Source organism: Flavobacteriales bacterium, assembly GCA_016715895.1.
Lineage (GTDB): Bacteria > Bacteroidota > Bacteroidia > Flavobacteriales_F > PHOS-HE28 > PHOS-HE28.
The window spans coordinates 227,492-455,534 of sequence record JADJXH010000003.1; the positions used below are offsets into that span (position 1 = coordinate 227,492).

At 65.5% G+C, this 228,043-nt stretch carries 205 protein-coding genes, 2 tRNA genes, 2 pseudogenes and 1 riboswitch (2 of these 210 cut by a window edge); of the genes and pseudogenes, 85 read left to right on the forward strand and 124 right to left on the reverse strand.

Features of this window, described 5'->3' with window-relative positions; all coding sequences use genetic code 11:
• The 4 genes in view from IPM49_01115 to IPM49_01130 are tightly spaced (at most 18 nt apart) and all read left to right on the forward strand, a layout consistent with a single transcriptional unit that may run on beyond the window.
• On the forward strand, positions 1 to 36 hold the 3' portion of the coding sequence (locus tag IPM49_01115; GenBank protein MBK9273124.1) for a nuclear transport factor 2 family protein. 411 nt of this gene lie to the left of the window's left edge; only the last 36 of its 447 coding nucleotides appear in the window; the start codon falls outside the window, past its left edge; its stop codon occupies positions 34 to 36.
• A gap of 18 nt (positions 37 to 54) precedes the next feature.
• The gene (locus tag IPM49_01120) at positions 55 to 678 is read left to right on the forward strand and encodes a rhomboid family intramembrane serine protease (protein ID MBK9273125.1); all 624 of its coding nucleotides are present in this window, start codon (positions 55 to 57) and stop codon (positions 676 to 678) included.
• Positions 675 to 1,169 carry an HAD family hydrolase gene (locus IPM49_01125; protein ID MBK9273126.1) on the forward strand — a complete coding sequence of 165 codons (495 nt, stop codon included), beginning with the start codon at positions 675 to 677 and terminating at the stop codon, positions 1,167 to 1,169. The genes IPM49_01120 and IPM49_01125 overlap by 4 nt, the downstream gene beginning before the upstream one ends.
• Before the next feature lie 2 nt (positions 1,170 to 1,171).
• Positions 1,172 to 2,014, forward strand: coding sequence for an aminotransferase class IV (locus tag IPM49_01130; protein MBK9273127.1), 843 nt, complete (start codon positions 1,172 to 1,174; stop codon positions 2,012 to 2,014).
• Here IPM49_01130 and IPM49_01135 read toward each other — a convergent pair.
• Positions 2,007 to 2,594 (reverse strand): YqgE/AlgH family protein, encoded by a 588-nt coding sequence (locus tag IPM49_01135; GenBank protein MBK9273128.1) that lies wholly within the window; start codon positions 2,592 to 2,594, stop codon positions 2,007 to 2,009. The two genes, IPM49_01130 and IPM49_01135, sit on opposite strands and share 8 nt — an antisense overlap.
• Positions 2,595 to 2,688: 94 nt before the next feature.
• Between IPM49_01135 and pdxH the strand changes: the two genes are divergently transcribed.
• Positions 2,689 to 3,336, forward strand: coding sequence for a pyridoxamine 5'-phosphate oxidase (gene pdxH, locus IPM49_01140; protein ID MBK9273129.1), 648 nt, complete (start codon positions 2,689 to 2,691; stop codon positions 3,334 to 3,336).
• 49 nt (positions 3,337 to 3,385) lie between these two features.
• Here the strand turns inward: pdxH and IPM49_01145 are convergent, their stop codons facing one another.
• The 6 genes from IPM49_01145 to IPM49_01170 all read right to left on the reverse strand — a co-directional run bounded on the left by IPM49_01145 (position 3,386) and on the right by IPM49_01170 (position 8,342).
• Positions 3,386 to 3,622 (reverse strand): 30S ribosomal protein THX, encoded by a 237-nt coding sequence (locus IPM49_01145; GenBank protein ID MBK9273130.1) that lies wholly within the window; start codon positions 3,620 to 3,622, stop codon positions 3,386 to 3,388.
• Positions 3,623 to 3,712: 90 nt separating this feature from the next.
• The gene (locus IPM49_01150) at positions 3,713 to 4,399 is read right to left on the reverse strand and encodes an RNA methyltransferase (GenBank protein MBK9273131.1); all 687 of its coding nucleotides are present in this window, start codon (positions 4,397 to 4,399) and stop codon (positions 3,713 to 3,715) included.
• Between the two features lie 57 nt (positions 4,400 to 4,456).
• Positions 4,457 to 4,735, reverse strand: a complete 279-nt coding sequence (locus IPM49_01155; GenBank protein MBK9273132.1) for an HU family DNA-binding protein — start codon at positions 4,733 to 4,735, stop codon at positions 4,457 to 4,459.
• A 230-nt stretch (positions 4,736 to 4,965) separates the two neighbouring features.
• Positions 4,966 to 5,919, reverse strand: a complete 954-nt coding sequence (locus IPM49_01160; protein ID MBK9273133.1) for a methionyl-tRNA formyltransferase — start codon at positions 5,917 to 5,919, stop codon at positions 4,966 to 4,968.
• Positions 5,920 to 5,932: 13 nt separating this feature from the next.
• Positions 5,933 to 6,502 carry a DNA-3-methyladenine glycosylase gene (locus IPM49_01165; GenBank protein ID MBK9273134.1) on the reverse strand — a complete coding sequence of 190 codons (570 nt, stop codon included), beginning with the start codon at positions 6,500 to 6,502 and terminating at the stop codon, positions 5,933 to 5,935.
• A gap of 4 nt (positions 6,503 to 6,506) precedes the next feature.
• The gene (locus IPM49_01170; GenBank protein ID MBK9273135.1) at positions 6,507 to 8,342 is read right to left on the reverse strand and encodes a RecQ family ATP-dependent DNA helicase; all 1,836 of its coding nucleotides are present in this window, start codon (positions 8,340 to 8,342) and stop codon (positions 6,507 to 6,509) included.
• Between the two features lie 16 nt (positions 8,343 to 8,358).
• Between IPM49_01170 and IPM49_01175 the strand changes: the two genes are divergently transcribed.
• The gene (locus tag IPM49_01175) at positions 8,359 to 9,429 is read left to right on the forward strand and encodes a branched-chain amino acid aminotransferase (protein ID MBK9273136.1); all 1,071 of its coding nucleotides are present in this window, start codon (positions 8,359 to 8,361) and stop codon (positions 9,427 to 9,429) included.
• Positions 9,430 to 9,433: 4 nt separating this feature from the next.
• Here the strand turns inward: IPM49_01175 and IPM49_01180 are convergent, their stop codons facing one another.
• Positions 9,434 to 9,922: a histidine phosphatase family protein gene (locus IPM49_01180; GenBank protein ID MBK9273137.1), complete on the reverse strand. Its 489-nt coding sequence runs from the start codon at positions 9,920 to 9,922 to the stop codon at positions 9,434 to 9,436.
• A gap of 13 nt (positions 9,923 to 9,935) precedes the next feature.
• Positions 9,936 to 10,379, reverse strand: a complete 444-nt coding sequence (locus IPM49_01185) for a hypothetical protein (GenBank protein ID MBK9273138.1) — start codon at positions 10,377 to 10,379, stop codon at positions 9,936 to 9,938.
• 744 nt (positions 10,380 to 11,123) lie between these two features.
• On the opposite strand from IPM49_01185, the gene IPM49_01190 reads away from it, so the two are divergent.
• The 3 genes from IPM49_01190 to IPM49_01200 all read left to right on the forward strand — a co-directional run bounded on the left by IPM49_01190 (position 11,124) and on the right by IPM49_01200 (position 13,050).
• Positions 11,124 to 11,987 (forward strand): fibrobacter succinogenes major paralogous domain-containing protein, encoded by an 864-nt coding sequence (locus tag IPM49_01190; protein MBK9273139.1) that lies wholly within the window; start codon positions 11,124 to 11,126, stop codon positions 11,985 to 11,987.
• Positions 11,988 to 12,142: 155 nt separating this feature from the next.
• Complete coding sequence (locus tag IPM49_01195; protein MBK9273140.1) at positions 12,143 to 12,613, forward strand: Hsp20/alpha crystallin family protein; 471 nt, start codon at positions 12,143 to 12,145, stop codon at positions 12,611 to 12,613.
• Between the two features lie 92 nt (positions 12,614 to 12,705).
• Entirely contained in the window at positions 12,706 to 13,050 is a 345-nt protein-coding gene (locus IPM49_01200; protein MBK9273141.1) for a ribose-5-phosphate isomerase, read from the forward strand.
• 9 nt (positions 13,051 to 13,059) lie between these two features.
• Here IPM49_01200 and IPM49_01205 read toward each other — a convergent pair whose 3' ends face one another.
• Together IPM49_01205 and IPM49_01210 are read right to left on the reverse strand one after the other, a co-directional pair.
• Positions 13,060 to 13,905 carry a restriction endonuclease gene (locus IPM49_01205; protein ID MBK9273142.1) on the reverse strand — a complete coding sequence of 282 codons (846 nt, stop codon included), beginning with the start codon at positions 13,903 to 13,905 and terminating at the stop codon, positions 13,060 to 13,062.
• A 283-nt stretch (positions 13,906 to 14,188) separates the two neighbouring features.
• Complete coding sequence (locus IPM49_01210; protein MBK9273143.1) at positions 14,189 to 15,214, reverse strand: alpha/beta hydrolase; 1,026 nt, start codon at positions 15,212 to 15,214, stop codon at positions 14,189 to 14,191.
• Positions 15,215 to 15,420: 206 nt separating this feature from the next.
• On the opposite strand from IPM49_01210, the pseudogene IPM49_01215 reads away from it, so the two are divergent.
• Positions 15,421 to 16,643: pseudogene (locus tag IPM49_01215) on the forward strand (IS256 family transposase).
• A 313-nt stretch (positions 16,644 to 16,956) separates the two neighbouring features.
• On the opposite strand, the gene IPM49_01220 reads toward IPM49_01215, so the two are convergent.
• Together IPM49_01220 and IPM49_01225 are read right to left on the reverse strand one after the other, a co-directional pair.
• Positions 16,957 to 17,286, reverse strand: a complete 330-nt coding sequence (locus IPM49_01220; GenBank protein MBK9273144.1) for a type II toxin-antitoxin system PemK/MazF family toxin — start codon at positions 17,284 to 17,286, stop codon at positions 16,957 to 16,959.
• Positions 17,271 to 17,468, reverse strand: coding sequence for a hypothetical protein (locus IPM49_01225; GenBank protein MBK9273145.1), 198 nt, complete (start codon positions 17,466 to 17,468; stop codon positions 17,271 to 17,273). The genes IPM49_01220 and IPM49_01225 overlap by 16 nt, the downstream gene beginning before the upstream one ends.
• 207 nt (positions 17,469 to 17,675) lie before the next feature.
• Here IPM49_01225 and IPM49_01230 point away from each other — a divergent pair, with 207 nt between their 5' ends.
• Positions 17,676 to 17,822, forward strand: a complete 147-nt coding sequence (locus IPM49_01230) for a hypothetical protein (protein ID MBK9273146.1) — start codon at positions 17,676 to 17,678, stop codon at positions 17,820 to 17,822.
• Between the two features lie 70 nt (positions 17,823 to 17,892).
• Here IPM49_01230 and IPM49_01235 read toward each other — a convergent pair whose 3' ends face one another.
• Genes IPM49_01235 through clpB form a run of 3 tightly spaced genes read right to left on the reverse strand, consistent with a single transcriptional unit; the run spans position 17,893 to position 21,232 of the window.
• Complete coding sequence (locus tag IPM49_01235; protein ID MBK9273147.1) at positions 17,893 to 18,234, reverse strand: type II toxin-antitoxin system PemK/MazF family toxin; 342 nt, start codon at positions 18,232 to 18,234, stop codon at positions 17,893 to 17,895.
• Positions 18,231 to 18,530: a hypothetical protein gene (locus IPM49_01240; protein ID MBK9273148.1), complete on the reverse strand. Its 300-nt coding sequence runs from the start codon at positions 18,528 to 18,530 to the stop codon at positions 18,231 to 18,233. Before IPM49_01240 ends, IPM49_01235 begins: the two co-directional genes overlap by 4 nt.
• 44 nt (positions 18,531 to 18,574) lie before the next feature.
• The gene (gene clpB / locus IPM49_01245) at positions 18,575 to 21,232 is read right to left on the reverse strand and encodes an ATP-dependent chaperone ClpB (protein ID MBK9273149.1); all 2,658 of its coding nucleotides are present in this window, start codon (positions 21,230 to 21,232) and stop codon (positions 18,575 to 18,577) included.
• A gap of 255 nt (positions 21,233 to 21,487) precedes the next feature.
• Here clpB and IPM49_01250 point away from each other — a divergent pair, with 255 nt between their 5' ends.
• Complete coding sequence (locus tag IPM49_01250) at positions 21,488 to 23,230, forward strand: hypothetical protein (GenBank protein ID MBK9273150.1); 1,743 nt, start codon at positions 21,488 to 21,490, stop codon at positions 23,228 to 23,230.
• On the opposite strand, the gene IPM49_01255 is transcribed toward IPM49_01250, so the two are convergent.
• Both IPM49_01255 and IPM49_01260 read right to left on the reverse strand, forming a co-directional pair.
• Positions 23,203 to 25,083: a cation:proton antiporter gene (locus IPM49_01255; GenBank protein MBK9273151.1), complete on the reverse strand. Its 1,881-nt coding sequence runs from the start codon at positions 25,081 to 25,083 to the stop codon at positions 23,203 to 23,205. The genes IPM49_01250 and IPM49_01255 overlap by 28 nt on opposite strands.
• A gap of 3 nt (positions 25,084 to 25,086) precedes the next feature.
• Positions 25,087 to 25,683, reverse strand: a complete 597-nt coding sequence (locus IPM49_01260; GenBank protein MBK9273152.1) for an NAD(P)H-dependent oxidoreductase — start codon at positions 25,681 to 25,683, stop codon at positions 25,087 to 25,089.
• A 97-nt stretch (positions 25,684 to 25,780) separates the two neighbouring features.
• Between IPM49_01260 and IPM49_01265 the strand changes: the two genes are divergently transcribed.
• The 4 genes from IPM49_01265 to IPM49_01280 all read left to right on the forward strand — a co-directional run bounded on the left by IPM49_01265 (position 25,781) and on the right by IPM49_01280 (position 29,887).
• On the forward strand, positions 25,781 to 26,239 hold the full coding sequence (locus tag IPM49_01265; protein MBK9273153.1) for a hypothetical protein: 459 nt from the start codon (positions 25,781 to 25,783) through the stop codon (positions 26,237 to 26,239).
• A gap of 2 nt (positions 26,240 to 26,241) precedes the next feature.
• Positions 26,242 to 26,781, forward strand: coding sequence for a hypothetical protein (locus IPM49_01270; GenBank protein MBK9273154.1), 540 nt, complete (start codon positions 26,242 to 26,244; stop codon positions 26,779 to 26,781).
• 452 nt (positions 26,782 to 27,233) lie between these two features.
• On the forward strand, positions 27,234 to 27,815 hold the full coding sequence (locus IPM49_01275; protein ID MBK9273155.1) for a 7-carboxy-7-deazaguanine synthase QueE: 582 nt from the start codon (positions 27,234 to 27,236) through the stop codon (positions 27,813 to 27,815).
• A 116-nt stretch (positions 27,816 to 27,931) separates the two neighbouring features.
• Positions 27,932 to 29,887: a PD40 domain-containing protein gene (locus IPM49_01280; protein ID MBK9273156.1), complete on the forward strand. Its 1,956-nt coding sequence runs from the start codon at positions 27,932 to 27,934 to the stop codon at positions 29,885 to 29,887.
• Here IPM49_01280 and IPM49_01285 read toward each other — a convergent pair.
• Positions 29,856 to 30,602 carry a phosphodiester glycosidase family protein gene (locus tag IPM49_01285; GenBank protein MBK9273157.1) on the reverse strand — a complete coding sequence of 249 codons (747 nt, stop codon included), beginning with the start codon at positions 30,600 to 30,602 and terminating at the stop codon, positions 29,856 to 29,858. The genes IPM49_01280 and IPM49_01285 overlap by 32 nt on opposite strands.
• Positions 30,603 to 30,638: 36 nt before the next feature.
• Here IPM49_01285 and IPM49_01290 point away from each other — a divergent pair, with 36 nt between their 5' ends.
• Positions 30,639 to 31,160, forward strand: a complete 522-nt coding sequence (locus IPM49_01290; GenBank protein ID MBK9273158.1) for a very short patch repair endonuclease — start codon at positions 30,639 to 30,641, stop codon at positions 31,158 to 31,160.
• Here the strand turns inward: IPM49_01290 and IPM49_01295 are convergent.
• A complete protein-coding gene (locus tag IPM49_01295) occupies positions 31,091 to 31,399 on the reverse strand; it encodes a prolipoprotein diacylglyceryl transferase (GenBank protein ID MBK9273159.1) in 309 nt (102 codons plus the stop codon). The genes IPM49_01290 and IPM49_01295 overlap by 70 nt on opposite strands.
• A 73-nt stretch (positions 31,400 to 31,472) precedes the next feature.
• Positions 31,473 to 32,582, reverse strand: coding sequence for a PD40 domain-containing protein (locus tag IPM49_01300; GenBank protein MBK9273160.1), 1,110 nt, complete (start codon positions 32,580 to 32,582; stop codon positions 31,473 to 31,475).
• Between the two features lie 86 nt (positions 32,583 to 32,668).
• On the opposite strand from IPM49_01300, the gene IPM49_01305 reads away from it, so the two are divergent.
• The gene (locus tag IPM49_01305; GenBank protein ID MBK9273161.1) at positions 32,669 to 33,748 is read left to right on the forward strand and encodes a PA0069 family radical SAM protein; all 1,080 of its coding nucleotides are present in this window, start codon (positions 32,669 to 32,671) and stop codon (positions 33,746 to 33,748) included.
• Here IPM49_01305 and thpR read toward each other — a convergent pair.
• The gene (gene thpR, locus IPM49_01310) at positions 33,696 to 34,247 is read right to left on the reverse strand and encodes an RNA 2',3'-cyclic phosphodiesterase (GenBank protein ID MBK9273162.1); all 552 of its coding nucleotides are present in this window, start codon (positions 34,245 to 34,247) and stop codon (positions 33,696 to 33,698) included. The two genes, IPM49_01305 and thpR, sit on opposite strands and share 53 nt — an antisense overlap.
• Before the next feature lie 3 nt (positions 34,248 to 34,250).
• On the reverse strand, positions 34,251 to 34,529 hold the full coding sequence (locus IPM49_01315; protein MBK9273163.1) for an acylphosphatase: 279 nt from the start codon (positions 34,527 to 34,529) through the stop codon (positions 34,251 to 34,253).
• A 96-nt stretch (positions 34,530 to 34,625) separates the two neighbouring features.
• Here IPM49_01315 and IPM49_01320 point away from each other — a divergent pair, with 96 nt between their 5' ends.
• A complete protein-coding gene (locus IPM49_01320; GenBank protein ID MBK9273164.1) occupies positions 34,626 to 38,321 on the forward strand; it encodes a PQQ-dependent sugar dehydrogenase in 3,696 nt (1,231 codons plus the stop codon).
• Positions 38,322 to 38,323: 2 nt separating this feature from the next.
• On the opposite strand, the gene IPM49_01325 is transcribed toward IPM49_01320, so the two are convergent.
• On the reverse strand, positions 38,324 to 38,497 hold the full coding sequence (locus IPM49_01325) for a hypothetical protein (GenBank protein MBK9273165.1): 174 nt from the start codon (positions 38,495 to 38,497) through the stop codon (positions 38,324 to 38,326).
• 108 nt (positions 38,498 to 38,605) lie between these two features.
• Entirely contained in the window at positions 38,606 to 39,748 is a 1,143-nt protein-coding gene (locus IPM49_01330) for a hypothetical protein (protein ID MBK9273166.1), read from the reverse strand.
• Positions 39,749 to 39,786: 38 nt separating this feature from the next.
• Here IPM49_01330 and IPM49_01335 point away from each other — a divergent pair, with 38 nt between their 5' ends.
• Positions 39,787 to 40,446 (forward strand): phosphatase PAP2 family protein, encoded by a 660-nt coding sequence (locus IPM49_01335; GenBank protein ID MBK9273167.1) that lies wholly within the window; start codon positions 39,787 to 39,789, stop codon positions 40,444 to 40,446.
• 6 nt (positions 40,447 to 40,452) lie between these two features.
• On the opposite strand, the gene IPM49_01340 is transcribed toward IPM49_01335, so the two are convergent.
• From IPM49_01340 to IPM49_01410, 15 genes are all read right to left on the reverse strand, one after another.
• Positions 40,453 to 40,764 (reverse strand): hypothetical protein, encoded by a 312-nt coding sequence (locus IPM49_01340; GenBank protein MBK9273168.1) that lies wholly within the window; start codon positions 40,762 to 40,764, stop codon positions 40,453 to 40,455.
• 2 nt (positions 40,765 to 40,766) lie between these two features.
• Positions 40,767 to 42,185 carry a TolC family protein gene (locus IPM49_01345; GenBank protein ID MBK9273169.1) on the reverse strand — a complete coding sequence of 473 codons (1,419 nt, stop codon included), beginning with the start codon at positions 42,183 to 42,185 and terminating at the stop codon, positions 40,767 to 40,769.
• On the reverse strand, positions 42,185 to 43,576 hold the full coding sequence (locus IPM49_01350; GenBank protein MBK9273170.1) for an HlyD family efflux transporter periplasmic adaptor subunit: 1,392 nt from the start codon (positions 43,574 to 43,576) through the stop codon (positions 42,185 to 42,187). Before IPM49_01350 ends, IPM49_01345 begins: the two co-directional genes overlap by 1 nt.
• 11 nt (positions 43,577 to 43,587) lie before the next feature.
• Positions 43,588 to 45,267, reverse strand: a complete 1,680-nt coding sequence (locus IPM49_01355) for an ATP-binding cassette domain-containing protein (protein ID MBK9273171.1) — start codon at positions 45,265 to 45,267, stop codon at positions 43,588 to 43,590.
• Positions 45,264 to 45,947, reverse strand: a complete 684-nt coding sequence (locus tag IPM49_01360; protein MBK9273172.1) for a TetR/AcrR family transcriptional regulator — start codon at positions 45,945 to 45,947, stop codon at positions 45,264 to 45,266. The genes IPM49_01355 and IPM49_01360 overlap by 4 nt, the downstream gene beginning before the upstream one ends.
• 85 nt (positions 45,948 to 46,032) lie before the next feature.
• Positions 46,033 to 47,172, reverse strand: a complete 1,140-nt coding sequence (locus IPM49_01365) for a PQQ-dependent sugar dehydrogenase (GenBank protein MBK9273173.1) — start codon at positions 47,170 to 47,172, stop codon at positions 46,033 to 46,035.
• Complete coding sequence (locus tag IPM49_01370) at positions 47,169 to 47,612, reverse strand: universal stress protein (GenBank protein MBK9273174.1); 444 nt, start codon at positions 47,610 to 47,612, stop codon at positions 47,169 to 47,171. Before IPM49_01370 ends, IPM49_01365 begins: the two co-directional genes overlap by 4 nt.
• 89 nt (positions 47,613 to 47,701) lie before the next feature.
• Positions 47,702 to 48,247 (reverse strand): hypothetical protein, encoded by a 546-nt coding sequence (locus IPM49_01375; GenBank protein MBK9273175.1) that lies wholly within the window; start codon positions 48,245 to 48,247, stop codon positions 47,702 to 47,704.
• 103 nt (positions 48,248 to 48,350) lie between these two features.
• On the reverse strand, positions 48,351 to 49,406 hold the full coding sequence (gene selD, locus IPM49_01380; GenBank protein MBK9273176.1) for a selenide, water dikinase SelD: 1,056 nt from the start codon (positions 49,404 to 49,406) through the stop codon (positions 48,351 to 48,353).
• Positions 49,381 to 50,418, reverse strand: coding sequence for a tRNA 2-selenouridine(34) synthase MnmH (gene mnmH / locus IPM49_01385; protein MBK9273177.1), 1,038 nt, complete (start codon positions 50,416 to 50,418; stop codon positions 49,381 to 49,383). Before mnmH ends, selD begins: the two co-directional genes overlap by 26 nt.
• Positions 50,393 to 51,289, reverse strand: a complete 897-nt coding sequence (locus tag IPM49_01390) for an SGNH/GDSL hydrolase family protein (GenBank protein ID MBK9273178.1) — start codon at positions 51,287 to 51,289, stop codon at positions 50,393 to 50,395. The genes mnmH and IPM49_01390 overlap by 26 nt, the downstream gene beginning before the upstream one ends.
• Before the next feature lie 78 nt (positions 51,290 to 51,367).
• Positions 51,368 to 52,006, reverse strand: a complete 639-nt coding sequence (locus IPM49_01395; protein MBK9273179.1) for a type 1 periplasmic binding fold superfamily protein — start codon at positions 52,004 to 52,006, stop codon at positions 51,368 to 51,370.
• A gap of 77 nt (positions 52,007 to 52,083) precedes the next feature.
• The gene (locus tag IPM49_01400; protein ID MBK9273180.1) at positions 52,084 to 52,389 is read right to left on the reverse strand and encodes a hypothetical protein; all 306 of its coding nucleotides are present in this window, start codon (positions 52,387 to 52,389) and stop codon (positions 52,084 to 52,086) included.
• A 34-nt stretch (positions 52,390 to 52,423) separates the two neighbouring features.
• Positions 52,424 to 53,176, reverse strand: a complete 753-nt coding sequence (locus IPM49_01405) for a response regulator (protein MBK9273181.1) — start codon at positions 53,174 to 53,176, stop codon at positions 52,424 to 52,426.
• Positions 53,177 to 53,325: 149 nt separating this feature from the next.
• Positions 53,326 to 55,044 (reverse strand): hypothetical protein, encoded by a 1,719-nt coding sequence (locus IPM49_01410; protein ID MBK9273182.1) that lies wholly within the window; start codon positions 55,042 to 55,044, stop codon positions 53,326 to 53,328.
• 100 nt (positions 55,045 to 55,144) lie between these two features.
• Here IPM49_01410 and IPM49_01415 point away from each other — a divergent pair, with 100 nt between their 5' ends.
• From IPM49_01415 to IPM49_01425, 3 genes are all read left to right on the forward strand, one after another.
• The gene (locus IPM49_01415) at positions 55,145 to 57,571 is read left to right on the forward strand and encodes a hypothetical protein (GenBank protein MBK9273183.1); all 2,427 of its coding nucleotides are present in this window, start codon (positions 55,145 to 55,147) and stop codon (positions 57,569 to 57,571) included.
• 98 nt (positions 57,572 to 57,669) lie between these two features.
• Positions 57,670 to 61,044: a T9SS type A sorting domain-containing protein gene (locus IPM49_01420; GenBank protein MBK9273184.1), complete on the forward strand. Its 3,375-nt coding sequence runs from the start codon at positions 57,670 to 57,672 to the stop codon at positions 61,042 to 61,044.
• Between the two features lie 185 nt (positions 61,045 to 61,229).
• The gene (locus IPM49_01425) at positions 61,230 to 61,757 is read left to right on the forward strand and encodes a carboxypeptidase regulatory-like domain-containing protein (GenBank protein ID MBK9273185.1); all 528 of its coding nucleotides are present in this window, start codon (positions 61,230 to 61,232) and stop codon (positions 61,755 to 61,757) included.
• Here the strand turns inward: IPM49_01425 and IPM49_01430 are convergent, their stop codons facing one another.
• A complete protein-coding gene (locus IPM49_01430; protein MBK9273186.1) occupies positions 61,758 to 62,675 on the reverse strand; it encodes a tyrosine recombinase in 918 nt (305 codons plus the stop codon). It lies immediately after the preceding gene.
• A gap of 44 nt (positions 62,676 to 62,719) precedes the next feature.
• Here IPM49_01430 and aroQ point away from each other — a divergent pair, with 44 nt between their 5' ends.
• Positions 62,720 to 63,151: a type II 3-dehydroquinate dehydratase gene (gene aroQ / locus IPM49_01435; GenBank protein MBK9273187.1), complete on the forward strand. Its 432-nt coding sequence runs from the start codon at positions 62,720 to 62,722 to the stop codon at positions 63,149 to 63,151.
• Here aroQ and IPM49_01440 read toward each other — a convergent pair.
• From IPM49_01440 to IPM49_01450, 3 genes are all read right to left on the reverse strand, one after another.
• Positions 63,148 to 64,185 (reverse strand): glycosyltransferase family 2 protein, encoded by a 1,038-nt coding sequence (locus IPM49_01440; protein ID MBK9273188.1) that lies wholly within the window; start codon positions 64,183 to 64,185, stop codon positions 63,148 to 63,150. The genes aroQ and IPM49_01440 overlap by 4 nt on opposite strands.
• A 41-nt stretch (positions 64,186 to 64,226) precedes the next feature.
• On the reverse strand, positions 64,227 to 65,678 hold the full coding sequence (locus IPM49_01445; GenBank protein ID MBK9273189.1) for a GWxTD domain-containing protein: 1,452 nt from the start codon (positions 65,676 to 65,678) through the stop codon (positions 64,227 to 64,229).
• 373 nt (positions 65,679 to 66,051) lie between these two features.
• Positions 66,052 to 66,141 (reverse strand) — tRNA-Ser (locus tag IPM49_01450).
• A gap of 50 nt (positions 66,142 to 66,191) precedes the next feature.
• Here IPM49_01450 and IPM49_01455 point away from each other — a divergent pair.
• Entirely contained in the window at positions 66,192 to 66,962 is a 771-nt protein-coding gene (locus IPM49_01455; protein ID MBK9273190.1) for an MBL fold metallo-hydrolase, read from the forward strand.
• A gap of 82 nt (positions 66,963 to 67,044) precedes the next feature.
• On the forward strand, positions 67,045 to 69,990 hold the full coding sequence (locus IPM49_01460) for a hypothetical protein (protein MBK9273191.1): 2,946 nt from the start codon (positions 67,045 to 67,047) through the stop codon (positions 69,988 to 69,990).
• 53 nt (positions 69,991 to 70,043) lie between these two features.
• Here IPM49_01460 and IPM49_01465 read toward each other — a convergent pair whose 3' ends face one another.
• From IPM49_01465 to IPM49_01505, 9 genes are all read right to left on the reverse strand, one after another.
• Complete coding sequence (locus IPM49_01465) at positions 70,044 to 70,754, reverse strand: N-formylglutamate amidohydrolase (protein MBK9273192.1); 711 nt, start codon at positions 70,752 to 70,754, stop codon at positions 70,044 to 70,046.
• Positions 70,751 to 71,992, reverse strand: coding sequence for a glutamate--cysteine ligase (locus IPM49_01470; GenBank protein MBK9273193.1), 1,242 nt, complete (start codon positions 71,990 to 71,992; stop codon positions 70,751 to 70,753). Before IPM49_01470 ends, IPM49_01465 begins: the two co-directional genes overlap by 4 nt.
• A complete protein-coding gene (locus IPM49_01475) occupies positions 71,989 to 73,497 on the reverse strand; it encodes a RimK family protein (GenBank protein ID MBK9273194.1) in 1,509 nt (502 codons plus the stop codon). Before IPM49_01475 ends, IPM49_01470 begins: the two co-directional genes overlap by 4 nt.
• Positions 73,494 to 74,252: a hypothetical protein gene (locus IPM49_01480; GenBank protein MBK9273195.1), complete on the reverse strand. Its 759-nt coding sequence runs from the start codon at positions 74,250 to 74,252 to the stop codon at positions 73,494 to 73,496. The genes IPM49_01475 and IPM49_01480 overlap by 4 nt, the downstream gene beginning before the upstream one ends.
• Before the next feature lie 98 nt (positions 74,253 to 74,350).
• Positions 74,351 to 75,286 (reverse strand): hypothetical protein, encoded by a 936-nt coding sequence (locus IPM49_01485; protein ID MBK9273196.1) that lies wholly within the window; start codon positions 75,284 to 75,286, stop codon positions 74,351 to 74,353.
• Positions 75,276 to 76,790 (reverse strand): Gldg family protein, encoded by a 1,515-nt coding sequence (locus IPM49_01490; protein ID MBK9273197.1) that lies wholly within the window; start codon positions 76,788 to 76,790, stop codon positions 75,276 to 75,278. The genes IPM49_01485 and IPM49_01490 overlap by 11 nt, the downstream gene beginning before the upstream one ends.
• 4 nt (positions 76,791 to 76,794) lie before the next feature.
• Positions 76,795 to 77,463, reverse strand: a complete 669-nt coding sequence (locus IPM49_01495) for an ABC transporter permease subunit (protein ID MBK9273198.1) — start codon at positions 77,461 to 77,463, stop codon at positions 76,795 to 76,797.
• A 63-nt stretch (positions 77,464 to 77,526) separates the two neighbouring features.
• Entirely contained in the window at positions 77,527 to 78,450 is a 924-nt protein-coding gene (locus tag IPM49_01500; protein MBK9273199.1) for an ATP-binding cassette domain-containing protein, read from the reverse strand.
• A gap of 77 nt (positions 78,451 to 78,527) precedes the next feature.
• Positions 78,528 to 79,058 (reverse strand): methylated-DNA--[protein]-cysteine S-methyltransferase, encoded by a 531-nt coding sequence (locus IPM49_01505; GenBank protein ID MBK9273200.1) that lies wholly within the window; start codon positions 79,056 to 79,058, stop codon positions 78,528 to 78,530.
• 35 nt (positions 79,059 to 79,093) lie between these two features.
• Here IPM49_01505 and IPM49_01510 point away from each other — a divergent pair, with 35 nt between their 5' ends.
• Complete coding sequence (locus tag IPM49_01510) at positions 79,094 to 79,756, forward strand: DUF2461 domain-containing protein (protein ID MBK9273201.1); 663 nt, start codon at positions 79,094 to 79,096, stop codon at positions 79,754 to 79,756.
• 50 nt (positions 79,757 to 79,806) lie between these two features.
• Here the strand turns inward: IPM49_01510 and IPM49_01515 are convergent, their stop codons facing one another.
• On the reverse strand, positions 79,807 to 80,436 hold the full coding sequence (locus IPM49_01515; protein ID MBK9273202.1) for a YceI family protein: 630 nt from the start codon (positions 80,434 to 80,436) through the stop codon (positions 79,807 to 79,809).
• Positions 80,437 to 80,521: 85 nt separating this feature from the next.
• Complete coding sequence (locus tag IPM49_01520) at positions 80,522 to 81,679, reverse strand: 3-hydroxybutyryl-CoA dehydrogenase (protein MBK9273203.1); 1,158 nt, start codon at positions 81,677 to 81,679, stop codon at positions 80,522 to 80,524.
• 759 nt (positions 81,680 to 82,438) lie between these two features.
• Between IPM49_01520 and IPM49_01525 the strand changes: the two genes are divergently transcribed.
• Positions 82,439 to 83,611, forward strand: a complete 1,173-nt coding sequence (locus tag IPM49_01525) for a class I SAM-dependent rRNA methyltransferase (GenBank protein ID MBK9273204.1) — start codon at positions 82,439 to 82,441, stop codon at positions 83,609 to 83,611.
• Here IPM49_01525 and IPM49_01530 read toward each other — a convergent pair.
• On the reverse strand, positions 83,583 to 84,770 hold the full coding sequence (locus IPM49_01530) for an SGNH/GDSL hydrolase family protein (GenBank protein ID MBK9273205.1): 1,188 nt from the start codon (positions 84,768 to 84,770) through the stop codon (positions 83,583 to 83,585). The genes IPM49_01525 and IPM49_01530 overlap by 29 nt on opposite strands.
• 97 nt (positions 84,771 to 84,867) lie before the next feature.
• Between IPM49_01530 and IPM49_01535 the strand changes: the two genes are divergently transcribed.
• Together IPM49_01535 and IPM49_01540 are read left to right on the forward strand one after the other, a co-directional pair.
• Positions 84,868 to 86,970 (forward strand): ComEC/Rec2 family competence protein, encoded by a 2,103-nt coding sequence (locus IPM49_01535; GenBank protein MBK9273206.1) that lies wholly within the window; start codon positions 84,868 to 84,870, stop codon positions 86,968 to 86,970.
• An 87-nt stretch (positions 86,971 to 87,057) separates the two neighbouring features.
• Positions 87,058 to 87,414 (forward strand): Rieske (2Fe-2S) protein, encoded by a 357-nt coding sequence (locus IPM49_01540; GenBank protein MBK9273207.1) that lies wholly within the window; start codon positions 87,058 to 87,060, stop codon positions 87,412 to 87,414.
• 26 nt (positions 87,415 to 87,440) lie between these two features.
• Here IPM49_01540 and IPM49_01545 read toward each other — a convergent pair whose 3' ends face one another.
• Positions 87,441 to 88,310, reverse strand: coding sequence for an MBL fold metallo-hydrolase (locus IPM49_01545; protein ID MBK9273208.1), 870 nt, complete (start codon positions 88,308 to 88,310; stop codon positions 87,441 to 87,443).
• Positions 88,311 to 88,440: 130 nt separating this feature from the next.
• On the opposite strand from IPM49_01545, the gene IPM49_01550 reads away from it, so the two are divergent.
• The 3 genes from IPM49_01550 (at position 88,441) to IPM49_01560 (ending at position 90,571) form a co-directional block, all read left to right on the forward strand.
• Positions 88,441 to 88,965 carry an AAA family ATPase gene (locus IPM49_01550; protein ID MBK9273209.1) on the forward strand — a complete coding sequence of 175 codons (525 nt, stop codon included), beginning with the start codon at positions 88,441 to 88,443 and terminating at the stop codon, positions 88,963 to 88,965.
• The gene (locus IPM49_01555) at positions 88,958 to 89,122 is read left to right on the forward strand and encodes a hypothetical protein (GenBank protein ID MBK9273210.1); all 165 of its coding nucleotides are present in this window, start codon (positions 88,958 to 88,960) and stop codon (positions 89,120 to 89,122) included. Before IPM49_01550 ends, IPM49_01555 begins: the two co-directional genes overlap by 8 nt.
• Positions 89,123 to 89,209: 87 nt before the next feature.
• Complete coding sequence (locus IPM49_01560; GenBank protein ID MBK9273211.1) at positions 89,210 to 90,571, forward strand: peptidoglycan synthetase; 1,362 nt, start codon at positions 89,210 to 89,212, stop codon at positions 90,569 to 90,571.
• Positions 90,572 to 90,582: 11 nt separating this feature from the next.
• Here IPM49_01560 and IPM49_01565 read toward each other — a convergent pair whose 3' ends face one another.
• Both IPM49_01565 and rho read right to left on the reverse strand, forming a co-directional pair.
• Entirely contained in the window at positions 90,583 to 91,056 is a 474-nt protein-coding gene (locus IPM49_01565; GenBank protein ID MBK9273212.1) for a DUF4199 family protein, read from the reverse strand.
• 132 nt (positions 91,057 to 91,188) lie between these two features.
• Complete coding sequence (rho, locus tag IPM49_01570; GenBank protein ID MBK9273213.1) at positions 91,189 to 93,006, reverse strand: transcription termination factor Rho; 1,818 nt, start codon at positions 93,004 to 93,006, stop codon at positions 91,189 to 91,191.
• A 187-nt stretch (positions 93,007 to 93,193) separates the two neighbouring features.
• Here rho and IPM49_01575 point away from each other — a divergent pair, with 187 nt between their 5' ends.
• On the forward strand, positions 93,194 to 93,667 hold the full coding sequence (locus tag IPM49_01575) for a DUF4293 domain-containing protein (GenBank protein ID MBK9273214.1): 474 nt from the start codon (positions 93,194 to 93,196) through the stop codon (positions 93,665 to 93,667).
• Between the two features lie 16 nt (positions 93,668 to 93,683).
• Here IPM49_01575 and IPM49_01580 read toward each other — a convergent pair whose 3' ends face one another.
• Complete coding sequence (locus IPM49_01580; GenBank protein ID MBK9273215.1) at positions 93,684 to 94,229, reverse strand: metallophosphoesterase family protein; 546 nt, start codon at positions 94,227 to 94,229, stop codon at positions 93,684 to 93,686.
• Positions 94,230 to 94,350: 121 nt separating this feature from the next.
• On the opposite strand from IPM49_01580, the gene truA reads away from it, so the two are divergent.
• The 3 genes from truA (at position 94,351) to IPM49_01595 (ending at position 100,673) form a co-directional block, all read left to right on the forward strand.
• Positions 94,351 to 95,115, forward strand: a complete 765-nt coding sequence (gene truA / locus IPM49_01585) for a tRNA pseudouridine(38-40) synthase TruA (GenBank protein ID MBK9273216.1) — start codon at positions 94,351 to 94,353, stop codon at positions 95,113 to 95,115.
• Positions 95,112 to 96,872, forward strand: a complete 1,761-nt coding sequence (locus IPM49_01590; protein ID MBK9273217.1) for an ABC transporter ATP-binding protein — start codon at positions 95,112 to 95,114, stop codon at positions 96,870 to 96,872. The genes truA and IPM49_01590 overlap by 4 nt, the downstream gene beginning before the upstream one ends.
• A 75-nt stretch (positions 96,873 to 96,947) precedes the next feature.
• Complete coding sequence (locus tag IPM49_01595; GenBank protein ID MBK9273218.1) at positions 96,948 to 100,673, forward strand: gliding motility-associated C-terminal domain-containing protein; 3,726 nt, start codon at positions 96,948 to 96,950, stop codon at positions 100,671 to 100,673.
• Between the two features lie 6 nt (positions 100,674 to 100,679).
• On the opposite strand, the gene IPM49_01600 is transcribed toward IPM49_01595, so the two are convergent.
• Positions 100,680 to 101,744 carry a hypothetical protein gene (locus IPM49_01600; protein ID MBK9273219.1) on the reverse strand — a complete coding sequence of 355 codons (1,065 nt, stop codon included), beginning with the start codon at positions 101,742 to 101,744 and terminating at the stop codon, positions 100,680 to 100,682.
• Positions 101,745 to 101,827: 83 nt separating this feature from the next.
• Entirely contained in the window at positions 101,828 to 104,710 is a 2,883-nt protein-coding gene (uvrA, locus tag IPM49_01605) for an excinuclease ABC subunit UvrA (GenBank protein MBK9273220.1), read from the reverse strand.
• A 219-nt stretch (positions 104,711 to 104,929) separates the two neighbouring features.
• Between uvrA and IPM49_01610 the strand changes: the two genes are divergently transcribed.
• A complete protein-coding gene (locus IPM49_01610) occupies positions 104,930 to 105,517 on the forward strand; it encodes a sigma-70 family RNA polymerase sigma factor (protein ID MBK9273221.1) in 588 nt (195 codons plus the stop codon).
• A gap of 160 nt (positions 105,518 to 105,677) precedes the next feature.
• Entirely contained in the window at positions 105,678 to 105,851 is a 174-nt protein-coding gene (locus tag IPM49_01615; GenBank protein MBK9273222.1) for a hypothetical protein, read from the forward strand.
• An 8-nt stretch (positions 105,852 to 105,859) separates the two neighbouring features.
• On the opposite strand, the gene nth is transcribed toward IPM49_01615, so the two are convergent.
• The 7 genes from nth to IPM49_01650 form a co-directional block, all read right to left on the reverse strand.
• A complete protein-coding gene (gene nth, locus IPM49_01620) occupies positions 105,860 to 106,504 on the reverse strand; it encodes an endonuclease III (GenBank protein ID MBK9273223.1) in 645 nt (214 codons plus the stop codon).
• 19 nt (positions 106,505 to 106,523) lie between these two features.
• Complete coding sequence (locus IPM49_01625; GenBank protein MBK9273224.1) at positions 106,524 to 106,799, reverse strand: M15 family metallopeptidase; 276 nt, start codon at positions 106,797 to 106,799, stop codon at positions 106,524 to 106,526.
• On the reverse strand, positions 106,742 to 107,290 hold the full coding sequence (locus IPM49_01630) for a hypothetical protein (protein ID MBK9273225.1): 549 nt from the start codon (positions 107,288 to 107,290) through the stop codon (positions 106,742 to 106,744). The genes IPM49_01625 and IPM49_01630 overlap by 58 nt, the downstream gene beginning before the upstream one ends.
• A 37-nt stretch (positions 107,291 to 107,327) precedes the next feature.
• Positions 107,328 to 107,762, reverse strand: coding sequence for a nuclear transport factor 2 family protein (locus IPM49_01635; protein MBK9273226.1), 435 nt, complete (start codon positions 107,760 to 107,762; stop codon positions 107,328 to 107,330).
• A gap of 74 nt (positions 107,763 to 107,836) precedes the next feature.
• Positions 107,837 to 109,420 (reverse strand): GMC family oxidoreductase, encoded by a 1,584-nt coding sequence (locus tag IPM49_01640; protein MBK9273227.1) that lies wholly within the window; start codon positions 109,418 to 109,420, stop codon positions 107,837 to 107,839.
• A gap of 12 nt (positions 109,421 to 109,432) precedes the next feature.
• Positions 109,433 to 110,497: an alkane 1-monooxygenase gene (locus IPM49_01645; GenBank protein MBK9273228.1), complete on the reverse strand. Its 1,065-nt coding sequence runs from the start codon at positions 110,495 to 110,497 to the stop codon at positions 109,433 to 109,435.
• Positions 110,498 to 110,539: 42 nt separating this feature from the next.
• A complete protein-coding gene (locus IPM49_01650) occupies positions 110,540 to 111,019 on the reverse strand; it encodes a hypothetical protein (protein ID MBK9273229.1) in 480 nt (159 codons plus the stop codon).
• A gap of 115 nt (positions 111,020 to 111,134) precedes the next feature.
• Here IPM49_01650 and IPM49_01655 point away from each other — a divergent pair.
• The 5 genes and pseudogenes from IPM49_01655 to IPM49_01675 all read left to right on the forward strand — a co-directional run bounded on the left by IPM49_01655 (position 111,135) and on the right by IPM49_01675 (position 115,856).
• A pseudogene (locus IPM49_01655) lies at positions 111,135 to 112,355 on the forward strand (IS256 family transposase).
• A gap of 206 nt (positions 112,356 to 112,561) precedes the next feature.
• Positions 112,562 to 114,937, forward strand: coding sequence for a M1 family metallopeptidase (locus tag IPM49_01660; GenBank protein MBK9273230.1), 2,376 nt, complete (start codon positions 112,562 to 112,564; stop codon positions 114,935 to 114,937).
• A 12-nt stretch (positions 114,938 to 114,949) separates the two neighbouring features.
• Positions 114,950 to 115,276 (forward strand): hypothetical protein, encoded by a 327-nt coding sequence (locus IPM49_01665; protein ID MBK9273231.1) that lies wholly within the window; start codon positions 114,950 to 114,952, stop codon positions 115,274 to 115,276.
• Positions 115,277 to 115,332: 56 nt separating this feature from the next.
• Positions 115,333 to 115,569 (forward strand): hypothetical protein, encoded by a 237-nt coding sequence (locus IPM49_01670; protein ID MBK9273232.1) that lies wholly within the window; start codon positions 115,333 to 115,335, stop codon positions 115,567 to 115,569.
• Positions 115,566 to 115,856: a type II toxin-antitoxin system RelE/ParE family toxin gene (locus tag IPM49_01675; protein MBK9273233.1), complete on the forward strand. Its 291-nt coding sequence runs from the start codon at positions 115,566 to 115,568 to the stop codon at positions 115,854 to 115,856. Before IPM49_01670 ends, IPM49_01675 begins: the two co-directional genes overlap by 4 nt.
• Here the strand turns inward: IPM49_01675 and IPM49_01680 are convergent.
• From IPM49_01680 to IPM49_01690, 3 genes are read right to left on the reverse strand one after another with little or no spacing between them, the layout of a single operon-like run.
• Complete coding sequence (locus tag IPM49_01680) at positions 115,853 to 116,290, reverse strand: SRPBCC family protein (protein MBK9273234.1); 438 nt, start codon at positions 116,288 to 116,290, stop codon at positions 115,853 to 115,855. The genes IPM49_01675 and IPM49_01680 overlap by 4 nt on opposite strands.
• Positions 116,291 to 116,347: 57 nt before the next feature.
• Entirely contained in the window at positions 116,348 to 117,211 is an 864-nt protein-coding gene (locus IPM49_01685) for a hypothetical protein (protein MBK9273235.1), read from the reverse strand.
• Positions 117,208 to 119,094 carry an LTA synthase family protein gene (locus IPM49_01690; GenBank protein MBK9273236.1) on the reverse strand — a complete coding sequence of 629 codons (1,887 nt, stop codon included), beginning with the start codon at positions 119,092 to 119,094 and terminating at the stop codon, positions 117,208 to 117,210. The genes IPM49_01685 and IPM49_01690 overlap by 4 nt, the downstream gene beginning before the upstream one ends.
• 103 nt (positions 119,095 to 119,197) lie before the next feature.
• On the opposite strand from IPM49_01690, the gene IPM49_01695 reads away from it, so the two are divergent.
• Entirely contained in the window at positions 119,198 to 121,243 is a 2,046-nt protein-coding gene (locus tag IPM49_01695) for a dehydrogenase E1 component subunit alpha/beta (protein ID MBK9273237.1), read from the forward strand.
• Positions 121,244 to 121,247: 4 nt separating this feature from the next.
• On the opposite strand, the gene IPM49_01700 is transcribed toward IPM49_01695, so the two are convergent.
• A complete protein-coding gene (locus IPM49_01700; protein MBK9273238.1) occupies positions 121,248 to 123,230 on the reverse strand; it encodes a VCBS repeat-containing protein in 1,983 nt (660 codons plus the stop codon).
• Positions 123,231 to 123,321: 91 nt separating this feature from the next.
• Between IPM49_01700 and IPM49_01705 the strand changes: the two genes are divergently transcribed.
• The 4 genes from IPM49_01705 to IPM49_01720 all read left to right on the forward strand — a co-directional run bounded on the left by IPM49_01705 (position 123,322) and on the right by IPM49_01720 (position 125,881).
• Positions 123,322 to 123,465: a hypothetical protein gene (locus tag IPM49_01705; protein MBK9273239.1), complete on the forward strand. Its 144-nt coding sequence runs from the start codon at positions 123,322 to 123,324 to the stop codon at positions 123,463 to 123,465.
• Between the two features lie 184 nt (positions 123,466 to 123,649).
• Entirely contained in the window at positions 123,650 to 124,330 is a 681-nt protein-coding gene (locus tag IPM49_01710; protein ID MBK9273240.1) for a hypothetical protein, read from the forward strand.
• Complete coding sequence (locus IPM49_01715) at positions 124,327 to 125,016, forward strand: flavodoxin reductase (protein MBK9273241.1); 690 nt, start codon at positions 124,327 to 124,329, stop codon at positions 125,014 to 125,016. Before IPM49_01710 ends, IPM49_01715 begins: the two co-directional genes overlap by 4 nt.
• 121 nt (positions 125,017 to 125,137) lie before the next feature.
• Entirely contained in the window at positions 125,138 to 125,881 is a 744-nt protein-coding gene (locus IPM49_01720; GenBank protein MBK9273242.1) for a class I SAM-dependent methyltransferase, read from the forward strand.
• 4 nt (positions 125,882 to 125,885) lie between these two features.
• On the opposite strand, the gene IPM49_01725 is transcribed toward IPM49_01720, so the two are convergent.
• The 5 genes from IPM49_01725 to IPM49_01745 form a co-directional block, all read right to left on the reverse strand.
• A complete protein-coding gene (locus tag IPM49_01725) occupies positions 125,886 to 126,215 on the reverse strand; it encodes a hypothetical protein (GenBank protein ID MBK9273243.1) in 330 nt (109 codons plus the stop codon).
• Entirely contained in the window at positions 126,212 to 128,056 is a 1,845-nt protein-coding gene (locus IPM49_01730) for a T9SS type A sorting domain-containing protein (GenBank protein ID MBK9273244.1), read from the reverse strand. Before IPM49_01730 ends, IPM49_01725 begins: the two co-directional genes overlap by 4 nt.
• A 115-nt stretch (positions 128,057 to 128,171) precedes the next feature.
• Positions 128,172 to 128,678 (reverse strand): DUF1905 domain-containing protein, encoded by a 507-nt coding sequence (locus IPM49_01735; GenBank protein ID MBK9273245.1) that lies wholly within the window; start codon positions 128,676 to 128,678, stop codon positions 128,172 to 128,174.
• Between the two features lie 43 nt (positions 128,679 to 128,721).
• Positions 128,722 to 129,048 (reverse strand): translation initiation factor, encoded by a 327-nt coding sequence (locus tag IPM49_01740; protein ID MBK9273246.1) that lies wholly within the window; start codon positions 129,046 to 129,048, stop codon positions 128,722 to 128,724.
• Between the two features lie 136 nt (positions 129,049 to 129,184).
• Positions 129,185 to 132,202: a hypothetical protein gene (locus tag IPM49_01745; protein MBK9273247.1), complete on the reverse strand. Its 3,018-nt coding sequence runs from the start codon at positions 132,200 to 132,202 to the stop codon at positions 129,185 to 129,187.
• Positions 132,203 to 132,252: 50 nt separating this feature from the next.
• Here IPM49_01745 and IPM49_01750 point away from each other — a divergent pair, with 50 nt between their 5' ends.
• Complete coding sequence (locus IPM49_01750; protein MBK9273248.1) at positions 132,253 to 133,431, forward strand: cation:proton antiporter; 1,179 nt, start codon at positions 132,253 to 132,255, stop codon at positions 133,429 to 133,431.
• A 6-nt stretch (positions 133,432 to 133,437) separates the two neighbouring features.
• Here the strand turns inward: IPM49_01750 and IPM49_01755 are convergent, their stop codons facing one another.
• Both IPM49_01755 and IPM49_01760 read right to left on the reverse strand, forming a co-directional pair.
• On the reverse strand, positions 133,438 to 134,439 hold the full coding sequence (locus IPM49_01755; GenBank protein ID MBK9273249.1) for a hypothetical protein: 1,002 nt from the start codon (positions 134,437 to 134,439) through the stop codon (positions 133,438 to 133,440).
• Positions 134,440 to 134,504: 65 nt separating this feature from the next.
• Entirely contained in the window at positions 134,505 to 135,254 is a 750-nt protein-coding gene (locus tag IPM49_01760) for an SDR family oxidoreductase (GenBank protein ID MBK9273250.1), read from the reverse strand.
• A 108-nt stretch (positions 135,255 to 135,362) separates the two neighbouring features.
• On the opposite strand from IPM49_01760, the gene IPM49_01765 reads away from it, so the two are divergent.
• The 3 genes from IPM49_01765 to IPM49_01775 all read left to right on the forward strand — a co-directional run bounded on the left by IPM49_01765 (position 135,363) and on the right by IPM49_01775 (position 138,507).
• A complete protein-coding gene (locus tag IPM49_01765) occupies positions 135,363 to 136,568 on the forward strand; it encodes a DegT/DnrJ/EryC1/StrS family aminotransferase (GenBank protein MBK9273251.1) in 1,206 nt (401 codons plus the stop codon).
• A gap of 49 nt (positions 136,569 to 136,617) precedes the next feature.
• Positions 136,618 to 137,103, forward strand: coding sequence for a hypothetical protein (locus IPM49_01770; protein MBK9273252.1), 486 nt, complete (start codon positions 136,618 to 136,620; stop codon positions 137,101 to 137,103).
• Between the two features lie 393 nt (positions 137,104 to 137,496).
• Positions 137,497 to 138,507, forward strand: a complete 1,011-nt coding sequence (locus tag IPM49_01775) for an IS110 family transposase (protein MBK9273253.1) — start codon at positions 137,497 to 137,499, stop codon at positions 138,505 to 138,507.
• 65 nt (positions 138,508 to 138,572) lie between these two features.
• Here the strand turns inward: IPM49_01775 and IPM49_01780 are convergent, their stop codons facing one another.
• Positions 138,573 to 138,941 carry a DoxX family protein gene (locus tag IPM49_01780; protein MBK9273254.1) on the reverse strand — a complete coding sequence of 123 codons (369 nt, stop codon included), beginning with the start codon at positions 138,939 to 138,941 and terminating at the stop codon, positions 138,573 to 138,575.
• Positions 138,942 to 139,120: 179 nt separating this feature from the next.
• Complete coding sequence (locus IPM49_01785; GenBank protein ID MBK9273255.1) at positions 139,121 to 140,059, reverse strand: T9SS type A sorting domain-containing protein; 939 nt, start codon at positions 140,057 to 140,059, stop codon at positions 139,121 to 139,123.
• Positions 140,060 to 140,219: 160 nt separating this feature from the next.
• Here IPM49_01785 and IPM49_01790 point away from each other — a divergent pair, with 160 nt between their 5' ends.
• Positions 140,220 to 141,302, forward strand: coding sequence for an iron-containing alcohol dehydrogenase (locus IPM49_01790; protein MBK9273256.1), 1,083 nt, complete (start codon positions 140,220 to 140,222; stop codon positions 141,300 to 141,302).
• An 89-nt stretch (positions 141,303 to 141,391) separates the two neighbouring features.
• Here the strand turns inward: IPM49_01790 and IPM49_01795 are convergent, their stop codons facing one another.
• Both IPM49_01795 and IPM49_01800 read right to left on the reverse strand, forming a co-directional pair.
• Complete coding sequence (locus tag IPM49_01795; protein ID MBK9273257.1) at positions 141,392 to 141,727, reverse strand: DHCW motif cupin fold protein; 336 nt, start codon at positions 141,725 to 141,727, stop codon at positions 141,392 to 141,394.
• A 20-nt stretch (positions 141,728 to 141,747) separates the two neighbouring features.
• On the reverse strand, positions 141,748 to 142,125 hold the full coding sequence (locus tag IPM49_01800) for a VOC family protein (protein MBK9273258.1): 378 nt from the start codon (positions 142,123 to 142,125) through the stop codon (positions 141,748 to 141,750).
• Positions 142,126 to 142,135: 10 nt separating this feature from the next.
• On the opposite strand from IPM49_01800, the gene IPM49_01805 reads away from it, so the two are divergent.
• From IPM49_01805 to IPM49_01820, 4 genes are all read left to right on the forward strand, one after another.
• Positions 142,136 to 142,909, forward strand: a complete 774-nt coding sequence (locus tag IPM49_01805; GenBank protein MBK9273259.1) for a prolipoprotein diacylglyceryl transferase — start codon at positions 142,136 to 142,138, stop codon at positions 142,907 to 142,909.
• Positions 142,896 to 143,288 carry a GxxExxY protein gene (locus tag IPM49_01810; GenBank protein ID MBK9273260.1) on the forward strand — a complete coding sequence of 131 codons (393 nt, stop codon included), beginning with the start codon at positions 142,896 to 142,898 and terminating at the stop codon, positions 143,286 to 143,288. Before IPM49_01805 ends, IPM49_01810 begins: the two co-directional genes overlap by 14 nt.
• A 213-nt stretch (positions 143,289 to 143,501) precedes the next feature.
• On the forward strand, positions 143,502 to 144,908 hold the full coding sequence (locus tag IPM49_01815; GenBank protein MBK9273261.1) for a radical SAM protein: 1,407 nt from the start codon (positions 143,502 to 143,504) through the stop codon (positions 144,906 to 144,908).
• 5 nt (positions 144,909 to 144,913) lie between these two features.
• Positions 144,914 to 145,219, forward strand: coding sequence for a hypothetical protein (locus tag IPM49_01820; GenBank protein ID MBK9273262.1), 306 nt, complete (start codon positions 144,914 to 144,916; stop codon positions 145,217 to 145,219).
• Here the strand turns inward: IPM49_01820 and IPM49_01825 are convergent.
• On the reverse strand, positions 145,216 to 146,343 hold the full coding sequence (locus tag IPM49_01825) for a hypothetical protein (protein MBK9273263.1): 1,128 nt from the start codon (positions 146,341 to 146,343) through the stop codon (positions 145,216 to 145,218). The two genes, IPM49_01820 and IPM49_01825, sit on opposite strands and share 4 nt — an antisense overlap.
• A 66-nt stretch (positions 146,344 to 146,409) precedes the next feature.
• Here IPM49_01825 and IPM49_01830 point away from each other — a divergent pair, with 66 nt between their 5' ends.
• Both IPM49_01830 and IPM49_01835 read left to right on the forward strand, forming a co-directional pair.
• Positions 146,410 to 147,423, forward strand: coding sequence for an iron ABC transporter permease (locus tag IPM49_01830; protein MBK9273264.1), 1,014 nt, complete (start codon positions 146,410 to 146,412; stop codon positions 147,421 to 147,423).
• Positions 147,420 to 148,193 (forward strand): ABC transporter ATP-binding protein, encoded by a 774-nt coding sequence (locus IPM49_01835; GenBank protein MBK9273265.1) that lies wholly within the window; start codon positions 147,420 to 147,422, stop codon positions 148,191 to 148,193. The genes IPM49_01830 and IPM49_01835 overlap by 4 nt, the downstream gene beginning before the upstream one ends.
• 47 nt (positions 148,194 to 148,240) lie before the next feature.
• Here the strand turns inward: IPM49_01835 and mscL are convergent, their stop codons facing one another.
• The 5 genes from mscL to IPM49_01860 all read right to left on the reverse strand — a co-directional run bounded on the left by mscL (position 148,241) and on the right by IPM49_01860 (position 152,910).
• Positions 148,241 to 148,669, reverse strand: coding sequence for a large-conductance mechanosensitive channel protein MscL (mscL, locus tag IPM49_01840; protein ID MBK9273266.1), 429 nt, complete (start codon positions 148,667 to 148,669; stop codon positions 148,241 to 148,243).
• A gap of 76 nt (positions 148,670 to 148,745) precedes the next feature.
• Positions 148,746 to 149,249 (reverse strand): hypothetical protein, encoded by a 504-nt coding sequence (locus IPM49_01845; protein MBK9273267.1) that lies wholly within the window; start codon positions 149,247 to 149,249, stop codon positions 148,746 to 148,748.
• Positions 149,246 to 149,665: an acyl-CoA thioesterase gene (locus IPM49_01850; protein ID MBK9273268.1), complete on the reverse strand. Its 420-nt coding sequence runs from the start codon at positions 149,663 to 149,665 to the stop codon at positions 149,246 to 149,248. Before IPM49_01850 ends, IPM49_01845 begins: the two co-directional genes overlap by 4 nt.
• Entirely contained in the window at positions 149,662 to 151,404 is a 1,743-nt protein-coding gene (locus tag IPM49_01855; GenBank protein ID MBK9273269.1) for a DUF349 domain-containing protein, read from the reverse strand. The genes IPM49_01850 and IPM49_01855 overlap by 4 nt, the downstream gene beginning before the upstream one ends.
• A gap of 72 nt (positions 151,405 to 151,476) precedes the next feature.
• Complete coding sequence (locus tag IPM49_01860; GenBank protein MBK9273270.1) at positions 151,477 to 152,910, reverse strand: serine/threonine-protein phosphatase; 1,434 nt, start codon at positions 152,908 to 152,910, stop codon at positions 151,477 to 151,479.
• 134 nt (positions 152,911 to 153,044) lie between these two features.
• On the opposite strand from IPM49_01860, the gene IPM49_01865 reads away from it, so the two are divergent.
• Positions 153,045 to 153,815, forward strand: coding sequence for an enoyl-CoA hydratase/isomerase family protein (locus tag IPM49_01865; protein MBK9273271.1), 771 nt, complete (start codon positions 153,045 to 153,047; stop codon positions 153,813 to 153,815).
• A gap of 18 nt (positions 153,816 to 153,833) precedes the next feature.
• Here the strand turns inward: IPM49_01865 and IPM49_01870 are convergent, their stop codons facing one another.
• The 7 genes from IPM49_01870 to paaA all read right to left on the reverse strand — a co-directional run bounded on the left by IPM49_01870 (position 153,834) and on the right by paaA (position 158,499).
• Positions 153,834 to 154,613, reverse strand: coding sequence for a 2-(1,2-epoxy-1,2-dihydrophenyl)acetyl-CoA isomerase (locus IPM49_01870; GenBank protein ID MBK9273272.1), 780 nt, complete (start codon positions 154,611 to 154,613; stop codon positions 153,834 to 153,836).
• Entirely contained in the window at positions 154,610 to 154,804 is a 195-nt protein-coding gene (locus IPM49_01875) for a type II toxin-antitoxin system HicA family toxin (protein MBK9273273.1), read from the reverse strand. Before IPM49_01875 ends, IPM49_01870 begins: the two co-directional genes overlap by 4 nt.
• A 17-nt stretch (positions 154,805 to 154,821) precedes the next feature.
• Positions 154,822 to 155,049, reverse strand: coding sequence for a type II toxin-antitoxin system HicB family antitoxin (locus tag IPM49_01880; protein MBK9273274.1), 228 nt, complete (start codon positions 155,047 to 155,049; stop codon positions 154,822 to 154,824).
• A gap of 712 nt (positions 155,050 to 155,761) precedes the next feature.
• Positions 155,762 to 156,247, reverse strand: coding sequence for a phenylacetate-CoA oxygenase subunit PaaJ (gene paaJ, locus IPM49_01885; GenBank protein MBK9273275.1), 486 nt, complete (start codon positions 156,245 to 156,247; stop codon positions 155,762 to 155,764).
• A 93-nt stretch (positions 156,248 to 156,340) separates the two neighbouring features.
• Positions 156,341 to 157,093 (reverse strand): phenylacetate-CoA oxygenase subunit PaaC, encoded by a 753-nt coding sequence (gene paaC / locus IPM49_01890; GenBank protein ID MBK9273276.1) that lies wholly within the window; start codon positions 157,091 to 157,093, stop codon positions 156,341 to 156,343.
• Positions 157,094 to 157,166: 73 nt separating this feature from the next.
• Complete coding sequence (gene paaB, locus IPM49_01895; GenBank protein ID MBK9273277.1) at positions 157,167 to 157,460, reverse strand: 1,2-phenylacetyl-CoA epoxidase subunit B; 294 nt, start codon at positions 157,458 to 157,460, stop codon at positions 157,167 to 157,169.
• 94 nt (positions 157,461 to 157,554) lie between these two features.
• Positions 157,555 to 158,499, reverse strand: a complete 945-nt coding sequence (gene paaA / locus IPM49_01900) for a 1,2-phenylacetyl-CoA epoxidase subunit A (GenBank protein MBK9273278.1) — start codon at positions 158,497 to 158,499, stop codon at positions 157,555 to 157,557.
• A gap of 179 nt (positions 158,500 to 158,678) precedes the next feature.
• Between paaA and paaK the strand changes: the two genes are divergently transcribed.
• Complete coding sequence (gene paaK / locus IPM49_01905; protein MBK9273279.1) at positions 158,679 to 159,761, forward strand: phenylacetate-CoA oxygenase/reductase subunit PaaK; 1,083 nt, start codon at positions 158,679 to 158,681, stop codon at positions 159,759 to 159,761.
• Positions 159,762 to 159,856: 95 nt separating this feature from the next.
• Here paaK and IPM49_01910 read toward each other — a convergent pair whose 3' ends face one another.
• The 5 genes from IPM49_01910 to IPM49_01930 form a co-directional block, all read right to left on the reverse strand.
• Positions 159,857 to 160,378 (reverse strand): hypothetical protein, encoded by a 522-nt coding sequence (locus IPM49_01910; protein MBK9273280.1) that lies wholly within the window; start codon positions 160,376 to 160,378, stop codon positions 159,857 to 159,859.
• Positions 160,379 to 160,471: 93 nt separating this feature from the next.
• Entirely contained in the window at positions 160,472 to 162,064 is a 1,593-nt protein-coding gene (locus IPM49_01915) for a PAS domain S-box protein (protein MBK9273281.1), read from the reverse strand.
• The gene (locus tag IPM49_01920) at positions 162,003 to 164,147 is read right to left on the reverse strand and encodes a GHKL domain-containing protein (GenBank protein MBK9273282.1); all 2,145 of its coding nucleotides are present in this window, start codon (positions 164,145 to 164,147) and stop codon (positions 162,003 to 162,005) included. The genes IPM49_01915 and IPM49_01920 overlap by 62 nt, the downstream gene beginning before the upstream one ends.
• Positions 164,148 to 164,189: 42 nt before the next feature.
• Positions 164,190 to 164,945, reverse strand: coding sequence for a hypothetical protein (locus IPM49_01925; protein MBK9273283.1), 756 nt, complete (start codon positions 164,943 to 164,945; stop codon positions 164,190 to 164,192).
• Entirely contained in the window at positions 164,942 to 167,245 is a 2,304-nt protein-coding gene (locus IPM49_01930; protein MBK9273284.1) for an Rv1355c family protein, read from the reverse strand. Before IPM49_01930 ends, IPM49_01925 begins: the two co-directional genes overlap by 4 nt.
• A gap of 171 nt (positions 167,246 to 167,416) precedes the next feature.
• Between IPM49_01930 and IPM49_01935 the strand changes: the two genes are divergently transcribed.
• Positions 167,417 to 167,908, forward strand: a complete 492-nt coding sequence (locus tag IPM49_01935) for a response regulator (GenBank protein MBK9273285.1) — start codon at positions 167,417 to 167,419, stop codon at positions 167,906 to 167,908.
• A 66-nt stretch (positions 167,909 to 167,974) separates the two neighbouring features.
• Positions 167,975 to 169,852 (forward strand): M1 family metallopeptidase, encoded by a 1,878-nt coding sequence (locus IPM49_01940; protein MBK9273286.1) that lies wholly within the window; start codon positions 167,975 to 167,977, stop codon positions 169,850 to 169,852.
• On the opposite strand, the gene IPM49_01945 is transcribed toward IPM49_01940, so the two are convergent.
• From IPM49_01945 to IPM49_01955, 3 genes are all read right to left on the reverse strand, one after another.
• Entirely contained in the window at positions 169,849 to 171,129 is a 1,281-nt protein-coding gene (locus IPM49_01945; GenBank protein ID MBK9273287.1) for a tryptophan 7-halogenase, read from the reverse strand. The genes IPM49_01940 and IPM49_01945 overlap by 4 nt on opposite strands.
• Positions 171,130 to 171,230: 101 nt before the next feature.
• On the reverse strand, positions 171,231 to 173,360 hold the full coding sequence (locus IPM49_01950; protein MBK9273288.1) for an elongation factor G: 2,130 nt from the start codon (positions 173,358 to 173,360) through the stop codon (positions 171,231 to 171,233).
• 115 nt (positions 173,361 to 173,475) lie between these two features.
• On the reverse strand, positions 173,476 to 173,679 hold the full coding sequence (locus tag IPM49_01955; GenBank protein ID MBK9273289.1) for a hypothetical protein: 204 nt from the start codon (positions 173,677 to 173,679) through the stop codon (positions 173,476 to 173,478).
• Positions 173,680 to 173,853: 174 nt separating this feature from the next.
• On the opposite strand from IPM49_01955, the gene IPM49_01960 reads away from it, so the two are divergent.
• Positions 173,854 to 174,501, forward strand: coding sequence for a hypothetical protein (locus tag IPM49_01960; GenBank protein ID MBK9273290.1), 648 nt, complete (start codon positions 173,854 to 173,856; stop codon positions 174,499 to 174,501).
• Here the strand turns inward: IPM49_01960 and IPM49_01965 are convergent.
• A complete protein-coding gene (locus IPM49_01965) occupies positions 174,498 to 175,355 on the reverse strand; it encodes a GNAT family N-acetyltransferase (protein MBK9273291.1) in 858 nt (285 codons plus the stop codon). The two genes, IPM49_01960 and IPM49_01965, sit on opposite strands and share 4 nt — an antisense overlap.
• A gap of 87 nt (positions 175,356 to 175,442) precedes the next feature.
• A riboswitch (cobalamin riboswitch) is annotated at positions 175,443 to 175,631 on the forward strand.
• Positions 175,632 to 175,733: 102 nt separating this feature from the next.
• On the opposite strand from IPM49_01965, the gene IPM49_01970 reads away from it, so the two are divergent.
• From IPM49_01970 to IPM49_01985, 4 genes are all read left to right on the forward strand, one after another.
• The gene (locus tag IPM49_01970) at positions 175,734 to 177,002 is read left to right on the forward strand and encodes a hypothetical protein (protein ID MBK9273292.1); all 1,269 of its coding nucleotides are present in this window, start codon (positions 175,734 to 175,736) and stop codon (positions 177,000 to 177,002) included.
• A gap of 45 nt (positions 177,003 to 177,047) precedes the next feature.
• Positions 177,048 to 177,122: transfer RNA gene (locus tag IPM49_01975), tRNA-Thr, on the forward strand.
• A gap of 991 nt (positions 177,123 to 178,113) precedes the next feature.
• Positions 178,114 to 178,893, forward strand: coding sequence for a hypothetical protein (locus IPM49_01980; GenBank protein MBK9273293.1), 780 nt, complete (start codon positions 178,114 to 178,116; stop codon positions 178,891 to 178,893).
• A 284-nt stretch (positions 178,894 to 179,177) separates the two neighbouring features.
• On the forward strand, positions 179,178 to 179,747 hold the full coding sequence (locus tag IPM49_01985; protein ID MBK9273294.1) for a fibronectin type III domain-containing protein: 570 nt from the start codon (positions 179,178 to 179,180) through the stop codon (positions 179,745 to 179,747).
• A gap of 847 nt (positions 179,748 to 180,594) precedes the next feature.
• On the opposite strand, the gene IPM49_01990 is transcribed toward IPM49_01985, so the two are convergent.
• The 4 genes from IPM49_01990 to IPM49_02005 form a co-directional block, all read right to left on the reverse strand.
• Complete coding sequence (locus IPM49_01990) at positions 180,595 to 181,653, reverse strand: DUF3238 domain-containing protein (protein ID MBK9273295.1); 1,059 nt, start codon at positions 181,651 to 181,653, stop codon at positions 180,595 to 180,597.
• Positions 181,650 to 182,696 carry a hypothetical protein gene (locus IPM49_01995; protein MBK9273296.1) on the reverse strand — a complete coding sequence of 349 codons (1,047 nt, stop codon included), beginning with the start codon at positions 182,694 to 182,696 and terminating at the stop codon, positions 181,650 to 181,652. Before IPM49_01995 ends, IPM49_01990 begins: the two co-directional genes overlap by 4 nt.
• Positions 182,693 to 184,042 (reverse strand): hypothetical protein, encoded by a 1,350-nt coding sequence (locus IPM49_02000; GenBank protein MBK9273297.1) that lies wholly within the window; start codon positions 184,040 to 184,042, stop codon positions 182,693 to 182,695. Before IPM49_02000 ends, IPM49_01995 begins: the two co-directional genes overlap by 4 nt.
• 981 nt (positions 184,043 to 185,023) lie before the next feature.
• Positions 185,024 to 186,178, reverse strand: a complete 1,155-nt coding sequence (locus IPM49_02005) for a hypothetical protein (GenBank protein ID MBK9273298.1) — start codon at positions 186,176 to 186,178, stop codon at positions 185,024 to 185,026.
• Between the two features lie 603 nt (positions 186,179 to 186,781).
• On the opposite strand from IPM49_02005, the gene IPM49_02010 reads away from it, so the two are divergent.
• Positions 186,782 to 187,009, forward strand: a complete 228-nt coding sequence (locus IPM49_02010) for a fibronectin type III domain-containing protein (GenBank protein MBK9273299.1) — start codon at positions 186,782 to 186,784, stop codon at positions 187,007 to 187,009.
• Positions 187,010 to 187,253: 244 nt separating this feature from the next.
• A complete protein-coding gene (locus tag IPM49_02015; protein ID MBK9273300.1) occupies positions 187,254 to 188,567 on the forward strand; it encodes a DDE-type integrase/transposase/recombinase in 1,314 nt (437 codons plus the stop codon).
• A gap of 303 nt (positions 188,568 to 188,870) precedes the next feature.
• Here the strand turns inward: IPM49_02015 and IPM49_02020 are convergent, their stop codons facing one another.
• The 5 genes from IPM49_02020 to IPM49_02040 form a co-directional block, all read right to left on the reverse strand.
• The gene (locus IPM49_02020; protein ID MBK9273301.1) at positions 188,871 to 189,158 is read right to left on the reverse strand and encodes a hypothetical protein; all 288 of its coding nucleotides are present in this window, start codon (positions 189,156 to 189,158) and stop codon (positions 188,871 to 188,873) included.
• A gap of 59 nt (positions 189,159 to 189,217) precedes the next feature.
• Complete coding sequence (locus IPM49_02025; GenBank protein ID MBK9273302.1) at positions 189,218 to 190,189, reverse strand: hypothetical protein; 972 nt, start codon at positions 190,187 to 190,189, stop codon at positions 189,218 to 189,220.
• Positions 190,190 to 190,476: 287 nt separating this feature from the next.
• Positions 190,477 to 190,863, reverse strand: coding sequence for a hypothetical protein (locus IPM49_02030; protein ID MBK9273303.1), 387 nt, complete (start codon positions 190,861 to 190,863; stop codon positions 190,477 to 190,479).
• A gap of 115 nt (positions 190,864 to 190,978) precedes the next feature.
• On the reverse strand, positions 190,979 to 193,069 hold the full coding sequence (locus IPM49_02035) for a hypothetical protein (protein MBK9273304.1): 2,091 nt from the start codon (positions 193,067 to 193,069) through the stop codon (positions 190,979 to 190,981).
• Complete coding sequence (locus IPM49_02040) at positions 193,066 to 194,193, reverse strand: FAD-binding oxidoreductase (protein MBK9273305.1); 1,128 nt, start codon at positions 194,191 to 194,193, stop codon at positions 193,066 to 193,068. Before IPM49_02040 ends, IPM49_02035 begins: the two co-directional genes overlap by 4 nt.
• A 91-nt stretch (positions 194,194 to 194,284) precedes the next feature.
• On the opposite strand from IPM49_02040, the gene IPM49_02045 reads away from it, so the two are divergent.
• On the forward strand, positions 194,285 to 198,169 hold the full coding sequence (locus IPM49_02045; GenBank protein MBK9273306.1) for a hypothetical protein: 3,885 nt from the start codon (positions 194,285 to 194,287) through the stop codon (positions 198,167 to 198,169).
• A gap of 256 nt (positions 198,170 to 198,425) precedes the next feature.
• On the opposite strand, the gene IPM49_02050 is transcribed toward IPM49_02045, so the two are convergent.
• Positions 198,426 to 199,922, reverse strand: a complete 1,497-nt coding sequence (locus IPM49_02050) for a DUF5106 domain-containing protein (protein ID MBK9273307.1) — start codon at positions 199,920 to 199,922, stop codon at positions 198,426 to 198,428.
• Positions 199,923 to 200,090: 168 nt separating this feature from the next.
• Between IPM49_02050 and IPM49_02055 the strand changes: the two genes are divergently transcribed.
• Positions 200,091 to 200,450, forward strand: a complete 360-nt coding sequence (locus tag IPM49_02055) for a hypothetical protein (protein ID MBK9273308.1) — start codon at positions 200,091 to 200,093, stop codon at positions 200,448 to 200,450.
• Positions 200,451 to 200,499: 49 nt separating this feature from the next.
• Here IPM49_02055 and IPM49_02060 read toward each other — a convergent pair whose 3' ends face one another.
• A complete protein-coding gene (locus tag IPM49_02060) occupies positions 200,500 to 202,098 on the reverse strand; it encodes a peptide chain release factor 3 (protein MBK9273309.1) in 1,599 nt (532 codons plus the stop codon).
• Positions 202,099 to 202,223: 125 nt separating this feature from the next.
• On the opposite strand from IPM49_02060, the gene IPM49_02065 reads away from it, so the two are divergent.
• Positions 202,224 to 203,855 carry a PQQ-dependent sugar dehydrogenase gene (locus IPM49_02065; GenBank protein MBK9273310.1) on the forward strand — a complete coding sequence of 544 codons (1,632 nt, stop codon included), beginning with the start codon at positions 202,224 to 202,226 and terminating at the stop codon, positions 203,853 to 203,855.
• A 68-nt stretch (positions 203,856 to 203,923) separates the two neighbouring features.
• Here the strand turns inward: IPM49_02065 and IPM49_02070 are convergent, their stop codons facing one another.
• Complete coding sequence (locus IPM49_02070; GenBank protein MBK9273311.1) at positions 203,924 to 206,887, reverse strand: lamin tail domain-containing protein; 2,964 nt, start codon at positions 206,885 to 206,887, stop codon at positions 203,924 to 203,926.
• A 130-nt stretch (positions 206,888 to 207,017) separates the two neighbouring features.
• Here IPM49_02070 and IPM49_02075 point away from each other — a divergent pair, with 130 nt between their 5' ends.
• Both IPM49_02075 and IPM49_02080 read left to right on the forward strand, forming a co-directional pair.
• Positions 207,018 to 208,991, forward strand: a complete 1,974-nt coding sequence (locus IPM49_02075) for a choice-of-anchor J domain-containing protein (protein MBK9273312.1) — start codon at positions 207,018 to 207,020, stop codon at positions 208,989 to 208,991.
• A gap of 458 nt (positions 208,992 to 209,449) precedes the next feature.
• Entirely contained in the window at positions 209,450 to 210,784 is a 1,335-nt protein-coding gene (locus IPM49_02080; protein MBK9273313.1) for a PhoH family protein, read from the forward strand.
• 170 nt (positions 210,785 to 210,954) lie between these two features.
• Here IPM49_02080 and IPM49_02085 read toward each other — a convergent pair whose 3' ends face one another.
• The 4 genes from IPM49_02085 to IPM49_02100 form a co-directional block, all read right to left on the reverse strand.
• Positions 210,955 to 211,347 (reverse strand): DUF1987 domain-containing protein, encoded by a 393-nt coding sequence (locus IPM49_02085; protein ID MBK9273314.1) that lies wholly within the window; start codon positions 211,345 to 211,347, stop codon positions 210,955 to 210,957.
• Between the two features lie 89 nt (positions 211,348 to 211,436).
• Entirely contained in the window at positions 211,437 to 211,841 is a 405-nt protein-coding gene (locus IPM49_02090) for a hypothetical protein (protein MBK9273315.1), read from the reverse strand.
• On the reverse strand, positions 211,838 to 212,380 hold the full coding sequence (locus IPM49_02095) for a tetratricopeptide repeat protein (GenBank protein ID MBK9273316.1): 543 nt from the start codon (positions 212,378 to 212,380) through the stop codon (positions 211,838 to 211,840). The genes IPM49_02090 and IPM49_02095 overlap by 4 nt, the downstream gene beginning before the upstream one ends.
• 16 nt (positions 212,381 to 212,396) lie before the next feature.
• Positions 212,397 to 212,858 carry a hypothetical protein gene (locus IPM49_02100; GenBank protein ID MBK9273317.1) on the reverse strand — a complete coding sequence of 154 codons (462 nt, stop codon included), beginning with the start codon at positions 212,856 to 212,858 and terminating at the stop codon, positions 212,397 to 212,399.
• Positions 212,859 to 212,925: 67 nt separating this feature from the next.
• Here IPM49_02100 and IPM49_02105 point away from each other — a divergent pair, with 67 nt between their 5' ends.
• From IPM49_02105 to IPM49_02115, 3 genes are all read left to right on the forward strand, one after another.
• Positions 212,926 to 214,089 (forward strand): carboxypeptidase regulatory-like domain-containing protein, encoded by a 1,164-nt coding sequence (locus IPM49_02105; GenBank protein MBK9273318.1) that lies wholly within the window; start codon positions 212,926 to 212,928, stop codon positions 214,087 to 214,089.
• 39 nt (positions 214,090 to 214,128) lie between these two features.
• A complete protein-coding gene (locus tag IPM49_02110; GenBank protein MBK9273319.1) occupies positions 214,129 to 214,959 on the forward strand; it encodes an alpha/beta hydrolase in 831 nt (276 codons plus the stop codon).
• Positions 214,960 to 215,592: 633 nt separating this feature from the next.
• Complete coding sequence (locus tag IPM49_02115; GenBank protein MBK9273320.1) at positions 215,593 to 216,318, forward strand: FKBP-type peptidyl-prolyl cis-trans isomerase; 726 nt, start codon at positions 215,593 to 215,595, stop codon at positions 216,316 to 216,318.
• Here the strand turns inward: IPM49_02115 and IPM49_02120 are convergent.
• Both IPM49_02120 and IPM49_02125 read right to left on the reverse strand, forming a co-directional pair.
• Complete coding sequence (locus tag IPM49_02120) at positions 216,315 to 216,596, reverse strand: DUF551 domain-containing protein (protein MBK9273321.1); 282 nt, start codon at positions 216,594 to 216,596, stop codon at positions 216,315 to 216,317. The two genes, IPM49_02115 and IPM49_02120, sit on opposite strands and share 4 nt — an antisense overlap.
• A 32-nt stretch (positions 216,597 to 216,628) precedes the next feature.
• Positions 216,629 to 218,182: a hypothetical protein gene (locus IPM49_02125; protein MBK9273322.1), complete on the reverse strand. Its 1,554-nt coding sequence runs from the start codon at positions 218,180 to 218,182 to the stop codon at positions 216,629 to 216,631.
• 197 nt (positions 218,183 to 218,379) lie between these two features.
• Between IPM49_02125 and IPM49_02130 the strand changes: the two genes are divergently transcribed.
• From IPM49_02130 to IPM49_02155, 6 genes are all read left to right on the forward strand, one after another.
• Positions 218,380 to 219,699: an insulinase family protein gene (locus IPM49_02130; protein MBK9273323.1), complete on the forward strand. Its 1,320-nt coding sequence runs from the start codon at positions 218,380 to 218,382 to the stop codon at positions 219,697 to 219,699.
• A gap of 2 nt (positions 219,700 to 219,701) precedes the next feature.
• Positions 219,702 to 221,846, forward strand: a complete 2,145-nt coding sequence (locus IPM49_02135) for an insulinase family protein (GenBank protein ID MBK9273324.1) — start codon at positions 219,702 to 219,704, stop codon at positions 221,844 to 221,846.
• A 184-nt stretch (positions 221,847 to 222,030) separates the two neighbouring features.
• Positions 222,031 to 223,425: a T9SS type A sorting domain-containing protein gene (locus IPM49_02140; protein MBK9273325.1), complete on the forward strand. Its 1,395-nt coding sequence runs from the start codon at positions 222,031 to 222,033 to the stop codon at positions 223,423 to 223,425.
• A gap of 174 nt (positions 223,426 to 223,599) precedes the next feature.
• The gene (locus IPM49_02145) at positions 223,600 to 226,515 is read left to right on the forward strand and encodes an insulinase family protein (GenBank protein ID MBK9273326.1); all 2,916 of its coding nucleotides are present in this window, start codon (positions 223,600 to 223,602) and stop codon (positions 226,513 to 226,515) included.
• Between the two features lie 46 nt (positions 226,516 to 226,561).
• On the forward strand, positions 226,562 to 227,845 hold the full coding sequence (locus IPM49_02150; GenBank protein MBK9273327.1) for a hypothetical protein: 1,284 nt from the start codon (positions 226,562 to 226,564) through the stop codon (positions 227,843 to 227,845).
• 25 nt (positions 227,846 to 227,870) lie between these two features.
• Positions 227,871 to 228,043: the beginning of a CinA family nicotinamide mononucleotide deamidase-related protein gene (locus tag IPM49_02155; GenBank protein MBK9273328.1), read on the forward strand. It continues 1,123 nt past the right edge of the window; the window shows 173 of its 1,296 coding nt (coding positions 1-173); its start codon is at positions 227,871 to 227,873; the stop codon falls past the right edge of the window.

Here is a 228,043-nt window from a genome sequence, read left to right on the forward strand (position 1 = left end):
CAAGGATGGCGGGTGATCCGCGACCACACGTACTGAGCCGCTACTTTCGCCGGCATGTCCGCAACGGTGGTCATCCTGGCCCTCACCGTGCTGGTGTCCGTCCTGGCGTTCCGCGACCGGCGCCTGTTCGATGCGCTGGCCTTCGAACCCTTCGTGGTGCATGCCCGGAACGACCTCCATCGGTTCGTGACCCACGCCGTGGTGCATGCCGACTGGCCGCACCTCTTCGTCAATATGTACGTGCTGTACGGCTTCGGGCCGTTCGTGGAGGGCTACCTGTCCGGGCTCACCCCGCTCCCCGGCACCTGGTCGTTCGTCATCCTCTACGTCACGGCCGCCGTGGTGGCCTGCGTGCCGGGCTATGGACGGCACAGGCACGATCCGCGGTACCGTGCGGTGGGGGCCAGTGGTGCGGTGTCCGCCGTGCTCTTCGCTCACATCCTCATCCTGCCCACGGCGGAGGTGGGCCTGTTCCTGCTGCCGTTCGGTCTGCCATCGGCCGTGTTCGGTGCGCTCTACCTCATCTATGAAGGGACCATGCACCGCCGTGGTGGGGATCATGTGGCGCACGATGCCCACCTGATGGGGGCGCTGCATGGTGTGCTCTTCGTGGTGGTGCTGCGACCGGCCCTGGTGCCGGCCTTCTTCCGTTCGCTCACCGACCTGCTCCCCGGATGAACCTGCGGACCGCCCTCTTCCTGGACCGTGACGGTGTGGTGAACCGCGAGCGCGGAGAGCACACCTGGCGGCCGGAGGACTTCGAGGTGCTGCCCGATGTGGCGGAGGTGGTGGCCGCCTTCAACCGCAAGGGCTGGGCGGTGGTGATCGTGAGCAACCAGAGCGGCATCGGCCTCGGCCTGTACACCCCGGCCGATGTGGAGCGCCTGCATCGCTATCTTCACGACCACCTCCTCCAGCACGGGGCCCGCGTGGACGACATCCTCTATTGCCCTCATCATCCCTCGAAGGGACGCTGCCTCTGCCGCAAGCCGTCGGGCCTGCTGATGGAGCGCGCCATCGCATTGCACGGCATCGACCCCGTGGGTTCGGTGATGGTGGGCGACCGGGAGCGGGACATCGAGGCCGCCGCCTCGGTGGGGGTGCGCGGCCTGTTGATCCCCTCCAATTCGGGCCTTGCCAGGGCCCTGCAACACGCCGGCATCGGTTGAACATGGAACGCTTCGTCGACCTCAACGGGGAGCTGCTGCCGGCGGACCGGCCGGTGATCACGCTGGAGAACCGGGCCTTCCACTATGGTGACGGCCTCTTCGAGAGCATCCGCGTGGTGAACGGTCGCCCGCGGTTCCTTGATGCGCACTGGGCGCGGCTGGTGGAGGGATGCAAGCTGCTGCGCATCGACCTGCCCCCCGGGCTCGACCGTGATGCCCTGGAGCGTGCCATCGTCCGGTTGGTCGAGCGCAACGCCGCGCCGAGCGCCCGCTGCCGGCTCACCCTCTTCCGCGATGCGCAGGGTCATTACCGCCCGGACGGGCATCGGGGCGGGTACGCGATCGAGGTGACCCCGATGACCGAAGCGACGTACACGCTGAACGAGCGCGGGCTGATGGTGGACATCTACCCCGACATGCGCAAGCCGGTGAACGCACTGGCCGTGCACAAGACCTTGAACTGCCAGTACTACGTGATGGCCTCCCTGTGGAGCGAGGCGCGCGGGCTGGACGACTGCCTGCTGCAGAACGACCGGGGCAACATCATCGAGAGCAGCACCGGCAATCTCTTCATCGTGAGCAACGGGGTGCTGTACACACCGTCGCTGGCGGACGGCTGCCTGGGTGGGGTGATGCGGATGCAGGTGATCAACCTGGCGCTCGCGAACGGCATCAAGGTGTACGAGTGCTCGCTGAACCCGCAGAACCTGCTGGCGGCCGATGAGCTGTTCTTCACCAACGCCGTGCGCGGGGTCCAGTGGGTGGCCACCTACCGCACCAAGCGGTACATGCACCGCACGGCACAGCTGGTGATCGACCTGCTGTCGCGCAGCGTGCTCAATTGAGCGCCGGGTCCTCCGGGAAGTTGGCCAGCGGAGCGAAGGCCTTTCCCATGGCCCGCAGCGAATCGCCCCACAGGTCCTTCACCTGGGTGTTCATCACATGCCGCTTGGTGGCCCTCGCCACGATCCATGATCGCTGGCCGAGCTCCTTCTCCAATTGCTGCTCGCCCCAGCCGGAATAGCCCACGAAGAAGCGCACGTGGCGCGAGAGCCGCGGGTCGGTGGTGAGCAGGGCGCGCAACTGGTCGAAGTCGCCGCCCATGTGAACACCGTCGATCACCTCCAGGCTGCCCTCCACCCGGGCGCCGAAGGTGTGCAGGTAGTAGAGGTTGCCGCTCTGCACCGGGCCACCGATGCTGACGCGGGTGTGGATCGGCGGCATGTTCTCCATCAGGTCGCCGATGTCCATGTCGAGGTGGCGGTTGAGCACGAAGCCGAAGGAGCCCTCGGCGTTGTGCTCGCAGAGCAGCACCACCGTCCGCCGGAAATAGGGGTCCGGCAGGTAGGGTTCGCTGATCAGCAGGCGGCCGCGCGCCGGTGCCACCGTGCTCTCCGGATCGAGATCGAGGAGGTCCCTGCCCATCGTGTGCGGAGGTCAAGGTACGTCCGATCGCGGTCGGTGCGCACCGGGCTGCGGCTTCGAACGGATATCTTCGGCGCCATCTCAATTGGGGAACATGGAACGCGAACGCTCGGTGGACCATCGGATCGATTACAGCAAGGCCGTGCTCCTGGAGAGCGAAGCAGGTGACGATCCGTTCGCGCTGTTCGGTCGCTGGCTGCGCGCCGCCGAGGAGGAGGGGCTGCCGGAGCCGCATGCCATGACGCTCGCCACGGCGGGCTCGTTCAGCATCAGTTGTCGCGTGGTGCTGCTGAGGTCCTTCGACCCGCAGGGCTTCTTGTTCTTCACCAACTACAACAGCCGCAAGGCCATGGACCTGGAGCGCGATCCGCGAGCGGCGCTGTCGTTCTTCTGGCCTCAGCAGGAGCGGCAGGTGCGCATCGAGGGCAAGGTGGAGAAGGTGAGCGCCGAGGAGAGCGACCGCTACTTCAGGGAGCGCCCGCGCGAGAGCCAGGTGGGGGCGTGGGCCAGCGACCAGAGCCGGATGGCCGACGACCGTGCCCAGGTGGATGAGCGCTACGCGCGGTGGACCGAGCGGTTCAAGGACCAGGCGGAGGTGCCGCGTCCGCTCCACTGGGGTGGCATGCGCCTGCGTCCGGTGCGCATCGAGTTCTGGCAGGGTCGGCCGAGCCGCCTGCATGACCGCCTGATCTTCGAGCACTTCAATGATGGCACCTGGAGCCGCATGCGGCTTCAGCCCTGAACGACGAAGCCCCCCGCGATGCGGAGGGCTTCCTTGCGCAGCGGGACGATCACTTCTTGGGCGCGGCCTTCTTGGCGGCGGCCTTCTTGGGCGCGGCTTTCTTGGCGGCGGCTTTCTTCGGTGCCGCCTTCTTGGCGGCCTTCTTGGCGGGGCTTGCCGCCGTGCTCTTGGACGTGGTGGCCTTCGCACGCTCGGTCGCGCGCACCTTGCGCTTGCTCGGCCGGCTCTTGCCGTGGCTGCCTGCCCGCCGTTTGCCTTTCTTGGATCGGATGTCGCCTTTGCCCATGCTGGGTGGTGTTTGGGTTCGCCGCGAAGCTACCCGTGCCCGATCGCGGGCCCCGGTCACAGGCGCACGCACTTGTCCACGCGCGTGTGTTCAGAATGACGACGGTCCGTGGGCGGCATCGCCGCGCAGCCGTTCCTCGATGGCCTGCGCATCATGCAGCGCTGCGCGGGTCCACTGCAGCTTCAGCGCACCCATGGCCCGCTCATCCAGCCGCCACGGCACGGTGCTCGCCCGCAGCCGCTGCATCACGGTGTACAGCACGATCCCGGCGGACACCGAGATGTTGTAGCTCTCCGTGAAGCCGTGCATGGGGATGCGGAGCGCCCCGTCGCAGGCCGCGATGAGCTCATCGCTCAGCCCCTGGAGCTCGGTGCCGAAGCAGAAGGCGATGGGCCGGTCGATGGGCACGTTCTCAGGGGTCCAGGCCTCGGCGTGCGGGGTGGTGGCCACGATGCGATGGCCGCGTTCGCGCAGGGCGGTGATGCACTGCATGGCGCCCTCCGGGCCACCGTAGCGGTGCACCGTGGTCCATTTGTCGCTGCCCAGGGCGATCTCCTTGTTCGCGGTGAACCGGTTGCGCGACTCGATGGCGTGCACGTCCTGGATGCCGAGCAGGTCGCAGGTGCGCAGCACGGCGCTGGCGTTGTGGGCCTGGTGCAGGTCCTCCAGCACCACGGTCACGTGCCGGGTGCGCTGCGGGGCCAGGCGGTCGAACAACGCACGCTTGTGCGGAGTGATGAAGGCGCCGAGCCGGTCGAGCAGGTCGTGATCGTCCATGGGTGCAAAAGAAAAGGTCCCCCGGGAGGGAGGACCTTTTCAAGAGGGATGGGGTGCTTACTTCACCTTGTTGGAGAGGTCGGCACCGGCCTTGAACTTCACGACCTTCTTGGCCGCGATCTTGATCTCCTTGCCCGTCTGCGGGTTGCGGCCCTTGCGAGCAGCGCGCTTGGAGATGGAGAACGTCCCGAAGCCCACGAGGGCCACGCGATCACCCTTCTTCAGGGCCTTGGTGGTGTTGTTCACGAAGGCATCCAGGGCGCGCTTGGCGTCAGCCTTGGAGATCTTCGCTTCAGCGGCGATCGACTCGATCAGTTCAGCTTTGTTCAGTCCCATGTTCGTTAAGGAGGTTTGTGTGAGTGTTTGTGAACTCGACGCAAAAGTATTCGGAGACCCGCGCCTGTCAAGGGTTTCCGGACGGGTGCCCGGAGAATGTTGAAAAATCAGGGGTTTTGTTGATAAGTGCGCCGGAATCCCGCCCCCAGCAAGGGTTTGCGGAAACAGGGGTGTGCCGATCCTGATGACCCGTTGGTTCAACGCTTCGGAGCAGAAGCCGCGACAGGCGCTCACTTGAAGTGGATCGACCCGCGCAAACCCGCGCGGAACGCGGCCGCGGGCATTCGGCGACGCCCTTCGGGCTGCACCTCCAACAGCCGCAATACCCCTTCGCCGCACACGACCAGCAGTCCTGTGTCGGCGTCGTGCACCGAACCGGGAACACCCCGCGCATCCGCACCCGTCCGCTCCGAGCGCAACACCTTGAAGTGCTCGGTGACACCATCCGCCCGCACCAGTTCCGTCCACGCCCCGGGCACCGGGGAGAGCCCGCGCACATGGTCGTGCACCTTCGATGCCGGCCATGACCAGTCGATGCGGCAGTTGGACGGGGTGAGCTTCGGCGCATCGCGCAGCGGCCCTCCTTCGATCAGGGTCTCCTGCCGGCGCGCCGCCAGCGAGCCGTTGGCCAGCGCACGCACGGTGCGCACCAGAAGGTCCGATCCGATGGCGGCCATGCGGTCGTGCAGCTCGCCGGCGGTCTCGTCCGGACCGATGGGGACCGGCTCCTGCATCAGCACGTCACCGGTGTCGATCGCCTGCTGGATGAGGAAGGTGGTGAGCCCGGTGGCGCGCTCGCCGTGCATCACCGCCCAGTTGATCGGTGCGGCGCCACGATACCGGGGAAGCAGCGATGCATGCAGGTTGATGGTGCCCAGCCGGGGCATGCGCCATACGACCTCCGGAAGCATGCGGAAGGCGACGACCACGAAGAGGTCGGCACCGCACGCGCGGAGCGCCTCCAGGAAGCCTTCATCACGCAGCCGCTCCGGTTGCAGGACGGGCAGGCCGAGCCGGATCGCGGCCTCCTTCACCGCGGAAGCGCGCAGCTGTCGTCCCCGGCCCGCCGGCCGGTCCGGCGCGGTGACCACCGCCGCGATGGGGATCCCGGCGGTGTGCAAGGCTTCCAGCGAGGAGACGGCGAAGGGCGGCGTGCCCATGAAGACGATGCGGGGTGCGCTCATGCCGCGAAGGTCATCACAAGCGCACGATGCGGAAGCGGTAGGGCAGCAGGGCATCGCGGCCTGCGTAGTCCACACCCACGCGCGGACCGATGCGCACGTCGGCGGGATCGACCCCATGCCCTTCGTCCGCGATCCAGATGGACCGCCCCAGCAGGTCGGTGCCGTCGTGCGACCGGTGGATGCCGAGCGCCTGTGCCGCGGTGCCCGGTCCGTCCGTACGCGCGCCGGCTTTTCCGCGGCGAACGTCGGCGGTGGCCTGTCCTTCGAGGATGCGCACGCCGCGCAGCAGCACCGCATGGGGCACACCGGAGGTGTGGGTCACGATGTTGAAGGGGTGATGGATGCCGTAACAGATGTAGACATAGGCCGTTCCGCCGCGCGCGTACATGGACGCGTTGCGCTCGGTACGCCTGCCGCCGAACGCATGGGAGGCCCTGTCCTCCGCTCCGGCGTACGCTTCCGTCTCGGTGATCAGGCCGGCGACATGCGCACCGTCGATCCGGGTGTGCACCACCTTGCCCAGCAGGTCACGCGCGATGCCCACCACGTCGGGCCGTTCATAGAAGCTCCGGTCCAGCCGCATCGCTTCACCGCTGGTCCTGCTCCCAGCGCAGCAGTTCCGCATCCGGGCCGTCCACCGGGCTGGTGGCATCGGCACCGCACCGGCTGCGGCATCGGTCGCACCGTCCACAGGGCGCGGTGGTCCCTTCGCCGAAGTAGGAGAGCAGCGTCGCCTCGCGACACCCGGCCTCGGCAGCGAAGTAGGCGGCCATGGCCTCGACGCGCTCCAGCGCGCGGTGCAGGCGCAGATCGAGCGCCTCCGGATCCAAGGTCAGGCGTTGCGCATCGCGACGCGGTGTCATCAAGGTCACCAGCGGATCGTCGGTGCGCGGCGAATACCGCAGCACCTCAAGGCGTTGGAGCTCGCGCAGGCCCTCGCGCACCGCGGTGGTGGAGGACGAGAGCACCTGGGCCACACGTTCCTCCTCGATCATCGCCGGCGCCTCGAACAGGCCACCGTAGAGGCGCAGCAGCGCTTCCAGCAGCGGACCGAGGCGCGCGTCGTTCAACCGCAGGCCGTGCACCGTGGACGGACCGCAGGTGAGCAGCACGCGCGACGGGGTGTGCACGCCTTCGCTGAGGACGAGGTCGTCGTTCAGCTCCAGGGCCTTCAACGCCCCGAGGGCGGTGGCAGGCTTCAGGCCGCTGCGCCGGGCGAGGTCGCGCAGGTCGAGGGTGTACGATTCGTGCAACCCGCTGCCCAGGGCGATGCGGTGCGTGTCGGCGAAGGCCTGGTAGGTGCGGCGCACCTCGGCCGTGGTCGGGAAGCCGCCTTCCACGCGTTCACGCAGGCGGCGGTCGTCGGCGTCGTCCACCAGCAGGAAGGCGTACGAGGGCCGTCCATCGCGGCCCGCGCGACCGGCCTCCTGGTAGTAGCTCTCCAGGTCGGGTGGCGGGGACAGGTGCACCACCGTGCGCACATCGCCCTTGTCGATGCCCATGCCGAAGGCATTGGTGGCGGCCACGTAGCGAAGGCGGCCTTCCTGCCAGTCGCGTTGCACGCGCTCCCGTTCGGTGTGCGGAAGCCCGGCATGGTAGGCCCCGGCGGTGACGCCCATGCGCTGCAGCACGCCCGCCAGCTCAACTGTTCCGCGCCGGTCGCGCATGTACACGATGCCGCTGCCGGGCACATGGTCCACGATGCGGTGGAGGCGCGTGAGCTTGTCCTCGCCGCGGCTGCACCAGAAGGTGAGCTCGGGCCTGTGGAAAGGAGAGCGCAGCACGTTCGGCGCGCGGAAGCCCAGGCGGTGTTGGATGTCGTCCACCACGGCCGGAGTGGCGGTGGCGGTGAGGGCCACCACGGGCGCCTGAGGGAACACGGCGCGCAGCTCGGGGATCCGCATGTAGGCCGGACGGAAGTCGTAGCCCCATTGGGCGATGCAGTGCGCCTCGTCCACGGCGATCAGGTGGACGGGCATGCGGGGCAGGCGGCCGCGGAAGGCGTCGGTGCCGAGGCGTTCGGGCGACACATAGAGCAGGCGCAGCCGCCCCAGCGCCGCATCCTCCAGCGCATTGTCGATCTCGTATCCGGCCATGCAGCTCATCACGGCCATGGCGGCGATGCCGCGCCGGCGGGCCTGGTCCACCTGGTCCCGCATCAGGGCGATGAGCGGGCTGACGACGATGGTGAGCCCCCCGAGGGCGAGGGCCGGTAGTTGGTAACAGAGGCTCTTGCCACCTCCCGTGGGCAGCAGTGCCAGCGTGTCGCGGCCGTCCAGCACCGAGCGGATCACCTCCTCCTGCATGGGGCGGAAGGCGTGATGGCCCCAATGCCGCTGCAACAGTTCGCGGGGGTCGGGCGTTACAGGAAGCACGCCCGATGCGGGAAGTCCACCGGGGGCGATGGTTACATTTGGACGCACCAACGGTTTCTGCTGCATGATCACTACCGGGCAAAAGATAGCCATCCACCGCACCGAGCGCTCACGGCTGCCGGAGACCGACCTGGCCCACGTGAAGTTCGGTCGCGTGTTCAGCGACCACATGTTCGTGATGGACTACCAGGACGGTCGCTGGCAGGATGCGCGCATCACCCCCTTCGCCGACCTGGTGATGAGCCCGGCCGCATTGGTGCTGCACTACAGCCAGACCATCTTCGAGGGGCTCAAGGCGTACAGGACGCCCGAGGGCGGTGTCCAACTCTTCCGCCCGCAGGCCAACATCGCGCGCATGAACCACAGTGCGCATCGCATGTGCATGCCGCAGCTGCCCGAGGAGCTCTTCCTGGAGGCGCTCGTGGAACTGGTGCGGCTGGACCGTGGCTGGCTGCCCACGGACAAGGAGGGTTCGCTCTACATCCGTCCCTTCATGTTCGCCAGCGACGAGTACATCGGGGTGAAGCCGAGCGACACCTACACGTTCATCATCTTCACCTGCCCGGTGCAGGCCTATTACCAGGAACCCGTGCGGGTGAAGATCGAGACCACGTACAGCAGGGCCTTCCCGGGCGGAACGGGCGAAACGAAGTGCGGCGGCAACTACGCCGGTGGCCTCTATCCCGCCAAGCTGGGCCAGGACAAGGGATTCCACCAGCTGGTGTGGACCGACGGGCTCACCCACCAGTACATCGAGGAGAGCGGCACGATGAACGTGTTCTTCAACATCGATGGCACACTGGTGACGCCTTCACTGGACGGCACGATCCTGAAGGGCGTCACGCGGGACAGCATCCTGCGCATCGCGCGCGATCAGGGCGTGCCGGTGGACGAGCGGCGCGTGAGCGTGGAGGAGGTGGTCTCAGCGGCGCGCGCCGGCAAACTGCGGTCGGCCTTCGGGGCCGGCACCGCGGCCACCATCGCGCACATCGCCACCATCGCGCACGGCGACGAGGTGTTCGAACTGCCCATCGTGGAGGAGCGCACCGTGGCCAACGACATCGGCCGCACGCTTGATGACATCCGCCGCGGCCGCGTGAGCGACCCCTACGGCTGGATGGTGCCCGTGGCGTAGGCGCTCAGTGCAGCTTCGGAAAGTCCTCCCAAAGCAGACGGCCCGCTCCGCGGCCCACGTCGGCCCACCGCTGCACGTCCAGTCCCAGGCACACCGTGTGGCAGGTGGCCATCTCGCCGGTGGCGCGGCATAGGACGTACGCGAAGCCACTGATGCCGGGGTTGTGGCCGAAGAGCATCACGGTGGTGGCACTGTCGGGAAGCGCATGCACGATGTCCAGCAGCGTGTCCTCCACCGCATGGTAGGCCTTGGGCACGGGCACGATGTCCCGCTCCGGGATGGCGAGCGCCGAAGCGAAGGCCTGCGCGGTCTGCCAGGCGCGGCGTGCGGTGCTGCTCACCAGCAGGGGTGGAGGAAGGCCACGTCGCACGAAGCGCTCCGCCATCGCCGGCGCGTCGCGTTCACCACGCGCGTTCAGCGGTCGGTCGAAGTCGCTCTGCCGTGGATCGTCCCAGCTGCTCTTGGCGTGGCGGGTGAGCAGGAGCGTGCGCATGACGGCGCGGCGATCAGTGCGCGTGGTAGCGCTTCAGCCCCTCCACCAGACCGTTCAGCAGCAGCGTGTGGTCCATGCTGGGGCGCAGGGTCACCTGCACGGCGTGCGCATCACTGAACTGGGTCAGGCGACGGCCGGCCTTGCTGATGGTGAGGTGGAGCGTGTCCGGATAGGCGCCGGTGAAGTGCAGGTCCAGCGGTTCGCCACCGGCCATGCGCAGCACGTAGTGCGGGTAGTGGTTCACAGCGTCCTTCCAGCCATCGTCCTCCTCCAGCACATGGCCCTGCTCGCGGAGGTCGGCGGCCCATTGGTCCATGACGAATAGCAGCACATCCTCCACGAAGACCTCGGGGTCGGTGGGGAGCTGGTGTTGGCGGTGGTCGATCGGGGCCAGCAGGCGCGAACGCGTGCGGCGCAGGGTGGTGGACAGGTCGTCCAGTTGGGCGGTGAAGGTCATTTCGTTCGTCTCTCGCTCGTACTTCGGGGGGCAAACTAGTCCCGTCAGGGATCGCGGGGCCGGTTGCGCATCCCGTTTTTTTGCACGATCGATCGCACGATCCCTGATGCTCAGCCGGTGGGGCTGTGGATGAACGGGCTGAGCCGGGCGCCAGGTGCGCGGGTGTGGAGTGCAGTGCGTGATGGTGCAAGGGCGCGCTGTGGTCTGGCTCCCGCACGCGCGGCCCCGGTGTTCGAGCACGACCACTACCTTGGATGAACCAACCTCGCCGTGATGACCTTCCGATCCGCCCTCGGCGCCTTCTCCCTGACCCTGCTTGCCGCCGGCCTCCACGCGCAGAGCGTCACCCTCACCTTCACCGCCGAGCTGAACGGGGGGCACATCCCCTTGGACAGCGTGTGGGTCATCAACCTCACCCAGGGCGGGGATACGGTGCTGCATGCACCGGACACCGTGCTTGTGCTGGACATCAGCACGGCCATCGGATCGCCCGGATCCGAGGCGTTGACGGGACTGAGGCTGAGCACCCCGCGCCCGAACCCGTTCGAGGAGCAAACGCAACTGGTGGTGACCGTGGCCGGGGAAGGAGCGCTGGAGCTGACCGTGCTGGACGCGGTGGGCAAGACGGTGTCGGATCTGCGTCGGCGCGTGGGGCCGGGTCAGCACACCTTCAGCTTCGCCGGCGGTCCGGTCGGGCTGCTGTATGCGGTGGCACGCTGGAACGGAGAACGGACCGTGCAGCGCATGGTGGGCCTGTCATCAACGTCGCAGCCGGGTGTTCTGCACTGGGCGGGTTCAAGTCCGCTCCAGGTCGTCGGGCCGAAGAGCTCGTCCTTTCCCTGGCAGCCGGGGGACACGCTTCGCTATCTCGGATATGCATCGGATACCATCGGGCCGCTGAGCGCCTTCATCGAGGATGATCCCATGTCCTCCGCTACGGAGCTCTTTCAGCTTGCCCGTGGGCTGGTGTGCCCGGACAGCCCCTCGGTGACGGACATCGATGGCAACACCTACGGGACGGTGAAGATCGGCAGCCAGTGTTGGATGGCGGAGAACCTCAAGACCACGCGCTACCGCGATGGCATCTCAATCCCCAACGTCACGGACAATACCACCTGGGCCCAACTCAACACCGGCGCCTGGTGCGATCACGGCAACAACGCGGCCAACGACACCATTCATGGTAAGCTCTACAACTGGTACGCTGCGGCCGACCCCAACATCTGCCCCCAGGGCTGGCATGTGCCCACCGATGCCGAGTGGCATCAGTTGGAGCAGTTCTTGGGCATACCGAGCGCCGAGTTGAACAGCCTGGGATTTCGAGGAGCTGCGCAGAATGCAGGAGGCGAAATGAAGGCCACCACCTTGTGGAACGCCCCCAATCTCGGCGCCACTGACGGGAGCGGTTTCTCAGGCCTTCCCGGCGGCCTCCGTTACGGCGGCTATGGCCACTTCGACGGCTTAGGCGGCAACGGCTACTGGTGGAGCGCCTCGGAGAGTAGTGCGGCGTCCGCCTGGTTCCGCTTTCTTTACTTCAATAATGCAGGTGTGTACAGGTCCGGCTACTCCAAGAGATTTGGGTTCTGTGTGCGTTGCGTCAGGGATTGATCCCGCGCGGCGGGTGCGCGGTTCCGACCCCTGGGATGCCCCGTTATTCAGGCGGGCTCAGCCGCCAGCCGGTCGATCCTTGACCTTCGTCATGGACAAGGGCTGAGCGGGTGTGCACCTTCGGGGCAAGCTTCAATCACTAACCGATCGACGCCATGTCAACGCTCATTCCCTCCCGCCGTTCCCTGCTCTCCCGATTCTTCGATGACGATGCCTTCGGCTTCCCGGAGGGTTTCCTCGATGATGCCGGGCTGATGCCCGCCCGCGTGTTCGACCGGCCTTTCTTCAAGGAAATGAAGATGCCGGCGGTGAACATCAAGGACAACACCGACCACTTCGCCATCGAGCTCGCCGCGCCCGGCTACAAGAAGGACGACCTGAAGGTGACCGTGAAGGACGGCCTGCTCACCATCGCCAGTGAGAAGAAGCACGAAAGCGAGGAGGAGAAGAAGGGTTACACCCGCAAGGAGTTCAGCTACGCGTCTTTCAGCCGGTCGTTCGTGCTGCCGGACAACACCGATGCCGACAGCCTGAAGGCGAACTTCACGAACGGTGTGCTGAAGCTCACCTTGAACAAGACCAAGGCCGTGCCCGAGAGCAAGGCCAAGGAGATCGCCATCCACTGATCGGCGAACGCCGGCCCAGGGGAGGGGCGGGGCGCGGGAGCGTTCTGCCCTTTCCCGTTCCCGGCCGCCTCGCGGCGCAGTAACCTTGCTCCATGCCGACGGTCTACACGGTGTACGTCATCGAGCTCAGCCGGAAGGTCTTCACCGAGAACTGGAAGTTCCGCGCGGCGAACCCGCAGTACACCGGTGCGCTCGAATGCCTCTACGTGGGCATGACCAGCAAGACGCCGCAGGAACGGTTCAAGCAGCACAAGACCGGCGCGCTGAGCAAGAAGGGACACGACCTCAGCAGCGCCATCGTGAGGAAGTACGGGCGCTACCTGCGTCCCAGCCTGTACCAGCAAATCGGACCGTTGAACCGGGCCGAAGCGCTGGAGGTGGAGAAAGGCCTCGCGCTGGAGCTGCGGCGGAAGGGGTATGCGGTGTGGACGAATTGAGCGGGCGCATCACGGCAGGCTGTGGCACAGTGCTTCGCTTTCCTGGATGACACGGGCCTCGCGTGTTCCGCTCACCTGCGCAAGGCGCAGCGCATCGGTCTGGTCCATGATGTCGCGGGCCAGCACCAGCCCTGCGGCCAGCAGGTGCTCCTTCTCCGCCCTGGTGAGGCTGCTGAGGCAGGTGAGCGGATAGAGCCCGCTGCGGTCGATGCGATGCTTGAGGCTGCCTTTGGCCGGATGGTCCCAGCCCAGCATGCGAAGACCGGCGCATTCACCGTAGCGCAGCGCATCGCTCGTGAAGCGCGTGTTCGTGACCAGCCATCCCTGGGTGAAGCGATGGCCGTTGCCGGGCTCGCCGCGCCACCGCTCGGTCACATCGTCGAAGCGCGCCTTGATGTAGAGCGGCACCTTCACATCGCACACGCGGCCCGGCGTGTTGTGGTACTTGCATTCCACCAGGAAATGCTGAGGCCCTTTCTCAGCCACCACGTCGACCTCGTGCTGCACACAGCGGCCCTCCACCAGCACGTCCACCTGCACAGCGTAGCCATCGTGCTGCAGGATGCGGGCGATGAAGCGCTCGAAGGGGAAGCCCGATGGCCCCAGGTCGAGGATGGCCTGCTTGAGGCGGTAGCGCGCGGCGCTGGGCCTGCTGTGCCTGCGAAGCAACTTGAACGCCAGCCGGTAGATCCGGTGCGTGCTCAGGCCGGGCACCAGCCGCGGCTGAAGGTCCTTGAGCACCTGGGCCGCGGTATCATCATCGGCACCCGAGCGTCGCAGCGATGACCGAAGCTTCTCCGCGTCGAAGGGCACCACGGACCCATCGGCCTTGGTGACGAGCAGGGGGGAGGACATGCGGTGAAAATAGGCAGGTGCCGATGGCCGCGGCCGCCGGCACCTTTCGCACCATGGACTTGGTGCGAACGGCGATCGTACGCATCGGCCCCGACGACCGGACCGGAACGGGTTGATCATCCGCCGTGGATGCCAGCTCCTCAGGGTCCGTTGGACTGCGCGCTATCCGCACAGGTCCGGGCGGGGTCGTTCCAGCTCAGACCTGACCGTTCCGTAAGTGGTGAGTGATGAGGACCGCCAGGGAGGGGCCTCGGCGTCGTGCGTAGGAGTCGGACCAACGGGGCTACCGGGACGCAGGTGGATGTGTCCGTGCCTTCAGGAACTCAAGCGTCATCGCGAAGGCCTGTTGAGCTTCGGGCTCGGCCAGACGGAACTGGTATTCGTGGGGCAATGCGGGCGAATGGTCATCGGGGAAGAACAGGCTGGTCACCGGTACACCCAGTTCCTCGAGCCGGGTGGCCATGGGACGGCTCTGGTGCGCGGTGAGGGGGTCGCCGTTGCCACCGCTGATGAAGACGGGTGGGAATGCCGACGTGGCGTGGTGGATCGGTGACATCGCCCGCAATGCGTCCTCCGCAGGCTTGCGCTCGCCGAGATAGGCCCAGGGCAGGATGTTCGCCAGATAGCCTAAAATGCCGCCGGCGTCGTTGGCACGCTGCACATACATGGGCATGTCGTAGAGCCCGCAGTGCAGGATCAACCCGCGCAGCTGTCCGGGACCCAGGGTGGGGGCAATGCCGACCGCCTTCGCATGGTCCGGGTTGGAAATGGTCGCTGCGGTCTGCGCAGTAAGCTGCGCACCGGCGCTGTCGCCCGCCATGAACACCCGATCCATGTCCGCTAGGAAGCGTGCGGCATTCGCGCGGATATGGGCCAGGGCTGCATTGATCTGGTGCAGCGGTGCAGGATAACGGTGCTCCGGGGCCAGGCCGTAGTTGATGGCGATCACCACGTACCCTTCATGGGCCAGGTGCATCAGGTAGCCGCGCATCTCGCTCTTGTCGCCACCGATCCATCCGCCGCCATGGGTCCAGACCACCACGGGCAGTCGGTGATCCCCGCCCATCATCCGCTGCGGGATGTAGATGTCCATGCGGGCATCAGGGTCGCCGGCCGTGTACACTTCATCCAGGATCACATGCACATCGTTCCGCTCGAAGGGCACCAGTCCCTGCCGCATCTCCTCACCGCCTTTCTTGAAGGTGATCCGGACCACCATGGCGCCGGGCCACACGCTGAGCGAGAAGGCGAGCAAGGCTGCGAGCACGATGCTGAGCAAGGTGAATGACAAGCGCTTCAGGATACGCATGGGCGAGGGGGCGATAACGGATGAAGGTAGCGTCCAACGCGATATCGGTACGGCGTTGAGTCGGAAGGTCATGTCAGAAGGAACGCAAAGAGGGCGACCCCGGCTGCTAGGAGCTCGGGCACGCCCTCTTTGCCTTGTTGGATGTTAAAGTGGAGACTGTTCAGTAAAGTGTGTCAGGCCGGATTGCGAACTTCAACACCTGACCCATGGAGGACAAGACGGACAAGTTCGATTACGAAGCCTTCGAGAAGGAGGCCATGAAGCAATTGCTACTGGGCAAGCCCTTGAGCGGCAGCGATGGGGTGCTGACCCCGCTGGTGAAGCGACTGATGGAGGCCTCGCTACGGGGCGAGCTGAGCGCTCACCTGGCCGAGGAGCCGCCTGGAGGTAACCGGCGCAACGGACATGGGCGCAAGCGGGTGAAGACCGCCCACGGAGAGGTGGAGATCGCCACGCCGCGCGACCGTGAGGGAACCTTTGACCCGGTGCTGCTGCCCAAGCGCGAGCGCGTGCTGAACGCCGAGCTGGACATGAAGATCATCAAGCTCTACGGGCTTGGGATGAGCCAGCGCGACATAAGCGACCATGTGCGGGACCTGTACGGCATCGAGGTGAGCGAGGCCACGATCAGCGCGGTGACCGACCAGGTGATCGCCGATGTACAGACCTGGCGGCAGCGGCCCTTGGAGGCGCGCTACGCGATCGTGTGGCTCGATGCCATCCACTTCAAGGTGAAGCAGGAAGGGCGCGTGGTGAACAAGGCCGTATACACCGCCTTGGGCGTTGGCCCCGATGGCCACAAGGACCTGCTGGGCCTGTACGTGGGGCAGAGCGAAGGGGCCAAGTTCTGGCTGGGCGTGCTGGGCGACCTGCGCCAACGCGGCGTGGAGGACATGCTGATCGCATGCATCGACAACCTGAGCGGCTTCTCCGACGCGATCTCCTTGGTGTACCCACAGAGCGATATCCAGCTCTGCATCGTGCACCAGGTGCGCAATACCCTGAAGTACATCAGCTACAAGCACTACAAGGAGGTGGTCAAGGACATGCGGGCCATCTACCGGGCCCCTGGTGAGCAGCAAGCGCTGCATGCCCTGGAGGTCTTCAGCGACAAATGGGGGAACGCTACCCGCAGGCGGTGAGCTCCTGGCACACCAACTGGCCGCTGCTGGCCAGCCAGTACCGCTACAGCGAGCGCATCCGGCGGCTCATCTACACCACCAATCCCATCGAGGGCTTCCACGCTCAGCTGCGCAAGTACACCAAGACCAAGCGCGTCTTCGACAACGACATGGCCCTGCTCAAGCTGCTCTATCTGGCCCAGCAGCGCATCGTGGAGAAAATGGCCGCCAAGCCCATCTTCGCTTGGAGGGAGATAGCCGCCGAGCTACGCCTGCTCTTCGGCCCACGCTTCGATCCACAGGCGATCAACACCGATCAACAGGTTCTGAGTCTCCCCCGGACCCCCTCGTTCAAAACCCAACAACATCAACATCATCAGCAATAACGATGATGACACACTTTATCTAACAGACCCTTAAAGTGCGCTTCGGTGGTCAGGCGCTGGCTTTCTCCTTCCTCGCCTTCCCGTTCCCGTTGCTATCCCGGCCTTCGAGCCGGGACTCCTTCTCCGCGATCGGCTTGCGCACCTGGCCTGGCGAGGTGAAAGCTTTCGAAACGCCCTGGGGATCGGCCACCTGAGGCTTGCCGGTCTCCAACGAGCCGGCGATGAGCTGCCCTGATCAGGCAATGAGCTTGAAGATCTGCTCGGCGACCTCTTCGTACTTCGCATCACTGATCCTTCCTGCGACGTTTCGGATGATGCGCTTATCCGCAGTGAAGATCTTGTTCGGCCGAATGTTGCTGGCGATCGGAAGACGACCGTTATCGAAATCGGCCTCCGTGAGCGGCAGCTCCAGGCCATCCCGCTTGGACTGGCTGGTGATCTGGCAGAGCATGATGTCATCGCCACCCCAGTCAGCGACAACGAGCGCTGGGCGCCGCTTGCTACCGGTCAGATCCGAGAACGGGAAGGGGATGACGACCACATCACCTTTCATAGCCCCGCCCAGGCTTGGTCCTCCTCCTCATCGTCCCAGTCCTTGCCCAGGCTCGGTTCGCTGGCGATGGTCAATGCCGCTGTGTCATCCAGAAGCTCCTTGAGCAACACCTTCTTCTCCTGGGTGGAGCATTGCCTGATCCACGCCAGCACTTGGCTGATGGAGACCGGGAGGTTGTGCTCTGAAGCATGCATGGCCTAACGAAGATAAGGCGTGTCGTTAGGCTTCCGCCTTTGCCTTCTTCTTCCCGTTCCCGTTCGCCTTCTCCGCCTCCTTCTCGTCCACAGGCTTCCGCAGTACGATCTTTCCATCGAACACATCGATCACCTGCGGCTTCCCGGTCTCCTATATGCCGGCGATGATCGGCGCTGCTCAGCTCGTTCAACAGCTCCTTCTGGATCATGCGCTATGGGTCGCGCGCCGATCCCGCAGGGCGGGACAGGATCTGCGGGTCGAAGCCGGTGGTGGCGTTATGGGCGATCATCTACTCGCTGGTGAACAACGAACACCTCGATCGGGTGGCCCGTATCACCAACGCCCTGCGATAACCCCGCATATGCGCACCTGGCCAGGCGAGGTGTGGGCATTCGAAACGCCCAGGGGATCGGCCACCTGCGCTTACGCGTGCTGCACTATCCACGTTGCCAGCCGCTCGCGGACCTGGCGAAGGGTATCCGGGTCGATGCTGCCGATCCGCCCCTCGATCCAAGTAACAGGCACCACATGCGCATGACCCAAGCGGATGACACCGGGGAAGCCGAGCCGTGCCATATCGAACGAAGGATCCCCTCGGTCGATCACGATGTCCAGGTCAGGCACGGCCAGTCCAACGCTGCCGCTGATACCCACGACCAACCAGTCGCCGAAGGGAGGGAAGGCGGCAATGAGCACGGCCGGGCGTGGCTTGTGTCGCCCATCGCTCTGTGGCAGCGCCACGCGCACCACCTCACCAGCTTTCACTTGCCGTATTCCGGGTTGGGCTCAAGCAGGGTGATCCCGCTGATGTCCGGCTCGTCGGTACCATAGGCGCGCTCCATGCCTGCGGCGGATATGCGCTGCCAGAAGGCACGGTCGGCTTCGCCAGCAACGGGTCCAAGTCGTGAGGCGATGGCCTCGCGCTCCTCGTTCGTCAGGGGCTCTTTGTTGCCTTTGCCTTGCAGCAGCTTCTTGAAGCCCCATAACGCCTTCAGCAGGCCTTGGTCGTCCAGCTTGCTGATCCATGCGATCAGCTCGTTCCGCAGGCTTTCGGTGCTCATGGGATCACGAATGTACGGGTGAGGTGATGGGGGCGTGCCATGACTTATACCTCCGCTTTCGACTTCTTGGCCTTCCCGTTCCCGTTCGCCTTCCGCTCTTCCTTCGCATCCACGGGTTTCCGGAGCACGATCCGTCCGTCGAACACATCGATGACCTGCGGTTTGCCGGTCTCCAGGGTCCCTGCGATGATCTGCTTGCTCAATTCGTTCAGCAGCTCCTTCTGGATCATGCGCTTGATGGGTCGCGCGCCGAACTGCGGGTCGAAGCCGGTGGTGGAGATGTGGGCGATCAGCTCCTCGCTGGGGATGAGGTGGATGTCCTTCTCCTCCAGCTTCTGCATCAGCATGTGCAACTGCAGCTTCACGATCTCGCGTACATCCCCCTGGCTCAGCGGACGGAACATGATCAGCTCGTCCACCCGGTTGAGGAACTCGGGACGCACGGTCTTGCGCAGGAGGTCCATCACCTCGCGCTGGGTCTTCTCCACGACCTCCTCCACGTTCTTGCGCTCCAACCCTTCGAAGTTCTCCTGAATGATGTGCGAGCCGATGTTGCTCGTCATGATGATGAGGGTGTTCTTGAAGTTCACCACCCGGCCCTTGTTGTCGGTGAGGCGGCCGTCGTCGAGCACCTGCAGCAGGATGTTCCACACGTCGGGGTGGGCCTTCTCGATCTCGTCCAGCAGCACCACGCTGTAGGGCTTGCGGCGCACGGCCTCGGTGAGCTGGCCGCCCTCGTCGTAGCCCACGTAGCCCGGAGGCGCCCCGACCAGTCGGCTCACGCTGTGGCGCTCCTGGTACTCGCTCATGTCAATGCGCGTCATGGCTTGCTCGTCGTTGAAGAGGATCTCGCTGAGCGCCTTGGCCAGCTCGGTCTTGCCCACGCCCGTGGTGCCCAGGAAGATGAAGCTGCCGATGGGGCGGCGTTCATCGCCCATGCCGGCTCGGCTGCGGCGCACGGCGTCGGCCACGGCACGCACGGCCTCGTCCTGACCGATCACCCGCTTGTGCAGCTCGTCCTCCAGCTTCAGCAGTTTGGTGCGCTCAGCCTCCAGCATGCGCGTCACGGGGATGCCGGTCCAGCGGCTCACCACGGCGGCGATCTCCTCCACGTCCACCTCCTCCTTGATCATCTTGCTCTCGGCCTGCAGCGCGAGCAGTTCCTGCTTGGCGCTCTCCAGTTCCTTCTCGGTCTCCTGGATGCGGCCGTAGCGGATCTCGGCCACCTTCCCGAAGTCGCCCTCGCGCTCGTACTGCTGCGCCTGGTGCTTCAGCTCCTCGATCTTGTCCTTGGCGCTGTTGATGCGGTCCACCAGCTGGCGCTCGCTCTCCCAGCGGGCCTTGAAGCCGTCGCGCTGGCCGCTCAATTCAGCGAGTTCCTTGTTCAACTCGGCCAGCTTGGCCTCGTCGTTCTCGCGCTTGATGGCCTCGCGCTCGATCTCCAGCTGCATGATGCGGCGGTCGATCTCGTCGAGCTCCTCGGGCTTGGAGTTGATCTCCATGCGCAGCTTGCTCGCGGCCTCGTCGATCAGGTCGATGGCCTTGTCCGGCAGGAAGCGGTCGGCGATGTAGCGTGTGCTCAATTCCACGGCGGCGATGATCGCGGCGTCCTTGATCAGCACCTTGTGGTGGCTCTCGTACTTCTCCTTCAGGCCGCGGAGGATGGAGATCGCGTCCTCGCGAGAGGGCTCATCCACCATCACCTTCTGGAAGCGGCGCTCCAGGGCCTTGTCCTTCTCGAAATACTTCTGGTACTCGTTGAGCGTGGTGGCGCCGATGCTGCGCAGCTCGCCGCGGGCCAGGGCGGGCTTCAGGATGTTGGCGGCGTCCATGGCGCCCTCGCCACCGCCCGCACCCACCAGGGTATGGATCTCGTCGATGAAGAGGATGATGTTCCCTTCCGAGGCGATCACCTCCTTCACCACGGCCTTCAGGCGCTCCTCGAACTCACCCTTGTACTTGGCGCCGGCGATCAGCGCGGCGATGTCGAGGCTGAAGACCTGCTTGCCCTTGAGGTCCTCGGGAATGTCGCCGCTCACGATGCGCTGCGCGATGCCTTCGGCGATGGCGGTCTTGCCCACGCCGGGTTCACCGATCAGGATCGGGTTGTTCTTGGTGCGGCGGCTGAGGATCTGCAGCACGCGGCGGATCTCCTCGTCGCGGCCGATGACCGGGTCGAGCTTGTTGTCCTTGGCGAGCTGGTTGAGGTTCTTGGCGTACTTGTTCAGCGCGTTGTAGGTCTCCTCCTGGCTTTGGCTGGTCACCTTGCTGCCCTTGCGCAGTTCCTTGATGGCCGCGATCAGGTCCTTCCTGGTGACGCCGTTGTCCTTCAGCAGCTGGCTCACGGTGTCGCCGCTGTCCAGGATGCCGATGAGCATGTGCTCCACGCTGGCGAACTCATCGCCGAACTCCTTCAGCGCGGCGAGGGCCTTGGTGAGCGCATCGCTGCTGTAGCGCGAGAGGCTGATCTGCCCGCCGCTCACTTTGGGGTATAGCCCGACGATGCGGTCCAGCGCCTGCGTCATCGCGGGCACGTTCACGTTCATCTTCTTCAGCAGGAAGGGGGTGACGTCGGGGTCCACCTCCAGGATGCCCTTGAGCAGGTGGCCGTTCTCGAGCATCTGCTGGCCGTATCCGGTGGCGATGGTCTGCGCCTGCTGGATGGCCTGCTGGGAGCGGACGGTGAATTTGTTGAGGTCCATGGTGGGTTCGGGGTCGGGACGTCCAGGCCGCTCAAAGTCGGTTCCGATGCGTGAACCCTGCCCGGTTGGCAGAACCTCGGGTTCCGCTGCTGCCTGGATGGCTTGATGGATGGGGACGGCCTGACCGATCGGCAGCGGGTGCGGGGGGCTTTTCGAGCTGTCGGCCCAGCCAGCTCCGTGTCGCCACGCTTGTTCCGGTCGGTTCGTTCATCCGCGTCTGCTCGCACGACTGAAGTACTTTCGGGCGCGGAGCCCATGCCTGACCCGATCCGCACCTTCATCCTCCGTTCGCTTCCGCTCGTGCTCTGTGTGTGGAGCGTCCACGTACGCGCGCAGGGCTGGACCTTCACCGGTGACGTCACGCCCACGTGGGAACAGGTGATCGATCGGTATCGGGCCCTGGCGGAAGGCCGACGTTCCGCGCGGTTGATGGAGATGGGCCGCGACGATGGGGGCCAGCCCATCCACCTGTTCGTCATCAGTGATGGGGGACCCTTTTCACCGGACAGTATCCACGCGCGCGGCCGCAGCGTGGTCTTCATCGTCAACGGCATCCACCCGGGCGAGCCCGACGGCATCGATGCGAGCCTGCTGCTGGCCCGGGCGTTGCTGGACAGCGACCAGCTGATGGGCCTCACGGCCAACACGGCCGTCTGCATCGTTCCGGTGTACAACGTGAGCGGCGCGGTGATGCGCGACACGGTGTTCCGTGTGGACCAGAACGGCCCGATCGAGCACGGGCAGCGGGCGAACGCGCGCAACCTCGACCTGAACCGGGACCTGGTGAAGGCCGATGCGCGCAACACGCAGGCCTTGGTGCAGGCGCTTCACCGCTGGGATCCCGATGTGCTCATCGACACGCACGTGAGCGACGGCGCCGACCATCGGTATGTCATGGAGCTGCTCACCACCCGTCGCGAGAAGCTCGATCCCGGTGTGGCGCGCTTCCTCGATCAGGTGCTTGTTCCTAGCCTGCAGCACTGGATGGACCGCAAGGGCATCGCCATGTGCCCCTACTTCGAGACGATGGCGCAGGTGCCGGACAGCGGGCTGATGGCCTTCTACGACGGTCCGCGCTACACCTCGGGCTACGCGGCGCTCTTCAACACCGTGGGCATCCTGGCCGAGAGCCACATGCTGAAGCCCTATGCGGACCGCGTGAACGCGACCTTCCAGGTGATGCTGGGCGTGCTCGGCGTGCTGGATGAGCACGGGGCCGAGCTGCGCAGGGCCAGGGCCGAAGCCGCCCGCAACACTGCCGCCGCCTCGGGCTTCCCGCTGCACTGGAAGCTGGATACCACCCGTGTTGAGCGGCTTCCGTGGAAGGGCTATGCGACGGTGTGGGAACCCAGCGCGGTGAGCGGCCTTCCGCGCCTGCGCTATGACCGTTCGCGCCCGGTGGACACCACCGTGCCCTGGTACGACACCTACATGTCCGGCCCGGTGCGGGACAAACCAGCGGCCTATCTGGTGCCGCAGGCCTGGCGTGAAGTGGGGCAGCGGCTGGCCATGGCGGGTGTGCGTTTCGAACGGATCATGCGGGACACGGTGCTGCGCGCCGAGGTGCACCACATCGCCGACCTGCGCACGGCGCGCGAGCCCTATGAGGGGCGTTATCTGCACCGCGACATCCGCACCACCATCGCGGTGGAGGAGGTGCATGCCCGTGCCGGCGACCTGCTCGTTCCCCTGGGCACACGCCATGATCGGTTCCTGATGGAGGTATTGGAGCCCGACGCGCCGGACAGCTACTTCGCCTGGGGCTTCTTCGATGCCATCCTGCAGCAGAAGGAGTGGTTCACCGACTACGTGTTCGAGGATGTGGCGGCGGACCTGTTGAAGCGCGACCCGTCCCTGCGCGCGGCGCTGGTGGAGCGGCGTGCGGCCGACCCGGACTTCGCGGCCGATGGATGGGCGCAGCTGGCCTTCGTCTTCCAGCGTTCGCCGTACATGGAACCGGGGCATCGCCGCTACCCGGTGGTGCGCGTGTTGCGCTGAGCGGCCGCGATGCCCTCGCGCAGTTCCTGGCTGTCCCAAGCGTGGTCGTGGTCGTCCAGGTCCAGGCCGATGTCCTTGCGCAGCAGCTCCTCCTGTTCGGCGATGGCGGCGCGCACTCCGGTGATGTAGTCCTGGGTGTCGCCCCGGCGGGCCGCCAGCTCCTTCAGGGCGGCCTCGTCGTAAGCACGGAACCGCAGCGCGGCCCGATGGGCGGTATGCGCACGGACGCCCAGTTCGCGCAGCACGTCGGCGCCGAGCCGAAGGGCGGTGTCGAGGCTCTCGCGGTAGATGTGGAGCGCACCCTGGTCCATCAGCTCGTAGGCGTCCATGCGGTTGCGGCTGCGCACGAGCACCTTCAGGTGGGGGAAATGCCGGTGAACGGTGTCCACCAGGGCCGGCGCGGCCTCCGGGGCGATGGCGCAGACCAGGAGTTCGGCCTCGTGCGCTCCGGCAGCTTCCAGCAGGTCGTGCCGTGTGGCATCCCCGTAATAGACCTTGAAGCCGAGCTTGCGCAGCAGGTCCACCTGATCGCTGTCGTTGTCCAACAGGGTGGCATGCACGCCGCTGGCGCGCAGCAGGCGGCCCACGGTGCTTCCGAAGTGGCCGAAACCGGCGATGATCACCCGGTTGCGTTCCTCCACGGCATCGGCTTCGCGCCCGGGGGCCTCGGTGGTGCCCACACGCGGAAGAAGCACCCGGTCGTTGAACAGCATCACCACCGGTGTCAGCGTCATGCTGAGCGCGGTCACCGCCATCAGCCCATCGGTCCAGGTGCCGTCCAGCAGGCCCAGCTGGGTGATGAAGGCCAGCAGCACGAACGCGAATTCGCCCACCTGGCCGAGGCCTGCGCCGAACAGCAGGTTCTGGTCGGTGCCCAGGCCCGCACGACGGCCGATGGCGAGCAGCACGACCGCCTTGGCCACCATCACCAGCAGGGTGGCGCCCACGATGAGGGCCGGGCGTTCGGCGATGAGGGGAAAGTTGATGGACGCGCCGACGGCCATGAAGAAGAGGCCGAGCAGCAGGCCCTTGAAGGGATCGAGGTCGCTTTCGAGCTCGTGCTTGTACTCGCTGTTGGCCAGCACCACGCCGGCCAGGAATGTGCCCAGGGCGGGGCTCAGGCCCACGGTCTCCATCAACAGGGCGATGCCCACCACCAGCAGCAGGGCTGAGGCCACGAAGAGCTCGCGCAGGCGCGTGCGGGCCACCACGCGCAGCAGCGGCACCACCACGGTGCGCCCCAAGCCCACGATGGCACCCACGGCCAGCAGCACCACCAGCGTGCGTTGCCAGCCCGGCAGCCCTTCGATCCACGAGCCCCCGGAGGCCACGGGAGCGGCGGCGGCCAGCAGCGGCAGCAGGGCCAGGATGGGGATCACCGCGATGTCCTGGAAGAGCAGCACCGCGAAGGAGCAGCGGCCGGCGGCGGTGTGTGAGAGGCCCTTCTCCTTGAGGCTCTGCAGCGCGATGGCGGTGGAGCTCATCGCCAGGGCGAGGCCCACCGCCATCGCGGCCTGCCAGGGCAGGCCGATGGCCATCGCCAGGGCGCCCAGCAGCACGGCGGTGATCGCCACCTGGGCACCGCCCAGCCCCAGCACCTGCCGGCGCATGCGCCAGAACAGTGCGGGCTCCAGTTCCAACCCCACCAGAAAGAGCATCATCACCACCCCGAACTCGGCGAAGTGCATGATGTCCTTGCCCTCCTCCCCGATGAAGCCCAGGAGGAAGGGGCCGATGAGCACGCCAGCGAGCAGATAGCCCAGCACACTGCCCAGGCCCAGGCGCTTGGCCACCGGCACGCAGAGCACGGCCGCCCCCAGGTACACCACCGCATCAGCAAGGAAGGAGGCCATGGATCAGGGGATGGTGTTGAGCAGGTGATGCTGGTCCGTCGTACCGGTCATCCGATCCAAGGTCAGCGTGCCGTCCGCCCACCCGTGCAGCATCCGTCCATAGCGGTGCGCGATGCGCTCCAGCTCGGCATCGCCCAGGCGATGGGTGCCTTGCGCGGCGAAGGGCGGGGCCCAGTGCATGCCGCACAAGGTGGCCGTGCGCTTCAGCGGAAGCAGGAACTCCGCGAGCGTGTGGCCGTGGAATCCGTCGGCGGTATAGGCCTCCGGGCCCCCTCCGGTGGTCACCACATGGAACTGCACCTTGCCGCGCAGGGCCGTGCCGCCCGGTCCATAGGCCCAGCCGAAGGCGTACACCAGGTCGATGTACTGCTTCAACAGCGGGGGCACGCTGTACCAGTAGAACGGATGGTGTAGCACCACCACGTCGTGCGCCATCAGCAGGTCCTGCTCCATCTTCACGTCCACCTGCATGTCCGGATACAGCTCATACAGGTCGCGCAGGGTGATCCGTTCGGACACAGGCATGGCCTTCAGCAACGCGCGGTTGGTGCGGCTGCGCTCGAGCCGGGGATGGGCGAAGAGGACAAGGACGCGGGGCATGCGGTTGCAAGTCTAGCACCGGCGCGGGTCTGTCCGCCGTCAACACGGTGACCCGTGCCGCTGGTTACCTTGCCGGACCCTGACCCGAACGGACATCATGGACCGAAGGAACGTGAAGCAGCAGGTGATCGACGGCGCGCGCCGCCGGTTGCAGGAGGCCATTGCCGAACACCGCGAACGGCTGGAGGACCTCCGGTCCGTGACGATGGAGAACGACCTTGCGGAATCCGCCAGCCAGAGCGAAGGGCGCCGCGGTGCCGACGTGGAGCTGATGAACGGACTGGGTGAGCAACTGGAGCAGTTGGAGCGGGACATGGCCCTGCTGGGTCAGGTGGAGGCCGGTGCCATCCACGAGGTGGTGTCCTTCGGTTCGGTGGTGCATACCGACCGGCGCGACCTGCTGATCGCCACCAGCGTGGAGGAGTTCGAGGCCGCGGGCCGCACCTACCTGGGCCTGTCCGTCAGGGCCCCGCTCTACCAGGCCCTCAGCGGCAAACGCGTCGGCGAACAGGCCACCGTCAACGGCATCACCTATACCATCCGCGACATCCTGTGAGCATGGAACTGCACGACATCAGCATCGGGGCCCGCGTGAAGCACCCGACCCTGGGCGTGGGCGTGGTCTACGACATCGATCCGCGCACCGTGCACGTCTTCTTCCGCGAGCACGCTGAACAGCCCATCAGCCGCAGCTTCGAGGGGCTGGTCACCATCGCCCCGGGCGTGGAGATCGGCCAGGAGCCGCTCGATCTGGAGCATGTGAAGGACGCCCTGCGCGAGGTGCTGGAGGAGCTGCAGATGCCGCAGCGCCCGGTGAGCATGGCCCGCCGGTACGAAGGAGGGGTGATGGAACTGCGGCCGAAGGACCCCACACTGAAAAGCAAGGAAGTGCCCATCGACGACTTCTTCCACAAGATCGTCATGATCCGGGACCGCTTCCGCGTGCTGGAGCAGAAGATCAACGCCCACGCTGCGCTCAGCGAGGCGGACAAGGTGGAGCTGCAGCAGTACATCACCCGCTGCTACGGCAGCCTCACCACCTTCAACATCCTCTTCGAGGACAAGGAGGATCACTTCGTGGGGCAGAAGGGCGACTGATGCCAGGCGTGCATCCCGCCAGGGCGGGAGAGGTCACGCCCCTGTGTTCCCTCCCGGGAGTTCGTGTTGCAGGAACGGTCGCAGGTGGTTGCGGAGATGACTTTTCAACCGGTGGTTGCAGAAGGCTGTTCGCGCGCTATACATTCGTAGCGCAGATGCGTTCTTTCTCAGCCGTGCGCTGATCAACGACCAGCCCACACAGGCCTATAGTCTCAGAACCAACATTATTTGCTCAGGGACGGAAGATCCAAAGGGCAAAGGCGGGCCGCGCATCTCCTTCGGGCGATGATGCCTCCGGGCACAACGCGGATTACTGACCCCTTTCTGTCCGACCCGCTCATGTGATCCATGGGTTCTTTGAACTTCGGTCCTGTGTGGGCTTTTTTTGTCCTGCCGTGAACGCCTCCATCACCACCCGCGCGGAACCCACCGCGGCCACGACCTATCCGGTGATGGAGATCTTCCACACCGTGCAGGGCGAGGGGCTCTACAGCGGTCAGGCGGCCTGCTTCATCCGGCTCGGAGGCTGCGATGTGGGCTGTGTCTGGTGCGATGTCAAGGAGAGCTGGGACGCCACGGCGCATCCACGGCGCACGGCGGCGGACCTGGCGGCCGAGGCGGACTCGCATCCCGCCCGCATCGTGGTGGTCACCGGCGGGGAGCCCCTGATGCACGACCTGAAGCCGCTGACCGATGCCCTGCGGGCCCGCGGCCTTCGCACCCACCTCGAGACCTCCGGTACCCACCCGTTGACGGGCGATTGGCACCATGTGTGCTTCAGCCCCAAGAAGTTCAAAGCACCCGTGCCCGGCTTCCACCGCCTTGCCCATGAATTGAAGGTCATCGTCATCAACCGCCACGACCTCGGTTGGGCCGATGCGCATGCCGCCCAGGTGGACCCCGGTTGCGCGCTGTTCCTTCAACCGGAATGGGAGAAGCGCGAGCGGGTCATGCCGATCATCGTGGAGAAGGTCATGGCCGATCCGCGATGGCGCATCTCGCTCCAGATCCACAAAACCCTGAACATCCCTTGATCCCTTCTGCAATGCCTGTGCACGAGTGGCGAGTGGCGAGTTCCTGCGCCCAAGCCCTGCGCACCGAGTGGCGAGTGGTGAGTGCCTGCGCACGCTGCCTTCCCACCGAGTGGCGAGTGTGGTGCCTGCGCCTCGCAGTGCTCACACTCGCCACTCCATACTCGCCACTCGCCACGCTTGCCCAACCCCCCGGCGGCTACACCACCAAGGAGAGCAAGGCCATCAAGCTGTACCAGGACGGGCTGGACGCCATGCACGCGCGCAAGTGGGACGCGGCGGAAGGGAGCTTGAAGAAGGCGGCCGCCTTCGACGAGCGATTCGTGGAACCGCGCTTCGCACTGGCCGAGCTGTACGACATGAAGGGCAACGATCCGGAGGCCATGAAGTGGTACCGAGAGGCCATCGGGATCGCCCCGCGCTTCTTCCCGAACGCCTATCTGCATCTGGCCGACATCGAGTTCCGCAACCAGGACTTCGCTGCGGCGGAGGGGCATTACAAGAGCTACCTGGAGCTGGAGGATGAGCCGGTGCGGCGGCAGCGCGCCAAACTCGGGATGGACAACTGCACGTTCGCGGCCAAGGCCATCCTGCAGCCGGTGCCCTTCGAGCCGAAGAACATGGGCCCGGCGGTGAACTCACCCAACGCCGAGTACTACCCCTGCGTCACCGCCGACGACCGCACCCTGCTGTTCACGCGCGACCTGCCCGATGGGGCTTCGCCATGGGGGCACCAGGAGGACTTCTACGTGAGCACCCGCGATGAGCATGGCGCGTGGACCCCGGCCCGGCCGGTGGCCGGGGTGGTGACCCCGGCGAACGAAGGGGCCGGCACCCTGTCGCCGGACGGACGCTTCATCATCTTCACCGCCTGCGCGGGCATCGACGGCGACTACGGGGCCGGGCGCAAGGGTCTGGGCAGTTGCGACCTCTTCATCAGCCGGCGCATCGGCAACCGCTGGAGCCCGCCGGACAACCTGGGCGCGCCCGTCAACTCGCGTAACTGGGAGAGCCAGCCCAGCCTGGGCAGCGATGGCCGCACGCTCTACTTCGTCCGTGGCATGCAGGCGCGCGACGGCATCCAGAACATGGACATCTTCGTCACCCGGATCCAGGACGACGGCACCTTCAGCGCACCGGAGAAGCTCGGGCCGCAGATCAACACACCCTTCCAGGAGGAGAGCGTGCAGATCCACCCGGATGGGCGCACCTTGTACTTCAGCAGCAACGGCCATCCGGCCTTCGGCGGGCTGGACATCTTCGTGAGCCGTAAGGGCGAGGACGATGTGTGGGGTCCCGCGCTGAACCTGGGCTGGCCCATCAACAGCGGGGGCGACGAGAACAGCCTCCTGGTGAGCGCCGATGGGCGCATCGCCTACTTCGCCAGCGATCGCGCCGGGGGGCTGGGCGAGCTGGACCTGTACAGCTTCGAGCTCTACCCCGAGGCCCGGCCCGAGGCGGTCACTTACATCCGCGGCGTGGTCACCGACATCACCAACGGCAAGCCGGTGGAGGCTGATGTAGAGCTGTACGACCTCACCACGGGCAAGCTGGCCACGGCGGCCTACAGCGATCCCAGCAACGGCGAGTTCCTGGTCTGTTTGCCCACCGGCCGGGACTATGCCCTGAACGCCACCGCCGAGGGCTACCTCTTCTTCAGCGCCAACTACAGCGTGGCGGCGGCGAAGGACGGGGTGCCGCCGGCGCTGGAGGCGAAGCTGAGCCCGCTCACCAGCGGCAGCAGCATCACCCTTCGCAACATCTTCTTCAACACCGCCAGCGCGGAACTGCTGCCTGCCAGCAACACCGAGCTGGACAAGCTGCTGCGGCTCATGAAGGCCAATCCGTCCATGCGGATCGAGGTGGCGGGCCACACGGACAACGTGGGCGCCGATCCGGACAACCAGCGGCTCAGCGAGCAGCGTGCGGCGGCCGTGGCGAAGTTCCTCACCAGCTACGGCATCGACGCAGCGCGGGTGACGAGCACAGGGTACGGTGAAAGCCGACCGGTGGCCAGCAACGAGACGGAGGAAGGGCGCGCGCTCAATCGACGGACGGAGGTGCTGGTGAAGTAGGGACCGGGATCCCCTGGTCCACCACCGCCACCATCACCCCCAGCACGCCGTCCATCTGTTTCAAGCCCTCCTCGGGGATGTACGCGCGGCTCACGGCGCCATCGAAGTAGAGCGCGTGGGTGCAGCCCTGCTCCTTGAAGTGGGTGGCCAGGTCGAAGAAGTTCACCGGTTCACGGCTGATCACAAAGAGCAATTGGCCATCGGGTCGGATGCCCACGCCATTGCGGATGTGCAGGTTGGTGCTGCCCTGCCGGAACTGGGCGTTGATGGTGCCGTCCACCAGCAGCATGGGACCGCTCTGCGTGGCGAACCGCGGCGTGGGTGCCTGCTTCATGGCCTGTGTGGTGCGCACGAAGGCCTTGCCATCGGCCTCGATGCCGAAGACGCCGTTCGGCTGCATGGTGAAGTTGCCGGTGCCACCGGTGGCCGTGTTCAGCTTGTGCAGCTCCCGGCCCTCCTCCACGTACAGCCCCACCGGCGCCTGCTGCGGGTCGTACATGCCGCCGTTCATGGCGAAGCGAAGGGTCCTTCCGGTGCGCTTCAGTTCCTGCTCCAGGGCGCCGATGTTCCCGAGCACCTGTCCCTTGGCGTCCTTCCAATGCAGGGTGATGACCTCCTTCCCGGGGTCCACCCAACGCTGGGCAAAGCGGCTGTCCTGGGCGGGCCGCGGTGCAGCGCTGAGCAAGAGGGGGAGGAACAGCAGGACCGTGCGCATGGCCGAAAGCTACCGCCGGCTGCACAGCTTTGCAGCGTGTCCCCCCGCACCTACCTCCGCGACGGCCGCGCGCCCGTGCCCAGGGACCCGCGCGTGAGCGCCACCATGAGCCGCATCCGGGCGAAGCACACCGGACCGGAGCTGCTGGTGCGCAAGGCCTTGCGCGAGTTGGGACTTACGGGCTACCGCCTCCACTACGCCAAGGCGCCGGGAAGGCCTGACATCACCTTCGTGGGCCGCAAGGTGGCGGTGTTCGTGCACGGCTGCTTCTGGCATGGCTGTCCGCATTGCCAACCCCGCCGGCCCAAGACCCACGCCGGTTTCTGGAATGCGAAGCTCGACCGCAACAGCGAACGCGATGCCGAAAAGGTCCGGGCGCTGCAGCAGGCGGGCTGGACGGTGTTCACCCTGTGGGAGTGCCGGGTGAGGAAGTCGGTGGGGAAGGAGGTGGGGCGGGTGATGCGCCGTCTGGCAGGCGGGCCTGCGGTTCAACGCGGACGGCGGCCGAAGAGCCGGCCGAAGAAGCGCTTCTCGAAGGCCCAGAAGAAGCGGAACTGACCGAAGATCGCCCCGTAGGCCAGCAGCAGCACGTTGTACACGGGCAGGATCAGCAGGTAGTACAGCACGGTGAACACCGCGCGCTGTTCCCCTCCGGTGAACCAGGCCACCACGGGCCGCTTGAGGAACATCACCGTAAAACCGGTGCAGGCGAACACGACGAGGATGATCAGCACCCGCGACGGGCTCACGTTCCACCGCGTCGCCAGCCGATCGATCCAACCCCTGCGCTCGCTCATGCCCAAGGCGCGAAGATCGGCGCGATCCCCCAACGCACGACCGGTCCCGACCCGGCGGGATGGGCACATGCCCTCAATCCTTCCACTCGGCCAGAAAGAGGTTGGTATCGCGCGTGCCGCCGTTGTTGCGGTTGCTGCTGAACACAAGGTGCTTCCCATCCTTGGTGAACACCGGGAAGGCATCGAAGGTGTCGCTGGTGGTGAGGCGCTCCAGACCGCTGCCGTCCACGTTGATCAGGTAAAGGCTGAAGGGAAAACCGCGCTCGGAGAGGTGGTTGCTGGCGAAGATGATCTTGCTGCCGGAGGGATGCCAGTACGGGGCCCAGTTGGCCTTGCCCAGGCTGGTGATCTGCCGCGCATCGCTGCCGTCGGCGTTGGCCACGAAGAGCTCCATGTTGGTGGGTTGAACCAGCCCCTTCTTCAGGAGGTCGGTGTACTCCTTCACCTCCTCGGGGGTCTTGGGCCGGCTGGCGCGCCACACCAGCTTGCTGCCGTCCGGGCTGAAGAAGGCCCCGCCGTCATAGCCCAGTTCGGTGGTCACGCGCTTCACATCGCTGCCGTCGATGGCCATGGTGTACAGGTCCAGGTCGCCATCGCGCGTGCTGGTGAACACGATGCGGTCGCCCTTCGGGCTCACCGTCCCTTCGGCATCGTATCCGGGGCTGTTCGTCAGCTTGCGGCGGATGCCGCCCTGCAGGTCGCTCACGTAGATGTCGAAGCTGTCGTAGAGCGGCCAAACGTACGCGCCGCCCGGCTTGCGCTCGGGCACCGGCGGACAGCCGGGCCCGGCCTCGTGCGTGCTGGCGAAGAGCACCAAGCTGTCGCCTGGCAGGAAATAGCTGCAGGTGGTGCGCCCCCCGTTCACGCTCACCTTGGTCGGTGGCCCCTGCTTCAGGTCGTCGGTGAAGGGGTTGAACCAGCGGATCTGGTCGCAGCTATCGCCCCACGCCGGATTGGTCACCTGGAACACCAGGCGGTCGTTGGCGAAGCTCCAGTAGGCCTCGGCGTTGTCGCCGCCGAAGGTGAGCTGCTTGAGGCTCTTGAAGTGGGTCTCGCCGGGCAGGATGAGCGCGGTGTCCGCCGAGGCGGTCAGCGTGTCGGCCGGCGGCGGCGCCTGGTGGTCGGTGGGGGCGGTGCCGCAGCCCAGGGCTGCCAGCGGGGCGAGAAGAAGTATGCGCTTCATCAGGGTGGTCGGAACGGGGCGCGAAAGTAGTGGGCTCGCATGGGGCGCACGTCATGCGACCGCAAGGCCCATTACCTTCTCACCCGATGGATGACGGGAAGGTCGTCAAGGGTCGAGGCGCGGACCGCCAGGTGGCGAACCGCTTCCTGCGGCACCACTACGGTGTGGCGGACTGGAGCGGCATCGACGAGCCCGAACTGGGGGTGGATCAGGCCACGAAGCTGCTGCCCACCTTCCCGCGCAGCATCCTCAACCGGGTGGACAGTCCGGACCTGCCCTTCACCTGGAGCCTCAACCCCTACCAGGGCTGCGAGCACGGCTGTAGCTATTGCTACGCCCGGCCCACGCACGAGTACTGGGGCTACAGCGCGGGCTTCGATTTCGAGCGGGTGATCCTGGTGAAGCGCGAGGCTCCGGTGCTGCTGGAGAAGGCGCTGCGCGCCTCCGCGTGGAAGGCCGAGCCCATCATGCTCTCCGGGGCGACGGATCCCTATCAGCCGGTGGAAAGGCAGGAGCGGTTGACGCGGGCCTGCCTGGAGGTGTGCGCGCGCTTCGGGCAGCCCGTGAGCGTGATCACCAAGAACGCGCTCGTGCTGCGCGACATCGACCTGCTGGCTGAAATGGCCCGTGAGCGCCGGGCGGCCGTGGCCATCAGCCTCACCACCCTGAACGAGGACCTGCGCCGTGTGCTGGAGCCCCGCACGAGCACCGCAGCGAACCGGCTGAAAGCGATGGAACTGCTCGCTGCGGCAGGTGTCCCGGTGTACGCCATGATCGCGCCGGTGATCCCGACACTGAACGAACCGGAGATCCCCGCGTTGCTGCGGGCCGCGCGGGATGCGGGCGCCAGCGGGGCCGGCTACACCGTCCTGCGCACCAACGGCCCGGTGGAGCCCATCTTCCGCGCCTGGCTGCAGCACCACTTCCCCGAGCGTGCCGCCAAGGTGATCGCCCAGACCAGCGCCTTGCACGGCGGACGCATGCACGATGCCCGCTCCGGTGTCCGCTTGCGCGGCGAAGGCCCGTTCGCGCTGCAGATCCACCGCCTGTTCACCGTGATGCGTCGGCGCATCTTCGGGCAGAGCAGCTTCCCCGCGCTGGACAGCTCCGGGTTCAGGCCTCCGCCGCAGGGGCAGCTGGAGCTGTTCCCGACAGGGGAAGGGTGAGGAGCGCCGAATACCGCATGCCGACGGGTTCGCGCCGGCTCTCGTAGAGCGCCAGTCGGTCCACGCGGAGGTCTCCCGGCACGGTGCGCTCCACGATCGGCGCAGGCGGTCGGATCGTGCTCCGCGCCAGGGTCACGTGCGGCCAGAAGGGCTCACGGTCGTCCGGCGGCAGGTCGAGGGCGTGGGACAGCCGCAGATGCAGATCGCGGTGGGCGCCGTACGGGGCGGACCGCAGCCAGATCATGCCCGGCTTTTCCGCAGGCATGGTGCACAGGATCGAAGCGTTCAGCACGTACGGTGCCGTGGAGGCACAGACCTGGTGCAGCATGGCGGTGACCGCGTCGACCTCCGCAGGTCGGCGCTCGCCGATGAAGCGCACGGTGAGGTGCCAGCCGGCCGGGTGGGTCGGTGCCCAGCCGGTGAGATCGAGCCCGGTCAAGAGGCCGCGAAGGCGATGATGCCAGGTGTCGGGGATCGGTGCGGCGATGAAGAGGCGCATCGGTCAGCGGCGGATGACGAAGTCCGCGGTGTGCTGCACGGGTTCAGCGTGTACCTCCACGGCGGTGACCCGGGCGAGGGGAGGGCCCTGCCGGCACCAGGCCACGAAGTGGTCCACCGCTTCCTGCGGACCTTGCGCTGCGGCCTCCACGCGGCCATCGGGCAGGTTGCGCACCCAACCCGTGAGGCCCAGGCGGATGGCCTCGTCGGCGGCGTGCTTGCGGTACCACACGCCCTGTACGGTGCCCTGGATCAGTAGGCGGACGCGGACCGGGCTGGACATGGGGTAAAGATCGCTTGACTTGTGGGCGACGATCGAAGTAGATTCGTCGGCATTTTCGATCATTTGGTCGAAAAACCACCCGTTAGCACCCCGACCATGAAGCAGCTCGTTCTCCGCACGGTCATCCTGTGTTCCTCCCTCCTCGCCGCGCTGACCACGCCCGCACAATCCGTGCCCTCGGGCTTCGCCGATGTGCTGGTGATGGGCGGATGGAACGCCCCGCAGGGCGCTGTGTGGGACGCCAACGACCGGATGTACGTGTGGGAGAAGGCGGGGAAGGTGTGGATCGTGGAGAACGGCGTCCGGCTTCCCAACCCGTTGATCGACATCAGCCCCGAGGTGGGCGACTGGCGCGACCATGGTTTCCTGGGCTTTGCGCTGGATCCCAACTTCCTCTCGAACGGATACATCTACTTGCTGTACGCCGTGGACCGCCATCACCTGATGAACTTCGGCACGGGCAGCTACAACGCGAACACGAACGAGTACTTCAATGCCACCATCATGCGCCTGACGCGCTACACGGCGGTGGGGCCCACGTTCAACACGGTGAACTACGGCAGCCGGCTGGTGCTGCTGGGGGAGAGCCCGTCCACGGGCGTGCCGCTGCTGCATGAATCGCACAGCACGGGCACCATCATGTTCGGCACGGACGGCACGCTGCTGGTGAGCGTGGGCGATGGGGCGAGCTACTCCAGCACCGACGTGGGCAGCGCCTCGGAGACCTACTGGCAGCAGGCCCTGACCGATGGCATCATCAGGCCGGCGGAGAACGTGGGCGCCTTCCGTTCGCAGATGGTGAACAGCTTCAACGGCAAGATCCTGCGCCTGGACCCGGCCACGGGGGATGGTCTCGCGTCGAACCCGTTCTGGAACGCGGCCCAGCCGCGGTCGCCGCAGAGCCGGACCTGGGCGCTGGGCCTCCGGAACCCCTATCGCTGCACCTTGCGACCCGGTTCGGGCAGCACCGATCCCGCCGCGGGCGATCCGGGCACCATCTACATCGGCGATGTGCAGTGGAACACGTGGGAGGACATGAACGTGTGCTACGAAGGCGGGATGAACTTCGGATGGCCGCTGTTCGAGGGCATGACCCCGCTGAACAGCTACATGAACACGCTGACGTACAACATGGACGCCCCCAACCCACTGTACGACGGCATCAACTGCACGATCCCGTACCTCCGCTTCCAGGACCTGTGCAAGCAGGACACGCCCATCCACCTGAACGGCCATCCCAACCCGTGCAACAGCGGGGTGCAGATCCCCAACACCATCCACAAGTTCTACCATGCCCGTCCGGCGATCGACTGGCGGCACGGACAGAACTGGGCGCGTACGGCCACCTTCAACGGCAGCACGGCCACGGCGACCGACCTGAACGACCCGAACTCGCCGGTACCGGGCCCCATGTTCGGCGGCTACGCCTCCATCGGCGGCACATGGATCAGCGGCAACGGCTGGCCGGCAGGCTATCAGAACGTGTACTTCCACGCGGACTACCCCGGTGCCTGGATCAAACGGTTCGTGTTCAATGGACAGGACCAGCCCTTGAGCGGCCATGACTTTGGCTCGAACCTGGGCGCCATCGTGTGGGTGGGTGAGGGTCCGGACGGCTGTCTGTACTATTCGAACTACGCCACGAACCAGATCCGCCGCATCTGCTACACGTTGGCGGTGAACCTTCCGCCCGTGGCGGTGGCCTCGCAGGACGTTCAGTACGGACCGGGACCGCTCACCGTGCAGTTCACGGGCAGCGCCTCGTACGATCCGGAGTCGGGTCCGCTGACCCACCTGTGGAACTTCGGCGATGGCCAGACCAGCACGGCCGTGAACCCGAGCCATGTGTTCAACGCGCCGCCCAATACCCCCACGAGCTACACGGTGACCCTGACGGTGACGGACAACAACAGCCAGACGAACCAGACCACCCTGCTGGTGAGCGTGAACAACACGCCGCCGGTGGTGAACATCACCAGCTTCGCCGATGGGGGCACCTACCCGGTGGGCGTGGACACCACCTACCTGCTCGAGGCGGCGGTGAACGACACCGAACATGGCCAGGGCCAGCTCACGTACGCCTGGCGCACCACGTTGCACCACAATACCCACACCCACCCCGAGCCCATCGATGCAGCCCCGGTGACCAGCACGGTGATCAGCGGGGTGGGCTGCGACGGGGAGACGTACAGCTACGAGGTCAAGCTGACGGTGACCGATGCGGGTGGATTGAGCACCACCGATACCCACTGGCTGTATCCGCGATGCAGTGCGATCGCACCCATCGCGGTGATCGGAACGAACGTCACCATCGGCGCCGGTCCGCTGAACGTCCAGTTCAACGGGGAGGCCTCGCACGACCCCGGCACCATCGTGAGCTACTTCTGGGACTTCGGCGATGGCACCACCAGCACGCAGATGAACCCCGCGAAAACCTTTACGGACACGGGGGACAGGACGGTGACCTTGACGGTGACGGATGATGACGGGCTGACGGGCCAGGCCACGGTGGTGATCACGGTGATCACCCTGGACCCGCCGCAGTGCATCGGGGCCTCCGGCAGCGTGCTCCGCCAGTACTGGAGCGGCATCTCGGGCTCCACGGTGTCCACCCTGGTGGCCAGCCCGAACTATCCGGACAACCCCACGAGCACGAGCTACCCCACGAGCTTCCAGGCCAATTCGATCCTGTACGGCAACAACTACGGCACGCGCATGCGTGGCTACATCCTGGCCCCGACCACCGGCACCTACGTGTTCACCGCCGTATCCGATGATGAGTCGATCGTGTACCTGAGCCCGAACGCCGATCCCCGCTACAAGCAGCAGATCTGCTCGGTGCCGGGCTGGACGAACGAGGCGGAGTTCACCAAGTATCCCCAGCAGACCAGCGCGGGCATCACCCTGCAGGCGGGCATCTACTACTATGTGGAGATGCTGCACAAGGAAGGCTCCGGCGGCGACCACCTTGCCCTGTACTGGCAGACGCCGACGAACAGCACGCGGACGATCATCCCGGGAAGCGTGCTCTCGCGCTGGCAGGACTGCCCGCCGAGCGTGAACCTGCGGGCGGTGCTGCAGGGCGCGTTCGACACCCAGGCCAACCTGATGCGCGACGCGCTCCGCACCAATGGCCTGATCCCGACCACCGAGCCCTTCACTGCGCTCGGGTTCACCCACGCCGGCGGTGGCGGAGGCGAGACGGTGGGCGCCGGCGTGCTGGCCACCACCGGCGCGAACGCGGTGGTGGACTGGGTGTTCGTGGAACTGCGCAACAAGAACAACCCGGCCCAGGTGGTGGCCACGCGAAGCGCCCTGCTGCAGCGGGATGGCGACATCGTGGGGACCAATGGCCTGCCCCGACTGCTCTTCAATGTGGCCACGGACAACTACTACGTGGCCGTGCGTCACCGGAACCATCTGGGCGTGATGACAGCGACCAGCACGCTGCTGAACAAGGACCAGAAGCTCGTGGACCTGACCCTGGGCACCACGCTGGTCCATGGCACGGACCCGCGGGCGACGCTCTCCAACGGCAAGCTTGCGCTGTGGTCCGGCAACGTGCTGCGCGATGCACAGCTGAAGTACGCCGGTGCGTCCAATGACCGTGACCCGATCCTGGTGCGCATCGGTGGCACAGTGCCTACGGCGACCACCAGCGGGTATTGGAGCGAGGATGTGAACTTGGACGGTGTGGTGAAATATGCCGGCTCGTCCAATGATCGCGATCCGATCCTGTTCAACATCGGAGGCACGCTTCCCACCGCGGTGCGGCTGGAACAGCTGCCTTGAGCTCAGCGGACGGTCCCTGTGCGGCGCTGACCTAGGGCCATCAGGTAGGCTTCGAGGCGCTGGCCCCGCTGTTCGCTCAGCACGCGGTCGAGGACCGTGCGGGTGCGATGATCAAGGATGCGTCGCACGGAGCGGTCGCCGGTGCGGTCGGTGAAGCGTTTTCCTGTGGTGGACATGGGTTCGGCTGTGAAGACGAAGGTGCCCCTCCATGCATGCCGCATCCTATACCATGATCGGGGGAGCCGCTGGCCGAACGATGCACCGGGGATCGTGAACGACGCCGGTCAAAGCCCCTGTGCGTTCTTCCTCACCACCAGCAGCTGCAGGCCCGACGCGTCGAAGCTGCGGCCCACCGCCCAGATGCCCGACGCATCCTCACGGATCCCGGTCAGCTGCTCCTCCTGGCCTGCGTCGTAGCGTCGTTCCCAGACCGGGGCGCCCAGGGAGGTGCAGCGGATGAGCATCGCATCGGTGGAATGGTCGAGGCCCACTTCACCGGCCACCAGAAGGTCGCCGTTCACCGCCTCGACCAGGGCGAAGGCCCCGCGTGCGTCCACCGTGTCGCCGATGGCCCTTGTCCACAACGTGTCGCCATCGCTTTCCAGGGCCATCAGCCACACATGGTCCTTGCGCCTTCCCAACTGATCGGTGCTGCCGTAGCTGCCAGTGGTGCCGGCCATCACGTAGGTGCCGTTGGAGCGCCGGATCAGGGCCCGGCCGACGTCGTTCGCCACGCCACCCCAGCTCGACGCCCAGAGCACGTTCCCAGTGGCGTCCACCCCGATGTAGAACGCATCGCTCTCTCCGCTGAAATTCATCTGCCGGCCGGTCACCAACGCTCCGCTCGCATCACCGGCCACGCCCAGGCCCTCCTCGTCGAGCGGACCGCCCTCCACGGTCGTCCACAGCAACGCACCGGCCGAGGAGACGCGGCCCAGCAACACATCGTGCGAACCGCTCGTGTTGTCGATCCCCGTGATGTACAGTCCGGCACCGCCCCCTTCGGCAGCGTCCATCACCTGCTGGTCGTACGGCGCGGCCTCGGTCAATACCCACTGCACCGCGTTCTGCGCGGTGATGCGCACCACCAGCAGGTCGTGGTCGTCGCCACCGTCGGGAATGATGCTTCCCACCAGGTATCCACCGCCTCCCGAAGCGGGAACGAAGGCCTGGCCGAAGACCCTCCCGGCCAAGGGCAATGGCACGGACCCGGTGACCTGGCCCGTCCCGTTCATCGCTACCAGGGTCGCGGTCCGCTCATGATCGGCGTTCAACGCGGATACGCCCACCACCATGCCCGGGGCCTGTGCAACGGCACCCAGGCCGAGCGACCCCGCTGTTCCCCACCGCGTCTCGAACGATTGTGAACGGACCGGTGATGTTCCGAGGATGCACAGGAGCGCGACGGAAAGGGCGGGGGAACGCATGCCCGAAAGTAGCACCCCGCCTCGGTTAGTTTTGGCCCATGGACCGATCGAGGAACGTCTCCGCCTTCGTGGGTGCGTCCATCGTGCTGGCGCTTCCAGCAGCGATCGCCGTCTGGCGCACCGAGCAGGTGGCGCTGCACGCGGCGGTGAACCGGTGGCATGCCCCGTGGAGCGATGCGCTGTTCAGTGTGGCCACACATCTGGCGGACGGGCTGGTGCCTGCTGCGGTCGCCGTGATCCTGCTCTTCGTGGGCACCTGGCGGACCTTCTTCATGCTCGGACTGAGCACCGGTCTGAGCGCCATCGTGGTGCAGGTGCTCAAGCGCCAGGTGTTCGCGGACCACGACCGTCCGGTGATGTTCGCGCATGACATGCCGCTGCTCCACCTGGTCGACGGGGTGACGATGAACCACCATTTCAGCTTCCCTTCGGGCCATGCCACCTGCGCCTTCGCCATGAGCCTGGCCTTCGCGGTGATGGAGCGCGGTCCGCGCCGTGCTCCACTATGGGCGGCTGGAGCGGCGATGCTGGCGTTCAGCCGGGTGTACCTGTCGCAGCACTTCACCGAGGACGTGCTGGCCGGAGCCACATTGGGCGTCGCCACGGGCGTCCTGGTCTGGACGGTGCTGTATCGTTCGGCGTGGGCCCGTGCGCCGTGGCTCGATCGCCGGCCCTGGCCGACAGGCCGAACCCGATGAGCCTGTCTACACGGGTCGCACGAGGCGGAAGAGGTGCTCGGTGCTGGCGGGGTCCAGGCTGGTGACCGCTTCCGCCCAGGTGCGGACGAGGCGGTCACCGAGCACGGCCTGGGCATGTTCCTCCACCTGCCGGTACAGCAGGGCCTTCGTCATGCCGCTGAGGTGGACCAAGGGTGTGTCGATGATCGCATCGCCAACAGGCTCGATCTCCGTGTGCTGCTCAATGGTGAGGAAGAGGGCCAGCTTGGCGCTGTATAGGGAGCGGGCCAGTGCGATGGCGTCGGCCTTCTCGCGGGTCAGGAAGGAGATCCTCAACATGATCAGGGGGTTTGTCCGGTGAGTGAACGCCACAGGACGCCGGCCTCCAGGTCGGTGGCGAACCAGGCCTTGCGCAGTTTGGCCTCCAGTTCCACCTGCTTGATGCGGGCCTCCAGCAGGGCCACTTCGCGGGCGTTGACCAGAAAGAGCGAGCTCTCGCCCACCTCGAAGCGGCGGTTCTCCCCTTCGAGCAGGACCCCGTAGTTCCGCACCGTCAGCGCACCGAGGTCGGTCTGCTGCCGCAGGGTGCCCGTTTCGTTGGCGCGTTCGGCCACCCGGTTGGCGATCACCGTGCGGTCCCGTTCAAGGCCCAGCTCGGCCTCCGTCACCCGCAGCCGGGCCAGGCTGAGCTCGCCACGTTCGCGCCGCAGGAGAAGGGGCATTCGAAAGCCGACGCCCCATTGCTGGTCGCCACCATCCAGCCACGGCCCACCCTCGCCGCTCAGCCGGCGCGCATCGCCCAGCACCATGTACTTCAGGTCGAGCTGTGGACGGAGCATCTCGGCACGCAGCCGGCGGTCCACCTCCAGTTGGTCGATGCGTGCCCGCGCCTGCAGCAGCAGGGGGTGCGCCACCTCGGCGCGGAGCACGAGGCTGTCCGCGGAGGGTGCACCGTCCGGGCTCGCAAGGTCGCTCTCCATCGGCCGCGTGGTCGGGTCCAGCTCCAAGGGGCGCAGGGCCGGGTCCCAGAGGTGGTTGGAAAGGCGCAGGGCGGTGTTGCGCACGTTCAGTTCGGCCTGGGCGAGCCGCATCTCGCGGTCCTGTAGTTGCAGGAAAGCCTCCAGCGTGTCGATGGCGGGCCGGTCGCCTCCCCGCCAGCTGCCACGCACGAAGGTGTTCCGATCGCGGGCCAGCTGCACCGCCTCCTGCGCGATGCGGAGCGCCTGGTGCGCGGCCACCCAGTCCACATGATCGGCCAGGGCCGCGTACAGCACGGCGTTGAGCATCTGTTCCTGTTCGGCGAGCGCGGCGTCCTGGAAGGCCTGTGCGCGGCGGAGCGCGGCCCTGCGCTGGTCCATCAGCAGCCCCTGGCCCAGGGCCAGGCTGACCCCGGCCTTCATCAACCCGTCGTTGGGTGTGGACAGCATGGGGTCCAGCAGGTCGCCCGTGTTCTCCTGGAACCCGGCGAGCACCTCGATGCCATACCATGTGGGGACCTTCAGCCCGACATCGAGCAGGCGGAAGTAGTCCTTGTCATCGAAGGTCTTCTCGTCCAGGTCGGCCTGCACCACGGGATCGAAACCGCCGCGTGCGCTGCGCACCGAGGCTTCACCCAGCTCAGGGCGCAGCGCGGCCTGGCGGGCCACGGGGTGGTTGTCCAGCACCAACTTCACCAACGCCTCCCGGGTAAGCACGGGCGATCCCGGCTGGGCGAAGGCCGCCCACGGTGCCAGCAGGGCGATGGAGAGCGCTGCACGCATCATTTGGACGACTCGGCCTGGGCGGTGGTCCCGCCTTTCGACGAGGAGTTGTAGGGCGTGGAGGGTTCCAGGTAGAGGTCCGGCGGGAAGCCGTTCAACTGTCGCCAGAGCTCGTACCAGATCGGCACGTCCTGGAGCAGGGCGAAGCCGATGGCACCGCTGCCCACGCGGAGGGCCTCGGGCCAGGCGGTGTCCGAGGTATCGGGGCCGACCAGGATCCGATACTTGCCGTTCGGACTGATGGAGTTGTCGATGGCGACCACCTGGCCCCCGAAAGTGCCATAGCTCGTGTTGGGCCATCCGCTGAACACGATGCTCGGCCAGCCGTCGAACATGAAGCGCACCTTGTTGCCCGTGCGGATCAGGGGCATGTCCATCGGGCGGATGTAGAGTTCCACGGCCAGGTCGAAGTGGGCGGGCATCAAGGTCACCAGGGGTTCGCCTTCCTTCACCGTTTCACCGAGGCCCTGGCGGACGGCCTTGGTGATGTAGGCCCGCTGCGGGGCGGTGATGAAATAGAAGCCGGAGCGGACGCTATAGTTGGCATAGTCGTTCTGCAGCTTGGTCACCTCCCCCTCCGTGGTGTACATCTGGCTGAGGCTGGCGTACTTCTCGCTCTCGGCCTTGCTCAGCTTGTCGCGGTAATCCTGCCGGATGCCGTTCAGGTCGAGCTGGGCGTTGAGCAGTTCGTTCCGGCTGTCGAGCAGCTTGTTCTCGGCATCGATCATGGTGGCGTTCGCGCGCTGCTCGTTCACCCGGCGGCGTTCGAGCTCCACCATGCTCAGCAGGCCCTCCTTGAACTGCTCCTCGCCGCGCTTCAGCTGGTCCTGGGCGACCTTGATCTCGGTGCGTGCCGCCACCACGCGGATGCTGTCGCTCTGCACCTTCAGCACGGCCTGCTTGATCTTGTTGCGGGCCTGTTCCAACTTGATGGTGAGCGCACCGCTCAGCGCGTCGATCTGTGCGTCCAGGCTGTTGACCTTCTCGGCATAGCTGCGGGCGGTGGCCTCCTTGGCCATGATCTGCTCCTGGGTGCGGTCGAGCAGTTTGGGGTCCATGTATTCCGGCTTCACCTCGCTGAGCCGGAGGATGGTGTCGCCCCGCTCCACGAGCTGGCCTTCCTGCACGTACCACTGCTCGATCCGGCCGGCGATGATGCTCGGGATGGTCTGTGGACGTTGCTGTGGGGCCAGGCTGGTGACCACACCGCGCGCCCGGATGTTCTGGGTCCACGGCAGGAAGAGACCGGTGATGAAGAGGATGAGCGCGAACGCGGTGAGCCGGCCGAAGAACTTGCCGGCGCGCGCGGGCAGCACTTTCCTGAACGACTCGAAGCTGGTCCGGTCCAGCTCGGGTGTGGCGCACTCGGGGGCGGGGGAGATGTTCAGCATCGGGGGGCGGCCTAGGCGTGGTGGTGTTCAAGGAGGCGCCCACCGGCCAGGTGGACATGACGTTCGCAGCGGGCCTGCACCGCGGGGTCATTGCTCACCAGCACCAGCGTCCATGGCGCCTCCCTGGCAGTGAGCTCGCCAAGCAGCGCATCGCGGTCGGCCACGTCGAACATGGCCAGGTCGTCCTCGATCAGCAGGAGGCGCGGCCTGGAGGCGAGGCATCGGGAGAGGATGACCCGCTTGACGAGCGAGCGGGGCAACCGGGTCCCGTTCGGGTCCAGGGGCGTCATGAGGCCCAGGGGCAGGCGGGCGATCTGGGCGGCAAGGCCGGTGCGTTCGGCGGCAGAGCGCACGTCCTCGGTGGTCACCCAGGGACGGCCCATGGTGATGTTGTCCTGGATCGTCCCGCTGAACACCTCATCCTGGTTCAGGCTGTCCCCCATCATGCTGCGCGCATGGTCCAGGTCGAGGCTGCCCAGCGGATGCCCGTCAAGGACGACGGTGCCGGCCGTGGGGAGCACCAGGCCGCCGATCATCTGCAACAGGGTGGTCTTGCCGCTGCCGTTGGGTCCGCTCAGGCACACTTTCTGACCGGCGGGAATGGTGAGGTCGATCCCGCCGAGCACGTCCTGACCGGTCCAGGGCGAGCGGAAGGCCACGCCATGGAAGGCGACCTCCATCCCGGTGGTGCCGTCGGCTGAAGCCGGGATGTGGACCTGACCTCCCTGTTCGAGCGGCAGGTCGGTCACGTTACCGATCTTCTCCAGCGCGGTGAGCACGTCGTAGATGGCCTCGATGCTGATGGTGAGCTTCTCCACGGCGGCCATCACCAGCAGGATGATGATCTCGGCCGCGACGAACTGGCCCAGGTTCATCTGTTCGCCCATCACCAGGAGACCTCCGAGGATGAGCAGGCTCACGGTGATGATGACCTTGAAGAACACCATGGCGCCATACTGCTGAAGGAGGACCTTGAAGTGGCCGTTCCTCGCCTGGAGGTACTTGGCGGTGATCTGGTCGGTGCGGTCCAGGGCCAGCCGGGTACGACCGGCGAGCTTGAAGGTGTTCATGTTGCGACCGAGCTCCTCCAGCCAGAAGGCCACCTCGTACTTGTACTTGGACTCCTCGAGGCTGGTGCGCAGACCGCGCATGCCGGTCCAGCGGAAGATGGCGTAGAGCAGCGCGACCAGAAAGAGCCCGAAGGCGATGAAGAAGGGGTGGTAGAAGGAGAGGAGGACAAGGCTCAGCACGATCTGCAGCGAGGCCACCGGCACGTCGATGAGCACCTTGGTGAGGCCTTTCTGGATCGTGAGGGTGTCGAAAAAGCGGTTGACCAGTTCCGGCAGGTAGCGCCCCTTGACCGCTTCTGAGCGCAGGCGGGGCAGGCGGTAGGCGAAGTCGAAGGCGCTCCTGGCGAACAGGCGCTGTTTGATCGTCTCGCCGATGGTGAGCTGGAGGATCTGCATCACCCCGGCGAAGGCCACCCCGACGGTGACGAAGGCGATGAGCACCCCCCAGCTGGTGGCGATCTGCCCCCCGCTGATGAGGTTGATGATGGCCTGGATGCCCAAGGGGAGCGTCAGGTTGATGGCGCCGCTCACCAGGGCGTAGAGGTAGATATAGCCCAGCTCCCGCCGGTCCATGCTCAGCAAGCGCACGAGCCGCTGGAAAGGGGTGATCAGTGTGCTCATGTGCGGGGGCGGTGTGCGATGGAGGCCTGGGCGACGTGGAGGAGGAAGTCGGCCGTGCGGTCCTTGCGCCCGAAGCCGGAGAGCCCGGGGATGTGCTCGTGGAAGAAGTGCAGGTCGAGGGAACCCTCGGCGATGGTGCAGGCCAGGGCTGCCGGGAACGGATGGTCGCGCCGCACCACGAGGATGAGCTCACGCAGCCGGTCGCACAGCCGGCCGAACGAACTGAAGTGCCCGTCACGCCCGCGGGCGTCCACCTCCTTCACCAGGTAGGCCTTCGGGCTCTCGGCCTTGGCGATGCGGTACAGCGCGCGCAGGTCCACGTGGTTGAAGGCACCTCGTTCCTCCACCGGCTCGGCGAGCGATCGGATGGCCCGCTCAAGGAGCTGCTTCGGGTCGGGGATGTTGGCCGTGTCGAACACGAGCTTGTACTCGCGCCAGCTCCAGTACCATCCGATCAGGTAGACCAGGAGCAGATGCTTGTTCTCGAAGTAGCGGTAGATGGAGCTTTCGGCCGTGCCCAGTGCATGCGCGAGCTTGGCGAAGGTGAACCGCTCGAAGCCGAGCTCATCGATAAGGCCGATGGACCGTTCGATGATGCGCCGCCCGAGGTCGGTGGTCGCGGGGTCCTTCAGGAACACGCGTTCCTGCACGTGCATGTCCAGCTGGGCGAGTCGTTGCATCGGGTGCGATGTTGACGGTCAGCTATCAACAGCCGTGCCAAAGCTATTGTTCACGATACAAATACAACTACATGTGATAGTAAAGCTATCGTTTGGACGGGTCTTCGTACCACACCCTGTAGATCATGTCGGCGGCATCGTCGCTGATGAGCACGCTCCCGTCCGGGGCCACCAGCACGTCCACGGGCCGGCCCCATGCCCGGTTCCCCGTGAGCCAGCCGTCGGCGAAGACCTCCGTACGGGCCGTGCCATCGGGCTCCGGAAAGGCGGCCACCACCCGGTATCCGACAGGGGTGCTCCGGTTCCAGCTGCCATGCTCTGCGATGAGCATGGCCCCCTCGTACCTCGAAGGGAACGCGGCACCCCGAAGAAAGCGCATGCCCAGCGGGGCCACATGCGCCCCGAGCCGGGCGGCCGGAGCGGTGAAGGTGCTGCACGGGTGTTCCGCGCCGAACTCCGGGTCGGGGATGGCGCCTGCGTGACAATAGGGATACCCGAAATGCAGGCCACGTTGCTCCAGACGGTCCAGCTCGCAGTCCGGGGCATCATCGCCCATCCAGTCGCGACCGTTATCCGTGAACCAGAGCTGCCCGGTGGCAGGGTCCCAGTCGAACCCCACGGAATTGCGCACCCCGTGCGCCTCGATGCGCAGGTCCCTGCCATCCGCGGTCATGCTGGTGATCGTGGCGAACAGACCGTCCTCGCTCAGGCAGGAATTGCAGGGGGCTCCGACAGGCACGTACAACCGGCCGTCGGGACCGAAGGCGATGAACTTCCACCCGTGGTGGTCCTCATCGGGGAAGCGTTGCGGAAGCTCCACGGGTCGTGGAGGGGCATCGAGCCGCTGCTCGATGGAATCGAAGCGCAGGATCCGGTCCACCGCGGACACGTACAACGCTCCATCCCGAAAGGCCACACCGGCGGGCATCCGCAGGTCCCGTGCGATGATCCGGTGGATGTCGGCACGACCGTCCCGGTCCATGTCGGTCAGCGCATGCACCACTCCTTCCGCCTTGCTGCCCACGAAGAGGGTGCCCCGGTCGCCCCAGCACATGGCGCGCGCGTTCGTCACGCTATCGGCGAACACACCGATGCGGAACCCTTCAGGAAGCGTGATGCCCTCCACCTGAGGCGGTCCGGAGCGCATGGTCGGCAGGCAGACGCCACCGGACAGCAGCCATCCGGAGCACACGATGGTCAGCAGCGGCAGACCGCGACGGGTCATGCGCTGGCGGGAGAGGGGACGATGAGGAGGGGTGTGCGCGTGGCGGCCAACACCTGCTGGCAGACACTGCCCACGAACAGCCGGTGCAGCGCCCCGTGGCCGTGGGAACCCAGCACCACGAGCTCCGCGTGAAGCCGTTCGGCCTGGTCCAGGATGGTGGCCACGGTGGGACCTTGCACGAGCAGGGCCCGCGCGTCGACGCCAGCTGCGGAGCGTTCCGCAGCGAGCCGTTGAAGCTCCTGGTGCTCGTCGCGCAGTTCGTGCGCGCGATGATCCCGGATGTGCTGCGGCCCCGGCTCGAACCCCACAAGGTCCGGGTCCGGAGCGGCCACATGCACGATCCACAGGGTGGCCCCACGCTCGAGGGCCAGGTCACCGGCCATGCGCAGCACCTCCTCGGTGATGGGTGAAAGATCGACGGCGGCAAGGATGTTCTTCATCGGCAACTCCGAAGGTACGCCACGGACATGGATGGCCCGAATGACGAAGGGCGGCCGATCGGCCGCCCTTCGTCATTCGACGATCGGGTTCACCGTTCGATGACCAGCTTGTCCAGGTGGGAAGGCCTCAGCTTCCCGGTGCTCTTGAAGAACCAGTCCTTCAGGCCGTAGTGGTAGCCACGTTGCAGACCGGTGCGGTAGGTGCCAAGGAGCCCACGGCGACCGCTGAGCTTCTGGAGCGCACGCGTCAACTTGGCCTCCGTCTCGGCCGCGGAGGTCTTCGGTTCGTTCTTGCTGGCCCACTTGCGAACGACATCGTACAGCTGCTGCTTGGTCATCATGCGGTTGCTGTTGGTCACGGCGGTCATGATCGCGGTGTCCCATCCGCTGAGGCGGTATCCACCACCGGCAACGGTCCGTTTCTTCCGACGGCCAGGTTTGCGTTTGCTCACTTTGGCCGCTTTGCGGGCCGACTTCTTCGCCTCGCCCGGAACGGGTGTTCCGGCGCGCAGGGCGCGCAGCTCGCGAAGGGCCTTCTTCACACCTTCCAGCTGGTAGGCCAGCCGGCGGCGCTCGCCGCGGTAATGCTGCAGGAGTTGTTGAATGTCTTTTTCAGAGAAACGCTTCGTTGCCATTTCCTTGGGGTTAAGTGAGCCTGATGGAACAGAGAACAGGCGCGAACTTACAACCTTGTGGAGAGAAGGATGGTGAAAGATCCGACCTCGCGCCCTGATCCGCTCATCGGATCCGGATCCTTGACGGTCCCGCTGCGATCGTTCCGATACACGTGGACATCGCTCCGCTGTCCTCGATCAGCCGTTGCACGGACGCCTGTTCGTGCGGATCGACGGCGATCAGCAGACCGCCGTTGGTCTGAGGGTCGGAAGCGAGGATCATGCGTTCCATGGATCCGGCGCCTTCCACATGCGCATGCACGGACCTCCAGTTGCGCATTCCTCCATCGGCATAGACACCTTGGGCCACAAGGGCCCGCGCGCCTTCCATGATCGGCACAGCGTCCCAGTCAAGTTCCGCCGCACAGCCCGAGCCCGCGCACATCTCCCACAGGTGCCCCAGAAGACCGAAGCCGGTCACGTCGGTCATGGCGTGCACGGCATCGACCCGGCCCAGGGTACTGCCGGCACGGTTCAACGCGGCGAGCTGGGCGCCAAGCACTGTCCGGCTTGCATCATCGAGCTGGCCGCGTTTCAAGGCGGTGGCCAGCACCCCGGATCCGAGCGGTTTGGTGAGCAGGAGCACATCACCGGGACGCGCGGTGTCATTGCGTTTCACATGCGCGCGAAGGACCGATCCGGTGACGGACAGTCCGAAGAACGGTTCGGTCGCATCAATGCTGTGGCCGCCCGCGAGGGCAATGCCCGCTTCGTGGCATGCATCACGCCCGCCCTCGATCACGTCCGCGGCCAGCTCGGGCGGCAGCTTGTCGGCCGGCCAGCCCAGCACGGCGATGGCGAACAGCGGCGAACCGCCCATGGCATACACGTCGCTCAACGCGTTCGCCGCGGCGATCCGACCGAACAGACGCGCGTCGTCGACCACCGGGGTGAAGAAGTCCACGGTACTGATCAGCGCCTGGTCACCATCCAGGGCATAGATGGCCGCGTCATCCTTGGTCGCAGGGCCCACGAGCAATCGCGGATCGGGGTGGTGGAGGCGGTCGCTCCGCAGGATGCGGTCGAGCAGGTCGGGTGCCAGTTTGCAGCCGCAGCCCGAGCCGCGGCTGAACTGGGTGAGGCGCACCGGATCGTCAGGGGATGTGTTCGGCTCGGACATGTTCGGCCAGGCGTTGGGCAAGGCCGCGAAGATCGTTCGCCCGGCCCGGGATGGTCCACACACGCGCGGGATCGCGTTCACCTGCGCCCCGGAGGTAGGCCTTGTCGTAGTAGCGAAGGGTGATCCGCGCGACCTCGGCCAGGTCGCCGCGGTCCAAGGCCTCCAAGGCGGCTTTGCAGTGTTGAGGCCCCAGCCGCTTCTCGATCCTGCGCACGGGTTCCTTGAGCTCCTCCACGGTCGTGCCGCCGTACTCGTCCACAAGCCTTTTGACCCTGTCCTCCATCGGCATGTCGATGAAGTAGAGGTCGGCACTTCGCATCCGTGCGAAGAAGTCGTCCGGGATCCTCACCCGGCCGATCAACAAGCTCTCATCCTCGACCCACAGCGGCCTGGTCGGGTCCATTCCGCCAAGGGCCTCCCAGAGCTGGTTCTCGAAATGCTCGGTGGTGGGCTGTCCGACCTGCCCCAGTCCACCGAAGGCCGAACCCTTGTGCCGCGCGAGCCCTTCGAGGTCCACGACCTGCTCGCCCATTTCCTTCAACAGCGCCAGAAGCTCCGTCTTGCCGCTGCCCGTGTAGCCGCCCAGCACGCGCAGGTCCCATGGGCGGGCGAAGCGTTCGGCGATGTGACGGCGGAACGCCTTGTACCCACCGCGAAGCGTAAGCACCTCGGTGAAGCCGGCCTTGTCGAGGAGCCAGGCCACGCTGGCGCTGCGCTCTCCGCCTCGCCAGCAGTGCACGGCGATGCGTCCGTCCGGCGCGATGCTCCGGGCCCGCTCCACAAGGTCGTCCAGCCGGGGCCCCACGAGGCGAAGCCCAAGGAGGACGGCCTCATCCCGTCCGCGCTGCTTGTAGCAGGTGCCGACCTCGCTGCGCTCCGCATCCGAGAACAACGGCAGGTTGGTGCTTCCAGGGATGTGCCCGTGCGTGTGTTCCGCAGGGGAACGCACATCGATCAAGGGGACGGGGTCCGCCTGCTCCAACAGGTCAGCGGGTGGCAGGGGACGGATCATGGCCGAAGGTATTCGTGCGGGTCGAGCGGCCGATCTGTTCCACAAGGACATCGGCGAGGGTGGCCTGGCCGCGATCGTCCAGGTGGATGCGGTCGGTGTACATCGCGCTGTCCATGCGACCGAGCAAGGGTACCACGGGCACCCGCCACGCTGCGAGGGAATCAAGGATCCTGGCGCCGCGGTCGTCGTACCGGCCCATGGCGAGTTCGCCCAATTCCGGATGAAGGATCACGGTGAGGGGAAGCCCGTGCACCAGCGCCGTATCCCGAAGGGCACGCCATCCGCTTGCGAACGTGCGGGGGCTCATGGGCGGCTTCCGGTGCAGGAAGCGATGGGTCCGGCGCGCCAGCTCGGCGACCAGGGCCAGTGGCGGTCGTTCCGCGGGGTAGGAGGGATGATGGCCGACCAGAGGCTCAAAGGTCATCCGGTCGTAGGCATCATGGCTGCTCAGGACGATGAACAAGGCGTCCGCGTGGAGAAGGCCGTGTGCCCGGATCCAGGCCATGGCGTTGTCCGCCCCCCAACTCCCCGCGCTCAGGTTGATCACCTCCACGCCTGTGCGCCGCGCGGCCTTTTCCGTGGCCAGGCTGTCCTGCGTGGTCTGCTGCCCTCCATTGATCACCGAGTCGCCGATGACCAGGACCCGTCGTCCACGCTTGGGCCCCACCGGCGGTGACCGGAGCCCGAGGGCGTTCGTGACGTAGTGGATGCGTCCGTACCGGACATCCTGGTGGGGCCGCATCAGGTACTCATAGCGCGCATCGGCCTCGAACAGCGGATGGTCACGGCGACCCAGGCCGCGGAGCACGAGTTCGGCGCCGCTCAGCCCGCATGCGAGGCCGACCGAGACGAACAACCATCTGCGATGCATGTGTCGAAGATCGCACCGGACGAGCGGGAATGAGGAAGGCGGGCATGTGCCCGCCTTCCGTTCAGGCTCCGGCCGCGGTCAATCCACCACCACGGAAGTGAAGTTCGGTGCGATGTCGGTATCGCCACCGGCATTGCTGATGTCGCCGGTGGAGACGCCGGGCGCCGTCTTGTCCGGTTCGTGGCGCAGGGTGATCAGCATGGATCCGCTGCCGGGAGCACCGATCGTCCAGATCGAGCGCAGTCCGATGGGCCGGCCGTTCACGTCGGCATCGTCGTAGGCGACGGTGATGTTCACGCCGCTGGGTTGGAAGAAGAACTGATGGTCGGCCCCTTCAGCCTCGATCTCGGCGGTGATGGTGTCGGCGGGGCTCACGCTTTCGTCGAGCACCTCGATCTCCACGTGGTAAACGGAATCGGACGACAGGCTGTCCACCTCAAGGACGGGGTCGTTGCCGCCGGGGCCGTCGATGTCGCGGTAGGTCCAATGCTTGTGCTCGGTGCCGCCCACCGAATGGAAGTGGAGGCGAATGGTGGTGATGAGCTCCTCTTCATTGGCCGGTGGGCCGCTCGCACCGGGTTCGTCCTTCTTGCAGGATGGCAGGAGGGTGATGATCAGGAGCAGGAAGGCAAGGCCGCGCAGGGCGGCGTGGATCGTCGGGTTCATGATGATGGTCGTTCCGGCGCAGTGCGCCGAAGGGTTGAATGGAAGGGACATGCCCGGCAATGTGGCCAGGCGGTGGGAGCGCGAGCGCGGTCCCGAAGCTGCGCGGACCGTGCTGGTCCGGAAGCGGATCAACCCAGGTGCGGAGGACCGCGATCCGAAGGAATACGCACCTCCACCGCATCCGCGGACCGCACGCAGGGCGGCCATCCTTCCCAGGTGATGGGAGCCACCACCCCGGTGGAGGATGAACAGGCGGTGAGCGCGGTGGGAAGGCCTTCAGAGCAGATGGAGCAGGCCTCCTTGATCCCCGGTCCCTTGCCGGCATGCGCCGCGTCGTCCGCGTGGAGGGCGAGGTGCCACCGATCACGTCCCACGACGCCCAGCACGAGCAGGGCGATGAGCAGGGCGGCACGTGCCGGGCGAAGGCGCTCCACGGCCCGAAGGTAGGCACGCCACGCAGGAGCGTGCTCAGACCTGGGGGATGAGCGCCAGCAGGCGGCTCATGTAGGTGCGCCCGATGGGGATGCGCTTGCCGCCGCCCTCCAGGATCACATCGCCATCGTCGATGCTCTGGATCCGGTCAAGCCGCACGATGTGGGAGCGATGGATGCGCATGAAGTCGCGCCCGGGCAGCATGGCCTCGAACTCCTGCATGGTGCCGTGCACCACGTAGCGGCGGTCCTTCAGGTGGAAGGAGGCATAATCCTTCAGCGCCTCGATGTGCTCGATCTCGCGGAAGGCCACGCGTACCGAACGTCCCTTGTGCTTGATGAACACGTGGTCGTCGTCCTGCCCTTTTCCCACTGAGCGCATGAGCCGGTCCCGTTCCATGCGGAGCTTGACCTCCTCTCCGCCCTTGAAGAGCGCGATCTCGATGTTGGAGCGGAGGGCGGCCTCGGTGAAGGGTTTCACGATGTAGCCCAGCGGTTCCGCCAGTTTGGCCTCGTTGAGCGTGCTGTCCTCCGAGAACGCGGTGAGGAAGACCACGGGGATGCCCATGTCGGTGCGGATCACCTTGGCGGCGTCGATGCCCGTCATGGCGCTGCGGAGACGGATGTCCATCAGCACCATGTCCGGCCGTTGTTCCATGGCCAGATGCACCGCTTCCTCCGCATCGCCGGTGCTGCCGGCCACATCATAGCCCAGCAGGGTGAGGCTGCGTTCGATGTCCTTGCGGATCAGGGCTTCGTCCTCGACGACCAGGATGCGGGGATGGTTCATGGGCGAGGGGGGTTGAGCGATCGCCCGGGTCGGACGATGCACACAACAATACGTGCATCGGGCCCGGTTGCTATGCCGATCTCGACGAAGCGGGATGGATGAGCGATGGAGCGGGTATCCCCAACGAGGGATGCCCGCTCCGTCGCCGCTCACTGCTTCAGGAGCCGGATGGCGCCGGCGCCCGCGATCCGGATCAGGTAGGTGCCTGCCGGGAGGCCGTCGGTGGCCATCGTCGTCCGGCCGTTGCTGACCATCGTGCGCTGCACGTCCACGGTGCGACCGGTGGCGTCCTCCACGAGCAGCGTCGCCGGACCATCGGGCAGGCCTCCGATCGTCACCCGACCCTGGCCCACGGGATTGGGGGAGATCACCAGGCTGAGCGGCGAAGGTTCGGCCAGGCCTGTGGAGATGCCGGTGGGGAAGAAGCCGTTCGGGTCGGCCCCGTGGTCAAGCCCCGTATAGCTCGGATCCTGGGGGCTTACCGTGAAGCGGTAATGGCCCAGCATCGGCAGGCCGGGATGGTCGAAGACCACACGGTACTCACCGAAGGGCACATTCGCGAAGGCAAAAAGTCCATCGGCATCCGTGCGGTCGATGGCGACCGGTTCGTGCGACGGCCAGGCCTCCAGGAACACACTGACGCCTTCCCAGGGCGTGCCCTGCTGGCTGCGCACGATGCCGAGGTCGCCCAGATAACCGCTCACGTATCCCGTGCCGGCCAGGTTGCCCACACCCACCAGGGTGATGTCCGCGGGAAGCGTGGTGTCGCACACCGCGCCCAGCACCTCGGCGAAGTCCCAATAGTGGGTGTTGAGGTGATAGGAGGTGGCGTGGCCCGGCGTGTTCATCGTATCCGGAATGGCGCGCAGGATGTACTGACCGTTCGGATGGCCGGAGAAGGCATATTCCCCCTGTGCGTTCACCGGGGTGGTGGCGATGAGCGTGGAACTGAGGCTGTTGAGCCCGTACTCCCACAGTTCCACCGTGCCGCTGTTGACCGGGGTGCCGGTGGAGTCCATCACGGTGCCGGTGAAGCCGAGCATGGCGGACGGGCAGTTCACCACCCACAGCTGCACCTCGCGCATCGTGCTGCCGATCCACGCCCCGCTGCGGTATTCGTCGATGCGATAGGCCACCACCCAGGCACCGACCGTGGTGGGGATGGCGCAGTGGTTGCCACCGGACACATCGAACGCGTGGCCGTTCACGGTCGGAAAAGGGTCCGTGGGGCTGAAGGGCGCGGCGTAGGCTGCGGGTCCGAGCGTTCCGTTCTGCACGGGCACCATGCTGAACACGAGCGAATCCCCATCGACATCGAAGGTGCTGTTGTCCTGGCAGAACATCACATTGGAGCAGATGAAGGGCATCTGGAGCTCCTGGTACACCGGTGCGGAATTGCCCGGGCCATCGACGGTGTTGAGCCATGCCTGCAGGAAGCCGTTCTGTGTGCTCGGGTCCACGAGATTGGTCACCGCCGCGTTCCGGCAGCAGGTGGTCCAGGTGAATTCGTAATCCGGGCAGGCCTGGGTCAGTGCGATGGTGTCGCGATAGACGTAGACCTCCATGCCAGGTGCCTGCCCCCCGTCGCAGGTGGACAACAGCCCCGCGCAGGGCGATGCGATGACGGCCGTGTCGACCAGGCTCACGGGCAGCAACTGGCTATAGCCGCAGGTGCTTGACGAGACGTACACGTTCTCCTGGGAGACCACCGGAACGCCGGCGCAGTCCCTGTACAGGACGAGACTGACGAGGTAATCCGTCCCGCCGAGCCAGCGGTACGTGAGCTCACCGCCCATGATGTGAGTGGCCTTCACCGTGGGTATCAGTCCTGGCAGGACAAGCAAGGCGAGCGCAACAAGGCGGTGCATGTGGTTCCGGTTTGGGGGTGTGACGAACAGGGCTGAAGGGTGGTTGCCCTGCGGGTGAAGGTAACCGGATCGTAGCTTCGTGCGGACCGAACGTTGATCCATGCGCATCACCACCACCCTCCTCACCATTCTGCTCGTTCTTGCAGCGTGGGCGCAGCCCTACCGGATGGGCTGCCGGATCCTGCACGAGCCCTATCGTCCCGGGCCCGAACTGAGCGCGCTGCAGCGCACTCAGATCGATCAGACCATCGCACGGAGCGACACGTTCGACATCCTTCATTACGACATCAGCCTGGATGTGACCCGCGTCCAGGACCAGTGGCTCAGCGGAGCCTGTGCGGTGACCTTCACGCCGCGGCTGCCTGGGCAGACCAGCATCCGGTTCGACCTGTACGACCTGATGGTGGATTCGGTGACGAGCGGATCGGGCGTCCATCCCCACGCCTACGACGGCGAGTTCCTCACCGTGGACCTGCTGGGTGCGCCGGCCGTGGGGGAGCAGCGCACCCTGACGGTGCATTATCAGGGCAGCCCGCATCGCGATCCCGACTGGGGGGGCTTCTACTTCGAGAGCGGGTATGTCTACAACCTGGGCATCGGCATCAGCACCATTCCGCCCAACTTCGGGAAGGTGTGGTATCCGTGCTTCGACTCCTTCGTCGAACGGGCCACCTACACCTACCATGTGAAAAGCGCAGGCACCTATCGGCTTCGGGGCCAGGGCGACTTCCTGGGTGAAGTGCAGCTCGGTGGCGATACGGTCGTCCGGTCCTATGGCATCGGCCGCGCCCTGCCGACGCACGTCTCCGCCATCGCGGTGTCCAGCTATGTGGACAGCACCTACCTGCATGCGGGCGCCTATGGCACCATTCCGGTGACCCTGAGCGCCAAACCGGCCCAGTTGGCCGGCATGGTGGCGCGGTTCGGCGATCTGGGCGGTGCCATCGATGCCTGCGAGTACTGGTATGGCCCCTATGGATGGGGTCGGGTGGGCTATGTGCTCACCACGGATGGGGCCCTGGAGATCCCCACCAACATCGCCTACCCGCAGTTCATGACCGGGCAGCCGGTCTCGGACAACAGGCAGCTCCTGAGCCACGAGCTCGGTCATCATTGGTGGGGCGACATCGTGACCCCGTACATCCATAACGACATGTGGCTCAAGGAAGGTCCCGCGGAATACAGCGGCCACCTGGTGGATGAATGGGTGTACGGACATGACCAGTTCATCACCACCGTGCTGAACAACCAGTATGATGTATTGAAGAACAGTCACCTGCAGGACGGAGGCTTCCAGCCCCTTTCGCCGATGCCGGATCCCTACATCTATGGCCATCACACGTACTACAAGGGGGCCTCGGTGATGCACAACCTCCGCGGCTATCTGGGCGACACGCTGTTCCGGCAGGCCATGACCGGTGTGCAACAGGTGTTCGCGGACACGGCCTTGGACGCTGCGGGATTCCGTGATGCCCTGGAGCAGGCGACCGGGTCGGACCTTGATGCCTTCTTCGATGCCTGGGTCTTCGCGCCGGGATTCAGTGTGTTCGTGGTGGAGGCGATGAGCGCGGCACCCCAGGGCGGATCCTGGGCGGTGGACCTGACGCTCCGGCAACGACTGCGCGGTACCACCAGCTTCCACGAAGCGGTACCCCTGGATGTGACCCTGATCGGCGAAGGCTGGCAGCGCAGCGAGCATCAGGTGGTGGCTGACGGCGAGCTGAGCGCAGTGAGCCTGACCACCCCGTTCGAACCGGTGATGGCCGTGGTGAACGGTCACCGGCGATTGAACCAGGCACGCATGGACCATGAGTTCGTCATCCGCCCGGGCGAGAGCTTCAGTTCCACGCTGCCGCGGGTGGACTTCCGCCTCTTCCCGGAGGCGGTCCCGGATTCGGCACTGTTCCGCATCGACCATATCTGGGCCGCGCCGGAGGCCTCGCAGACCACGGCGGAAGTGGAGGCCATCAGCGGCACGCATTATTGGGTGGTGGATGGGCTCTGGCCGGCGGGGACGCACCTTTCGGCACGCATCAACTACTACGGGGCCTCGGTGAGCCAGCTGGACCACGACCTGTACGATGCTACGGAGGCGGGTGCCGCGGTGCTGTACCGTGCACACCCCGGACAGCCATGGACCACCTATCCCCATCAAGTGGTGGTGGCCGGCTCGCTCACCAACGGCACGGGGTACATGGAGCTGGACTCCTTGCTGCAAGGGGAGTACGCGCTGGGGAAGAGCGGGGCGATCGCGACGGTGCCCGGTGGTGCCGGCGACGATGCGGAGGAGCTCCGCGTGTATCCGGTGCCGGCATGGGATGAACTGCAGGTGGAGCTGCCTGACGGCTTCCCGGCCGATGAACTGGTGCTGGTGGGCGCCGATGGACGGGTGCTGATGCGGCAGATGGCCACGCGCGAACCTGTGCAGCGTGTGCGGCTGGCCGGCCTGTCCCCGGGGGCGCATGTGCTGGAGGTCCGCTCCCGGGATGGCGGCGTGCTGCGGAAGCCGGTGGTGGTGCGGCGCTGAGGGTTGTCGATAAGTTCCAGGAGCGGTGCGTCATGCGTGTGTCGGTGTCGGGTAGTTTCGACGCCTCAACACCCATCTTCATGATCAGACCATACGCGATGAGCATCGCGGTGGCGGCCTTGGCCTTGGCGGCCCTGGACACCTCCGCGCAACGAATGAAACAGGACATCGAACGGCACCCTGCCGCACGCAAGTCCGGCCCCGATCGGGCGGCGTCGCCCGGCGAAAAGCACCTGGCCATCCACACCGGTGGCACGGTGAAGTCGCAGCGCCCGGCCCAAACCGGGCTGTTCCGGGGTGGCGCTCCGGTGAACGACAACTGTCCCGGCGCCATCACCCTCACGGTGGGCGCCACCTGCAACCCTGTGGCGGGCAACGCGGCCGGGGCCACCAACAGCCTCGCTGCGATCACGTGCAACACCTTCACCGGCGATGCCGATGATGACGTGTGGTACAAGTTCACGGCCACGGCGGCCGCGTTGACCGTTCGGGTGGACGGGTCGCTTGAGTACGATGCCGTGGTGGATGTGCGCAGCGGGGCCTGCAACGGCACCAACATCGGGTGTGCCGACGCCACGGTGGAGGACGGCATCGAGCAAGTCTCCCTGGCGGGCCTCACGGTGGGAGCCACTTACTACGTGCGGGTGTACGACTACTACACGGGTGCGGCACCGACCACGGACTTCACGATCTGCGTGTTCGGCACGCCCCCGCCACCGGCCAACGACCAGTGCGCGAACGTGGTGAGCCAAAACCTGAGCGTTGGCGGCACCCTCAACTTCACGGGCAGCACCGCCGGGGCCACGGTCACGAACGATGTGGTGGTCGGCGGTGACTTCGACGACGCCATTCCCAAGGTGTGGCATCGGTTCACCACGAGCACCTGTGCGAACGTGACGTTGGACTATTGCGGGACCACACCGGTGTTCGATCAGATCTACATCGCCCTGGCCACGGCCTGCCCGGCCGATGCGGGGGTCCTTGGCACCTTCGACTTCACCACCTGTGCGGACGGCAACGGAACGGTGACCTTCGCGCAGCTGCCGGCCGGCAGCTACTACATCCCCATCGGCCTGTTCGGTGCCGGAAGCTCCGGTCCCTACTCCATCGAACTGAACGCCACCGCGTGCGGTGCGGCCCCGGCGAACGACGACTGCGCCGGTGCCCAGCAGCTGCCGGTGAACACCACCTGCACACCGGTGACCGGTGATGTGGCGGGGGCCACGGAGTCCATCTCCGCGCTCACCTGTGCCACCTTCACGGGCAACGCGAACGATGACGTGTGGTACAGCTTCGTGGCCACGGCGGCGTCGCTCACCATCGAGGTGGACGGCTCGGCGAGCTTCGATGCGGTGGTGGACCTGCGCAGCGGAGCGTGCAACGGCACCAACATCGCCTGCGCCGACGCCACGGTGGCCGATGGGGTGGAGACCATTCAGGCCACAGGGCTCACGGTGGGGCAGACCTACTATGTGCGTGTGTACGACTACGCCGCGGGCTTTCCCGCCACCACGGACTTCACCATCTGCGTCTTCGGCGGCGGTATCGCACCGTCCAATGACCAGTGCCAGAACATCGTTCCCCAGGCGCTCAGCGTGGGCGGGTCGCTGAACTTCAGCGGAACCACCGTGGGCGCCACCACCACCAATGATGCGGTGCCCCTGTCCGACATGGACGATGGTATTCCCAAGGTCTGGCACGCGTTCACCCTGAACGATTGCGCCAACGTGCAGGTATCCTATTGCAACACCACGCCGGTGTTCGACGAGATCTACATCGTGTGGACGGATTGCCCGGCGAGCACCTTCAACCTGGGGACCTTTGATTTCACCACCTGCGCTGACGGCAATGGCACGGTGTTCTTCAATGCGCTGCCGGCAGGCACCTACTACCTGCCCATCGGCCAGTTCGGTTCCACCACGACCGGCCCGTACGCCCTGGAGCTGACGGCCACGGCTTGTGCCGGTGTACCTCCCAATGATGACTGCGGAGGGGCCACGTCGCTCACGGCGGGCACCACCTGCCAGTATGTGACCGGTGATGTCGCGAACGCCACCGAGTCCCTGCCGGCGCTTTCCTGCAACGGCTTCACCGGTGATGCGAACGATGATGTGTGGTTCAGCTTCGTGGCCACGGCCGCGCAGCTCACGGTGGAAGTGGCCGGCTCTGATTCGCTCGATGCGGTCGTCGAGCTCTTCTCCGGCGGTTGTGCGAACCCGACGAGCATCGATTGCGCGGATGCGACCCTGGAAGGGGGCACCGAAGTGATCCAGGCCACCGGACTGACCGTCGGACAGACGTATCACGTCCGGGTGTACCACTTCTATACGGACATCCCGGTGACCACCGACTTCAACATCTGCGTGTTCGGCGGTGGTGCGGCCCCGGCGAACGACAACTGCGCCAACGTGACGCCCCAGCCGCTCGCCGTCGGCGGAAGCGTGAACTTCTCCGGCACCACCGTGGGCGCGACGGCCACGGGTGATGCGGTCCCCGGTTCGCCGATGGACGACAACGTACCCAAGGTGTGGCATGCCTTCACGCTGTCCGATTGTGCGGACGTCACCGTGTCCTATTGCGGCACGACCCCGGTGTTCGATCAGGCCTACATCGTGTGGACGACCTGCCTGGCGGATACGTTCTATGCGGGCACCTTCGACTTCACCACCTGTCCGGACGGCAACATCACCATCGCGTTCGTCAACCTGCAGCCCGGCACGTATTGGCTGCCGGTGGGTCAGTTCGGATCCGGCACCACCGGCCCGTACACCATCGCGGTGAGCGCAGCGGCCTGTGCCGGTCCTCCGGCGAACGATGACTGCGCCAACGCCATCGGCCTGCCGGTGTGGGCGGTGACGGATTGCCCGCAGAACAGCGCCCTGGGCAACAACGTGCAGGCGACCCAGGACGCCGGTGATCCCAGTTGTGACACGACCACGGGCACCTACCTCGACATGTGGTACTCGTTCAACTCCGGGCCGAACAATGCTGTAACGATCACCTTCAACAACATCAGCATGGGCGATGCCGTGGTGGTGGTGTACGATGGGTGCAACGGTGCGGAGGTGAGCTGTGAGATCGGCCCGATCGCCGCATACGACGTCACGGTGGCCCCGAACACGGACCATGTGGTGCGGGTGTACTCCAATACGCAGTATGGCGGCGGCGGCAACTTCGAGATCTGCCTGTCCGCTGCCATCAGCACCGCGCTCGCGGAAGCTTCGGTGGACGGCTGGACGGTGTTCCCGAACCCGACCGAAGGCAGCTTGTCCATCGTGTGGCCGGCGATGGCGACCGATGCGCGTCTGGAGCTCTTCGACGCCACGGGTCGCGTGGTGTGGAGCGGCCGGCGCACGCTGAACACCGGCATGAACCCGGTGCGCGATGGCGCCGAAGCCCTCATGGCCGGCACCTACATCCTGCGCGTCAGCACGGACGACCGGACCAGCGAGCAGCGGATCGTGGTGCAGTGATCCCACCAGAATACAGGTAGCGGGGCGGTCCTTCGGGCCGCCCCGCTGCTTTTCGGTGGATGCGAGGTTGTGCACATCCGGCTGTTGATCGATCACCGGCCGGGAGCGGATCGGGGCCTTGGATCCCGTGGGTGACGCGGATAGTTTCGCCGCCCGGTCCGTGCACCAGCCGGACCACCGTCCGGATGCAACGTCTGCGAGACCTGATCCTATTGGCCACCCTGTGGTTCGCTTCGACCGCGGAGGCGGCCCAGCTCAGGATCGTCGGCATGGTGACCGACAAGTTCACGGCGGCGCCGCTGGCCGAGGCACAGGTGCGCGTGTACCGCAACGGTGAGCGCGTGCGGACCCTCACCACCGGCCAGAACGGGCGCTACGAGCTGCTGCTGGACAACAATGCGGATTACGTGATCCGCTTCGTGATGCCGGGGCACGTCACCAAGTGCTTCACGGTCACCACGCATGGACCGATCTGGGAAGGGGACCACAGCATCAAGGAGGTCTTCATCGAAATGACGCTGTTCGAGCAGGTGCCTGACATGGACCTGTCCTTCTTCGACCTGCCGATGGGCATCGCCCGGTTCGACCCGCTGGACGGGCGGATGGACTGGGACGAGGCGTACGATGGCCGGATCCGGGGCGAGGTGGCCACCCTGATGGACGCGGTGACGCGCGCGCTGGCCGCCCGGGGTGCCCTGGCGAAGCTGAACTGATCAATCCGCCGCTCTCCCCCGGGCGCGGGGATGGTGCTGCAGGATGTTGCTTCGGAGGTATTCGCGGTCCAGGTGGGTGTAGATCTCCGTGGTGGTGATGCTGGCGTGGCCGAGCATCTCCTGCACCGCCCGAAGATCGGCGCCGCCCTCCACAAGATGGGTGGCGAAACTGTGGCGGAAGGTGTGCGGGCTGATGGTCTTGGGGATGCCGGCCCTGGTGGCGAGGGTGCGCACCAGGTTGAACACCGCGACACGGGACAGCGCTCCGCCACGGGCGTTCAGGAAGAGCGTATCCCCGGCACGTGTGGTGACGGGTTGATGCAGCCGTTCGTGCTCTTGGTAGTCACGGATCCGGTCGAGGGTATGGGCTGCGATGGGCACCAGCCGCTCCTTGTCGCCCTTGCCGATGACGCGGATGAACCGCTCGGGGCCGTGGATGTCACTGATGCGCAAGCCGCAGAGCTCGCTCACGCGCAGGCCGCATCCATACAGCGTTTCAACGATGGCGCGGTCGCGATGGGCCAGGGGCTTGGACAGGTCGATGGCCGCGACGATGGCATCGATCTCGGCCACGCTGAGGAACTCCGGCAGGTGCCTTCCGAGCCGCGGTGCCTCGAGCAGTTCGGTGGGGTCCGTGTCGATGCGTCGGTCGACGAGCAGCGCGTGATGGAAGGCGCGGACGGCGCTGAGCAGCCGGGCCTGGCTGCGTGGGCCGAGCCCCTGCTTCACCACATGCATGAGGAAGGCCTGCAGGTCATCGAGCCGAAGCGCATCAGGCGGCAGGGCGGGCGAACGGGCTTCGGCGAAGGTCCTCAGCTTGGCGAGGTCGGAGAGGTAGGCCTCCACGGTGCGGTCGCTCAGGGAGCGCTCCAGCCTCAGGTGGGTGCGGAACAGGTTGAGCGCGCGGGGCCAGTCCACCGTACAAAGATGCCATCGGGCGGGCCTTTCGTTACTTCGCCCGCATGGCGGACATCCTGGTGCTCAACGGCCCCAACCTCGGCCTTCTTGGTCGTCGCGAGCCTTCGGTCTATGGCAGCACCGACCTGGAGGGCCTGATGTCCGGCTTGCGCGAAGCGTTCCCGAAGCACCGGATCGATCACCGGCAGAGCGACCTGGAGGGTGAGCTGATCCACTGGTTGCACGAGGCGGATGGCGTGTACACAGGGGTGGTGATCAACGCGGGGGGCTACAGCCACACCTCGGTGGCCCTGCGCGACGCGGTGGCCGCCGTGTCCGTGCCCGTGGTGGAGGTGCACCTGACCAACCTGCTCGCGCGCGAGCCGTTCCGCCACACCTCCCTGGTCGGGGCCGTGTGCGTGGGCAGCATCATGGGGTTCGGCGCGGAGAGCTACCGCCTGGCGGTGGAGCACCTGCTGCGTCGTCCCATCCTCTAGGGACGCCGCACGAAGGCCTCCATGGGCAGGTCGCTGAACCGGGCGTGCCCGAGGATGAACCGGTCGAACGCGATGTTGCGGGTGTACATGCCCGTGAGGTCGGGTTCCCGCTCCTGGTCCATGAGCCTGGCGCGTTCGCGGAGGAGGGCCGGAAGCCGGCCGATGAAGTGGACATGCGCACGGGCCACCTGCCAGCTGTGCGCGCCATGCCCTTCCAGCAGGAACTTCCATCCGGCCGCACCGTCCAGCAGGAACCGGCGAAGCAAACGGCCGGGCAGCCAGCCTGTATGGAGGTTCTTGGTGAGAACGATGAGGCTGTTGCGGAAGTTGAGGTAGGTCTTGCGTGGGCTCCCGTAGCCGAGCGCCCCACCGCCCACGTGCAGCACGCTGGCGCGGGCCGTATAGCCGATGCGCCAGCCCCGTCGCCTGAGCCGCCAGCACAGGTCGATCTCCTCCATGTGCGCGAACAGGGAGGTGTCGAAGCCGCCGCTCTCGCGAAAGGCGCGCGCCCGCACCATCAGGCAGGCGCCGGTGGCCCAGAACACCTCGCGGTCGTCGTCGTACTGCCCGTGGTCGGTCTCGGTGATCTCGAAGATCCGCCCGCGGCAGAAGGGGTAGCCGTTGCGGTCGATGAATCCCCCCGCTGCGCCGGCGTGTTCGAAGCGGTCGGGGTGGGCATGGGCCAACACCTTGGGCTGGCAGGCCGCCATCCGCGGGTCGGCATCCAACAGGGCGCGCATGCCGGAGAGCCAGCCCGGACGCACCTCCACGTCGGAGTTGAGCAGCACGAAGTACGGGGCCTCCAGCTGCGCCAGGGCGGCGTTGTACCCCCCTGCGAACCCGAGGTTCCGGTCGAGGGCGATCACCCGCACCTGCGGCATGGCCGTGCGCACCCAGTCCAAGGAGCCATCGGTGCTGCCGTTGTCGGCCACCACCACTTCCGCGCCTTCGGCCTCGCGCACGACACCGGGCAGGAAGCGCTGGAGCCAGGCCTGGCCGTTCCAGTTGAGGATCACGATCGCCGTATCGCGCATGGGGGCGTGCGGCGGCAAAGATGGCCGAGTCGGCGCCTCCGTCAGCGCGGGTTCAGGAAGAACTCGTCCGTCCGCTCACCGCTCAGGCTGTTCACCGAGCCGGGCTGCACGTTGTTCATGGGCGTGTCGCGCGAGTGGAGCACCTGGTTCCACCGGGGGTTCTGGATCTCACCGGGGACCTCGGAGTGCAGCAGCTCGTAGTCGTTGGTCACCATGTCCGGCAGGTAGAACACGAACCGGCGGTCGGTGTAGCGCCCTGCGCGGTAGTAGTGCCAGATCTGATAGGGATAGACCCCCATGTCACTGGGCCGGTCGACGATCGTGTTGGGTGCTCCGTACTTCAGATGCACGTAGCCACGATCGGTCTCGTACCCCCGCTTGATGCGCGAACCGTACATCCGATTGACCCGAACCACCTCGGCGCGGTAGGCCCGCCATGCCCCTTCCGGGTCCATTCCATTGCGGTTGAACCAGAAGCTGTAGAAGAAGCGGCGCATGAGGTCCATCTCGCGGTCCTTCCAGCGATCATCGATCATCTTGCGCTCCAGGTCATCGGCGATGGGACGCAGGCAGTGGATGAACTCGGCGAGGCTGTCGGGTTCGGTGATGCGGTCGGCGAAGGTGCCGCCCATCGCCACGGTGGACAGGTCGTCCATCCCGTAGGCGATCGGATTATTGCGTTGGAGGAACCGTTCGGTGCGGGCGAGGAGCTGTCCGGAGCGGTCGCGCGCCTCCAAGGCCAGCACGTAGTTGCCGCTGGGCAGCGAGCGGATGTCGAAGCCGCCGAGCACCGGTTCCACGGCACGCGCCCTCACCCGCGCGGCAGCCCGGAACGCGCCGACCGGTGTGCCCGTTCCCTGTCCCTCGATCTGGTAGCTCAGCAGGTAGAGGCTGTCCCCGCCAAGCCGGTCGTCCATCCCGTAGAGCTCGGCGTAGAGGTCCAGCCGTTCCACCGAGCTGGGGTAGTAGGCCCCCACGAACGGGATGAAGGTGCGACCGGCGTGGGTGTGCCCGGACGCTCCTTCCTGGCCGGTGCCCGAAACGAGGAGCACGTCCGAGAAGGTCGGTCCGGCAGGGAGGGCCGGAAGGAGAAGGGGGCGGCGTTCGATGCGGGCCGAGTCCGCTCCCTGGAGGTCGCGCACCTGCACCTCCAGGATATGGTCACCGGATGGAAGGGCGAAGGCCGTGGTGTACAGAAGATCGGGAGGAAGCTCCGTGATGCGCGGTGGGCCGGTGAGCTCCACTTTCCGGTGGTCCACGATGCTGCCGGAGCTCTCGATCAGCGCGACCAGTTCCAACCGGGCCTGGGACAAGCCTGCGGCGGAATCCTCATGGTACACCGATGTGCCGAGCACGGCCACGCTGAGGTCCACGAAGGGACCCTGCCCGGGCACGTCAAAGCGCCGCGCCTCCACAATGAACTCCGGAAGCGACTGAGCACCGACGGGTAGTGCAAGGGACATCAGGGCGAGCGGGAGGATCGAGCGTGACATGCTTTCAAAGGTAGGACGGTCGCGGGGCGTTCCACCGCCGTTCCTTGGAGCAGCGCAGCCGTTCCCGCGCCCTGTGCGTGCTGAACAAGCGGTTCGGCGCGTCGGGAGGGATGGCTGCGCATCCCGTTGGGGGGAGGCTTCAAGCCGCGCCCGCTTCGCGTCCGCGTGTGTTCGTTCCGTCCGCCCGGTCGATCGCGATCGCCCCGCTTTCGCGGGGCGGCTTGGCGGAGAGGGAGGGATGGCTGCGCATCCCGTTGGGGGGAGGCTTCAAGCCGCGCCCGCTTCGCGTCCGCGTGTGTTCGTTCCGTCCGCTCGGTCGATCGCGATCGCCCCGCTGCCGGGAACGAACACGCCCCGCTTTCGCGGGGCGGCTTGGCGGAGAGGGAGGGATTCGAACCCCCGTTACCCTTGCGGGTAAAGCGGTTTTCAAGACCGCCGCATTCGACCGCTCTGCCACCTCTCCGAGCGCGGGCGAAGGTAGCGCCCGGCGATGGGGTATTTTGCGCACCCTTCATGCGCTTCACCTTCCTCGGAACGGGTACCAGCCAGGGCGTGCCGGTGATCGGCTGCCGCTGCGCGGTCTGCATGAGCACCGATCCGCGCGATCGGCGCCTGCGGACGGCGGGCTGGCTGCAGGTGGGCGGGCGGTCCGTGTTGATCGATGCCGGCCCCGACCTGCGTCAGCAGAGCCTGCGTGCCGGGATGGACCATGTGGATGCGGTGCTGTTGACCCATGAGCATATGGACCACATCAGCGGCATGGACGAACTGCGCAGCTTCAACCACCGCCAGCACGCGGTGATGCCGGTCCATGCCTCCGAGGCCACGCTCGCCGCCGTGCGTCGGATCTACGCTTACGCGTTCGCGGAGGTGCGCTATCCCGGCGTGCCCGAGCTGGAGCTGCACCCGATCACCGCCGGCCCCTTCACCGCTGCCGGCATCGGCCTCGAAGCCGTTGACGTGCTGCACCTGGGCATGCCGGTGCTGGGTTTCCGCATCGGTGGCCTCACCTACATCACCGACGCGAAGCAGTTGCCGCAGGCCACAAAGGAGCGGGTGCGCGGATCGGAGGTGCTGGTGCTGAACGCCCTGCGGCACGAGCCTCATGCGGCGCATCTCAACCTGGAGGAGGCGTTGGACCTGGCCCGGGAGTTGGCCGCGCGGCGCACCTTCTTCACCCACATCAGCCATCTGCTGGGGCCGCACGCCGAGGTGCAGCCGACCCTGCCGGATGGCGTGGAGCTGGCCCATGACGGGTTGTCCGTGGAGTTGCCCGACCCCTGATGGTCATCCACGCACAACCTCATGGTCGGAGTTGTTCCCTGACCATCCACCACCGAACTTCGATCCCCCAACCTGTTGCGCCATGCGTCGAACCCTTCTCAGCGCCGGTCTGCTCACCGGCATCCTCAATGTGATGGCCGTGGATGGCGGCCGCGATGAACGGAACGTGACCTTCATCCGCGATCCGAAACGCACACCGGACCTTGCCTGGCAGGCCGAGCTGCGCGCACGACCGCAGTGGCGGGCCTTCGTGGCCGGGCATGGCACGTGGTGGACGGAGTTCAACGAGGCCAGCGGGCTGCCGCATCGGGCCTTCGGAGAACCCATTGGAACGGTGGGTGCCGATCCCGTGGCGAAGGCGTGGGACTTCCTGCAGCACCAACTCGCGGGTTTCGGCCTTCCGCTCGGGGAGGTGAGCGTGCGCTCCGTATACCCCACCGCGAAGCACACCTTCGTGCACTTCACCCAGACGCACGAAGGCCTGCCCGTGGTGTTCGGGCAGGCGATGGTGAAGCTGGATGGACAGGGGCGGGTGATCGCGTTCGGCACCGACCTCTATCCGGGCATCCAGGTGGAGATGCAGCCCGGCATCGGCGCCGCCGCCGCCGTGGTGAACGCCTCCAGCGGGCTCACCGGCATCACGGGCTCCGAGGTCAACGGACTGCGCATCCTGCCGGTCCCCGGGCATCGCACCGTGGAGCACCGGCTGGTGCATGAGGTCGTCATCCACACCATGGAGCAGGGCATTCCCGGCCGGTGGTCGTGCTGGGTGGACGCGCATTCGGGGGAGCTGCTCTACCGCCAGGACCTGGTGGTGCACCATGCGCCGCCGGCATCCGCCGGAGCCGAGATCGCCGCCACCGCCACGGCCCACACCGTGAACCCCTTCGTGCCAGCCACCACCGAGCTGCTTCCCGATCTGCGCGTGGTCGTGAACGGGTTGAGCCAGTACCTGGATGACCAGGGCTACCTGAACACCGGAGTGGGCGGACCGGTGAACGCGACCTTCTTCCTGGACGGCCGGTGGTGCAACGTGAAAACTGGAGGAAGCACGCCGAGCTTCCAGACCATCCTGCAGGAGGGCCCGAACGCGGTGAGCTTCAATGCGGACGCCAATCTCCGTGAACGGAGCGCCTACTACCATGTGAACGTGGTGCACGACCACATGAAGGACTGGCTGCCCAATTTCACCTCGCTGGACGTCCCCTTCGCCACGAACGTGGATGTGGCGGGCAACTGCAACGCCTTCTACGATGGGGGCTCGATAAACTTCTACCAGGAGGGTAACGATTGCCAGAGCTATGCGCAGATCGCCGAGGTGGTGTACCATGAGTACGGCCACGGCATCAACGACAAGTTCTATGGCGAGCTGCTGAGCCAGTTCACCAACGGGGCCATGAACGAGGGCTACGCCGATGTATGGGCCCTGTCGATCACCGAGGACCCGGTGCTGGCCGAGGGCAGCTCGTTGAGCGATCCCGACGACTACATCCGCCGCTACGATGAGAACCGGAAGGTGTATCCGGTGGACCTGGTGGGCCAGGTGCATGCGGACGGCGAGATCATCGCTGGAGCCTGGTGGGACACGTACCTGCTCCTGGGCAGTGACATGAACGCGATGCTCACGCTGTTCGTGGAGGCGTTCCCCGGTCTGCAGGCGAACACGGTGAACGGGAATGAAGGGCAGGCCTTCCGCGATGTACTGCTCGATGTGCTCCAGGCGGACGACAACGACGGGGACATCACCAACGGGACCCCGAGCGCAGGGGCCATCGTGGAGGCCTTCGCCCTGCACGGGATCACCCTGCTGAGCAACGCCACCTTGCTGCACAGCAACCTGGAGACGGCGGCCGAGGCCCAGGGGATCGAACTGGATGCGCAGCTGATCCTCGACTTCGACTTCCTGCCCTTCCTTTCGGAGGTGAAGCTGTTCTACAGGCTGAACGACGAGACCGTCTGGAACATCCTGCCGATGGTGGATCTCGGAAGCAACGACTACCATGCGACCATTCCACCCCAGCCGGCGGGCACGGTGATCGCCTACTACATGGGTGTGGAGGACAGCTTCCAGCAGCTCAGTGCCGTGGTGCCCATCGGTGCGGCCGAGCCGGATCCGAACGTGCCCTACTACATCATGGTGGGCTTCGGTCTGGTGGCCACGGATGATGCGGACAACAACACCCAGCTCGGCAACTGGGACATCGGTCTGCCCACGGACAACGCCACCACCGGGGAGTGGGAGTTCAACATGCCCGTGGGCAGCTATGCCACTCCGGGCGACCCCAGCACGGTGGTGCAGCCGGGCGAACAGCATACGCCCAATGGCGAGATCTGTTATGTGACCGGCAACGCGTCGACCGAGCTCGCTCCGTTGGGCGAGAACGATGTGGACGGTGGCACCACCACCCTGCGGAGCGCCGCGCTCGACATGTCGAACATGCAGGAGCCGGCCATCTCCTACTGGCGGTGGTACGTGAACGATCCTCCGAGCGGCGCCAACCCCGGTGCGGACTGGTGGCAGGTGTGGTTGAGCAATGATGGCACGAACTGGGTGCCGGTGGAGAACACGAAGACGAGCGATCGCAGCTGGCGCCGGGTGGCCTTCCGGGTGGGCGACCACGTGACCCCGAACGCCACGGTGTACATCAAGTACAACGCCTCGGACAGCATCCGTCCCGGGCAGAACCTGGACGGTGGGAGCCTGGTGGAGGCCGCGGTGGACGACATCCAACTGTGGGACCTGGCCGCCGGCATCGGCATCGAAGAGACGCCCAGCGTGGAGCTGCTGGTGTTCCCGAAACCGGCCCAGGATCAGCTTCAGGTGCGCGGGGCCTGGGGCGATGCGCGCTCGGCGGACCTGTTGGTGCTCGACGCCTCAGGCCGGGTGGTGGTGCGGCAGAAGGTGAGCGGTGCCGCGCTGCGCGAGCGGGTGCTCCTGAACATCGCGGACCTGGCGCCGGGCAGCTACGTGCTGCAGGTGATCACCGAGCGGGCGCGAGGCGAGGAGCGGTTCCAGGTGGTGCGCTGAACGGCCCGACGGACAGCACGGACGCCCCGGAGCTACCTCCGGGGCGTCCGCGTTCATGGGTTGGCGGCCGGGTGGGCCAGGAGGGCGGTGAAGCTGGCCACGACGGCCGCCGTCACCCTGGCGTCGAGTCTCCGACCACCATCCGTCGCGAAGCGCTGGTTCACTTCCAGTTCAATGCCGGCATATCCCGATGGTTGTGCGGTGCGGAGGGCGGTGGTGTGCCCGTCGTCGGTACCGAGGTAGGGTTCGTTATGGCGGATCCGGAGGTCCGGCGCCGCGGTGCGCAACAGCTGCTCCCACGTTGCGGCAAGCACCCGCTCCCAGGACCTTGACGGATCGTAGAGCAGACCGATGTCCATCGCACGCGTTTCGCCGTCCAGCACCGGCGTGAAGCTGTGCACGCTGAGGTGCAGGACGGTCTGCTGCTGAGCGCGCCAGGTCGCCACGGCATCCGCGGCCGTCGTTCGGAGCGGGGTGTAGTGCTCGTCGATCATGTGGCTGCGCTGGGCCTGCGGCAGGTCGCGGGTGAACGCGGAGAACAAGGCCGGGCTGTCGAGCGAGCGGTTCAGCTCCACCACCAGCCGGGAGGTGGTCCCGGCCAGGGCGAGGTGGGCGAAGGGGCGAAGGGCCTCGAACAGATGCAGGGCCCCCGGGTCCCAGCCACGGTGGGAGTGCAGCACATCCTCCGCGCCGGTGAAGAGCGCGCGCACCTCGGTGGGCACCTCGTGACCGCCGTGCTCGCAGGTGAGTAAAAGGCGGGTCATGCGAAGAGCCGGTCCTCCTGCAGGCAGGCCGCGAGCTCGGTATAGACCTGGCGGATCTTGTCCGTCGAGGGTTTCCGACCGGTGCGTGCCAGGATGCGCTGGGCCAGGCAGCCTTTCGCGAGCACATGATCGATGACGGCACCGGCCTCCTCGCTCAATTCGCCGCGCAGCTCCTGCACGATGTGCTCCCACAGGCGTTGGGCCGTCATGCGTTGTTCCTTCATCACGCCGAACATGAGCAGGTAGTCCTTGTTGGCGATGACGGCCTTGCCTGCGTCCTTGATGGTCTGCAGGAAGATGGGCAGCAGGTCGGTCTCGCCCCAGGCACGCTGCAGGTAGGTGCTGGTCCAGCGGCCCCTGGTCATGGCGCGACAGAGGGCCACGATCAGTTCGGCGATGGCCAGGTCGGCACCGGGGCATTCCTGGATGTCGATCACGCGCAGCTCGATGGCACCGCGGTCGAACCGGGCGATGGCACCGCGCGAGTTGGCGAAGTGGTGGTCCATCACCTGTTCGGTGTCGAAGGGGGCGAGGGCGCGGCCGATGGGGTCGAAGATCTCGCGGTAGTAGTCCTCCTGGGTGAAGACCGGCTCGGGGATCAGGGAGCCCATGAGGGCGGGCAGGCGATCCTGATGATGGAGGTAGGCCTCCATGCGCGAGTCAAGGAATCCGGTGGGCCTGCCGTCGAGCAGGGGTGAGCTGGCGGTGAGCGCGGGGATGATCGGCAGCACCATGCGCACGGCGGCGTGGAGCTTCCCGAACTCCTCGTCGTTGGCGAAGGGCAGGTTGAGGTGGGTGCTCTGCAGGTTGCTCCAGCCGTGCCCGCGGCAGTCGAAGATGCGGTTGTACAGGGCGTACACCTCGTTGTATTCGTGCGGCCAGATCACCGTTTCGGTGAAGGGGTCCATGAGCGGATGGGCGGCCGTGGGCAGGAGCATGGCGTCGCGCGCTGCCAGGGCGGCGTTGATGGCGCGCACCTCGGCGGCGAACTTCCTGCGGAAGGCCGGGATCCGCCGCGTGGGGCGGGCGGTCTTCAGCTCCACGACATGGCTCACGAGCTCGTTGCTCCATTCCACGTCACCGCGGTCCACATCGCTCGTGATGCGGCCTGCTACATCCTTGAAGAGCAGGTCCACGATGGGCAGCACGCGGAGGGTTCCGCGCTGCACCACCATGTACTCCAGTTCGATGCCGGTGACCTCGAAGAGCTTGAATGCGTTCCGTGCGGGAGGGGTCATGTGCGTGGTGCCGGCGCGGCCGGTGCGGCGGATGGTCGGATGCCGATCCTGCGTTCGATGCGGTGCTTCAGGGATGCGATGATGGCTTCGTAGAGGGCGTCACCGAGCACGAGGTCCTCCACACCGTGGTCGATGTTCGGGCATTCGTTCACCTCGATCACATAGGGTCGCCCCTCGTGCTCCTTCACGTCCACTCCGAAGAGACCCTCGTCGCCCACCACGGCCAGCACGGCCTTCACGGCGGCGTCGACAACGGCCTTCGGGGCCTGGTCCACGGGCAGGGTGGCGAAGTCGCCGGTCTGGTCCTTTTTCGTGCCGCTGCCCCAATTGTAGATCTGCCAGTGGCCGCGCGCCATGAAGTACTTGCACGCGTAGAGCGGACGACCGTCGAGCACGCCCACGCGCCAGTCGAAGTCGCTCGGCATGAACTCCTGGGCGATCACCAGGTCGCTCTCGCCGAGCAGCTCATCCAACTTCCGGTCCAGTTCCTCGGGGCTGTGCGCCTTGGTGACGCCCCGGCTGAACGTGCTGTCCGGCAGCTTCAGCACCACCGGAAGGCCGAAGCGTGCGATCACCTCCTGGCGGTTCTCGGCGTGGACGATGAGCGTGCGCGGGGTGGGCACATCGTGGGCCTCCATCACCTCGGCGAGGAAGACCTTGTTGTTGCACTTGAGGATCGCGTCGGGCGCGTCCATCACGGCGAGGCCCTCCTTCTGAGCCTTGCGGGCGAAGCGGTAGGTGTGGTGGTCCACATGGGTGTTCTCGCGGATGAGGAGCGCATCGTATTCGCCCACCCGGTCGATGTCGTCGGGGCCCAGGATGTCCACCTTGAATCCCAGGCGTTCGGCGGCCTGTCTGAACTTCACCACCGCCCGCTTGTTGCTGGGCGAGGCCTGGTCCTCGGGGTTCACCAGGATGGCCAGGTCGTAGCTGCTGTGGTCCTCGCGGGCGCGGTCGTAACGCTTCTTGGCGAAGTACTCGCCCGCGAAGCGCCGCAGGAACGGGAGGTGGTCCTCGGGGATGTCGTTGTACGGGATCGGGCGGATGGTGCGCAGCTCCCACTCGCCACTGGTGCGCTGGAAGCGGGCCCTCAGGAGCGGCGATCGGAAGACCTTGTAGAGCTCGTGCGCCAGGCGGTCGTACTTGCGGTTGACGTTGCGACCGAAGTAGATGCTCAGATCGAACTGGTCCTTCTTCTTGTCCGCCAGCTGCTGCTGGATGAGGCCGTGCAGGTCGCGGCCGAGCACCTTCACCAGGCGCGGCGAACGCAGGTCAAGGATGCTCTTGGCATCGGGGATCACCTTGTGCCCGCGGGCCTCGGCCAGCAGGCTCACGTAGTATCCGCGGCTCTGATAGCTGTAGCTGCGGGCCAGGTTGAAGATGCGCACGTTGCGCAGCGCAGCGTAGACGGGATGGGTGAGGTAGTCCTTGCTGGACACCACCTCTACGTCCTTGAGGCCGAGATGGAACTCGCGCGGATCGCGCACCACGATGATCTTCCTCATGGGCTCACGGAGGGGTTCGGTCGCCGGGGCGCGCGCTCCTTCACCACCGGAGGCGGGAGCGGGGAGCGGGACAGGATGAGCATGTTGGCATCGTAGGTGACGATACCGAGCATGATGGAGTTGATCAGCCGGCCCACATGCACCGGGTAGTGGTGCTCCCGGCTGTACGGATTGTCCAGGTAAGGGTCGGCCACATGCACGGTTCTGCCCTCCATGGACGTGAGCACGACGAAATGGCCCATCGGTTTGCCCCGAAGGTCGTCGAAAAGGCTCTGCCCGTTGGCGCCCGTGTGTTCGCGTTTGCTGCGGTAGAGGTAGGTGGCGCTGAGCCCCGCGAGGATCGGCAGGTCACGGTCCAGATAGCTTCGCAGCAGGTCGGGTGTGGGGTCGTCGAAACGGACCTCGCCGCCCAACTTCAGGAAGCGGGCATAGGCCAGGCAGGCGGCGGTTAGCTTCTTGCCCTCCTTGAAGCGGGTCTGCGCCAGGAGCTTCCTGCGGAGCACCTCGCCCGGCAGGCCCTCCCAGGAGGGGTCGAACACACGCAGGTTATAGCTGTGGATCCGTGCATGGAAGCCCTGCTTGAGGGCATGAAGCCCGAGGAATACCGCGAGCGTTCCACCGTCCTCCAAGGCATGCACCTCGCGGATCACCTGCTCCAACGGCATCTCCAGGCCCAGGTGCGCATACACGGCCTGGAGCGCGGTGGGCCCACAGGTGTTGTCGTCGGGTTGCGGGAGGATGCGGAGCCTCTGCATGGAACACGGTGCGCGGACCACGCAAAGGTGGGCGGGAGGGAACGGAGCTGGGTTGGTCCATGGCGACCGGCCATGAACAGCCCATCGTTCATGGGGCCTCAGGGCAGGAAGTACCCCCGGGTCTTGAACATCCGGACGAGTTCGCGCGCGGGGTCGAACCGCATCTTCGATCCCGGATCGAGCGAAGTGGTGGCCACCAGCCCCGACCAACCAGTGTAGATGTTGACCGTGATGGGTGCGCGACCATCGTCGAAGCTCACCTCCAGGCTGTGGTCTGGGCTGAGCCCGGCGATGTTCACCGTATCCGCGAAGGCCTGGGCGCGCGAACGGACGAGGGGGGCGAGGTAGCCGTCGACCTTGCTCTGGTCCGCCGTGTCCCCATCCACCATCCAGGTGCCGCCCACGCGCTCCACCACGAAGGCCGTGTCCATGGAGTAGCTGAACCGCAGGCGTTGGATGTGCGCGGGGTCTCCGCGCACCAGCCATTTGGTGCGCCATTCGGCGAAGGGTTGCTCCGCCAGCATGCTCATGGTGCCCTCCACGGAGAAGACCTCATCCTCTCCGGGCAGGTTGATGGTGGACCACATGCCCACCTTGCCCGGCGCGAAGGTGTTGCGCCCATAGTGCACGGTCCTGTCCCCGCCGTCCACCAGGCGGAAGACGGCGGTCTCCCGCAGGCTGTCGGTGAGGTCGTAGCGTTCCTTCACCAGGTCCATGAAGCCGGTGAGCCGTTTGCTGCGCATGACGGCGTGTCCGCCGAGGAACTCACGCACGCGTTCGTCGTCGGCACGGTGCGCGATGCCGTCCACGCTCACCATCCAGCCGTCGGGGCTGCGGTCGAAGCGCAGTTCGGCGGGGCGCAGGCTGCTGGGGAAGAGGGAGAAGCCGGTCACCGCCGCGGTGTCCAGGGTCATCACCACCTCGCGGAAACTGCGGTCCTTGGCACGTGGGCTCCAGAGGTCGGAGATGAGGAAAAGCAGGGCGAGGACGCCAGCAGCGATGAGGAGGGCGCGGGTGCTGAGGTTACTCCACATGTCCGGGTGCGGTTCGGGCCTTGCGCTGGCGCCGGCGCCATTGGGTGCGCAGCACGCCACCGATGATCACGAGCGCGATGGGGAACAGAAGGTTGGACCATTTCAGGGTGCTCCGCTCGGCATCGCTCAATTCCTCGAGGGGTCTGTAGCTGACCCCCTTGCCCCGAAGGTCGATCAATCCGGTCTGGTCGCTCACCCAGTCGACGGCGTTCACCAGCAGGTTGATGTTGTCCGGGTTCAGCTGTCCGCCTTCCGCGCCCACGGCGAAGTTGCCATTGCCGATCACCACGAGCCTGGCACCCTGGCCGTTGCCGAAGGGGCCTTCCACGGCGAAGGCGAGGTTCCGTGGCGGCTGGGTGAAGTCCGCATCGGACCACTGCCGTTGGAGGTCGACCTCATGCGGCAGGGTCGCCGATCCGGTGCGGTCGCTGGTGCTGAGCAGCGGTGAATAGCGGTAGGTGCTGTCGCCGGTCGCCGTGAACGCGCGTGCGAATGGGAGCACCACGGCTTCGAGGCCCGAGGACACCGGGTGTTCGCCGAAGCGGGTCACCCGGGGGAAGTACGGGAAGGCCATGGCGGTCTGCAGGTTGAAGAAGCCCCGCTGTTGCATCACCTGCACCTGTCCGCACTGGGCGTCGGTCACCAGGTCCGGGTCGGCGCGCAGACCGTGGCGGGCGAGCCAGGGATCGATGCCGGTGTGGCGCGGCTCCACCAGCGGTGTGCGTTGCAGGTCGGCGGAGGCGTTGCTGTAGGCGATGACCACACCGCCTCCGCGGGCCATGAACTCCTCCATCCGTTGCAGCGCCATGGGGCTGATGGTGTCCGCGGGATCGATGATGGCGATGGTGCGGAACCGACCGTGGATGGGCATGGTATCGTAGATCGTCATCGGCTCCACACTGTAGAGGATGCTCAGGCCCTGCATGGCCTGGGCCATGGCGTTCACCGAAGGCTCCCCATGGCCCTGCATGATGCCGACCACGGGTTTCTCCGGCACGCTCACCTCCTTGATGCGCGAGCTGAGCTCCCATTCCATGGGCGATCCAGGCTGGACCACGGGGATCACGGACTGCTGATCGCCCATGCGCACCACGGCACCCATGAAGGCCTTGATCTGTTCGGCCTTGTCCTTCTCGCGGGTGTTCACGAGCAGGGGGCGGATGCCGCTCTCCCGGGCTTGTTGTTCAAGCGAGTCGGCCGAGGCCGGGTCGATCATCTCGTACACCACGTTGCCACCGGAACGTTCGGCGTACTCCACCACCAGGTCGCGGAACTCATCGCGCGCCACGGCGAGGTCCGGTGGAAGTTCCTCGGTGAAGTAGCCGGTGATGGTGGCGGCCTCGGGGAGGTTCTGCAGGATGTCGCGCGTGGCCTTGCTGAGGGTGTATCGCTGGTCGCTGGTGAGGTCGATGCGGAAGTGATAGCGGGAGCCCACGAGGTTGAGCAGCACGAGCACGGCGGCGAAGAGCAGCCCGAAGCGGATCATCGTGGCCCTGGTCCTCATGGCATCACCGCTGTAGGCCCCGTCGGGCCAGTTGAAGCTCAGCGGCCACCAGGCCGGCTGTGGCGATGCTGAGGAAGTAGAGGACATCACGGCTGTCCACCACGCCACGCGACATGGAGTCGAAGTGCACCCCCATGCCCAGGAAGTCGAACACACGTCCCACCGGCCCGGTGAGCGTTGCGGCCACGATGCCGAAGAAGAGGTGGAAGCAGGCGCCGACGATCAGGGCGATGAGGAAGGCCACGAGCTGGTTGTTCGTGGTGGAGCTGGCGAAGATCCCGATGCCGATGTAGCTGGCGCTCATCAGCAACAGGGCGAGGTAGCCGCAGAGGGCCGCACCATGGTCGAGGGGTCCGATGCGGGCCACGGTGACGTAATAGGGCAGGGTGCAGGCCAGGGCCAGGGCGATGAGGAGCAGGCAGGCGGTGAACTTGCCCAGCACCACCTGCCAGTCGCTGACGGCCTTGGTCAGCAGCAGGTCGAGGGTGCCGGTGCGCCGTTCCTCGGCCAACGTGCGCATGGTGAGGGCGGGGATGAAGAAGAACAGGGTCCAGTAGGCGATGTTGAAGAAGCTGCCAAGGTCGGCCTGGCCCATCATGAACACATCGGCACCGAACCACCAGGTGAAGAAGCCGCTGATGCCCAGGAAGACCACCAGCAGGATGTAGGCCATGAGGGAGTCGAAGAAGGAGGCGAGCTCCCGTCGTGCGATGGTCCAGGTCGTTCCCACGGTCGATCAGTTCAGCGTAAGGTCGCGGAACACATCCTCCAGGCGGGAGCCGGGGGAGTGCAGTTCGGTCAGGGTCCACCCCCGGTCCACGCACAAGCGGTAGACCGGGCGGGCGATGTCGGCATCCGCGGCCGCCTGCAGCAGGTAGGCCCCGTCCGGGGTGGCCTCGAGGCGTTCCACGCCCGGCAGGGCGCATAGGGCTTCCGCCGGAGCGCCGGTGGGGGCGTCCTCGATCCGCACGCGCACCAAAGGCCGGCCTTGCGCCTGGCGCCGCAACTCACCCGGGGTCCCGTCCGCCACGATCCGGCCCTTGTTGATGATCAGGATGCGGTCACAGGTGGCTTCCACCTCGGGAAGGATGTGCGTGCTGAAGATCACCGTCTTGGCCCGGCCCACCTCCTTGATCAATTCGCGGATCTCCACGATCTGATTGGGATCGAGGCCGGTGGTGGGTTCGTCCAGGATGAGCACCTCCGGATCGTGCACCATGGCCTGGGCGAGCCCCACGCGCTGTCGGTAGCCTTTGCTGAGCTCGCCCACGCGCTTGTGCTTTTCGGCATCAAGGCCGCAGACGCGGACCATCTCCGCCAGGCGCTCCCGGATGCGGGCGTCGGACAGGCCTTGGATGCGCGCAGCGAATCGCAGGTGGTCGAGCACGGGCATGTCCTCGTACAGGGGGTTGTTCTCCGGCAGGTAGCCGATGTGCCGTCGCACGGTCCGCAGATCGCTGAGCACCGAGCGGCCCCCGACATGGACGCTGCCCGCATCGGGGGTGAGCAGTCCGCAGATCATCTTCATGGTGGTGGACTTCCCGGCGCCGTTCGGCCCCAGGAAACCGAGCACCTCACCGGGACGGACCACGAGGCTGATGCCATCCACGGCGGCCTGCTGGCCGTAACGTTTTGTGAGGCCTTCGATGCGGATGTCCATGGCAGCGGCGCAAAAATATCCGGCCACCGAAGGCGGTTCCAGGCGAGGAGCGAAAAAACGTTAACGGCCGGTGCGGGTCAGCGAGGCGGGTCGGCGAAGAGCTCCCTGGGCAATGCACCTTCATGCTCCAGCAGCCACTTTTTGCGCCAGAGCCCGCCCACGTATCCGGTGAGCAGGCCGTCGCTGGCGATCACCCGATGGCAGGGCACCAGGATGGGCAACGGATTGCTTCCGCAGGCATGACCCACGGTGCGGCCGAGCGCGCGGCCGCCGATACGTTCCCCGATGGCCTGGTAGGTCATCGTACGTCCGTAGGGGATCTCGTCGATGGCTTGCCAGACCAGTCGTTGGAAGCGGGTGCCGAGCCGTTGGAGGGGCAGGTCGAAGGTCCTGCGCTTTCCGCTGAAGTAGTGCTCCATCTGCCGGGCCGCCTCCACGAGGAGGGGGGGCACCCTGCCCCGGTTGCCGGTCAGCGCCTCAAAGGACACACGGGTGATCAACGCACCATCGCTCTCCAGGAAGACCTTGCCGATGGGGCCCTCCACCACCGCGACATGAAGCGGGGCGAAGAGCTCGGGTGCCCGGGTCCTGCGGATGGCGGTGGACATGAGGAGGGGTTAACTTCCGCGCAAAATAGGCAGCCATGGCATGGTTCGGTGCGGACTTCAACCGCTTCTTCAAGGAGCTTGCGGCCCACAACAACAAGGAGTGGTTCGACGGGCAGCGGAAGCGGTATGAGGGAAGCGTGAAGGAACCGTTCGCGACGTTCGTCGGGGAATTGATCCATCGTGTGGGCGCTCTGGACAAGCGCGTGCGGATCACTCCGCAGGAGGCGATCTTCCGGATCAACCGCGATGTGCGGTTCAGCAGGGACAAGGCCCCGTACAAGCTGGCGTGTTCGGCCATCATTTCCGCCGCCGGCCGGAAGGACCATGGTGTGCCCGGGATGTATCTGGAACTGGGCCCTGAGAAGGTGGCCATCTACGGGGGCAGCTACATGCCTGAGAAGGAGGCACTGATGGCCATCCGTGAACGGATCGCCGCCAAGCCGGCCCGGTTCAGGGCGTTGTACACCGATGAGGCGTTCAAAAGCCGGTTCGGGACGATCCTTGGGGAGCGGAACAAGGTGCTGCCACCGGAGCTGCGGAAGGCGGCGGAAGGTGAGCCGCTGCTCTACAACAAGCAGTTCTACTGGTGCGCGGAACTTCCGCCGTCCAGGGTCACCTCACCCGATCTGGCCGACGTGGTGATGGCGCATTACACGGCCATGCGCCCGCTGAACGAGTTCCTTGTTGGCAAGGGCTGAAATGAAAGAAGGCGACCAACGGGTCGCCTTCCATTGCGGTCGGGCGAGGCTTACTCAGCCCTGCCCACGAGCGAAACGGTGATCTCGATGTCATCGCTCAGCACCATGTCCTTCATGGGGTTCGCCCAGGACACGCCATACTTCTGACGGTTGAAGACAAGCTTGCCGCTCGCGTTCGCCATTCCGTTCTCCTCGGCGATCACGATGTCCGTCACGGTCTCGGTGTTCGTGCGTCCGCGGACGGTGAGCTTTCCGATGGCGGTATTTCCGCTCACGGAAGCCACTTCGAAGCGGGCCTCAGGAAAGCTGTCCACGGCGAAGAAGTCGGCACTGGCCAGGTGTCCGGTCAGCTTCTCCTTCGTGTAATCCTTGTTATAGTTGGTGTCCACGGGCACCATGCTGCGCATGTCCACGGCAAAGGTGCCGGACATCAGCTGGCCGCCCTTGACCATGAACTTGCCTTCGGTGAAGGCCATGGTGCCTTGGTGGTACTTGACGCCGATCATCACGCCTTTCCAGGTGAGCTTGCTGGCAGCGAGGTCCAGGACATAGCCCATCTCCTTGGCCTCCATGGATGCCGTGCTGTCAGCGGCAGTGGTGCTTTCATTGGTGCTGCCACCACCGCAAGAGGCGAGCGTGAGAGCCACCAGAGAGGCGGCGGTGAACAAGTGGAGTTTCATCGGGTAGGTCTTTGGTGTTTGGGGCGGCAAAGGTAGACGAAGATCTGTTCCATGGAAACTAATTTATCGACGATCGCTTGTCGGATCAACCGTGGAAGTTCCGCTGCTCGCGCACCATCCTGCGCAAAAGCGGAGACGGTCGATAGCGGTCCTCCCCGTATTCGGCCTGAAGATGTTCCAAGGTGGACAGGCAGTGGTCAAGGCCCACCTCATCCGCCCACCGCAGCAAGCCTTTCGGATAGTTGACCCCTTTGGTCATGGCCAGTTCCAGGGCATCACGGTCGGCGATCCCCAGGTAAAGCGCGTCAGCAGCCTCGTTGATCAGCATCACCACGATCCGCCAGCAGATGGCGTTCAGCAGCTCCGGATCATCCTTGGGCGTGGGTGGGGCGGCGGTGCCGGTGTGGTCATAGAACCCCCGCCCGGACTTCCTGCCCAGCCGACCGCTCTCCACCTGGCGCTGCTGGGTAAGGCTCGGGCGGTAGCGCGGGTCGAAGAAAAAGGCCTCGAACACACTGCGCGTGACGGCGAAATTGACATCGTTGCCAATGAGGTCCATGAGCTCGAACGGTCCCATGCGGAAGCCGCCCACCGCGCGCATGGCATGGTCGATGGTGGCCACGTCGGCCAGTCCTTCCTCCAGGATGCGCAGCGCTTCGCCATAGTAGGGGCGGGCCACCCGGTTGACAATGAATCCGGGGGTGTCTTTGCAGATGACCGGGGTCTTGCCCCAGTGGCTCATGCGTTGGCAGGCCTGTTCGGCCAGCCCATCCGCGGTGACCAGGCCGGGCACCACTTCCACCAACGGCATCAGCGGCGCGGGGTTGAAGAAGTGCAGGCCGATCACGCGTTCAGGATGGACACAGGCGCCTGCGATGGCCGTCACGCTCAGGCTGCTGGTGTTGGTGGCCAGCACGCAGTCGCGCCGGACCACGGTCTCCAGCTCCGCGAAGAGGCCGCGCTTGACCGACAGGTCCTCGACGATGGCCTCGATCACCAGTCCTGCGTTGGTGAGATCGGCCATGGAGCCTACGGCCTGCAAGCGGTCGCCGGTCTCCGCAGCGTCGGAGGGCGTCAACCTTCCCTTCGTGGCCAACGCGGAGAGCGTTGTGCGCAAGGCATCCACGGCGCCCTGTGCCGCACCCGGTCGGGCATCCAGGAGCCGCACCTGATGACCGGCCCGGGCCGCCACCTGGGCGATCCCGCTGCCCATCGCCCCAGCCCCGATGATCGCCACTTCCATCGATGTATCCATATCCGCGTTGATGGTGGTTGGAGGGGCGAAGTTCGGGGCTGAGCGGGAAGGGACTGGACGACCGGTGCGCGAGCCTGGCGATATATGTATGGCCATGCATTCTTTTGGAATGTGGGGTCGGTCACTCGGCACGATCACTGAGTCCTTCAGCCGTGCTGGTTCTCGACGGCGTCAGCGTGTGCGACCGACGGGTCTGGTGGCGCTGTCCACGAGCGACCACCCTGCGCACCATGACATATGTATGGCCATACATACTTTCCGCAGGGGGTATCGTCATCGTGGACCCCGATCGTGGGTCACCACATGCACCGAGGATCTGGAGTTCGGGCACAAGGACGCCGAGCCTGCCTGTTGGTCGATCAGTGCTGCGCGAACGCGAGGGTTCGATGTCTGGATGGCCTTGTGATCAGCGGGTCCTGACGTGATCTGCGACCACGCCCAGATGGACCGACAGAAGCCTTGCGAGCTGGTGGACAAGGACCTGCATGGGGATCTCCGTCGGCCTCGTTCATCTCAAGAGCACTCCGTGAAAAGCCAAAAGTATGTATGGCCATACATGCTTCCAGAGGGAGCCCGTGCTCGACGAAGAGCCGGCACCTGCCGATCATCCGGCCCAGCGCGGGGTGAAAAGCGAGAGCAGCCACGAGCTTCGGTTCGCTCCACGCGACTGCGTAAGGTCGAACGTATGTATGGCCATACATATGTTCGCTGATCACCGCCCCACGCAGCATCTACCTTGCGCCACGCATGCGTGCCCGCACCATCATCCGTGATCCGCGCGACCGGGTCCGCAACGGTCATCCATGGATCTTTGACAATCAGGTGCTGCGCGTCGAGGGCCAGCCCGCTCCGGGTGCCGTCGTGCAGGTGTTCGATGACCGCAGACGCCCGATCGGCCAGGGATATTACAACCCGGCCAGCAAGATCCAGGTCCGCATCCTCACGCCCGATCTCGATGAACCCATCGACGACGATTTCTTCCTGCGGCGTGTGAGGGAGGCGTGGTCCTTCCGGCAGCGCATGGTGGATACCGGGTCATGCCGGGTGGTCTTCGGCGAATCGGACGGCCTGCCGGCCTGTGTGGCCGATAAGTTCGGTGACGCCATCGTGCTTCAAACCCTGAGCCTGGGCATGGATCGATGGAAGCACAGCCTGGTGGACGCGCTGCGCGAGGTGACCGGCGTGACCCGTTTCTACGAGCGGAACGATGCGTCGGTCAGGGAGAAGGAAGGACTGCCCCGGACAACGGGATTCCTGGGCGATCCGTTCCCGACCCGGTCCACCATCGAGGAGAACGGACTGCGCGTTCATGTGGACCTGGCGGAGGGTCAGAAGACCGGGCATTTCCTCGATCAGCGACTGAACCACGCGGCCATTGAGCCGGTCGTTGCCGGTGCTGAGGTCCTCGATTGCTTCACGCATACCGGAGGGTTCGCCTTGCATGCGGCACGGTACGGGGCGAAGCAGGTGGAGGGGCTCGACATCAGCCCCACGGCCATTCGTGCAGCCGAGGTCAACGCCGAGATGAACGGACTGACCGCGCGATGCGCCTTCAGGGAGGCCAACGTCTTCGACTTCCTGGCTGAAGCGGGCCGCACGGGGCGCATGTGGGACGTGATCGTGCTCGATCCCCCTGCCTTTGCCAAGAGCAGGGCCACCATCGCCGGTGCGACCAGGGGATACAAGGAGGTCAACCTCCGGGCGATGAAGTCCCTGCGGCGGGGAGGCTTCCTGGTCACCTGCAGTTGCAGCCAGCACATGACCCCGGACCTGTTCAGGGCCATGATCGCGGATGCGGCGAAGGATGCGCGGCGCCAGTTGCGTGAGGTCTACTACGGGACGCAGCCACCGGACCATCCGGTGCACTGGAGCATCCCCGAAAGCCTCTACCTCAAGTGCCTGATCCTTCAGGTGCTGTAGCCAGGCTGTCCACGGGTGACGGGCGCAGCAGCAGCTGGACCACGGGCAGCAGGGCCTGGGCGCAGACCTCACCGCCGGCCCCGTTCAGGTGGCAATAGTCGATCAGGAGCTGCCGACCTCGGTGCTGGGGATCATTGAAGGGCACGTTCAGGTCGACAAGGGGCACATGCCAGCGGTGCGCCACATCGCTCAACTCGCCCAGCACCACGGGGTAGAGCGCCTTCACGTTCGGGTCCTGATGCAGGAATGCGCGTTCCTCCGCCGCCAGGAGCGCTGGTTCCCGAAGCACGAGCATCGGTTGCAGGCAGAGCACCGCCTTCACGCTGTCCCGTTGGAGCAGGAACAGGTTCGTCTCGATCGCCCGCAGGAACTGGTCCCGCGCTACGGCCTTGTGATTCCGCACCGTGGTGGCGTCATCCACGTACGCGGCCTGCCAATCCACCCGTTCACCGCACCGGACCGCATCGCGGATCATGCTCCAGGCCATGTATCCGCGGAAGGCCGCACTGTGTCGCGAAAGCCAGTGCCCCATGTACGTGAACAGTCCGCCCGCGGAGGGTTCCTGAAGCCTCGGGCGCCAGAATTGATAACGGAAGTCCTCCATGTACCGGTAGTTCGTGTCGTTCACGAAGTGGTCGTTCGCGCCGTCGAAGAAGATCACCATGTCCGGGTCGTAGGACAACAGCTCGGTGATCAGGTATTGCGTGTGCTGGAACACCTGATACCCGGTGACGGCCGCATTGATCACCTCGATGCGCTGCCCGGGCATGGCCTGGTTCAACAGCCGCTCGAGATGGGCATCCACCGTCTCCGTCTGGTCCACATGCACCACGGGGTAGGGGGCGGCGCTGCTGATGCCGTGCGCGGCCGACCCGCCCAGGAAGAAGATGCGCACCGTACCGGGCGGCTTGACCTGCGGCACATCCGACGAACGCCTGAACCCATTCGCGTTGATGGCCATCCGCACGTGGTCGCCCTCGCGCTCCTCATAGCCGGGGACGTGCTCATAGACCCTGTAGGAGTTGAAGCGGAACTTATTCTCGCTGGCCTTGTGCAGTACGTGGCCCAGGTAGTATCGGGCGCCCAGTTCCACGCAGGCGACGGTGAACACGAGAAGGAAGAGGATGTACCCGATGCGTCCCAGGAGGGAACGGCGCACGGGCTGGGCGGGGACAGGCATGACGGTCGGCTGGGTCGGCGAAAGTACCGAGCGTTCACCACGGAAAGGCCTGATGGGATACCTTGGGTCCTCGGCCATGGAGCGCGCATCCCTGTTCTGGTCCGGTTGGCACCGTGCGCCCATGCTGCGGTTCGCGGTGCCGTTCGCGGCGGGCCTGGCGATCGGATCACTCCTCACGCTGTCCTCGGAGGTCTGCATCATCCTCGGTGCGCTGGCCCTGCTGCTGGTCGCTGTTCAGGCCTTCATCGCCTTCCCCTTCCGCCACCGGTGGCTGCCCTACGCTGCATCGATGCCGGCCATGCTGATCGCAGGAATGTGCTGGTGGGTCGTGAGCACGTCCGATATGCGTCCGCCTCGGGAAGCCACCGGGGCCCACCTGGTGGAGGTGGATGTGGTGCACGGTGCATCCGCCCGCCATGTGCGGTGCGATGCGAGGCTCCTGCGGTCCTGGTCCACCGATGGGGTGCATCCGACGAACGCGATGGCCATGCTCACGCTCGCCAAGGACTCCCTGGCCCCGCGCCTGCGGCCGGGCGATGTGCTCCTTGTCCACGCTGACCTGGGCCCGCCCACGCGCACGCCCGATCCTGGAGGCTTCGATGTGCGCGCATGGCTCGCCGCCCGGGGCATCCATGACCAGGCCTTCGTGGCCGATGATCACTGGAGGATGCTCGATCATCGCTGGCGATGGACGGACCTCTTCCTGCCTGCACAGGAGCGGGTGTGGGAATGGCTTGCACGGAGCGGGCTTCGCGATCGCGAAAAGGCCGTGGTGCTGGCGCTGTTACTGGGGATCCGGAATGAGCTGGACGCCGATCAGAAGGACGCGTTCGCCAGGAGCGGGACCATGCACGTGCTTGCGGTGAGCGGCATGCATGTGGCGCTCATCTATTGGGTGCTCATGGTCCTGCTCAAGCCGCTGGGTGGAGGGGTCGCGGCACGTTGGGCCCGCGCGCTCATCGCCTTCCTCGTGCTTTGGGGGTATGCAGGCATCACCAGCGCCACCCCTTCGGTGCTCCGGGCCACAGTGATGTGCTCCCTGTTCGTCGTCGCAGGTCTCATGGGGCGGCGCTCCGCCACGCTCAACACCCTCGCCGGTTCGGCCCTGCTCCTTCTCGTCTGGGACCCGCGCATGCTCTTCCAGCTCAGCTTCCAACTTTCCTTTCTGGCCGTCCTCGGCATCGTGCTGTGCTACGACCCCATCCGCCGCCTTTGGTCCCCGGCCAACATCCTTCTCCGGTACTGTTGGTCCCTGATCTCGGTCTCCCTCGCCGCCCAATTGTTCACCACACCCTTGTCCCTGGCGGTGTTCAACGCCTTCCCGGTCTGGTTCCTGCCGGCCAACATCATCATCGTCACCCTGGTCAACATCGGCGTCGTTGGCGGCATGCTGCTCCTGGTCACGCTTCAGGTACCGGTCCTGGGGCCGTTCGTGGCCGACGCCCTCGGCGGATTGGTGTGGCTGCTGGGCCAGGCGGGCCGGTTCTTCGCGGATGCTCCGTTCGCCTATCCCGATGTGCGGGTGACCTCCGCACAGAGCGCGTTGATCATGGTCATCATCCTGGCCATCGGCCTCGATCGCCTGGGAGGCCTTCGGGCGGGACGGTGGCTGGCATTGGCCACGCTCCCAATGCTGGCGTTCAGTATTGCACGTCAGGTGGTGCTGTCCACTTCACAGCGTCAGCTCGTGGTCTTCGATGAACGGGCCGGCCTGGTGATGGCCCTGCGCGAAGGCCCCACGGCCGTGGTGGTGGAGAGCGCTCCGGGTCTGGCGAACGCGCGACAGCGCGTCGAGCGGTTCACCCGCGCCAGTGGAGCAAAGGTGGTGGACACGCTGTCGACCATCGCGCTTCGCGCCACGGTGCCGGTGCGCTCCGCGTTCTCTGCGGGCGGTGCCGGAGCCTGGTTCGGCGCGGGGATGGGTGTTCTGCTCGTGGATGCGGACCCTCCTCCTCCCGGAGGTCCGGCGTTCGACGCGCTGGTCTTCCTCGCGGATCCGCAGCAGGCGGCAGAGGCGGCGTTCATGCGGCTGCGACCCGGTGGACACGTGGTGCTGGCCGGCATGCTGGACGGACTGGAGCGCTGGCGCCTTCGGAAGCGTTGCGCCGAGCTGGGGCTCGCCTGCCATGATGTCCGGCGCGACGGGGCCTTCGTTCATCCGGTCGGTCGTTCGGACTGACCCGAACATCAAGGAGCGGGCTATGCCACCTTGCTGAGGGTCTGCCAGGCCGCTGTCCCACACCCATGCATCTTTGCCCTCATGTGGGTGGACCGCATCCGATGGGCGCGCGTGGACGATCCACGGCTGGAAGGGCTTCCGGTGGACGCCCACCTCCGCCTCACCCTGCGCGGACATGTCCTTCGGCTGGTCCGAACGCGCTCCGGCCTCTTCGCGCTGGAGGACCGCTGCCCGCATCAGGGACGGAGCTTCGAGGGCGGTTGGTGCGAAGAGGGTCACCTGGTCTGTCCCTGGCACCGGTTCGCTTTCGACCCGGCCACGGGAAGGGCCCGGCGTGGCAGCACAGTGAACGTGGGCACATACCCGATGGAACAGCGCAGCGACGGCCTGTACATCGGCTTCCCGTACACCACCATCCGGCTGTTCGGCATCGACCTTTGGTGACCGGTGCTGAGCGCGGAACGACCGGTTCACACAGCGGACAGGGGGAAGGTCTCCTTTATTCGCACGCCCTTCTCCGTCTCCTGCACCGTGCAGCACTGGTTCGTCGCGTCGTGCTCGAAGAAGAGCACGTGCTCTTTCCGGGCCGCGAGCTCCAGCACATCTCGTTTTTCCTGAAGGGTCAGGAGTGGGCGTGTATCATAGCCCATCACCCAGGGCAGGGGGATGTGGTGCACACTGGGCAGCAGGTCGGCCATGTAGATGAGCGTGCGGCCCTTGTGCTCGATGAAGGGGATCATCATCGCGTCGGTATGGCCGTTCACCAGGAGCACCCCGAAGCCGGTGAAGACCTCCGGGATGAAGAGGTTCTCCTCCGCGCTGCGCCGTCCGATGTCAACGAAGCGCAACTGCCCGCTCTCCTGGATGGGCAGGATGTTCTCCTTCAGGAAGCTGGCCTTCTCACGGGCGTTGGGCATTGTCGCCCACTTCCAATGGTGCTCATTGCTCCAGTACGTGGCGTTCCTGAAGGCCGGCTCGAAGCCATCGCGCGCGCTGTTCCAACGGATGCTGCCCCCGCAATGGTCGAAGTGCAGGTGGGTGAGGAAGACGTCCGTGATGTCGTCCCGGTGGAAGCCCGCCGTTCTCAGGGAGCTGTCCAGCGTGGCATCGCCGTGCGGTTCATAATGGCTGAAGAACTTGCTGTCCTGCTTGTCGCCGAGCCCGTTGTCGATGAGGATGCGGCGGTCGCCGTCCACCACCAGCAGGCAGCGCATGGCCCAGGTGCAGAGGTTCTTTTCATCGGGAGGGTGGGCCTTGCTCCAGAGGGTCTTGGGCACCACGCCGAACATGGCGCCCCCGTCGAGCTTGAAGAGACCGGTGTCGATGACGTGGAGTTCCATCGTTGTGCGCCGAAGCTAAGGAGCAAAGGCGTGGGGGTAAAGATGGTGCGAAGGTGGAGAGGTGGAAAGGTGCAATGGCGCGATGGCGCGGTACGGATCACGGCGGCGAGGCCTCAGCTACCTTCGTCGCATGCCCAGGCGCAAGCCCCGCTGCATCATCATCGCCGGTCCGAACGGTGCCGGGAAGACGACCTTCGCGCGGGAGTTCCTGCCGAAGGACGCCGGGGTGTTGCACTTCGTGAACGCGGACCTCATCGCTGCCGGGCTTTCCCCCTTGGATCCACCCGCTGCACAAGTGGCAGCGGCCCGGATCTTCTTGGAGGAACTGGATCGCCTTGCGGCAGCGCGGGTCGACTTCGCGTTCGAGACCACCCTCAGCGGCCGCACCTATCTGGAGCGGGTGCAGCGATGGCGGGGACAAGGGTATCGGGTCGAAGTGGTGTTCCTGAAACTCAGCAGCGTGGACCTGGCCCTGAAGCGTGTCGCTTTGCGCGTGAAGCAGGGCGGCCACCATGTGCCGGAGGCGGATGTGCGCAGACGCTTCGCGCGTGGTTGGCTTAACTTTGAGACGGTCTACCTATCCTCGGTGGATGCTTGGGCGGTATATGACAACACCGGAGACATCCCTCGGTTGATCAAACGATCCGATGGCTAGTTCGAAGCAAGCGTTGAACAGGGAGACCGACGAGTTCGTAGCAGCTGTCGGCCGTGCCCTGAGGCGAGCCGCGAAGGCCGCCCGCAAGACCGCCCGTATGCACGGCACGCCCATCGCCATCATGAAGGACGGCAAGGTGGTGCTGGTGAAGCCTTGACGTCAGGGGCGCTCCCCACACACCCCCGTTGAAGCATTCCATGGGCACATGGCCGCATGAGCTCATGGGCACATGCACCTTCGCCCCATGCGCACGGTCCATTTCATCGCCATCGGCGGAAGCGCCATGCACAACCTGGCCATCGCCCTGCACCAGAAGGGCTACGAGGTCACCGGCAGCGACGACGAGATCTTCGAGCCCAGCCGCAGTCGCCTCGACCGCCTGGGCCTGCTGCCCGACAAGCTCGGCTGGGACCCGCTCCGCATCCACAGCGGCATCGACGCGGTGATCCTGGGCATGCACGCCCGCGCCGACAACCCCGAGCTGGTGCGCGCACAGGAGCTCGGCATCCCCGTGTTCAGCTACCCCTCGTACTTCCATGAGCAGACCAGGGACAAGACGCGCGTGGTGATCGGCGGAAGCCACGGAAAGACCACCATCACCAGCATGATCATCCACGTGCTGCGGCAGGCGGGCGTGGAGTTCGACTACCTCGTGGGCGCGCAGCTCGAAGGCTTCGACTGCATGGTGCGGCTGAGCCCCATCAGCCAGGTGGCCATCATCGAGGGCGACGAGTACCTCGCCTCGGCCCTGGAGCCCGTGCCCAAGTTCCACCTGTACCGGCCGGACATCGCGCTGATCAGCGGCATCGCGTGGGATCACATCAACGTGTTCAAGACCTTCGAGAGCTACGTGGACCAGTTCCGCACCTTCATCCGCGAGATCGAGCCGGGCGGCAAGCTCGTGTACTGCGCGGAGGATGTGGAGGTGAAGCGGGTGGCGGAGGAGCCGGAGGTGTCGGCCACGCGCATCCCCTACGGCGTGCCCGCACACCGCATCGAGGACGGCACCACGGTTCTGCTCACAGCTCAGGGCGAGATGCCGCTGCAGGTCTTCGGCCGGCACAACCTCATGAACCTGGAGGGCGCACGGCACGTGTGCCACCAGCTCGGCATCGGCGACACCGTGTTCTTCAACGCCATCCGCAGCTTCCACGGTGCGGCCAAGCGGCTGGAAAAGCTGGCCGAGCAGGGGAGGAAAGTGGTGTACAAGGATTTCGCCCACAGCCCCAGCAAGCTGAAGGCCACGGTGGAGGCCGTGCGCGAGCAGTTCCCCGGGCGCAGGCTCGTGGCCTGCATGGAGCTGCACACTTACAGCAGCCTCAGCGAGGGCTTTCTCGATCAGTACGCGGGCGCCATGGACCAGGCCGATGCGGCCATCGTGTTCTACGATCCGCACGCGGTACAGCTCAAGCGCCTGCCATCGATCCCGCCCGAGCGCATCCAGCGCGGTTTCGCGCGCCCCGACCTGCAGGTGCTCACCGACCCGATCCAGCTGATGGGCGCGGTGCGCGCGGCGCAGGCCGATCCCGGCGTGCTCCTGATGATGAGCAGCGGCAACTTCGGGGGGCTCGACCTTCAGGCCTTGAGCGAGGCGTTCATCGCCTGATCCGCAGGCGATCAGGTCATCCGGCGCAGCACCTTGTGCACCAGCAGGGTGGTGAGCAGCGTGTTGAACGCGCCCAACAGGAGCAGCAGGAAGAACGAGAGGCTGGCGTAATTGAACGGGGTGAAGAAGCGTTCAAAGCGCGAACGGGCGTCCGCCTCGTCATGACCGGCGGCGATCGCCTGGTCCACCAGGGCGTTGATGTGAACAGGGAAGGAGGTGACGTCCATCCAGGTGTAGTAGGCCAGCAGGAAGGCCGCGATCAACAGGGTGTACAACGCGGCGGCCCTGAACCCCGCCCGGAACAGCTGGGGCACCCCGCTGCGCGGCTCGTCGCGCAACATGGAGCGAGCGGCCAGAAAGGGGATGAGCACGAGGGCCAGCAGATGGACGGGCATGTAGAACGGCGGGTCAGGCGCCCGACCCACCCCAAGCAGCACCACACGAAGGGCCATGGAGGCAAGGGCGATGAGGAAGGCGGTCTTCATGGGAGTTGTGGGATCGCTCCGTTGAGTGGCGAGTAATGAGTTACGAGTGGCGAGTGAATGCGCCCTTCGACAGGCTCAGGGTCACACGCATTCACTCGCCACTCGAGACTCGCCACTCATTACTTCCCGGCGTTAGCCGTTCATCGACACGAGGAACTCCTCGTTGCTCTTGGTGCCCTCCATGCGGGTCTTGATGAACTCCATGGCCTCCACGGGGTTCATATCGGCCAGGTGCTTGCGCAGGATCCAGGTGCGTTGCAGCACGTCCTTGTGGTGCAGCAGGTCATCGCGGCGCGTGCCGCTGCTCTGGATGTCGATGGCCGGGAAGATGCGGCGGTTGCTGATCTTCCGGTCGAGCTGCAGTTCCATGTTGCCCGTGCCCTTGAACTCCTCGAAGATCACCTCGTCCATCTTGCTCCCGGTGTCCACCAGGGCGGTGGCGAGGATGGTGAGGCTGCCGCCGTTCTCGATCTTGCGCGCCGCGCCGAAGAAGCGCTTGGGCTTCTGCAGGGCGTTGGCGTCCACGCCCCCGGACAGGATCTTGCCGCTGGCGGGCTGCACGGTGTTGTATGCACGTGCCAGACGCGTGATGGAGTCCAGCAGGATCACCACGTCGTGGCCGCACTCGGTGAGGCACTTGGCCTTCTCGAGCACCATGCTGGCCACCTGCACGTGCCGGCTGGCGGGTTCATCGAAGGTGCTGGCGATCACCTCGGCGTTCACGCTGCGCGCCATGTCGGTCACCTCCTCGGGCCGCTCATCCACCAGCAGCACGATGAGGTACACCTCGGGGTGGTTGGCGGCGATGGCGTTGGCCACGTCCTTCAGCAGGATGGTCTTGCCCGTCTTGGGCTGCGCCACGATGAGGCCGCGCTGACCCTTGCCGATGGGGGCGAACAGGTCCAGCACGCGCATGCTGAGGTTCGGGTTCTTGCCGGTGAGGTTGAACTTCTCGTCGGGAAAAAGAGGCGTGAGGAACTTGAACGGCACCCGGTCGCGCACCCATTCGGGGTCGCGGCCGTTGATGCGATCGATCTTCACCAGGGGGAAGAACTTGTCCCCCTCGCGCGGCGGCCGCACGAAACCGCTGACGGTGTCGCCGAGCTTCAGCCCGGCCTGCTTGATCTGCTGCTGGCTCACGTACACATCGTCCGGTGAGGCCAGGTAGTTGTAGTCGCTGCTGCGCAGGAAGCCATAGCCCTCGGGCATGATCTCCAGCACGCCTTCGCATTCCACGAAGGCATCGAACGTGAACTGCTCGCGCTGTTCATGCCGCGGCCGGTCCTGCCGCTGGTCCTGTGGCCGCTGACCCTGACCCTGGCCCTGGTCGCGGGGGCCGTCGCTACGGCCCTGTTCGTGGCGTGGTTGCTCGCCGCGGTCGCGCCGGTCGTCACGACGGTCCTCACGCCGGTCGCCGGTGGGTGGGGGGGCATCGCGGCGCTCATCGCGGGATCGCTCACGCCGCTCGTCGCGCTCACCGCCGTCGCGCGGTGGCGTCACCTGGTCACCCCGTTCGCGCCGCTCACGCCGCTCGAAACGGTCGCGCCGGTCGTCGCGGCGGGGTTCACGGTCGTCGGCACGCACGGCCACCGGAGCGGGTGGTGGTGCCGCCTCCGGCTTGGCATCGGGTGTCGCGGGCTCTCCCTCAGCTCCTTCATCCTCTTCCTCCTCGTCGTCATCGTCATCGTCCTCGTCATCCTCGTCGCTGTCCTCCGCGGGTGTGGGCTCGGGATCGGGCGTGGGTGCCGGGTCCTCATCGGCCACGGCCTCCAGGGCAATGGCATCGGTGTCCTGGCGGGTCGAGGCTGGCGCCGCTCCGCCCCGGGCTTCGAGGATGCTGGCGATCAGGTCCTGCTTCTTCAGCGTGTCGGCCTTCTTGATGTTGAGCTGCTTGGCGATCTCCCGGAGCTCGGCGAGCTTCAGGCTCTCCAGGGCGTTCTTGTCTGCCATGGTCTGGGGCTATGGGGCGTTGGCGCGTGCTGCGCCTGGGCGGAGGACCCGGAGGGGTCTCGTGCGGTTCGAAAAGGACTTCGGGTGGGGCGCTGGCCACCTTGGGGGGGCCTGCGCGGTACGGTCGGCGCAAACGTAGATCATTCGGCGTGAACCACAAGCGGCCCCGTACCATCTTTGCCGGCGCATGATCCAACGCAAACAGACCCTGTTCCTGGCCTTGGCGGCGGTGGTGGCCGGCCTGGCCAACCTGTTCCCGTTCGCCACCTACTCCGTGGCCGATGTGCAGGTGGTGTTCCGCTCCACGGGCCTGTTCCTGGGCGATGGCGCTCCCCTGGAGGAGGCCAGCCCCAAGGTGCCGTTCGCCGCCGTCCTCGGCCTGCTCGCCGTGCTTCCCCTGGTCACCATCTTCCTGTACCGGGACCGCGCGCGCCAGGTGCGCTTCGTGCGCTTCACCTACCTGTTCGCCTTGGGCGCCCTGGCCTTCGGCGTCATCACCGACCGCTCGATCCAGGTCTACATGGCCGGTCGCGGCGAGGTGGAGGTGGCCTACGGTCCTGCTTTCGCCGCGCCGGTCCTGGTGTTGCTGCTGGCCTTTCTGGCCGAGCGGGGCATTCGCAAGGATGAGGCGCTGATCCGCAGCATGGACCGGATCCGGTGAGCGGATGCCCGGATGTTCATTCCGGACCCGCCACTGCCCCTCGCTTCCCCAGCTCCACCACCTCCAGGTCCTTCATCCGCCCGTCCGCGAGGGTGAACCGCAGCACGGTGCGCACCTGATGCCAGCCATGCCGTCCGCACGCGCCGGGGTTCATCGTGAGCACGTTCAATGCCGCGTCGAACTGCACCAGGCAGATGTGCGAATGCCCGCAGACGAAGAGGTCCGGAGGGTCGGCCCGCAGGGCCGCAAGCACGCTCTTGGTGTACCGGGGAGGGCGCCCACCGATGTGGGTGATCCATACGCGCACGCCGTGGAGCTCGAACCGCAGGTCGGTGGGGAAGGCCCGTCGCGCGGAGGCATCATCGATATTGCCGACGATGGCGCGCAGGCGCTTTCCGGGGAACCAGCGTTGAAGCGCATCGGTGACCTCCAGGCTGCCGATGTCGCCGGCATGCCAGATCTCGTCGCACCCGGCAAAATGGTCACGCAGGCGCGGATCGAGCCAGCCGTGCGTATCGGAAAGCAGGCCGATGCGCGCCTCATTCGCCCTACCGGTGGACATGCCGGCGAAGGAACGGAGCGGGACGGACACCAGCGGTGGCGGCGCTAGCTTTGCGGCCCGTTGCCCGACAAGGGTGTGCACGACAGGGCCCTTGGGCGCGACCGCGCAGGGCCCGAGACCGATGGAGATCATGCCCCGCTACTTCCTGGAGATCGCCTTTCTGGGCACGGCCTACCGGGGATGGCAGCTGCAGCCCGACCGCCCCAGCGTACAGGCCGAGGTGGAGCGCGCCATGCGCTTCGCGCTGCACCGCGAACGGGTGAGCGTGGTGGGTTGCGGGCGCACGGACACCGGGGTGCACGCGTCGCAGTTCTTCCTGCACTTCGACCATGGGGGAGAGGCCTTTCTGGACGACCGGTTCGTGTACAGCCTGAACAGCCTGCTGCCGGATGACATCGGGGTGAAGCGGTTGATCGCGGTGCCGGACGATGCGCATGCGCGCTTCAGCGCCACCGAACGCGGCTACCGCTACCGGATCCACCGGCGCAAGGACCCGTTCCTCGAGGGACGAAGCCATCTGTTGAGACCGGCGCTGGATGTCGGGGCCATGAACGAGGCCTGCGCTGCGCTCGTGGGCACGCAGGACTTCAGCAGCTTCTGCAAGGCCGGGAGTGATGCCCGCACGATGATCTGCGACGTGCGGCTGGCGCGATGGACCGAGCATGCGAACGGGTATGACTTCGAGATCAGGGCCGACCGCTACCTGCGCAACATGGTGCGCGCCATCGTGGGCACCTGCCTGCCGATCGGTCGCGGCCATCGCCCACCGGCGCACATGAAGGAGGTGCTGGCAGTGCGCGACCGTGGTGCGGCCGGCAGGTCAGCCCCGGCCCGTGGGCTCTACCTGGAACGTGTGACCTACCCCTTCATCCCGGTCACCGCATGAGCGCTCAGCCCAAGGCCTTCGACCGTCGCCTCTTCGCGCGCGTGATGGCGTTCGTGCGTCCGCACCGGGCCCTGTTCTGGTCCACCTTCGCCCTCACGGTGCTCCTCAGCGCCATCGGCGTGGTGCGCCCTCTGTTGATGGGCGACATGATCGACGGGTACGCGCTCACCGGCGACGGGGCCGGTCTTCTTCGCATGACCCTCATCGTCCTTGGGCTCCTGGTGCTGGAGACGCTCCTGAGCTTCCAGCAGACCTTCTGGACCAGCTGGCTGGGGCAGGCCGTGAGCTTTCAGCTCCGCACACGCCTGTTCGACCATGTGCTCGGCTTCAAGCTCCGCTTCTTCGATCGCACACCGATCGGCACCATGGTCACCCGGGTCATCAGCGACATCGAGACCATCGAGGACATCTTCTCGCAGGGCCTGCTCTCCATCCTGGGCGACCTGCTGAAGCTCGTGGTGGTGGTGGTGGTCATGTTCGCGGTGAACTGGAAACTGGCCCTGCTGAGCATGGCCCCGGTGCCCCTGCTGCTCTGGGGGACGAACATCTTCAAGAACAGCATCCAGCGCAGCTTCGAGGATGTGCGGACCTATGTGGCCCGGTTGAACGCCTTCGTGCAGGAGCACATCCAGGGCATGTCCATCGTGCAGGCGTTCGGCCGCGAGGCACAGGAGCTGCGCAAGTTCAAGGCGATCAACCGCGAGCACCGGTCGGCGCACATCCGGTCGGTGCTGGCCTATTCCATCTTCTTTCCCTTCGTGGAGATCCTGTCGGCGCTATCCCTGGCCTTCCTGGTGTGGTGGGGGGTGAAGGACGCCCTCGCCGGCAGCGCCACCTTCGGTGACATCGTCGCCTACATCCTGTTCATCAACATGCTGTACCGGCCCATCCGGCAGCTCGCCGATCGCTTCAATGTGCTGCAGATGGGCATGGTGGGAAGCGAGCGCGTGTTCAAGCTGCTCGACACCGAGGCCGCCATCACCGACAGCGGGCGGCTGGAGACCTCGGCGGTGCGGGGTCACATCCAGGTGAAGGACCTCTGGTTCGCCTACGGGGAGCCGAAGGACGGCGAGGGGACGCCGTGGGTGCTGAAGGGCATCGACCTGGACATCCCGGCCGGCACCACCGTGGCGCTCGTGGGGGCCACCGGATCGGGCAAGAGCTCGATGATCAACGTGCTGAGCCGGGCCTATGAGCACCAACGCGGGCAGGTCCTGCTGGACGGTGCTCCGGTGGAGGCCTACCGGCTCGCCGCGCTGCGGCGCTGCATCTCCGTCGTGCTCCAGGACGTCTTCCTGTTCAGCGGCACGGTGCACGACAACATCACGCTGCACGACCCGTCGATCACACGGGCACAGGTGGTGGCCGCCGCGCAGGAGGTGGGTGCCGACGCCTTCATCCAACGCCTGCCCAACGGGTACGACACCGATGTCCGCGAGCGGGGCGGCATCCTGTCCACCGGTCAGCGCCAGCTGCTCGCCTTCATCCGGGCCATGGTGCACCGGCCTGCGGTGCTGGTGCTCGACGAGGCCACCAGCTCGGTGGACAGCGCCAGTGAGCAGCTCATCCAGGAGGCCACCGAGCGCATCACCAAGGGGCGAACCAGCATCGTCATCGCGCATCGCCTCAGCACCGTGCAGAGCGCCGACCGGATCGTGGTGCTGGACAAGGGGCGGATCATTGAGCAGGGCACCCATCAGGAACTTCTCGCCCTCAACGGGGCGTATCGCCGGCTCTACGACCTGCAGTTCCGGTAGCTGTGCGTATTTTTTCGACGTACGGCAACGGTGGATCCGTTGGCCGCGTCTTTTGGTCAACCCCAACCCAGGTCCATGTTCAGCTCCTCGTACCGCCGGATCGTGCGCCTCTCGCTCTCGGTTCTCCTTGTGCTCCTCCTCGGCCGTCACACCTGCACGGCGCAGGGCATCGTGCCCACGATGGGCACCGAGTTCTGGTTGGGGTTCATGAAGAATTATCAGGGCAATCCGGTGCAGAGCCTCGACATCTTCATTTCATCGCCGACGAACACCTCGGGGCTGGTGGAGATGCCGCTGATGGGGTTCAGCCAGCCCTTCACCGTCACGGCGAACGTCACCACCACCGTCACGATCCCGCTGGCCCAGGGCATGCATCAGGCGAGCGAGGTGGTGGAGAACAGGTCCGTGCTCGTGCGCACCCAGGACACCGTGGCGGTCTTCGCCATCAACTTCGAGCAGTTCACCGCGGACGGCGCCGTGATCTATCCGGTGCAGTCCCTGGGCAGCGATTACCGGATCATGGCTTATCCGGGTCTCAGCGGCCTGCCCGACCTCGCCTCGGAGTTCCTCATTGTGGCGCGGCAGGACGACACGGAGGTGGAGATCATCCCCACGGCCACCACCTTTGGGGGGCAGCCGGCGGGGGTTCCCTTTACGGTGATGCTCGATTCGGGCCAGACCTACCAGGTGATCGCCGCCAACGAGCTTGGTGACTTCACCGGCACGGTGGTGCGGGGCACACAGGCCAGTGGCGAGTGCAGGACGTTCGCGGTGTTCTCCGGTTCGGTCTGCACCAACATCCCCGACGGCTGTTTCGCCTGTGATCACGTGGTGGAGCAGAACCTGCCCCGCCGGGCCTGGGGCACGCGCTACTACTCGGTACCCTTCAGCACCACCACGCAATACACCTACAGGGTGCTGGCCGACCTGGACGGCACACAGGTCACGGTGAACGGCGGGCCACCGATCAACCTCAACGCCGGGCAGTTCGTGGAGCTGAACAGCTTCGGCGACGCGGCCTGCTTCGAGGGCAACCAGCCATTCGTGGTGGCCCAGTTCATGGAGGGCATCACCTGCGGGTCCAACGGCGACCCGGCCATGCTGCTGCTGAACGCCGAGGAGCAGCGCATCGACCGCATCACGTTCGCCACGGTGGTCTCCACGGTGATCACGAACCACTATGTCAACATCATCGTGCAGCAACCCAATGTGGACGATGTGGTGCTGGACGGTGTTCCGGTGCCGTCGTCTGCGTTCACGCCCTACCCGGCCTGCACCACGGTGGCCCACGCCTCACTGCCGCTTCCGGTGGGCAGCCACACCCTGGAGTGTGTGGGCGGTCTCACGGCGTACGTGTATGGCATGGGCAGCGCCGAGAGCTACGCTTACTCCGTCGGCTCCTTCACGCCGGAGCCCATCCTTCCGCTGGACACCGTGCTGTGCCTGGCGGACACGAACACCACCATCACGCTCTCGATCCCCGAGCCGCTGAACGATCCCTACTGGACCACCCAGAGCGACCCGAACACGGTCCTGTTCCAAGGGGCCAGCTTCACCTTCACCCCGACGGCGTCCGACGTGTACATCGTGACGGGCACCTCGGGGATCAGCGGCTGCGAGAAGCAGTTCTTCTTCAGCATCGAACTGGCGATCCCGCCGGTGATCCAGGCCCTGGCGAGCGGTGACAGCACCGGGGTGGAGGCCTGCCTGCTGCAGCCGGTCCAACTGGGCGTGGCCGTCAGCCCGCCCGGGACCTACAGCTACACTTGGAGCCCGGGTGCCGACCTCAACGACCCGTCCATCTCCTCGCCGGTGGCGAGCCCGGCGCACACCACCTGGTACACGGTGGTGGTGAGCACACTGAACGGCTGTGCGGTGACGACCGACAGCGTGCAGGTGACCGTGGTGAACGGGGACGTGTTCTCGGTGACCACCACGGCGGTCCCCCCCTTGATCTGCACCGGCGAGCAGAGCCAGCTGGGGCTCAGCGCCCAGCAGGTGATCCAGGGGCTCGACGTGCTGGATGTGGCGCCGTCGTCCCTGTGGAACGGCATTCTGAACGGCAGCATCAGCAACGCCTGCGGATCCGTGGCCGGCAATGCGCTCTACTTCGATGGACCAGGACAGCGCAGCGCCACGGCGGGACCGGTCGACGTGTCCACAGGGGGGACGGTCCGGTTCGCGATCAAGATCGCCACGGGTACAGCGCCCTGCGAGGATGCCGATCCCGGGGAACATGTGGTGCTGGAGTACAGCACGAACGGGGGAGGGGCGTGGACGATCATGGACACCTACTACGAGTATGCGCACCCCACCTTCAGCGTGATCCAGGTGAACATCCCGGCACCGGCACAGACCGTGAGCACGTTGTTCCGCTGGCGGCAGCTGGCCAATGGGGGAACGGGCGAGGACAATTGGAGCCTGGATGATGTGGCGATCACCACCAACACGGTGGGGGGCTTGTCCTTTACCTGGACACCCGCCGCCACGCTCAATGATCCGTCCATCGCCGATCCGCTCGCGACACCGCCCACGGACCAGTGGTACACCGTGGACGTGTTCGATGCGCAGTTCGGCTGCACCTACACCGATTCGGTCTTCGTGCAGGTGGGTCAGTCCTTCGACCTGTTGCTGGTGGACGACACCACGATCTGCAGCGGCGGCTCGGTGGTGCTGAACGCGCAACCCACCTCGGGCACGGGCCACTCCTGGTCCTGGTCACCCGGTACGGGCCTCAACGCCACCTTCCTGCAGGCCCCCACGGCATCGCCCACGGCCACCACCACCTACTTCGTGACGGTGACGAACGCCGAAGGCTGTGTGCGCACCGATAGCGTCACCGTTCAGGTGGACGTGCCGCTGGTGGTGCTTGCCTTGAACGGCACCGATCCCATCTGCAGCGGCAGCAGCACCCAGCTCACGGCCGTGGTGAGCGGCGGGCAGGGCGGGTACAGCTACCTGTGGTCGCCTCCGGTGGACCTGAACGACCCCGGGGCGCAGGCACCCCTGGCCAGCCCCGGCAGCACCACGGTCTATACGGTGACGGTCACCGATACGCTCTGCGCCACAAGTGCCTCAGCCTCGGTGACGGTGAACGTGATCCCGGGTGTGGAGGTGGACCTCGGCCCCGATCAGGTGCTGTGCCCGGGTGCCGGCACGGTGCTGTCCACCGGCCTGGCCGGGCCCGACCATGTCTGGAGCACGGGCGCCACCACCTCGGGCATCACCGTGGATCAGCCCGGGACCTATTGGGTGGAGGTCAGCCTCGGCCAGTGTGGCGGAACGGACACGGTGGTCGTCTCACCCGCTCCCGATCCGGGTCCGCTCGACTTCGAGGCCGTGGCCTGCCCCGGCGACAGCGTGCTGCTGATCATCCCCTACGAGGGCGTGTCCTACACCTGGTCGGGCGGGGCCACCACAAGGGCCATCGTGGTGGGTGCGCAGGGCAGCTATGGCTTCAGCGTCACGGACGCCTTCGGCTGCACGTATTCGGGCATCGCGGCCGTGATCCCCGATCCGCTCGGGACGGACATCGTGGTGCCCAACGTCTTCAGTCCGAACGGGGATGGCAACAACGATCGCTTCGAGCCCATGGCCAACGGGAGCCAGGACGTGGAGGTCTCCATCTATGACCGCTGGGGGACCGAGGTGTTCCGTTCCACCAGCCTCGCCGTCACCTGGGATGGCAACAACCCGGACCGCAAGGCGAGCGAAGGCACGTACTTCTACGTGATCCGCTACACACCGTCATGCGATGACACCTTGCGCGAACTGCGCGGGCATGTCACCGTACTGCGCTGAACGGGCTCAGTACCGGGTGATGAGCGCGATGCCCTCGTAGGCCTTCAGGCTGCCCGGCGGAAGCATGCGGACATCACCGCCATGCCGCAGTTGCGCGGCGATGATCCGGTCCACCACATCCGCCTCGTCGGCCGGCGCATCAAGCTGCACGCGGTCGTCCACCACGGCCCCGGGGATCACCAGGTCGCGGTCGACCAGCAAGGTCTGTCCGCGGCCTTCCTGCACCCGTGCCCAGATGTCATCGACCGTGGTCACATGCTTGTCGGCGGGGGTCCTGGCCAGGGTCTCCAGATCGGCCAGGTGGCGCCGTTTCTGGTCTTCATAGGCCAGCGGCCACGCCTGCCGCACCAGTTCGGCCGGGGCCGCATGCTCGTGGTTGCCTTCGAGCTGGGCGATGAAGAGCCCGGCGTGGGGCGCGGCCTCCAGGAAGGGTGCATGATGGGTGGCCGTGGTGGCCACCACCACCCTTCCCTGTGGACCAACGGCCTGCTCCACGGCCTTGGCCACGTCGGCGTACCAATGGCGGGCCTGGTTGTCCTGGCCGCGCGAGGTGGTCACCTGCGCTGCATCGGTCGTGTAGTGGCGGTTCTCCAGGGGAAGTCCGCCGCGCACCTCACCCACCAGGTGGTCATCGTTCGCCGCGAAGAGCCGTGCCGCATGCTGGCTGAGTACCAGGACGTGATAGTGGACCGATCCGAGCCGCGCCCGGACCACGTCGCGCACCATGTAGGCGTCACCCACCACCACGCGCGCATCCACCGGGAAGGGCAGCTTCACGAGCTCGGCATGGTCGGCGGACGCGAAAAGCGCGAGGCCGTCCATGTGGTGGCCGTGGTCAACGGACGTGGCGAGGGTGTGCAGGCGATCGATGATGGGCGCCACCGTACGCTTCCCGCCCAAGCCGCCGAGGCGGTCCTCGGCCTGGCGGAGCAGGTCCTTCAACAGGATGATGTCCCGGTTCGCATCCGGCATCGTCCGGTGCGTGGGCAGGGTGAGGGTGACACAGGGCCCCGGTCGGGCTTCCATCAGGCGGTCGATCACCGGGTCGTGCAGAAGGGTGCGGGTGGTCATGATCAGGTCGGTTGGGGACCTTGAAGGTCCGGAACGACCGGATGTGCCGGCATGATGCCGGTCAAGCCGGAAGGCAACGATCGTCAGTTCAGCCTGCTGCGCAGGTGTGCGCCTGTGAGGCTGGAAGGGTGGGCGGCCAAGGCCTCCGGGGAACCCACGAAGACGAGCTCTCCGCCGGCATCGCCGCCATCGGGTCCCAGGTCGATGACGTGGTCGGCGCAGGCGATCACCTCCATGTTGTGTTCGATGCAGATCACACTATGCCCGTTGCGGATGAGCATGTCCAGGGCCTTGAGCAGCCGGGCGATGTCATGCACATGCAGGCCGGTGGTGGGCTCGTCGAAGATGAAGAGGGTGGGGCGCTCCTCCTGACCCTTGGTGAGGAAGCTGGCGAGCTTGATGCGCTGGGCCTCGCCGCCGCTGAGGGTGCTGCTGCTCTGGCCGAGCTTCACATAGCCGAGGCCCACGTCCTGCAAGGGTTTCAGCCGGTGCACGATGCGGGCGCAGGCCGCCGGGCCGCTCGCGCCGCCGAAGAAGGTGATGGCGTCGTCCACGGTGAGGTCGAGCACCTCGGCGATGTCGCGGCCCTGGAAGCGGACATCGAGCATCTCCTCCTTGAATCGCTTGCCGCGGCAGGCTTCGCAGGTGAGCCGGATATCGGCCATGAACTGCATCTCGATGTGCACCTCACCCTCGCCCTGGCAGGTCTCGCAGCGGCCACCGTCCACATTGAAGCTGAAGAAGGAGGGCTTGTATCCGCGCACACGCGCCACGTCCTGCTCGCTGAAGAGCTGGCGGATCTCCTCGTAGGCCTTCACATAGGTCACCGGGTTGCTGCGGCTGCTGCGGCCGATGGGGTCCTGGTCCACGAGCTCCACGGCCTCGATGCGTTTCAGGTCCCCTTCCAGGGCGCGGTGCTCGCCGGGGCGTTCGCTGAACCCCTCCAGCTCGCGGCGCAGGGCGGGGTACAGGATGCGCTTCACCAGGGTGGTCTTGCCGCTGCCGCTCACACCGGTCACCACGGTGAGCATGTGCAGGGGGAAGGCCACGTCGATGTCCTTCAGGTTGTTGGCCCGCGCACCCCGAACGATGATCCGGTCCTTCACGGGCCGCCGCCCGGTGGGGCGGGGGATGCGCAGACGGCCGGTGAGGTAGCGGGCCGTGAGGCTGTCGCTGGAGAGCAGGGCGGCATGGTCGCCCTGGAAGACCACCTGGCCGCCGTGCGAGCCCGCTTCGGGGCCCATGTCGATGATGTGGTCGGCCGCCCGCATCACCTCCTCGTCGTGCTCCACCACGATCACGGTGTTGCCCAGGTCGCGGAGGCGCTTCAGCACACCGATCAGGCGTTGGGTGTCGCGCGGGTGCAGGCCGATGCTGGGCTCGTCCAGGATGTACATGCTGCCCACCAGGCTGCTGCCCAGGCTGGTGGCCAGGTCGATGCGCTGGGTCTCGCCGCCGCTCAGGGTGTTGCTGCGGCGGTCGAGCGTGAGGTAGCCCACGCCCACATCGCTCAGGTATTGCAGGCGGTTGCGGATTTCGGTGAGCAGCCGGGCGGCCACATGCTGGTCATGCTCGTTCAGCTCCAGCGCGCGGAAGAACGCCAGCAGCCGGTCGATCGGCATGCGCACGAGCTCGGTGATGGTGCGGTCGGCGACGCGCACGTAGGAGGCCTCCTTCCGCAGGCGCGACCCGCCGCAGGACGGGCAGGTGGTCTTGCCCCTGTAGCGGCTGGCCAGCACGCGGTACTGGATCTTGTAGCTCTTCTCCTCCACGTACCGGAAGAAGGCATCGATGCCGCGGACGCCCCGGGCCCCCTTCCACAGCAGGTCGCGCTGCGGGTCGGTCAGGTCGCGGTAGGGCCGGTGGATGGGGAAGTCATGGCGTTCGGCCTGCTCGATGAAGGCGGTGCGCCATTCCCCCAGCTTCTCCCCGCGCCAGGGGGCCACGCATTCGTCATACACGCTCAGCCCCTGGTCGGGGATCACCAGGTCGTGGTCGATGCCGATCACGCTGCCGTAGCCTTCGCATTGGGGGCAGGCGCCCACCGGGTCGTTGAAGCTGAACAGGTTGGTGCTGGGTTCCTCGAAGCGCATGCCATCGCGCTCGAAGCGATCGTTGAGCACGGTACGGCGCACGCCCCCGCGTCCATCGTCCCCCAGAAGGTGCAGTTCGCCCTGCCCCTCGAAGAAGGCGGCCTCGGCACTGTCCGCGATGCGGCTGTCGTTCTCGGGATCGTCGGCCGTCACGCTCACGCGGTCCACCACCAGGGACCACTCGCCCGTGGGCAGGGTACGCGCCGCCAGCAGGTCCTCGATGCGGTGCACCGTGGTGCCGTCGTGGACCCGCGCGAACCCCTGCTGGTGGAGCACATCGAGGTGTTGGGCCATCGTGCGTCCGGAGGGCAGGTGGAGCGGGCAGAGGAGGAGGACGGCCGACCCGGCCGGATGGCTGTGCACGGTCCGCAGGACGTCCTCCACGGTGTGGCGCTTCACGGGTTCGCCGCTCACCGGACTGTAGGTGCGGCCGATGCGGGCGAAGAGGAGCTTGAGGTGGTCGTAGACCTCGGTGCTGGTGCCCACGGTGCTCCGCGGGTTGCGGGTCATCACCTTCTGTTCGATGGCGATGGCCGGGCTGATCCCGATGATGCGGTCCACATCGGGTTTCTCCAGCCGGCCCATGAACTGGCGGGCGTAGCTGCTGAGGCTCTCCACGTACCGGCGTTGTCCTTCGGCATACAGGGTGTCGAAGGCCAGGCTGCTCTTGCCGCTTCCGCTGAGGCCGGTGATCACCACCAGCTTTCCCCGCGGGATGTCGACGTCGATGTTCTTCAGGTTGTGGACGCGGGCACCCTGCACCCGGATCAGGCCGGGAGACCTGGTCGGGGCGGGCGGAGCACCGTTCGCGGAAGCGGGTGCGGACCTTCGGGTGCGGGAGGGGGTGGGCAAGAGCGGCGCGAAATTAGGCATCGGCCTGCCCGCTGTTCCCGGCAGATCACTACCTTCGCCTTGGTCCGACGAAAAGTTGACCCGGTCGCACAATACGGACGATCAGGCAACGTTCTCACCCCGGGCCACGTCATATCCCCGAACCCGGCCGACAGGCCCGCACCTTCAAAACCCCCTTCGCCCATCGCGTGACCACTACCCTGGATCGTTGATCCGAACCGGACAAAAAGGGAAGGTCACATGCGTACGAAGGTGCTCACCGATACGGAGCTCGTGCACGCCTATCAGGCGGGGAACGAGCAGGCATTCGAAACCCTGCTGCTGCGCCACAAGCGCAAGGTGTGGAGCCACATCTACCTGATGGTGCGTGACCGCGAGGTCACAGAGGACCTCTTCCAGGAGGCCTTCATCAAGGTGGTGCACACGCTCAAGACAGGGAAGTACAACGAGGAGGGCAAGTTCCTCCCCTGGGTGATGCGGATCGCCCATAATCTGGTCATCGACCACTTCCGGCGCGCCAAGAAGATGCCGCTCGTCCGGGGCTCGGAGGATCACGACGTCTTCTCCACCGTGGCGCAGCCCGACCGGAACATCGAGCAGCGGCTCGTGAACGTGCAGATCGACGAGGACGTGCGGCGGCTGATCGAGCACCTGCCCGAGGAGCAGCGCGAAGTGGTGATCATGCGCACGTACCTGAGCATGAGCTTCAAGGAGATCGCCGAGCACACCCAGGTGAGCATCAACACCGCCCTGGGGCGGATGCGCTACGCGCTGATCAACATGCGCAAGCTCATCAAGGAACACGACATCCATCTGGAGCGCGCATAGGCCTGCCAGCTGCATGTCCTTGAACGCCGGCCCGTAAGCCGGCGTTCGCATTTGCAGAGGGTAAGGCCTTGATGTTCAGGAGGTCCTTGGTTCGTTCGGGGGTGTGTGCAATAGCGGGCGGGGCGCTGGCGTTCTTCATCACGCACACCAACCCGATGGCATGAAGCACTCTACCCTCCGCCGGCGCGATCGCCGGTCATCCGTTCGCCGCAGCAGCATGGACCTCCAACCGGGTCCCCGGCCCTCCACCCTCCAGGCCATCCTGAGCTACAGCAAGGCGCTCTCCGTTGTGGAGGCTCCGCCACTGGGCACCGTGGCCTTGGTGCTCAACTGAGGCCCGGATCACCGGCCTGCGGTGAACAGCTCCTTCCGGCCGATCACGCTGCAGATGGGGCATTTGCGCGGATCGTGGCCTTTGGCCGGGCAGTGTTCGCGGCCGAAGTAGATGATCCGCAGGTGCAGGTCGGCCCATTCCTCCCTGGGGAAGAGCTTCTTCAGGTCGGCCTCGGTATGCTCCACGCTCTTCCCGTTGCTCAGCGTCCAGCGCCAGGCCAGCCGGTGGATGTGGGTGTCCACCGGAAAGGCCGGTACGCCGAAGGCCTGCACCATCACCACGCTGGCGGTCTTGTGGCCCACGGAAGGCAGCGCCTCCAGTTCCTCCAGGGTATCCGGCACCTTGCCGCCATGCTTCTCCAGGATGATCCTGCTGAGCCCGTGGATGCCCTTGGCCTTCGCGGGCGCCAGGCCGCAGGGCCGGATGATGTCCTCGATCTGCTGCACGCTCAGCTTCACCATCTGCTGCGGGGTGCGCGCCTTGGCGAACAGCAGCGGCGTGATCTCGTTCACCTTCCTGTCCGTGCACTGCGCGCTCAGCACCACGGCCACCAGCAGCGTGTATGCGTCCTCATGGTCGAGGGGGATGGACGTGCGCGGGTAGAGGTCGGCGAGCTTCTGCGCGACGAAGGCGGCTTTCTCGGCGCGGGTCATCGGTGCGAAGGAACAACGCTCACCGGATCCGTTCGCTCAGGTGGGCGCATCGACCGTGCGCCTTTTCGATGTGCTGGTGGTCCTGCGGCCGCTGCCAGCGGCCGCCCCAGGTCCAGCCGTGGGGGGTCAGGTGCTTCAGGATGCGGGCGCGGGTGAGGGTGCCCGGTCGCGCCGGGTCGTAGCGTCCGCTGGCGGGTTCGCGAAGCACGCCATCCGGTCCCTGTTTCACCAGCGGGTTCAGCAGCGGGTTGATGTCGATCGCGATCCCTTGGGCGTGCTTGGAGGTCTCGGGCACGTGGGCCTTGCCGCGGTAGTTGAAGGCGCTGGTGTTGTTGTCGGCATGGAGGCGGCATCGTCCCAGCCCGTGCTGTCGGCGTTGAGCCCGTAGCGGTTCACCGGCACCACCTTGGCGATGGGGAAGCGGTCATGCAGCAGTCCCTCGAAGATCGCCCGCACCTCGCCGGCCACGCACGCGTGCACCAGCAGGATGCCCGTGCACAGGCGGCTGGTGTCGACCGCCGAACAGCTGCTGTCCGCGAAGCCGTAGTAGGTGACCTCCACCGCCTCCAGGTGGTCGCGGATGCCAGGGTCCAACGGCCCGAGCTTGCGCTCGATGATCCGCAGTTGAACCTCCAGACCGGCGGTGTCGGCCAGGGTGCTATGCGCTATCAGCGTATCATGCCACCTGGGCTTCTTCTCGGTCCAGGCCGGAGGTTCATGGCTGTCCGACCCGCAGGCAAGGGCCAGCAGGTGGAAGAGCTGGATGCAGGGCAGGGCGTGACGCATCGAAGGACCAGCACCTGCAAAGGTGGGCGCCCGGACCTCACTCCGCCTTTTTGGGCAGGGGGCGCCAGGTGTAGCTCTTCTGCACGATCCGCCAGGCGCCTTCGTACCGGAGCAGCAGGAAGTAATCGGTGAACACCCGCCAGCCCGGCACCACGATCTCGGCCTTGGCCATGGCGGCGTTGTGCTCCACGTCGATGGAGATGATCCGGCCTTGGCGCTCGTTCCGTTCGCCCGGCTTGAACCCTGCGATGTACTTCTCCCCCGAGCGCACCCACAGGCTGTCGCGCTCATTCACCGTGTAGAGGTTGAAGTCGGGATGGAACGCGCGGCGTAAACGCTCCGGCTCGCCATTGGCCGTGCCCTCGATGTAGTCCATCAGCGTCGTACGGATCTGCTCGATGTCGGAGGTCGCGTTCTGAGCGAACGCTGATGCGATGGAGAACAGGCCGGTCAAGAGGAGAGGGGTGCGCATGGCGACAAAGTAGTCCCGCTCCGCGCAAGGCCGGTCCCGCCGGGACACGGTTCATCCCAGAAGGGCCGGGACGCTCAAGACCGGTTCTCCGCCACCTGCGCCATGGCGTGCTCGGCAAGGGCGGTGATGGTGAGGCTGGGGTTCACGCCGGGATTGGCCGAGATGGCGCTGCCGTCGCACACCCAGAGGTTCGCGTAGCCGAACACCCGGTTGTGCCGGTCGATCACACCGGTGGAGGCATCGGCGCCCATGCACGCGCCGCCGAGGATGTGCGCGGTGGTGGGGATGCCCAGCAGCGTCTCCTGCAGCAGCACCATGGCCTTGCCGTTCACGATGCGTTCCACCCGGTGGGCGATGTCCTGCGCCTGCGGGTTGAAGGCCGTGGGCGCTGCGCCCGACTCCAGGGCGCTCCGCGTGCCGAAGGTGCCGCGCTTCAGGCGGAGGGTGGAGTCGATGCTCTCCATGTAGAGCAGGATGTGCGTGCGCCGGCTCCAGTCGTTCACGAAGAAGGTGCGGAGGTACTGCCCCGGCTGCTTCAACGGCAGCAGCACCATGTTCAGCAGGCGCTGCGGCCAGGCGCTGCCCTTCACCATCGGCGCCATCAGGATCCGCCAGATGCCATTGCCGGGCGGGTACTTCACGGGCTCCACGTGCCGGTCCTGGTCCAGCTCCACGATGGAGCCGATGGCGATGCCTTCCGAGAAGGTGGCCTTGCGGTCGAAGGTGGTGACGCCGATGAGGCTCTCGGAGTTGGTGCGCACGCCGTGGCCCAAGGTGTCCGAGAGGTTCGGCAGGCTGCCGGCCTTCAGCTTCAGGAGCAGGGGCAGGGTGCCCATCACGCCGCCGGCGAACACCACGCCCCGCGCCGTCACCGTGCGGATGCGCGGGAACCAGCTGGACGGGTCGCGGTAACGGATGCGGTAGCCGGCGCTGCCATCGGGGCTCAGGGGCTTCACGTCCACCACCTCGGCGTTGGCGCGGATGGTGCAGCCCAGCTGTTGCGCCAGGTGCAGGTAGTTCTTGTCGAGCGTGTTCTTGGCGTTATGCCGGCAGCCCAGCATGCAGCCGCCGCACTGGATGCAGCCGGTGCGGTCGGGTCCCTTGCCGCCGAAGTAAGGGTCCTTCACGGTGACGCCTGGTGTGCCGAAATGCACGGCGGCATCCACGGTGCTGAAGCCTTCGGGGACGCCCAGATCGGCGGCCAGCTCCTGCATCACCAGGTCGCTGCGGCTGGTGTAGGGGTGGCGCTCGGTGCCGAGCATGCGCCTGGCCAGAGCGTAGTACGGAGCCAGTTCGCGCTCCCAGTCGCACAGGTCCTTCCAGCTGCCGGTGTGGAAGAAGGGCGCGCGGGGCACGGGCAGGGTGTTCGCGTAGACCAGCGAGCCACCGCCCACGCCGGTGCCGCTCAGCACCGTCACATGCCGGAAGAAGCTGATCTTGAACAGGCCCCGCCAGCCCAGACGAGGCGCCCAGAGCCAGCGGCGGAGGTTCCAGTTGGAGCTGGGAAAGTCGGCTGGCTTGTTGAACCACCGGCCCTTCTCCAGCACCAGCACGCGGTAGCCCTTCTCGCTGAGGCGTAGCGCCGCCACCGAGCCGCCGAAGCCGCTGCCGATCACCACGTGGTCGACGTCGAAGGAAGGCGTTCCCGGTTCGTGCATCCGAGCTGTGGGTCAAGCGAGCTCGTCCCTGCCCAGCCGCTCCTTCAAGCGGTCGATCTCGCGGTCCATCACGCGGAACCACAGGGGCGGGAAGAAGGCCAGGGCCATCATGGCGGGATAGCCGGCGGGCAGCTGTGGGCTCTCGTCGAAGTGGCGCAGCACCTGGTACGTGCGGCTGGCCAGGTAATGGTGGTCGCTGTGGCGCGTGAGCTCCAGGAGGATCAGGCGGCCGAGCGGGTGGTCGGAGTTCCAGGAGTGGATGGGCAGCGGACGTTCGTAGCTGTCGCCGTTCCTCTTCCGCCGCAGGCCGTAATGCTCGATGTAGTTCACCGTTTCCAGCAGCAGGATGCCGATGAGCGCGGCCCCCAAGAACCAGCCCATCACTTCCACGCCGAATTGGGCCGCGATCGCAACGACCAGCGCGACCTGGATCACTTGGAAGCCCAGCATCTCGTTGTGCCAGCTCCACACGGGCAGGCCCTTCTTCCGCAGCCGTTGCGCTTCCAGCTTCCACGCGCTGAGCCAGCTGCCGGTGATCGTGCGCACGAAGAAGGCGTAGAGCCACTCGCCGCGCCGGCTGCTGGCGGGGTCCGCGTCGGTGCTCACGTGTTTGTGGTGGCCGCGGTTGTGCTCGATGAAGAAGTGGATGTACAGCGTGGTGAGCAGCAGCGCCTTGGCCATGAACTGCTCGTGCTTGGTGGGCCGGTGCCCCAGCTCGTGCGCGGCGTTGATGCCCAGCACGCCACAGGCCATGCCGAAGGCCGAGGTGAGCCCCAGCTTCACCACCCACGAGAGCTCCGCGGCGCTCACTTGCACCAGGAAGAAGAGCAGCAGGCCCCATTGGATGGGCACCAGGCTGTAGAGGATGAGGTCGTAGGTGCGGTCCTGCCTGGCCACGGCCTCCTGCACGGCATCCAGGTTGCGCGGGTCGGGTTTCAGGAACAGTTCAATGACCGGCAGCACCCCGAAGACGAAGGCCACCGCGGCGAAGGACCATGCGTTCCGCACCGCGAGCGAGGCCGCGACCACCCCGGGGATCAGGTAGACCAAGGAGTACTTGAGCGCGTTGGGGCGCATGGATGACAAGGATGCCCCGAAGTTATTGAGCCCAAGGGGCGGCTACCACGTGTACGCATGCGGTGTGCTTCCCCGGATGAAGGTGTGCGACCGCGTGGGCAGCTTCTCGCCCTCCACATGCACCAGGTTCTGCTGTTCGTAGAAGAGGTCCTGCAGCAGGGTGTTCTGCACCAGCAGATCCTTCGGTGAGGTGATGCTGTCCACCTGCAGGTAGCAGTAGAGCGTTTCGCCGTCGAGCTCCTTGCCGATCCAGGTCCAGGTGAGCTGTTCCTCCTGCATCAGCACGAGGTGCTGCCTGAAGTAGGTGTTCAGGATGCTGTCGGCCTTGGGGTGCTCGCGATCGGACCCGAGCTTCAGCGGGGCCACGTTCTCCAGGGCATGCTCGATGTCGTGGGCCGTGATCCGCCAGGTGAGGTCGAGGGTCTGCGTGGCCGGGGAATGGCGGATGGTGAGGATGGAGACAAAGAAATCGTGGACGCTCAGCGCTCCGGTGAGGAAGAGGGCGAGGAGGGAGGCTTTCATACCGGTACAAAAGTGGGGATGAGTGGCGAGTCATGAGTAGCGAGTGGCGAGTAAATGCCGCGAGACTGTTCAGTAAAGTGTGTCAGGCCGGATTGCGAACTTCAACACCTGACCCATGGAGGACAAGACGGACAAGTTCGATTACGAAGCCTTCGAGAAGGAGGCCATGAAGCAATTGCTACTGGGCAAGCCCTTGAGCGGCAGCGATGGGGTGCTGACCCCGCTGGTGAAGCGACTGATGGAGGCCTCGCTACGGGGCGAGCTGAGCGCTCACCTGGCCGAGGAGCCGCCTGGAGGTAACCGGCGCAACGGACATGGGCGCAAGCGGATGAAGACCGCCCACGGAGAGGTGGAGATCGCCACGCCGCGCGACCGTGAGGGAACCTTTGACCCGGTGCTGCTGCCCAAGCGCGAGCGCGTGCTGAACGCCGAGCTGGACATGAAGATCATCAAGCTCTACGGGCTTGGGATGAGCCAGCGCGACATAAGCGACCATGTGCGGGACCTGTACGGCATCGAGGTGAGCGAGGCCACGATCAGCGCGGTGACCGACCAGGTGATCGCCGATGTACAGACCTGGCGGCAGCGGCCCTTGGAGGCGCGCTACGCGATCGTGTGGCTCGATGCCATCCACTTCAAGGTGAAGCAGGAAGGGCGCGTGGTGAACAAGGCCGTATACACCGCCTTGGGCGTTGGCCCCGATGGCCACAAGGACCTGCTGGGCCTGTACGTGGGGCAGAGCGAAGGGGCCAAGTTCTGGCTGGGCGTGCTGGGCGACCTGCGCCAACGCGGCGTGGAGGACATGCTGATCGCATGCATCGACAACCTGAGCGGCTTCTCCGACGCGATCTCCTTGGTGTACCCACAGAGCGATATCCAGCTCTGCATCGTGCACCAGGTGCGCAATACCCTGAAGTACGTCAGCTACAAGCACTACAAGGAGGTGGTCAAGGACATGCGGGCCATCTACCGGGCTCCTGGTGAGCAGCAAGCGCTGCATGCCCTGGAGGTCTTCAGCGACAAATGGGGGGAACGCTACCCGCAGGCGGTGAGCTCCTGGCACACCAACTGGCCGCTGCTGGCCAGCCAGTACCGCTACAGCGAGCGCATCCGGCGGCTCATCTACACCACCAATCCCATCGAGGGCTTCCACGCTCAGCTGCGCAAGTACACCAAGACCAAGCGCGTCTTCGACAACGACATGGCCCTGCTCAAGCTGCTCTATCTGGCCCAGCAGCGCATCGTGGAGAAAATGGCCGCCAAGCCCATCTTCGCTTGGAGGGAGATAGCCGCCGAGCTACGCCTGCTCTTCGGCCCACGCTTCGATCCACAGGCGATCAACACCGATCAACAGGTTCTGAGTCTCCCCCGGACCCCCTCGTTCAAAACCCAACAACATCAACATCGTCAGCAATAACGATGATGACACACTTTATCTAACAGACCCAATGCCGCCAACCGACATTTCCTGAGGCGGACATTTTACTCACCACTCACTACTCGCCACTCATGACTCGCCACTGCCCACGTACTTTCGCAGACATGCCTTCGAAGCTCTTCCTCGCCCTTTGCACAGCGGTCATAGCCTGCACTGCCACCCTCGCCCAGGACAGTCCCCGCTACGGCCGCGACAAGTTCCGCCAGCTCGACCAGGAACTGCCCACGCCTAACGAGCAGCGCACCGCCAGCGGAGCCCCCGGCCACGCCTACTGGCAGATGAAGGCCGACTACGACATCCACGTGGAGATCACCGAGCCCAAGGCCGGGGAAGGCGTGCTGCCGAAGCTGACGGGCTACGAGACCATCACCTACCACAACCAGAGCCCGGACAAGCTGGAGTACCTGTGGCTGCAGCTCGACCAGAACATCTTCGAGCCGGGCAGCGACGCCAACACCACCCGCACGGGTACACTACCCGACAGCGTGGGCCTGAGCCAGCTGGACAAGTGGGTGAACCCGTTCGACGGCGGGTACAAGATCACCGGTGTCACCGATGCCAATGGCGGCAAGCTGAAGTACACCATCAACAAGACCATGATGCGGGTGGACCTGCCGAAGCCCCTCGCGCCCGGTGCCACCTTCAGCTTCAAGGTGAGCTGGTGGAACTGGATCAACGACCGCATGAAGTGGGGTGGCCGGGGCGGCTACGAGTACTTCCCCGAGGAGGACAACTACATCTTCACCATCGCGCAGTTCTACCCGCGCATGTGCGCCTACATGGACTACAGCGGGTGGATGCACAAGCAGTTCCTCGGCGCCGGTGAGTTCACCTTGGACTTCGGCGACTACACGCTCAGCATCACCGTACCCAGTGACCACATCGTGGCGGCCACCGGCGAATGGGCCAACGCCTCAAGTGTGCTCACCGCCGCCCAACAGAAGCGGCTCGCACAAGCCCGCACGAGCTCCACCCCCGTCATGATCGTGACGCCGCAGGAGGCGCTGGACAACGAGAAGGAGCGCAGCAGCGGCACCAAGACCTGGGTGTACAAGAGCAAGAACGTCCGCGATGTGGCTTTCGCCAGCAGCCGCAAGTTCATCTGGGACGCGATGAACCAGCCGGTCAAGACGAATAACGTCCTATGCATGTCGTACTACCCCAAGGAGGGCAATCCGCTCTGGGAACAATACAGCACCAAGGTGGTGGCGCACACCATCAAGACCTACAGCAAGTTCACGGCCGACTACATCTACCCGGTGGCCATCAGCGTGCACACCGACCGCATTGGCATGGAGTACCCCATGATCTGCTTCAACGGCGGGCGGCCCGAGAAGGACGGCACCTACAGCGAGCGCACGAAGTATGGCATGATCGGCGTGATCACGCACGAGGTGGGGCACAACTTCTTCCCCATGATCATCAATTCCGACGAGCGGCAGTGGACCTGGATGGATGAGGGTCTCAACACCTTCGTGCAATACCTCACCGAGCAGGAGTGGGACAAGGACTACCCCAGCTGGCGCGGCAAGCCCCGCAACATCGTCGATTACATGAAGGGCGACCCCAACGCCGCGCCGGACAAGGTGAAGGCGCGCATCGAGCCCATCATGACCAACAGCGAGAGCATCACGCAGTTCGGCAATAACGCCTACGGCAAGCCCTGCACGGCGCTCAACATCCTGCGCGAGACGGTGATGGGCCGCGAGCTCTTCGACCACGCCTTCAAGACCTATTGCGAGCGCTGGAAGTTCAAGCACCCCACGCCCGCCGATTTCTTCCGCACCATGGAGGATGCCAGTGGCGTGGACCTCGACTGGTTCTGGCGCGGCTGGTTCTACACCACCGACCACGTGGACATCGAGCTGGCCAACCTCCGCTACAAGCGCATGGATCCGCGCGATCCGCTGCTGGCCGAAAAGCTGAAGCGTGAGGACAAGGCGCGCGAAGTGCCCGACCTCAGCCGCCAGCGCAACATCGACGCGAAGCTGGACTTCGTGGTGGACCGCGATCCCACCACGCGCGACTTCTACAACAGCTACGACCCGCTCACCGTCACGGAGCGCGACATAGCGGCCTACGAGAAGTGGAAGAGATCCCTGAAGCCTGATGAGCTCGCGCTATTGAACGAGGACATCCATCTCTACGAACTTTCCTTCAAGAACATCGGCGGGCTGGTGATGCCGTTGATCCTCGAATGGGAGTACACCGACGGCACCAAGGAGGTGGAGCGCATCCCCGCCGAGATCTGGCGCATCAGCGACGACATCTCCAAGGTCTTCGTGAAGCGCAAGGAGGTGGTGCGTGTCATGCTCGATCCCTTCCTCGAGACCGCCGACTGCGACCTCAACAACAACAGCTGGCCGCCGCGCATGGTGCCCACGCGCTTCGATGTGTTCAAGGAGCAGCAGTGGCGGCAGCCGAACCCCATGCAGATGGAGCGCAACCGGATCACGGGTGGGGAGATGAAGGGGAAGTGACGCGGACGTGCGATGGTCACCCGCGAAGAGATCATTCAATTCGTTCGTGATCGTCTTGGCTTCACACCGACTTCAACTACCAAGTTCTGGTGGGATACGGGCGTGGTAGGCTTGGATGTGATCGCGTTCTGGGAGGAGTTCGCCCAGCATTACGGTGTCGATCTGGAGGTCGCCGACGAAGGCTATGACTACGGGGACAGCGACGCCGGTCTTGGGGATGCACTAGCGCACCTCTGGAAGCGCCTCACCTGCCAGCGAGTGAGTCGACCTCACCACTTCGCCATTGATCACCTTGTTGAGGTTGCGAACCGCAAGAAGTGGTTCGATCCCCCGCGATGATCCCGGTGGACCTCCTGCGCTGCTTTGCAGTATATCTTTGAACAACTCGAACTTCCATGAGCACCTCCGACCTCAAGCTCAGCCTGATGGAGCGCCTAGCCTTGGTGCAGGACGCTGGTTTCCTTCAGCGCCTCAAGCAGATCTTCGACAAGGAGCTCGGCACGGGGGATGAGTTCACCGATGAGGAGCTCGCCGAGCTGCAGGAGATCGATCGTCGTCGCAAAGCGGGTCTGGATACCTATCTGTCCGTGGAGGAGGCCATGCGCATGCTCCGCGAGGGCCGTCGGGCATGAACTATTCGGTGGTCGTTCGTGCGGCCGCCCAGGCCGAAGCGGTTGATGCGTTCTTGTGGTATGAGGCACGAAGCAAAGGGTTGGGAGTCCGCTTTGCGGATGCCTTGCAAGCCTGCTTGGACCAATTGGCCACCGATCCGAAGCACCAGAAGCGCAACGGCGACTTTCGGCATGTGATGGTGGAGAAGTTCCCATATCGTGTTGTGTTCATCGTTGAAGACAACACCGTGTACGTCTATCAGATCCGCCACACCAGCCGCATACCGAGCAAGCGCTTCGGCCCCTAGCCCTGCTTCTCCGACCACGCCTTGAAGCGCTCCTGGATCTTCGCGCTCTCCTTCTTGAACGCGCCGGGCATCAGGAGGGCCATGACCTTCATGAAGCCACGCATGCGGAACTCGTTGTCCGAATGCCAGATGGTCCGTGACGGGCCGGCCTCCTCGAAGGTGTTCCGCACTTCGTTCCACACGCCGCCGGTCTCGTAGGTGCCGCAGAAGGCGCGTGGGAGGTCACGCTCCGTGATGGTCTCCACCATCTCGATCTCCCGCTTGCCCATCCGGTACCGCAGACGGCTGTTGGCACCCACCTGTCCCGGCGTGCCACTGATCGGCTCGAAGCTGATGAGCGCGGGCTGCCATTCCTTCATGGTCGTCGGGTCGTCGAAGAGCTGGACCATCCGGTCGCGCGGCAGGTCGATGGTGATGCTGGTGCGGAACTTCATGACCGCCAAGCTAGGGCCTGGGGGAAGGAGCGCGGGCGATCTCGTGGCGGGCCGTGCTCACCGCACCACCCACAGCCGCTTGGGTTCCAGCCGGAACCGCACTTCGTTGCCGATCACGGCCGGTTCGCCGTCCAGATGCGCGAGGGACCCGGCCTGGTGCACCTGGGCCTCGCGGGTGAGAATGGTGCGCACATACCGGCTCTTGTCCGCGCGGTTGGCGTACACATCGTAGAAGGCCTTCAACAGCGGGATGAAGGAGGGCTTGCTCACGATCTGGAGCTCCGCGAGGCCGTCATCGGGCCTCGAGCCGGGACTGATGATGGCCCCGTTGCCGAACTCGCGCGTGTTGCAGAACACCAGCATGAGCACCTCGTGCTCGGTGGTCTCGTGGTTGGCCTTCACCACAACATGCATCGGCTTCGCGCTCAGGATGTCCTTCAGGATGATGCGCATGTAGTTCCACATCCCGCGCGCTTCGCTGCGGTCGAATTCCCAGGCCACGCGCGCGTCGAAGCCGATGCCGGCCGTGCCGAGGAAGAGGCGGTCGTTGAGATGGCAGACGTCCATGATGGCCGGGGTTCCCGTGAACGCCCGCCGCAGGGCCGCCTCGGGCTTCAAGGGCAGCTGGAGCGAGCGGGCGTAGCCATTTCCGCTACCCATGGCCACCACACCCAGCGCGACCGGTGTGCCCACCAGCCCCGCGGCCACGGCGTTCAACGTGCCGTCACCGCCCACGCTGATCACCCGTAGCGCGCCGTCCTCCACCGCCTGCTGGGCGAGGGTGGTGCCGTGGCCCGGCGCTTCGATCACCCGCACCGTGAGCGACCATCCGAGCTCCGCCGCAAGGCGTTCCGCCGCCTGCTGCGCGGTGAGCGCGCGTTTCCGTCCGGCCCGCGGGTTCAGCAGGAGCCAGGCGTTCATGGTGCGGCGGGTTTCACCGTCAGGCTGTTGCGCACGAGATTCCCGTTGTACTGCTGGATGGCGGCCTGCAGGCGCGTGAGCATGTCGAAGGCCACCAGCTCGCGCGGTTCGCCCAACGGCCCGGTGGTGTCCGCGCCGAGCGGGTCCACGCCCAGCAGGCGCTCGCCGTCGTAGTGCAGGATGAACCGGTCGCCCACGGCATGGTACACCTGGTTGCTGGCCATCACGGCATAGGGAGGACTGGCCGGGCGCAGGGCGCTGTGGCCGAAGCTGAAGAAGGGCTCGCGATGTCCGATGAGGTCCAGCACCGTGGGCAGGATGTCGATGTGCTGCGTCACCCGGTGCTGATCACGCGCCGGCAGGTGCGCGGGCATGTGGTAGAGCAGAGGCACCCAGTAGTCGATGGCCTTGCTGTACTGCTGGCCATTGCGGTCCAGGTCGGCCGTATGGTCGGCGGTGATCACGAACAGGGTGTTGGCGAACCAGGGCTTGGTGCGTGCCGTGTCGAAGAACCGGCGCAACGCCTCGTCGGTGTAGCGGAGCACGGGGTGGATCTTGTGGGTGCCCCCGCTGAACTGGGCGGCCAGGTCGGGCGGCAGCTCGTAGGGGTGATGGCTGCTGAGGGTGAAGACGCAGCTCATGAAGGGCTGCTGTTCCCGGCTCAGCTCCTCGGCGAAGTACTGCAGGAAGGGCGGGTCCCAGATGCCCCAATGGCCGTCGTAGTGCTCCTGCACGGGGTACTCGTTGCGGCCCACGTAGCGTTGGAACCCCGCGCTGCGGGCGAAGCCGTCGAAGCCCATGGTGCCGTTGTTGCCGCCGTGGAAGAAGCTGGTGCGGTAACCTTCCGCGGCCAGGACCCCGGCCAGCGAGGTGAAGGGCTGCTGGGCATAGCTCGAGGTGATGAAGGCCTCATCCATCAGTTCGGGGATCGAGGCGAGCACGGCCGGGATGCCATCGATGCTGCGGCGCCCGTTGGCGTAGGCATGCGTCATGTTCAGGCTCTGGTCCATCAGCTCGTCGAGGAAGGGCATGTACCCCGGTCCGCCGCTGAGCCGTGCGCTGTACACCGCGCTGAAGCTCTCCAGCACGATCACCACCACGTTGGGGCGCTGCGGGATGTGCCCGAGGGGATCGGCCGGGGCATCGAACCGGTGCGTCACGGGCCACAGCACATCGGCCTGCATCGGCGCCATGTAGGTCCGCTCCTGCACCGCGGGCTTCCCCAGCGTCATCAGCAGGGTGAAGGGTGTGTTGAGCACCACGGGGACATGGGTGGCGGGCGCGTACCAGGCCGCATCGATCACCTGCAGGGGGATGAGCTGCAGGCCCCCGCGGGAGGCCACCACGAGCGCGGCGACGGTCACGACGGCACCGGTGGCCCTTCGCCAGGGGCGCAGGGGAGATCCGGCATCGAGCCGGCCCGCCCATCGGTGCCCCCAGGCCAGCAGGGCCAGCAGCGCCAGGTAGATCAGCACGATATACCAGTAGTCGCGGGCGAAGGCCGGGGCCAGGTTGGCGGTGTCGCTGCCGGCGGTGAGGATGCGCAGGAAGTCGGCCGTACTGCGCTTGAGGCTGAACTTGTAGTACTCCAGATCGACGCAGGCGAAGAAGAGGGCGATGGCGTTCACGCCCAGGTAGAGGCCGGTGAGCGCCTTCCGCCACGCGCCTTGCGGCCGGGGCACCGCCAGGCTCAGGAGCACCCACAGGGCGTTCAGCCAGGCCAGCGCGCTGAGGTCGAACCGCAAGCCGCCCCAGTAGGCCGAGGCCGGCGCATCGGCGAACGACCCCGCGTTCAGCGCGACGAAGAGGACGCGGACCAGCGCGTACACCCCGAGCAGCAGCCCGGAACGCACCGCCAACACCAACAGGGGACCGCGTAGCACCGCGCGAAAGTAACGGGGCGGCAGAGTGCAGGGCCCAAGGCACCGCCGGGGATACCTTTGGCCCGCCGGATCACGCGGGCCGCACGCCCGACCGGCGACTTCCATGACGCCATTGACCATCGAGGACCGCCAGCTGCGTTTCGAGCGCGGCACGCACGACGACGCCTTTCTGCTGGACACCTACACCAAGCTGGTGTACCCCCGCATCATTGAGGAGAAGATGCTGAGCCTGCTGCGGCAGGGCAAGATCAGCAAGTGGTTCAGCGGGATCGGCCAGGAGGCCATCGCCGTGGGGGCCGCCATGGCCCTGCGCGACGACGAGTACATCCTGCCCATGCACCGAAACCTGGGCGTCTTCACCACGCGCGGCATGCCGTTCCGCAAGCTCTTCGCGCAGTGGCAGGGCAAGGCCACCGGCTACAGCAAGGGCCGCGAGCGCAGCTTCCACTTCGGAAGCAAGGAGCACAGGGTGGTGGGCATGATCAGCCACCTGGGCCCGCAGATGGGCATCGCCGACGGCATTGCGCTGGCCCACAAGCTGCAGAAGGAGAGCCGCTGCACCATCGTTTTCACTGGTGATGGCGCCACCAGCGAGGGCGATTTCCACGAAAGCGTGAACGTGGCGGCGGTGTGGGACCTGCCGGTGCTCTTCATCATCGAGAACAACGGCTATGGGCTGAGCACGCCCAGCAGCGAGCAGTTCCGCATGAAGAGCTTCGTGGACAAGGCCATCGGGTATGGCATCGAAGGCGTGCAGATCGCCGGCAACAACATCCTGGAGGTCTACGACACCCTGGCGAAGCTGGCCGACAGCGTGCGCGAGAACCCGCGGCCCATCCTGGTGGAGTGCATCACCTTCCGCATGCGCGGCCACGAGGAGGCAAGCGGCACCAAGTACGTGCCCAAGGAGCTCTTCGAGGAATGGGGCAAAAAGGACCCTGTGGCCAACTACGAGGCGTGGCTGCTGAAGCACGGGGTGCTCACCATCGCCAAGCGGGACGAGATCCGCGCGCGGCTGAAGGAGGGCATCGAGGATGACCTGAAGCACGCGTTCGAGGAGCCGGAACCGGTGCCGAACGCGGAACAGGAACATGCGGATGTGTATGCGGACATGGATCGGGGCCCCCGTAGCGTCGACCCACCGGGTCGACCTGCTGCGCTGCCAGCAGAACCCGCCACGTCCGGCGTGCCCGAGAAGCGCATGATCGACGCCATCCAGGAAGGCCTGCGCCAGAGCATGGAGCGTCATCCCGGCTTGGTGCTGATGGGGCAGGACATCGCCGAGTACGGCGGCGCGTTCAAGATCACCGAGGGCTTCGTGGAACAGTTCGGCAAGGAGCGGGTGCGGAACACCCCGTTGTGCGAGAGCGCCATCCTCGGCGCGGCGCTGGGCCTCAGCATCAAGGGGATGAAGGCCATGATGGAGATGCAGTTCGCCGACTTCGTGAGCGAGGGCATCACCCAGATCTGCAACAACCTGGCGAAGATCCACTACCGCTGGGGCCAGAACGCCGATGTGGTGGTGCGCATGCCCACCGGCGCGGGGGTGGGAGCGGGGCCCTTCCACAGCCAGAGCAACGAGATGTGGTTCGTGAAGACACCGGGCCTGAAGGTGGTGTACCCCAGCAACCCGTACGACGCCAAGGGCCTGCTGATGACGGCCTTCGACGACCCCAACCCGGTGATGTTCTTCGAGCACAAGGCCATGTACCGCAGCATCAACGGACCCGTGCCCGAGCAGCCCTACGGCATCCCCTTCGGGAAGGCGCGCGTGGTGCGCGAAGGGTCGGCACTCAGCCTCATCACCTACGGCATGGGCGTGCATTGGGCCACCGATGTGCAGCGGGAGACCGGCATCGACATCGACATCATCGACCTGCGCACCTTGGTGCCGCTGGACGTGGAGACCATCCTGGCCAGCGTGAAGCGGACCGGCAAGGTGTTGCTGCTGCACGAGGACACGCTGACGGCCGGCTTTGGTGGGGAGCTGGCGGCCATCATCGCCGAGCACGCCTTCGAGCACCTGGATGCGCCGATCGTTCGGGTGGCCAGCTGGGATACGCCCGTGCCCTTCGCCATTCCGCTGGAGAACGGGTTCCTGCCGAAGGGAAGGTTGAAGGCGGCGGTGGAACGGCTGGCGGGGTACTGACCTATCACTCCTTCACGAACGGCCAGGCGCGCACCGCCGTACCGGTCGACAGACGCAGCCAATACGTTCCCGGTCGCAGGGCCGACACATCGATCCCGTTCCGCTGGACCGTGGACCGCCCGACCTCACGGCCCAGGGCATCCAGGATGCGCAGCTCAGCACCGGCCCGCGACGCGTGATCGGCGACGAAAAGCCGGTCGGTCACCGGGTTCGGGTACAGCGGTGATGTGGTGGAGAACGCTTCAGCCAATCCCATGGGCATGGTGCCCTCCACCACGGTGAGGAGGGTGTCCGCCGCGGGCGTCGGGACCACGTCCACGATGCCGCTGGGCCAGCGCACCACCACCTGATCGACGACGGGGGAGGGGCCCAGGCCGAAATGGGCGTACAGGCTGCTCATGAACCGGGCGCCTTCGCCGCTGCGGATGTCGCGGATCTGCTGGCCCATCGACGTGTGCAGCTCCACCCGCGCACCGATGCCGCTGCGGTTGCTCACCGTGCCCACGGTCCGCACGCGCAGCCAGTGGTTGGCCGTGCCGCTGCTGATCCAGACCACGTTGCCGTTGGTGAGGTCCAGGGCACCATCGTGGTTGAGGTCGCCCACGGCCTCGGGCTGAAGAACCCCGCCTTGAACGAACTGCAGGCCGCCGATGCCGTAGTGCACCCGCCCGCCGCCCAGGATGTCCAACCATCCGTCGTTGTTCAGGTCGTGCGTCACCCACTCGGTGCCGGTGGCGTGGAACACGTCCAGGCCGGAGCCCAGGATGACGTTCGTGAAGGTGCCATCGCCGTTGTTGCGCAGCAGCAGGTGACGGAAGCTCCAGTTCGGGCTGCCGCTGGCGCCCACGAAGCCGTCCATGTCGCCGTCGTTGTCGAAGTCCCCCCAGGCGCTGCTGCGGGCATCATGGTCCTGCGTCACCACGGGGTCGTTCACAGGGGTCAGCACCAGACCGCCTTCGTTGTGGAGCAGCACATCCTCCTCCGCGCATCCGCTCTTGGTGCAGTACGCGTCCACCAGCCCGTCGTTGTCCAGGTCGGTCCACAGCACGGCCTTGTTGCCGCAGACCGTGCCATAGGTCTGATTGACGAAGGCCAGGCCTCCATTGCCATCATTGTGCAGCACGAAGTTCAAGGCGAGGTCGCTGGTGACGAAGCCGTCCAGATGCCCATCCGCATCCACGTCCACCAGATTGTTGCGGTAGGTGGCCCCGCCGATGGTGAGCGCGGTGGGCAGGTAGCTGGTCCCGTTGGCATCGGCCATCAGCACATGGAAGCTGCTCTGGGCCCCGGCATAGAACAGGTCGGGGTATCCGTTGTTGTCGATATCGCCCGCGGCCAGGCCTTGGGATGCGGGGTTGTTGATGATCCCATGCGGGGTCGCCTGCGGCACGAACGAACCGTCCGCCTGCTGATGATGCACGGTCAGGCCGAAGACATCGGGCACCACGAGGTCGTCCCGACCATCCTCGTTCATGTCGACGACACCGGCGATGACGGCGGGGTCCGTGAGCGCGAAGCCGCTGAACGTGACCGCGTCCACCGGAGCGGAGGGATTGGCGAACTCGGAGAGCTCGAAGGCGCATCCCTGGCCGCCGTTGTTGTTCTCCACGATGATGCGGTAGGTGGTGCCCTGTTCCGCCCGGAAGCTGAAGGCCGAGGTGAGGTTGGGGCCCGAATTGTCGTCACCAGCGAAGCAGCCCAAGCCGCCGCACGGTCCGACGGCCACACTGACGCGGGTGTCCTGGTCGGGATACCCCTGGACGTGCGTGACGATGCGCACGTTGGTGTCCTGCGAGGCGGTATAGGCGTACCAGGCACTGGCGGAGGCCATCACGGCGTTCTCGGTGCAGACCATGGGGGCCGGTGTGCCGGTGATGGCCGGCACCACGTGGATGCCTGCGCTGATGGGGAGCGCGGAGGCGCAGTCGTTCTGTGCGGCCAGCACGGTGCTGAACGCCGCGGTGGAAAGGAGGAGCAGGTGGCGCATGGGGTCTTCGGTGGAAGCATGACCCATGAGCGGGCCCGGCGGTTGTCCGGACCGGGGTGCGGAGCCCCATCTTTGCCCCATCGCACCCATCATGCCGCAGAAGAGCAGACAGAACCGCAACCGCAAGCGCAAGGCCACCCTGAAGCTGGTGAAGCGCATGATCGCCCGGGACGAGCAGGAAGAGGCCACGAAGCCGGCGCCGGCGGGGAAGGAGCCACACGGCAACGAGGCGTGAACGGATGCCCGCCCCCAGCGGGCGGGTTGTGCACAGGCGGTGGTGAACAAGCCGCTTCGGACGCGACAACGCTTGAAGGCCAAGCGGATAGCGCCATCCACTCCGTTCCTTCAAACGTGCCCTGTTGATGAACGCCGCCGTACCGCCCTTCGGATCGGGCGCAGCCGGCCTTCACTTTGGCACCATGAGCTCGGCCGTGTTCGACATCCGCTGGAACAGGATCCTTCGTGCCCGCGAACAGGGGCAGGAGGAACTGACCGATTTCCTTGGCCCCCGGGCCGATCTGGGGCCCCTGGTGCGCCTGGGGCTCATCCGCCGCCGCGAGGTCAATGGCGAGTTCCAACGGTACCACGGCTATGTGCCCACCCCGAAGGGCAGCGAGTACCTGCTCCACATCCCGGAGAAGGAACTGATCCTGGTGCGCCAGCAGCGCGGGGCGGCCCTGATGGCCGAACTGCGGAAGGACCCCGCCCCGGATGCGGTGTTCAAGCCCACCTATGCGGAGCCCACCCACGAGCAGTTCGAGCTGGTGCGACAGATGCGCGAGCAGGCCGGTCGCGATGTGTGGAAGGTGCAACGGGCCGATCACCTTCGCGACCGCTTGATGGAGGGCTACATGGACCTGCGCATGTTCACCAAGCGCACCGGCATCGGTGAGGGGGTGTTGATGCGGCACATGCTGTGCACGCCCCGGAGCGAACGGGCGCACGACCGCGCGCTCCAGATCGAGATCACACCATCGGGCGCGCGGTTCCTGGCCGTGGCCGATCCGTGGGAGCTGCTGCTGGTGCGACCGGGCATGGAACTGCCGCTGTTCGAGCGCTGCGATCCGATGGCCGCGGCCTACCATTGTGCGCTCCCGTGAGCGCGGGCGGGCCCTCCACCGATCGGCACCGGGTGGAGGTGCTGGGAGCGGTCTTCCTCAACCCCACGGTCAAACGGTTCACCCTGTCCCGACCCAAAGGGTTCATTTTCACCCCCGGCCAGGGCTGCATGGTGGCGGTCGACCGTGACGGCTGGCGCGACAAGCCCAGGCCCTTCACCTTCACGGCCCCGCCGGGCGCGCGGACGCTGGAGCTCATCGTCAAGATCTACGAGGCGCATCAGGGGGTCACCCGGCAGATGGGCACCTTGGGCAAGGGCGACCACCTGCTGCTGGGCGAGGTCTTCGGCACCATCGCGTACAAGGGGCCGGGCGTCTTCTTCGCCGGGGGGGCGGGCATCACGCCGTTCCTGTCCATCCTGCGCCAGTTGCACCGGGCGAAGGCCCTGAAGGCGCACACGCTGGTATGGTCGAACCGAACGGCCGGGGATGTGTTCCTGGACGACGAGCTCGCGCGGATGCTGGGCCGGCAGTACCTGAAGACCTTCACCCGGGAGAACGTGATCGGCTTCCGCGACCGGCGCATCGACCGCGATGACCTCGTGGGCCTGATCAGGGACTTCGACCAGTGCTTCTACCTCTGCGGACCGGATCGTTTCGTGACCGACCTGAAGGCCATGCTGCTGGAGCTCGGCGCTGCGCCGGACAGCCTCGTGTTCGAGTCCTGAGCCCCGGTGTACACGGTGTGTTGTTCGTTGCTTGCGGGGGAAGGCCCGGTCCGGCGGTGGACGCACGGCTATGTTTGACCGCGCCGATCCAGATCACCGTCGGGCCCCACCACTCATGAGCATGGACAACGCCTTCATCGCCACCACGTTCGACTGGGATCATCGCACACCGACCGCGTGGCAGTTGTTCATGAACAAGGCCTTCCGGAAACTCCACCTCCCGGTGCGGCTCACCCCGGCCCCGAGCGACATGGCCAATGTGGAGGCGCGGATGAACCTCTTTCATCTCTTGGATCAGGTCATCGCCTACAAGGTTCCGGGCGACATCGTGGACCTGGGCTGCAATGCGGGGGACAGCACCATCGTGATGCAGAAGGTGGTGAGCGCGCTCGCGCCCGACCGGCAGGTGCATGCGTTCGACAGCTTCGAGGGCCTGCCCGAGGTGACAGGGACCGATGTGGCCGACGGGGTGTACGGCAAGGGGTATATGGCGGCTCCGCTCGACGTGTTCAAGCGCAAGTTCGATGCGCTCGGCCTGAGGCACCCGCACATCCACAAAGGCTGGTTCCAGGACACGGTACCGCAGCACCTGCCCGAGCGGATCGCCTTCGCCCTCATCGATGGTGACCTGTACGAGAGCACCAGGCACGTGCTGCCTCATGTGTATGCGCGCATGGCTCCGGGGGCCATCGGCATGATCGCCGTGTACTATGATGAGAAAGTCCTGGCCCGTCGCGGGCTGTCCGGAGGCTATCGCTCACCCGGCGTGAAACGCGCTTGCGACGAGTTCTTCGCCGACAAGCCGGAGAAGGTGCACGTGCTTTACGCGAACGAGTACTCGAACGGGTACTTCCGCAAGCGCTGATCGCTCAACGCAGCGCGATGCTGTCCAGCACGGCGGGCGTACCCTTGCTGCAGTCGCCGGAGTGGATGCGCGACAGGGTGTAGGTGAAGCTCAGCTTCAGCCCTTCCTGGCGGTAGCGTTCGTCCAAGCCGACCGGCATCAGGTGACCGATCTCTCCGGGCGGATCCAGGGCGATGAGCACGGGGCAGCCATCCGCCGCATGGGCGAGGGTGACCGTGCCGAGCGTGTGGCCCGGAGGTGGTGATGCGGCACCGCCGGACGGTGCGCTCTTCCCACCCGCACATCCGCACAACACGGCGGAGGCGGCCAGCAGATTCTTGAACAGGCGGATCACGGCAGCACGAAGCGTTGGACCTTCTGGCCCGCGGTGTTGCCCACGCGCACGAAGTACACCCCGGAGGCGAGCCCCTCGGTGGGGAAGCGGCCCTGCCAGCTGCCGGCCGGGGCGCTCACCTGGAGGGAGCTGACGGTCCGTCCATCCATGCCGATCACATCGGCCACCAGACCATCATCCGGAGCACCCATGTACTGCACCCGAAGGTCGGTCCCGTCCAGCCAGGCGTTCAGGCTGGCCTGGGGAAGGGCGGCGTCGCCATCGAGCCCCACGGTGGCCACCAGGTCGAAGGAGGCGATGCGGGTGCGGGGCTGACCGGAAGCGCTGAGGTATTCGCCGGTGAACCAGAAGGTGGTGCCGTTGGGGTCCAGGGCGGTGTGCGAGTAATCGCCGTACCGGTTGAAGCCGGTCTGTGAGCCGCCGCCATCGATGATGGTCTGCTCGGGCACGGTCATCAGCCCAAGGGGATCGCTGGCATAGCGGCCCGTGTACCGCAGGCCGGGGTACACGGTCGTGCTGGGGTTGGTGTGGCAGTAGCCCATGCCGATGTTCCCCTGGTTGTCCATGGCGATGCTCGCCATCCACCGGTTGCCGTTGTCCGGCGACCAGGTGCCCTGCTGGTGGATGCTGAAGTTGCCGTCGTTCGCGTCGCGCAGCTCGTACCACCGGATGCCGGCGCGGTTGCCGCCGTTCACGTCCACCACGTGGCAGAGCAGCACGCTGCTGTGGCCCACGAAGCGCACGTGCTGGGCACGGAAGTACAGGATCTGCGCCACCGCATCCAGCTTGTCGCTGGTGCCGGGCTGGCTGATGTTGCTGAAGCCGAAGCCGAAGTTGGTGTCGAACGGGTCCGTGTTCAGGGTCTGGCTCTGCACCACCTGGGTGTTCGACGGAGTGGCCCAGTCGGTGGTCATCTCATAGATCTTGATCCGGTCGTCCGGCACACCGCCCCAGGCATCATCCTCCAGGTTGAAGAAGTAGCAAGGCGTGCCGTTCGGCGGCAGGTCGCCATCCGCATCGGCCGGCAGCACCGAGCGGAAGCCCGCGTTGGCGGCACTGGGCGCCGACAGCTGGATGCGCTGCGCGGGCAGGCCCTGGAGCATCTTCTCGCGCTCGAACACCACTGCGGTATGCGTGCTGTTCGAGGTCATGTAGTACCCATCCCACCAGATGGAGAACTTGGGGTAGTCGGGGAATTGCGAGAAGGACCAGGAGTAGGTGTAGTAGTCGCCCGTGGGGTCGTTGGTCTGGCTCACGGCGATGAGGATCTCGTTGCCGCTCACCTGGAACTGGCTGATGAACCAGCGGTCGGCATGCCGGTCGTAGAGCACGATCGGGTCGCCATCGTTGGTGCTTCCGGGCCAGATGCTGGCCAGGCTGAAGGTGCTCCCGGCGCTGGCACCGGTCTTGGTGTAGGGGCGGCAGGACGTGTTGACGCACTGCAGGTAGTGGTCAGGTCCGGCGGACCCCGTCGGGTCCGGCGGGATGCCCGATCCGTTCTGTCCGGCGAAGGAGACGAGCGGCTGGCGGGAAAGACGGCTGGCGGCGCTCCGCTGCAGGGCGGGGTCCTCGCCTTTGGGCAGGGCGTCCAGGTTCTCCACCGCACGCTGCACCTGGATGTTGCGCGTCAGCTTGCGTTCCGCCACAGGCAGGTCGAGGTCCTCCAGCGCAGGCAGGTCGCGCAGCGGACCCACGGAGCGGGCCGCCACGGGCGGGCTGATGGCGATCTGTTGGCCGTGGGCGTTCACCCAGGTCCGGTCACCGGGAAGGGTGGCGGGGAACTGGGCGGCCAGCGGATACACGGTCAGGGCAAGGCCGGCGAGGGTCAGGAGGCGAAGCATGGGTGGTTCAACAAGGGTGCCCAAGGTAAGCCAGGACACCATCCGTCCCTCCGCGACCGGACCGACCTTGCCGCAGGGCCGATGGAGCAGGCCTCCCCGCCGACGAGGCCGACCATCAGCGGCGGCCCTTGCCCACCTGGAAGTCGCCGGCCTCGAACCGCCGGAGCAGCTCCGCCACCCGCTTGGCCTGCGTGGCCTCGGTCTTCGCGCTGCCCACCCAGTAGCACATGCTTCGCCGCATGCCGGGGGTGAGCGCATCCCACGCGGCCTTCATCTCGGGCAGGAAGTCCAGGGTCTCGGCCAGCGCCTCGGGCAGCTCAAGCACCTCGGGCGAAGGGTGCCTCCAGATCTCCACCTCCACAGGTTGTCCCACACGCTTGATCTTGGCCGCCCTGCGGATGTCGCCCCCGAGGATGATGATGTGCACACCGCTCTTCTGGGGCATCAGGGCGCGGTCCACCGCCACGCCGTTCACCGTGCCCAGCACCCGCACGCGCCCCTTGGTGCCGAAGACCGCCTGCACATCGAACGGCACCTCCACGTACATGAAGGCCATCTGTGCGTTCATCTTCTCCAGCGGCGCGGTAAAGCGGTAGGTCTTGGTTGCGGGTTTCTTGGCCATCATCTCAGGTCGACCCGGTGGGTCGACGCTACTGGTGCGTTGATCAACCTCCTGCCTTTTTGACCTTGTACCCTTTCTCGGTGAGATAGGCCAAGACCTTGTCGCGGTGGTCGCCCTGCAGCAGGATCACGCCGTCCTTGGTGTTGCCGCCTACACCGCACTTGCTCTTCAGGGCGCGGCCCAGGTCCTCCAGATCGGCTTCCTTCCCCACGAAGCCCACGATGCGGGTCACCACCTTGTTGCCTTTCAGCCGGTCCAGGTGGATGCGGAGGTCCTGGTCCTTGGCCGGGGCGGTGGGCTTGCCGGAGCCTTTCGGGCCGCTGGAATACACCAGGCCACCGAGATCGGAAAGGGTGGGGCGTTTCTTCACAAGGTGCAAATTTCGGTGAATGGCTGAAAGTGAATGGGAGTTGGTTGGTGGTGAATGGCGAATGGTCAATGGTGAATGGGGAATGCCGCCGGGCTAGCGTTCCATTCACCAACTCCCATTCACCATTCACCGCATTCTACTTCCACCACGTAATGAGCGGCCGCGTCATCTCCAGCCCGAACCGCCGCGCGTCCTCCAGCTTGAAAGGCCCGTGCATCTTCAGGTAGATGTCGAAGACGATCGGTCCTTCCTGGTCGGCCTTGAAGTTGGTGTGCCAGTAGTTGTTGAGGGCGTAGAGGTAGATGGTGCTGCTGCTCTTCGCCTCGGTCTTCCAAGCCTTGTAGTACTCAGGGTTCGTGCCTTTGCCGGGGTTCACCTTGCGCTCGTCCACCATCTCGCCCACCTCCCAGATCGCGCCTTGCGGGCACACGATGGTGACGCCCATGCTGTCGTTGCTCACATCGATCCAGCGCTGGGCGCAGAAGAAATCGTTGTTGCTGCCGGGGATGCGGCCGCTCTCGGGTGTGACACAGGTATCGCCAATGCCGATGCGGACGGTGGCGTTGGGGATGTTGAAGGGAAGGGCGAGGTGGAGGGATTCCTTTTCGCGGACTTTTGACTTGCTAATGATATACCTCAGTTGCACAAGGTCTTTCTCAACCCAGGCCCTGGTCTCAATCCATCTGGACCATGAACTGCTGTCCTGACCGACGATATGCATCATGTACGGCCCAGTGGAAATTGTGTCCTTGAGGACAACCTGATTCTCTGACTCAACGACTACATCAGTTCCGTTGCGATAATGCAGTGAGTGTTTTGGCACCCATTCAGGAATCACCATTGTCCTTTTATTCTTTCTGTACTGATGCCTTGCTTCACGCCAATTGGTTGTTCCGGATAACCGCCATGCCTTCGTCGATTCCGGTGGTATAGTCATTGGTGCGTACGATAGCCCACCTTGGACTTCGCGCTGAACCATTTGACTGCTTCCGTTTTCATCGTGAACCGCCTTTACCAGGAAGCGTTTGCCTGTTTCAATTTCTATGGAGTCGCATAGCACGACAAGTGACGAAAGCTCCCATGGAAGCGTATTCAGTGCGCTTAGATCAGCTGAACAGTCATGCCAAGGGATCATACGCCTCTCGATCGCATCCACATACCACCCCGCACTATCCGCAAAGTCCTGCTTCACCCGCCACTGGTCCGTGGTGAAGTGCGCGTCCGGATCGCTGATGCTGCACCACGCGCCCCAGGTGTGCTCGTGCCACATCACGATGCTGCGTTTGGCGCGGTAGAGCAGGTGCGGGTCGATGGGCTTGTTAAGGATCTTCGCCGCTTCGATCAGGTTGGTGAGCCGCGCACTGAGCACGCGCACATCGCCTTCCTCCTTCGCCGTGCTGTACGCGCCATCCTCCCAATAGGGCGTGAAGTCACCGCTCCAAGTGGGGATCTGCTTGCCGTACAGGTTCTCGAACTCTTGCATCATCGTGCCCGCGTTCGCGATGATCAAGCGCGGTGAGGCGTACTTCTCGTTCCAGTCGCGCACGAAGTCGCTGAGGGTGCTGTCCACCGGACCGTTGTCGCTCACGATGTTGTAGCGCCACTGCACCATGCGGTAGCGATAACGTTTCGCATCGAGCTCGTTCATGTAGGCGGCGATCTTCCGGGTGCCGCGTTCCTTGATCGCCCCGGCCGTATAGCCGTGCCAGCCGCCGTAGCCCTGTCCGGCCGTCCACACGAGGATGCTGTCGCGACCGGTCGTGCTCTTCCACCAGTAGGGCTTGTCGCCCTGCTCGCGCAGGGTGCTGCCGATGCGGTCGCCGCCATCGGGCATGTCGGGGATGTAGTTGGGCCCCTGGCTCAGGTGGCGGATGCCATGCGCGGCGTAGGCGTCCACCATGCTCCAGCTCATGCCGGGGATGTCGGTCTGCATGGCCATGGTGATCGGGAAGTCGTACCACTTCCGCAGCGAATCGGCGTACTCCATAATCCAGTGCATCTCCTCGGGCGTGCAGAGGCCGGTGAGGATATTCGCGTAGTTCGCGCTGAGGGCGATGCTGCCGTTCTTCACTGCCGCGATGAAGCGCTGCTTGTCCGCCTCGCTGGCGATGCCCAGGAAATTCTCCACGGCCCAGAGGCTCTCCACGTTCCACACGAAGCGGCTGCCATCGGGATAGTCCTTGGTGCGTTCGATCAGCTCTAGTGCCTTCCAGATGTTGTTGTTCTGGATCCGCTCCACTTCGGCCTGCAGGTGGCTGTAGCCGATGTCGGTGTGGCTGTGGTGGACCAAGTACACGTCTCGGTGAACGAGTTTCGGGATCACCACAAGGGAGTCAAGCAGATCGACCTTGTCGATCCTCGCTTTCACCTTGACCGGTGTGAACGCTCCGACGATCGGTGTTTCGATGACCTGAAGGCCATTCGCGATCTTGAATTTCTGCGATCCCTGCTGACCATCGATCCAAACTTCCATGGTCGTTGGCTTTCCGAAGTGCATGACAGTGAACTGCAAGGGTTGCAACTCGCTGTGACTTCGCCGGTACACGAACGGCAAAGCTTCCACCTCCACCTTCTCCTCGAAGCTGTACCGGAAGGTCATGAACCAATCCGGGCTGTTCTGGGCATGGCCCACCACCTTCAGCCGCAGCGGCTGGCCGGGTGTGATGAACTTCCGTGGCACCCGCAGGTGCGTAAAGCCGTGCGCATCGCCGTGGCGGTCCTTCTTGCTGAACTCGAAGACCAGCTTGGTGCCGTCCGTGCCATCCGCCTCCCACGAGCCCGGCGTGGTGCTGTGGTGCGTGGTGAAGGTGAGCGCCTTCGCATCGTTGATGTAAAGGTCGAACGAACGATCTCCGCCGCTGGTGCTGCTGTTGTGCGCCGCGATCCAGCTGAAGTAATAGTAGGGGATGTGCTCGTCCTGTGGGTAGTGCGGCACAACGGCGGTCTCCCAGGCGATGGCCTTCTTCCCATCGGTGCACCTCGTCAGCAACGCGGTGGTGGCATGCTCCGGGTACACGCTGAAGTAGGAGAGGACCTCGCCCTCCACGTCCTTGGCGTAGCCATTGATCACCTGTTGCTTCCCGAAGACGGGCAGGTCGACCTGGGCGTGGAGCAGGCCCGGCAGGAGCAGGGCGGCGGGCAGGGCGGTCCGCATCTTCGCCGAAGGTAGTGTGGCCGTTGACGGCTGTTCGCGTTCTTTGCGCCATGGCCACCGAGCACGTCCTGATCCTGTTGGGGGGGCTGGTGGTCTTCTCCTACATCTTCGACCTCTTCGCCAAACGGGCCCGGGTGCCCTCGGTGCTGCTGTTGCTGGCGCTGGGGGTGGCGCTGCGCGAGATCTCGGTGGGCATGGGCTTCCCCGTGCTGGCCACCGAGGGCCTGCTGCCGACCCTCGGCACGGTGGGCCTGATCCTGATCGTGTTCGACGGCGCCCTGGAGCTGGAGTACAGCCCCGAGCGGCGCGGGGTGATCCTCCGGGCCCTGCTGGCATCGGTCGCGGGTTTGCTGCTGGTGGGGGCGGCCTACACCGTGCTGCTCCACGGGCTCAGCGGCGCGCCGTGGCGGGCCTGCCTGGCCAACGCGGTACCCTTCAGCGTCATCAGCAGCGCGGTCGCCATCCCCTCCGCCGCCGGCCTGCCCAAGGCCCGCAAGGAGTTCATCATCTACGAGTCCTCGATCAGCGACATCCTCGGGGTGGTGGCCTTCAACCTGTTCGCCACTTCCGGTGCGCTGGACCTGGAGCATTTCGGCGGCACCCTGTTCGACCTGCTCATCGTGGTGGTCATCAGCCTGCTGTCGTGCGCGGGCCTGCTCTGGCTGCTGTCGCGCTCCACCCACAACGTCCGCGTCTTCCTCATCCTGGCCTTGCTGATGATGGTGTACGGGCTGGGCAAGTCGTTCCACCTGTCCTCCCTGATCATCATTCTGGTCTTCGGCCTCTTCATGGCCAACCTCACCCAGATCCCCCTGGCGTGGCTGCACCGCATGGCCGACTATCCCCGGGCGGCGGCGGACCGGGAACTGCTGCATGCCCTCACCCGGGAGAGCACCTTCATCGTGCGCACCTTCTTCTTCGTGCTCTTCGGCTATTCCATCAGCCTGGCGACGGTGCTGCGCGGCGAAGTGTGGATCATCGTGGGGGCCTTGCTCGGGCTGCTGTACGCCTCGCGCGCCGTGGTGCTCGCCGTCAGCATGGGGCGGGTGGACCCGGCCACCCTGGTGCTGGCACCCCGCGGGTTGATCACCGTGCTGCTCTTCCTGTCCCTTCCGGCGGACCTGCGGATCACCCAGGTGGACCTGCCGCTCGTGGTGGCCATGGTGCTGGGCACCGCCGTGGTGATGGCGCTGGTGCTGCCCCTGGTCCGCATGGAACGGAAGCCCTGATCCCGCTCAGCGTCCGAAGCGGTAGGCCAGCCCCAGGTTGAGCACCATGCTGCGCGTCAGACCGTCCGTCCGAACGGTGCGGGTCACCAGCGGCGATCCGTAGCTCAGCTCCAGCGCCCACCGGTCGCTCATCCGCCAGCGGGCATCCACCGTCACGTTCAGGGTCAGGCCCTCGGAGCCGGCCACGGCCTCGGTCCCGGGGAAGCCGATGATGTTCCCCGACGAGGCCAGCCGCCGGTCCTGACCCAGGTGGACGATCGCGAGCAGGCCGGGCTGCACGGTCACGCGGCCGATGGGCACGGCATATTGAAGCCGGGCCACCGCATCGTTCGCCCGCTCCAGGAAGGGGCTCTCGAAGTAGCCCAGGGCCCGCATGTCGTCCATCCAGCGCTCGTGGGTGAAGCCGTTCTCGTTGGTGTTCTTCAGCACGTGCTGGTAGGCCAGGGCCAGGCTCCAGCGGTCGTGCCGGTAGCTGAGGCCGGCGAGCAGGTCGATGGTGCCCAGGCTGGTCTGGTAGGGCATGGGCAGGGGCTTGCCGTCGGCCGTGGTGGCGTCGGCCTTGTTGCTCGGGGCCTTCACACCGAGCAGCACGTCCAGTCGGCGGGCACCGGCCCAGCGCGGACGGCCACCGTCCAGCCGGTGCGGGTCGCGGCGCCACACCGCATAGCTCAGCGTGGCCACCGGGTCGCCCACGCCGTTCACCTGTCCTAGTTCACCGCTGGCCTGTTGGTATGGGAGCCGGAGCTGCAGGCCGAGCCGCCGCGTGAGGCCCAGGCTCACCTCGGCCACTTCCTGGATCACCGTGGTTCCCTGCTCGCCCACCGCGTAGCTGAAGGTGAACCGCAGCAGGTGCCGGGGCTCCGCGGTCACGGACGCGCTGTCGCGCAGCAGCAACGGGGCCTCGCCGATCGGGCCGGCCGTGCAGACGCCCGCATCGCTGCAGCCTTGGGCCTGAGCGTGATGCAGGGTGACCAGCAGGACGGGGGCGAGGAGAAGCGCGCGTTTCATGGGGTGAAGCTAACGCCACGCCCATCCCGCTTCGTATGCGTTGAACGCCCACCGCCCGCCTTCGCTCACCGCGTCAGGTACCCGCCGTCCACGGCGTGGTAGCTGCCGGTGACGAAGCTGGCCTTGTCGCTCGCGAGCCAGAGCACCAGTTCGGCCACCTCCTCCGATCGGCCAAGCCGGCCGATGGGGTGCAGCGTGGCGATACCGGCCATCTGCTCCTGGGTGAGGTTCTTGTCCAGCAGCGGCGTCTTGATGAAGCCCGGGCCCACACTGTTCACGCGGATACCCTGGGCGGCATACTCCATGGCGGCGTTCTTGGTGAGGCCCACCACACCGTGCTTGGCGGCCACATAGGCGCTGCTGTAGGCAAAGCCCACCTGCCCCAGGATGGAAGCGATGTTGACGATGCTGCCGCCGCCGCGCTTCAGCATGGCCGGGATCTGGTAGCGCATGCCGTAGAACACGCCGTTCAGGTTCACCCCGATCACCTTCTCCCACCCGTCCAGCGGATACTCCCCCGTGGGTGCGGCGGGTCCGCCGATGCCCGCGTTGTTCACCGCCACATCCAGGCGACCGAAGGCCTTCACGGCAGCGGCCACGGCGGCTTCGCACTGCGCAGCCACCGCCACATCGTTGCGCACGGTGATCGCTTCCGCACTGGCGGCCTTCACCCCTGTGGCCACCCGCTCCAGTCCAGCGCTGTCCACATCCGTCAACACCAGCTTCGCCCCGTGCTTCGCGAAGAGCAGCGCGCACGCTTCACCGATGCCGGATCCCGCGCCCGTGATCAGGGCCACCTTGCCGTTCAGGTCCATGGACGCTTTCGTTTCCGGCGAACCTAGTCCCCGCGCGCGGCGCCGACCCTGAGGATCGTCAACCGGCCAACGGCCGCCCGCTACTTTTGCGCCACAACCCATTCCACCATGCCCGGCACGGAGCTTTTCGGAGAAGAGGAGAAGAAGGAAGTGATGGACGTCCTGAACACCGGCGTTCTGTTCCGCTTCAACCACGACGCCCAGCGCGAGGGCCATTGGAAGGCGAAGGACTTCGAGGCCGAGGTGGCGAAGTTCTGCGGGGCCAAGTACGGCCTGGCCGTGAGCAGTGGCAGCACCGCAGTGAGCACCATGCTCGCGGCCTGTGGCGTGGGCTACGGCGACGAGGTCATCGTGCCACCCTTCACCTACATCGCCACCATCGAAGCGGTGATGCTCGCCGGGGCCCTGCCCGTCTTCGCCGAGATCGACGACACGCTCTGCATGAGCGCCGAAGGCATCCGCGCCGTCATCGGTCCGAAGACCAAGGCCGTGCTGCTCGTGCACATGTGCGGCGCCGCGGCCGACCTGGACGGCATCATGGCCGTGTGCAAGGAGCACAACGTGCAGCTCATCGAGGATAGCGCGCAGGCCCTGGGCGCCAGCTACAAGGGGAAGATGCTCGGCACCTTCGGGCGCATGGGCAGCTTCAGCTACGACTTCTTCAAGATCAACACCTGCGGCGAAGGCGGCGTGGTGATCACCGACGACCACCAGCTGTGGGACACCGCCCAGCAGTTCACCGACCACGGCCACGACCACATCGGCAACAACCGGGGCATGGAGCAGCACCCCATCATGGGCACCAACTTCCGCATCGGCGAGATCAACGCCGCCATCGGCCTGGCCCAAACGCGGAAGCTGCCCTACATCCTCGCCCAGCAGCGCACCCACAAGGCCATCATCAAGGAGCGCCTGTCGAAGATCCCCGGCCTGCAGTTCCGCCGCCACACCGATGAGGCCGGCGACAGCGCCACCTTCTTCCACCTGCTGCTGCCCAGCGAGCAGGTCGCCCGCGCCACTGTGAAGCTGTTCGCCGAGGCCGGCATCCCCCACGGCTACTGGTACGACAACATGTTCCACTACATCAAGCAGTGGGACCACGTGAAGAACCTCAGCATGCCCTACAAGCTGGTGGCCCACGAGCTCGGCCTCCCGCAGGACCTCAAGACCCTGACCTTCCCCAAGAGCGATGCCGTCATGAGCCGCCTCATCAGCTTCAACATCCGCGTCACCTGGAAGGCGGAGGAGCTGGATGCGATGGTGGGGAAGATGGAAGCGGCGATCGTGAAGGCGATGGAGTCCGCCTACGCTTAGGCTTCGGCGGATGATAGGGGTGGTGGTTTAGGTCACCTACTTTGCGCCTATGCGCATTGAGCGGATACCGGATGACAACCCTGTCGTGCCGGATGTCATTTGCTCAGAGAAGTCCGTTGGTGAACCTGAAGTGCATGCATCAGCGCTATTTCGAGTGCATCATTCGAGCGAGAGCTTCACATTGAGGGTTGAATGGGCCAGCGACCATTCCGCCAGAGATGTTGAGGAGTCCGACTTTCTATTGATCCCGGAGACGGGAACGATCTTCTTCAGAACGTTGTATCAATGGGGGGTGCTCGACGTTCGGCGAGCGGCGCTCGTTCGACATGAGAAGGCGATGTACAGGCCATTCATCAGCAGGCATGGGAGCTTTGTCGTGATCGAAGATGAACTGCAAGCGGAGTCTACGGACCTTTGGGGAAGGCACGTTCATTCAGTACCGATCGATCCACCTTGGGATGCCGTTGAGCATGATGATCGCATCGAGTATGATTGTCCGGTGTATGGCAGGCAGGTTCTCAGGCTGACCAGGTGATCTGTTCTCCTTGGAAAGGCGGATAGGACGTTCCGGCGCGGCCCAATGCGCCGCGCCGTCGGGCCATTCGCTCGTAGTCCTCGCCGCCCTCGCCCGGCCTTGAGCCGGGGTTCGTGCGGCTGTGGGCTACCCGCTGCTGCTCTACACTTGGACGCTTGGAAGATGAAGCATCTTCGAAGTGAACAATTCCTCCGAAGGAGGCTGAGCAGGATCACAGGTGAACCAGTCCGCTGCGAAGGTGTGATGACCTATAGCGATTATCGGTACCTGCGGTCCCTCAGGTCTGAGGCTTGGATAGAATGTGAGGCTCACGGCCTACTAGAGTTGTCAAGTTCAGGACCCGATGCTCAGCGCTCCCCCAGGGGATCGTGTGTCACCCAAAAGTAAACGAACATGAAACACTGGATCGGGATCGACGTGAGCAAGGCGACACTGGATGTGGCCCTGCTGGATGAACGCGGGACGCTGACCGCTGAGACCAAGGTGGAGAACACCACCAGAAGCGTGAAGACACTACTGCGTCGATGGACCAAGGAGTTCGCACCGGTCAAAGGAGAATACCTGGTGTGCCTGGAGCCCACGGGCTACTACGGCCATGCGCTGCTGGAAGTGTTGGTGGAATTGGAGATCCCCACCTGGCTTGCTCATCCCAACGACATCAAGCAGAGCATCGGAATGACCCGGGGAAAGAGCGACCGAGTGGATGCGCTCAGGATCGCCGACTACGCCCGGCGCTTCCAAGACAAGTCGCGGTTGTTCACGGCCGACCAGCTGAAGATGAACAAGCTCAAGCAGCTCCTGAGCAAGCGCCAGAACTACGTGATGCGCAAGACCATGCACCAGCGGCAGATCAAGGACATGAACAAGCTCATGGACAAGGACCTGCGCGGGCCGTTCACCCGGTTCGATAAGGCACAGATCAAAGCGCTGGACAAGGCGATCAAGGAACTGGAAGGCATGATCGAGGACACCATCAACGCGGAGCCCGAGTTGAGCAAGCGCTTCGAACTGCTGAAGTCCGTGGAAGGCGTTGGGCTCATTCTGGGCTCACATCTGCGGGCCCTCACCGACGGCTTCACGCGATTCACCTCACCGCGACAGCTAGCTTGCCATGCCGGATGCGCACCCTTCGAGAACAGGTCAGGCACCAGCATCAGAGGGCGCACCCGCGTATCGCACAATGCCAACCATACGCTCAAGGCCCTGCTGCATGTCTCGGTGGTCGGGCTCATCCGGTTCCCTGGTGAGTTCCGCGCCTACTACGACCGCAAAGTGGCCGAGGGCAAACACAAGATGCTTGTCTTCAACGCCATGCGCAACAAACTCATCCACCGCGTCTGTGCCGTGATCCGAAAGGGAGTGCCTTACGAGATACGAACACCCCTTGCACACGTCATAGAATAATCCCTAACGCGGAATGCCGGCTGCATCATCTGTGTCCATCCGTGTCCATCTGTGGTTCGCTGCATTCACCCCGTGTACACCCACATCCCACCCGCGCACAGCAGGAAGTAGGGCACCAGGCTCGCGGCCCCCGCGTAGTCCTTTGCCACGCGCTGGCCGAAGAAGAGCAGGGTGATCGCCAACGCCCCCAAGGTGCACCCCCAGGCCCCCAGGGTCGGGTCGCCGTGGAGGCCGACCTGCAACAGGCCGATCGCGGCGCACGCCCCGGCCGACAGTTCAATGGCCGTGATCACCGGCAGCAGCAGCGGCACCGTGCCCTTCAGCGGCGACTTCGCGAAGTGGCCGGTCAGCCAGGCCAGGTTCCCTTTCCAGTCCAGGGCCTTGTCCAGCCCCGATTGCAGGAAGAGGATGGCCACCATGGCGGTGAAGGCCATGCGCAGCAGGTCGATGCCGGTGTAGCCGAACAGGATGCCCGATTCCATGGCGTGAAGGTGCGGGTTCCGATGACAAAACGAGGCATTCCCACGGCTCGTTCGATCTGAGCCGGAAATGGGGCGGTGGATGAACATCCGGGGTGGGCGATCTCCCAACACGGTACTTGTTCAGATCCTGATCATGGCAAGATGAACCGTCCGTGGCCCGTGCCATGGTCACCCGACCAGCTCAGGATGTATGCGCCTTTTGGGAGTTGGCTCACATCCAGCCCGCCATCCGACATGGACCGGCCATGGGAGACGGTCTTCCCATGGACGTCCCGGATCATCCAGGTGGCATTCGGCTCCATTGACCTCACCCCGACCCGAGCGCCGTTGGCATCCAGCCAGATCATGGCTTCTGAAGTGGGGCTGTCCTCACTGATGGACAGGGGTGAGGTGTCCGCGCTTATGTCGAGGTTGTCAAAAGCGGCATACCCTGATGCTTGAAGGTCGATCAGCACGGTGACCGTCCCATTGGAGGAGGCGCTAACGTCCAGAGCGGCACCGACGGTGGTCCAATTGAAGGAGAATGGATCCGAAGAAGGGGGGCCACCGGTCAGCGTGGCATCATCCAACACCATACCGGGCGAATTGATGTTGAACGCACCCGAGGGCGTGTCGAACACGGTCACCTGGAAGATGGGAGCGGCCGTTCCGAACGGGGCACCACAACCGGAGACTTCGATGCCCGAAATGTCCATTGTCAGGTTCACATAGGGAAGACCGTCGCTGTCCAGTGTCAAGGCCGCTTTGTCATTCTGTTGGGCCGTCTGAAGCCCAATGCAGTAATCACCGCCGATGCCGGCCTGGTCGGTATACACATTACCGGGACCATTGATCAACAAGGTCTCAACAGTAAAGGTCTGTGCCCAATTGCCACCGCCTCCTGTCCCACCACCTGTGCCGGCCCAAAGATCGTTCACTGCCTGCTGGCTGATGTCCGTACCGCACGCGGCGGTGGTCACGGCCATGTTCGGGCTCGTGAAAGCGTTCGAATACAACGTGATGGTCTGGGCGACCAGCGGGGTCGTCAAAGCGAACGGGGTACCAATGGTGAAAAGGTAGATGTGACGCATGGTGGTCTCATTTTTCACAAAGTAAGACTAGGAATGGCCATTGTTCCCCGAGCCTGTGCTCCCGAAGAATATGGATGGACATGCATCGCGTACTTCTTCGGACCAACTGGCGGAGCGGCTTGGACCGGTCACATCGTCCCAACCGCTTTCCTTTGTGGCCATGCACCTCTTCCGGAATTTCAAGTCCGTCACCAAGACCTGCTACGGCCGCGGCAGCTTCGGCAAGCTGGGCGAGATCCTTGAGCCGCACCGCAACACGGGCAAGGGCTTCATGGTCTTCCTGGTGGACCACTACTTCCAGGACAAGACCGACTTCCTCGCCCGCATCCCGAAGCAGGAGGGCGACGAGCTCATCTTCTGCAGCACGAAGAAGGAGCCGAGCACCGAGCAGATCGATGGGCTGCGCGACGACATCCTTGGGCGCCGCGGCCTTCCTGCCGGTGTGGTGGGCGTCGGTGGCGGCAACGTGATGGACGTGGCCAAGGCGCTCTCGCTCATGTTCACCAACGCGGGCAGCAGCGTGCAGTACCAGGGCCTCAACCTGATCAAGAAGCCCGGCATCTACCATTGCGGCGTGCCCACCATCAGTGGCACCGGGGCGGAGGTGAGCATGACCGCCGTGCTCACCGGCCCCGTGAAGAAGCTCGGCCTCAAGTGCGACTGGACCGTCTTCGACCAGATCGTGCTAGACCCGGACCTCATCGCCTCCGTGCCCACCGACCAGTGGTTCTACACGGGCATGGACACCTACATCCACAGCGTGGAAGCCATCACCGGCACCAAGAAGAACACCTTCGCCGAGGCCTACAGCGAGAAGGCGCTCGACCTATGCCGCGAGGTGTACCTGAAGCGCGACCGCAGCGACCCCAAGAGCGACGAGCTGCTGATGGTGGCCAGCTACATGGGTGGCCTCAGCCTCACCTACAGCGAGGTGGGCGTGTGCCACGCGCTGAGCTACGGCCTGGGCAAGGTGCTGGAGATGCACCACTGCTTCGCGAACTGCGTGGCCTTCAACCAGCTGGAGGACGTGTATGGCGAATACGTGCAGGAGTTCAAGCACATGGTGAAGGAGCGCGGCGTGAACCTGGCCGCCAACCTCAGCAAGGACTGGGACGAGAAGACCCTCGACGCCATGGCCGAAGTGGCCTACAACCTGCCGCACATGTGGGACCACGCCTTCGGCCCGGACTGGCAGCAGGTGCTGGACCGCGAGCGGATCAAGGGGTGGTACAGGCGGATGTGAGTCCGATCAGAGGATCAGCGAATGAGATGATCAGTGAATGGACCTCTGCGGCGATCATCATCTGATCTTCTGATCAACTCATTATCCGATCAACCCAAGAACGCCCCATCCACCACAAGCATCTTCACCGGGCCGTTGGTGCGCGACCGGTGCGAACTGAGCCCGTCGCTGACGTGATAGGACATGCCGGCCTGTAGCACGTTCACCGTCCCGTCTTCGTGCTCGTTGATCAGTTCGCCTTCCAGCACGAAGACCAGGTGTCCGAGCTGGCACCAATGGTCGGTGAGGTAGCCTGCTGAATACTCCACCATCCGAATACGCAACCCTTGGTGCTGCACGGTGCGCATGGTGGCCGTGCCGGTGGTGCCGTTCACCGTGGTGGTCGGCAGCTGTGACCAGTCAATGGTTTCGAAGGGGATCTGCATTCAGTGATCAGTTGTCGTTCCTAAAATGGCGCCGCCAGCGCGATCACATGGCCGTCCGGGTCGGCGAAGTAGGCCACCCGGTCGCCCCAGTCTCGGTCGGTGGCGGGGGAGACCGCGGTAAGACCGGCCTGCACCGCTCGCGCGATCGCCGCATCCAGGTCATCCACGCGCAGGTAGAGCTCGCAACGCGGCACACCATGCCCGGCATCGGGGTGGGGCAGGGCGGGCGTAATGATGCGGGCGATGCCGCTGGCAGGCATCAGGCCCAGCGTGCAGCCGCCCAGGTCGAACTCGGTCATGCCCGGCACGTCGAGCACCGGTTCACGGTCCAGCAACAACCGGTACAGGTCGCGGCTGCGCTGCTGGTCCTGCACGTAGAGGATGAACTCGGCCTGCATCGCTTCAAAGATGGCGTTCCTCCCCATCTTCGGCGCGGCGATGCATCACCTGCTGCACCTGGTCTTCGAGCTGGCCGCCTTCGCGGTGGGCTACGCCTACTTCCAGCGGCTGCGCGCAGGGCAGGGCGATCCCATCCCCGAGCCGAAGCGCGTATGGATCATCATCGGTGCGGCGGCCGGGGCCCTGCTGGGCTCGCGGGTGCTGGGCGCGCTGGAGGATCCAGCCAAGCTCGCCGCCGATGGCTTGGCCCTCTTCATCGCATTCAATAACCGCACGATCGTGGGCGGACTGCTCGGCGGGCTGGTGGGGGTGGAGCTCACCAAGAAGCTGATCGGTGTCCGTACCAGCAGCGGCGACCTCTTCACCTACCCGCTGATCCTGGGCATGATGATCGGTCGCGTGGGCTGCCTGCTCGGTGGGCTGGAGGACAACACCTACGGCACGCCCACGGACCTGCCCTGGGGCATCGACCTTGGCGATGGCGTGCGCCGGCATCCCACCAACCTCTACGAGATCCTGTGGCTGGGTGCGCTTTGGATGCTGTTGCGCGGGGTTGAACGCCGGTGGACCCTCGCGAACGGTGCGCGTTTCAAGCTCTTCATGGTGGGCTACCTGCTCTTCCGCCTGGCCGTAGAGGCCATCAAGCCGCAGCCCATCATTGCCCTCGGCCTTTCAACCATCCAGTGGGCCTGCGCGGCCGGACTCCTGTATTACTTCAAGGTGTGGCTGACGCCACGGTCCTTGGTTATTCAACCACAGATGAACACGGATGGACACAGATAGGAAAGGACAGGACGGTTATCCGCTCGCGAGCGAGACAGAGGAGGTCATTGGCTGTGCCATGGAGGTGCTGAACGTGCTGGGGCATGGCCTGCTCGAGAAGCCCTATGAGAACGCCTTGGTGGTGGAGTTCAGGCTGCGCGGCATCCCTTTCGAGCAACAGCCCGCCTTCGATGTGCTCTACAAGAACGAACAGGTCGGTTTGTATGTGCCGGACCTGATCGTGCGGGAGGCTGTGGTCGTGGATGCCAAGACCATCGACCGCATCACCGATCACGAGCTCGGCCAGATGCTCAACTACCTGCGCATCACCGGCCATCGCGTCGGACTGATCCTGAACTTCAAGCGCGCCAAGCTCGAATGGAAACGCGTCATTCTCTGACCATGCGCGCTCATCTGTGTGCATCTGTGTCCATCAGTGGTTCCCCTTCCGCGAAGGCGAAGCCGAGCGCCGCCCGCATGGAGTTCGGATGCAATGCTGATCTACGCATTCATCTGTGTCCATCCGTGTCCATCAGTGGTTGTGCCCCACGCTGGCCAGCCCGTCGCATTCATCTGTGTTCATCCGTGTCCATCTGTGGTTATTCCCCCTCCCATGCCTGAACGCCCCTACACCTACTACGACTTCACGCTGAGCCTGTGCCCGACGTGCCTGAAGCGCATCGACGCCAAGGTGATCTTCGAGGACGATCGCGTGTACATGCTGAAGCGCTGTCCCGAGCACGGGGCGCAGAAGGTGCTCATCGCCACCGATGTGGACTACTACAAGCGCTGCCGGCACTACCTGAAGCCCGGCGAGATGGTGCGCACCTTCAACACGAAGACCCATTACGGCTGTCCGTACGATTGCGGCATCTGCCCGGACCACGAGCAGCACGGCTGCCTCACGCTGATCGAGGTCACCGACCGCTGCAACCTGGAGTGCCCCATCTGCTACGCCAGCAGCGGGCCCATGCACGGCAGGCACCGCACGCTGGAGGAGGTGGAGCGCATGCTCGATGCCGCCGTACGCAACGAGGGTGAACCCGATGTGGTGCAGCTCAGCGGCGGCGAACCCACGGTGCATCCGCAGTTCTTCGAGATCCTCGATGCGGCCAAGCGCCGGCCCATCCGCCACCTGATGGTGAACACCAACGGCATCCGCATCGCCAAGGACAAGGCCTTCGCGGAGCGCCTCGCCACCTACATGCCGGACTTCGAGCTGTACCTGCAGTTCGACTCGTTCAAGCCCGAGGTGCTGAAGCGGCTGCGCGGGGAGGACCTCACCGCTGTGCGCATGAAGGCCCTGGAGCACCTGAACGAGCTCAACCTCAGCACCACGCTGGTGGTGACGGTGGAGAAGGGTGTGAACGACGACGAAGTGGGCGCCATCATCGACTTCGCCCTGAAGCAGCGCTGCGTGCGGGGCGTCACCTTCCAGCCGGTGCAGGCCGCAGGCAGGACCGAGCACTACGACCCCGCCACCGACCGCATCACGCTCACCGAGGTGCGGCAGGCCATCCTGGACCAGGCACCGCTGTTCACGCCGGAGGACATCGTGCCCGTGCCCTGCAACCCCGACGCGCTCGCCATGGGCTACGCGCTGAAGCTAGGCAGCGAGGTGTTCCCGCTCACGCGCATGATCGACCCGGACGACCTGCTGAACAACAGCCGCAACACCATCGTGTACGAGCAGGATGCCCGCCTGAAGGAGCACATGGTGAAGCTCTTCAGCACCGGCACACCCAGCGACAAGGCGCACGAGACGCTCCACCGGATCATGTGCTGCCTGCCCGACATCGACGCGCCGGAGCTGCGGTACGAGAACCTTTTCCGCATCATCATCATGCGCTTCATCGACGCCTACGACTTCGACGTGCGGGCCATCAAGCGCAGTTGCGTCCACATCATCGACCCGCGCACGATGAACGCGATCCCCTTCGAGACGATGAACCTGTTCTACCGGGAGGAGGCGCAACGGATGCGGTTGGCGGAACTGCAGCAAGCAGCATCTACCTTGTGATCACCATGAACACCAAGCTCCTCCGCACGAACCTGCTGGTGCTGCTCGGTTATGCCGTGCTGATCCAGTTGCTTTCCCTGTTGGAGAACAACGGCGGCAGCATGGTGGTGCTGATGGGCATGATGGTGGCGGTGGTCATTCACGTGTGCGTGCTGGTGTTGGGTGCCGTGGTGGTCCTGTTCGGTCAGCGCAAGCAGGAGGCGGCGTCGTGGGTGCTGTGCGCGCTGGCCATCGGCGTCATCGGCTTCGGCACGTGCTGGGGTGGTGCCTCGCTGGCCGAACTGTACTCCGGCCCGGCGAACTTCCACTAGTGCACTTCAGGGTCGAACCCCTTGAGCAGTGCTGCGGTGCGTTCGGCCGCCCGGGCGATCAACAGGCTGCGCACGGAACCGCCACGGCCCAGGTCCTGCTTGGCCATATGCACCAGCTCTGACCGATGAATGCGGCCGGTGCTGGCGTCCATCAGGTTCACCTGCATCTCCAGGTGTCGGCCGATGCCTTCCTCATAACGCAACAGCTTGGTCATCAGGACGTACTTGGCGCCCAGCAGCTGCCCGGCGCGGGCCGCGGTGCGCTCATCGTAGATGCCGTCCAGGCTTCGCTGTTGCTCCTCCAGAAGCGCATCCGTCTGTTCACGAGCCACCAGCACCAGGAAGGGGTCCCGCAGGGCCAGCAGCTCCTCCTTGATGGCCGTGGCCAATGCGGCAGGCACGCCGTTCACGCGGGCCGCATAGGTGGCGCGGGCGGCCACGCCCTGTTCCTCCACGGGCACAAGGGCCAGGGTGTAGCTGGCGTTCGTGCGGGCGGCATCGCGCAGCAGCCGGGCATCCTTGTAGGAAGGGTCCTCGGTGAGAACCGCGTCCAGCCCGCTGTACGCTTCGCGCCAGCGGCCTTCCTCGAAGGCCCGCCGGGCCAGGCGATACCGGGGCTCCAATTCCGCCATCCGCAGCAGGTGGGGTGCATCGGCGTGACCGGGGTCCAGGGCGAGGACCTCGTTCAGCAGCTCGCGGCACGGTGGAAAACGGTCCTCCTCAAAGGCCTGTACGGCACGCGCATAGAGCGTCGCCACATGCGTCCGGCGCGCCTGAAGGCGTCGCTGTTCCACCAAGGGGTCGCGCCGCAGGACCAACCCCTCCACGGAGGCGCGCGTGGCGAATTCGTGCAGCACCTGCCACTGCTGCTCGCCCAGGTCATGGTCGCCGGCGAGGAAGGCGCTGGACGCCGCGGCCTCCAACTGGATCAGCACCTGCTGACCGGTCCGCTGAGTGCCGGCGTGCGCCCTGGCATGACCAGGCCGTTCCAGCTTGGCGGTGCGGTAGGCGGCGTATGCGGCACTGACATCACCCGCCTGCTCGGCGCGCTCCCCGTGCTTCACGAGGCGGCCGGCGCCCGAACAGGCGGCCAGGGAGAGCAGCAGAGGGAGCAGGGATCGCATGCGGCGAAGATGGCACAGCGATCCGCGTGCCGGAACGCGGTTCACCGGGACCGTATGTTTGCCCGCATGCGTTCCGTCGGTGCCCTGGCCGCAGCGCTCCTCTCCCTGCTGGTGCTGCTGCTGGTTCATATCAGCACGGGACCGGTATCGGTGTCGCTCAGGGAGGCGTTGCATGCCGTCCTGGGGCTTCCCGGGGTCGATCGGGCCTTGGTCGCGGTGGTCCGGGATGTGCGGATCCCATCGGCGCTGACGGCCATGCTCGTGGGGGCAGCGTTGGCATGCAGCGGTGCGGTGATGCAGACGCTCTTCTCCAATCCGCTCGCGGGTCCGAGCGTGCTCGGTGTCAGCTCCGGGGCGGGCCTTGGGGCGGCCCTGGTCATGCTCGTCCCCGGCCTCTCCAGCACGCTCGGCGCCGCGGCCGATCTGGCGCTCGTGCTGGCCGCGTTCGCCGGTGCCTTGGTGGTGCTGGCGGTCATCGTGCTGGCGGACCGTCGTCTCGGCGACCCGGTCACGCTCCTCATCCTGGGCCTCATGGTCGGGCACCTCGGAGGGGCGCTCGTCAGTGTGCTCGAGGTGGCCGCCGGAGAGGGCGCCCTGCGTGGGTTCGTGCTGTGGGGCATGGGCTCCTTCGCAGGCGTGGGTCCGGAACGGATGCCATGGCTCGCCCTGCCGATCGTGGTCGGTCTGTTCGTCACCCTGGTGCATATGAAGGCCCTCGATGCGATGCTGCTGGGCGATGAGTACGCCCGTTCCATGGGCGTGGAGGTGCGCGCGACCCGCACACGGCTCATCCTCGCGACCGGCCTGATGGCGGGGGCGTGCACCGCGTTCTGCGGCCCCATCGCCTTCATCGGACTGGCCACCCCGCACCTGGCCCGGGCGCTGCTGCGCTCGGCCGGGCACCGCCTGGTCCTGCCGGGCAGCGCGCTCTGTGGGGCACTGCTGGCGCTGGCCTGCGACATCCTCGTGCGGCGCGTGGACGGACTGCCGGTCAACGCCCTCACCTCATTGATCGGCGCGCCCGTGGTCGTGTGGGTGCTGTGGAGCGGACGCCGCTGGGCGAGAATGGCCACCGGATGAGGACCGTGACCCTGCATGCCGAGGCACTTGTGATCGGGCACCACGGCCGGCCGCTGCGCCCTGCGTTCGATCTGCAGCTCCGTCCGGGCAGGGTCACCGCCCTGCTGGGGAACAATGGATCGGGCAAGACCACGCTGCTGCGGACCTTGTCCGGCCTGTTGGCGCCGCTCTCCGGACGGGTGCTCCTCGATGGCCGCGAGGTGCAGGGCATGGCGGAGCGTGAGCGTGCCCGGCAGCTCGCCGTGGTGATGGCCCATCGCCCACGCGCGGGACTGATGCGCGCGGAGGATGTGGTCCGGCTGGGGCGCCTTCCGTGGAGCGCGGGTTGGTTCCGGTCCGACCCTGACGATGCAGCGCGGGTCCAGCAGGCGATGGAGCAGACCCGAACGCTGACGATGGTGGGCAGGGCCTTCAACGAGCTGAGCGATGGGGAGGCGCAGCGTGTGCTCATCGCCCGGGCCCTGGCACAGGATGCCCCGGTCCTCCTGCTGGACGAGCCCACAGCGTATCTGGATGTCAGCCAGCGGGCCGCACTGATGCAGCTCCTGCGGACCATCGCGCGGGAACGGGCGCTGACGGTGCTGATGGCCACGCACGATCTCCAACAGGCATTGGACAGCGCGGACGAGGTGTTCATCCTCGGTCCTGATGGCGCCCACTTCCACGGTGCGCCCGGGGATGCCGTGCAAAGCGGTGCGATCGCCAGCGCGTTCGCGGTGGATGGACTGCGCTTCGATCCCGCTCAGCGCGTGTTCCGGCCTGTGGAATGACGAAGCCCCGGCAGGCCGGGGCTTCGGAACGGGAATGTGCGGGACGCTTACTTGCGCAGCGCGTCGCGGATCTCCATCAGCAGCTTCTCTTCATTGGAGGGGCCGGGCGGGGGAGGAGCCGGCTCGGCCTTCTTCATCCTGTTCATGGCCTTCACCACCATGAAGATCGCGAACGCCACGATGAGGAAGTCGATGATGACGGTGATGAAGGCGCCGTATTTCACGGACACCTCGGCCACCGCGGGTGTGATGACGGCGCCGGCCGCATCCTTCACTTCGGCCGTCCCGTGCTGGATCACCCATTTCAGTTCCTTGAAGTCGACGCCACTGGTCAGCATGCCCACGAGCGGCATCACCATGCCGTCCACGAAACCGCTGACGACCTTGCCGAAGGCACCGCCCATCACGAAGGCGACCGCCGTATCCACGAGGTTACCGCGCATCGCGAACTCCTTGAACTCCTTCATCATGCTCATGGTCAACAGGGGTTTGGTTGGTGGGGGTTGTTCGGGCGAAACTAATGACCGGCGCGATCCCCATCCCGTCCGACCGTCATCGGGGCCTGAAGCGGTAATGCTCCTCGTGCTGGGCGCCTTTCGAGAAGCCGGAAACGATGGCGTGCCAGCCGTTCCCTTCACGGAAGTAACGGATGTGCTGCGGGAAGTCGTGGGAGAGGTTCGTGAAGTGCAGGGTATCGCCGGACGTGGGCACAGCGGTGAAGTCCGTCCACGCGCCGTTGTTCTGTCCTCCTGGGAGGGCGGAATAGATCACAGCGCCATTGCGGCGCATCAGTTTGAGCCCTTCGATGAACACGGTGTCCGCCCCCGCGAGCACACGGCCGACACCGGAAAGGGTGCTGTCATCCACTTCGGTCCAGGCCTCCACCACGGTGAAGGTGTCACTGCTGGTGCTGTCCACCCAGTCGCCAAGAAGCTCTTTGGCGAGGGGCCAGACGTCCACTGGTGCCGAAGCAGCGGGGTCCACCGATGGGCTGTGCTGTCCGCCACATCCGATGAGAAGGGCGATCGCGGTCGAAAGGAGGAACGCTCGGTTCATGACAGGGTTTCGATGGCCGATCGGATGGGGGCGGGGATGGGCACCTTGTGGCCCTTGGCGTAGTCGTACATCACCTGAACGCTTGTGCCTTCGGCCACCACGGCGCCGCTGACGTCCGTGAGCCGGTAGGCCAGGGTGAAGCTGGTGGTGCCCACGTGTGCCGCGCCGGTGCGGATGTGCAGGCGGGCGGGCCAGTGCACGGGCCGCTTGAAGTCGCAGGTGGTGCTGGCCAGGATCACGCCGATGCCGTCCTCGGCATGGGAGCGCAGGGCACCGATGCGCTCCAGGAAATGCATGCGCACGCTCTCCATCCAGCGGAAGTAGACCACGTTGTTCACATGGCCGAAGAGGTCCTGTTCGCCCCAGGCGACGGTGATGTCGAGCCCGATGGGCAGGTCGGGAACGATGGTGCTCACGCCTGGCGCAGCTCCTTCACCAGCTGCTTGTGCTGTTCGCGCAGGCGTTCCACATCACGGCGGGTGCGGTCGGCCTGCTTCTCCATCTCCTTGCGCATGGCCTCGCCGGTCGCGCTCTTGAAGTTGAACATGCCCATCCTGTTCTCGAACTGTCGCAGCTCGTTCTCGAGCTCCTCGATCTTGCGCTTCACGAAGCGCGTCTCGCGCTCGATGCGGTCGCGTCCGTCAGGTGCGCTCTTCAGGCTCTCGACATGGTCGTGGAACTGGGCGCGGCGGCGCTCCTCGCCCTCCACCTTCAGCTGCCCGTAGTGCTTGTCCAGCGCGGCCCGATAGCGGTCCTGCAGCACGTCGAAGTGTTTGGGCGACACGCGGCCGCATTCGAGCCAGCGTTTGCTGAAGGCCTTCAGGGCATCCAGGTCGGCGTTGCGGTCACCGGTGAGGGCGAAGCCTTCGAGCTCGGCCAGCAGGGCCTCGCGGGCTTTGAGGTGCTCGGCCTGTTCGCCGTCGAGCTTGTCGAAGTGGGCCTTGCGGGCGGCGAAGAAGCCATCGCAGGCCTCGCGGAACCGGTTCCACAGCTTCTGCTCATCGCGGGGTCCTGCGGAACCGGCCTCCTTCCATTGCTGCTGCAACGCCTTCATCTTCTCGGCCGTCTGCCGCCATTCGGTGCTGTCCTTCAGGGCCAGCGCCTGGTCCAGCAGGGCCTGCTTCTTCTCACGGGCGCCCTTGAACTGGTCCTTCAGCGCGTCGAAATACTGCTTCTTGCGGTCGAAGAAGGCGTTGCAGGTGGTGCGGAACTCCTTCCAGATGCGCTCGTTGTCCTTCTTGGTGGCGAAACCGATGGACTTCCACGCGTTCTGCGCCTCCAGCACCTGATCGGTGAGGGCCTTCCAGTCCTTCACCCCCACCTCGGCGCTCTGCTCCACCAGGGCCTGCACCTTGTCGATCAGGGCCTGCTTGGCGGCCAGGTTGGTCTCGTGCTCGGTGCGGCGGGCCTTGTAGTACTCGTGGATCCGCTCGTACACCACACGGGTGGCGTTCCAGAACCGGTCGCGGATGATCTCCCATTCCTCCTTCACCACAGGCCCGATCTGGTGCCACTTCTCCTGGTACTCCTTCACCAGCGCCTCGGCCTCCTTCACGCTGTCCACCCGCTGCACGGCCTCCATGTCGGCGATCAGCGCCTGCTTCAGGGCGGTGTTCTTCTTCAGGTCGTGGTCGCGCAGCTCCTTGTAGATGCGGATGTGATAGAAGAAATCGTCCAGCAGGTGGGCGAAATCGCGCTGCAGGTCACGATAGGCCTGCTGGGGCACGGGGCCGATGGTCTTCCACTTCTCCTGCAGGTCCTTGAAGCGCTGGAAGGCGCTGCCGATGTTCTCCTCCTGATGGATGAGGGCCTTGAGCTCCTCCATCACGGCCAGCTTGGCGGCCAGGTTGTCGGCCTCCTCCTTGGCCTTGCGGCGGCGCACATCGTTCACCTTGGTGTGAAAGGCGTCGACGAGCTGCTTGAACCGCTTGTCATCCTCATCGCCCAGCGGCGCGGATTCGATGGGGACCTGCGCGGGGGCATCGGCCCCCTCTGCGGAGGGTTCGCCTGCGGCCACCGTGGCGGCATGCTGGGCCTCGGCCACCAGCGCCTCGTAGCTTTCCTTCACGGCATCCACCAGTTCGGCGGTGTGCTCCAGGTCTTCGTTCTGGAGCAACGCCTCCATTCGGGCGATCAGCTCCGCTTTCGTGGTCATGGTCAACTGCGGCCGACCGCTCAGGTGCACCGCCGTTCAAAGATAGACGGCCCTTTCGGAACGGAAGGCGCGCTAGACGGCAAGGCCGAGCACGCACACATCGTCCATCTGCTCGTGCGACCCCTTCCACGCGTCGAACGCGCGTTCCAGCTCCTCGGCCTGCAGGGCCATCGGCAGGTGCTGGTGCTGCTCGAGGATGGCGCTGAAGCGGGTGGCCATGAGCTTGCGCCCATCCGGCCCGCCGAACTGGTCCACATAGCCGTCGCTGAACAGGTAGATGCGGTCGCCCGCGTGGTAGGCCAGGCGGTGCACGGTGAACCGCCTGTCGGGTTCATGCTGGTTGCCACCGATCGGCCGCCGGTCGCCGTTGATCACGGTGAGCTGGCCGTCGTGCATCCAATACAGCGGACGGAAGGCGCCGGCAAAGAGGATCTCGCGCTGTGCGCGGTCCACCCGGCAAAGCGCGATGTCCATGCCATCACCGGCCCCGAGCCGCTCCCCGCGCTGGTTCAGCGCATGCACCATGCGCTGGTTGAGGAGGGCCAGCAGCTCCGCCGGGTCCTTGTCCGGGTGCTGCATCACCAGCTCGTTGAGCAGTGAACAGCCGATGGCGGCCATCATGGCGCCGGGAAGGCCGTGCCCGGTGCAGTCGGCCTGGGCCACCAGCCGCACGTGCTCGCTGAGGCGGTGCACCCAGTGGAAATCGCCGCTCACCACATCCTTGGGGCGGTTGAGCACGAAGTGGTCGTCGAAAAGCTCGCCGTAGCGCTCGGGCCGGGGGATCAGCGCCGACTGGATCTTGCCGGCGTAGGCGATGCTGTCGGTCACCCCGTCGTGTCGCTGCTGAAGGGCGCTGCGGGCCTCCTCCTCGCGACGGACCAACCCGCCCACGAAGCGCATGAGGAATCCGCCGACAAGGACCAGGGCCAGCACCAGCAGGCCGATGTGGCGCCATAGGCGCCCCAGGGCCAGGGCGTCCAGTTCCGCGGTGGGCAGTTCGGCCACCAGGGCGGCCACCACCTTCCCGCGTGCGTTCCGCACGGCGTCGAACGCCGCGACATGATGGTCGTCGACCGCCCGGCCCGGGTCGATGCGCCCTTCGGTGATGGCGGCGATGATCGCGGCCTGGTCCGGACCGGTGTACGGTTCACGAAGGGCGGGTGTCGCCGAGCTGGTCACCACCACCTGGAGTTCGTGTTTCCGATCGTCGTAGGCCACCAGACGCAGCGGCATGCTCAGCCGGTTCGCCTCCGCCGGCTTGCGCAGGTTCTCGTGCAGCACATAGTACCAGGGGTCCTGGGTGTTATGCAGCAGCATGCCCCGCGAATCGTATTTCTCCATCAGGCGGGTCACGCGTCCGCCTTCGATCGCCGTGGCCAGCGTGCCGGTGATGCTGCTCAAGCGCGCCATGGCCTCATGCCGCAGCGTGCGTCGGGTGGTCGAATGCGACCACACCACCAGGGCCACACCCACGGTGAGCAGGGTGGCGAAGAGCACCAGGAGCACGGTGCGGGTGGTGGAGGGTCGGCGCAGGTCCAAACGCGTATCGCCCGGAAGGTGCGGGCCACCCGTTCATACGGACCCGTCCCGAGGTGGGTTGCCGTCGCCTGCCGAACTTCGCCCCGCATCAACCCGGACCCATGAACGACGGCTACGTCAAGCACGCCGTGGCGGAAGGCATCGCCACCGTCACCTTCCATCACCCCAAGAGCAACAGCCTGCCCGGACATGTGCTGCGCGAGCTGGCCGATGCCATCACCCGCATGGGTGCCGATCCGGCCGTACGGGTGATCGTCCTGCGGAGCGACGGCGAGAAGGCCTTCTGCGCCGGGGCCAGCTTCGACGAGCTGCTCACCATCGACACGCCCGGGAAGGGGCTGGCCTTCTTCAGCGGCTTCGCCCTGGTGATCAACGCCATCCGCACCGCCCCCTGTCTGGTCATCGGCCGCGTGCACGGCAAGGCGGTCGGCGGGGGGGTGGGCCTGGCGTCGGCCTGCGATGTGAGCTATGCGCACGGCAGCGCCAGCGCGCGCCTCAGCGAGCTGGCCATCGGCATCGGTCCGTTCGTGGTGGGGCCTGCCGTGGAACGGAAGGTGGGCACCGGTGCGTTCGGCTTCATGAGCTTCACCCCGGCGGCCTGGCGCGATGCGGAATGGTGCCGGCAGCATGGGCTCTACCAGGCGGTGTTCGCCACGGTGGAGGAGCTGGACGGGGCGGTGGACGCCCATGCCCGCGAGCTGGGCGCCTACAGCCCGGATGCCATGCGCGAGCTCAAGCGGGTGCTATGGCGTGGAACCGAGGACTGGGATGTGCTCCTGGCGGAACGTGCGGCCACCAGCGGTCGACTGATCCTCTCGGAGTTCGCCGTGAACGCCATCAACCGGTTCAAGGCGGAGGCGGCGAAGCGGTAGCAGAAAGGGCCGGCCGGCCTATTCGCCCGTGTACACCGGCTTGCGCTTCTCCAGGAAGGCCTTCACGCCCTCGTTGTAATCGTGGCTGCGGCCGGCGATGCGCTGCAGCTCGTTCTCGTGGTCCAGCTGGGTGTCGAGGCTGGTGTTCTGCGCGCGGTTCATGGCTTCCTTGGTGAGGGCGATGGCCTTGGTGGGCATGGTCGCCAGCTTCTTGGCGAGGGCGATGGCCTCGTTCATCAACTCGGCATCGGGTACGGCCTTCCAGATCATGCCCAGTGCCTCGGCCTCCTTGGCGCTCACCTTGGGTGCCAGGATCATCTGCCCGAAGGCGCGCTGCATGCCCACCAGGCGCGGCAGGGTATAGGTGCCGCCGCTGTCGGGGATCAGGCCGATGTTGATGAAGCTCTGGATGAAGTTGGCGCTCTCGGCCGCCAGCGTGAGGTCGCAGGCGTAGGCGATGTTGGCCCCGGCACCGGCCGCCACACCGTTCACCGCGCATACCACCGGCTTCGGCAGGGTGCGCAGGCGCCGCACGATCGGGTTGTATTGCGTGGTCAGGATGTCCTCGATCCGGGTGCCGGGCGCAATGGCCTCGGCCAGGTCCTGACCCGCGCAGAAGGCCCGCCCCTCGCCGGTGAGCAGCACGGCCCGTACGCTGGCATCGTCCTTGGCGGCGTCCAGGGCAGCGATGGTCTCCAGCGCCATCTCCCGGTCGAAGCTGTTCAGCTTGTCCGGACGGTTCAGGGTGATGGTGGCGACGCCCTCGGCGACGGTGTAGTGGATCTTGGTGTAGTTCATTGATCGAGCTTGTCGAGTCCGGTTTGGCGAAGGATGGCGAGCAAGGTTCCCTTGGGCAGGTCACCACGGTGCAATGGCACCACGGTCATCTTGCCGGTCGTGCGGTTCTTGAAGATCTGGTGCGACCCTTTGGATCGAACGTGTTCGTAGCCGTGCTGCTTCAACAGGCGGATCAGGTCGGCCGCCGTCATGCTGGGCGACTTGGCCATCACGAAGCCAGGACGAGGGAGTACTCAAAGGTCTTGCTGTCGTCCGGAACAGGGTCTCCTTCGGCCTCCAACGTTTCCACGTATAGCTCGATGGCTTCCTTGGCCATGCTCAAGGCGTGATCGATGGACTCCCCGTAAGTGATGCAGCCCGGCAAGGCCGGCACCGAAACGGTGAAGCCGCCTTCAGGCTCAGGTGTCAAGAGAACGCGGTACGTGCGCTGTGACATGTGTGCAAGATACGGCACTTCACCTGCCTTCATCGATGGTGAAAAGGATCTTGGTGTAGGGCATGCGACGAAGATCGGTCGATCAGATCGATCAGACGACCAGAAACGCAAGGTCGTTAATCCGGGAAGAAGCGTTCAAAGAGCTGTTGGTCGCCCCCTGCTCGAGTAGATCGAAGACTGTCGCCAGCACTCAAGTGGTACACTGTGACGTGATCGAAACACAGCCCGTACTTGCAGTATACCTTGGCGTCAACCGCGCGCATTCTGTGATTCTCATCGAAGTGGACCCAGAGCATAGGATGGCTTCCAGGCCCGTTCGGCTTTCTTGAGTATTCGAGTGTGAACCCGCGCGTGCGCTGTTCCCGTTCAGTATTGCAACAGAACCGTGCTGAGTAGAATGCAGCATCGACAGTAGCGACAATTGACGAGCCGTCTGGTGGAACAAATTTCTGGAGAGGTATTGGGTCTTGGCAACTTCCCTCATGGACACCTGTACCATAACTGGCGTAAAACGGGAGTCCGATGATCTTTATCACACTATCCACAGACATCCCGATCTTCAAACTCCTCACCGTTCGTTGGGTGACGCCTTCCGCGAGGTCGGATGTCGAGCAACCTGTCAACGCGACAACAAGGGCAATTTCGACAAGAAGAAAGGGTTCAAGCGTCATGACGCGCCATGGAAACGTTTGTTTCCCATGGCGTATTGCCATCATAAACACTTGAACTGATCGAACGGCTCCAGGCAGTCGTTGCACTTCCACAGCGCCTTGCAGGCCGTGCTGCCGAAAGCAGAGAGCATCACGGTGTTGGTGGAGCCGCATTGCGGACAGGCCACCACGGGCCGTTCGCCCTTGAGCGCGCGGATGTCGGCGGTCTTTTCGGGCGGCGCGATGCCATACTCTTTCAGCTTGCGCTTGCCGGTCTCGGTGATCCAGTCGGTGGTCCAGGCAGGGGAGAGGCTCATGCGCACCTCCACGTAAGGCACACCCGCCTCCAGTAGTTCCTTCTTGATGTCGGCCGCCATCACGTCCATGGCCGGACAACCGGTGTACGTAGGGGTGATGGTGACGATGGCCTTCCCGTCGGGCTCCACCTCCACCTGCCGCACCACACCCAGCTCCAGCACATTGATGGCCGGGATCTCCGGGTCCTTCACGTAGTCGAGGAGCTCGAGGATGCGGGCTTTGGTGATCATGGTTCGAACGTGTTCACCGCAACGGCGCAACGGACGCTACGTCGACCCAACGACCGGATAACGTTGCGTTCGCTGCGTCGTTGCGGTTCTTTCCTACCACTCCGCCCCCGGGTACGCCCGCTGCAGGTATTGCATCTCGGCCAGGATGAAGCCGAGGTGCTCGCTGTGCTTGCCTTGGCGACCGCCCGTGGCCATGAAGCCGTCGGCGGGGCGCTTCAGCGTGGCCTCGGCCAGCACCTTGTCCACGGTGGCGTCGAAGGCGGCCTTCATCTTGGCGAGGTCGGGCGCGATGCCGGCCTTCAGCAGTTGCTGGTGAACCTCGTCCATCACGAAGAGGTCGCCGCTGTAGGTCCACAGGTTGTCGAGGGCCTCCTGGGCACGGCGGTGGCTTTCCTCCGTGCCGTCGCCGAAGCGGATCAGCCAGTCGCTGCTGTGCTTCACGTGGTACTGGGCCTCCTTCACGGCCTTGGCGGCGATGGCGGCCAGCTGGGCATCGGTGCTCTTGGTAAGCGCCTCGGCCAGCGGCAGGTGGTAGGCATCGAACAGGAAGCTCCGCACGATGGTATGCGCGTAGTCGCCGTTGGGCTGCTCCACCAGCTTGGTGTTCACGAACTGCCGCTCGTTGCGCAGGTAGGCCAGGGCATCCTCGTCACGTCCCTTGCCCTCCACCTGTCCGGCGTAGGTGTACAGGTTGCGGGCTTCGCCAATGTGGTCCAGCGCCCGGTTGGTGAGGGCGATGTCCTCCTCCAGCACGGGGCCGTGGCCGCACCACTCGCTCAAGCGGTGGCTCAGGATGAGGAGGTCGTCCGCGAGGCGAAGGCTATACGTGAAGAGGGCGTTGCTCATGGTGAATGGGAGTTGGCGAATGGTGAATGGGAAAGCGTTCAGGCGCTATTCACCAACTTCCATTCGCCAGTCACTAAATGTATTTCGCCCCCTCGGGCATGGTGTAGAAGGTGGGGTGCCGGTAGGTCTTGTCGTCGGCGGGGTCGAAGAGCATGGCCGCATCATCGGGCTGGCTGCTGCTGATGGCGCCGGCGGGCACCACCCAGATGCTCTGCCCTTCCTGGCGGCGCGTATATACGTCGCGGGCGTTCTCGATGGCCATCTGGGCGTCGGCAGCGTGCAAACTGCCCACGTGTTTGTGCTCCAGGCCGCGCTTGCTCTGGATGAAGATCTCCCAAAGGGGCCAGTTGTTCGGGTTGTCGCTCATGGTGTCCGGTGAGTGGCGAGTGGCGAGCGAAGAGTAACGAGTGGCACTGCGGAAGCAGACTCGCCACTCGTCACTCGCTACTCGCCACTCGGATTCATGCTGCTTGTTTCTTCTTGGCCTTCTTGGCGGCGTGGGCCAGCGCGGCCTCGCGCACCCAGGCGCCTTCGTCGTGAGCCTTGTTGCGGGCGGCCAGGCGTTCCTTGTTGCAGGGGCCGTTGCCGGCCACCACGTTGTTGAACTCGGTCCAGTCGATCTCGCCCCAGTCGTAGTGCTGGGTGGACTCGTTCCACTTCAGCTTCGGGTCGGGGATGGTGAGGCCGATCACTTCGGCCTGCTGCACGGTGCGGTCGATGAAGGTCTGGCGCAGCTCGTCGTTGCTCTGGCGCTTGATCTTCCACTTCATGCTCTCGGCGCTGTGCGGGCTGTTGGCGTCCGTGGGGCCGAACATCATCAGGCTGGGCCACCACCACCGGTTCAGGGCGTCCTGGGCCATCTCCTTCTGCTCGGGGGTACCCTTGGCCAGCACGGCAATGATCTCGTAGCCCTGGCGCTGGTGGAAGCTCTCCTCCTTGCAGATGCGCACCATGGCCCGAGCGTAAGGACCGTAGCTGGTGCGGCACAGCATCACCTGGTTCATGATGGCGGCACCGTCCACCAACCAGCCGATGGCACCGATGTCGGCCCAGGTGAGGGTGGGGTAGTTGAAGATGCTGCTGTACTTGGCCTTGCCGCTCAGCAGGTCGTCGATGGTCTGCTCGCGGGAAACGCCCAGGGTCTCGCAGGCGCTGTAGAGGTAGAGACCATGACCGGCCTCGTCCTGCACCTTGGCGAGCAGAATGGCCTTGCGGCGCAGGTTGGGGGCCCGGGTGATCCAGTTGCCCTCCGGCAGCATGCCCACCACCTCGCTGTGCGCGTGCTGGCTGATCTGGCGGATGAGGGTCTTGCGGTACTTCTCAGGCATCCAGTCCTTCGGCTCGATCTTCTGTTCGGCGTCGATCTTGGCCTGGAAGCGTTCCTCAAGGTTCTGTACGTCGGTCATGGTGGATCTGCGAACGGCGAATTTAGGCCCTGCGCCTCAGCTCGGGCTGATGCCGGTCAATCCGGTGAACAGAATGGCGGGCCTGGTGGTTCATGGTCGGCGGAGCGTGGAAGGGGGGCGCGGACGAGCGCGCGATCACCTGGACCCTATTTTCGCGCCCGCCGAACGGCAATCCTTCCATGGCCCGCTTCCATCCCTTGACCGTATCGCAGGTAACGCAGGAGACCCCTGACGCCATCGTGATCGGGTTCACTGTGCCGCCCGCTCTGCGGGACGAGTTCCGCTTCAACCACGGTCAGTATGTCACGCTCAAGCTCACCGTCAACGGCGAGGAGCTGCGCCGCAGCTACAGCATCTGCAGCAGCCCGCTGGATGCGGACGGCTTCCGCATCGCGGTGAAGCGTGTCCGGGGCGGGCGGGCCAGCACGCAGCTGGTGGAGAAGCTCAAGGCGGGGATGTCGCTGGAGGTGATGGCACCGATGGGCAACTTCACCGCGGCGCTTGATCCGGCGCGCAGCAGGCACTTCGTCGCCTTCGCGGCCGGCAGCGGCATCACGCCCATCCTCAGCATCCTGAAGACGGTGCTGAGGACCGAGCCCAACAGCCGGTTCACGCTTTTCTATGGCAACACGGACACGGACCGGATCATGTTCCGTGGCAGGCTGTCCGAGCTTCAAGCCCAGTTCGGTGACCGGCTCGCGGTGCACCACATCCTCAGTAAAGGCCGGGAGCAGGATGTCCTCTTCAATGGCCGGATCACCGCGGAGAAGGCCCGGCAGCTGCTGGCCCGGTTCGTCACGGACGCGCTGGACAAGGAGTTCTTCATCTGTGGCCCCGAGCAGATGATGGTGAACGTGAGCGAGGCCCTGGAGGCCGCCGGGGTGGAGAAGAAGCGCGTTCACATCGAACTGTTCACCAGCCCGGTGACCACCGAGGCGAAGCGTGAGGTGGCCCATGCCACCACGGCTGCGTTCACGGGCGAGGCCGAAGTGGTGGTGCGGCTGGATGGCCGCGAGCAGGTGCTACACATGACCGCCAAGGGCGATCCCGTGCTCGACGCGGCCATCGATGCCGGAATGGATGTTCCGTACGCGTGCAAGGGCGCCGTGTGCTGTACCTGCAAGGCGCGCGTGCTCGAAGGCCAGGTGGAGATGGACATGAACTACGCGCTCACCGACGAGGAGGTGGCACAGGGCTATGTGCTCACTTGCCAGACCCATCCCCGCAGCGCGCGTGTGGTGATCGACTACGATCAGCACTGAGGTGCTGGGAACGAAGAAGGCGGGCTTACGGGCCCGCCTTTCGTGTTCCTGCCGGCCGGTTGGTGGTGGTTGTGGCCGGGCGGGCAACATGCTTGTCAGAAGGAGGCCTGCGCGTGCCCGGCCACCTTGGTCTGGATGTGCTCCAGATAGTGTTCGCTGTGGTAGAAGCCGCCCATCTCGGCGTTCCAGCGCACGATGGCGCTCGGAAAGTCGGCATAGAACGGGTCGACGCCGGCGGTCTTGCCACGGGGGATCAGGTTCACGTAACAGACATAGTCCGGGTATGTGACCAGGTCGGGGGGGAGGCTGGTGTCGATCAGCACGAGCTTGTCCTCGAAGCCGTCCTTGGTGACGCGCACCAGGAAGCTCTGGTCGATGTCCAGGTCCAGGGAGAAGCCTCCCTTCTTGTCCACGGCCACCTGCCCCAGTTTCTCGTCTCCCTTCCACAGTTCAACCTGGTAGTCCTGGACCTGCTTGCCGTCAGCGAGCACCTCGCCCCGCACGGGCACGTACCAGCCTTCGGCCTGGTCTCGACGATCAACGAGTTTGCGTTTCTGGGCGTGCACGGCAGGAAGGGTGAGCAGCACGAGCAGGGGAAGGGTCATCAACTTCTTCATGGGGCAAGGGTTCACGTGGGTGGTCGTCCTGGTCGCGGGCACTGAAGGTGTTGTTCCTACGCGGGGACGGACGGAAGGGTTACGCGCGGGGCTTCAGGAGGCGAACGGCAGGGCGGCGCGGTCGGCGACCCCGGCGTTCATGCGCAGGCTGATGGTGGTGCCCTTGCCCACGGTGCTCTCGGCCCACACCTCGCCGCCGTGCTTGTTCACGATGCGTTGCACGATGGCCAGCCCGATGCCGCTGCCTTCGAACTGGTCGGCGCGATGCATCCGCTTGAAGGCGCCGAACACGGCCTTGGCGCCGGTGCTGTCGAACCCCACCCCGTTGTCGCGCACGCGCAGCACCTCCCCGGTGTCATCCGTGTCCATCCGCACCTCGATGCGGGGGGCCTCCACCTGGCGGGTGAACTTCACGGCGTTGGACATCAGGTTGACGAGCACCACCTTCAGCATGGCGGCATCGGCATGGAGCAGGGTGTCCGGCGGCACCTTGTTCACCAGGAGCGGGGCATGGGGCGCAGGCGGCAGTTCGTCCATCACCTCCTGGACCAGATCGCGCAGTCGGATGTCTGAACGCTGGAGGTCGCGGTTGTTGGTCTGGGAGAAGCGGAGGAGGTCATCGACCAGTTCGAGCATGCGGCCCGCGCCGCGCTGGATGCGGCTGCTCAGCTCACGCCCGTCGATGTCGGTGGGCGGCTGGTGTTCCTGCAGCAGCTGGCAAAGGGCCAGCACGTTCTTCAACGGGCTGCGCAGGTCGTGCGCCACGGTGTAGGAGAAGGCGCCCAGGTCCTCCAAGGCCTCCAGCAGCTGGCGCGTGCGCACGGCCACGCGGCGGTCCAGGTCGCTGTTGAGCTTGCGCAGACGCTGTTCCTCCGCCCGCCGGTCGGTGATGTCCTTGATGATCACCTGGAAACTCCGGTGGCCATCGTCCGACTTGCCCAGGTAGCTCACGGTGAGCAGCCCGTCGATGGGATCGCCGTTGCTGTTCCGAAGGGTGAGGTCAACGTTATGGAACGACCGCCCCCGGAGGCGGCCGCTCAGCGCCTGGCGCAGAGCGGCCGGGTCGGTGAGCAGGTCCTGGAAGCTGCGGTCCAGCAGCGCGTCACGGTCCAGGCCCACCAGGCGCTGCGCGCTTGGATTGGCATCGTGGATGCGCCCGGTCTCGTCCAGGATCACGATCGGGTCGCCCGAGGTGGCGAAGACCTGCTCGTACCGGCGGAGCAGACGCTCGCGGTCCACGCGCAGGCGGAAGACCTCGTGGGCCTGCTGGATGCGCAGCAGCAGATCGCTGGCGTCCCAGGGCTTTGTGACGTATGCATAGATGCGGCCCTTGTTCACCGCATCGATCACCGCCTGGATGTCGGCGTAGCCGGTGAGCAGCATCCGGATGGTGTCCGGATGCCGTTGCTTCACCTGGGCGAGGAAGTCCACACCCGTCACCTGGGGCATCCGCTGGTCGCTGATCACCACCGGGATCGGGGTGCGTTCCAGGATCTCCAACGCCTGCTCGGCGGTGGAGGCGGTGAAGACCTCCAGGTCACGACGGAAGTTGGCCCGGAAGGCGATCAGGTTGCCTTCCTCGTCGTCCAGATAGAGGACCTTGATGCGTTCCTTGTTCATGGCTTCAGGCGCGTTGCTGCTGCTGCTCTTGGTGTGCGCGCTGTTGGCGCTTGGGCAGGGTGACATGGAAGGTGGCCCCCGCGCCGGGCAGGCTTTCCACGGTGATGCGTCCACCGTGCTTCTCCACGATGCTGTACGCGATCGACAGGCCGAGCCCCGTGCCTTCGCCCACCTCCTTGGTGGTGAAGAAAGGCTCGAAGATCTTGGCCATCACGGTCTCGGTCATGCCCGGACCGTCATCCGCAATGGAGATGCGCACCGCATCCCCGACGACGGCTGAGCGCACGGTGATGGTGCCGCGCTGAAGGTCCTTCCGGGACGCGATCGCCTGGATGGCATTGTTCAGGATGTTCATGAACACCTGGTTCAGCTTGCCGGGATGGCACTCCACCGCGGGCAGTTCGCCGAGCTCCAGGTGCAGATCGGCGTGGTCCTTCAGCTGGTTGGCCAGCACCGTCAGGGTGCTCTGCAGCCCTTCGTTGAGGTCGGCCAGCTTGAGGTCGTCCTCATCGAGCCTGCTGAAGTTGCGCAGCCCGCGCACGATCTCCGCCGTCCGCCCGGCGCCTTCCTCGATGCTGCGCAGGATGTCCCCCAGTTCGTGGATGGAACCATCGATGTCCAGTTCGGCTTCGCGTTCCCGAAGGGCGGCCAGGGTCGATGCGGCCTGGTCCGGCTCGAGCGTGCGGTACCGGTTCAGCACCTCAAGTACGTCCGCCAGGTCACGGCGCAGGGGCGGGATGTTGCTGGTGATGAAGTTCACCGGGTTGTTGATCTCGTGCGCGATGCCGGCCGTGAGCTGACCCAGGGAGGCCATCTTCTCGGCGTTCACCAGCTGGCTCTGCGTGCGCTTCAAGTGGTCGTTGCTCTCCTGCAGCGCCTTGGTGCGCTCCTGCACCTTGGACTCCAGCATCACGTTCTGTTCGCGGATGATGCGCTCGTTCTCCTGGGCCATGGACAAGGCCTCGGCCTGGCTCCGCTCCTTCTCGCGCCGGAGGATGTTGATGCGGTCGGCGAGACCGAACGAGAGCAGCACGCCCTCGATGGCCGAACCCACGGGCATGGCATGGATGGTGAGCTCGTTGTAGGGCAGGATGCCCACGTCCTTCAGGACGAAGACCACCACGGCCGAGAGGAAGACCGCCCAGGCCAGCAGGAAGAAGAACGCCTGGCGGGACCCGCGGCGAAGGGCCACCACCGCCATGCTGAGGGTGAAGATGGCCGACAGCCCGGAGAGCGCCTGGGCGGCCTGGTAGGCGACGCGTGGCAGTCCGGACTGCTGAGCCGCGATGCACAGGGCGAAGACCAGGTAGAACACCACACTGATGCGGTGCAGGCCGGGCGCGAAGCGACGGGTGTCAATGAAGTTACGCGCGAACTCCATGCCCAGTGTCGCGGTGACCAATGTCAGGATGAGGGTGCTGTTCGAGGACCACCAGGTGTTGCCGGCCCAGAGGTAGAAGGGGCCCACGCCGAGGAAGGCGAGCTGGGTGGCGAGCACGGCCACCAGATACAGCACGTAGAAGAGATAGCTCCGGTCGCGGATGGACAAAAGCAGGAACAGGTTGTACAACGCCAGCACGAGCATCACTCCGGCGTAGATGCCGATCGTGAGGTTGCGGCCGGAGCGAACGGCGATAAGCTCATCCGCGCTGCGGAGGAGCACCGGAAGCTGGATCTGCTTGGTGCTCTCCAGCCGGATCAGAAGCACGGCCTCCGAGCCCGGGGCGATGCGGACCGGGAACACGAACTCGGGATCATGGCCGGAGCGTTCGAGCAACGGCACCGATTGGCCCTTCGACCCGGCCGGGACGGGCACGCCGTCATACACCACGAAGACCGAGACACGGTCGAGGTCCGCATAGTCGATGCACAGGTGGAAGCGCTCCAGCTCCGTGCTGTTCCGGACCCGGGTGCGGAGCCATACCGCATCACCGGTGAGGCCCAGGTTGGGGACCGGGGTTCCGAGCGGGTTGAACGTGCCTCGGGCGAGCACGTCTTGCACGGAAAGTGCGCGCGTGCTGTCGTGGAACACTTCCAGCCGCTCGCCCAGGTGCTCGCCCAGCAGGCCTTCGCGGAGCGGCCATGAGTCCGTCCCGTCCGCACCCGTCACCATGCAGGGGAGCAACAGGAACGCCAGAAGGGTCTTCATCCGGCGCTCCTACGGCAATGCTGCCGTCAGGGTTGCCAGGGCTCACGCCGAATGACGAAGGCGCTCCTCAAGGATCCGCTCATAGGCCACGAGGTCGAACAGGCCCTTCGTGAGGATGAGCTGATAGTGCACCTGGATGGTCGTGCGACCGGGGTTCTCCACACGGACCTGGTCCGGACGAAGCCGCAGGCTGAAGATCGATTGGCGCTGATCCATGGTCGTGCACGGGAGCAGGATCGTGTCGGGGTTCAGCATCGCGATGGATCTGAACTCGGGCGTGGGGTAGTCGAACTCCCCGAGCTCACCGACCTCGGCCATCGCGATGAACCCGTTGCGCTCGGGATGCCGGCGGGTATGGTTGCCCACGAAACACACCATCCTGCGCGCGCCCACCTGGGGCGCGATGGCCGTCACCGCCTTGCTCAGAAGTACGGTCACCCCTTTGTTGGCGTACCGGCTCGCGCTCCAAAGGCCGCACACCTCACCGTTGCCTTCGGCCCGAAGGCGCTCCAGCACCGTCACGATGCGCGGTTCGCGACCTGCGATGGCCGCCATCATGGGAAGGCGGCCCTCCTCACCATGGTCCATCTGCAGGCGGATCCCCCCCACCATGCCGAGCGTGGGATGAACGGCCACGATCACATAGCACTGCGGGTCGCGGGTCCATCGCGTATCGCTCTTGATCACCAGGGGAATGCCCACTTCGGTGAGCACGAGCTCGTGCTGACGAATGAACTCGTCGTTCAGGTCGGGACGGTCCGGCGCGCTGTAGGCGATGAGGTCCAGCTGATCGTTCATGGGGTGACCGTGGCTTGGGCGTTCGACCAGAGCATCTCGAACGGGAGCCGCAGGCTCCGTTCGGAGGGGGCGGGGGCGCGGAAGATCCGAAGAAGGAAGGCGGGGCTGCGGTCGCGCGTGGCGAACAGTTCACGGATGCCGGCGGCGCAGTGCTCGATCTGCCCGCGCTCGGAGTCGTCGAACACCGGCGATCCCGCCATCAGGCCCAACAGGATGGGCGCGGAGACCGGGTGCACGGCCAGGCCCAGCGCGGTGGCCCGCAGCCAGACCCGCTCCATGGCGCGCCCGGCCAGAAGCACATGCTCGCGGTCCATCCGGGGCACGCTGATGCACAGCACGGCGGAACTGGACCGGATGGCCGGCCCGGAGAGGTCGGCGAAGGCGCGTCCGGCCTTCCATTGCCGCACCAGGGCGATCGCCTCGGGGTCGGAAGCCACCTGCATGCCCAACACCTCGGCCGCCCCCATCTCGAAGGTGGCCAGGTCCAGGCCGTCCCTCGTCCGTCGGGCCTCCTCCGCGGTCCATCGCACCTCCTTGGTGAACAGCTCGTGGTGGCAGGTGGCGTTCAGGAATCGCAGGCGTTCAGTGGCACCGCAAAGCTCCGCGACCCGGTCGAGCGGTCCCGCGCCCTCCGCCAGATGGGCCATGGCCCCGGGTACCTCCTGCGCTGCGTGCAGCAGGGCTGCCTTCGTCGCATCCTCCAGGGGGCTGCCATCGCCTTTGCGCCGGTTCGTACAGCGCTCGAACAACCAGCGTGACAGGCCATCCCGATCGGGGTCCATGGTGCCCGCGCCCTCGAAGACGGCCACGAGCCGGGGCTCATCCGTGCGGTCAAGCAGCCGGTAGGTGAGCGCGATCCCCTCGCCGGCCGCCCTTACCAGGATGTTCTCCATACAGCCGCCCAAGGAGAGCATGGGGACCACCGCAGCGGGGTCGGCGGCGCTGTGGGATCGGGCCGCATCGTGGAACAGGAACAGCCGCCCGGTCTCAAGCAGGAATCGCCAGGGCTGGTCGTTGCCTCCCGAGGGGGCCCATGCTCCGGCCTCCACGAGCAGCCTGGTGGTGGGCTCATCCAGCGGGTACGCAGGCATCCCGCTCCGATACGCATCGGGCAGCGCATCGCGCATCACCTGTTCGGTGAGCGGTGGAGGAGGAACGCTGGCGACCACCTGGGTCGCCGGTCCATCGGCACCCGGGATGAGGGTCTCCGGGTCGATGTGGAAGCGTCCGCTCCCGGTCAGCTGCCCCAACAGGATGCGGCGCACCGCATCGCAGGCCAGTGCGCCACCGAGGAAGACCGAGGAAGCCAGCTGCGGCCAGCTGACCAGGCCGTGGCCCACCTCGATCATGCTGGCTTTCATCCGCTTGCTCAAGGTCTCCAGACCGGCCATCGGCGCCACAAAAGGCAGCTTGTCCTCGGCCGTCCGGGCCATGGCCGCAGCGTCCGGATCGAGGTGGTCGATGAGCCCGTGAAGCAGCGGCCGGTCGGGCTCCAGGTCGAAGCGCTCCACGTCCAGCATGCCCCGGTCGCTGGTGTCCATCACCACCGGGATGCGATGGGCCTTCGCCCGCTGTCGCGCCAGGATCTTGATGTCCACGCTGTCGCACTCCTCGACGAGCACATCCAGCGTGCCGCCCTCCGTCAGGAACCGGTCGATGTTGTCGCGCGTGATGCCTTCGTGGTAGCAGGTCACCTTCAGGAAGGGGTCGATCTCGGCGATCTCGCGGGCCACGTTCACGGTCTTCGGCAGCCCCAGGTTGTGGACACCGCTGCGCAGGCGGTTCAGGTTGCTCAGGTCAAGGGTGTCATGGTCGGCGATCCGCAATTCCCCGAAGCTGCGTTCCAGCGCGAGTGCCAGGCTCACGCTTTGGCCCACGCTCAGCCCGATGACGCCGATGCGTTTGGTGTAGAGGACCGCCTGCTCCTCCTCCGTGATCTTGTTGCGGTTCCGGTCCGTTCGGACGCGGGCGAAGTCGGCCTCGTCGAGCAGGTGCACGAGCCGGCCGTTCCATGGGTAGAAGACCCAGACCCCATGGTCCGCGGCCGGGGCGCCGGCCAGGTGTTCCTTCACCGCCAGGTCCAACTCGTGTGCGCTGAACCGACGGGACGGCGACTGGATGCGGACCAATTCCCTGACCTGGTCCACGAGGCGGTCGTGCACATGCTCCACCCGGCCTGAGGCGAGCAGGACTTCAAGGTCGGCCCGGTCGGCCTCCACGGCCGGCCTGAACAGCAGGGGGGCGCAGGTGAGCGCATCCACGCCCTCCCCGCGCGACCGCACGTGAAGTTCGAAGTCCATGGTCCTGAAGAGTCCGCCCGCTGAGCGTCCAAGTTCACTGGGCGGGCCAAAGCTAATCAATGATGGGTTATTAACAACTTATGAACACCAGGTGCTCCAAAGGCAGCGTAACCCCCCAGGCCTACGTTCCGTAAAGGCGAACGCCGGATGAAGCCATTTCCGGAACCTTCCATGGCCACACGCGTGTTCAACCTCGGTACCGATCCCGATCGGCCCGTGGTGCTGTTCGTGGACGACGACGCGGGGAACCGCCAGGCGTTCCATGCCACGTTCCGCCGCTCCTTCGAGGTGCTCACGGCCAGCGGATTCGAGGAGGCCTGGCAGTTCCTGTCGAACCGGCCGGTGGACGTGATCATCACCGATCAGCGGATGCCGGGCACCACGGGGAGCCAGTTGCTCTCCCTGGTGCGTGAGCGCTTTCCCCAGGTCCGGCGCATGCTGGTGACCGCCTATTCGGACATCCAGGCCGTGATCGACGCGGTGAACCTCGGAGGGGTCACCAACTACATCGCCAAGCCGTGGGACCCGGGCCGGTTGGAGGCCTTGGTGATGGCGGCCCACGCGGAGGTCAAGGCGGAACGACAGCGCGAGCAGTTCACCCAGCAACTGGTGGAGGCCAACCGCCAGCTTGAGTTCGCCCTGCGCCAACGGTTGCTTTCCTGACCGGGCGTTCGTCCGGTGGGCTCCGCGAGGACCAAGAGCCTGGACACTGCGCCATCTTTGGCGCCCATGAACATCAGTTCGCGTTCCGCGCTCCTGTGCGCACTGCTTCCCTTCGCCCTGTGGGGCCATGCCCAGTGCGGCCGATGGCAGCAATGGATCGAGGTGGACCTGAGCGTCGACCTGGACGTCCGCACACACCGGTTCACCGGTCACGAGCGCCTGGTGTACCACAACCAGAGCCCGGACACGCTCACCGAGGTCTGGTTCCATCTGTACTTCAACGCGTTCAGGCCCGGCAGCGAAATGGACAGCCGCTCCCGGAGCATCGCCGACCCCGATCCGCGTGTGGGATCGCGCATCGCCGCGCTGGCACCCGGGGAACAAGGCGAACTGCGGTGCACGGCGGGCACCCAGGATGGTCGGCCCGTTGAGCTGGAGCACCTGGGCACGGCCATGCGTCTGCGCCCTGTGGCGCCCATCGCACCGGGCGCCCGCAGCACCTTCGAGCTGGATTTCGCCGGCCAGGTGCCCGTGCAGATCCGCCGCTCGGGTCGCAACAACGCGGAGGGCATCGCCTACAGCATGACCCAGTGGTACCCGAAGGTGGCGGCCTACGACGACCGCGGCTGGCATGCCGGCCCCTATGTGGGGCGCGAGTTCTACGGGGAGTGGGGCGACCATACGCTGCGCATCACCATCGACAGCACCTTCACCGTGGCGGCCACGGGCGTGCTGCAGGACCCTGCCTCCATCGGCCATGGCTATGCGCCGCCGGACCCGGCGCGGGCCGGTCGCAGCGCCCGCAACACCTGGGTCTTCCGGGCCGACAGCGTGCATGATGTGGCCTGGGCCGCCGATCCCGACTACGTGCAGCTCACCGCCCAGGTGCCCGGAGGTCTGCTGATCCGCTGCTTCTTCCAGGACGATCCCGAACTGCGGCCCGTATGGGAGCAGCTGCCCGGGTACATGGTGCGGAGCTTCGAGTTCATGAACGCGCATTTCGGCCGTTATCCGTGGCCGGAGTACAGTTTCGTACAGGGCGGCGACGGGGGGATGGAGTATCCCATGCTCACGCTGATCACCGGCAGGCGCAAGCTGGGCAGCCTGGTGGGCGTCAGCGTGCATGAGAGCGTGCACAGCTGGTACTACGGCGTGCTGGCCAGCGACGAGGGTCATTACGCCTGGATGGACGAGGGCTTCACCGAGTACGCCAGTTCCAAGGTGATGCAGCACCTCTTCGGGGGCGACAAGGATCCGCACGCGGGCAGCTACGACGGCTATCGCATGCTGCTTTCGCTTCCGGACAACGAGCCGATGACCGTGCATGCCGATCACTTCCTGACCAACCGGGCATACGGGATCACCGCGTACAGCAAAGGGGAGATGCTGCTGCACCAGCTCGGCGCCGTCATCGGCGAGCGCACCGTGGAGCAGGGCCTTCGCCACTTTTACGACAAGTGCCGGTTCCGCCACCCGCGTCCGGTGGATGTGGAGCGCAGCATGGAGCAGGTGAGCGGCCTGGAGCTCGACTGGTACTTCGACGAATGGCTGAACACCACCCGCGTGCTCGACCTGGCCGTGGACAGCGCCATGGCCGAGGGCGACGGCACGGTGGTGGTCCTGCGCCGGGTGGGGGAGATGCTGATGCCGGTGGACCTTCGTGTGACGGCCCGCGACGGTCGCGTGGAGCACGTGCACGTTCCGCTCAGCCTCATGCGCGGCGGCAAACCCGAAGGCTCGGAGGCGTACGCCTTCGTGGTGGCCGCACCCTGGTCCTGGCCGGAGCACACGCACCGCGTGGCGGTGGCCCTGCCGTTCAAGGAGGTGCTGAGCGTCGAACTGCTGACAGCGGGCCGGATGGCCGACATGGATGCGACCAACGACAGCTGGGCGCCCGCCATGCCGCAGGAGGAGGTTCCGCAGAAGCGGAAGGCGAAGCGCTAGGGCAGGGGGCGGCCGGTGTTCAGCACTTCGGCCTGGTCCCGCAGGCCCGGTGTTCCGTTCAGCAGCTCGGCCAATTGCCTCAGGATGCGGTCGTGCCGCGCCACGAACGGGTTCTTGCGGTCCCACACGTAACCGGCCAGGACGGAGATGATCTGCTGCTTGACCCGTGGTTCCACCCGGGGGCTGAAGAAGATGGTCTGCAGGTCGCCGTTGTACCAGCCATCGATGTAGCTGCGGAACACTGCGGCGCCCCAGCGGATGTGGTCGCTGTAGGCGCGCTCCCAATCCACATCCTCACCCTTCAGCACGCGTTCGGTGAGCTTGGCGGCCAGCAGCCCGCTCTCGGTGGCCAGCATCACGCCGCTGCTGAACACCGGGTCGAGGAAGCCGGCGCAGTTGCCGGTGAGCACGTAGTTGCGCCCGTACAGCTTCTCGTTGTAGTGGGTGTAGTCGTGCAGCACATGGGGTTCCCAGAGCGGGGTCTGGTCCACGAAGCGCTCGCGGAACCGGATCGACCGCTCCACCATGGCCCGCCAGGCCTCGTTCAAGGGCCGCCCTGTCGTGAAGGGATCGAAGTGGCGCGGATCGCCCACGAAGCCCAGCGAGGTGGTGCCATCACTGAAGGGGATCACCCAGAACCACAGGTCCACCGCCAGGACCTCGAAGGTGATCTGCATCGGCTCGGGCCACGCGTCGCGGTCGTGTTCACGCACATGCGTGTACACGGCCATGCGCGGGGTCGGGCTGCGGTCGTCGCGCAGTCCCAGCAGCTTCACCAAGGTGCCCCCGTAACCGCTGCTGTCGATCAGAAAGCGGCCTTCCACCTCCAGGGTCCCGTTGGCGTCCCGCGCGGCCACACGCACGCGGTCAGCCTGGGAGAGGTCCACCTCCTCGGCGCTGATGCCGTAGCGGATGTCCACCCCCTGTGCGGCCGTGGCATCGGCGGCCACCTTGTCGAAGTGCGCCCGTGGGGCCTGCCAGGTGCGTGTCCAGCCACTGGTGAAGTTATCGTCGAACTGCAGGTCGATGCCCTCATCGGTCCCCCGGATGAACCGGGCTCCGAGCTTGGGCGCGTAGTTCTGGGCCTGGAGCGCGGGCAACAGCCCGGTCTCCTCCCAATGTTCCATGCTGCGCGGCAGCAGGCTTTCACCGATCACGAAGCGGGGGAACACCTGCTTCTCCAGGACCAACACGCGCCGTCCTTGACGGGCGAGGTGCGCGGCGGCCACGCAGCCGCTGGGTCCGGCACCGATCACGATCACGTCCACCTGTTCCATCGCTGCAATGCTAGTAAAGCTAGCGTTCACCGGCACCGATCGCCGTCAGAATGCACGGCACCCGGACCTGCGCCCGGGTGCCGTGATCGAAGATGGATCGTTCAAGCCTCCACGGCCTCATCGCGGTGCGCGCCGATCAACCGGGACTGCACCTCGTGCGGCACCGGCTGGTAGGCATGGAAGCGTTCGGTATGGGTCCCACGACCTTGCGTGAGGCTGCGCAGGGTGGTGCTGTACCGGTCCAGCTCGGCCAGTGGCACCAGGGCCTTCACCACTTGGAAGCGGCCCTGACCCTCCACGCCCATGATCACCGAACGGCGCCCCTGCAGGTCGGTCATCACCTCGCCCATGAGCTCCTCGGGCATGCGCACCTCGATCTCCTGCACGGGTTCCATCAGCAGCGGGTCGGCATTGGTGAAGGCCTCCCGGAAGGCCTGCAGCCCGGCGATCTTGAAGCTGATGTCGTTGCTGTCCACCGGGTGCATCTTGCCGTCGGTCACCAGCACGCGGATGTCGCGCGCGGGACTGCCCGTCAGCGGGCCCTTCTCCATCTTCTCCATCACGCCCTTCAGGATGCTGGGCATGAACTTGGTGTCGATGACGCCGCCGACGATGCAGTTGTAGAAGACCAGGCTGCCGCCGGTGGGCAGCGGATGCACCTCCTTGTTGCGGACGCTGACGCCGGCCGGTTCGGGCATGCCCTCCTGCCAGGGTTCGATGCGCAGGTGCACCTCGGCGAACTGGCCCGCGCCACCGGTCTGCTTCTTGTGCCGGTACATGGCCTCGGCGGGGCGGCGGATCGTTTCCCGATACGGCACCTTCGGCGAGCCGAACTCGGGCTCCACCTTGTAGTGGTGCTCCAGTTTCCACTTCACCAGGTTGAGGTGCAGCTCACCCTGGACGCCCAGCACCTGTTGGGCGCTTTCGCGCAGGTAGTGCAGCTCCACGGTGGGATCCTCGCGATGGATCTCGAGCAGGGCGGCGTGCAGCTTCTCCTCCAGCTTGGCATCGCGGGCCTTCACGGTCACCCGCAGCCGCGGCTCGGGGAAGGCGATCGGCGCCAGCTTCACGGCCTGGCCGGGGGCGTGCAGCGTGTGCGCGGTGCCCGTGTCCTTCAGCTTCAGGGTGGCCCCGATGTCGCCGGCGGCCAGCCGGTCCACCGGTTTGCGCTCTTTGCCGTCCACGATGAAGAGCTGGCCGATGCGCTCCGTGGCCCCCGTGTTGTCGTTCACCAGTTCGGTGCCGGCCTTCACCTCGCCGCTCATCACCTTGAAGAAGGTGATCCAGCCGGTGCGCGGCTCCAGCACGCTCTTGAAGGTGAACAGCACCGGCGGGCCCTCCGCCCGGCAGGGAAGGCCGCCCTCGCCCGCCAGCGGGGCCGGCGGCATCTCCACGGCGCTGGGCGCCACGTTGTCGATGAAGGTCATCATGCGCCCGCTGCCCATGTTGCGCAGCGCGCTCAGGCAGAACACCGGGTAGCACGTGCGCTTCATCATGCCCTGCTTCAGGCCCAGGCGCATCTCGTCCTCGTCCAGCTCGCCCTTGTCGAAGTAGTGCTCCATGAGCGTCTCGTCGTTCTCGGCGGCCTTCTCCACCAGCTCCTTGTGCAGGGCCTCGGCGCGCGCCTTCTCGCTCTCGGGGATGGGTTGCTTCTCCGGCTTGCCCCCGGCGTCCTTGAACACGTACATCGTCATCTTCAACAGGTCGATGATGCGGTGGAAGCCTTCGCCCTGTTCCACGGGATACTGCATCACCGTCACCGCCGGACCGAAGTGCTCGCGCGCCTGGGCCACGGTAGTGTCGAAATCGGCGTTGGGATGGTCCAGCTGGTTCACCCCGATGATCACCGGCCGGTCGTAGCGCTGCATCTGCTCCCACACCAGGTCGGTGCCCACCTCCACCCCGTGGTGGCCGTTGAGCAGCAGCACGCAGGTGTCGGCCACGCGCAGCGCGGGGATGGTCTCGCCCACCAGGTCGTCCAACCCCGGCGTGTCGATGATGTTGATCTTGTAGTCGCGCCACTCGGTGTGCAGGCAGGTGGCGAAGACCGAGCTGCCGCGCTCGTGCTCCAGGTCCGTGTGGTCGCTCACCGTGTTGCGGTCCTCCACGCGGCCCCGGCGTGTGATCAAGCCCGCCTCGAACAGCATGGTCTCGGCGAGGGTGGTCTTGCCGGATCCGTGGCTGCCCAGGAGGGCGATGTTCTTGATGTGCTTGGCATCGAAGACGGTCATGGCGAATAGGGTTTTGGTCGGACGGGAAAGAACGCATGGAAGGTAAGGCCGCGACCGGCGGAAAAACAATGCGCCCCGCCAGGGGGCGGGGCGCGGTTTTTGCTATCGGCGGCGGTCAGTTCATCACCTCCCAGGCCCGGTCACCCTGCAACCGGTTGAAGCGCTTCACCACCTCGTCGTAGGAGGTGGGCAGGTTCAGGTCCTTGTGCGGACAGAAGTCGAAGCGCTGTCCGGCGGGTGCCGGTGCGGCCTGGGCCGTCGGCTCCGAGGTCTCCGACATCTCCTGTTCGGTCTGCGCACGCTCGGGCTTGGGGCTCATCGGGGACGAGGCTTGGATCGGCAAGGGGGGCAAATGTAGGGGCGTCCGTCAGCGGAACGCAACGATCGAAGAACACCCTTGGGCTCCCACCGGTTCGTTCATCCACCGCCGCCTGTTCGCCGAGTGGCCGTCCCGGCCGTCCGGACACGGCGCCGAACACCGCACCTTCGCCGCATGCGCAGCTCCCTTCTTTCCGCGGTGCTGGTGGCCTTGGTCCTGATGCCGATGGCCGTCCATGCCCAATGCAACCAGCCCGGCACCGTGCACATCAGCGCGGGGGCGAACCTCGGCATCCATGCCACCAAGTACCAGGAGACCACGCCGCAGTACTCCAACAGCGACCGCGACGGGGCCATCTCCTACGGCTTCCCGCTGAAGGTGCACGTGGGGGTGTTGAAGCCGCTCAGCATCGGCGTGTATGGCGAGTTCGGCGGCTACGTGGACACCGCAGGCACCCGCAGCAACCGCACCGGGGTCATCGGCATCGAGCCGCGCTTCTACCCCGTGAACACGGACTATTTCAACCTCCGCCTCTTCATGCAGGGCGGCTACAGCATGCTGCGCATCGAGGACCGCTACCAGTTCGCGCAGGTGGGCGTGGCGCGCTACGCCGGACCGCACTTCGCCTTCGGCACGGGCCTGGGTTTCTACGCCAAGAAGGTCTTCGGCATGTACTTCGACCTCAAGTACGTGCGCCACTGGCTGCCTCTGCGGAGCTTCGAGGCCAACGGCCATGAGGTGGACTTCGACGCCTTCAACTACGAGGCGAAGCTCACCACCGGCGGCATCCAGCTCGAACTGGGCTTCAACGTAAGGTTCTAAAGCACGTCGAAGTCGGTGGCGTGGAAGCGCACCGCGCCAGCTTCCAGCTGACGGCCGCGCCCGCTGAGGTCCTTGAAGATGAAGTTGAGCGGTGCCGGTCGGAACCTCATGGGCACGTTCCAATAGGTCGATCCCGACCAGCGCAGCGCGGGGTCCAGGCCGATGAAGGCCTTCAGCAGCGGTGCCGACCGCAGGGGCAGCTCCCCGGCGGTCCCGATGCCCGGCTCCACGCCCAACACGAAGCGGAAGCCCTTCATGCGACGGGCGCTCAACAGCACGGTGTGGTCGCCTTGAAGCGCCCGGCCGTAGCGGTAGGCCGGATGCGCCAGCCGCCAGGCCAGCTTGCCCGCATCATGCACGGGTGCGAAACGCGGTCCGGCCGCCTGGGCGCGCCAGGGCAGGGGGCCGGCGCCGAGGCGCGCGTCCAGCGGCGCCACCAGCTGGAAGCCCAGCTTGCGCGTGAAGCCGGGCGTGCTGTTGGCATTGGCCACGCCCACCACGAAGCCCTTGCCCTGCGCCGCACCGGCCGCGTAGGTGGCCTCCGCCAACCGGGTGAACAGGCCCTTGCCCTGGTGCTGCGGATGCGTGGCCGTGTTCAGCGACAGCAACCCGGCCTCCTCCACACCGTCCACACGGGCCCGCATCGGGATGGTGACGTAGTGCGCCGCGAGCGTGTCGCCGGCCCAGGCGTTGAAGCCCACGGCGGGACCGTCGGGATTGTCCACATACTGCCAGCGCAGCACGTCCGCCGTGAAGTGGGCCGCCTCCGGGAACACGGTGCGCAGCAGGGCGGTCACCTGCGCCAGCCCCGCGTCGGAGAGGTCCAGCGGGCGCAGCTCGTACGGGGCGCTCATCGCGGCCAAGATACCGTTCGGCCGCTGCGCCTACCTTCGCCCCCGCAAGCCGGTGCGCCGGTGCCGCAAGGCATCGGACACAGCCCGGAAGGCGCGGCACCGCCCGGTGCCGCACCCGAAGGAGCAAGAGGGAATCCCGTGCGGACCGGGAGCTGTTCCCGCAGCTGTGAACCACCGAGGCCCCGGGCCAACGCCACTGTTCCGCTCCGGCGGAATGGGAAGGCGCCCGGGGTAGGGGGGTGAGCCAGAAGACCTGCCGGCCTGCACTGTCGATCGGCCCCCGGACCGGGGCGGGCGCTTGCGGTACAGGCCCCGTCCCCGACCGGTGGGTTTCACGAAACCGCCGCGCGGTGAACGCGGCACCAAACCAACCCGTCCATGTACCGTTCCCTTTGCTCCGCCGCGCTCAGCGGCCTGGTGGCCGTGGCCACCGCCCAATCGTTCGTGCACCAGGTGTTCGTGCTCAACGAGGGCTACTACAACATGAACACGCAAACCCAGGAGGTGCCCGTCACCCTCGGCAGCTACGACCCGGCCACGGGCACCTACCAGACGGTGGCCACCATCGCCGGGCAGCGCTTCGCCAGCGATGTGGATGTGGCCGACGGCGCGGTGTACGTGGCGGCCGACGGCCAGCTGCTGAAGGTTGACGCCGATACGTACGCCCTGCTGGACCAGGCCGCCGTGCCGGGCATCCGCAAGGTGGCCCTGTGGAACGGGCAGGTGCTGCTCACCCGCGGCGAGCTGGGCGGGCTGCCCCACTACTTCGAGGCCCGCGACGCCGCCACGCTGGACCTGCTCTACACCCTCACCCCGGCCGACGGGCTGTTGCACAGCGCCGAGGACGTGCAGGTGGTGGGCGACAAGGCCTACCTGGCCGTGGGCAACGCCTTCGACTGGGGCAACCTGGTGGGCTTTCTCGGCATCGTGGACCTCACCACGCAGAGCTACGTGCAGCAGGTGGACCTGGGCCCCGACGGCCGCAACCCCGAGCGCATCATGGTGTCCGGCCAGGACCTGTACGTGTTCTGCAACAAGGACTTCAGCGGCAGTGCCATCAGCAGGGTGGCCACCGATGGCGCCTTCAGCTACACGGCCAACGTGGCCCTCAACAGCGGCTGCGGCGCCAGCGAACTGGTGGCGGACAAGGTGGTCTTCAGCGAGTACGCCGTGGGCCGCATGGCGCGCTTCGACACCGGCACGGGCGGCGTGCTGGACACCCTCGCCAGCCCGCTCTTCCCCTATGGCCTGCTGCACGATCCGCTCAATGGGGTGCTCTACGCCACCACCACGGACTTCCTCACCAGCGGCACCCTGCATGTGCTGACGCCGGACGGCACCGAGATCAGCAGCACCGCGGTGGGCGTCAGCCCCGGCCGCCTGGCGCTGGACGTGCGGGCCTCCGCCGGCATCGCCGAGCTCGCCGCCAGCGGCCTGCAGGTCTACCCCGTTCCGGCGGATGAGCAGGTGGTGGTGGAGAGCGACGCGGTGGGCGAGCTGCTCACCCTGCGCGATGCCTCGGGGCGGGTGGTGCGGCATGAGCGCCTCAGCACCAGCCGTCTGGTGATCGACCTCAGCGGCCTGGCCCCGGGTATGTACAGCGCCCAGCTGCCCGGTCGGGTGGCCGTTCCCGTGGTGAAGCGCTAACGTCTACATTTGCAGCCCCGCCGGCGGAACGGTCGGCGGGGACCGGCCTCCTTAGCTCAGCGGTAGAGCAGCTCATTCGTAATGAGCAGGTCGTCAGTTCAAATCTGACAGGAGGCTCCACAAAGGGATCGCGCAAGCGGTCCCTTCGCCGTTCGGGGGGCTCCCGCTCGGCTCAGCTTGCGGGAAGGCCGCGCGTGCCGAGTGAGGGCGATGCGTAGGGCCTCCGGGTCCGCCTTCCGCCCAGATGCTCCCCGGATGTTCCCGCTCGGCTCAGCCGGTGGGAAGGCCGTGTGCGCCGAGTGAGAACATCGATAGGGCCTCCGGCCCATCTTCCACGCGGAAGTTCCCGCTCGGCTCAGCCCGTGGGAAGGCCGTGCGCGCCGAGTGAGGGTATTCGTAGGGCCTCCGGCCCGCCTGCCACCCGGAAGTTCTCGCTCGGCTCAGCCCGTGGGATGGCCGTGGGTGCCGAGTGAGGGGATCTGTAGGGCCTCCGGCCCGCCTTCCACGCTGATGTTCTCGCTCGGCTCAGCTGGTGGGCAGGCGGGGCATCCGTCGCGGGGAGGACCCCTGTCCCATCTTCGGTACGCCTGGGGTGCGTGGATGAGGGGGATCGTACGCGGAGCGTGGTCCATAGGTTCCTGCCCCTGTGCGAGCCGACGTTCAACCTCGGAGGTGTGCTCCAGCTTCTGAAGACCGGACCGCTGATGCCTCGGTTCCGCCCCCCATCTGCGCTGCATGCGCCCTGCAATACACGATCGATCGTGGATATCTGGGCCTTCGCGATCGTCGGAAGCCGAAGGGGAGGACTCCTGCTTTGTGCATCCGACCAAGCGCCCACGCCTCCATGCGCATCCGCCGCCTTGCCCGTCCCCGCCCCACCGCCCCCGCGGGGGAGGTGTCGCGTGGGTCCGGTCGGACCGGTCTGATCGCCTGGTTCGTCGGTCAGCGACGCCGCCGTGGAACGTATCGTCCCGACCCCTTGTCTCCGCTGCACCCCGCGTCAGTCGTGGCCTCTGGCCTTGGCGCAGCCTCCGACGACCGGGGTGGCGCCCAGGCGCGACCGGCCGCTCGGTCCGCTGACCTTTCCCCTATGCCGCCGAACTCAGCGCCTATGCTGCCCGTCCCGGCCGCCATGTCGGTGAACGCGCCGGCCATGACGGACGATCTGGGCGCGATGATGGTGAACCCGGCCACGGGGTCCGTTGATCCCTGCGCCATGTCGCCGAACCCTGCGGCAATGTTCCCAGACCCGCTCGCCGTGACGGCGAACCCAGCGTCAAAGTCCATTGACCCCGGCGCGATGACGTCGAACCCAGCGGAAGGGATGGATGACTTTCCTCGGGTGACGACCAACACAGCGCAGCGGTCAGGAGTACCAGGCGATGGGTCGATCGTCGGCGAGGAACAGGCTGGCGTGCCGGGTTTCGGATCACGCGCTCGGTCGAGGGCGTTCCGGGTCAAGGGTTGGTTCGTTGCGCTGGCGGTCGCCGTTCTGGATGCAGGAGGTCGATCGGCTTCCTGGGTCCGCAGCGTGGTGCGGCCCTCGAAGGCGGAGCGCGAAGCGCGGCGCAAGGAGTTCGACGCCCATTTCACCATCGTGACCATCCCGGGCCACCTGGTGGAGGTGGGCTTGGTCGACTTCGAGAGCTACGCACCTCGTGCGTTGTGGATCGCGGGGCTGGTCTCCGTTGGCTCCTATCGGCCGTTTCCTGTGTTGCCGCGCCATTTGCTGGCGTTCCTGTTCGTGTTCACGCGGCGGCTGCTGGGCCTCATCGCGTCCGTGGCGCGGCATGCGGTACCCGGCTCACTTCCCCTGCCCGGCCGTGCGGTCGGCTGCGCCTGCATTGCGCGCCCACCTCCCGGGTGGTCCATCTTCTGGTCCGTTCGCTGAGCGCGTGACCCTCCCCGCCTGAGGGGGCCAAGGGACCGCTCCAGGTGCACCGCAGCGGTCGCCGCATGCACCGGTGAACGCGCCGTCCAGCGATGATCGCTCATCGCGGAACGGCTGCGGGAACCGAACGGACCCGGACCCCTGCCCCGGGATGAGGCAGCGGTCCATCGGCGACCCGTTCCCTTCCTTTCTCAGCGGTATCCAGCTAACCCCTTGGGCCGCAAAAAGCCAATACCATGGCAACCCTAGTCAAACGTTTTTCCCGGCTGTCGCCCCTCGCTTTGGTGGCCCGCAGCCTTTTCATCGAACAGCGTCTCACCGGCAACCCGGACTACGCCGACCTTACAGCGGCCCTTGTGGTGGTCACCGCCAAGCGCGAAGCGCTGGAGCAGGCCATCACCGCCGCCGCGGACGGTGGCCGCACGGCGATCGCCCATCGCCGGGCCGCACAGCAGGAGCATTTCGCCGAGCTGAACAAGCTCGCGGACCGTGTCTCCAGCATCGCAGGCGGCGACGCGGTCCTGATCCAGGACGCCGGTTTCTTCGTGCGCTCCGCGCGCAACCTGTTGACGGAGATCCCCCGGCCGCTGAAGCTGCGCGCGCGGATCCGCGACCACAAAGGGGAGGTGCTCCTCGACTGGGCCACCACCCCGGGCGCCAGCCTCTATGTGATCCAGCACAACGGCGCATCACCGGATGATGCCGAGGCCTGGAAGGATGTGGGCGAGACCACCCGCATCCGGCACGTGCTCAAAGGCCTGGAGAGCGCCAGGGAGCACTGGTTCCGTGTGCGCGCCACCGGCACCAAGGGCAGCAGCCCCTGGAGCGACGTGGCCCACAGCCTGGTGCGCTGAGCGGCGCACGCCCCTGCCCGCAGGCAGGGCACCACTCTCATCGAGCAGCCCCGCGCAAGCGGGGTTGTCCGTTTGGGGGGTGGCTCGGGATGCACGGATCCTGAACTCGACCACTCTAATAGCCATTGAAAGCTTCACCTCCAGGAATGAGTGGCCGAACTTTGGGGAAGCTTACAGAAGCAGAGGGCTATCCAGCGATGGCTGAACTGGAGATCAAGAAGCTGGTGCCTGCACTTTGATCGCGTGGTCTCGATCACAGATCCGAACCAGCGAACATCCGCGCTAGCGGGGTTGTGCGGGGCTGTCGCTCTTCAAGCGATGAGATCCTGACGGCCGGAGGCCGAAGACCATGAGGCACTCGCTGCAAGCGAGCGCCGGATCATCTATGGCCTCGCGCACCCGAGCGCGGGTTGGGGGAGTGAAGAGGCACTTCATTGCGCAACCGCATGCGTGTGTAAAGCAGGAGGACGAGAGTGGCACTTGCGAGCAACGACCCCTCGAGCGGATTTACCAACCACGCCATGGGCTTCGCCAAGATCAACATCACAAGTACAGGAAGTAAGGATAGCACCCCGACCACTAGAGCCGAAGCAACCAATGGCAGGTGGTACTTAAATCTGAGAAAGAAGAGGATTCCGATGATGGGAACGAAAAAGAAAAGAAGCTTCGGGTATTCGTAGTATCCCAAAATCCCGATCCAAGTCTCGGTATAGGGCTCACCCATTGAAAGCCCGAAGTATGGGGTTACAGTACATGCGAGCGCAGCCATGTACCCACTCTCAAGAATGCAGTGGGACAGGTATAGCGCGAACGCGCTAAAAAGGTATCCCGTTGAGCGGCTCACTGGTTAGTCGCAGTCTTCTCCATCTTCACAGGAGTTTCTTGTCTCGCCAAAGGGCGCGGTCGTTATTGGCGTTAGAGCACCGCTATTGCCCGAGAAACTATAGTTGTGCTCCATCGGTGGAAAGAGCGACATCGGCCCCTCATTGGATTCGATCGGGTTCCTATTCCAAAGGAGGAAGGATTGCCCATTTGTCTCGTCAGTGATCCACAACTCATAGGCAGGGAACCCGTCTGAGGAGCCTGTGACATTGTAATTGAATGTCCCATCTTCATTGTGGGTGATGCTGACATTCAAGTCGTAGTTGATCGCGGGGGCCCCAGACGCAAGCTTATTGGGGGCGTCTACCTGGAGATGGACTGTCGTAGAGTTCCCATTCTGAAGCGCTGGCGCATCGTATGTTGGATTAGGTCCCGCGACATCTGGCTCCGAACTTTCAACCACGTTCCCATCCATATCCAGCCCATGAGATGCACGAGCAACGTTGGAAAGTGTGCTCACAGTTTTAAGGTAAAAGTCAAGACTGACCTTTTGTTCCGTCCGATATGCCAAAGTGTTCAGAAGGTATGAGGTGCGGTTGTCTCCTTTGAAGTAGTCAGACTTACTGAAAGGGCTGGGGTTGGATACTTGAGCTTGTGGTATGAAGGCACGAGCGGTGAGTAGATATTTCTCGAGCCCTTCAAGCTCAATAGCGTCGATGACCCTATTCTCACTGAACGCATAGGGTGAGTTGTGGGGGTATTTCGCAGCCAGCGGATCGAGGCTCAGGAACCTGCCTACACGTGGAGCCTGCAATTCTTGATCGCAATGCCTATGCGTCCCGGCCGCTCCGTGTAACGCATCGTGGTTCTTCTGCCCTTCGCACCCCATGCGATATGCCCTCCCCGTGACCGTGTTGTAGACGTTCATGCCGATGCGGATCATGCTGTCCTTCGCATGGTGCTCCGGATAGGCTCCCGAACTGAAGGTCAACGGAGCGGGTTCGACAGAGCGTAGTACGTCTTGGCCCTTGGCGATCAGGCTGGTTCCAAGGAGCATTAGATGCAGGAGAATGCGCTGGTTCATGGTCGGTCGCTTGTGGTCGGGGGCATCAAGGGGTTCGCATATTTCTGGGGATCCCTGGCCAACGCGCGCATCCATGCGAGGTACACCTCCAAAGGTACTTCGCGGTAGCCGAGGTTCACCAGGGTCGCCAAGGTGGCTTCGAGCGCGGGGTTCGTCACCGGGATCATCGTTGGTCCATCCACCGGTGGCTCCCGCGATGCAAGCGCGGCTGCCTTCACCAACAGGGCCTGAGCGCAGGCGGGGTAGTGGGCCAGGGCCAGATCGCAGCAGCGCAGCACGAAGCCGATGTCGGCCTGGGCGGCCCGCTGCTGGTAGCCTTGGGCCAGGTCCACCAGGCAGAGCGCAAGGGCCTTGCGCAGGCCGAGCGTATCCATGTAAAGGCCTGAACGGATGGCGTCGGTGTTCACATAGCCCGAGGCCATGACCCATGCATCGCTTGGAAAGGTGGCGCTGGTGAGCTCGGTGTTGTACCACCCGAGCTGTTCGCTGTGTTGCTTGATGTACATGTGCATGGGCGCCATGGCCAGGTAGGCATTGGTTCCAAGCTCGTGGCACAGCATGACATACAACAGGGGTAGGGAATGGCAGTTGCCCTCATGGGTAGCGAGCAGCCGGCTAACGAACATGTGCGTTGGATCGCACCAGGCGAAGTAGTCGACGGTATCGTAGCGGAACGGCAGGCTGAGCGGAATGCCCGGTGCGCCAAAGACCGTATCGGTCATGAGGTGAAAGACCGCACCGCTCCGCAGAAAGGCGGTGGAATCCTTGGCGGTGTACCCGGTCAGCCGGTTCGCGTTCGCCCACGCAGCGGCGATCGTGGCCAGGCGGGTGATGGCGCCGTTGAAGGCCTGCGTGTCCAGCTGGCCGAGGAAGTAGGCGTTCTCCACTTCGAGAACAGCGGTCTTCAGGCTCGCTTGGCGGCGCCCCTCCAGCATGTCAAGGATCCTGGTGTAGGCCCGGGTGTACACGGTGTCGACAGTGCCCTGCCCCAGGGTGACCTGGACAACGGCGGTGAGCCCGCATATGAGCAACCCGGTTCTCATCGGACGATCCTGGCTGGTGGCAGTGGTTGCGCGAGCGTCTTGCGGAGCCGCTCCTCCTTCGCAGCGTCCACGGAGCTGCGCCAACGGGCATAGAGCTCCGGAGGCATGGGCGCGTAGCCCAACCGGTCAACCTGGCCGTACAGCGCTTTCAGGTCCGCCAAGCGTTCGGCCAGGTCGGGCCGCAGCCGTTCGAGGTCGTTCAGCGCCGGCTGACCCGCCTGCCATAGCGCGCGATCGAAGGTGGCGGTGCGCAGGTTGGAAAGCTCCATCCAGCCATGGATGTCCTGCGGGTATTCCTTGAGCGCGCGCTGCAGGCATTGCTCCATGAATGGCTCAGCGTACCCATGGCGTTGCGCATAGTAGGCCGCGAGCTCCACCAGCAGGTGGGCCACCACCCGGCGCGTTCCAACGGTGTCGAGGTAAGCGCGGCTCTTGATGCCTTCGGTCCTCACATGGCCCGAACCGGCGAGCCAGGCATCGGAGGCCAGGCGCCCGTTGGTGGTCTCGAAGTTGTGGAAGGTGCCGGTGCCGTCCCTGAACTTCACGAAGCTATGGTTCGGTGCAAAGGCGAGGTAAGCCTCGGCATGAAGCCGTTCCGCCAAGGCCAGGTAGAGCAGCGGCATGGAGCGGCACTGCCCTTCCCCGGTGAGCAGGAGCTTGCCGACCGTCACCTTGCGGATATCCTCCTCACCGTTGGGGTCGTCGAAGTCGTATCGCAGGGGCGACCATGTCCTGCCGGTGGTCGGGTCCACGAACGTGTCCCTGTAGAGGGCTTGTATACCCCAATGGACCATGAGCGGGTCGTTCGCATCGCCGCCTGAGGAAGCGATATGTGCCCGGACCACCTTGGCCACTTGGTCCAGCAGTTCACCCAGTGACGCATGCGTGCCGGTGGTCTCCAGGAACGGCCGTTCCATGGCCTCGATGGCGTTGCCCAGATGCAGCGGTTCCCGGCCATCGAGCATCCGCACCAATGTGGTTCGCGCGGCCTCGAACGCCTGGTCGCGTGCGGCGGTGGCGGGTGTGCCGGTGCTGGCGAACCGGAAGGGGCCGCTGTAGGCGCCGGTGGTACCCTTGGTGCTGTGCCGTCCATTGCGGAATTCGTCGGCGAAGTGCGCAGCCGGTGCCATCGGCTGTGTGGCGCCCGCCCGCCCGTCGAGGGGAGGAGCCGGCCTTCGGGCAGGAGTGAAGGGCGCGGGGCTGCCCATGGATCCCGGCACGATCGGGCTGAAACCGGAGAAGTGCGGCGCTTGCGGCCCCGGTGTCGCGGGGAACTGTGCACGGCTGGTCCCACCAAGGCAGATCAAGGCGATGAGCGATACGGACCGGAGATGCGTATGGGGCATGCTGTGCTAAATATAGATAAAGTAATGGGGCGATGCCGAGGTCCCTACATGGAGCAAACGCTGGGCCCATCAGCGGGGTGCAGAGGGACGATCCAGCCCGGGCGATCCGCTCAGCTTCCAGGCAGCCAGCTTTCGGGCCTGGCGTGCACGGACGCTGTGCGCAACGACCACAATGAAACGGAAGCATCGGGACATTCCCGGGCGTAGTGCAGGGAAGGATACGCCCCTCCATTACTTAACCCCAACCCTTGCAGGCCACCAGTTTTCACTGGCCCGACTTTAGGGGAAGCTTACAAGGGCACATCGACGATCCTGGTTTCACGCGGGCAATCGTTCACTGCCACTCACCCGCCGCTGGTGCAGCGCGGAAACGCCGGCCTTTCCCAGCGAACACCTCTTGTCCCATCTTCGGCACGCTCAGGGTGCAGGGGAGTGTGGGATTGTGCGGGGCCTTCGGGTAGTGGAGCGGTCCGGAGATCCGAACCAGCTACATCCACGCTAGCGGGGGTTAGTAATTCGAGGTGTTCACTGCGAACTTGTGAATCCTCTCTTCGTGATCTACGAATATGTAGCTGGATACCTTGTTGACGGATAGCCCATCAATTCTGTACCACTGACCAGGCTGCAACGGACCTATTGTCTCGAACTGTGAGAGGGGGCGCTGAGCGTCGTGCCATGTAAATCCATTCTTCCGGTCGAGGAATACCCTTCGTCTCTTGCACAAACCGTCGGCAAAACTCACGCTTGCCAAGAAGTTGAATGTCGTGTCCACATAAAGACGTTCCAAGAGAATCTGCTGGTTGATACTGCCCAAGTTCGGAATGGACTCTGTCTGTGTGGGAAGCATGCGAGTAATCCTGAGCGTCTTATCACCATCGCACCAGTTCGACTCGATGTAGGTGAGGTTGATCGTGACGGCCTCTCTTGTACTGCAAGACAGGCAGATTGATACCATTAACCAGAGCCCCGTAAGCTTCATTGCTATTCAGCAACTTGGTCGAGGATGAGAGCAGTGCCTCGATGTGACTCGGAGAAGTTGGCTCGATTGTCCTGGTAAAGATCCGCATTGCCCAGCCCGTTATCAATCTTCCATTGCTTGTACGTAGCCAAGGCATTGATCACCAACCGCTGACCCAACATCGAGGCATCCATTTCACCTGAATAGGAGGTTCTAACCGGAGTCTCCAAACCTTCAATTTCGCCCCACGGCCGGTCACCAAGGAACGCACTTGTGACTTCATCGATTCTACGCACCATATCCCGGTCAGCCTGAACGGTGCGAATGTCCTCTAAGTAGCCTGCGTAAGGTTCTCCACCAGCGACAACAGCGGCATAGTCCATGTCATGCCGTTTTGCAATGGCATCAGCCCAGTCAATGGGCTGTTCGTTGAAGTTGTAGTCTTCATTGTTGGGAATACCACTAGCCGTTACACAGCCAGGCCCAGAGTATAAGCCGTGGAATCGTACGTCCGATGCACCGCCGTTTTGGCGCTGCTCCCATAAGGATCCGACTCGCTCACCAGCAGGATTGTAGTACTGATGAACTACACCCTTCCCTCCTGGTCCAAACGGAACGGAGTTATGCAAACCTGCGGTTGTGCCACCAAGGCGAACGATGTCCTTGGCCGTCATCTTGTAAAACTCAGTCTTTGCAACCGATCCGTCTGCGTAATGATGGAACGAGATGTACTCCAATCCTTCCAATTCTCTACCATCAACAACTCTATTCTCGCTGAACGCATACGGTGAGTTGTGCGGGTACTTCGCCGCCAACGGGTCCAAGCTGAGGAATCTGCCCACCTTGATGTCATCCCTACCGATCGCGCAGTTCGGACCGATCCCCTCCGACCCACGAACATCGTTGGCTTCAACCTGCTCTTGGCCGCCGATCCGGTATGCCCTGCCTGTGACCGTGCTAAAGGCCCAATTCCCGATCCGCCGCAGCGTATCGTTGCCAAAGACCTCCGGGTAGTGCCCTTGGCTGAACGCCAATTCAGGCGAGGAGGGCACAGGGTAGTTCTGGGCACGAAGGGCTGGCGAAATGCCCAAGAGGGTCAAGCCTGCGGCCAGCATGCTCCACGACCGGGTTACAGCGGCCGCAACCTGCGCGAACAGGGTTGTGGGTAAGAGCGCCATGGTCGGCAAGGGGGGCATACCCCTGTGGCCCGAACATACGATGCGATGGTCATTGGACATGCGTGGAGAGGCGTTTCGCGGGTGGAGGAACGAGGAGGTAGGTCCTACCCGGTACCCATTGGGGTAGGGCAGAACGGTATGGTCGCTGGCCCTGCGGCACCCCGAAGGTCTGTGTCCGCATCGGAGCGCCAATGCTGTGCATGTTCTTTGGCGGCTGGGATAGGTCGTCCATGGCGTACGGCGATGCTAAAGATAGGCGAAGTATTGATCCCGGTGGGGTGCCAGGGTTGGTGCAGAGCCTGATCTCTGCCCCGGGCAGCGTTCGGGTGTGGGTATGCTCACTCCAGGGGCCAATGTGCACCTGCCAGCAAAACAATAGCGAACGAGCCAGTGAAGGACCAAGCCCGGTTCATTTTCGGGCATGACGGTTGATCAGGGCACGAATGCGAGACCGCTCGAGATGCTTCGACCCGTGCAGGTTCGCAGGCGGCGACGCGGTCCTGATCCAGGACGCCGGCTTCTTCGTGCGCTCAGCGCGTAACCTGTTGACGGAGATCCCCCGGCCGCTGAAGCTGCGCGCGGATCCGCGACCACAAGGGGGAGGTGCTCCTCGACTGGGCCACCACCCCGGGCGCCAGCCTCTACGTGATCCAGCACAACGGTGCAACCCCGGATGATGCCGAGGCCTGGAAGGATGTGGGCGAGACCACCCGCATCCGGCACGTGCTCAAAGGCTTGGAGAGCGCCAGGGAGCACTGGTTCCGTGTGCGCGCCACCGGCACCAAGGGCAGCAGCCCCTGGCGCGATGTGGCCCACAGCCTGGTGCGCTAAGCGGCGCGCGCCCCTGCCCGCAGGCAGGGCACCACCCTCATCGAGCAGCCCGCGCAAGCGGGGTTGTTCGTTTGGGGGGCAGTGGAAGGGGCTGCATCGGGGCGTGTTCTGTGCTTCTCTCGGAAATGGAAATAGCATTCTGAGTTGGTCATCAGTATCCGGGTCGACATCACCGGCGGGTCCACGCCCACTTGACGATCCCGGGCTACTGGGGGAACTTGCTTAAGGTTCGATAAGTAGGTCCATGCGCCGAGCCAGCTACCACACCACCCTCAAGGACCTGATCCGCACGGGTGCCGAAGAGGCGCTGCCGGATGGCATGTTCCAACGCATTCCCCGAAGCAACCGCCACCGGTGGCGGCACGAGCCGGCGAACAAGTACCAAGGCGCTGCCCTCGGCCGCCTCACCACCGAGCAGCTCGACTTGTTGCGCCTGACCGCCCGACATGAACGGCTGCGGCGCCTATGCATGGCCTACGCCCGGCTCCACCTGCTGCTGCGCGGGTTCCGTGAAGGGGCTTGGAGGATCGGTACCATGCCCCAGCGGTCCGCGCTGCTCGCCGCCATCCGGAGCGGCGCCGAACGGCTGCCCCTGCGCCGCGTGCTCCGCTTCCTGGGCCTGCCCCTGCGCACCTACAGGAGCTGGCGTGCCCGCACTGCACCGGCCTGCGGACCCTCGCCCCTGGACCGCTGTCGGCGGCGTCACTCCGGCCAGCTTCTGCCCGCCGAACGCGATGCCCTCCGCACCGTGCTCCAGGACCCCGGCAAAGCGCATTGGCCGGTAAGCTCCCTGGCCCACTGGGCCGCGCGCGAGGGTCTGGTACATGCCGCCCGCTCCACCTGGTACCGCTACCGCCAGGCCCTGGGCCTCCCATCCCGCCGCGTGCCACGCAAGAAGCGCCACCCGCCCGGACCACGGGCCACCCGGCCCGATGCGCTCTGGCACGTGGACGTGACCCCGTTCCGGACCACGGACGGCCAGCGCTGGGCCATCCATGTGCTGGTGGACAACTACAGCCGGCGCAAGCTCGCCTGGGCCGTGCATGAACGGCCCCGCGCCGCGCATGTGGTGGCCCTGCTCCAACTGGCCTGGGCCCGGTCCGTGCGTTCGGATGGCTTGCCCGTGGAGGTCCTCTCCGACGGCGGGTCCGAGAACACGGGCCGGCCCGTGCACCGCCTGGTGGCCCGCCTGCACCCCGGGCTGCAGCACCGCGTAGCCTTGCGCGACCTCCCGTGGTCCAACTCCATGGTGGAGGCGGTGCACAAGCGCCTCAAGTATGGCTTCCTGCTCAGCGACCCGCCGGCCGATGGTGCGGTGCTGCGCCGCCGCGTGGACGCCGCCTTCCACGAGGAGAACGCCGTGCGCCCCCTCGAAGCCCTGAACGGACTGACCCCGGACGAAGCCTATTTCGGCTGGCCGATGCGGACGCCCCACCATGCACCGGGCCACGCTGCGGAACGCGCTGCGGCCCGTGCTCTTCGCCGCAGCACCAACCCCGGCCTGGCCTGCGGCGCGTGCGACGACAAGCCCGAGCTCCCGGCCCAGCCACCTGGTTGAACGCTTCAAGGCTCTGCGTGGCAGTGAAATGCCGCGAGATGGCCTTGCCGGCGACAGCGACGCGCATCGGCCCTCATGTCCCGCAGCAACGGGCTTCTCCTCGTCAGGCACGCCGCGCACCCGCCGGGCCAACGCGGGTGATCACTCACTTCCATCCTGCTCCTCGACCCAAAGGGGATGCTCAGCCGTCATTTTCCCACGAACACCCCCCTGTCCCATCTTCGGCACGCCTGGGGTGCATGGATGAGTGGGATTGTGCGGTGCACAACAGTTCTTCATTGGTGTATTTCCTCATCGTCAATCTTATTGTGTCGTTGGAAAATCCTTTACCAACTGCTCCTCAAAATACTTCGAGCCATCCTTTGGCTTGTAGAATGTCTTTATCACACCATCTTTGTCGGCAACGCCAAAGAGATTCTTATTCATATCGTATTTGACCAAATCACCGGCGAATTCGCCTTGAGTGCGGGTGTATTCAAACACGTTATCACCGGAAGATGCAAAAAAATCTTTTGCAGCTTGTTCATATTCTGTCGCGTTCTTGAACAGGCCATTGAACTTACTAGCGTGGTCGGCGTAGTGTTTGTTCAAGAGTTTGGTACTTCTGAATCCAACTGCTGCCAATCCCTGGCCTGCACTTCGGGTTAATCTCACCACCGGTTTGGCCAACCGCTGACCGGGAATGAAGCCAGGATCAGCCAGCCTGCCGCTGCCGTACGGCTTGCTTCATGACCGTTATCATCCTCACCGGTGATCAATTGATTGATTTCCGAAAATGGTAGGACTGTTTCGATTATTAACCGCATCATTGGATCTGCTTGCGGAGGATCGGCTGGACCCTGAGGATAAATCACTTGTGTGTCCCATTGTCCCAAATCGGAGTTCGAATCGTTTGGTGAAATAAAGTATCCAGTCACCTGATCCTTTCCAGCTGGTATCCCTTCCAACCCTTCCAGTTCCTTATGATCAATAACTTTATTCTCACTGAACGCATACGGCGAATTGTGCGGGAACCGTCCGGCAAGTGGGTCAAGGTTCCAGAACCTCCCCACCCTTGCGTCATGCATTCGATACTCGAACGCATAGCTCGTCCCCGGATCATCGTGTATCTCATCATCCTGTTCCTGTCCTTGGAACCCGAACCGGTACGCGAACGCATGCCGCTCATCGAGCAAGCTCCCAAAGGCATCATAGTCCGCGTAGGACAGCACATCTGCCTTGAAGCTGGTGGGTACCAGGACCGGTGTGTTGATGTCGAGGCTGAAGTCGCTGAGCTTGCGGTCGCCCACCACGGCGCGCACGTTGCCCAGGTGGTCGGTGAGCTCGTAGCGGCGGCGGCCCAGGTGGCGGGTGCTGGTGCTGCGGTCCGGGCCGATCAGCACCGGTTGCAGGGCCAGGGCGGGCTGGATGCCGGGCAGGGCATGGGTGGTCTGCGTGGGGCTGGCATCGTCCGGCTGGGCGATGCGGCGCAGGCCGGTGGTGGTGGTGCACAGCATGTCGGTGCCGCCCTGCTGGGCGTTGCGCCGCACATCGGTGACGTTCCAGGCCATTGGGGCGATGGCGCCGCCGGCGAGGGGCAGGCGGCAGAGGCGCTGGGTGGTGGGGTAGCTCAACCCGCTCACGGTGAAGTAAAGGTAGTTGGCCGCCGGGCTGAACGCCTCCCAGCGCCGTGTGGCGGCAATGTGCCACGTGAACGCCTTGGCCAGGCCGCAAGGCGCATCGGTCCATGATTCACCCGGCAATGCAGTTCTGCGCGTGAGGCACATCGACCATCCGGCTCCTCGACCAGAAGGGATGCTCAGCCATCATGTTCCCACGAACACCCCCCTGTCCCATCTTCGGCACGCCTGGGGTGCATGGATGAGTGGGATTGTGCGGGGGGGTGTTCGTTTTGGGGGGGACGCTCGCGCTATTTAGGGGTAACTCTCAATGAACTATCAAGCCTATGGATGAACTCCTTCTCAAACACTGCAAGCAATTTCTCCCTTAATAATGGCGTGCTCCAATTCACTCCGGCATCGCCCGCACTCCCCCCGCGGCCTTCTTCGTCGAAGGCATAGGCAATAGAAAGGCAAGCAGTCGCTGAAGTATCCCAGGCAAGTTCCGAACCGGCATACTGGATTCGATACTCATAGGCCGCCGCCTCGTGAGTAATCCGTATGTCAACATACGCCTGGCTATTGGGATGTTCTCTTACGACTGTGTCCGATTTACCTTCATTCCGGTAGATCAGGGTAGTTCTTACCGTGTCACCCCTTTGAAGAACTGAACGATTGGAGTCGAGGATCTGATCCACAGCGTGGCGTAAGTCTGAGTGCTTGACGCCATAGCAGTATTCGCTTATGGAACCATGAGTACCCCCGCTCATGCATGAGAACATCGAGCAGACGAACAGAAGGGAGAGGCATGTGTTACAGCTTAGGCCCATACTGAATCATTTTCGCCCTGTTCTCCGGCTTCATGTCTCGTTTGATGTTCTCTGCCGCATTGAACCACTTCTTTCCGAATTCAGCAGCCTCCTTTGTCTCTTTGGTTACAGGTCGTCCAGTTACAGAGTCGTTTTCGCCTTTCTCATATTTGGCGATGGTCGCCGCAGTTCGACTATTGTAATCTCGATTTGCCTGTGTGCTCCTCTCGTCCATAATGCCCTTGAATCCCGCAAGCCTGTCTTTGTCATAGTCAATGTCGTGCTGCTTAGCATTCGCATCGGTCTCGTCGATCGGCTCTAGGTCGTAGTTGTCGTATAGCTGGCGATAATCGCCTCCAACTCTAGGCAACTGAGGATTATCACCGCCTTGGTAAATGCCATGAAGGTTCTTCACGAATCTGACTTCCATCGGGAAGCCATTGTGCCCTAGTATTCGATACTGGACACCTGGACCCTGACTACCGTTCTTCTTCAGTTCATAGTCCGTGGTGACTTCAATCTTTGTCACCTTCTGATCCTTGTCAATGTGAATGTTGAATGAGGCATACTCCAGACCTTCTAGTTCGACCCCGTCAATCACCCTGTTCTCACTGAACGCATACGGAGAATTCCACGGATACTTCGCCGCCAGCGGATCAACGCTCCAGAACCTCCCCACCCTTGCGTCATGCATTCGATACTCGAACGCATAGCTCGTCCCCGGATCATCGTGTATCTCATCATCCTGTTCCTGTCCCTGGAACCCGAACCGGTACGCCAACGCATGCCGCTCATCGAGCAAACTCCCGAAGGGATCATAGTCCGCGTAGGACAGCACTTCCGCGCTGAAGCTGGTGGGCACCAGGACCGGCGTGTTGATGTCGAGGCTGAAGTCGCTGAGCTTGCGGTCGCCCACCACGGCGCGCACGTTGCCCAGGTGGTCGGTGAGCTCGTAGCGGCGGCGGCCCAGGTGGCGGGTGCTGGTGCTGCGGTCCGGGCCGATCAGCACCGGTTGCAGGGCCAGGGCGGGCTGGATGCCGGGCAGGGCATGGGTGGTCTGGGTGGGGCTGGCATCGTCCGGCTGGGCAATGCGGCGCAGGCCGGTGGTGGTGGTGCACAGCATGTGGGTGCCGCCCTGCTGGGCGTTGCGCCGCACATCGGTCACGTGCCAGGCCATTGGGGCGATGGCGCCGCCGGCCAGGGGCAGGCGGCAGAGGCGCTGGGTGGTGGGGTAGCTCAACCCGCTCACGGTGAAGTAAAGGTAGTCCGCCGCCGGGCTGAAGTCCAAGCCGGTGATGCGGCCCGTGGGGCCGGCGACCGTGAGGGGCGCCCCGCTGAGGGCCAGGCGGCCGGGGTCCAGCCGCACCACGCGCAGTTCGTTGCCGCCCCACTGCAGCAGGCCCATGCCGGTGCCGAAGGTGCGGGCGTAGGCCAGGCGCTGGCCATCGGGGCTGGGCTGCAGGCGCCCCTTGAGGATGGCGGGGGTGGCCGTCACGGTCTCCAGGGTGTGCCAGTCGGGGGTGTTGTTGTCGGCATGGAAGGCGGCCACCGACAGGGCGCGCAGCTGGGCCTGGGTGCCGCTGTGGCCCAGCAAAAAGAGGGTGGTGGGGCCGTAGCCGCTGCGGTCGTCCACCACGGCCATGCCGCGCTGGTAGGTGAGGGGGCCGCCGCCGTCCAGGGGGATGTTGGCTTTCACCACCTCGCCCTGCGAGCCGTGGCCCGTGCTGGAGAGGTCGATGAGGTGCGCGTAGGGCTTGCCGTCCTGGGCGATGGTGAACAGGTAGTGGAGGTGCGGTTCACCGGGCACCTGGGCGCTCAAGGTGGCCCCGTTCCACAGGGCGCCCACCAGCCAGCCGTTGCTGTACATGGGCACGCCGTTGCGGTCGAAGACCTGTGTGCCGGTGATGGGCGGCAGGGGCTGCATCAGCCGCGCGCTGACGGCGGTGAACAGGGTGTTGCCCTGGCGGTCCTCGGCGCGGTAGGTGTTCTCCGAGCGGTCGGCCCACCACAGGGGCAACCCGCCGTTCTGCTCGCTCACGCTGAAGTCGGCGGGGTCGTGGAGGGCGGTGGAGCGGGGGATGATCTGGTTGTTCACCCCTTCAGCAGTTCCACCGCCTGCCGGGCCACGCGGATGCCGATGGCCACGCCCATGCCGCTGAGGCCGACGGCGGCCACCACGCCCGGCCGCACGGGGGCCACCACCGGCGTTTTGCCCTGCGCGCGGAAGCCCATCACCCCGCTCCAGCGGTGGGCGATGACGGGTCGCCGGCCGGGCAGGATGTGCCGGTGCAGGAAGTCCTCCAGCGCGGCCTGCAGGTGGGGGCTGGTGCCTTCGTCCCAGGTGGTCTCCCCGGCCTTGTCCAGGTGGCGCGCCCCGCCCAGCAGCACGGCGCCGTCCAGGTCGCGGAAGTAGTAGTAGCCCTCGTGGGCGTGGAAGGTGCCCTGCAGCCGCAGGCCGGGGATGGGCGCGGTGAGCAGCACCTGGCCGCGCGCGGGCTGCACGTCCACCTCGGGCAGCAACTGGCGGGCGTAGCCGTTGGTGGCCACCAGCACCTGGCGCGCACGCAGGGCGGGGCCGTGGGCCGTCACCAGGTCCACCCCGTGCGCCGTGGGTTCCAGCCGCTCCACGGGCAGGTCCCAGCGGACCTCCACACCGTACTGCCGGGCCAGCTGCAGCAGGGACTGCATCAGCCGGCCGCTGTCCACCGGCCCTTCGCGGTCGGTGCGGGCCACGCGGGTGCCGGAGGCCAGGCCGAAGCGGTCGGCGCCGTCGGGCAGCCAGTGGAAGGTGCCCGGACCGGTGATGGGGCCGAGCAGGTCGTTGAGCCGATCGAACCCGTCGGCCACGCGGGTGTACAGCGGGTCGTCCGCGGCGTACACCTCATGGCCGCCGGTGGGCTCATAGCCGATGGCCTCATCCCCCAGTTCCTTCCGCAGCTCCAGCAGACCCTGCCACCGTTCGGCCACGCGGGCCAGGGTGGCGTCGGGGCCCTCGGCGTCCAGGTCGGCGAGCAGCTCGCTGGGGCTGCCGAAGCAGGCGAAGCCGGCGTTGCGCACGCTGGCGCCGGAGGGGTGGGGGCCGCGTTCCACCACCAGCACGCGGCGCTGGGGCCAGCGGCGGCGGGCGTGCACGGCGGCCCAGAGGCCCACGAGGCCGGCACCCACCACCATCAGGTCCACCGGCTGCCCGAAACTGCGTTGTTCCCAGATGCTGTGCACGGCCGATCGTGGATGGGCTGGGGGCGGGGGCGGACGGCCGCAGCGCCCGGGATGTCGTACTTTGCGGGGTCGTTCAGGACATCCGCAGCGCATGCGAATCCCTCTCGGAACCCGATGGCAAGGTAGGCTGCTCGGCCTGCTCCTCACCCTGCTGGTGACGGCGGGCGGCGCCCTGGCCCAGGTGGACAACGTGTACGTCTACGGCACGGTGAAGGACTACACCAGTGCCAAGAAGATGGACGGCGTGGTCGTGAGCGTCTTCAAGAACGGCGCGAAGCTCACCGAGACCACCACCAACGCCAGCGGCAAGTACGAGTTCAACCTGGACTACGGGGCGGACTACAAGATCGTCTACTCCAAGACGGGCATCGTGAGCAAGAACATCACGATCGACACGCGGAACATCCCGGAGGAGGAGCGGGTGGGCGGCCACGGGATGAACATCGAGATGACCTTGTTCCAGGAGCTGCCGGGCATCGACTTCACGGTGCTCAACCAGCCGATCGGCAAGGCCAAGTTCGACCCCACGAGCAGCGAGGTCACCTGGGACCTGCAGTACACCGAGCAGATCCGCAGCGAGATCGCGCGGTTGATGAAGGAGTACGAGGACAAGAAGCGGCGCGAGGCCGGGGCTGACGCCGAATTCGCCAAGCTGATGCAGCAGGGCGAAGCGGCCATGGGCGCGGCGGATTATAAGAAGGCCGTGGAATCGTTCACCGGCGCGCTGGCGATCAAGGCCGGCGACCCCATCGCCACGGCCAAGCTGAGCGATGCGCGGATGAAGCTCGACGAGCTGGAGGGCCAGAAAAAGCGCGACGAGCAGTATGCGGCACTGATCAAGGAGGCCGATGCCCTGTTCGGCAAGAAGGACTATGAGAACGCCAAGGTGAAGTACAACGCCGCGCTCGACGTGAAGGAGCAGGAGGCGTATCCGAAGCAGAAGCTGAAGGAGATCGACACGCTGCTGGCCGACCTGGCCAAGAAGGCCGAGGAGGAGCGGAAAGCGAAGGAGCTCCAGGCCAGGTACGACGCGGCCATCAAGGCGGGCGATGAGGCCTTCAAGGGCGGCAGGTTCGAGCAGGCCAAGGCCCCATACACCGAGGCGGCCGGCCTGAAGCCCGACGAGAAGTACCCCAAGGACCAGCTGCTGGCCATCGATGCCAAGCTGGCCGAACTGGCCAAGAAGGAGGAGGAGGAGCGGAAGCGCAAGGAGCTGGAGGCCCAGTACACCGCCCTCATCGCCGCGGCTGATGCGGCCTTCAAGGCGGCGAACTACGACCAGGCCAAGGGCAAGTACACGGAAGCCTCCACCCTGAAGCCGGAGGAGAAATATCCCAAGGACCAGCTGGCGGCCATCGAGGCCAAGCTGGCCGAGCTGGCCAAGAAGGCGGAGGAGGAGCGGAAGGCGAAGGAGCTTCAGGCCCAGTACGACGCCGCCATCGCCGCCGGCGACGCCGCCTTCAAGGGGGCGGACTACGAAGGCGCCAAGGACAAGTACAACGAGGCCCTCGGCCTGAAGCCGGCGGAGAAGTATCCGAAGGACCAGCTGGCCGCGATCGACAAGAAGCTGGCCGAGCTGGCCGCCAAGGCGGAGGAGGAACGCAAGCAGCGCGAGCTGAACGAGCAATACCAGGCCGTCATCGCTGCCGCCGACGCGGCCTTCCAGAAGGATGGGTTCGACGAAGCGAAGGCGAAGTACACCGAGGCGCTCACGCTCAAGCCCGCGGAGAAGTATCCCAAAGACCAGCTGGCGGCCATCGACAAGCGCATCGCCGAGCTGGCGGCGAAGGCCGAGGAGGAGCGCAAGCGGAAGGAGCTCGAGGCCCGCTACGCCGATGTGGTGGCGCTGGCCGACGCCCTCTTCGGCAAGAAGGAGTACGACCAGGCCAAGGCCAAGTTCATCGAAGCGGCCAACCTGAAGCCGGACGAGCGCTATCCGAAGGACAAGATCGCCGAGATCGACGGCATCCTGGCCGAACTGGCGCGGAAGGCCGAGGAGGAGCGCAAGCGGCAGGAGCTCGACGCGCGCTACGCCGAGCTGATCGGCAAGGCGGACAAGGCCTATGCCGCCGAGCAGTGGGCCGCCGCGCTGAACGACTACAAGGACGCGCTGATCCTGAAGCCCACGGAGGAGCATCCGAAAAGCCGGATCGCCGACATCGAGCAGCGGTTGGACGCCGCCGCGCAGGCCAAGGCCGAGCAGGAGCGCCTCGCCCGGGAGAAGGCCGAACTGGACGCGCGCTACCAGGGTTTTCTGGCCAAGGCGGACAAGGCCTTCAGCCTCAGCAAGTACGACGATGCGCGCCTGGCCTACACCGATGCGCTGGGGGTGAAGCCGGACGAGCAATACCCCAAGGACAAGCTGGCGGAGATCGACCGGATCCTGGCGGACCTGGCGGCCAGGGATGAGGCCGCCCGCCTCGCGGCCGAACAGGCCGCCCGCGACAAGGCCGCCGCCGATGCCGCCGCGGCCGAAGAGGCCCGTCGCAAAGCGGGGGCCGAGGCGCTGGAGCGTCAATACCGTGAGCTGATCGCCGCGGCCGACCTGGCCTTCGATGGCGAGCAGTTCGACCGGGCCCGCGACAAATACACCGAGGCCCTGACGGTGAAGCCCGACGAGCAGTATCCGAAGGACCGGCTGGCGTTGATCGAGAGCGAGCTGGCGAAGCGGGCCGCCGCCTTGAGCGAGGCGGAGCGGCTGGCCGAGGAGCAGCGCCGGGCCGAGGAGGAGCGCCGACGCCGGGAAGCGGAGGCCGCCGAGGCCGCGCGCCTGGCCGCCGAGGCCGAGCGCATGAAGGGCGAATCGGCACGCCTGCTGGAGGAGCGCTACCGCAAGGCCATCACCGAGGCCGACCTGGCGTTCGGGGCCAAGAGCTGGCCCGAGGCCCGCGGGCTGTACGCCCAGGCCCTGGACATCAAGCCATCGGAGACCTATCCCAGCGACCGCATCGCCGAGATCGACCGCTTGGTGGCCGAGGAGGAGCGCCGCCGCCGCGAGGCCGAGCTGGCCGCTCAGCCCGTGGTGAAGGAGGAATCACCGCCACCGCCCAAGCGCAGCAGCACCACGATCGACATGCGCAAGGAGCAGGAGGCCGAGGAGTTCATGCGCGAGGCCCGGTTGCGTGAAGAGGCCGAGAAGTACGAGCGCATCAAGAAGCTGCGCCGCGACCTCACGGACGAGGAGCTGGCCAACCAGAACGAGGCGTACACGCGCCGGCAGGATGGCGTGACGTACAAGCAACGCATCGAGGAGAACGACCAGCAGTTGTACCAGGGCAGCGAGGAGCAGCGCAAGGCCTACGCCGAGCAGATGCGTGCCTATCAGGAGTCCCTGGCCGAGGCGGAACGGGCGCGTCAGGAGCGTTCGGCACAGGCGCGTGAAGGTGCGCAGGGCACGGTGGACGCCACTCGGGAGCAACAGGCAGAGGCCGCGCGCCGGCGGGATGAGGCCCATGCCGGGCAGGTGGCGGCCCAGCGCAGTGCGGTGGAGCAATGGCAGGCCGGCCTGGAACAGGACGCCCGCATGGGGCTGGACCGCAACCAGCGCGCACGCGATGAGGTGACGGCGCAGATGGACCGTCAGGTGGCCCTGCAGGAACGCGGCGCCGAGCTGGCCCGCGGCCAGCGCGACCAGGTGCAGGAGACCAAGGACGTGCAGGCCCGCGTGGGGCAGCAGCTCAGCCAGCGCGCCACCGATCAGCGGCTCGCCGCGCAGGAACAACTGGCGCGCACGCCCCTGAATCAGCCCAAGGACTTCGCCGATTACAACCGAAGCAAGCTGGCCACCGAGTACCCCCCGGGCGTCACCGAGGAGAGCTACACCGAAGGCAACAAGGTGATCATCCGCCGCGTGGTGGTGAACGGCAACAAGGCGGACGAGTACAGCAAGGTGATCGCCAAGTGGGGCACCTTCTACTTCAAGAACGGCCAGAGCATCACCGAGATGATCTGGGCCAACGAGACCGAGCGCGATTGATCCGCGCTTGAACGATCTCCTGTTCCCCGGACAGGGCGCTCATCGTCACGACCTGTCCCGCCCTGCGGGATGCGCACACGAACACCTGGTCACCTGAGCACATGCTCACATGAGCACATGGCAACGACCTGTACCACCTCATCGGGATGAGCGAACGAACACATGGTCACATGACCACATGGCCCCATGCGCACAGGGTCATCTGGCGAGATGACCACACGCCCCGATCCGCTCCCCTGATGCCGGTTGAACGCCCCTAGGGCTTCGCCGCCGCCTTGTCCCGTTCGCGCAGCCGTTTCACCAGGTCGGCCACCTGGGTGGGGTTGAGCTGCTTGCCCACGATCTTCCGGTCTGGACCGATGAGGAAGAACTTGGGGGTGGCGTACACGTCGTAGGTGTCGGCGTAGTTGAGGCTCTGCAGGGTGGTGAGCTTGGGGATGTACTTGTAGGGGTCCTTCTTGGCCTCCTCGTACACGGTGTGGGTGAGGCCCACGTTCACCCAGTCCATCTTGTGCTCGCGGATGAAGGCCTTCCAGTCGTCGAACAGCTTCTGGTCCGTGGCCTTGGCGACGCTGTACACCTCGATGCCCATGGGGCGCAGGGTGTCGCGGTAGCTGGTATAGATCACCGGCAGCTCCTTCTTGCAGTGGCCGCAGTGGGGGTCCCAGAACACCAGCAGCACATAGTCGTTGGGCAGCTTGTGCAGGCTCTTCCACACCTGCTCGGTGGTGTCGGGCAGGATGATCTCGCTGGATCTGGCGCCGATGACCAGGGGGGCCTGCTTCTGGGCGCGTTCGCAGAGCTTCTTGAGCTTCTCCTCGCTCATCCAGAAGGCCTTGCTGTTGCCGCCCGCCTTGGGGCAGTAGTAGGTCAGCGCCATGTGCACGAACACGGCGTCCATGCCCATGATGTCGCTGGTCTCGTACTTGTAGGTGATGCCGTGCACCACGAAGCGGAAGAGGTCCTCGCTCGGGCCCAGGCGGCCGATGAGGTCGTCGGCGAGCTTGATGATGGTGTCCGGGATCTGGGGCACCACCGCACCGATGTACTCATCGAACTTGTTCTGGAAGACCGGGGTGTGGATGATGCGCGGGTCCTTCAGGTCCACGTGGTCCCAGTAGTGCTCACGGTACTGGTAGTAGGCGGCGATGCTGTCCACCCGGCCGTCGGGCAGTTTGGGCTTCTCCAGGTCCACGGGCATGCTCATCCGAACGATGGCGGCCACCAGCGAGCCCGGGGCCTTGGCCACCAGGTCGGCCTGGTAGGCGCGCACCTCCTTGTCCAGTTCCTCCAGGCGCCCCTTCAGCACGCTGCGGCGGAGCGGGTCCGTGGCGTCGTTCAGCAGGGTGCGCAGGCTGTCGCCCTGTTGCTTGCGGCCGTTCAGGAAGCGGATGTAGCCGAAGAAGAGGCCGTTCTCCTGGCTCTTGTCCACGGCCATGGCGCCCATCAGGTCGGCAGCGGAAGTGCGCATGCGCACCTCCGGTTCGTTCACAATGAACTCGAAGTACTTGGGGCCCTTGACCACCACGGCATACACGCCGGCCTTGTAGCCCTCGGGGCGGTTGAAGAGGACGGCACCTTTGGCGTCGGCCACGGCGGTGTCGGCGTAGTAGAGCTTGTTGCCGTAGTAGTTCGCCAGGAAGACCGTGTCCTTCTCGGCGCCGGTGATGCGGAACTCCAGTCGGCGCTGTTCCTGGGCCAGCAGGCCGGCCAGGGGCAGGGTGGTGAGCAGCAGTGCGGTGGGGATGCGCATGGGGCAAAACTAGCCGGGCCCCAGGGGCGGGGACCGGGTGTTAACACCCGATCAACAAACAGCGGGCCGGGGAAAAGGATCCCCCGCGGGGCTGTGGGCAAGGCAACGTTCGGGGCTTCCGTGCGTCCATGGGGTTGAGCTATCTTTGAACCTCACAATCCCCAGGACATGCGCAGGAGCATCCTTACCCTTTCGTTCGCCGCGTTCGCTGTGCTGGCCTCCGCCCAGGAGCGCCAGGTGAAGGTCGCGGACACCCCGCAGATAAAGGCCAAGGCCGAGGAGCGCACCGAGCTGGTGCATCGCACGGTGAACCTGTCGGAGGCCCAGCGCGCCCAGGTGCTGGACGCCTACCTGGAGGTGGAGCGGTACCGCGACGCGCTGCGCCAGCGCTTCGAGGGGCAGCCCGCCGAGGTGGTGGAGGGCGACATGCCCGGCCAGTACAAGGTGATGGACGAGATGGTGGAGACCCGCCTGAACGCGGTGCTCACGGAAGAGCAGCTCAAGGTGTGGCACGAGGCCGCCAAGTGAGCGATCGACCCGGACCCGTGAAGGCCGCCTGAGGGCGGCCTTCCTCATTTCAGGAGGCCACGGCCGTCTTGAACTCGCTGGTGGTGTGGAAGGTGATGGCCGGGTTCTCGCGCCGCTCCAGGTCCAGGATGTAGGCCGTGGGTGCCATGAAGACCGGGTTGCCGTCCTTGTCCTGCACCACCTGCTGGGCCTTCACCCGGATGAAGCGGTCCAGCGCCTCAGGGTCGGTGGCCGTGAGCCAGCAGGCCTTGTGCGCCTGGATGGACTGGAACGCGCACTTCGCGCCGTATTCGTGCTCCAACCGGTAGGCGATCACCTCGAACTGCAGGTCGCCCACGCAGCCCACGATCTTCTTGTTGCCGGGCTGTTGCACGAAGAGCTGGGCCACCCCTTCATCGGTGAGCTGGCGGATGCCCTTCTCCAGCTGCTTGCTCTTCATGGGGTCCATGTTCACCAGCTCGCGGAACAGCTCGGGTGAGAAGGCGGGGATGCCGCGGAAATGGAAGCGCGCACCGTCGGTGAGCGTGTCGCCGATCTTGAAATTGCCCGTGTCGAACAGGCCGATCACATCACCGGGCCAGGCCTCGTCCACGATGGTCTTCTGCGCGGCGAGGAAGTTGGTGGGCGTGGCGAAGCGCAACTGCTTCTCCAGCCGCACATGGTGGTAGTAGGTGTTGCGCTGGAAGCGTCCGCTGCATACCCGGAGGAAGGCGATGCGGTCGCGGTGGTTGGGGTCGAGGTTCGCGTGGATCTTGAACACGAACCCGCTGAAGGCCTTGTCCTCCGGGGAGACCTCCCCTTGGTCGGTGGGGCGGGGCTGTGGCGGCGGCGCGATGCGCACGAAGGTGTCCAGCACCTCCTTCACCCCGAAGTTGTTGAACGCGCTGCCGAAGAACACCGGTGCCCGCCGCCCGGCGAGGTAGTCATCGAGGTCCAGCGCACCGTATACACCCTCCACGAGCTCCACGTCCTGCCGCAGCTGGCCGGCGGCATCGGCGCCGAGCTGGGTGTCCAGCCGCGGATCGGCCAGGTCGTCGATGTGCACCGCAGCGCCCTCCACCTTGGTCTTCACCTCCTCGAAGAGCCGCAGGTCCTTGTCGTACAGGTCGTAGACCCCCTGGAAGGTGTGGCCGATGCCGATGGGCCAGCTCAGCGGGGTCACCTTGATGCGCAGCTCCCGCTCCAGCTCGTCCAGCAGGTCGAAGGGGTCGCGGCCCTCCAGGTCGAGCTTGTTGATGAAGACCATCACGGGGGTGTGGCGCATGCGGCACACCTCCATCAGCCGCCGGGTCTGTTCCTCCACGCCCTTCACGCAGTCCACCACCAGGATCACACTGTCCACGGCGGTCAGGGTGCGGTAGGTGTCCTCGGCGAAGTCCTTGTGGCCGGGGGTGTCCAGCAGGTTCACCAGCTTGCCGGCATAGTGGAAGGTCATCACCGAAGTGCTGACGCTGATGCCGCGCTGGCGCTCGATCTCCATAAAGTCGCTTGCGGCGCCCTTGCGGATCTTGTTGTTCTTCACCGCCCCGGCGGTCTGGATCGCGCCGCCATAGAGCAGGAACTTCTCCGTCAGGGTGGTCTTCCCGGCGTCGGGGTGGCTGATGATGGCGAAGGTGCGCCGGCGTTCGATCTCCTCGTGAAGGCCCATGGGGCGGCAAAAGTAGACGCCGGGTCGCGAGGCGCCGTCCGTGGGAGCCCAAGGTGGTTCCGTCGGATCGCATCAACGGTCGTCAGCGTGGGCCAGTACCTTGGCGGCAAACCGAACGCGAACGAATGGACCAACGATCCCTCCTGGCCGGCGCGCTGCTGCTGGCCTGCCTGCCCATCGGGGCCCAGAACCCGGTCGAACTGCAACTTGTGCCCTGGGCCAATGGCCTCAGTCAGGTGGTGGACCTGGCCCACGCCGGTGACAGCCGCCTGTTCGCGGTGCGCCGCCAGGGGCTCATCACCATCATCAGCGACAGCATGACGGTGGTGTCGCAGCCCTTCCTGAACATCACTACCGCGGTGAACGACCAGGCCGGTGAGCAGGGGCTGCTGGGCCTGGCCTTCGACCCGGATCACGCCAACAACGGCTTCTTCTATGTGCACTACACGGCCGGCACGGGGAATGGCATCAGCCGCATCAGCCGGTGGCGGGTGAGCAACGACCCGGATTCCGCCGACACGGCCAGCGAAGAGGTGCTGTACGAATGGCCCCAGCCCTTCAGCAACCACAACGGCGGTGATCTGGACTTCGGGCCGGATGGGATGCTGTACGTCACCTTCGGCGATGGAGGCGACGGGGGCGACCCGCTGAACAATGCGCAGGACCTGAGCGATCCGCTGGGCGATATCATCCGCATCGACGTCAGCGATCCGGACACCACTTGGACGGTTCCTCCGGACAACCCGTGGGCGGGCCTCAACAACGATACGCTGCCCGAGATCTGGGCGAGCGGGCTGCGCAACCCGTACCGCTTCGGCTTCGACCGGCTCACGGGCGACCTGTGGATCGGGGACGTAGGCCAGAATGCCTGGGAGGAGCTCGACTTCTGGCCCGCGGGTGACAACAGCGGCCCCAACTTCGGCTGGCGCTGCTACGAGGGCGACTCGCCCTTCAATACGGGCGGATGCCAGGGCATGTCCACCTATGAGTTCCCGGTGAGCGTGCATGAGAACATCGCCACGGGCGGCACTTGGTGCAGCGCCATCGGTGGCCGGGTGTACCGCGGCACCACGTATCCCCGCCTGGTGGGCCGGCACATCTACACGGACTATTGTGCCGGCGAGTTCTGGATGCTGACCCCCGACGGCCAGGGAGGTTGGGTGGATGAACTGGGCCTGGCCAGTGGCACCCAGGGCTACGTGGTGATCGCCGAGGATGTGGTCGGCGAACTCTACGCGGGCAACACGAGCAATGGCCAGGTGCGCAAGATCGTGGACCGCTGCCCGATGGACCCGCCCAGCATCAGCTTTGACGGGGCCGTGCTGAGCAGCACCGTCGCGAACGACTACCAGTGGTTCCTCGACGGCAGCCCGATCAGTGGGGCCACGGGGCAGACCTGGGCGCCGACGACCAATGGACTGTACTACGTGGTGGGCGGTTTCGCGAACAACTGCGAGCTGCGGTCGGACAGCATCCAGGTGCTCACCATCGGCTTGGAGGAGGCGGCCGGCACCGCCCTTCGGGTCTATCCGCAACCGGTGGAGGACGAACTGGTGGTGGAGTGGACGGCGATCGCTGCTGGTGAAAGCTGGCAGCTGGTGGATGCCCTGGGTCGCGAGCTCCTGAGCGGTGGCTGGCCCGCCGGTCGCACCGTCGCACGGATCGATGTGCGCGGGATCGCCCCGGGGCCGGCCGTGCTCCGCCTCATCGACGCTGAAGGCCGCACGCGCGCCAGCCGCCCCGTGCTGGTCCGCTAAGGGACGGTCGTTCAACGAAGAAGCCCCCTTGGCACGCCAAGGGGGCTTCTTCATTCCGAGCGGTCCGATCAGCGGCGCACCACAAGGCGCTCGGTCAGCACACGGTCACCCGCCGTGAGGCGCACGACATAGAGGCCGGTGGGCAGCTGCTGGTCCATGGCGATGGTCCGTTCCACGCGGCCGGCCTGCACGGCAAGCCCGGTGGACAGCACCAGGCGGCCCTGCCCGTCGATGACGTCAAGCACGGCGTTGGTCGTGGTGGCACCGAGGTCGCTGAGGCGGATCGCCAAGCTGTTGCCGTCGTTCGGGTTGGGGAAGACGGCGAAGGCGGGAGAACCGCTCTCGAGAAGGGTGCCGGTGCGGAACTCCACCGGGGCGCCGATGGTGACCTCGCACACATCACCGGCCGGGCAGAAGGAGGCCGCATTGTCCAAGCTCGCCTGAACGGTCACCGCATAGGTGACGCCGTCCAGCAATGGCAGGGTGGCCCAGTTCAGCAGCAGGTTGGTGCTGGTGATGGTGATCTGGCGCACGAAGCCGCCGCCGTCCGCTTCGAACCGGAAGCGGTAGTGCGTGGCGCCCGCCACCGGATAGCAGTGCACCTTGTCGGAGCTGCCGAACTCACGCGTCACCCCGCAGGAGAAGTTGGCGTTGTTGGGGTTGTCGATGAGCTTGGTGGCCGGGCAGGTGATGGCCGGGCTGGGGATGCGGAACCGGCAGGCGGGACCGAACTCGTTGTCCACCCCGTTCACACGGCTGCGGATGCGCACGTTGAGCAGGCGGTTGGTGGGCAGGGGCAGGGTGACGATGCTGCTCAGTTTCAGGTGGCAGGCGCGGGTGGCGTTGGCCGGACCGAACCCGCCGCTGGTGGCGTGGTTGCGGAAGATGCGGCGGCTGTAGCCTCCATCGGCATCGAAGAACCAGAACTGGTAGCCGTCATCGGTCTGGTCACCCACGGTCCACTCCGCGCTCACGTCCGGGTTCTCGGTGGCCACGATCACGTCGTTGGGCAGCCAGTCCTCCTTGTCGCACTGCTGGAAGATGGGCCGGTCGAAGCCCACCGGCACGCAGAAGGGGTTGTTGGCCGAGCCGGTGGCGTTGTAGGTGCCATCGCTGTCCAGCACGCGCTGGCCCGTTGCGTCGGCCAGGATGTAACCGCCGGGTGCATCGATGCCGTCGCCGAAGCCGTCGAACATCACCAGTTCATAGCAGCCGTTGGGCAGGCAGCAGGCCTCGGTGATCGTGCTGAGCTGCTGGAAGTAGGGGCCGCCGGAGCACACCGTGGGGCCTCCGCCGGCCTCCTGGATCACCCAGGTGATCTCATCCGGATAGGTATCCGTGTTGATCGTCAACTCCATCTCGTTCTCCGTGCAGGGCGGGGGAGGCGTGCAGTCCTCGGTGATGCTGCCGATGGTGACGTTGCATTGGGCGTAGGTGTCGTGCGTCACGGTGATGGACACCAGGTCCAGGTTGTTGAAGGTGCCGATGGTGTACACCCCGGTGCCGACGGCCGATTCGAAGTCGAAGTTGAGGTCGTTGAAGATGTCCACCGCGGCGCTGCTGCCCAGATCGGTCACGTTCACTACAATGTCCCACGTGAAGTCATCCACGCACACCGGGTTCACGGTGAAGGTGGGGGGCTCGCAGAGGCAGAACTGGTTGGTGGCGATGTTCGCCTCACCGGGGGTCACGCAGCGCAGGCTGAAGTCCACATTGTTCTGGTCGGTGTCCACGCCGTCCGGGAAGCGGGACAGGCCCTGCTGCTCGTAGCTGGGGATCAGGGCGGGGTTGTCCTCCAGCCCCACGCCGCTTCCTTCGGTGTATCCAACGATATCGCCCTCATAGGTCATGGCATCGAGCAGGGTGTTCGCCGGATCGAGCAAGGCCACGCCGTCAGGGGCGCCGTTCTGAATGAGGTTGGTGGCCGGGCTCACCTGGAGGTCGCAGTTGGCCACGGCACTGCCGGTGCCACAGATCACATAGTAGTCACCGGCGGCCAGCGAGAAGCTCGGCAGCGTGAAGGTGGCGTAGGGCAGGCCGTTGGACCCGTTGATCAACTGCACCTTCACCCCGGCCAGGTCCAGGGCCACCGCACCCGTGTTCTTGATCTCGACGAATTCCAAGGCGTCGGTCCCGTCCTGGTCGTAGTCCACCTCATTGATCAGCAGCACGGTGTAGTCCAGCGGCGGTTCGCAGGTGGGCGCCGGACCACTAACAGTGATCGCATCACACGGTGCGGTGAAGGTCACCGAGTAGGCGTCCGCGTCGCTGATGCCGCTCACCACGATGGTGCCGTTGGACACGGCAGCGGGATCGTCCCCGCCCACACTGCCAGTAACGCTGTTGTTCACCACGGTGATGCCGGCCTGAACGCCGGAGTATGCGATGCTGAGGTCGTAAGTGTCGCCCGGGCCGGGGTTGGTGCTGTTGCAGGTGGCTGTAACCGTGCCGATCGTGATGCCACACGACGGGACCGAGAAGCTCTGGCCGTTGTTGAAGGCGCCGGGGGTGGCGGTGGCCTGCGCGGCCCACGTGAAGTTGCCATAGACCGTGCCTGTGCCGGTGAGCTGAAGCGACTGGCCTTCGACGTTACCGGGTTCGGACACACCGATATCCGTGCTGGTCTGACCATTGGCCGCGCCGGCGGTGGCGGTGAAGCTTCCCTCGTAGCTCAGGAACTGGATCACCACGCTGCTGCCGTTCACCAGGGCCACACCGTCGGGCGAGCCGTTCTGAAGGCCGCTGATCGGGGTCCAGACCACGCCATAGCCGCCGCCCAGATCGGGGATCGTCCCGCTCAGCGTGCCGATGGGGGTGTAGTTGGCGCCGCCCGAGCCATTATAGGGGATGATCGTCCATCCGGTGAGGTCGGTGCCGGCCGGGCCGGCGATCTCCACGCCTTCCCCGCTGTCGCCGCTGGCGTCGTCGTAGTGGATCTCGTTGATGAAGACGGTCTGCGCCGAAAGTGCACCGGCCGCTAGGAAGGCCGTCAGCAACGGTGCCATCCGTGCCGGTTGGGTCATGTGGCTCATGGGTGAGGGTGTTTGGGTCAGGGATGCAAAGCTCGAACGGGAAAGTTAACCGGGATCTGGGGAACTGTTAACCCTGCGCGGCGTGTCCTGGATCGGGGCCAACCACTACTTTGCACCATCACCCGACCCCATGCGCATCGCCATCGCCCTTGTCGCCTCCCTGCTGGGGGCCGCCGCCGCAGGCCAGACCGTGCTCTACACGGAGAACTTCGAAACCGCGCCCACCTTCACGTTGAACACCACGGACGTCGGCTCCATCAGCGGTGGGGCGAACACGTGGCTCATCAACAGCACCTACGCGGGTGGCAATGGTGACGTGGACTGCAGCGGGTTCACGGTCACCTTCACCATTCCATCCACTGCGGGCCAGCCCGGGGGGATCCAGCCGGCCAATGGGAACTACCTCCACACGGCGAGCACGGAGGCCGTGGCCGATGGCATCACCTGTTGCTCCTTCGCCGCCGCCGATGGGTTCTGCACCGACCCCGGCAACCACTTCGCCCGCATGAGCACGGACATCAGCACGCTGGGCCAGACCGATGTGACGCTCTCGTTCTGGTGGCTCTGCAATGGGGGCAACCAGAACTATGGTGAGGTGTACTACAGCACCAACGGTGGAAGCAGCTGGAACCTGATCACCACGCCCATCAGCCAGTATCGCAACCAACCGACGTGGACCCAGCAGAGCATCATGCTGCCGGCCTTCGACAACCAGGCCACGCTGCGGTTCGGCTACCGCTTCGTGAACGGCACCTCGTTGTTCGGTGGACAGGACCCCGGCTTCGGTATCGACAACATCCAGGTGAGCGCGGCGGGTGCGCAGCCGAACGCGTTGACCACCACCACGGTGAGCCCTGTTCAGGTGTGCGTGGGAGGCACCGTCCAAGTGGTGTACACGGCCACCGGTACCTGGGGGGGCGGCAACGTGTTCACCGCGGAGCTCAGCGATGCGTCCGGGAGCTTCGCCGCTCCTGTCGCGGTGGGCAGCATCGCCTCCACCACTCCGGTCCCGATCACGGCCACCATCCCGCTGGGCACCCTGCCCGGCACCGGCTATCGCCTCCGGGTCACGGCGAGCACACCGGCGACCACGGGTGCGCCGAACGTCCAGGACATCACCATCTCGGTGGGCAACAACGCGGGTGCGGGTGGCAACATCTTCATCTGCAAGAACACAGGGCTGTACACCTTGCTGAACGAACTGACCGGCTCTCCGGACAATTGCGGCACCTGGACCGGTCCGAACGGGAACCCCTTCAATGGCGTGTTCGATTCGGCCAGCGACCCGGGCGGCTGTTACACCTACATGGTGGCCTGCAGCGTGGGTTGCCCGGCGGATGACACCGACCTGTGCATCACGCTCATCGACGGCGCCAATGCCGGGCAGGACGCCAGCGCGGCCGTGTGCAACGCCGACGGCGCCCAGAGCCTGTTCCCCTTCGTGGTGGGCGGGGACCTCACGGGTCTCTTCTTCGATGGGACGATACCCCTGGTGGAGACCCCGCAGGCGGCCGGCACGTACGACCTGACGTATGTGGTGTATGGCCAGGGACCATGTCCCAACGACACGGCCTCGCTGGTGCTGGTGGTGTCGGACAGCGCGTGGGCAGGTGCGGGTGGAACGGTGACGTTCTGCGCGGACGACCCGGCCACGGCGCTCTTCGGCCTGCTGACCGACGGTCCTGACCAAGGGGGCTCGTGGACGGACCCGAACAACCTGCCGTTCGGTGGGGTCTTCGTTCCAGGTGTCTCTCCGGTGGGTCTGTACACCTACACGGTGAACGCCGTGGCGCCCTGTCCGGCGGACGAGGCGGTGTTGGCCGTGGTGGTGGACCCGTGCCTTGGAGTGACCGAAGCGGATGGAGGCCAGGCCGGCCTTCGGTCGTGGATGGAAGGGAACGTGCTCACGCTATCGTGGTCGTTCGCAGGGGAGCCGATGATCCGGATCCTGGATGCGGGTGGGCGGGCCGTTCCCGTTGAGGTGGAGGCCGTTGACCCCGGACAGGCCCGGGTGGGCATCGGCTCCCTGGCCGAAGGGGTCTACACCGTGGTGCTGACCGATCGCGCGGTGCGGGGGGCGGCCCGCTTCGTGATCACTCGCTAGTGTGTTGGCGATCGTGGATGGATCGTGGACAACCCACGGTCCTTCGTCTCACGGGCCCCGGATAACTTGCCCCTGCCTTGGAGCCGAGCGCCGAGGTCGTGTTCGGGACGTGGGCCGGAAGGCCAGCCTGGTAAGAGGTGCGGACCGGACGGCATGAGCAGGCCAGCCACGCTTGTGCGGACCAAAGCAGTACCGGGGAGCCCGATCGCAAGAACGGTCCCGGTGGTGTGAAGCGCAGGTGAAGAGGGCGTGAACCGGGGATCAAGGTCCACGGGGCGCGTGAGCAGGGGTCGCCGAACGGGCGACCCCTGCTTCGTTCCTGCCGGCTGCGATCGGCGCGGGAAACCGGCGCGTGACGCGTATTCCGACACGATCGATCGTGGATAAGTGCGCCGCACCGCACCGGGCCGGGGGGGGCAAGGGGCGGATACATTTGGTCAGCAACGTTCCTTGATCGGATGAAGAAGAAAGACCGGAAGATCTTCGTGCTGGACACCTCGGTGATCCTCTACGACCACTCGGCCATCGAATGCTTCCAGGAGCACGATGTCGCCGTCCCCATCCAAGTGCTTGAAGAACTTGACACCTTCAAAAAAGGCAACGACACCATCAACTATGAGGCGCGGGAGTTCATCCGGCACCTCGACGGCATCGCCCAGCGCGACCTGCTGACGGATTGGATCCCCCTGAACGGGCCCACCAAGGGCAAGTTCAAGGTGGTGGCCAAGCACGACCTCAACGGGGTCGATGCCACCAAGGTCTTCCAGGACAGCAAGAACGACCATCAGATCATCAATGCGGCACTGACCCTTCAGCGACAGCACAAGGACCGCAAGGTGGTGCTGGTGAGCAAGGATATCGCCCTGCGATTGAAGGCCAAGAGCCTGAACATCGTGGCCGAGGACTACCTCACGGGCAAGGTGCAGGACATGCAGCACAAGCTGTACACCGGCCGGACGGTGCTGGACGATTACAATGAGGGGCTGATCGACACCTTGTTCGAGCAAGGCAGCCTGCCGGTGGACGACCTGGGGATCAAGCGTCCGCGCGGGAACCAGTTCTTCATCCTCCGTCACAAGAAGAAGAGCATCCTGGCCAAGTTCGATCCGCGCACGGGCATGGTGGGTCGTGTGGAGAAGCAGAACGTCTTCGGTATCGGCCCCAAGAACGCCGAACAGGCGCTGGCCATGAGCGCGCTGCTCGACCCGGAGATCAAGTTGGTGACCTTGCAGGGCGCCGCAGGGACAGGAAAAACGCTGCTGGCCCTGGCGTGCGCCTTGGAGCAGCGGCGGATGTACAGGCAGATCTATGTCACCCGCCCGGTGGTGCCGCTCAGCAACAAGGACATCGGCTATCTGCCGGGGGATATCCAGAGCAAGCTTGATCCCTATATGCAGCCCTTGTGGGACAACCTCAAGCTCATCAAGGGGCAGTTCGAGAAGCACGACAGCACCCCGAAGCGCATCGATGAGATGCTGGAGAACGAGAAGATCGCCATCGCGCCGCTGGCCTACATCCGCGGTCGCAGCCTGAGCAACATTTTCTTCATCGTCGACGAGGCCCAGAACCTGACACCGCTGGAGGTGAAGACCGTGATCAGCCGAGCGGGGGAGGGCACCAAGATCGTCTTCACCGGGGATGTCCATCAGATCGATTCGCCCTTCCTGGACGCCGAGAGCAATGGGTTGAGCTACCTGATCGACAAGGCGAAGGACGACCCCCTGTTCGCGCACATCACACTGGAAAAAGGGGAGCGCAGTCCACTGGCCAACCTGGCGAACGAGTTGTTGTAGGAGCGCTGTGTGCCCGTGCACACGCTCATCCCACGGGCGACCGTGCCCGCGCACACCCCCCACGCGCGGTGTCGAGGGACAGGGTCAGTAGCTGTGCAGACGGTACGACGGGCGCCGCTATCGCGACGCCATCGGGCAGGATGAACCCTTGTTGGGCACGGTGGAGCGCCTCAAAAGAGCTCCTCCACTTCGATGAACTGGAAGTCGAGGCCGAAGAAGCGCTGGTAGTCCTTGCCGGTCTCGGCCATCTCTTCGTCCCCGGTCTCGAAGTGCCAGTTGACGTGCACGCGCTGGCCCCGTTCGTTCACGGCGTTGAGGCGGTCGAAGATGTTGTAGAGGTGTTTGCTGCTGCTGGTGTCCAGGTAGTCCAGCTTCATGTTCACCGTGGTCTCCTCACGTGGCGCACGGAGGTATTCGTCCAGCCAGCGGTAGACCCTGCTGTAGAACTGTTCGGAGTTCGCGGGCAGCGAACGGCCCACGAACTCCATGGTGCCCTGCTCCAGGTCCATGTCGATCTGGGGAGAGGTCTCGGTGCGGTCGATGTGCAGCAGCTTGGTGGCCATGGGGTACGGCACGAAGCTACCGGCCCCCTGACCGGGCCACCCGGTGGATCCCGATGTGATGCCAACAATGGGGCGTGAACAGCGGCGCGTCAGCGACCGCGGTATTCCGTCAGGATCTCCTGGTCGCTGGGAAGCACGATCTCGGTATCGTTCACGCGCCGCACCCAGTAGAGGTATTTGCCGGTCCCCTGGCAGGCGAAGGCGGCCATGGTCTCGTTCGCGGCGAGGGCCTTCACAGGAAAGGTGCGCCAGGTCCCGTTCTTCTCCTGCATGGCCACCTTCACTTCCACGAGCTGTGGGCAGGTGTTCTGCAGCTCGATGAGGTAGGTGCCGCTGAAATCGCGCTTGTACCCCTCCTTGTAGAACTCGCACTTTTCGCAGGGCTTTCCCCATGCGGAGGAGGCCTTCACGATGCAGTCGTTGGCGTCCATGTCCTGGGCAAGTGCACGGACGGCCATACCCAGCGTGAGGAGGATGGTGGAGAGGCGCTTCATTTGCAGCGGTTGTTGGTGAGGATGATCCTGGCCTCGGCATTGCCCATGCGCTGGCTCGTTCGCCAATCCTTGCACGCACCGGCCGGATCGCCTGAGCCCTTCCTGGCCCAACCCCTGTTGTTGAAGGCCTCCTCATTCCTGGGGTCCAGGGTGATCACATGGTCGAAGTCGCGCATCGCCTTGTCGTACTGCTGCAGTTTGTTGTACGCGCTCCCCCGGCTGGTGTAGGCCCAGAGGTGGTCCGGTTTCCGGGAGATCACGGCGCTGAAGTCGGCCACCGCCAGCTCGTACCGCTTGGTGAGGGAGTGGCAGAAGCCGCGCTGGAGGTAGGCGTTGAGGTGCCCGGCGTCCTGGTCGAGCACCTTGGTGAACAGGGCGATGGCCTCGTCGTAGGCTCCGCGTTGATAGGCGCGTTCGCCTTCGGTGTAGAGGGCGTCGATGGCAGCAGCATCGGACCCGCCGGCCAAGGCAAGGTCCTGCGCGTTCGCCGCCTGTGTCAGGACGAGCGCAGCGGAGAGGGATAGCACGATGCGGTTCATGGTCACGGTTGAGTGGTCACCTTTTACGCTGGGGACGGGCATGGGTTTCGGCCGCCTTCCGGGCGATCTCCTGTTGGGCTTCGCTCACCAGGGCCGCCAGCAGCCCGATCGCCCTGGCGCCGTCGGCATCACCGGCGGCCACGGGGAACACACTGCGCCCGGTGTGGCGGATGACGTTCATGCGGAACACCTCCTTTTCGATGCAATTGGCATGGTCCGAAGCGCAGGTCATCACCACGGCGGATTCCTCCTCCGAGAATTTGAACCCGTCCGGGTCGAGGAACTCGATGTAGACCACATCCTGGCGGAAATGCCCGGTTCGGTCGAAGAGGTCGGCCACAAGGCGGTCCTCCTGATCGAGCCTGAACCGGACCGTCCCTTCATAGAGCGCATTGAGCTCCTGAAGGATGACGCCGGGCGATCGGCCCTGGAGCAGGACCGCGGTACAGAGCAACCACAGACTGAACAGTGCGCGCATGTCAGGGAACTTGGGTGCGCCCTCTTACGTACACGCGGCGACCGGGTTCCCTGTCCGGTCCATCCGCATGCCCCACGCATCGAAACTCCTCCTGCTGCTCTGCGGTGTTCTCCTGACGTCCATGGCGTTCGCGCAGCGGGCGTTCACCATCACCGGTCGGGTGAAGGTGGAGGGCGGCGGACTGGAGAACACCAAGGTGGTCGTGTACAAGAACGGAGAGAAGGACCGGGTGCTCACCAGCGGTCTGGGCAAGTTCAACCTGGACCTGATGCTCAACGCGAACTACGTGCTGAGCTTTGAGAAGGACGGCTTCGTCACCAAGAAGTTGGTGTTCGACACCAAGGTTCCTGCGGATGCGGCAGCCAACGGGTTCTCCCCATTCGAGTTCGCGGTATCGCTGTTCAAGCAGTACGACGACATCAACATCGTGGTCTTCAACCAGCCCGTGGGCATGATCCGGTACGAAGCGTCCGTGGACGATTTCGACTATGACACGGACTACACCAAGAGCATCCAGTCGCAGCTACAGACCGTGATGGAGCAGGTGGAGCAAAAGCAGGCCGAGGAGCAGCAGCAGGCGAGGGAGCAGGAGAAGCAGGCCGCCGAAGCGGCGAAGGCGAAGGCCCAGGCCGAAGCGGAGGCGAAGAAGGCCGCGGAGGCCGCGAAAAAGGAAGAGGCCAAACGGAAGGCCGCCGAGGAAGCCGAGGCCGAACGACTTGCCGCCGCCGAGCGCAAGGCCGAAGCGGAACGCAAAGCGGCGGAGGCGCGCAAGGCCGAGGAAGACCGAAAAGCCGCCGCGGCAGCTGCCCGGTCCGCTCCGCCGCCGAAGCCGGCCGCTGCCGTGATGTCCAGGGAAGAGCCACCGCCGCCACCTCCACTGCCCCGGGTCACCCGCAACGCCCTTGCCGCCCGCGTGGTGGAAGGGGAGGATGGACGCCGCACGCAGAACCCGGTCGCCGGAGAGGAGCCTTCACCGGTGCGACCCGCCCAAGCCCAACTGGGTTCCGAGGACCGTCCGGAGGAACCGGTGCACCTGGCCGAGGTGGTCCGGGAGGAGGAGCTGATCGTGGAACCCAACAAGGTGATGACCGTCATCCGGCTGGAGCGGGAAGGGGTCAGCACCGAGTTCAAGCGCATCGTTCACAAGTGGGGCGGTGTGTTCTATTTCAAGAACGGCGACAGCTGCACGCGGGAAGTGTATGAGAGCGAAGCCCTGGCGACCGCCGAATGACCTTCGGTGCCCGGGCTGTGGCGCAGGTAACTTCGCCGGGTGTTCGCTTGGTTGACGCTGCTGTCCGCCGTGGCCGTGGGTTATGCGGCTCTCTGCCTGGTGTACTATCTGCTGCAGGAGCGGCTCATCTTCGTGCGGCATCCGCTTTCGAAGCGGTACAGATACCAGTTCGCTCATGCCTTTGAGGAACGATGGATCACGGGGTGCGATGGAGCCGAACTGCATGGGCTCTACTTTCCCACTGAGAACGCCGTGGGCGTGGTGCTCTATTTCCACGGCAACACGGGCACACTGCGGCGCTGGGGCAAACGGGCGCCCCGGTTCACCCGCTCGGGACATGCGGTGTTGATGCCCGAACCACGGGGGTACGGGAAGAGCAAGGGCCGCTTGAGCGAACGCGCCATCCTGGCGGACGCCTTGCTGTGGTACGATCATCTGTGCACCGAATGGCCGGAAGATCGGATCGTGGTCTACGGCCGTTCGCTGGGCAGTGGATCGGCGGTGCCTGTGGCCGCGCAACGCAACCCAAGGTCCCTCGTGCTGGAGTCGCCGTTCGCCCGGCTGGTCGATCCTGCGCGGAATTATTTCCGTTGGTTACCCTACGGACTCCTGCTGAACTACCGGTTCACCAACGATGTCGCGATCAAGCGGGTGCGCTGTCCGGTCTGTATCTTCCATGGCGAACGGGACGGGGTTGTGCCCGTTGCCAGTGCATTGAAGCTCTACGCAGCCATTCCCAACTCCGTGGAGCGTCAGATGGTCGTCTTCCCGGCCGGGCATCACAACGACCTGGCGCGGTTCGCCCGCTATCACCGGGTTCTTCGCACTCTTCTGTCCCGACCTGAGAAGAGGAAGGAGCGTGGAGGATGAGGGAGGCAGGTCGACCCTGAAGAAGTGTTGCCGGGGGCCTGTGAGCGGTCAAGCGCACAAGGGAATGGTGCGGGGTGACGATCCCCTTGATCGTTCAGGGTGGAGCTTCGAGGTCGCCTGACTGGAACCGGTGTTGGTGCATGGCGTTCATCAGGTGGTGGTACAGCGAAGGGAGGACCCTCTTGATATATGTATGGCCATACATACTTCAACCGAACGAGTTGTCGTGTTCATCTGATTGGACATCAGGTGGTTATGCTTAAAAGAGTTCATCCGGAGCTCTCCTCCTATAACCTAGGCTCCTGTTCGGAGAACCTCAACGAAGCGTGTCAGGACGCGACGATCACCCGGTTCAACAAGGGAGGAGAAAGAATGTATGGCCATACATAGGTCAGTGATGCTTCCGGTCGGAACAGCCCTACGTTGCCGCAGCGGACATGCGACTCGCAGACTCAGGCGGGTCCTTGAACCGCCCCCGTCGTCTGGCATGAGCACCTGTACGGCGTTGTCCTGGATCTCGATCCTGAGGTGGAGGCGCCATGGATCCGTGCATGGTCATGCGGGGAATGCGCCCCTGACCGACCTGACCGGAACGGGCAACCTATCTTCGCCGCCCATTCGAAACCACTCATGATCATCCGATCCCTGTTGACCGCCCTTGTCGCCGTGTTGCTCACGGCCTGTTCCAATGAGGTCACCGGCCAGAAAGGCCGGAACGCGCCGTTGCGGTCGAACATCGACTCGGTGAGCTACGGCATCGGCACGGACATCGGCCACAACATGAAGCTGAGCGGACTGGATTCGCTCAACGTGGACGCCATGGCCATGGGCATCCGCGATGGCTTGGACAGTGCTGAGCGGATCAATGCGGACAATGTGCGGTCATTGGTTCAGGCCTACATGCTCGCCGCCCAGAAGAAGGTGATGGAGCGTGAACAGAAGGAGGGGGAGGAGAACCTGCGGAAGGGCGAGGCCTGGCTGGCTGAGAACGGCAAGAAGCCCGGCGTCACCACCACACCCTCCGGACTCCAATACGAGGTGCTCCAGGCCGGCACGGGACCGAAGCCCACGGCAGAGGACGTGGTGAAGGTCAACTACAGGGGCACCTTGTTGGACGGAACGGAGTTCGACAGCTCATACAAGCGCGGCCAACCGGCCATGTTCGGCGTGGGGAATGTGATCCCGGGCTGGGCGGAGGCCATTCAGCTGATGTCCGTCGGCTCCCGGTACAAGCTCTTCATTCCTGCGGGTCTGGCCTACGGCAACAGCCGTGGTCCCGGAGGCGACCTGCCCCCGAACAGTACGCTCTTGTTCGAAGTGGAGCTGTTGGAGATCGTTCCGCCAGCTCAGGGGCGCTAGGTCACGGGGGCGGGAGGCAGGGGTCGCCAGTGGGTGACGGCCTCGAAGAACTGGTTGCTGGAGCCTTCGCCCGCCCACAGGTGGGGAGAGGTCGTCCTTCCGGTCTTGCTGGGGTTGTGCGTGAAGTGGTCCTGCAGGAACCGAAGGATGACCACCTCGCGAAGTTCAGTGGCCCCGCTCTTGCCAGGCAGGTATACCAGATGCTCAGGCACCCAGCAGAGCACGCGTTCCCCGTTGCCGGGCAGGCGGTCCGTGATGCTGATCCACCCGTCGTTCACGGGGACCAAGTTAACCGGGGTTCAGCAGTTGTTCAGACCATCGCGGGGTGGTCCGGGCCAAGGACGAGGCTGATGAGCCTGTCGCCGGCCGACCGCAGCACGTCCAAGGTCGGAGCGTCAGGACGGGCGGCCAGTTTCTCCACCTCCTTCTTCACCAGGAAGGTGATGAGATCGTCGTGGATGTCCAGCCCGGAGGCTGTGACCCGACCCTTGTCCGCCACGACCCACTGCCACAGCAGCGCGATGGCCAGGCGGACGCTGCTGCGGTCATGCGTGCGACCGTCGAGCTCGATCCGCGAAATACCGACCTCCATGGCCGATAGACCGAGCAACCCTGTGCGCACGGCGCGCACCAGCCCGTCAACCGAGATGTCCCCGTCAGGTCGGCGCACCAGGTCGCTCACGGCGATGGCCTCGCGCCGTTGAACCCCGAGCTGATGGCTGGCCCCCATGTGCTTGTTGAACTCGGTCATGGCCGCGTTCACCAGGCCGGGGTGGGCCATCAGGGTTCCGTCCATGCCCAAGGCGGCCTCGTGTTCCTTGTCGCTGAGCATCTCCAGCAGCGCCGGTTTCGGACGTCCGTGTCCAAGGTGTGGCAGCCCATGTCCGGGCGTGCCCAAGGCGTGCGCCCCGCGCCGATGACAGGTGCCGATCACCATGCGGGCCAGCGACTCCAGCAACCCGCAATCCATGCCGAACCGCTCACGGTCGGGGAACACACCGTTCTCGCGGCTTGTGAACAGGGCGATGTGGTCGGCCACGTAAGCCGCATTGTCAAGCGCCAGACCGCCGGCATGGGGGGCCAGTTCGAACAGCGTTTCCTCGGCCTCCAAGGCCCCGGACACGGTGTCCACGAAGACCGTGGCCCGGATGCTACCCCTGTCAAGACCGAGGTCCTCCTCCACGGCGTCGAACAGGTCGTTCCAGAGCCTGGCCTCCAAATGCCCTTGGACGTCGCGCAGGTAGACATGAATGCAGCGCTGCCGCTCCAGCAGGGTGCGACCATGATGATGGACGAGCATCACCAGATCGAAGAGCCCGGCCCGGACCGGCCTGCCGCCATGGCGCACCATGGATTCCATGGCGCTCAAGGGGCGCACGGCCACGGCCAAGCGCGTGGTGGTGGATGCATGAGGTCGGATGCGACCGTGCTCCGGGCTGATGCAACTGAGCCGGCCCCGGGCGGCACGCCCGATGGCCCGATGGCCGCGCAGCACGGTGGCCTTATGGCCCGTGGCCAGGTCGGAAAGGTCGGCGACATAGGTCTTGGCCCCGGTGTTGAGGCCTTCGATCATGCGCTGCCGGTCAGCGGGTCCGATCACCTCCACACGGCGCTCCATCCAGTTCGCGGGCAGGGGGTCCACCGACCAGTCCGCAATCCGGATGTGCCGGGTGTCCTCCGCGCGTTCGACCATGCCGGATGACAGCCGGTCACGACGGGCCTTGCGCTCATCCATCAACCGCTCGATGCGCGTGGCGAAGCGCTTGTCGAGACCCGTCAACATGTCCAGCAGGGCGGGGGTAAGGGCCGGGTCGTGGGTCGCTACGCGCTGAGGAGGCATGGTGAGGATGGCGGGATGATGCATGGTGTCGACGAAATGGCGTTTTCTGTCGACCAATCTATCCCATCGACCGAGCGGATGTCAAGCGCCGCCACCGATGGGGTCTGCGGCTCCACCGCGTGTACGGCCGTGCTGATGGCCTCCGGTGCAGCCGGTGCACGTACTTTTGGCCGCCCCGCCCGTTGCTGTTGGCAGCGACGCGGACACCCAAGCCGATCGGCATGCGGACAACATCCACCCTTCTTCTGGCCCATATGCTCGCCATCCCGCTCGCAGCGCAGAAAGGCGCCATCGCGTTCACCGAGTTCGACCTCGACAACGGGCTCCATGTCATCGTTCACGAGGACCACGGCACCCCGATCGTGGCGGTGAGCGTGATGTACCATGTCGGCAGCAAGGACGAGCGGCCCGACCGGCGGGGATTCGCCCATTTCTTCGAACACCTGCTCTTCGAAGGCTCGGCGAACATCGGCCGTGGTGAGTTCAGCAAGCACGTGGAGAAGGCCGGCGGTGTGCTCAACGCGAACACCAACGGTGACCGCACCTACTACTATGAGGTGTTGCCCAGCAATCAACTGGAGCTCGGGCTCTGGCTGGAGAGCGAGCGCATGCTGCATGCCAGGGTGGATCAGAAGGGGATCGATACCCAGCGTGAGGTGGTGAAGGAGGAGCGCCGTCAGCGCTACGAGAACCAACCCTATGGCAGCATCCTGATCGAGGTGCTGAAGCGCGCGTACACCGTGCACCCGTACCAGTGGCCGACCATCGGATTCATGGAGGACCTGAACGCCGCGAGCGAACAGGACTACATCGACTTCTACAAGACCTACTACGTGCCCAACAACGCCGTTCTAGTGATCGCCGGCGATGTAAGGACCGAGGAGGTCCGCAAGCAGGTCGAGAAGTACTTCGCGGCCATTCCCCGAGGGAAGGAGATCACCCGCACCACAGCCGAGGAACCTCCGCTCAAAGTGGAGGTCCGTGATGTGGTGTTCGACCAGATCCAGCTGCCCGCGGTGGTGCAGGCCTATCGCATCCCGGCGTACGGTACGGCCGATTTCTATGCGGTGGACATGTTGAACCGGCTGATGAGCAACGGAAACAGTTCGCGCCTGAACGTGGAATTGAAGGACCGGGCACAGAAGGCGCTTTACGTGGGCGCGTTCAGCTTTCCGTTCGAGCATCCCGGCCTCGCCATCGCCTTCGCCATCGCCAACATGGGCGTTTCGGCCGAACAGCTGGAGAGCGCCATGGACGCCGAGTTCGCCAAGGTGCGCGATGGGTTGGTCCCGCAACCCGAGATCGACAAGCTCAAGGCGCAGCTGGAAACGGAGTTCGTGCGCGACAACAGCCGCGTGGCCGGTGTCGCCTCCAATCTGGCCACGGCCCACACCTTCCTGGGAGGTGCGGTGATGGCCTCCCGGGAGTTGGAGCGCTACCTGGCCGTGACCCCGGAGGACCTTCAGCGGGTGGCCAAGGAGTATTTCTCGCCACAAGCGCGGGTGGTCCTGCACTATCTCCCGAAGAACCAGAAGCCGTGATCATGCGCCCTGCCTTGCTACCCACCTCCGTGGCCGGCCTGCTTCTGGCCGCCTTCACCCATTCCCTGCCGATGAACGCCCAGGTCGATCGCAGCAAACCGCCCAGACCCGCCCCGGCCCCCTCCGTGAACGTGGGGCAGCATGCCACCTTCATGCTGGAGAACGGCATGCGGGTCATCCTCGTGGAGGACCACCAGCAGCCTCTGGTGAGCGTCCAGGTGCGGTTCGACATCGAACCGGTGATGCAGGGGGAGAAGGCCGGGTACATCGACCTCATGGGAGAGGTGCTCGCCGCCGGCACAGCGACGATGGACAAGGAGACGCTGGACCGGACGGTGGATCAGCTCGGGGGGGACTTGAGCACGTCCAGCGACGGGGTGTACGCCTCCTGCCTGAAGAAGAACTTCAACGCGCTGTTCGATGTGGTCCATGCCGTGGTGACCACGCCCACCTTCCCCGAGGCCGAGTTCGAAAAGGCGCGCAAGCGGATGCTCAGCGGCTTGCAGAGCCGGAAGGACGACCCCGACGCCATCGCCGATGTCGTGGGCCGCGTGCTCACCTTCAGCAAGGGCTACCCCTATGGTGAAGTGCCCACCGAAAAGAGCGTGGGACGGGTGGAACGCAAACACCTTGAAGCGTACTACCGACGCTTCTTCCGGCCGGAAAAGGGCTACTTGGTGCTGGTGGGCGACCTCACCGAGCAGGAGGCCAGGCAGGCCTCCGAGAAACAGTTCGGCCCCTGGCGTCCTGCGCCGACCATCGCGTCCTTGGATGCCAACGGGCATGAGCAGGTCGATGGGCTTGGTGCGGTGGTGAGGCCGACCAAGACCCCCAGGCCTTCGCGCGTGCGTCGCGTCGCGATCGTGGACCGTCCCGGTGCGCCCCAATCCGTGGTGCGGGTGCTGTTCCCGGTGGACCTCAAGCCGAACGACCCCATGGCACAGGCCGGTCAGGTGATGAACACGATTCTCGGGGGAGGCGTCTTCAATGCCCGCCTGATGCAGAACCTGCGGGAGGACAAGGGGTACACCTACGGCGCATACAGCAGCCTGGATGCGGACCGGTATTGCGGCCATTTCAGCGCCGGGGCCAGTGTCCGCACCGAAGTGACGGACAGCGCCGCCAGCGAGATGCTGTTCGAACTGGAGCACATGCGGTTGAACGGCGTGAAGCCGGACGAACTGGCCCTGGCGAAGAGCTACATGGCCGGAAGCTTCGCCCGTTCGCTGGAGGATCCCCGCACGGTGGCGCGCTTCGCGCTGAACACCTACCTGTACGACCTGCCCAAGGACCACTACTCCACCTACCTCAAGCGGCTTGACACGGTGAGCGCCGCAGGCGTGATGGCCGCGGCCGAACGGTTCCTTCATCCGGACAACGCGGCCATCCTCGTGGTGGGCGACATGGAGCGGGTGGGCAACAAGCTTGTTCCGCTCAGTTTTGAACGCGGCGTGATCCAACTGGACGAGAACGGGGACCCCTACAGGGAGGAGCTGGGTCCCCTGCCTGCCGGGGTCACCCCGCAGACCGTGCTGGAGGCCTATTTCAAGGCCATCGGCGGGCGCGAGGCCGTGGAAGGTGTCCGCAGTCTCAAGCGCAGCATGAGCACATCCATGATGGGCATGCCGGTGACCATCACCGAGTGGAACGCGGAGCCTGACCGCTACGCCATGGAAATGCGCAGCGGTACGGCAGTGCTCCAACAGGTGCGTTGCGACGGCACCCGCGCCACGCGGTCGAGCCCCGAGGGCGTGGAGGAGATCATCGAGATGGAGCTGGAGGAGATGGAGATGAACGCACCGCCCTTCCCCGAGCTGCACTATGCGATGATGGGCCGCCTGGTCCTGCCGGGCACGGCTCAGATCAACGGGGAGGAGGCGTACAAGCTGATGGTGATGACGGACATGGGGTCGACCTTCTCGGAGTACTACAGCGTGGCCACGGGTCTGAAACTGCGCAGGGAGGAGATGAAGGCCACTCCGGAGGGCACCCTGAAGGTCTCCTCCGAGCTGAAGGACTATCGCGCGGTGAAAGGGGTGCTGTTCCCGCATCTCATCGTGCAGAAAGGCCCGGTCGACATGTCCCTGTCGGTCACGGAAGTGGTGGTGAACGGAGCCTCCGACCCGAAGCACTACGCCATCGACTGAGGGTCTGACACGGCGGCCGATGGCGCCACATGCGCCTCCAGGATCCGCACCGTGCCCGTCATGACCGTGCGCCGGCATCAGATGCGCCCGGCCATGATCACGTGCCGATCGTGGAAAACGTGGGCCGAAAGGCTGGACAAGGGCCTGGTGGCACGGGTACCTTGTGGGTCCTAGACCAGCAGTCATGAGAAGAACCACCGTGATCCTCGGCGCCGTGTTCCTGCACGGCATCGCATCGCCGCTTCAAGCCCAACCCGGATGCAGCGAGGAGTTGACCCTGACCCTGCGCACGGATGTGGATGCCTCCCAAACGTCCTGGGAGTTCACCGACGCGGGCACGTCGAACGTGCTCTGTTCCGGCGGCGGATACACCCCGAACACGCTGTTGAACCTCAGCTGTTGCGTGGACCCAGGCTGCTATACCCTGCGGGTCTTCGACAGCTTCGGGGATGGCCTGAACGCCAATGGCTACTACATCCTGTACGATGTGAACGGCGAGCGCATCATCGACAACCGGAACAACGGTGATTTCGGTTCGGTCAGCACCGTGGCCAACAATGCGCCGTTCTGTGTGCCCATCGGTCCCGACCGGTTGATCGAGGCGTTGTGCGACCGGAGCGACCTGATCTATGGCAATCTGTTGATCGCGCATCCTGAACCTGCCGTTGTGGCCGCCTACCAGCCCGGGGTGCAGCTGGCCTTGCAGAACGCCAATTACGGCTATCAGTTCTGGCTGTTCGATCCGAACGGAAGCTACTCGCGTCGCGTGTACATCCACAACGGGACCTACACCGGTTGGGATTCGAACGATCCGGAGCGGGCTTCCTACCTGAACTACGCCTGGTTGCAGACCCTGCCGGTGCCGATGGAGCAGTGGCTGAACGTGCGGATCCGGGCCCGGATCGCCGGCGTCTACCGTGAGTTCGGTCCGGCCTGCCGCGTGTACCTCAACCCGGTCAAGCCGCCCTGCGCCACCACCCGGCTGGTCGACCGCCCGAACGACCCGAAGTTCTCCTGCGGGGTCACGCGGATCTTCGGCGGAAGCGACCGCCTGTACGCCTTCAAGCGGATCAGCGCCGACCGGTACCAGTTCGAGTTCAGCAACACCGGTGCGGGATACCTGCGTCGCATCGCCTTGCCCAGCTCGGGTGTCATCCTCAACTGGGTGACCCAGCCACTGGTGGCCGGAACCACCTACAACGTTCGTGTACGGATCAGCTACGACACCGGACAGAGCTGGTGCAACTGGGGGCCGAGCTGCTGGGTGGCCATCGGCACCACACCGGGGGATGACGCACGGGACAAGGTGCTCACCTCGGGCGAGGCCCTGCTGTGGCCGAACCCCACCGCCGGTGAGCCGGTGCGCGTCGCCCTCGAAGGGGACTCCTGGTCTCGGGAGGTGCCCGTTGATGTCCAGGTGCTCGCGAGCGATGGGCGGCTGGTCCTGCGGCAACGCTTCACCCCCGCGATCGACGGCCAGGCCGCGGAGCTCGACGTGTCCGGGCTGATGCCGGGCACCTACGTCGTGCAGATGCTTCAGGGAGAGCGGCTCGCGCATGAACGGCTGATCGTTCGCTGAACCGCCCTTTCGATCGAAGGCCTCCGGGGATCCGGGGGCCTTCGCGTTCCGTGGCATGGCGGCATCGTCGGAGCCGGCCCAGGGAGCCGGGCAGGCCTTCCGTTCGGGACCGCGGTCGGGCGGCAAGTGGGTCGGGTCGTGCTTTTCACCACCTTCACCGCATTCCAACCACCCATGATGCGCCCCCTGCTCGCCCTTTCCATCCTGTGCGCCACCGGCCCTGTGCTGGCCCAGCGCAGCTACCCGTACAGCGCGGTGCCGGGCGACCCCACGGACACGCGCATCTACACCCTGGGCAACGGGTTGCAGGTGTGGCTCAGCCGGAATCCGGACGCGCCGCGCGTGCAGACCAACATCGTCGTGCGGGCCGGCAGCAAGAACGACCCGGCCGATGCCACCGGACTGGCCCACTACCTGGAGCACATGCTCTTCAAGGGCACCTCGCGCATCGGCACGTCCGACTGGCCCGAGGAACAGCGGCTGCTCCAGGCGATCAGCGATCAGTACGAACTACGGCGGAACACCAGGGACGAGGCCCGGCGCGAGGCCATCTACCAGGCCATCGACAGCCTCAGCCAGCTGGCCGCGGCCCTCGCCGTACCCAATGAGTACGACAAGATGGTGAAGAGCATCGGCGCTCGGGGAACGAACGCCTACACGAGCACCGAGCGCACAGTCTACATCAACGACGTGCCGAGCGACGAGCTCGAGCGCTGGATGATGATCGAGAGCGAGCGCATGCAGGAGTGCGTCCTGCGCCTCTTCCACACCGAACTGGAGACCGTCTACGAGGAGTTCAACCGGAGCCAGGACAACGACGGCCGGCTGGCCTACTACAAGAAGAACGAACTGCTCTACCCGCACCACCCCTACGGCACACAGACCACCCTGGGGACCGGCGAGCACCTGAAGGACCCGAGCATGGAGAAGATCCAGGCATTCTTCACCACATGGTACGTTCCGAACAACATGGCCGTGGTGCTGGCGGGAGACATCGACCACGACCGGACGATCGCGCTGGTGGACAAGTACTTCGGCTCATGGGTCCCGCGCGAGGTCCCTCGGTTCGAGCATGCCCCGGAACGCCCGCTGAACGGGCCGGTGGTGGCCGAGGTCACCGGACCTGACCGGGAGTGGGCCACGCTGGCCTGGCGGTTCCGGGGCACAGGAAGCACCGACCCCGGTATGCTCGACCTGGTGGCCGGCCTGCTGAGCAATGGTCGGGCGGGCCTGTTCGACCTCAACCTCGTGCAGGCGCAGCGCGTCCTGGACGCCTCCGCCTATGCCCTGGAACAGGCCGACCACAGCGAGTTCAATGTCCGGGTCGAACCCCGCGAGGGCCAGACCCTGGAGCAGGCGCGCGACCTGGCCCTGGAGCAGCTCGATGCGCTGGCCAGCGGCGGCTTCGAGGACTGGCTCATCGGCGCCGTGGTGAACGACCTGAGGGTGCGGCGCATCCGCCAATGGAGCGACAACAACGGCCGGCGTGCCGCGGCCATGACCGATGCCTTCATCCTGCGCAAGGAGTGGGAGGAGGTGCTCACCGAGCACGACCGCATGGCCGCGATCACCAAGGACCAGGTGATGGCCTTCGTAAAGGAGCGGCTGGGCGACGACCATGTCTGTGTGCTCAAGCGCTCCGGCGAGCGCACCGGCGTGCACAAGGTGACCAAACCCCGCATCACGCCCATCGACATCAAGCGGGAGGGCATGAGCGCATGGAGGCGGGCCTGGGAGCAGTTGCCCGGTGCGGAGCTGGCCCCCGAATTCGTCGACTTCGCCACAGCGATCGAGCGGCGCGACCTGGGGAAGGGGGGCGAGCTCGCCAGTGTGCGCAACCCGTCCAACGAGCTGTTCAGCCTGCGCTACATCCTGGACATGGGCACCGACCATGACAAGGCGTTGGAGGTGGCCGTGAAGTACCTGCCCTACCTGGGCACCTCGCGCTACAGCGCCCCCGAACTGCGCAAGGAGCTCTTCAAGCTGGGCCTTTCGCTGGACGTGTTCGTGGGCAACGACCGGTGCTACGTGACCCTCAGCGGCCTGGAGCGGAACCTGCGGGAGGGCGTTGTGATGCTGGAGCATGTGCTGGCCGGGTGCCGGCCGGATGAAGCAGCCCTGCGCGGGCTGATCGCCGATCTGCGGAAGGAGCGACAGGACCAGGCGCGCAACAAGGGCGTGTTGCTGTCCGGAGCGCTCTACAGCCAGGCCCGCTACGGTGCGCGCTCCCCGTTCAATGATGTGCTCACGGACGCCGAGCTGAACGCGTTGAAGGCTGACGACCTGGTGGCGCGCATCCACCGGCTCACCTCCTACAAGCACCGGGTGTTCCACTATGGAAGGCAGGGCATCGATCAGGTCGAGGCCCTGTTGCGTGAGCTGCACCCCACACCCGCCGAGCTGATGGCGTTGCCCGGTGAACGGGCGTATCCCGAGGTGCCGACCACACGCAATGAGGTCCTCTTCGCCGAATACGACATGGTGCAGGCCGAGATGCTGATGGTGAGCAAGGCCGGTCCGTTCGATGTGGAGAAAATGCCCTACGCGGCGCTCTTCAATGAGTACTTCGGCAGCGGGCTCAGCAGCATCGTGTTCCAGGAGATCCGCGAATCGAAGGCCCTGGCCTATGGGGCGAACGCGAGCTACACCACCCCGGCCGAGAAGGAGGAGGCCCACTATGTGCGCGCCTTCACCGGCACCCAGGCGGACAAGCTGCCCGATGCGGTGGACGCGATGCTCCGTCTGATGAACGACATGCCGATGGCCGAGGCCCAGTTCGAGGGTGCCCGAACGGCGGCGCGCAAGGTCATCGCCAGCACCCGCATCACCCGGGAGAACATCTACTGGCAATGGGACGCGGCCCGGCGACGGGGACTGGACATCGATGTCCGCAAGCTGGTGTACGAACGGATCCCGGACATCACCCTGCAGGACATGAAGGCCTTCTTCGACCGGGAGATCAAGGGGCGACCCTACACCTACTGCGTCATCGGCAAGGAGAGCACCATGGACATGACCGCGTTGGAGCGCCTGGGGCCGGTGCGGAAACTGGAGCGCTCGGAGCTGTTCGGGTTCGAGGTGAACCCCTGAGGCAGCGCCGCCCTGCACCGAACGTCCATAGCCCGAAGCACATCCCATGAAACGCACCCTTCTCGCAACATGGACGGTCATGGCCTTCGCCGCACAGGCGCAGACCTATTTCTATATCGATCAGATCGCGGTGACGCCGACCGCGCCCACCCCGCAGGACAACATCACCATCGCCTTGTCCGGTGGGCTGAGCAGCACCGGCGCTTACGTCGTCAGCGCTTCGGCCAGCGTCACCGGTGGCACGGTGACCCTGGACGTGGTGGCCGCCGACCCCGGTGGCTTCACCGTGATCGTGCCGCATACGGAGCTGATCCCGCTGGGCCCCCTGCCTTCCGGCACGTACACGATCGTCGTCAACGGCACCTTCGTGGGGGACTTCGCTCCGCAGCCGGAGCACACCTTCGTGGTATCCGGCGGGTCGTTGTCCACGGCCTGCGACAGCCTCGACGTGCTCGGCGTGCAGTGGTCGCCGTTCAACACGGACCTCATCGAGGTCATGGTGTCCAACGGCAGCAGCGACCTGTTCAACTACCCGGCCTTCGTGCTGCTCGATGACCAGGGAGATACGCTGGCGGTCGAACAACCGAACTTCTTCGGCATCGGTGGAGGGCCCCAGATCCATACGCTGGCCGTACATCCAGGAGGCCAGGTGCCGGCCGATCCGTTCCAGGCCACCCTGCATCTGTGGACCTGGTTCTTTGATACCCTGGCCTGCGAACTGCCCGTCACCGTCACCCTCTGCCCATCCGTGCCGTGCGTTCCGGTACAGGTTCACCTGGGCAACTTCGGAGGTGCGCTGGTCACGGGCCTGTTCGATTGGGACCTGCTGGACGATGGCGGGAACACCGTGTTCACCGGCACCCTGGAGCTGGGGGCGCAGGAGTTCGATACGGCCACCGTATGCCTGCCGCCCGGGTCCTACACCTTGTCCATGGTGCAGCCTCAACCTGTGGGCGGTCAGCTGCAGTACGGGGTCAGCGCAGGCCCGATGGGGACCTCGACCGTGTCCGAACCCTTCGTGTCAGGGGGCACGGTGAACGAACTGCCCTTCACGCTGTACGAAGCCTGCATCAACACCGGCCAGTCCGTGGGCGCTCCTCCTGCGGGCCGGGACATCACCGTGCACCAGGAGGCGGGGCGGGTGGTGGTGAGCGCTCCGGAGCCGCTGGGCCAGGTTGAGCTGCTCGACATGCGGGGCCGGTTGTGCGCGCAGGTCCGTGAGGCCGGTACCCGGTGCGTGCTCACCACCCCTGGTGCCGCATCGGGTGTGCATCTGGTGCGGGTCGTTGGTGACGGCCGGGCACGCACCCTTCGGGTGGTCGTCCCTTGAGCGCCACAATTGCGACCTTCGGCGCATGAGCACGGAGGTGCACGAGATCACGGCCGGGATCATCAACATCGGCGACGAGCTGCTGATCGGCCAGACCATCAACACCAACGCCTCCTGGCTGGGTGAACAGTTGTCGCTTCAGGGCATCCGGCCGATGGAGGTGCGCACCATCGGCGATGACCGGGACAGGATCCTGAG

Coding starts and splice junctions, on each gene's coding strand:
- IPM49_01120 (MBK9273125.1), top strand. CDS start 55: ATGTCCGCAACGGTGGTCATCCTGGCCCTCACCGTGCTGGTGTCCGTC.
- IPM49_01125 (MBK9273126.1), top strand. CDS start 675: ATGAACCTGCGGACCGCCCTCTTCCTGGACCGTGACGGTGTGGTGAAC.
- IPM49_01130 (MBK9273127.1), top strand. CDS start 1,172: ATGGAACGCTTCGTCGACCTCAACGGGGAGCTGCTGCCGGCGGACCGG.
- IPM49_01135 (MBK9273128.1), bottom strand. CDS start 2,594: ATGGGCAGGGACCTCCTCGATCTCGATCCGGAGAGCACGGTGGCACCG.
- pdxH (MBK9273129.1), top strand. CDS start 2,689: ATGGAACGCGAACGCTCGGTGGACCATCGGATCGATTACAGCAAGGCC.
- IPM49_01145 (MBK9273130.1), bottom strand. CDS start 3,622: ATGGGCAAAGGCGACATCCGATCCAAGAAAGGCAAACGGCGGGCAGGC.
- IPM49_01150 (MBK9273131.1), bottom strand. CDS start 4,399: ATGGACGATCACGACCTGCTCGACCGGCTCGGCGCCTTCATCACTCCG.
- IPM49_01155 (MBK9273132.1), bottom strand. CDS start 4,735: ATGGGACTGAACAAAGCTGAACTGATCGAGTCGATCGCCGCTGAAGCG.
- IPM49_01160 (MBK9273133.1), bottom strand. CDS start 5,919: ATGAGCGCACCCCGCATCGTCTTCATGGGCACGCCGCCCTTCGCCGTC.
- IPM49_01165 (MBK9273134.1), bottom strand. CDS start 6,502: ATGCGGCTGGACCGGAGCTTCTATGAACGGCCCGACGTGGTGGGCATC.
- IPM49_01175 (MBK9273136.1), top strand. CDS start 8,359: ATGATCACTACCGGGCAAAAGATAGCCATCCACCGCACCGAGCGCTCA.
- IPM49_01180 (MBK9273137.1), bottom strand. CDS start 9,922: ATGCGCACGCTCCTGCTCACCCGCCACGCCAAGAGCAGCTGGGACGAT.
- IPM49_01185 (MBK9273138.1), bottom strand. CDS start 10,379: ATGACCTTCACCGCCCAACTGGACGACCTGTCCACCACCCTGCGCCGC.
- IPM49_01190 (MBK9273139.1), top strand. CDS start 11,124: ATGGTGGGCCTGTCATCAACGTCGCAGCCGGGTGTTCTGCACTGGGCG.
- IPM49_01195 (MBK9273140.1), top strand. CDS start 12,143: ATGTCAACGCTCATTCCCTCCCGCCGTTCCCTGCTCTCCCGATTCTTC.
- IPM49_01200 (MBK9273141.1), top strand. CDS start 12,706: ATGCCGACGGTCTACACGGTGTACGTCATCGAGCTCAGCCGGAAGGTC.
- IPM49_01205 (MBK9273142.1), bottom strand. CDS start 13,905: ATGTCCTCCCCCCTGCTCGTCACCAAGGCCGATGGGTCCGTGGTGCCC.
- IPM49_01210 (MBK9273143.1), bottom strand. CDS start 15,214: ATGCGTATCCTGAAGCGCTTGTCATTCACCTTGCTCAGCATCGTGCTC.
- IPM49_01225 (MBK9273145.1), bottom strand. CDS start 17,468: ATGCATGCTTCAGAGCACAACCTCCCGGTCTCCATCAGCCAAGTGCTG.
- IPM49_01230 (MBK9273146.1), top strand. CDS start 17,676: ATGCGCTATGGGTCGCGCGCCGATCCCGCAGGGCGGGACAGGATCTGC.
- IPM49_01240 (MBK9273148.1), bottom strand. CDS start 18,530: ATGAGCACCGAAAGCCTGCGGAACGAGCTGATCGCATGGATCAGCAAG.
- clpB (MBK9273149.1), bottom strand. CDS start 21,232: ATGGACCTCAACAAATTCACCGTCCGCTCCCAGCAGGCCATCCAGCAG.
- IPM49_01250 (MBK9273150.1), top strand. CDS start 21,488: ATGCCTGACCCGATCCGCACCTTCATCCTCCGTTCGCTTCCGCTCGTG.
- IPM49_01255 (MBK9273151.1), bottom strand. CDS start 25,083: ATGGCCTCCTTCCTTGCTGATGCGGTGGTGTACCTGGGGGCGGCCGTG.
- IPM49_01260 (MBK9273152.1), bottom strand. CDS start 25,683: ATGCCCCGCGTCCTTGTCCTCTTCGCCCATCCCCGGCTCGAGCGCAGC.
- IPM49_01265 (MBK9273153.1), top strand. CDS start 25,781: ATGGACCGAAGGAACGTGAAGCAGCAGGTGATCGACGGCGCGCGCCGC.
- IPM49_01270 (MBK9273154.1), top strand. CDS start 26,242: ATGGAACTGCACGACATCAGCATCGGGGCCCGCGTGAAGCACCCGACC.
- IPM49_01275 (MBK9273155.1), top strand. CDS start 27,234: ATGGAGATCTTCCACACCGTGCAGGGCGAGGGGCTCTACAGCGGTCAG.
- IPM49_01285 (MBK9273157.1), bottom strand. CDS start 30,602: ATGCGCACGGTCCTGCTGTTCCTCCCCCTCTTGCTCAGCGCTGCACCG.
- IPM49_01295 (MBK9273159.1), bottom strand. CDS start 31,399: ATGAGCGAGCGCAGGGGTTGGATCGATCGGCTGGCGACGCGGTGGAAC.
- IPM49_01300 (MBK9273160.1), bottom strand. CDS start 32,582: ATGAAGCGCATACTTCTTCTCGCCCCGCTGGCAGCCCTGGGCTGCGGC.
- IPM49_01305 (MBK9273161.1), top strand. CDS start 32,669: ATGGATGACGGGAAGGTCGTCAAGGGTCGAGGCGCGGACCGCCAGGTG.
- thpR (MBK9273162.1), bottom strand. CDS start 34,247: ATGCGCCTCTTCATCGCCGCACCGATCCCCGACACCTGGCATCATCGC.
- IPM49_01315 (MBK9273163.1), bottom strand. CDS start 34,529: ATGTCCAGCCCGGTCCGCGTCCGCCTACTGATCCAGGGCACCGTACAG.
- IPM49_01320 (MBK9273164.1), top strand. CDS start 34,626: ATGAAGCAGCTCGTTCTCCGCACGGTCATCCTGTGTTCCTCCCTCCTC.
- IPM49_01325 (MBK9273165.1), bottom strand. CDS start 38,497: ATGTCCACCACAGGAAAACGCTTCACCGACCGCACCGGCGACCGCTCC.
- IPM49_01330 (MBK9273166.1), bottom strand. CDS start 39,748: ATGCGTTCCCCCGCCCTTTCCGTCGCGCTCCTGTGCATCCTCGGAACA.
- IPM49_01335 (MBK9273167.1), top strand. CDS start 39,787: ATGGACCGATCGAGGAACGTCTCCGCCTTCGTGGGTGCGTCCATCGTG.
- IPM49_01340 (MBK9273168.1), bottom strand. CDS start 40,764: ATGTTGAGGATCTCCTTCCTGACCCGCGAGAAGGCCGACGCCATCGCA.
- IPM49_01345 (MBK9273169.1), bottom strand. CDS start 42,185: ATGCGTGCAGCGCTCTCCATCGCCCTGCTGGCACCGTGGGCGGCCTTC.
- IPM49_01350 (MBK9273170.1), bottom strand. CDS start 43,576: ATGCTGAACATCTCCCCCGCCCCCGAGTGCGCCACACCCGAGCTGGAC.
- IPM49_01355 (MBK9273171.1), bottom strand. CDS start 45,267: ATGAGCACACTGATCACCCCTTTCCAGCGGCTCGTGCGCTTGCTGAGC.
- IPM49_01360 (MBK9273172.1), bottom strand. CDS start 45,947: ATGCAACGACTCGCCCAGCTGGACATGCACGTGCAGGAACGCGTGTTC.
- IPM49_01365 (MBK9273173.1), bottom strand. CDS start 47,172: ATGACCCGTCGCGGTCTGCCGCTGCTGACCATCGTGTGCTCCGGATGG.
- IPM49_01370 (MBK9273174.1), bottom strand. CDS start 47,612: ATGAAGAACATCCTTGCCGCCGTCGATCTTTCACCCATCACCGAGGAG.
- IPM49_01375 (MBK9273175.1), bottom strand. CDS start 48,247: ATGGCAACGAAGCGTTTCTCTGAAAAAGACATTCAACAACTCCTGCAG.
- selD (MBK9273176.1), bottom strand. CDS start 49,406: ATGTCCGAGCCGAACACATCCCCTGACGATCCGGTGCGCCTCACCCAG.
- mnmH (MBK9273177.1), bottom strand. CDS start 50,418: ATGATCCGTCCCCTGCCACCCGCTGACCTGTTGGAGCAGGCGGACCCC.
- IPM49_01390 (MBK9273178.1), bottom strand. CDS start 51,289: ATGCATCGCAGATGGTTGTTCGTCTCGGTCGGCCTCGCATGCGGGCTG.
- IPM49_01395 (MBK9273179.1), bottom strand. CDS start 52,006: ATGTCCCTTCCATTCAACCCTTCGGCGCACTGCGCCGGAACGACCATC.
- IPM49_01405 (MBK9273181.1), bottom strand. CDS start 53,176: ATGAACCATCCCCGCATCCTGGTCGTCGAGGACGAAGCCCTGATCCGC.
- IPM49_01410 (MBK9273182.1), bottom strand. CDS start 55,044: ATGCACCGCCTTGTTGCGCTCGCCTTGCTTGTCCTGCCAGGACTGATA.
- IPM49_01415 (MBK9273183.1), top strand. CDS start 55,145: ATGCGCATCACCACCACCCTCCTCACCATTCTGCTCGTTCTTGCAGCG.
- IPM49_01420 (MBK9273184.1), top strand. CDS start 57,670: ATGAGCATCGCGGTGGCGGCCTTGGCCTTGGCGGCCCTGGACACCTCC.
- IPM49_01425 (MBK9273185.1), top strand. CDS start 61,230: ATGCAACGTCTGCGAGACCTGATCCTATTGGCCACCCTGTGGTTCGCT.
- aroQ (MBK9273187.1), top strand. CDS start 62,720: ATGGCGGACATCCTGGTGCTCAACGGCCCCAACCTCGGCCTTCTTGGT.
- IPM49_01440 (MBK9273188.1), bottom strand. CDS start 64,185: ATGCGCGATACGGCGATCGTGATCCTCAACTGGAACGGCCAGGCCTGG.
- IPM49_01445 (MBK9273189.1), bottom strand. CDS start 65,678: ATGTCACGCTCGATCCTCCCGCTCGCCCTGATGTCCCTTGCACTACCC.
- IPM49_01455 (MBK9273190.1), top strand. CDS start 66,192: ATGCGCTTCACCTTCCTCGGAACGGGTACCAGCCAGGGCGTGCCGGTG.
- IPM49_01460 (MBK9273191.1), top strand. CDS start 67,045: ATGCGTCGAACCCTTCTCAGCGCCGGTCTGCTCACCGGCATCCTCAAT.
- IPM49_01465 (MBK9273192.1), bottom strand. CDS start 70,754: ATGACCCGCCTTTTACTCACCTGCGAGCACGGCGGTCACGAGGTGCCC.
- IPM49_01470 (MBK9273193.1), bottom strand. CDS start 71,992: ATGACCCCTCCCGCACGGAACGCATTCAAGCTCTTCGAGGTCACCGGC.
- IPM49_01475 (MBK9273194.1), bottom strand. CDS start 73,497: ATGAGGAAGATCATCGTGGTGCGCGATCCGCGCGAGTTCCATCTCGGC.
- IPM49_01480 (MBK9273195.1), bottom strand. CDS start 74,252: ATGCAGAGGCTCCGCATCCTCCCGCAACCCGACGACAACACCTGTGGG.
- IPM49_01485 (MBK9273196.1), bottom strand. CDS start 75,286: ATGTGGAGTAACCTCAGCACCCGCGCCCTCCTCATCGCTGCTGGCGTC.
- IPM49_01490 (MBK9273197.1), bottom strand. CDS start 76,790: ATGAGGACCAGGGCCACGATGATCCGCTTCGGGCTGCTCTTCGCCGCC.
- IPM49_01495 (MBK9273198.1), bottom strand. CDS start 77,463: ATGGCCTACATCCTGCTGGTGGTCTTCCTGGGCATCAGCGGCTTCTTC.
- IPM49_01500 (MBK9273199.1), bottom strand. CDS start 78,450: ATGGACATCCGCATCGAAGGCCTCACAAAACGTTACGGCCAGCAGGCC.
- IPM49_01505 (MBK9273200.1), bottom strand. CDS start 79,058: ATGTCCACCGCCATCCGCAGGACCCGGGCACCCGAGCTCTTCGCCCCG.
- IPM49_01510 (MBK9273201.1), top strand. CDS start 79,094: ATGGCATGGTTCGGTGCGGACTTCAACCGCTTCTTCAAGGAGCTTGCG.
- IPM49_01515 (MBK9273202.1), bottom strand. CDS start 80,436: ATGAAACTCCACTTGTTCACCGCCGCCTCTCTGGTGGCTCTCACGCTC.
- IPM49_01520 (MBK9273203.1), bottom strand. CDS start 81,679: ATGGAAGTGGCGATCATCGGGGCTGGGGCGATGGGCAGCGGGATCGCC.
- IPM49_01525 (MBK9273204.1), top strand. CDS start 82,439: ATGCGTGCCCGCACCATCATCCGTGATCCGCGCGACCGGGTCCGCAAC.
- IPM49_01535 (MBK9273206.1), top strand. CDS start 84,868: ATGGAGCGCGCATCCCTGTTCTGGTCCGGTTGGCACCGTGCGCCCATG.
- IPM49_01545 (MBK9273208.1), bottom strand. CDS start 88,310: ATGGAACTCCACGTCATCGACACCGGTCTCTTCAAGCTCGACGGGGGC.
- IPM49_01550 (MBK9273209.1), top strand. CDS start 88,441: ATGCCCAGGCGCAAGCCCCGCTGCATCATCATCGCCGGTCCGAACGGT.
- IPM49_01555 (MBK9273210.1), top strand. CDS start 88,958: ATGGCTAGTTCGAAGCAAGCGTTGAACAGGGAGACCGACGAGTTCGTA.
- IPM49_01560 (MBK9273211.1), top strand. CDS start 89,210: ATGCGCACGGTCCATTTCATCGCCATCGGCGGAAGCGCCATGCACAAC.
- IPM49_01565 (MBK9273212.1), bottom strand. CDS start 91,056: ATGAAGACCGCCTTCCTCATCGCCCTTGCCTCCATGGCCCTTCGTGTG.
- rho (MBK9273213.1), bottom strand. CDS start 93,006: ATGGCAGACAAGAACGCCCTGGAGAGCCTGAAGCTCGCCGAGCTCCGG.
- IPM49_01575 (MBK9273214.1), top strand. CDS start 93,194: ATGATCCAACGCAAACAGACCCTGTTCCTGGCCTTGGCGGCGGTGGTG.
- IPM49_01580 (MBK9273215.1), bottom strand. CDS start 94,229: ATGTCCACCGGTAGGGCGAATGAGGCGCGCATCGGCCTGCTTTCCGAT.
- truA (MBK9273216.1), top strand. CDS start 94,351: ATGGAGATCATGCCCCGCTACTTCCTGGAGATCGCCTTTCTGGGCACG.
- IPM49_01590 (MBK9273217.1), top strand. CDS start 95,112: ATGAGCGCTCAGCCCAAGGCCTTCGACCGTCGCCTCTTCGCGCGCGTG.
- IPM49_01595 (MBK9273218.1), top strand. CDS start 96,948: ATGTTCAGCTCCTCGTACCGCCGGATCGTGCGCCTCTCGCTCTCGGTT.
- IPM49_01600 (MBK9273219.1), bottom strand. CDS start 101,744: ATGACCACCCGCACCCTTCTGCACGACCCGGTGATCGACCGCCTGATG.
- uvrA (MBK9273220.1), bottom strand. CDS start 104,710: ATGCCTAATTTCGCGCCGCTCTTGCCCACCCCCTCCCGCACCCGAAGG.
- IPM49_01610 (MBK9273221.1), top strand. CDS start 104,930: ATGCGTACGAAGGTGCTCACCGATACGGAGCTCGTGCACGCCTATCAG.
- IPM49_01615 (MBK9273222.1), top strand. CDS start 105,678: ATGAAGCACTCTACCCTCCGCCGGCGCGATCGCCGGTCATCCGTTCGC.
- nth (MBK9273223.1), bottom strand. CDS start 106,504: ATGACCCGCGCCGAGAAAGCCGCCTTCGTCGCGCAGAAGCTCGCCGAC.
- IPM49_01630 (MBK9273225.1), bottom strand. CDS start 107,290: ATGCGTCACGCCCTGCCCTGCATCCAGCTCTTCCACCTGCTGGCCCTT.
- IPM49_01635 (MBK9273226.1), bottom strand. CDS start 107,762: ATGCGCACCCCTCTCCTCTTGACCGGCCTGTTCTCCATCGCATCAGCG.
- IPM49_01640 (MBK9273227.1), bottom strand. CDS start 109,420: ATGCACGAACCGGGAACGCCTTCCTTCGACGTCGACCACGTGGTGATC.
- IPM49_01645 (MBK9273228.1), bottom strand. CDS start 110,497: ATGCGCCCCAACGCGCTCAAGTACTCCTTGGTCTACCTGATCCCCGGG.
- IPM49_01650 (MBK9273229.1), bottom strand. CDS start 111,019: ATGAAAGCCTCCCTCCTCGCCCTCTTCCTCACCGGAGCGCTGAGCGTC.
- IPM49_01660 (MBK9273230.1), top strand. CDS start 112,562: ATGCCTTCGAAGCTCTTCCTCGCCCTTTGCACAGCGGTCATAGCCTGC.
- IPM49_01665 (MBK9273231.1), top strand. CDS start 114,950: ATGGTCACCCGCGAAGAGATCATTCAATTCGTTCGTGATCGTCTTGGC.
- IPM49_01670 (MBK9273232.1), top strand. CDS start 115,333: ATGAGCACCTCCGACCTCAAGCTCAGCCTGATGGAGCGCCTAGCCTTG.
- IPM49_01675 (MBK9273233.1), top strand. CDS start 115,566: ATGAACTATTCGGTGGTCGTTCGTGCGGCCGCCCAGGCCGAAGCGGTT.
- IPM49_01680 (MBK9273234.1), bottom strand. CDS start 116,290: ATGAAGTTCCGCACCAGCATCACCATCGACCTGCCGCGCGACCGGATG.
- IPM49_01685 (MBK9273235.1), bottom strand. CDS start 117,211: ATGAACGCCTGGCTCCTGCTGAACCCGCGGGCCGGACGGAAACGCGCG.
- IPM49_01695 (MBK9273237.1), top strand. CDS start 119,198: ATGACGCCATTGACCATCGAGGACCGCCAGCTGCGTTTCGAGCGCGGC.
- IPM49_01700 (MBK9273238.1), bottom strand. CDS start 123,230: ATGCGCCACCTGCTCCTCCTTTCCACCGCGGCGTTCAGCACCGTGCTG.
- IPM49_01705 (MBK9273239.1), top strand. CDS start 123,322: ATGCCGCAGAAGAGCAGACAGAACCGCAACCGCAAGCGCAAGGCCACC.
- IPM49_01710 (MBK9273240.1), top strand. CDS start 123,650: ATGAGCTCGGCCGTGTTCGACATCCGCTGGAACAGGATCCTTCGTGCC.
- IPM49_01720 (MBK9273242.1), top strand. CDS start 125,138: ATGGACAACGCCTTCATCGCCACCACGTTCGACTGGGATCATCGCACA.
- IPM49_01730 (MBK9273244.1), bottom strand. CDS start 128,056: ATGCTTCGCCTCCTGACCCTCGCCGGCCTTGCCCTGACCGTGTATCCG.
- IPM49_01735 (MBK9273245.1), bottom strand. CDS start 128,678: ATGGCCAAGAAACCCGCAACCAAGACCTACCGCTTTACCGCGCCGCTG.
- IPM49_01745 (MBK9273247.1), bottom strand. CDS start 132,202: ATGCGGACCGCCCTGCCCGCCGCCCTGCTCCTGCCGGGCCTGCTCCAC.
- IPM49_01750 (MBK9273248.1), top strand. CDS start 132,253: ATGGCCACCGAGCACGTCCTGATCCTGTTGGGGGGGCTGGTGGTCTTC.
- IPM49_01755 (MBK9273249.1), bottom strand. CDS start 134,439: ATGAAACGCGCGCTTCTCCTCGCCCCCGTCCTGCTGGTCACCCTGCAT.
- IPM49_01760 (MBK9273250.1), bottom strand. CDS start 135,254: ATGGACCTGAACGGCAAGGTGGCCCTGATCACGGGCGCGGGATCCGGC.
- IPM49_01765 (MBK9273251.1), top strand. CDS start 135,363: ATGCCCGGCACGGAGCTTTTCGGAGAAGAGGAGAAGAAGGAAGTGATG.
- IPM49_01770 (MBK9273252.1), top strand. CDS start 136,618: ATGCGCATTGAGCGGATACCGGATGACAACCCTGTCGTGCCGGATGTC.
- IPM49_01775 (MBK9273253.1), top strand. CDS start 137,497: ATGAAACACTGGATCGGGATCGACGTGAGCAAGGCGACACTGGATGTG.
- IPM49_01780 (MBK9273254.1), bottom strand. CDS start 138,941: ATGGCCTTCACCGCCATGGTGGCCATCCTCTTCCTGCAATCGGGGCTG.
- IPM49_01785 (MBK9273255.1), bottom strand. CDS start 140,059: ATGCGTCACATCTACCTTTTCACCATTGGTACCCCGTTCGCTTTGACG.
- IPM49_01790 (MBK9273256.1), top strand. CDS start 140,220: ATGCACCTCTTCCGGAATTTCAAGTCCGTCACCAAGACCTGCTACGGC.
- IPM49_01795 (MBK9273257.1), bottom strand. CDS start 141,727: ATGCAGATCCCCTTCGAAACCATTGACTGGTCACAGCTGCCGACCACC.
- IPM49_01800 (MBK9273258.1), bottom strand. CDS start 142,125: ATGCAGGCCGAGTTCATCCTCTACGTGCAGGACCAGCAGCGCAGCCGC.
- IPM49_01805 (MBK9273259.1), top strand. CDS start 142,136: ATGGCGTTCCTCCCCATCTTCGGCGCGGCGATGCATCACCTGCTGCAC.
- IPM49_01810 (MBK9273260.1), top strand. CDS start 142,896: ATGGACACAGATAGGAAAGGACAGGACGGTTATCCGCTCGCGAGCGAG.
- IPM49_01815 (MBK9273261.1), top strand. CDS start 143,502: ATGCCTGAACGCCCCTACACCTACTACGACTTCACGCTGAGCCTGTGC.
- IPM49_01820 (MBK9273262.1), top strand. CDS start 144,914: ATGAACACCAAGCTCCTCCGCACGAACCTGCTGGTGCTGCTCGGTTAT.
- IPM49_01825 (MBK9273263.1), bottom strand. CDS start 146,343: ATGCGATCCCTGCTCCCTCTGCTGCTCTCCCTGGCCGCCTGTTCGGGC.
- IPM49_01830 (MBK9273264.1), top strand. CDS start 146,410: ATGCGTTCCGTCGGTGCCCTGGCCGCAGCGCTCCTCTCCCTGCTGGTG.
- IPM49_01835 (MBK9273265.1), top strand. CDS start 147,420: ATGAGGACCGTGACCCTGCATGCCGAGGCACTTGTGATCGGGCACCAC.
- mscL (MBK9273266.1), bottom strand. CDS start 148,669: ATGAGCATGATGAAGGAGTTCAAGGAGTTCGCGATGCGCGGTAACCTC.
- IPM49_01845 (MBK9273267.1), bottom strand. CDS start 149,249: ATGAACCGAGCGTTCCTCCTTTCGACCGCGATCGCCCTTCTCATCGGA.
- IPM49_01855 (MBK9273269.1), bottom strand. CDS start 151,404: ATGACCACGAAAGCGGAGCTGATCGCCCGAATGGAGGCGTTGCTCCAG.
- IPM49_01865 (MBK9273271.1), top strand. CDS start 153,045: ATGAACGACGGCTACGTCAAGCACGCCGTGGCGGAAGGCATCGCCACC.
- IPM49_01870 (MBK9273272.1), bottom strand. CDS start 154,613: ATGAACTACACCAAGATCCACTACACCGTCGCCGAGGGCGTCGCCACC.
- IPM49_01875 (MBK9273273.1), bottom strand. CDS start 154,804: ATGACGGCGGCCGACCTGATCCGCCTGTTGAAGCAGCACGGCTACGAA.
- IPM49_01880 (MBK9273274.1), bottom strand. CDS start 155,049: ATGTCACAGCGCACGTACCGCGTTCTCTTGACACCTGAGCCTGAAGGC.
- paaJ (MBK9273275.1), bottom strand. CDS start 156,247: ATGATCACCAAAGCCCGCATCCTCGAGCTCCTCGACTACGTGAAGGAC.
- paaC (MBK9273276.1), bottom strand. CDS start 157,093: ATGAGCAACGCCCTCTTCACGTATAGCCTTCGCCTCGCGGACGACCTC.
- paaB (MBK9273277.1), bottom strand. CDS start 157,460: ATGAGCGACAACCCGAACAACTGGCCCCTTTGGGAGATCTTCATCCAG.
- paaA (MBK9273278.1), bottom strand. CDS start 158,499: ATGACCGACGTACAGAACCTTGAGGAACGCTTCCAGGCCAAGATCGAC.
- paaK (MBK9273279.1), top strand. CDS start 158,679: ATGGCCCGCTTCCATCCCTTGACCGTATCGCAGGTAACGCAGGAGACC.
- IPM49_01910 (MBK9273280.1), bottom strand. CDS start 160,378: ATGAAGAAGTTGATGACCCTTCCCCTGCTCGTGCTGCTCACCCTTCCT.
- IPM49_01915 (MBK9273281.1), bottom strand. CDS start 162,064: ATGTCACCCTGCCCAAGCGCCAACAGCGCGCACACCAAGAGCAGCAGC.
- IPM49_01920 (MBK9273282.1), bottom strand. CDS start 164,147: ATGAAGACCCTTCTGGCGTTCCTGTTGCTCCCCTGCATGGTGACGGGT.
- IPM49_01925 (MBK9273283.1), bottom strand. CDS start 164,945: ATGAACGATCAGCTGGACCTCATCGCCTACAGCGCGCCGGACCGTCCC.
- IPM49_01930 (MBK9273284.1), bottom strand. CDS start 167,245: ATGGACTTCGAACTTCACGTGCGGTCGCGCGGGGAGGGCGTGGATGCG.
- IPM49_01935 (MBK9273285.1), top strand. CDS start 167,417: ATGGCCACACGCGTGTTCAACCTCGGTACCGATCCCGATCGGCCCGTG.
- IPM49_01940 (MBK9273286.1), top strand. CDS start 167,975: ATGAACATCAGTTCGCGTTCCGCGCTCCTGTGCGCACTGCTTCCCTTC.
- IPM49_01945 (MBK9273287.1), bottom strand. CDS start 171,129: ATGGAACAGGTGGACGTGATCGTGATCGGTGCCGGACCCAGCGGCTGC.
- IPM49_01950 (MBK9273288.1), bottom strand. CDS start 173,360: ATGACCGTCTTCGATGCCAAGCACATCAAGAACATCGCCCTCCTGGGC.
- IPM49_01955 (MBK9273289.1), bottom strand. CDS start 173,679: ATGAGCCCCAAGCCCGAGCGTGCGCAGACCGAACAGGAGATGTCGGAG.
- IPM49_01960 (MBK9273290.1), top strand. CDS start 173,854: ATGCGCAGCTCCCTTCTTTCCGCGGTGCTGGTGGCCTTGGTCCTGATG.
- IPM49_01965 (MBK9273291.1), bottom strand. CDS start 175,355: ATGAGCGCCCCGTACGAGCTGCGCCCGCTGGACCTCTCCGACGCGGGG.
- IPM49_01970 (MBK9273292.1), top strand. CDS start 175,734: ATGTACCGTTCCCTTTGCTCCGCCGCGCTCAGCGGCCTGGTGGCCGTG.
- IPM49_01980 (MBK9273293.1), top strand. CDS start 178,114: ATGCTGCCCGTCCCGGCCGCCATGTCGGTGAACGCGCCGGCCATGACG.
- IPM49_01990 (MBK9273295.1), bottom strand. CDS start 181,653: ATGAACCAGCGCATTCTCCTGCATCTAATGCTCCTTGGAACCAGCCTG.
- IPM49_01995 (MBK9273296.1), bottom strand. CDS start 182,696: ATGAGAACCGGGTTGCTCATATGCGGGCTCACCGCCGTTGTCCAGGTC.
- IPM49_02000 (MBK9273297.1), bottom strand. CDS start 184,042: ATGCCCCATACGCATCTCCGGTCCGTATCGCTCATCGCCTTGATCTGC.
- IPM49_02005 (MBK9273298.1), bottom strand. CDS start 186,178: ATGGCGCTCTTACCCACAACCCTGTTCGCGCAGGTTGCGGCCGCTGTA.
- IPM49_02015 (MBK9273300.1), top strand. CDS start 187,254: ATGCGCCGAGCCAGCTACCACACCACCCTCAAGGACCTGATCCGCACG.
- IPM49_02045 (MBK9273306.1), top strand. CDS start 194,285: ATGCGAATCCCTCTCGGAACCCGATGGCAAGGTAGGCTGCTCGGCCTG.
- IPM49_02050 (MBK9273307.1), bottom strand. CDS start 199,922: ATGCGCATCCCCACCGCACTGCTGCTCACCACCCTGCCCCTGGCCGGC.
- IPM49_02055 (MBK9273308.1), top strand. CDS start 200,091: ATGCGCAGGAGCATCCTTACCCTTTCGTTCGCCGCGTTCGCTGTGCTG.
- IPM49_02060 (MBK9273309.1), bottom strand. CDS start 202,098: ATGGGCCTTCACGAGGAGATCGAACGCCGGCGCACCTTCGCCATCATC.
- IPM49_02065 (MBK9273310.1), top strand. CDS start 202,224: ATGGACCAACGATCCCTCCTGGCCGGCGCGCTGCTGCTGGCCTGCCTG.
- IPM49_02070 (MBK9273311.1), bottom strand. CDS start 206,887: ATGAGCCACATGACCCAACCGGCACGGATGGCACCGTTGCTGACGGCC.
- IPM49_02075 (MBK9273312.1), top strand. CDS start 207,018: ATGCGCATCGCCATCGCCCTTGTCGCCTCCCTGCTGGGGGCCGCCGCC.
- IPM49_02080 (MBK9273313.1), top strand. CDS start 209,450: ATGAAGAAGAAAGACCGGAAGATCTTCGTGCTGGACACCTCGGTGATC.
- IPM49_02085 (MBK9273314.1), bottom strand. CDS start 211,347: ATGGCCACCAAGCTGCTGCACATCGACCGCACCGAGACCTCTCCCCAG.
- IPM49_02090 (MBK9273315.1), bottom strand. CDS start 211,841: ATGAAGCGCCTCTCCACCATCCTCCTCACGCTGGGTATGGCCGTCCGT.
- IPM49_02095 (MBK9273316.1), bottom strand. CDS start 212,380: ATGAACCGCATCGTGCTATCCCTCTCCGCTGCGCTCGTCCTGACACAG.
- IPM49_02100 (MBK9273317.1), bottom strand. CDS start 212,858: ATGCGCGCACTGTTCAGTCTGTGGTTGCTCTGTACCGCGGTCCTGCTC.
- IPM49_02105 (MBK9273318.1), top strand. CDS start 212,926: ATGCCCCACGCATCGAAACTCCTCCTGCTGCTCTGCGGTGTTCTCCTG.
- IPM49_02125 (MBK9273322.1), bottom strand. CDS start 218,182: ATGCATCATCCCGCCATCCTCACCATGCCTCCTCAGCGCGTAGCGACC.
- IPM49_02130 (MBK9273323.1), top strand. CDS start 218,380: ATGCGGACAACATCCACCCTTCTTCTGGCCCATATGCTCGCCATCCCG.
- IPM49_02135 (MBK9273324.1), top strand. CDS start 219,702: ATGCGCCCTGCCTTGCTACCCACCTCCGTGGCCGGCCTGCTTCTGGCC.
- IPM49_02140 (MBK9273325.1), top strand. CDS start 222,031: ATGAGAAGAACCACCGTGATCCTCGGCGCCGTGTTCCTGCACGGCATC.
- IPM49_02145 (MBK9273326.1), top strand. CDS start 223,600: ATGATGCGCCCCCTGCTCGCCCTTTCCATCCTGTGCGCCACCGGCCCT.
- IPM49_02150 (MBK9273327.1), top strand. CDS start 226,562: ATGAAACGCACCCTTCTCGCAACATGGACGGTCATGGCCTTCGCCGCA.